Consider the following 230,686-nt stretch of genomic DNA (forward strand, 5'->3'; position numbering starts at 1 on the left):
GCCTTGAAGGCAAGGCGCTCAGGAACCAGGGTGTGGTGCGGGGGGTTACTTCTTGCCCAGGCTGATTTGCTTGGACGGGCCGAAAGTCTGGCCGCTCACGCCCTTGGCAATTTGCTGGATTTCGCCACCGGACTTGAGGAACGCAGCGATCTGGCTGTTGATCGATTCGCTGGTTTCAACGGCGGGAGCTGGCTTTGCTTTGCTGTTGGATGCTTTTACACGCATGGCGGCCACTAACCTGTAGAAAATTAACTTGGCCAGGCATCGTACAGGAAATACTTGACAATTGCTTGGCAAATATCCCTTTGGAATAAGTGCTGCTGTCCGCAATGGCGGAAGTTCGTCACGCAAATAAGCCGCTAACTTGCTGTTTTAACTCGAAAGCCGTGCATCGGCGTGACGTTCTCCCACAGTGGAATTCACCACGATGATCTGACGAGCGGAGCAGGGCCAGTAGAAAGCCACGTAACCCCGCGATTTTTCAGGCGTGCGCGCGTGGCGGGCACAACTCGGGTAGAATGCCGCCCACGTAACGAGGGGTTTGGAAATGGCTTTAGTCGGGCGCTACAACAGTTTGCAGGTAGTCAAACACACGAACTTTGGTTTGTACCTTGATGGTGCGCAAGATGGCGAAATCCTCTTGCCTAATCGGTATATTCCCAAGGATATTCCCAGTGAAGATGAAGACTGGCTTAACGTTTTCATTTATCTGGACAGCGATGACAAACTTATCGCCACTACCGAAAAACCCAAAGTTCAAGTCGGCGAATTCGCCAGTTTGAAAGTGGTGGAAGTTAACAGCATTGGCGTGTTTCTCGATTGGGGGCTGCCTAAGGATCTGTTGCTGCCGTATTCGGAAGAAAAACGTCAATTGAGCGCGGGTGAGTATTGCGTGGTGCACGTCTATCTCGACAAGCACACCAAGCGCATCACTGCCACGGCGCGCCTGGACCGCTACCTGGACAAGACCCCCGCCAACTATCAGGTGGGTCAGGAAGTCGATCTGCTGGTCGCTGAAGCCACCGATATGGGGTTCAAGGCGATCATCAACAACAAGCATTGGGGCCTGATCCACAAGAACGAAGTGTTCAAGTTTCTGCGTCCTGGCAAGGAAGAGAAGGGCTTTATCAAAGAGATCCGCGCCGATGGCAACATCAGCCTGAGCCTGCAACCGGTCGGCCAGGAAGCGGCGTCCAGCCTGAACTCGAAGATCCTAGCCAAGTTGCGCGACAACAACGGCACCTTGCCGGTCAGCGATAAAAGTGACCCGGCGCTGATCAGCAACTTGTTCGGGGTGAGCAAAGGCAACTTCAAGAAGGCCATTGGTGCGCTCTACAAGCAGGGGCAGATTGTGATTCATGCCGATCGCATTGAACTAAGCTGAGTGCGGTTTGCTCTTCTGTAGGCACCAATCGGTGCCTACGGAGGCTGTTTCCATGACCAAGAAGACCCTGTTTGCCTACCTCGGCACTATGCTCGCGTTTCTGATTCTGGACGGCCTCTGGCTCGGCGTGGTCATGGGCCCCACCTACAAATCCCTGCTGGGCCCGCTGATGCTCGATCAGCCGCGGTTGTTGCCCGCAGCACTCTTCTATCTCTTATATGTACTCGGATGCGTCGTGTTCGTGGTGCTGCCCAGTGCCAGCTGGCAACGTGCGGCGCGCCTGGGGGCATTGTTGGGCCTGGTGGCCTATGGCACCTATGACTTGAGCAATTGGGCCACGCTGCAGGGGTGGTCCGCCCAATTGGCAATGATGGATATGGCCTGGGGCACCTTCCTCACAGCGGCCTGCTGCACGGTGGGTTATGCGTGTGCAGATCGGGTGCACCGATGATTGTGTACAGGATCAACCTGCACCGTTGCTGAGCGAAGTGCCGTTGGTTAAAGCTTGATGATCGCTTTGCAGCCCCGTGCCACAGGGATTGTGTGCCATTGGCACGTATTCTGCTGACTCTTCCGTATACAAACTATGCCGCCTTCCGTATGCACCCGCTACGGCAGCGCAGGCGGGTATGACGAGGAGCCCAGCGATGACCGAGCAATTGCCCAACGGCTACAGCCCACGCCTGTATAACCAGGACCTGGGACCACTGCCGCAGAAGTGGACTTGGTACAACATTTTTGCCTTCTGGATGAGCGACGTACACAGCGTCGGCGGCTACGTGTTCGCCGCCAGCCTGTTCGCGCTGGGGCTGGCCAGTTGGCAGGTGTTGATCGCCTTGCTCGCCGGCATTTGTATCGTGCAGTTGATCGCCAATCTGGTGGCCAAGCCCAGCCAGCAGGCGGCCGTACCTTACCCGGTGATCTGCCGGCTGGCATTCGGGGTGTTCGGTGCGAATATTCCTGCTGTGATTCGCGGCCTGATCGCCGTGGCGTGGTACGGCATTCAGACCTACTTGGCATCGAGTGCCTTGATCATTGTGGTGCTGCGCTTTTTCCCACAGATGGCGGTGTACGCCGAGCCGCATTTTGCGGGTCTTTCCTACTTGGGTTGGTTCGGATTCCTCAGCTTATGGGTACTGCAGGCCGCAGTGTTCTGGGCCGGGATGGAGTCCATCCGTCGTTTTATCGATTGGGCAGGCCCGGTGGTGTACGCCGTGATGTTTATCCTGGCCGGCTGGATCGTGTGGAAGGCCGGCTGGGCGAATATCAGTTTCACCCTGGCGGAGAAATCCCTCTCGGGTTGGCAGGCGTTCGGCCAGGTAATCGTCGCTACGGCTTTGGTGGTGTCGTACTTTTCCGGGCCTACCCTGAATTTCGGCGATTTCAGCCGCTACTGCCGCAGCATGCAGGACGTGCGACGCGGTAATTTCTGGGGCCTGCCGGTGAATTTTCTGGCGTTTTCCCTGGTCACCGTCGTGATCGTTTCAGGCACCTTGCCGGTGTTTGGCGAGATGCTCCACGACCCGATCGCGACCGTCTCGCGGATCGATAACAGCATGGCCGTTCTGCTCGGCGCCTTCGCGTTCGTGACCGCCACCATCGGCATCAACATCGTCGCCAACTTCGTGTCCCCGGCGTTCGACTTCGCCAATGTCGCGCCGAGCAAAATCAGCTGGCGTGCCGGTGGCATGATCGCTGCGGTGGCCTCGATCTTCATCACCCCGTGGAACCTGTTTAACAACCCGCTGATGATCCACTACACCCTGGATATTCTCGCGGCGTTTATCGGGCCGTTGTTCGGCATCCTGCTGGTGGACTTCTACCTGATCAAAAAGCAGCGGATCGACGTGGATGCGCTGTTCGACGACAGCCCGAGCGGGCGTTACTACTTCGACGGCGGCGTGAACTGGACGGCGGTCAAGGCGCTGGTGCCCGCGACGCTGGTGGGCGTCGCGATCACCTTCACCCCGGCATTGCAGGGGCTGGCCAACTTCGCATGGTTCACCGGGTGTTTGCTGGGTGGGCTGTTCTTCTTGGTGCTGGCGCGACGCGAGCAGGTTCGCATGCCGGCGCCGTTGGTCGCGAGCTGAGTACGATCCCGCCCGCCAGTAACAGACCTGCACCGGCCATCACCAGCGCCGGCTGCAGGCCGCCGCTCAAATGGCTGCTGAACGACGCCAGCAAAGGCCCGCTCAATTGCCCGATGGCGAAGCTGGCGGTGAGCAGGCCGGTGTTGCGCTGGTAGCCGTGGGGCGCGATCTCTCGCAGGCGCGCCATCACCAGCTGCATGCACGCCAGGAACGGCCCGCCGCACAACAGCACCCCCAAAGCCAGGCCCCAGACATTGCCCAGCAGGCAGGCGAATACGCCGGCCGCTTGCAGCCATAGGGTCGTCATCAGCCAGCGGCGTGTGGTGTGCGCATCCTTGCGGCGCAGGCTCGCGGCCACCACGCCGAGAGCCGATGCCAGGCCAAAGCAGGGCCAGAACAGGTCTGCCTGCCAGGCGCCCTTGAATTGCGCGCTGGCCATCTGCGACAGAAACGTCGCCGGGATGATGTAGCCCACGCCGTACAACGCGTACGTCCAGCACAGATGCGTGATGCTGGCGTTGCCGCCGACGCTGGTGTCGACCACCGGGGCGGCCGTTGCGTTGACCGGCGGCAGGAACGGTAGTATCCCCAGCAGCATCACCAACGCCACGCCGCCATACACCAGCCACAGCGTTGCGCTGCTTTGCCCAAGCAGGTTGGAGCCCAGCGCCAGCAGGCCGGTCAGCACAATCCCGAACCCCGGCCCGGCAAACACCAGCGTCCCCGCGCGCGGCCGGCCGGCGGCAATAGCCAGCGGCTGGCTCAGGCTGGTAATCATCACCAACGCCCAGGCGCTCGCCACCCCCGTGCCGAATCGCAGCAGCAGGTGCGGCCAGAACCCGTGGGCCCAGTACGAGGCCAGGGTCAGCAGCGCACACAGCCACAGCCCGCCGTACAGACGGCCACGAATGTGGTGATGGCTGCGGGCGAACATCGAATCCACGGCACCGACGAAATAGCCCAGGTAGTTGGCGGCGGCTATCAATCCCGCCCCCGTCAGGTCGATCTGACCTTCGTTGAGCAAGTGCGGCAGCTGCGGGGTGAGGGCGAAGCGGCCAATGCCCATGGCCATCATCAAGGCGACAAAGCTGGCAAGTAAGCGAATCAACGGCGACATGGTCAGGCTCCGGCGAGAGGCGAATGACGATCAGCCTAAGGTGCATTGACTTTCTGTAAAAATGAATAATAGTGAGCAACTTGTTCAGCTTTGGAGAAAGGTATGGAGTTCAGTCAATTGCGCATCTTCCAAGCTGTGGCCGAAGAGGGCTCCATCACCCGCGCGGCCGAGCGCCTGCACCGCGTGCCGTCGAACCTGTCGACTCGCCTCAAGCAGATGGAGGAACAGCTCGGCGTCGAATTGTTCGTGCGCGAACGTCAGCGCTTGCAGCTGTCCCCGGCCGGCAAAGTCTTGCTGGACTACAGCACGCGGCTATTGGCCTTGCATGACGAAGCCCACGGCGCGGTGCAAGGTGGCCAACCGGCCGGGGATTTTGTGCTGGGCAGCATGTACAGCACCGCTGCGATTCACTTGCCGACGTTGCTGGCGCGTTATCACAAGGCTTACCCGATGGTGAACCTGCAGGTCCAGTCGGCGCCCAGCGGCGAATTGCTTGAAGGCCTGATCACCGGACGCCTGGACGCGGCCTTGGTGGACGGCCCGCTGACCATCGCCTCCCTGGACGGGATCCCACTATGTGAGGAGCGCCTGGTGCTGATCTGTGAAGCGGACCACCCCCCGGTACGCGGGCCGCAGGATGTGGCCGGCCGCTCAGTGTTCACCTTCCGCCGCAGCTGCGCCTACCGTACGCGTCTGGAAAGCTGGTTTGCCCAGGATCGCGTAGCCATGGGCCGCGCCATCGAGATTGAGTCATATCAGGGCATGCTCGCCTGTGTCATCGCCGGCTCGGGAGTGGCATTGATGTCCGAATCCATGCTTGCCAGCCTGCCGGGCAGGGACAGCGTGTCCGTTCATCCGCTGATAGGGCAATTTGCCACTGCGACCACCTGGTTAATGTGGCGAAAGGGTATGCTCGGCGCTAACCTCAACGCATGGATCGACCTGCAGCAAAAAGGCAAGGCCGAGGTGCTGTCGGACACGCGCGCGATTGCTTGAGCGATCCGTCAGGATTCGGACCGATTCGGTAATAGTTCGTTGTGGTTTGGTTCAAGCAATGCGTAGTACTTAGGGCTATTATCAGTAGGAAGCGGCGACATTTTATGTAAGGCAATTCAGCTACCGCCGATCCGCATTACCCTCAAAGGGGGCACCACTATGAAAGAGAAAATTCAAACCTGGCTCCATGACCTCGGCGTCGCGCTGGGCCTGATCGAGCCGCCGCTGCAACCGGTGCCGATTCGTACGGATGATGAACAGCGTCGCCCACGTCGCCGGTAATCCGCGGTTGATAGGACACTGAGGACCCCACCGCGGGAGAGGGCTTGCTGTGGCAAGCTCCCTCGCCAATAAGATACTTATGCTTCCCTGCCTGTCAGACTTTCGTCTTCAAGCGTCGGAATCAGACTACTTATTTGTCAGAATCGGCTGGCTTAGTTAATTCGAAAAATCAGCGTAGAAAATTCTCCAGCGCCTACTTGAACCTGCTGGAGATGAGGACATGACCCTCTCTTGTGTGCCGCCCGTCGTCGCCTCACTGATCGCCACCCTAGACACAGTCTTACACATCGCTCCGGTGTCGAGACGCTGGCGGGCCGAGGCTCCCGGCAATGTCGTGTTTCTTCCCCCAACCATCCCCCAACAAACGCTGCTGTTGCAGATCGCCCTGTTGCGCCCGTCCACATTGATTGTCGCGGACCAAGTCATCGATGCCGACCTCATTGAGCGATGGCGCGTCGCTCACCCGTTTGGCGACCTTTGTCTGATTCGTAGAGGCACCAGCCTGGATAAAGTACGGCTGGACCTGTGCGAAGCGAACCATATCCGGGTGATCAATACCCCAGGCGTGAACGCGCCGCATGTGGCGGCGTATGTGGCGCACTGGCTGACGCTTTCTAACGATACGATGCCCCTGGATATTTGTGTGCTCGGATACGGAAACGTCGGTAAAGAGCTGGTTAAATTGCTGTTGAAACAAGATTCGGACGCTCGGATCAGGGTTTTGGAACGAAAAAGTCGAATCCTGAACAATAGAGGGAGCGCTCAACTCGATAATAGAGTTTCATTTTTTGATGATTGGCATGAGGCAATGAAGGGGGCCCATGCTGTAGCTATCTGCTTATCGCTGAATGAAGAGTCTGCTCATCGTATTGATCAGACGCTTATACAGTGTCTACACAGTGATGCTCGCTTGATCTGCGTCGCCAAGCCAGATGTGTTCAGTAGTGAGGCTTTGCGCGCGTTGGCGGTAACTGACGATGTCCAGCTTATTCTGGACTATGGCCCTGCGACGCTGGAGGCGTTTCGGATTCGCGCAAAGGAGCTCGACTGCGCCATTGCAACTTGGCGCAGACCGCCGATGCTCACTACACATGCGGCTACAACCGAAAACTGCAATTGCGACTTGGATTACGCGGTCAGTGTTCAATTGAGCTTGACGGCTTTACGTGGGCTTGTAAGGCGTAAGCTTACACAGCCACTGACGATTCCTTCTCAGCCAGCAAATGCCGGTGCGCCGCAGGTATCTATTATCGGGCGAGGTATCAATGGCCTGCTTCAAGCCGTAATGTTGCGTCTGGCAAATTATCGTGTGGTGGTATATGGCGGAAACTCACAGAACGATGGTGCCAGTCATAAGCTCGTGAACATGCGCCATATGTCAGCAACAGAGACCATGGCAAAACCACTGCACAACGACTACTTATTTCCCATAAATCAATATTTGACTGTTGAGTGCAATCGCGCTGGTATCGAGTTGTTTGAGAAGCTACTTGTCGACAATCCGTCATTGGCGCCCTTCACGCGATCAAAGATCGTAAGAGCCTATACCGATAATATCAGCGACGTCGACGCAGCGATTGGCGAGCAACGCGATATTGAAAATAGACCTTGGCCGAGTGGTAAGCCGGGATCTGAACTGAAAGCGCTTACTCAGCAAACATTCAGCGCAGAGTTTGGAGTTCCTGGGGTCGATCAGGCGGTTGAAGTATCGGGGTACGATCTGGAGTTTATCCAGCTGATGGCTGAGATAGAGGTACTTTTGCGGCGTGCCGGGGTACAGTTCAGGTCCCGGCACCTGAGTGCGGTCGAAATTGCCCAGCTCAGTAGAGAGCACATTGTTGTCACTGCCATGGGGATAGAGGAACAAGCAGTGCTCCCAATCATCGGCTGGTTTTTCAAACTGCGCGCGATGGCTAATGAAGGTGCAAGTATACGTGGGCTTAAGTTGCAGTATGAACTGCCCATCGGCGTCATGAATTGCCGCCTGGACGAAGATTGCATTTTGATCTCCGGTGGGCAGGTTCCGCCGGGCTCATCACCGGAATACAAAGAGCAAATACTCGCCGCCTGTCTGGCAGCCGTTTCTAGACACTTTCCGACGTCTTATCGAATGGCTGTTGAGACCGGTGACTTGCACGTTATCGAATGTGCCAGGCCGGGCACCCAGGATGGTTTATCCATCGTGTACTACTGCGCCCACAACCGCATCGCCGCCGGCGGAACCTATGCCGCAGGCACCACACAGGGGTTGCTGTGGGCCGCTCTGGTGCAGGAAATTATCCAGGCCAAAGCGCCTATGGTCTTGGCCATGAACGCCCACTGAAAAACGGGTGCGACCTCCGACGTCGCACCCGTTGAAGAAATTCCCGCGCCTCACACCGCGCGCGCAGCCACACCTTGTGGTTTGCGCGACAGCAGGCTCACCGCCACGAAACTCACCAAGCCCACTGCCAGGCTGTAGTAGATCGGCGTGTTTGCATCCAGCCCGTCCTTGAACATGAACACCAGCGCCGTCACAAAGCCCAGGGTCATGGAAGCAATGGCACCGGACGTGGTGGCGCGCTTCCAGAAGATCGCCCCCATCAACGGGATCAGCATACCGCCCACCAGCAGGTTGTAGGCCAGGGTCAGGGCGCTGATGACGTCATTGACCACCAGCGCAATGCCCAGCACTGCGGTGCCGGTCAGTAGGGTGAACAGACGGTTGATGCTCAGGCTCGATTGTTTACCGCCACGCAGTCGGGGCAGCAGGTCTTCGGTCAATACCGTGGACGCTGCCAGCAGGCCGGCGCTGGCGGTGGACATCATGGCCGCCAGGGCCGCAGCGATCACCAGGCCGCGAATGCCGTCCGGCAGCGACAGTTTCACAATGGCGGCGAAGGCGTTGTTGACGTTGTCCAGGTCCGGGATCAGCACATGGGCCGCCATGCCGATCAGCGCACAGGCCAGCCCGTAGAGCACGCAATAGAAGCCGGCGAAGGTCCCGGCGTACTGCGCGACCTTTTCATCGCGGGCGGTGAAGACGCGTTGCCAGATGTCCTGGCCAATCAGGATGCCGAAAAAGTAGATCATGAAGTAGGTAATGATCGTGTCCCAGCCTATCGCGGTGAAGCTGAAACTCGACGCCGGCAGCTTGGCCACCAGTTCGTCCCAGCCACCGACGCGATACAGGCAGATCGGCAGCAGAATAAACATCAGGCCGACGGTCTTGATCACGAACTGCACGATGTCGGTGAGGGTCAGCGACCACATGCCGCCGATGGTCGAATACACCACCACGACGCCACCGCCCAGCAGCACCGAGACCCAGAACGGCAGGCCGAACAGCACTTGCAGCACGGTGCCGATGGCCAGGATCGACGTCACGCCGATCATCAGCGCATACGCCAGCATGATCACCGCGCTGGCCTGGCGTGCCATGGGGTTGTAGCGTTTTTCCAGCACCTGGGTCACGGTGAAGATCTTCAGCTTGAGCAGCGGCTTGGCCAGGAACAGGTTCAGCGCGATGATCCCCATGCCCAGCGCAGCGCACAGCCAAAAGCCGGAGATTCCATGCACATAGCCCAGGCGCACCGTGCCGACGGTGGACGCGCCGCCCAGCACCGTGGCGGCCATGGTGCCCATGTACAGCGACGGGCCCAGGTTGCGGCCGGCCACCAGGTAGTCTTCGTGGGTCTTGGCGCGACGCATGCCGTAATAGCCGAGCACGAGCATGCCGGCGGCGTAGATGAGTACGACGAATAAATCCAAAGCCATGACGGCGAGTCTCCGATTGTTTTTTTCAGGCGGTTTGCGCGCGGGTTGTGGCCAAAGCCCTGGCCGACTTGGTCGGTCCATAAACCGAGGCCGGCTCCGGGAACATTCGCAGTAGCGTCAGGTACACCACCGAGGCCAGCCCCAGGGTCACCGGCAGGCTGATGTCGATGCCATCGGCCAGATTGCCCAGCGGGCCGACGAACTGCCCCGGCAGGTTGACGAAGCACAGGCCCACCAGCGCGCTCGGGATCCATGCCCCCAGTCCGCGCCAGTTCCAGCCATGGCTGAACCAATAGCGCCCGCCGGTCTCGCCACGGGTGAACACCTGCAGGTCATCCGGGCAGTAGAAGCCGCGGCGCACGATCAGGCCGATGATCATCATCACCATCCACGGCGTGGTGCAGGTGATGATCAGCACGGCGAAGGTCGACACGCTCTGCACCAGATTGGCGGCGAAACGTCCGATAAAGATGAAGGCAATCGACATCACCCCAATCAGCAACGTCGCCTTGACCCGAGAGAGCAAACGCGGGAACACACTGGACATATCCAACCCGGTGCCATACAGCGAGGTGGTGCCGGTGGACATGCCGCCGATCACTGCGATCAGGCACACCGGCAGGAAGAACCACGTCGGCGCCACCGCCAGCAGACCGCCGACATAGTTGTTGGCCGCGATGTAGTCCGGTGCCTTGACTGCCACGATGGTCGCGGTGGCCAGCCCGAACAGGAACGGGATCAGCGTGGCGATCTGCGCCGCAATCACCGCCAGCATGATGCGCAGTTTCGGCGTCTGGCGCGGAATGTAGCGCGACCAGTCGCCCAGGAACGCACCGAAGGAAATCGGGTTGCTCATGGCCACCAGCGCGGCGCCGATAAAGGCCGCCCAGAAACCGCTCTGGCCGAGGGCCACGCTGCCGGCGAAGTGGCTGTCGAAGGCCGGTGCGAAGGCGAAGATGCCCAGCAGGAACAGCAGGCTCGCGGCCCACACGGCGATGCGGTTGACCCACAGCATGAAGCGAAAGCCGTAGATGCACACCGTCAGCACCAGCAAGGCGAACAGGCCGTAGGCCAGGCCCAGTGTCAGGTCGGTTTCCGGCAGGCCGATCAGACGTTTCGCGCCGCCTACGAGTGCGTCACCCGAACTCCACACCGACAAGGAGAAGAAGGCAATCGCCGTCAGCAGCGAGAGAAACGAGCCGACAATGCGCCCATGCACGCCAAAATGCGCGCCGGACGATACGGCGTTGTTGGTGCCATTGATCGGCCCGAACAGGCCCATGGGCGCCAGGATCAGCGCGCCCACCAGCACGCCGAGCACAATCGCCCACACGCCGGCCTGGAACGACAGGCCGAACAGTACCGGGAAGGAGCCCAGCACGGCGGTGGCAAAGGTATTGGCACCGCCGAAGATCAGTCGGAACAGATCCTTGGGGCTGGCGGTACGCTCGTGGTCCGGGATCTGTTCGACCCCGTTGGTTTCTATGGTGCGAATACTTTTTTGGTTGTTTTTATTATTCATGATCAGCTCCGATCACATTGGCTAAGGGGGCGGCAGCCCTTCCGGCATAGCGGACAAATGTTCGTGACAGGCCAGCCACAGGCCTTGTTCTTGTTGTGTGCCAGACCCTTGTCGAATAAACACAATGGTCTCGCGTTCCTGGCTGAAGCATTGCTCCCCGTGCATGCGCAACGCGGTGGCCACGTCATGCATGAAAATCGCCACATCCCCGTGCAGGCTGACGTGGGCGTTACTCGACGTGCAGGACAGCACCTCGAATCCATCGTCCCTGCGCCAGCTGTCCCACAACGACTGGTAGGCGTCGCGACTCAGCAGCGGCTGGGTGAGGGTGTGGAACACAAAGCTGGCATCGGCCGTGAACGCGCCGAAGTAAGCGGCGCGGTCATTGCGGGCGAAGGCTGCCACCAGGTCGGCGGCCGCTTGCAGCACCTCCTGCGTGCTCATCAGCGGTGCGCCACGCCGGGCAGTACACAGAGCATTTCGTACAGCAGATTCGCACCCAGCAGCGAGGTGTTGCCGGTGGTGTCGTAGGGCGGCGACACTTCCACCAAGTCGCAACCCACCAGGTCAAGCCCCTGGCAGCCGCGGATGATTTCGATCGCCTGGATGGTGGTCAGGCCGCCGATTTCCGGCGTGCCGGTGCCGGGCGCCCAGGCCGGGTCGATGCCATCGATATCGAAGCTGAGGTAGACCGGGCCACCGCCGACTTTTTCCCGCACTTCGGCCATCAGCGGCGCAAGGGAGTGGTGCCAGCATTCTTCGGCCTGGACCACGCGAAAGCCCTGTTTGCGGCTCCAGTTGAAGTCCTCGGCGGTATAGCCCTGAGCACGCAGGCCGATCTGCACCACGCGGTCGCAATCGAGCAGGCCCTCTTCCACGGCGCGGCGGAACGTGGTGCCGTGGGCGATTTTCTCGCCGAACATATGGTCGTTGACGTCGGCGTGGGCGTCGATGTGCACCAGCCCGACCTTGCCGTATTTCTTGTGGATCGCCCGCAGGATCGGCAGGGTGATGGTGTGGTCGCCGCCCAGGGTCAGGGGGATCACGTCGTGTTCGAGGATCTGGTGATACGCCTCTTCAATGATGCGCACCGCGTCGAGCAGGTTGAAGGTGTTGATCGCCACGTCGCCGATGTCCGCCACCGACAGCGAGTCGAACGGTGCGGCGCCGGTGGCCATATTGTAAGGGCGGATCATCACCGATTCGGCGCGAATCTCGCGTGGCCCGAAGCGGGTGCCGGCGCGCAGTGAAGTGCCGATGTCCAGGGGCACGCCGATAAACGCGGCGTCCAGGCCCTGGGCCGTTTGCAGGTGGGGCAGGCGCATCATGGTGGCGATGCCGGCAAAGCGCGGCATTTCGTTGCCGCCCAGTGGTTGGTGAAAAATCTTGTCCACGGGAGTGCCTCATCGTTGTTTTGGTTGTTGGGGGCCGATTCTGCGAAAAGCCTGGAGAGGGAAGAATCGGCTGAGGCAAATACTTAGTTCAGGTTTTTCTAAACTAAAGGGGCGGGTAGACTGCTGCTCTCGACCCCCGGAGCCGACCATGGCCAACGCCTTGCCCGATCTGAAACTCCTGCGCATCTTCGTCAGTGTCGTGCGGCACCAGGGGTTCGCCAACGCCCAGCACGAACTCAACCTGTCCACCTCGGCCATCAGCACCTATATGAGTCAGTTGGAAAGCGCGCTGGGCCTGGTGCTGTGCCATCGCGGGCGGGGCGGGTTCAGCCTGACCAGCAAGGGCGAGCTGTTCCACCAGGAAACCTTGCGCCTGCTCGGCGAACTGGAAGGCTTCGAGCAATACGCCGCCGCGCTCAAGGGTGAGCTGCGCGGGACGCTCAAGCTCGGTGTGCTGGATTCCACGGTCAGCGACAACGCCCTGCCATTTGCCGAGGTCATCGGTGCCTACAGCCAGGAGCACCCGGCGGTGCACCTGCACCTGTCGGTCATGAGCCCCTACGAACTGCAGCTGGGCGTGCAGGACAACCGCCTCGACCTGGCCATCGGCGCCTTCTCCAACCGCATGAGTGGGCTGATGTATATGCCGCTGTACCGCGAACAGCATTGGCTGTATTGCAGCTCGCGGCATCCGTTGTTCAGCGAGCGGCGCATCCCTGAACAGGTGATCACTCAACAGCGCATGGTCGGTCGTGGTTACTGGAGCCAGGCGGAACTGGCGCGCCACGGCTTCAAGCACAGCGCCGCCACGGTGGAAAGTATGGAAGCGCAATTGATCCTGGTGCTGTCCGGCGCCTATATCGGTTACCTGCCTGAACACTACGCCCAGGCCTGGGCCGACAAAGGTGATCTACGGGTGTTGTTGCCTGCCACCTTTGGTTATCAGGCACCGTTTTCGATGATCATGCGCCGGGGCCGCAGCCGCGAACCGCTGATCCAGACTTTCCGCGATTTACTTAAAGCCCAGCTCAATCAGGCCTGATACCGCCATGCCCAGACCCCAATGTTCCCGTTGCCTCAGGCCCGCTGCGCATTGCTTGTGCGCACAGATCCCCAGCCTCGACAGCCGCACACGTGTGCTTGTTTTGCAGCACCCGAGCGAGGTCAACCATGCGCTCAATACCGCACGCCTGGCTGCTTTGGGCCTGAACAATGCGCAGCTGGTGGTGGGCGAGGTATTCGACGATCTGCAGACCTTGCTGAATCCACCCGGCTATCAGGCACGGTTATTGTTTCCCGCTGACGATGCCCAGCCGCTGCAAGCCTATGGGCCTGTCGATCAGCCGCTGTTGCTGGTGGTCCCCGACGGCACCTGGCGAAAAGCACGTAAATTGCTGCACCTGAATCCGTTGTTGGCGGCGTTGCCACGGGTGTCGCTGGCCGAGGGCGGTGTGTCGCGCTATCGGCTGCGCAAGGCACCCGGGCCGGGAGCCTTGTCGACGGTTGAAGCAATTGCGCAGGCGTTGCAGGTGCTGGAGGCACCCACTTCTTTCGAGCCGCTGCTCAAACCTTTTGAAGCGTTGATCGATGGGCAGATTGCGGCGATGGGGGAGGAGGTTTTCCAGAAAAATCATGGCGGCGGGCATTGGGAGTAGGCGGGGGGCGATGCAGCATGAAATGCGCTCGCATGTGGGTGGGGGCTCGCCCCCGATAGGGCCCTCACAGCTGCCCATTTTCCTTGCTTATTCCCATAAGCCATAAGCACCACACTTTGCGTGATATGGCCCGCCAGCCTTTCCCGGTATGATGTCCGCCCCGCAGTCTGGATTGCGAATACGCCATGACCTTGCAGTACCCAACAATCGCCGATTGCGTCGGCAATACACCTCTGGTCCGCTTGCAACGCATGGCGGGTGAAACCAGCAATACCCTGTTGCTCAAGCTCGAAGGGAACAACCCGGCCGGCTCGGTAAAAGACCGCCCGGCGCTGTCCATGATCACCCGCGCCGAGCTGCGCGGGCAGATCAAGCCGGGCGATACCCTGATTGAAGCCACCTCGGGTAACACCGGCATCGCCCTGGCCATGGCCGCCGCGATCAAGGGTTACAAGATGATCCTGATCATGCCTGACAACGGCAGCGCCGAGCGCAAGGCGGCGATGACCGCCTATGGCGCCCAGTTGGTGCTGGTGACCCAGGAAGACGGCATGGAAGGCGCTCGCGACCTCGCCGAGCGCATGGCCGCCGAAGGCCGCGGCCTGGTGCTCGACCAGTTCGCCAATGGGGACAACCCCGAGGCGCACTACGCCAGCACCGGCCCGGAAATCTGGCGCCAGACCCAAGGCACCATCACCCATTTCGTCAGTTCCATGGGCACCACCGGCACCATCATGGGCAACTCGCGTTACCTCAAGGAGCAGAACCCGGCGATTCAGATCGTCGGCCTGCAGCCGATGGAAGGTGCGGCCATCCCCGGCATTCGCCGCTGGCCCGAAGCGTATCTGCCGAAGATCTACAACGCCTCGCGGGTCGATCGCATCATCGACATGGCCCAGCGCGAAGCTGAAGACACCACTCGTCGCCTGGCGCGTGAAGAAGGCATCTTCTGCGGCGTGTCCTCCGGCGGCGCCGTGGCCGGCATGTTGCGTCTGTCGAAAGAACTGGAAAACGCGGTGATCGTCGCGATCATCTGTGACCGCGGCGACCGTTACCTGTCGACCGGCATTTTCGACGAACCCAACTGATGGCCAAGCATGAAAGAGGCCTGCGCTTCCAACCGACGGGCGGTAGCCGAGCGCCGCAGATTCCGGTGGGCAAGAAACAACGCCTGACCATCGAGCGCCTGGCCAACGACGGACGCGGCATCGTGTTTTTCGAAGGCCGCACCTGGTTCGTCAATGGTGCGCTGGCCGGTGAAGAGGTTGAGGCGCGGGTGTTGGGTGCCCACGGCAAAGTGGTCGAGGCCCGTACCGAACGGGTATTCACGGCCAGTGAACTGCGTCGTCCGGCCCCTTGCGCTCACTTCGGCCGCTGCGGTGGCTGCAGCGTGCAGCACCTGGCCCATGACGACCAACTGGCCCTGAAACAGCGCATGCTCGCCGAGCAGCTGACCCGCGTGGCCGGCGTCGAACCCCAGGAATGGGCGGCGCCGTTGAGCGGCGCCGAATTCGGCTACCGTCGCCGGGCTCGCGTGGCCGTGCGCTGGGATGCCAAGGCCAAGACCCTTGAAGTGGGTTTTCGCGCCGTGGCCAGCCAGGACATTGTCGCCATCGATGAATGCCCGGTACTGGTACAGGCTTTGCAGCCGATCATGCAGCGCTTGCCGAACATGCTGCGTCGCTTGAGCAAACCTCAAGCCCTGGGGCATGTGGAGTTGTTCAGTGGGTCGTCCATTGCTGTGTTACTGCGGCATATGGCACCGCTGTGCGAAGCGGACCTGCTGGTGTTGAAAGAGTTCTGCGCGTTCCATGACGCTCAATTATGGCTGCACGGCGAGGGGCCACCGGCACCGGTGGACCCCGATACGGCCCTGGGCTTTCGCCTGGAGGCGTGGGGTCTGGACCTGGCGTATCGGCCGGGGGATTTTGTCCAGGTCAATGCGGCGGTCAATGACGCGATGGTGGCCCAGGCGCTGGAATGGCTGGCGCCGCAACCCGACGAGCGGGTGCTGGATCTGTTTTGCGGTCTGGGCAACTTTGCCTTGCCACTGGCGCGCCAAGTGCGCGAAGTGGTGGCGGTAGAAGGCGTGCAGACCATGGTGGACCGGGCGGCGCTCAATGCCGTCAGTAACAATTTGCATAATGCGCGGTTTTTTCAGGCCGATTTGTCCCAGCCTTTGACTGACGCGGAATGGGCCAAACAGGGCTTTTCTGCGGTACTCTTGGACCCACCTCGCGACGGTGCCCAGGAGGTCGTGCGCAAGCTCGCCACCCTGGGTGCCAAGCGTCTGGTGTATGTGTCCTGCAACCCGGCGACGCTGGCGCGGGATACGGTTGAGTTGGTCAAGCAAGGCTACCGGCTAAAACGTGCCGGGATCCTCGACATGTTTCCGCAGACAGCGCATGTCGAGGCCATGGCGTTATTTGAGGCGGGCTAGGATGCCCGTTTAATCCGACTGGCCTGCATTCTCCAGGGCCATGATCCGCCAGGGAATCTGCAGGATGAGCTTTAGCGATAAAGCCGGTCGGCGATGATTTTTGACGCATCGAAGGTGCGTCGTAGGGAAGGTAAGCAAGATGGTACAGGTGAGAGCACACCAGCCGATCAACACTGACGGCAGTATCAATCTCGAGGCATGGCTGGATCATGCGGTCAGTGTCGATCCGGCATTGGACCGTGAAGCCTTGAAGGCAGCCTGCGAGTTCGCCCGTGAGTCTGAACAACAGGACAACGCGGCGAAGAATCTGTGGGCCGAAGGCACTTCAAGTTTTCGCACCGGCCTTGAGATCGCCGAGATCCTCGCCGATCTCAAGCTGGACCAGGATTCGCTGATCGCCGCCGTGCTCTATCGCGGCGTGCGTGAAGGGCATATTCCATTGCCCACGGTCAGCCAGCGCTTCGGCGCAGTGGTGGCCAAGCTGATCGACGGCGTGCTGCGCATGGCCGCCATCAGCGCCAGCCTCAGTCCGCGCCAGTCGATGGTGCTGGGCACCCAGGGCCAGGTCGAGAACCTGCGCAAGATGCTGGTGGCGATGGTCGACGACGTGCGCGTGGCCCTGATCAAACTGGCCGAACGCACCTGTGCGATCCGTGCGGTCAAGACCGCCGACGACGAAAAGCGCAATCGCGTCGCCCGCGAGGTCTTCGATATCTACGCGCCCCTGGCGCACCGCCTGGGTATCGGCCATATCAAATGGGAGTTGGAGGACCTGTCCTTCCGCTACCTCGAACCCGATCAATACAAACAGATCGCCACGCTCCTGCATGAGCGGCGCCTGGACCGTGAGCGCTTTATCAGTGACGTGATGAGCCAACTGCGCGCCGAACTGCAGGCCACGGGCGTCGATGCCGACATCAGCGGTCGCGCCAAGCACATCTATTCCATCTGGCGCAAAATGCAGCGCAAGGGCCTGGCTTTTAGCCAGATCTACGACGTGCGCGCGGTGCGCGTGCTGGTGCCGGAAATGCGCGACTGCTACACCGCGCTGGGCATCGTCCACACGCTGTGGCGGCACATTCCCAAAGAGTTCGACGACTACATCGCCAACCCCAAGGAAAACGGCTACCGCTCGCTGCACACCGCGGTGATCGGCCCCGAGGGCAAGGTGCTGGAAGTGCAGATCCGCACCCACGCCATGCACGAAGAGGCAGAGCTGGGGGTGTGCGCGCACTGGCGCTACAAGGGCACCGACGTCAAGGCCGGCTCCAACCAGTACGAAGAGAAAATCTCCTGGCTGCGCCAAGTGCTGGAATGGCACGAAGAACTCGGCGACATCGGCGGCCTGGCCGAACAGCTGCGGGTGGATATCGAACCGGACCGGGTCTATATCTTCACCCCGGACGGCCATGCCATTGACTTGCCCAAGGGCGCCACGCCGCTGGACTTCGCCTACCGGGTGCACACCGAAATCGGCCACAACTGCCGGGGCGCCAAGATCAACGGGCGCATCGTGCCGCTCAACTACAGCCTGCAGACCGGTGAACAGGTCGAGATCATCACCAGCAAGCACGGTACGCCGAGCCGCGACTGGCTGAACCCGAACCTGGGCTACATCACCACGTCGCGGGCGCGGGCCAAGATTGTCCACTGGTTCAAACTGCAGGCCCGCGACCAGAACGTCGCTGCCGGCAAGACCCTGCTCGAACGCGAACTGGCGCGCCTGGGCCTGCCCCAGGTGGACTTCGACAAGCTGGCCGAAAAGGCCAACATGAAGATCGCCGAAGACATGTTCGCCGCCCTCGGTGCCGGCGACCTGCGCCTGGCGCAGCTGGTCAACCTGGCCCAGCAGTTGGTCGAGCCGGAACGCGGCAACGAACAACTGGAGCTGATCCCACGCAAAGCCACCGGCTACAAGCCTGGCAAGCGCGGCGATATCCAGATCCAGGGCGTGGGCAACCTGATGACGCAGATGGCCGGCTGCTGCCAACCGCTGCCGGGCGATGCCATCGTCGGCTATATCACTCAGGGCCGTGGCGTGAGCATTCACCGCCAGGACTGCGCCTCGGTGCTGCAGTTGGGCGGGCGCGAGCCGGAACGCATCATCCAGGTCAGTTGGGGGCCGGTGCCGGTGCTCACTTATCCGGTGGACATCGTGATCCGCGCCTACGACCGTTCGGGCTTGCTGCGCGACGTCTCGCAGGTGCTGCTCAACGAGCGGATCAACGTGCTGGCGGTCAACACCCGCTCGAATAAAGAGGACAACACCGCGCTGATGTCCCTGACCATCGAGATTCCCGGGCTGGATGCGCTGGGGCGGTTGCTGGGGCGGATTTCCCAGTTGCCGAACATCATCGAGACGCGGCGTAATCGCACGCCATCATGAGTAACCCGATGTACAGCCTCGAAGACCTGCTGCACTTGATGAATCGCCTGCGGGACCCGCAATACGGGTGCCCGTGGGATATCAAACAAACCTACGCGAGCATCGTCCCGCATACCCTCGAAGAAGCCTACGAAGTGGCCGATGCCATCGAGCGTGGCGACTTCGATCACCTGCAAGGCGAGCTCGGCGATCTACTGTTCCAGGTCGTGTACTACAGCCAGCTGGCGCGGGAAGAGCGGCGCTTTGAATTTGCCGGGGTGGTCGACAGCATCACGCGCAAGCTGATTCGGCGTCATCCCCATGTGTTCCCGAGCGGCGACCTGTATGCGCCGCTGGACGTTCCGCGACTCAGCGAAGACCAGGTCAAGGAGCGTTGGGAGCAGATCAAGGCCGAGGAGCGTGCGGAAAAGTCCGACGCACCGCAGCAGTTGTCGCTGCTCGATGACGTGCCCAACGCCTTGCCGTCCCTGTCCCGTGCCGCCAAGTTGCAGAAGCGCGCCAGCCAGGTCGGGTTCGACTGGCCGTCCGCCTTGCCGGTGGTCGACAACGTGCGCGAAGAGTTGGATGAAGTCCTCGAAGCCATGGCCGATAACGACCCGGCGGCCATTGCCGATGAAGTCGGCGACCTGCTGTTCGCGGCGGTCAACCTGGCCCGTCACCTCAAGGTCGACCCCGAAACCGCGCTGCGTGGCGCCAACGCCAAGTTCGAACGACGTTTCCGATTTATCGAACAGGCATTGCGCGAGACCCGGCGTCCCATGGAAGATTGCACCCTCGAAGAGTTGGACGCCCTGTGGGGCGAAGCCAAACGTCAGGAAAAGAACGTGTCCAGCTGCGGTTGAGCAGTTGCCTAAGTGAGTAAGCACCATGAGCCTTTCCCTTCGCGACCAGTTGCTTAAAGCAGGTCTGGTCAACCAAAAGCAGGCCAAACAGGTCGGCAAAGAGAAACAGAAGCAGCAACGCCTGGTCCACAAAGGCCAGGCCGAAGCCGACGACACCCAGGCGCGCCTGGCCCTTGAAGCCAAGGCGGAAAAGGTCAAGCGCGACCAGGAACTGAACCGTCAGCAGCAGGAAAAAGCCGAAGCCAAGGCCCGCGCGGCCCAGGTCAAGCAACTGATCGAAACCTCGCGCCTGCCCAAGTTGACCACCGAGGATTACTACAACTTCGTGGATGACAAGAAGGTCAAGCGCCTGTCGGTCAACACGCTGATGCGCAATAAACTGAGTAACGGCTCCCTGGCGATCGTGCACCACGGCGGCGGTTACGAAGTGATCCCGCGTGAAGCCGCGCTGAAGATTCAGGAACGCGCACCCGAGCGCATCGTGCAGCTCAATATCCTCACCGAGAGCCAGGTGCCGGACGAGGATGATCCATACGCGGCTTACCAGATCCCTGACGACCTGATGTGGTAAGCGGCGCGTCCCGCTGCAAACAACAAACCCCGCTCAATGGCGGGGTTTGTTTTTCTTCTTGAAGCGCTTTTACAAGGGGAGTTTCCCTCACCAATCCACGGCGTAACTCAAGCTGAACGTGCGCCCCTCTGCGTTCGGATAGGGCGCGCGCGCATTCGCCTGGGCAAACATGTTCTGGTAGTTGCGATTAGTCAGGTTGTAGACCGCGCCTTCGAGGCGCCCCACCGGCAACCGCACCGATCCCAGCAGATCGGCCAATGTGTAGCCCTTGATATCGCGACCGTTATTGTCCTTGAACGCGACGTCGTAGTCGGCCAGGCGCATACCTTGCAGGCGCAGGCTGTAGTCGCCGCGGTCATAGCCGATAAAGGCGGTAGTCTTGGCTGGCGCGATGCGCGTGGCCGGAAGGTCAATCCATTGGCCGTTCTGGCGCGTCTCGCCCTTGGCGTAGGCGTAGGTTCCGCCGACTGACCACTCATCGGTAACGTTATACGTCAGGCTGGTTTCGATACCGCGCACGCGCTCTTTCTGGCTGACCAGGCGCAGCACACGGTCGTTGGCGTCGTAGAACTGTGTGACGTCCGAGGTGTTTTCATACGCGGTGACATTGGCCAGCCATTTGTCCCAATTGCCACGCCAGCCCAGCTCGTAGCTGTCGACTTTCAGCGCCTGGGCGTTGAGGTTCTGGATATCGTATCGACTGCTCACGTCACGCAGGAAACGCTGGATATCCGGCAGGGAAAACCCCTGGCTGAAATTGACGAACACATCCTGGTTTTCGCTCAGGTGGTACACCGCGCCCAGGTTGTAGAGGGTGTCGTCATACTTGAGGGTGCCCCCCGGCAGTGTCGCGCGATTGCCGGTCTGCACGATTTCGCCGTAGGCGATGCTGTCGTCCACATCGCTTTCGATCCATTCGCGGCGCACACCACCGCGTAGGGTCCAGTCATCAATGTCGTAGGACAGCTGCCCGAAGATGGCTTTGGTAGTGGTCTGGATGTCCGGGCCCAACTCGAAGGTAGTGCCGGTCTTGGTGTAGGTCAGGCCATTGACCCGGTACTGGTCACCGCGTTGGCGGGATGTCTCGTGATCGTAATCCGCGCCCCACACCAGGTTGCCGGTGGCGGGGCCGATGTCCGGCATTTGCGTGTCGATGGCGGCGCGTAGGCCGTACACGTCCTGCACGCTGTTATTGTCCGATACCCCGGCGCGGCCTCGAGACAGGTCCGGGAAGAACAGCGCGTCGGCGCGGCGCCAGTAACTTTCCACCTGCAGGCCCTGACCGTAGAAGTCCAGGTCGGTGTAGTTGAGGTTGACGGCCTGGTTGTGGGTGGACGGCTGGTCGTCCAGGTCCAGGCCTTTGACCGCAACAGCAGTGCTGGTGATGCGTGGGTTCTTGGTGTAGCGGGTATCCTGTTCGTCCTTGTAGTCCTGCAGCGACAGGCTGATCTTTTTATCGTCATCCAACTCGTAGCCGAAACGGCCTTGCAGGTCGTAGGTGTCGGTGTCCATGTTGCTGCCCTGGGACGTGTCCTGGGGGATGCGCTTGCCGTTGCCGTCGAACTGGTCGTTGCGTTGCACGGTATTGGCGGACAAATACCAGTCCGCCGGGCCCTGGCGGCCGGTGGCGCTCTGGAATGCCTCGTAGGCAAAGCCTTTATGGTTGAAATTGTTGCCGGAGGTCATGCCGATTTTGCTGCTGAACGCCAGGTCCTCACCTTTGTTGCGCTTGGTGATGATGTTGATGATGCCGCCGGAGGCCCCCGCACCGTAGACACTGCTGGCGCCGGAAATTACTTCGATACGCTCGATGCTCTCCGGCGCCACGCTGTTGAGCTGGCGGAAGTTGTCGCGCGTGGCGTTCTGGGACACGCCGTCGATCAGGATCAGTGTATTGCGCCCGCGCAGTGTCTGGCCGAAGTTACTCATTCCGCCGCTGGAAGGGGCGATGCCCGGCACCAACTGCCCGAGGATGTCCGCGACCCGGCGCCCGGCGCCCGTTTGCTGACGGATCTGCGCTTCGTCGATGACCTGCACCGAGCCCGGGATCGCCGCGATGCTGGTTTCATTGCGCGTGGCCGAGACCACGGTTGCCTGCAACTGCAGGTTAGTGGGAGCTGCCTGGGTTTGCTCCGCGGTATCGGCCCAGGCAGCATTGCTGAGTGAGCCGAGGAAGGGCAGTAGAAGTGCCAAGTGTGGTTTATTCATGACCTTGCCTTTGAGTTATTAGAAGTATTGACAGAAAAATCGGACGGCTCAGGCGCGCGCGCCAGCCCGCGGATCCCCCGGATGCCCACGGCCGCCACGGCATAGGTGAGCGCGACCAGCCAGAAGCTGTGCGCCAGGCCCACCATCCCCATGCCGATACCACCGATCAGCGCGCCACACAGCGCGCCGGCCTTGGCGGCGCTATTACCCAGCCCAAGGGCAAACCCTTGCTGGCTGGGGGGCACGGTGCTGGCGATTAACGTATAAGCGACAGGCAGCAATGCGCCTTGCCATACGCCCCACAGCAGCCGGCTGGCGAGGAACCCCAGCCACTCGCTGGCCATGGCGGTGAATGCCAGCGTCAGGGCACAGGCCCACGTGACCCATTCGATGGTGCGCAGCGTATGCGCCGGTGGGTGCCGGTCGAACAGGCGACCCCACAGCGGCGCGGAAAGCGCCAGGGTGAGCGCGCTGGCGGCATAGCTGGCGCCAATCAACCACGCCGGCGCGTGCAGCACATCGGCCACGTACAGCGCATAGAACGGCTGCGGCATCATTTTGGCCGCCTGGATCAACACGATGATGCCAAGCATCGCGCCGAGCCAGCCCTTGGGCAGCGCGGCGCGGGTCGCGTTGCGCGCCGGTCGTGCGCGCGGTGCATCGCTGGGCAGCCACAGGCTTAGCGCTGCGCAGAGCAGGCAGACCGCAGTGGCGCTGTAGCACAGCAGGGCGAACCCCGAGACGTCCATCAGCCAGCCGCCCAATACCGGGCCTGCCAGCGAACCCACGGCGGTCGCCGATTGCAGCCGCGCTAGGATGTGCCCGCGTCCGCCGTCGCCGCAGCACGCCAGGGCGTAGGCCTGGGCCGCTGCGATAAAGCCCGCCAACGCGCCTTGCACGACCCTGATTGCCACCAGCAACCAAGGATCCTGTGCGATCGCTGCCAGCGCCTGGCACACCGCCAGCGCCAGCAGCGCGCGCAGGATCATCGGCTTGTGACCGGTGCGGTCACCCAGGCGGCCCCACATCGGTGTCAGGAGCATCGCCGCCATCATCGGCCCGGCGTACACCAGAGATGACAGCAGCCCAGTGTAATGAGCATCGGCAACGCCGAGCAGTTTCTGGATTTGCAACGGCCAGAAAGGCCCGCTCATTTCCATGGCGCCCATCGACACCAACTGAATCATCACCAGCAACCGCAACGCCGTACGGTCAGAGCCCATTGGCGGCGGCACTCAGCGGATTGGGCAGCCGCCCGACAATATCGGCGTGGCTTTCCAACAGGCGCATGCGCATAAACGACTTGGCCGGCCATGCCTGCTCCAGCAGTGCTGCGCGTTCGGTCCGCCAGCGTTGGGGCTCGACCTGGTCGCGCAGCGCGTCGAAACACTGGCTGACCTGGGCTGACAGTTCATCCCACAGCTGCGCCTCGGGCATTTCGAAATGACGCGCGCTGAGCAGGACCAGCTCGCCCAAATGACACATGAAAACCGTGTGCAGCAACTTGTCGCGTACGAAGCTGGCGTCGTCGTACAAGGTCATTTTCGGGTCGTGCAGCTCAATGTCCAGACCCTGGCCATGCAAGGTCTTGCGGTCGATACGGATATCGCCGAAGTCGCGCAGCAACAGGCGGCTCAGTTGCCCGTCGTCGCTCATGACCATAAAGGAATTCTGCTGATGGGCCTCGAATGCGACGCCGTAGCGCAGGTACATGCCCAACAGCGCCGGCACCGTGATCGCGGCGTAATCACGGAAAAACGCGCGCATGCCTTGGGCATCGTCCCGGCCCTGGCTCAGGCGTACCCAGTGTCGCAGCAGCGGTTCGCCGTGCTGGTCGAGGGCGAACAGGCTGCCGACCGGCACAGCCATTTCCCCCGATTGCAGCTGGCTCAGCGGGTTATCGCGGTACAGCACGGCGAGGTGGCGGGAATGTTCGTCATTGGCCGGTTGCGGCTTGAAGTGCACGCCGATTCGCTCCGGTACGATGCTGAGCCGCTTGGAGATACCCGGCTCACGGGAAAGAATGCTCAACAATAACTCGCTGATACGCGGCCCCATACGCGCCGAACGTGGTGAAACGGTACGCTGCACGCTGGTCAGGCGCAGCGAGACTGGCAGCTTGACCATCGGTGCATCGCAGCGGCCGTCCGGCAATACGGTGCGAAAAGACATGGTGGGGTGGGCTGTAAACGCGACAATCTCGGTGAGCACCAGCAGCCGGTCGCTGATCTCATTGGCGAACAGCTGTGGCAACTCCTGGCGAGCCTGCCAGGGGTGAGCGGGCAGCGGTAGATAGTCGGCGGGTGCAAGGCCTTGCGCGGTCAGCACGTCGGCCAATTCCCGGGCGGCCTGGGGAAAATGCTGTTGCCACCACGGCCAGTAATCCGCAGAACCGGCCAGCGTTTCAACGTGTGCGTATTGACGGTGCAAGGCGCACAGCAACACCGGGAAGCGCGCTTCGAACTCCGGCGAGAACGCGATCACCTGCTCGGTGCTCAAGCCCAGTTTAGTTTTGTAGTTGGGGTGCCAGGGATGGCCCAGCGTGCCCCATTGCTCCAACACGCAGGTCGGGTTGGCGACCTGTGGATGCTGCTTGAGATAGCTGAGCAGGTTGCCCGCGTGGGCAGGTGGCATGGCGGCCTGAAGCTTCAGCGTCCAATGCGCGTGAAAGGCCAGGCACAGCGTGTCGTTCACGAAGCTGTCGTCAATTTCAGTGTTCAGACGATTCAGTACATCCGGCGCGGCAGGGGTTTGAAGCGTACTGTTGAGCAGCGTCAGCAATTGCGAGGGGAATTGCAGTTTGAGCGCCGGCTGACCCTCGCGCACATGCACGACGCGCCCGCGCAGGTCCCAGCTGGCCATACGGCCTGGACGCAGATGCTCGAAGCACAGGCGCGACTGGTCCGGCAACACCAGCCAGCAATGGCCATGACCGTCGTAGGTACAGGTGTCGGGAGCCAGCAGCGCTTCGCGGAACAGTGCCTGGAGCAGCCGTTGAAAGCTACGTTCAGCGGCGGGTTGCAAGGTGCCGGCAAGGTCTTCGAGGGTGATGTGATTCGCCTGGAAGGTCGAGGTGGCCAGTGCTTCGCTCCACCGTGCGAGCAGGGACGATTCAGGCGTCATGCTGTTTCCGTACATCAAGTCGAATTCCTTATCCTGGGTACTGAGTCGAAGGCGGCGCGATAGTATCGAGAACCATTATCAAATGTCTATTTTTTGTTACTCGAATAGACGCCCACGTTTATTCGCGCTTGGCTGGGGCGGGGTGTCTCAAGGCAACTGTGTCGCTTTGGAGGCGGGGAGGCGGGCTTGGGAGGCTCTGGAATGGGCCTGTTCAGGTTTTTTAACGCAGCCCGTAGTACGTAGATGCAATTTTTGTAAGACGTGTCTGGTTTTATACGGTGATTAAAAAGTACCGTCTTGACCACGCAAAACCCCGCTCGAAGGCGGGGTTTTGTTTCGCAGGTGCTCCGTGTCGTGGACGCAGCGCCTGCGCACTTTCAGCGGTTCAGGCGTTTTGTGCCTGGCGTCTCATCTCAAGGGTTTCGAGCTCGTTCTTGTAGTTCTGAGCGTCGCTCTCGTTGTGAAACATGCCGACCAGCAGGTCTTGTTGGTGTACATCCCAGATGTGAATCCCATGGCCCAAGGCTTCGTGGGACATATGTGCATCGTCGCGTTCAGTTACTTTTACAGTCATCTGCTTGCTCCAATCTCTGGTGGATCTGCGGCAAGTCGTCGCAGGCCTTCGTTATATGTTTTGTTAGCTTGCTAAGTAAACCGGTTTTGCCTGCAACAATTCATTGCGTCATACGCAACAATGCTGCAGGCCAGATAAACCAAGGCGTTGCGGTTCAGAGCGCTGGGTTAGATGACGAAAGTTTCATGTGCAAAGGCTTATCGCACGGGTGCGAGCGACAAAACCCAGGCGAAAAAAAGCCCCGCATTTGCGGGGCTCCTGGTCTTGCGTTTGGATCAGCTGCCTTTGACCTCTTTACCGTCAACTTTGCCGTCCTGCAGCATGATGTTGTATTCCTTGCCGTCGGTCTCGACCTGGCGCAGGGCAACCAGGATGCCGCCCTGGTCCTTGGCAAACCACATCTGCGTGATGCGCTTGCTTTGCGTCGGATCACGCACGCGCTCGACTTTGATCGCGTCGATGGCGCCGACCTTGGTCTGTACTTTTTCCGGGCCGATTACACGGAAGTCATAGGTGTCGACGTCGGTGCCTTCCACCACGTTGTAGCTCATGCTCTTTTTGCCGGCGGCGACGTCACGCTGCAGGGCCAACTGGTAGGTCGACTTATCGAGCATGCCGCTTTGCAGGGGCACATTGACCGCGTCCTTGTTTTCAAAGCCGGTGACTTTCTTGGTCGCCTGGTCGAAGTCCAGGTTGATTTTCTTGGCCTTGCCCAGGCCGCCGCGTTCGAAGGTGTAGCTCTTCGGTTGCAGGCTGTCCTTGTCAAACAGGATCACGCTGGTTTCGGTCAGGCTGGCGATCATCATCGAGGCCTTGAAGTTCAAGGTCCACGTGCCGTCTGGGTTCTTGGTCAGGCTGCGTTCGGCCGAACCACTCATGGGCAACTGTTTCCAGTCAGCGGTATAGCTTACGGAGAAGGGATGAAGGTCTGCCGCTTGCACGGCAGGCAAGGCGAATAGCGCAAAAGCGAAGAGCAAGGCGCGACGCATAAAATCTCCTAGGTTCGAATCAAGTGGCCGCTGGCCGCGAGTAACTGACCGTCCAATAATGCACCCTGGTCACCGAGAATCAACCGCCCCTCGGCAAACCAGCGAACCGCCAGCGGGTAAATCCTGTGTTCCTGGGTGTGAACCCGTTGCGCAAGCGTCTGCGCCGAGTCGTCAGACTCTACCGGAACCACTGCCTGTACGACCAGAGGGCCGCCATCGAGTTCCTCGGTGACGAAGTGCACGCTGCAGCCATGCTCGCGGTCACCGGCGTCGAGGGCACGCTGATGGGTATGCATGCCCTTGTATTTGGGCAGCAGGGAAGGGTGGATATTCAGCAGGCGTCCGGCGTAATGGCGCACGAAATCGCCGCTGAGGATGCGCATGAAGCCGGCCAGTACCACCAGCTTGGGGTTGAAGGCGTCGATCAGTTCGACCAGGGCGCGGTCGAAGGCCTCGCGGCCGTCGAACGCCTTGTGATCCAGCGAGCGGGTTTCGATCCCCGCATCCCTGGCGCGTTGCAGGCCGTAGGCGTCGCTGCGGTTGGAAATCACCGCAGCGATGCGCACCGGGCTGTCGCCGGTGCGCGTGCTGTCGATCAGGGCCTGCAAGTTACTGCCGGTGCCGGAGAGTAGCACCACGACATCACAGGTTGCAGGCATCAGTGCGCCTTAAGGTTCTTCAGTTCAACCTGAGCCGCGCCTTGCGCAGCGGTGGCGATCTGGCCGATGACCCAAGGCTGCTCGCCGGCTTCGCGCAATACGTTCAGCGCGGTTTCCACATGTTCCTGCGCCACGCAGATGACCATGCCTACGCCGCAGTTCAACACGCGGTGCATTTCGGTCTCGTTGACGTTGCCTTTTTCCTGCAGCCAGTCGAACACCGCAGGGCGCTGCCAGCTGGCCACGTCGACGATGGCCTGGGCGCCTTTTGGCAGTACGCGCGGGATGTTGTCCAGCAGGCCGCCGCCGGTGATGTGGGCCATGGCTTTTACCGCGCCGGTGTCCTTGATCAGCTTGAGCAGTGGCTTGACGTAGATGCGGGTTGGCGCCATCAGCAGGTCGGTCAGCGGTTTGCCGTCGAGCTGGGTGTTTTCGATGTCGGCACCGGACACTTCGATGATCTTGCGGATCAGCGAGTAGCCGTTGGAGTGAGGACCGGAGGATGGCAGGGCGAGGAGGGCGTCGCCGGCGGCCACTTTGGAGCCGTCGATGATGTCGGCTTTTTCCACCACGCCGACGCAGAAACCGGCCAGGTCGTAGTCTTCGCCTTCGTACATGCCCGGCATTTCAGCGGTTTCGCCGCCCACCAGGGAGCAACCCGCCAGCTCGCAGCCGGCGCCGATGCCGGTGACCACTTGTGCCGCGGTGTCCACGTTCAGCTTACCGGTGGCGTAGTAGTCGAGGAAGAACAGCGGCTCGGCGCCACACACCACCAGGTCGTTGACGCACATGGCTACCAGGTCGATGCCGATGCTGTCGTGCTTGTTCAGGTTCAGGGCCAGACGCAGCTTGGTGCCCACGCCGTCGGTGCCGGACACCAGCACAGGCTGCTTGTAGCCGGCCGGGATTTCGCAGAGGGCGCCAAAACCGCCCAGGCCGCCCATGACTTCAGGGCGCGCAGTGCGCTTGGCGACGCTCTTGATGCGTTCGACCAATGCTTCACCGGCGTCGATGTCTACACCGGCGTCCTTGTAGCTCAGGGAGGGTTGCTTGCTCATGATCCAGGCCTTTAGGGGGGATTTCTGGGTAACGACCGGGCGGGCGGGGGCGTTTGAAAAAGAGGCCCAGCCGTTGACGGTCTGCGAAGGCGCGCGATTTTATCAGGCTTGCGGGGCAGCGGCCATCCTCGGGCCGACGGGCAGGGCCATATCGACTAAAAAAGCGGATTAAAAAATGCTAATCGGCTCGGCTTCAGCGCGTATTAAGGTATAGCCTTGAATCCGCTAGTACTGTGACAGTACGAAAACTTACCGAGACCCCGCGAATGTTTCACCGGTTGCCATGGTCACAGCCTGGCGAAACCGAGTTCGCGCGGTTTGTTCCAGCCGCTAAATCTGTCGTTCGGGAATCTTTCATGCGTCTGTGTAATGTGTTTTTTGTGGGCTGTTTGTCGTTGGTCAGCCTGGCGAGTCATGCCGAAACCCTCAATGGTCTTTATCAAGTACTTGAACCGGTCAGCAGCCAGTCGCCCCAGGAGCGCGACCAGGCCACCCAGCGCGCGGTGCAGACGCTGGTGATTCGCCTGACCGGCGATGCCAAGGCCGCCGAAGGGCCGGGCCTGGCGGCGGTGCGCAAAGACCCGCAGCAAATCATCAGCCAGTACGGCTACGACGCCGGTCCGCCGGAAAGCCTGCAGGTGGATTTCGACCCGGTGAGTACCGACCGCGCGTTGCGTGACGCGGGCCTGTCGATCTGGGGCAGCAATCGACCTTCGATCCTGGGCTGGTGGCTGAACGACTCCACCGAAGGCAGCAGCCTGGTCGGCGATGGCCAGGCCGTTGCCCAGGCCCTGCGCCGTGCAGCGCAACACCGCGGCTTGCCGCTGCGTCTGCCCATGGGCGATCTGGAAGAGCAAGTGGTGGCCACCGCGCCGAATCTGGAAAGCGCCGATGCCACGCCGTTGCGCGCCGCTTCCGAACGCTACGGTGCCGACGCCTTGCTGGCGGTGCACGCGCGTCAGGAAGGCAATCAATGGCAGGCCAAGTGGCGCCTGTGGTTGGGCGACAAGGCCGAGCAGGGCACCGCCCAAGGCACAGACACCGCTGCGCTGGCGGATGCGGTGATGCTGGCGGTCAGCCAGAAGCTGGCGCCGCGCTTTGCGGTCAAGCCGGGTGTCAGCACTGAGCAGTTACTGGAGGTGCAGGGCATGAATCTGGAGCGCTATGCGACCCTGGGGCATCTGCTGGAGCCATTTGGCGCTCAGCCGCTGCTGGTTGATGGCAATCGCATTGTGTATCGCGTCAACGGCAACGCCGAGCAGTTGCGCACCCAGTTGAGCCTGGGCAAGTTGCAGGAGATTGCGGCAGGTGAAGCGCAGCCTGTGGGCGATGGAACGCCACCGGCCAGCGCATCCGAACCCCAGGCGCAACTGCGGTTTCGCTGGTAAATGTTCTTCCTTATATAGATAGAAGCAAATAAATGGAGTGGTTTATGGCGGATACGCGTCGTTGGGTGTGGCTTGGCGGGATCGTCCTGCTGTGCGTTTTTGTGTTTTTGCTGCATTCGATCCTGACGCCGTTCCTGGTCGCGTTGCTGTTGGCCTATCTGTTCGATCCGGTGGTGGATCGCCTGGAGAAGGCTGGCCTGTCGCGCACGCTCGGTGTTGTCACGGTGTTCGCGCTGTTCACCTTGATCATCACGGCTCTGGTGCTGGTGCTGGTGCCGATGCTGGTCAAGCAGTTGTACCGGCTGTACGAACTGGCACCGCAAATGCTCGACTGGCTGCAGCACACCGCGATGCCGTGGGCCCAGGCCAAGCTGGGGCTTTCGGATGGCTTCTGGAAGTTCGACAAGGTCAAGGCGGCGATCAGCGAACATATGGGCCAGACCGGCGACATCGTCGGGGTGGTACTCAGCCAGGCCACGGCGTCCGGCCTCGCATTGATCGGCTGGTTGACCAACCTGGTGCTGATTCCGGTGGTGGCGTTTTACCTGCTGCGTGACTGGGACATCATGATGGCCAAGGTCCGCAGCCTGCTGCCGCGTGACCGCGAAGAGCGCATTGTGTCCCTGGCCGAAGAGTGCCATGAAGTCCTGGGTGCGTTCGTGCGGGGCCAGTTACTGGTGATGCTGGCACTGGGGATTATCTATGCCGCAGGCTTGATGGCTATTGGCCTGGAGCTGGGTCTGTTGATCGGCCTGATTGCCGGTCTGGCCGCCATCGTGCCGTACATGGGGTTCGTCATCGGGATCGGCGCGGCCCTGGTGGCGGGTCTTTTCCAGTTTGGCGGTGACCTGTACCCGATGCTGGGCATTGTTGCTGTGTTTATGGTCGGCCAGGCCCTGGAAGGCATGGTGCTCACGCCCCTGCTGGTCGGTGACCGAATCGGTCTGCACCCGGTGGCGGTAATCTTCGCGATCCTGGCAGGAGGTGAGCTGTTCGGTTTCACCGGTATCCTGCTGGCGCTGCCGGTGGCGGCGGTGATCATGGTGCTGGTGCGCCATGCGCATGATCTCTACAAGGATTCGGATGTCTATACCGGGGTTGAAGACCCCGACCTGTAGTCGCTACGACCCACACCCGGCGCAACGCCGGGTGTGGCGTTCAGGCAGGCTTGGCGTCAAACAATTCGCGTAAAACCAACGGGTTAACGCAAACCTTTGATTTTGCTTGGGGTCTGCTGCATTGTGCGCCCGACGTCACGGGTATAAACTTCGCAAACTTTTCACAGAGGCCACTAACGGTTCGATGGGAGCCGTTCAGTCAGCATGAAACCGATTCAGCTGCCCTTGGGTGTGCGTCTGCGTGACGACGCCACCTTCATCAATTACTACCCAGGCGCCAACGCCGCTGCACTCGGCTATGTCGAGCGGCTCTGCGAAGCCGACGCCGGGTGGACTGAAAGCCTGATTTATCTGTGGGGCAAGCACGGCGTGGGGCGTACTCATCTGTTGCAGGCCGCGTGCCTGCGTTTCGAACAGATGGGCGAGCCGGCGGTGTACTTGCCGCTGGCTGAGTTGATGGATCGCGGTATCGGGATTTTCGACCACCTCGAGCAATACGAGCTGGTGTGCCTGGACGACCTGCAGGCCATCGCCGGCAAAGCGGATTGGGAAGAGGCACTGTTCCATCTGTTCAACCGCCTGCGTGACAGCGGCAGGCGCCTGTTGATTGCGGCTTCGACTTCGCCGCGGGAATTACCGATAAAACTCGCCGACCTCAAATCGCGCCTGACCCTGGCGCTGATCTTCCAGATGCGCCCTCTGTCCGATGAAGACAAATTGCGCGCGTTGCAACTACGCGCCTCGCGTCGCGGTCTGCACCTGACCGATGAAGTCGGGCACTTTATTCTGACCCGGGGTACCCGCAGCATGAGCGCGCTGTTCGATCTGCTTGAACAGCTCGACCAGGCCTCATTGCAGGCGCAAAGAAAATTGACGATCCCTTTTCTCAAAGAGACGTTGGGTTGGTAACTCGTTGATTTTCAATGTTTCGACATTTTACAGGCGTCAGAAAACCTGCGTTTAAGCCCGGTGAGCTAAGCAATTTTGTCGATAAATGGAATTACGGCTTAGATGTCAGCGTCTAATCGCCAAGTCACAAAAGCCACGATTGAATTTGCAAATCGATGTGATAGAGGGCATAGTCGCGGCTTCTTTATCCATCAGCCACGGTCGTGCCCATGCTAAATCGCTTCGCACCCCTCGTGCCTCTCGCACTCGTTACCCTGTTGTTTGGTTGCGCGTCCCACCCTCAACAGGTGGCGGAACAGCAGAAACCACAGGTTCAAAACCAGGCAAAATTCGTCGCAGCCCAGTCCTCCACTGTTTATGAGGAAGAAGTGGCGACCGAAAAGGAACTGGCCGACTTCTCCGGCAACAAGCCTTACCAGCTTCCAGTTCTGGCCGACAGCATCCTTGAACGCGGCATGTCCCTGATCGGTACTCGCTACCGTTTCGGCGGCACCTCGGAAGCCGGTTTCGATTGCAGCGGCTTTATCGGTTATCTGTTCCGTGAAGAGGCCGGCATGAATCTGCCGCGTTCGACGCGTGAAATGATCAACGTTAATGCACCGCTGGTCGCGCGTAACAACCTCAAGCCCGGCGATCTGCTTTTCTTCAGTACCAGTGGTCGTGGCCGCGTAAGCCACGCCGGTATCTACCTGGGCGATAACCAGTTTATTCACTCCAGCAGCCGTCGCAGTGGCGGTGTCCGAGTCGACAGCCTGGGTGACAGCTACTGGAGCAAAACCTTCATCGAGGCCAAGCGTGCCCTGGCGATGGCTCCGACCACGGTTACCGCCAGCAAGTAAAGTTAAAGTGATACTTGAAGTTTGACGTGTAAGCGCTAGAATCCCTGGACATTGTTGTAATCCGTTCGCGCGAGCCTTGCTCGCGCGTTCTGGTTTTCAACGTTCGGCAGCGAAAGCCGCATCCAGACCAGGATTGTTCTGCACATGTCGACCTCGGCCCGCCTGATTCTTATCCTCTGCGCCGCGCTGATCAGCGCCTGCGCCAACCGGCCACCGCCCGCGCCTGTTGCGGTCAAGCCCAAGCCGGTCTTCACCTATACCACCCAGAATGACTCGCCTGTCGCCGAAGACGTGCTGTTTCGCGCGCTCGGCCTGGTCGGCACGCCTTATCGCTGGGGCGGCAACACACCCGATTCAGGCTTTGATTGCAGCGGCCTGATCGGCTTCGTGTTCCGCGACGCCGCCGGCATTTCCCTGCCTCGCACTACTCGAGAGCTGATCGGCATGCGTGCGCAGGACGTCAGCGCGCAGAACCTGCAGACCGGTGATCTGTTGTTCTTTGCCACCGGCGCAGGCTCCCAAGTCAGCCATGCCGGCATCTACGTGGGCGAAGGCCGCTTTGTGCACGCCCCGCAAACGGGCGGCACGGTAAAGCTGGACACCTTGTCCAAGGCGTATTGGCAGAATGCTTACTTGAGTGCCAAGCGCGTATTGCCGGCTGAGCATCTGGCGCGCAATCCCTGAATCCGCTGTGGGAGGGTGCAACGCCCTCCCACAGGTTTTCACAGCGCCTATCGAGCGGCCGACACCCGCCACACCTTATTCCCGACATCATCGGCCACCAGCAAATCGCCTTGCCGATCAATCACCACGCCCACCGGCCGGCCCATGGCTTTCTCATCTTTATCGAGGAAGCCGGTCAGTACATCCAGCGGTTGCCCTTTGGGCTGGCCGCCCTCGAATGGCACGAAGATCACTTTGTAGCCGCTGTGGGGTTTGCGGTTCCACGAGCCGTGCTGGCCGATAAAGGCGCCGTTGCTGTAGGCGGCTGGCAACTTGCTGCCGTCGGCGAAGGTCAGGCCCAAAGAGGCGGTATGTGGCCCTACCGCGTAATCCGGGGCGATGGCCTTGGCCACCAGGTCCGGGTTCTGCGGCGTGACGCGTTCGTCCACGTGCTGGCCGTAGTAGCTGAAAGGCCAGCCATAGAAAGCGCCGTCCTTGACCGAGGTGATGTAGTCCGGCACCAGGTCGCTGCCAATTTCGTCGCGCTCATTCACTGCGGTCCACAACTTGCCGCTCTGGGGTTCCCACGCCATGCCGTTGGGGTTGCGCAAGCCTGAGGCGAAGAGGCGGTGCTGGCCGCTGGCGCGGTCGACTTCCCAGATCGCGGCGCGGCCCTGTTCGGCCTCCAGGCCGTTTTCGCCGACGTTGCTGTTGGAGCCCACACTCACATACAACTGGTTGCCATCCTTGCTGGCCACCACGTTTTTCGTCCAATGGTGATTCAGCGGGCCGCCCGGCAGGTCCACGACTTTAGTGCCGGCTTGGTTGATCGCGGTTTCACCTGGCTGGTAGGGGAAACGCAGCAGTTTGTCCGAGTCGGCCACGTACAAGTCATTGCCCACCAGCGTCATGCCGAACGGCGAATTGAGGTTCTCCAGGAACACCGTACGGGTTTCGGCCACGCCGTCGTGGTCGGCATCGCGCAGCAGGGTGATGCGGTTCGGGCTGGGTACACCGGCGCCTGCGCGACTCATGACTTTTTCCATTACCCAGCCACGCACCCCCTTCGAATCGTCCGGCTTGGGCGGCGCATTGGTTTCAGCTACCAGCACGTCGCCATTGGGCAATACGTACAGCCAGCGCGGGTGGTCCAGGCCTTCGGCAAAAGCACTCACCTGCAGGCCGGGTGCTGCGGTGGGCTTGACGCCCTCGGGCCAGCCGATGGCAGGGGCGATATTGACGGTGGGGATCAGCGTCTTGTTCGGTTCCGGCAGCTTAGGCGATGGCCCGGTGCCGTCGCTGATCTGCAACGTGGAGCTTTCGCCACAGGCGGCAAGAGTGCCGGCGAGCATGATCAGTAAGGCGAGTCTGGTTTTATGCATGGTGTTCTCCTTGATACCTTTAGGGATAGAGGAGGGCGCGGGTGCGATGGTTCAAGTACAAGGCCGGCTTTAATTGACGCTCCACCCCCAACCCACTAACCTTCGCGGCTTGTTTCAGGTGCTCTGTGACCCAAGGGTCGACGGAGTGAAACAGGGAAGCCGGTGAGTGAGCGCACTTAGACACAGTGCTGCCGCAATTCCGGCGCTGCCCCCGCAACGGTAAATGAGTCAAGACGCTGCCTTTGGCCACTGTATCGCATGCGATATGGGAAGGCGCAGCGTGGGTCCGCTCCTGGTTCGCCAGGGTACGGCCACTTATGAGCCCGGAGACCGGCCTGGACCATTCAACAGCATCACGGTGGGCGATGCTTGGCTGTCTGATTGTGTTTTTTCCTGCCCGCCGTTTTTGTCCAGCCCCAACGGAGAGCTGCCATGACCGATTCCCCCGACCGCGACGAACGCCACCTGGCGCGCATGCTGCGCAAAAAAGCCGTGATCGACGAGCGCATCGCCAATTCCCCCAATCAGTGCGGTTTGCTGCTGGTACTGACCGGCAATGGCAAAGGCAAGAGCAGCTCGGCCTTCGGCATGCTGGCCCGGGCCATGGGCCACGGCATGCAATGCGGCGTGGTGCAGTTCATCAAGGGCCGCCACAGCACAGGCGAAGAGTTGTTCTTCCGACGCTTCCCCGAACAAGTGCGCTTTCACGTCATGGGCGAAGGCTTCACCTGGGAAACCCAGGACCGCCAACGCGACATCGCCGCCGCCGAGGCCGCTTGGGCCGTGTCCCGCGCGATGCTGCAAGACCCTGCCATCGGCCTGGTGGTGCTGGACGAACTGAACATCGCCCTCAAGCACGGTTATCTCGACCTGGACCAAGTGCTCAGCGACCTGCAAGCCCGCCCTCCGATGCAGCACGTGGTGGTCACCGGCCGTGGCGCCAAGCCCGAAATGATCGAGATGGGCGACACCGTCACCGAAATGGGCATGCTCAAACATGCCTTCCAGGCCGGTATCAAGGCACAGAAAGGCGTCGAACTTTGAATCAGCCCCGTCATTGCCCGGCGGTTCTGATCGCCGCACCGGCGTCCGGCCAGGGCAAAACCACGGTCACCGCCGCGCTGGCCCGTTTGCATCGCAACCTGGGGCGCAAGGTGCGCGTGTTCAAATGCGGCCCGGACTTCCTGGACCCGATGATCCACGAGCGCGCCAGCGGTGCGCCGGTGTACCAATTGGACATGTGGATGGTGGGCGAGCAGGAAAGTCGCCGTCTGCTGTGGGAAGCCGCCGGCGAGGCCGACTTGATCCTGATCGAAGGCGTGATGGGCCTGTTCGACGGCACACCTTCGAGCGCCGACCTGGCCCGGCATTTCGGCGTGCCGGTGCTGGGTGTGATCGACGGCACCGCCATGGCCCAGACCTTCGGCGCCCTGGCCCTGGGCCTGGCGCGCTACCAGCCGGACCTGCCGTTCGCCGGGGTGCTGGCCAACCGTGTCGGCACCCTGCGCCATGCGCAACTGCTCGAAGGCAGCCTTACCGAAGGCCTGCGCTGGTACGGCGCGCTGTCCCGCGAAACCGGGATCGAGCTGCCCAGCCGTCACCTGGGGCTGGTGCAGGCCAGCGAACTGAATGACCTCGACCTGCGCCTGGACGCTGCCGCCCAAGCCCTGGGCAGCAGTTGCGAAGTCGCGGTGCCGCCGCCGGTCACTTTCGCCGCGCCGACGATCGTGGAAGCCGAGCCGTTGCTGGCCGGTGTGCGCATCGCCGTGGCCCGCGACGAAGCTTTCGCGTTTACCTACGGCGCCAGCCTCGACCTCCTACGGGCGATGGGCGCCGAGTTGCACTTCTTCTCGCCGATCCACGACCGCGCACTGCCCGACGCCGACAGTCTCTACCTACCCGGCGGTTACCCGGAGCTGCATCATCAGGCCCTGGCGCAAAACACCCCGATGCTGGCCGCGATCCGCGCCCACCATGCGGCCGGCAAACCGTTGCTCGCCGAGTGCGGCGGCATGTTATATCTGCTGGACTCGCTCACCGATGTCGACGGCAATCGAGCCGAACTGGTCGGCCTGCTGCAGGGCGATGCGGTGATGCAGAAAAAACTCGCCGCCCTGGCCCTGCAAAGCGTCGAATTGCCCGAAGGCGTACTGCGTGGCCATACCTACCATCATTCCCTGACCAGCACGGAGTGGCAGCCGATTGCCCGTGGCCAAAGCCCGAATGGTGGGCGCGGTGCCGAGGCAGTCTTCCGACAGGGGCGGATGACTGCCTCTTACGTACACTTCTATTTCCCGTCGAATCCGACGGCGGTCGCCGCCTTGTTTGCCCCGGACCTGGCTGAAACCCCCTCCACTGTGGGAGGGGGCTTGCCCCCGATAGGGTCATGACCGACAACGCTTTCCCCCAGGCCGACCGCGACGCCGTCTACCGCGCCATCGCTGAGCGCCGCGACATGCGCCACTTCACCGGTGGCACCGTCGCTCCCCAATTGCTGCAGCGCCTGCTCCAGGCCGCGCACCAGGCGCCGAGTGTCGGCCTGATGCAGCCGTGGCGTTTTATCCGCATCAGCGACCGCGTGTTGCGTGGGCAGATTCAACAATTGGTGGAGGAAGAACGCGTGCGCACCGCCGAAGCGCTCGGCGAGCGTTCTGACGAGTTCATGCAGCTCAAGGTCGAAGGCATCCACGACTGCGCCGAAGTCCTGGTGGCGGCGCTGATGGAGGATCGTGAGCGGCATATCTTCGGTCGCCGCACCTTGCCGGAAATGGACATGGCTTCCCTGTCCTGTGCGATCCAGAACCTGTGGCTGGCGGCCCGCGTCGAAGGGCTGGGCATGGGCTGGGTCTCGTTGTTCGAGCCCCAGGCCCTGGCGGATCTTTTGGGGCTGCCCGCCGGTGCCAAGCCGCTTGCGGTGTTATGCCTGGGCCCGGTGGCCGAGTTTTACCCGGCACCGATGTTGCAGCTCGAAGGCTGGGCCGAGCCTCGACCGCTGAGTGACATGTTGTATGAAAATACGTGGGGAGTGAGTCGATGAGTGTGGCTTTGCTGTGTGTCGCCGCCGTGGCGTTGGATGCGCTGTTGGGCGAGCCCAGGCGTTGGCATCCGCTGGTGGCGTTCGGCAATTTTGCCGGGCGCATCGAGCAGCGTTTCAACAGCGGCGGGCGCGGCTGGCGCAGCCATGGGGTCACCGCCTGGGTGATCGCGGTGGTGCCGCTGACGCTGCTGGCCACGGCGTTGTCGTGGGCGCCTTATATCGGTTGGGTGCTGGAGATCCTCGCGCTGTACTGCGCCCTCGGCATGCGCAGCCTGGGCGAGCATGTGCTGCCCGTGGCCCAGGCGCTGCGCAGCGATGACCTGGCAGAAGCGCGCACGCGTGTGAGTTATCTGGTCAGCCGCCAGACCAGCGAACTGGACAGCACCGAAGTGGCCCGCGCCGCTACCGAGTCGGTACTCGAGAACGGCAGCGATGCCGTATTTGCCGCACTGTTCTGGTTTGTGGTGGCCGGGGTGCCTGGCGTGGTGCTGTACCGACTGAGCAACACCCTGGATGCCATGTGGGGCTATCGCAACGAACGCTTCGAACGGTTCGGCTGGGCGGCGGCAAAAATCGATGACGTGCTCAACTATATTCCGGCACGCCTGGTGGCGTTGACCTACGCCGTGCTCGGCAAAACCGGTCTGGCGCTCAAATGCTGGCGCACCCAGGGCCCGACCTGGGACAGCCCCAACGCCGGCCCGGTGATGGCGGCAGGCGCCGGTGCATTGGGCGTCGAGTTGGGCGGTGCAGCGATTTATCACGGCCAACTGCACCAACGCCCGCCACTGGGCGAAGGCCCGGCAGCGGACGCCGACGCCATCGAGCGGGGCTGGCAACTGGTGCAGCGCGGCGTATGGTTGTGGCTGCTGATCCTATGCGCGGGGGCGCAATTCTATGCTTGAACATGGCGGTCGACTGCGTAAGGCATCCATTCAATACGGGATCGCTGAGGCCAATTGGCTGGACTTGTCCAGCGGCCTCGCGCCCTGGCCCTGGCCGATCCCCGAAATCCCGCTGCGCGCCTGGGCACGCCTGCCGGAAACCGACGATGGTTTGGAGCAGGCCGCCAGCGCGTACTACGGCGCGGCTCACCTGTTGCCGGTGCCCGGTTCCCAGGCGGCGATCCAGTTGCTGCCGCGTCTGCGCCGGGCCGGCAAGGTCGGGGTGGTGTCGCCGTGCTACGCCGAACACGCTGAGGCCTGGCGTCGCGCCGGTTACGTGGTGCGCGAGGTGCAGGAGCAGGAAGTCGACTTTTTCCTCGACGGTCTCGATGTGCTGGTGGTGGTCAACCCCAACAACCCCACCGGCCTGAGCCTGAGCCCGCAACGCCTGTTGGATTGGCACGCGCGCCTGGCCCAGCGTGGTGGTTGGCTGGTGGTGGACGAAGCGTTCATGGATGTGACGCCGCACTTGAGCCTGGCCGGTCAAACCCATCTTGTCGGTTTGATCGTGCTGCGTTCGTTCGGCAAATTCTTCGGCCTGGCCGGCGTGCGACTGGGCTTTGTGCTGGCCGAGCGCAAGTTGCTCAAGTTGCTCGCCGAGCAGGTCGGGCCATGGGCGGTCAGCGGCCCTACGCGGGTGGTGGGGCAAACCTGCCTGCGCGACACAGAAGGGCAGGCACGCCAGCGCGCGCGCTGCCTGGAGGCCGGCCAGCGCTTGTACGCATTGCTTGAACAACAGGGGTTCGAGCCCCACGGCGGCTGCGCGTTGTTCCAGTGGCTGATCACCCCGCATGCCGAGCGCATGCATGAATTCATGGCCCAGCGCGGCATCCTGCTGCGCTTGTTTGTTCACAACAGCAGCTTGCGCTTCGGCCTGCCCGACACCGAGGCCGACTGGCTGCGCCTCGATGAGGCCCTGGCTGCCTACAAGGCCCTTTCATGAGTACGCTGATGGTGCAAGGCACCACCTCCGACGCCGGCAAAAGCACGCTGGTGACTGCGCTGTGCCGCTGGCTGATCCGCCAGGGCGTCGCCGTCGCCCCGTTCAAACCGCAGAACATGGCGCTCAACAGCGCCGTGACCGCCGAGGGCGGCGAGATCGGCCGCGCCCAGGCCGTGCAGGCCCAGGCCGCGCGCCTGGCGCCCCACACCGACATGAACCCGGTGCTGCTCAAACCCAACAGCGATACCGGTTCTCAAGTGATCATCCATGGCCGTGCCGTCACGACGATGAACGCCGTGGCCTATCACGATTACAAAGCCATTGCCATGCAGGCCGTACTCGCCTCCCACGCGCGACTCAGCGCGGCTTACCCGGTGGTGATGGTGGAGGGCGCGGGCTCCCCGGCGGAGATCAACCTGCGCGCCAATGACATCGCCAACATGGGTTTCGCCGAAGCGGTGGACTGCCCGGTGCTGCTGATTGCCGATATCAACCGTGGCGGCGTGTTCGCGCACCTGGTGGGCACCCTGCAATTGCTCTCGCCCAGCGAACAGGCGCGGGTCAAGGGCTTTATCATCAACCGTTTTCGCGGCGACATCGCACTGTTGCAGCCCGGCCTCGACTGGCTGGAGGCGCACACCGGCAAACCGGTGGTCGGCGTCCTGCCCTATGTAATGGATCTGCACCTGGAAGCCGAGGACGGCATCGATCGGCGCCAGATCGACAAGGCCGCCCAGGTGCTCAAAGTAGTCGTGCCGGTGCTGCCGCGCATCAGCAACCATACCGATTTCGACCCACTGCGCCTGCACCCCCAGGTGGACCTGCAATTTATCGGCCCTGGCCAACTGATCCCGGCCGCCGACCTGATCATCCTGCCGGGCTCCAAAAGCGTGCGCGCCGACCTCGCCTACCTGCGCACCAATGGCTGGGACAATGCCGTGGCGCGACACTTGCGCTACGGCGGCAAGGTGCTGGGCATCTGCGGCGGGCTGCAGATGCTCGGCGAGCAGGTGCATGACCCGCTGGGCCTGGAAGGGCCGCCCGGTTCCAGCGCCGGCCTGGGGCTGCTGGCGTTCAGCACCACCCTGGAAGAGGACAAGCAGTTGCGCAACGTGCGCGGGCGCTTGCTGCTGGAAGATGCCGAGGTCAACGGTTATGAGATCCATGCCGGGGTGACGTCCGGCGAAGCCCTGGCAAGCCCCGCCGTGCGCTTGGACGACGGGCGCCATGATGGCGCACGCAGTGCCGACGGGCAGATCTTCGGCACCTACCTGCATGGTTTGTTCGAAACGCCGGCCGCTTGCGGCGCATTGCTGCGCTGGGCCGGGCTGGCGCAGGTGCAGGCGGTGGATTATCACGCCCTGCGCGAGCGCGATATCGAGCGCCTGGCGGATCTGGTGGAGCAGCATTTGGATACCGATTTATTGCGCACCCTGTGTGGAGTGGCCCCATGCACCAACTGATCCTCGGCGGCGCCCGCTCCGGCAAAAGTCGCCTGGCGGAAACGCTCGCCACCGACAGCGCGTTGCCGGTTATCTATATCGCCACCAGTCAACCGCAGGACGGCGAAATGAACGCACGGGTGGCCTTGCATCGCCAGCGGCGTCCGGCGCACTGGGGCCTGATCGAAGAACCGATCGAACTGTCGCGGGTGCTGCGCGAGAATGCCGCCACCGACCGCTGTCTGCTGGTGGATTGCCTGACCCTGTGGCTGACCAACCTGCTGATGCTCGAAGACTCCGAGCGCCTGGCGCTGGAACGCGACCACTTGCTTGAAACCCTGGCCACGCTGCCGGGGGAGATTATTTTTGTCAGCAACGAGACCGGTCTGGGTGTCGTGCCGCTGGGCGAATTGACTCGCCGCTACGTGGATGAAGCCGGTTGGCTGCATCAAGCCTTGGCCGAGCGGTGTCAGCGCGTGGTGCTGACGGTCGCCGGACTGCCCCTGACATTGAAAGGTATTGCGTTATGACTGACACCTGGTGGCTGGATCCCTGTAAGGCAGTCGACACCATCGCGTATGAAAACGCCTTGGCACGCCAGCAGCAATTGACCAAGCCCGCCGGCTCTCTCGGCCAGCTCGAAGCGGTGGCGGTGCAATTGGCCGGCCTGCAAGGCCAGGTCAAGCCGGTGGTGGATCAGCTGTGGATCGCGATCTTTGCCGGCGATCACGGCGTGGTAGCCGAGGGCGTGTCGGCGTTTCCCCAGGCGGTGACCGCACAAATGCTGCACAACTTTGTCAGCGGCGGCGCAGCCATCAGCGTATTGGCGCGGCAACTGCAGGCACGGTTGGAGGTGGTCGACCTGGGCACGGTGACACCCGCGCTGAACCTGCCCGGCGTACGTCACCTGAATATCGGCGCGGGTACCGCCAACTTCGTGCATGCCCCGGCGATGAGCGCCGCCCAAGGCCAGCAGGCGTTGCAGGCCGGACGCGACAGCGCACGGCGCGCGTTGGAACTGGGCACGCAACTGTTCATCGGCGGTGAAATGGGCATCGGCAATACCACCGCGGCCAGCGCGCTGGCGTGTGCCTTGCTCGATTGCCGAGTCAGCGACCTGGCCGGGCCGGGCACTGGCTTGAATGCCCAGGGCGTCAGTCACAAGGTAGCGGTGATTGAACGCGCGTTGGCACGGCATGCTGCCGAGCGCGGCGATGTGTTGCAGACGCTGTTCAACCTCGGCGGCTTTGAAATCGCCGCGTTGGTGGGCGCTTATCTCGCCTGTGCCCAGGCCGGTATCGCCGTGCTGGTGGACGGGTTCATCTGCAGCGTCGCCGCACTGGTGGCCACGCGCTTGAATCCGGCCTGCCGCCCATGGCTGCTGTTTGGCCATCGCGGCGCCGAGCCAGGCCACCGCCATGTGCTGCAACAGTTGGACGCGCAACCGTTGCTGGACATGGGCCTGCGCCTGGGCGAAGGCAGCGGCGCGGCGCTGGCGGTGCCGTTGTTGCGCCTGGCCTGCGCACTGCACGGGCAAATGGCGACCTTCGCCGAAGCCGCCGTGGCGGATCGCCCCGCATGACCTTGCATCTGGACCTGCTGCGCCACGGTGAAACCGAACTGGGCGGCGGCCTGCGTGGCAGCCTGGACGACGCGCTCACCGCCAACGGCTGGGCGCAGATGCGCGCCGCCGTAGCGCAGCAGGGGCCCTGGGATCGGTTGATCAGTTCACCCCTGCAACGCTGCGCACGGTTTGCCGACGAGCTGGGGGCCCGGCTCAACGTGCCCGTGAGTCTGGAAAAGGACCTGCAGGAATTGCACTTCGGCGCATGGGAAGGGCAGAGTGCCGCCGCACTGATGCAAACCGATGCCGACGGGCTCGGACGGTTCTGGGCCGACCCGTACAGCTTCACGCCGCCCGAGGGTGAAGCGGTTGAGGATTTTTCCCAGCGGGTTCTGGGTGCGGTCGCACGGCTGCATCGCGCGTATGCCGGTGAGCGCGTCCTGTTGATCAGTCATGGCGGGGTGATGCGTCTGCTGCTGGCGCGCGCACGAGGCCTGCCCCGTGAGCACCTGCTGAATGTCGAAGTCGGTCACGGTGGGTTGTTCAGCCTGCGTGTCGCGGCCGATGGCGTGTTGCGCGAAGGAGACTGACGATGTCGCCGTTCTGGATTGCCCTGCAGTTTCTGAGCAGCCTGCCGATTCGCCTGCCAGGCATGCCGCAGCCCCAGGAAATGGGACGTTCGCTGTTGTATTACCCGGTGGTCGGTGGGTTGTTCGGTGTGCTGTTATGGGCGCTGAGCAGCGCATTGGCGGGCGCGCCGTTGCTGCTGCACGCGGCGCTGCTGCTGACTGCCTGGGTGCTGCTCAGCGGCGCCCTGCACCTGGACGGCCTGGCGGACAGCGCCGATGCCTGGCTGGGTGGCTTCGGCGATCGCGAGCGCACCCTCACCATCATGAAGGACCCGCGCAGCGGGCCGATTGCCGTGGTCACGCTGGGCCTGGTGCTGCTGCTCAAGTTCGCTGCGCTGGTGGCCTTGATCGAACAGCACAATACCGTCGCATTGATTCTGGCGCCGCTGATTGGCCGGGCGTCGATGCTCGCGTTATTCCTGACCACGCGGTATGTGCGTGCCGGCGGATTAGGCCAGGCATTGTCAGAGCATTTACCGAGGGCTGTCGGCCAACTGGTGCTGGTCCTCAGCGGCCTGGCCTGTGTGCTGATCGGCGGGTTCAGCGGCGCAGTTGCCGTACTGCTGGCCGCCCTCGGGTTTGTGGCGCTGCGTCAGTTGATGGTCAGGCGCCTCGGCGGCACCACGGGCGACACCGCCGGCGCGTTACTGGAGCTGCTGGAAGTCGTCGTGCTGGTCGGCCTGGCGCTGTAACACTTTCTTGCATTTGTAGAATCGCGGGTATATACACGTTCCATGCTTGCCTCCCAATGTTTATGCACCAACCTGCGACGCGCCGCCCGTGGCGTCAGCAGGCACTACGACGGCGCTCTCGACGGCTTCGGGATCAACGTTGCCCAGTATTCTCTGCTGTGCAATCTGCAGCGTCTGGATCAACCCAGTATCTCCAGTCTGGCCGATGCGATGGGCCTGGATCGCAGTACGCTCGGCCGCAACCTGCGGGTGCTCGAAGGGGAAGGGTTAGTGCAATTGGTGGAGGGCGACGACCTGCGTAATCGCCTGGTGCAGCTGACCGCAGCCGGTGAAGCACGCCTGGCCGCCGCACTGCCGGCATGGGAAGCGGCGCAGCAGAAGTTGATCGATAAACTGGGCGCGCAAAAACGCGAGACCCTGTTGGCCTTGCTGGACGAACTCGCCTGAGCGCGGGTTTGTTCGATGACAAGCGGGTATATACCCGCGTACGGAGAATAAGAAATGACCTCGATGTGGCGCACCAGTGGCTGGGTTCTTGTGGGGAGTGCGCTGATCCTGGCGCTGTCGTTGGGCGTGCGTCACGGATTCGGCCTGTTTCTCGCGCCGATGAGTTCCGAGTTCGGTTGGGGCCGTGAAACGTTTGCGTTCGCCATTGCCTTGCAAAACCTGATCTGGGGCCTGGCGCAGCCGTTCACCGGTGCCCTGGCCGACCGTTTCGGCGCGACCAAGGCCGTGTTCGTCGGTGGGGTCTTGTACGCCGCTGGCCTGGTGTTGATGGGCATGTCCGATTCGGCGTGGTCGCTGTCGCTGAGCGCAGGCCTGTTGATCGGGATTGGCCTGTCAGGCACCTCGTTCTCGGTGATCCTGGGCGTGGTGGGCCGCGCCGTGGCGCCGGAGAAGCGCAGCATGGCCATGGGCATCGCCAGCGCAGCCGGGTCTTTTGGTCAGTTCGCCATGGTCCCGGGCACCTTGGGCCTGATCAGCTGGTTGGGCTGGTCGGCCGCGCTGTTGGCGCTGGGCTTGATGGTGGCGCTGATTCTGCCGCTGGTCGGCATGCTCAAGGATCGGCCGCTGCCGGTCACGGCCGGCCAGCAGACCCTGGCTGAGGCGCTCAAGGAAGCCTGCTCCCACTCCGGTTTCTGGCTGCTGGCCTTCGGTTTTTTTGTCTGTGGTTTCCAGGTGGTGTTTATCGGGGTGCACCTGCCGGCCTACCTGGTGGACCAACACCTGCCGGCCACGGTCGGCACCACGGTGTTGGCGCTGATTGGGCTGTTCAATATCTTCGGCACCTACACCGCCGGCTGGCTTGGTGGGCGCATGTCCAAGCCGCGCCTGCTGACGGCTTTGTACCTGCTGCGGGCGGTGGTGATCGTGCTGTTTCTGTGGGCGCCGGTCACAGAGCTCTCGGCTTACCTGTTCGGCATGGCTATGGGCTTTTTGTGGCTGTCCACCGTGCCGCTGACCAACGGCACGGTCGCGACGCTGTTTGGTGTACGAAACCTGTCCATGCTCGGCGGGATCGTGTTCCTGTTTCACCAACTCGGTTCATTCCTCGGCGGCTGGTTGGGCGGGGTGGTCTATGATCGAACCGGCAACTACGATTTGATCTGGCAGATGGCGATTCTATTGAGCCTGCTCGCCGCGGCCTTGAACTGGCCGGTGCGCGAGCGTCCGGTGGCGCGCTTGCAGGCGCAGATGGAGGCGGCATGAGTTCAACCTGGTATTGGCTCGGCGGCGCAGCAGCCATGGCGCTGTTGCTGGCGCTGGCCTGGTGGGGCTGGCAGCGCGGCGGCCTGGCGTTGATGCAACTGGGCATGTCGATCTGTTAAGTTCGATCCCTGAATTCTTAAAAGGACATTTCCCATGCAGATGCGCTGGCTTGCAGTACCCGTGCTGATGGCTGCCTTTGGCGGCATAGCGTTGGCAGCCGACTGTCCACCCTTGCTGGAAGGCCAATTGCCCAAGTTGCGCGCCAAGGAGTCCATCGACCTGTGCCAGCGCTTTGCCGGCAAGCCGCTGGTGATCGTCAACACCGCGAGCTTCTGTGGCTTCGCCCCGCAATTCAAAGGTCTTGAGGCGTTGTACCAGCGTTACAAGGATCAGGGCCTGGAGGTGATTGGCGTGCCTTCCGATGACTTCAAGCAGGAAGCCAAGACGGGTGAAGAGACGGCTAAGGTCTGCTACGTCAATTACGGCGTGACCTTCACCATGACTGAACCGCAGAAGGTCAAGGGCCCGGACGCGGTGCACTTGTTCAAGGTGCTGGCACAGCAGAGTAATGCACCGAAATGGAATTTCTATAAATACGTGATCGACCGACAGGGCAAGGTGATCGCCGATTTTTCCAGCCTGACCAAGCCGGACAGCCCGGATCTGATCGAGGCGGTGGAGAAAGCACTGGCTTCCAAACCCTGATCGACACCCATTGAAAAGCCCCGCCTCCTTTGCAGGAGAGCGGGGCTTTTTTACGCCTCGGTGAAATCAGAAGCGATAGGTCATGCCCAGGCCAAAACCATTGGCGCTGTTTTCGTACTTGGCGTTGTAGCTGGCCAGTTGGTTGGAGCGCGCAACCTTGACGTCTTCTTCCTTCAGGTAGGAGTAGGCCACGTCGATCGTCATGTTCGGCATGACTTCATAGCCCAGGCCCAGGCTGAAGATAGTACGGTCACCGGTAGGAATACGCGGCGAACGATCAGTGTTGTTGGTCGGCGATTGGTCGAACGTCAGGCCGGTACGCAGTACCACCTGCTTAGTCAACTGATACGAAGTACCCACGGCGTAGGCCCAGGTATCGTGCCAGTTCTGTTCTTCCTTGATGGTGCTGACCAGGGACGGGGCGAGCAGGCCGCCGCTCGCGCCACCGACAACGCCTTCGTTCTTGACCGTAATGTCCTTCAGGCGGCTCCAGCGGGTCCAGGTTGCACCGGCGTAGAGTTTCCAGGCATCGGTCAGGTCTTGAGTGACCGACAGGTCGTAGGACTCAGGCGTATCGATCTTCAGGGAGGCGTCATAACGGTTGCTGCGCAACAGGCCCGAAGTCACGGTAGGTGCGCTTACCTCGGTGTGGCCGTCCAGCTTGTAGCTGACCTTGGAGTGATAGGTCAGACCCACGCGCGTGGTATCGGTGGCTTGTACCAGCACGCCGACGTTAAAGCCCAGCGCGGTGTCGTCACCTTTGATCTTGATGTTGGTATCGGGCGCCGCCGGGTTGAACGACAGGTCCGATTCCAGGGTACCGGCGATGCGGTTGATGGTCGGGCCAAAACCTACCGAGACGCGATCATTGAAGGCGTAGCTGACGGTAGGTTGCAGGGTGATAACCTTGACTTCGCTGTTGCTGCCGAAGCTGCGGCCCTGGAAGCCTCTTTCGTAGTCGGTCACCAGGCCGAACGGGGCGTATACGCCAAAACCGACAGCCCACTGATCGTTGAGTTTATTGGTGTAGAAACCGAAAGGCACGGCGGTGAAAGGCACCATGTCGCCTTTGTTGCTGCCGCGGGAACGGCCGCTGACATCGCTGATATCGGTGGAGGCATCAATGGCTGCTACGCCGCCGGTGATTTGCTGGCCATTCAGGCGCGCCATACCGGCAGGGTTGCCGTACACAGTGCTTGCATCATCGGCAGAAGAAGAGCGACCTGCGAAACCCGTACCCATCCCGCTGACGCTCTGTTCGTTGAGTGCGAAACCGCTTGCAAACAGGTGGGAGGATGCCATGGCAACGGCGAGGCTAAGTGTGGTCTTGAGCATTACTTTTTTCATTATTAGAACTCCGTGGTGATCACCGCTGCGGAAAGTATCAATAAATTTAACATCGCGCTATAGGCTGTAATGCAGGAGATAGAGCGGTTTTGTAGGACAATCCGACCAAAATCGGCAGTTTTTGGCGAATCTTGCAAATTGCCCGGTCAGCAGCTCACGTGATTCTTGGGCGAAACACAGGTTTGCCACGCTTGGCTGAAATCTCGCAGCCTGCCTTGAGGGTGAAAAATTTCTTTCCAGATACGCGCCATGCCTAACACATCGCCGGTCGCCGGCAGGGTGACGGTGTGCTGTTCCACCAGTAGCCAGGCGATGGCCGTGGCGTAACGCAGGTTCACCGTGAGCTCAAGCTGGGGCGCGCTGAGGAATGCATGTTGGCTGGCCAGGCCGCGCACCAGGCTGGCACGTTCAGGATCGAGCGCCAGGTAGTTGTCCCAGAGGGCGCAATGGCGCGGTTTGGTGATGCCATACAGGCCGTGGCCGCGGCGTTCGTGCAGCGCCGAGCCCAGCTCCGACTGGCTGGCGGCGATGCCCAGCAGCAGGGACTCTGCCGTGGGGCTGTGCTGGCCGAGGTAGGTCAGCGTTGGCCGGATCACATAACGACACAATTCACTGGCCGCGATACCCATAGACGCCTCAATCGTGAAAAGGGTAGGCGAGTCCTGAGAGAGTCGGGCTTGGCAGCGGTGGATCGGATCTCAGGCTCGCCGTAAGCGGATCATGCCGCTTGAGTTGAAGTGTAGTGTCATATTTATGATGTAAAGGATTGTTTTTAAAACGTCTTATCCATTCAGTTATAGCGTTTATATCTATTTGTACTTAGGCGCTGGGGCTGTGAAGTAAATTTTTGGCAATAAAAAACCCTGTGTTTCAAACAGGGTTTTTTGTGCTTCGGCGACTCGGGTCGATCAGGCAACCAGTGCCTGGCGGGTACGCTCGATCACAGCCTGCAGCGGTTCCGCGCTGGAGTATTGATCGGGGTACAGGCGTTCGCTGTGACGCGCGATGCCGTGCTCGTTGACCAGCGTGAAGCTGAAGCAGCCTTTGCGAGCGGCCATGATCAGGCAGTTCATTGGGGCAAAAGCATTGGTGAGGGTGCGAATGGCATCCTGAGTATGGATTTGAGTGGACATATTATTGGTGTTCCTACAAATGACACGGTTAAGAACCGTGCAACGTTAAAACGTTCCAGTGACGTTGATCACCATTGATCAAACGAAGAACCCGACTGGAACAAAGCAGCCAGTTTGAAGCGCTATTCAATAGGCGCGCTTGGGCTGGCAGGTAGGTACTTAGGAGGGCAGGCAACACAACAGGGGCAAAGGTTCTGGGCCCGGGGTGAAGATCCTGATCAATTTGCAGGTTGGTTCGGTCAGAGTACTGGACTTCGCGACACCCTTTGCTTGTTCAAAGGCCGTGTCGTCGCAAGTGATACCTGGAAACCATCGAGGTGGTCGATCCCATGTTGTTCAAGGGAGTTGTTCGACCAGAATTGACTTTCAGCTTGGTACTAACGGGGCGGATAGTAACGGATTGAAACAGCTAAGGGAAGTGTGTTAGCCAAAAAGTTTACATCAGCCGCCGAGCAGGCCGCGATAGACCAGCACCGTCGCGGCCGCCGCCAGGGAACAGCCAAGCCCGTAGGCGGCAAGCGTCAGGCGCAGCGACTGGCCGGTTTCGACGGCTTTGAGCACATCGCTCATGTCGTTGATGCGGCCTTCACCCAGTTCGATGCACAGACTAATGGCGGTGAACGCAGCTGCCAGCAGGATCGCAATGGCGAACAAGGCGCCGTCCGGGGGAGGCAGCGCAGCATTGATCCCAAGGGAAACGCCGCAGATGGCCAGCAGTAGCACCGCGAACACCAGCATTCCCTTCATCGAGCCATTCCCCATTGCGTTGCAGGTCGGGCAGTGTGGCCAGCCTGCAATGATTTGAAAAGTCCTTGCAGGACCTGCCGGTAACATTTTTTGCACCGGTCGCTTCAAAAAAGGCCCCGTTTATAACCGCGGGATGTGTACTTGTGCACATTAGTTGTGTCGCGTGTAACCAAGCGGACGTTCGCTGCAACGCCCCGCCATTTGCCTGCAATGGAAATTTAAGTCAATGAAAAATCTGGCTTTTTTTTATTGGTGAAAAAATCGTCAGTTTGACTGCGGGCCACGTTCCATGGGGCTTTGCGAGGGTTCGAAGAGGGTTGTCCACTGAGTTATCCACAGCTTCTGTGGATTGTCCCAAGCGCTTGCTCTAGAACGGGCGTGCAGGGTTTTTTCAGCTTTACCTGTACGAAAAAAAGAGTAGAGTGGCGCGCCTTCCGTTCCGTCCCACAGTGCTTTATGAAGTTTCGCTCAGTATCACCTGCTGTTACCGATACCCTCCAGACTGTTACCGCACCCAAGCGGTTTTCCTTGAAAGTCGCGCTGTGGCTACTCGACAGCCCGCGCCTGGGGCATAACACCAACGTTAAGCACTTCGCCGGGCGCCTGCTCAAGCAGCCGGCCCGTGAAGGTGTGGTCGCGGCCCAGAGCCGCCTGGGGCAATTGATGTGCCGCGAATGCGGGAGTGCCCGTGACCGTCGCATCGGCCACGACCTGCTGCGCTCGGCCGCCCGCGCCGGCGATGTGCAGGCCCGGCGCGAACTGGGTCAGGTCGAAGACTGAGCTGTCCTCGAGCCCCGCGCTTGGTTAACCTTGCTCTTTTTCGGTGATGGCAGACATGGCTATGGCTTTTGACTGGACCAGTATTGCCCTGGGCCTTGCGGGCGCCGCGCTGCCCTTACTCGCTGTGTGCTGGCAGCTTCAACGGCGTTTGAGCGCGCGCATGGCCGGCTGGGAGTTGCTCGAAGAGCGCCTGGCCATGGCGCAACTGGCCCAGGAAGGCCTCATTGCCCAACTGGAAGCCAGCCGCGATGAAATCAGCGATCTGAGCCAGGCCAATGCCGCCAAGCAAGCCGACCTGGCAGCGCTGCGTCGCGAAGTCGAACTGCTGCAGATCGACCGCGACAACGCCCGCGATGCCGCCCACGCCTGGAACCTCGACCGCAGCGCCAAGGAAACCGAACTGCGTCGCCTTGATGCATTGGCGGCCGCCCTGCGCGCCGAGCTGCGCGAGCAGCAGGACAGCCACCAGCAACGCCTTGCCGACCTGCAGGGTTCACGCGATGAGCTGCGCGCCCAGTTCGCCGAACTGGCCGGCAAGATTTTCGATGAGCGCGAGCAGCGCTTCGCCGAGACCAGCCAGGAGCGCCTGGGCCAGTTGCTCGATCCATTGAAGGAGCGCATCCAGTCTTTCGAAAAGCGTGTGGAAGAGAGCTATCAGAACGAGGCGCGCGAGCGTTTTTCCCTGGCCAAGGAACTTGAACGCCTGCAGCAACTGAACCTGCGTCTGTCCGATGAGGCCACCAACCTGACCCGTGCGTTGAAGGGCCAGAAAACCCAGGGTAACTGGGGTGAGCTGATTCTTGAGCGGGTGCTGGAGCACGCGGGGCTGGAGAAGGGCCGCGAGTACCAGACCCAGGTCAGCCTCAAGGGGCCGGACGGCGAGCGCTTCCAGCCGGATGTGCTGATCATGCTGCCCGGTGATAAACAGGTGGTGGTGGACTCCAAGGTCAGCCTGACCGCGTACCAGCAATTCGTCGCCGCGGAGGACGACGTGATCGGCCAGGCGGCCCTGAAGCAGCACGTGCTGTCGCTGCGCAACCATGTCAAAGGCCTGGCCGGCAAGGACTATAAACGCCTGGAAGGCCTGCACAGCCTGGATTTCGTGCTGTTGTTCGTACCGATCGAAGCGGCGTTTTCCGCCGCGTTGCAAGCTGAGCCCAACCTGTTCCAGGAAGCCTTTGATCGCCATATCGTCATCGTCAGCCCCACCACGTTGCTGGCGACCCTGCGGGTGATCGACAGCCTGTGGAAACAGGAGCGCCAAAGCCAGAATGCCCGCGAAATTGCCGAGCGTGCCGGTTGGCTGTACGACAAGTTCGTGCTGTTTATCCAGGATCTGGATGAGGTGGGCAATCGTCTGCAGCAATTGGATAAAGCCTACAGCGCGGCGCGAAACAAGCTGACAGACGGACGCGGCAATCTGGTCAGCCGTACCGAGCAATTGAGGTTGCTCGGCGCGCGTGCGAGCAAAAGCCTGCCGACGGATCTGCTGGAGCGTGCGATGAGCGACTCGGATGGCGTGGCGCACCTGCCTGAATGAACGTCCCGACGCAGACCCGGCCTACAACGGCAAGTGCCGATTTAATAACGCACGCAACGCCGCGGGCTTGACCGGTTTGGCCAGGTAATCCAAACCCGCCGCATGCACTTCGGCCACGCTCTCCGGACGGCCGTCGGCACTGATGACCACGCCTGGAATCGGCTCGGCCAACTGCGCGCGCAGCCAGCGCATCAACTCGGTGCCGGTTTCACCATGATCCAGGTGGTAGTCCACCAGCGCCAGTTGCGGGCGCACCCCCTCGGCCAGCAGGGCGGCGCACTCGGCCTGGTCCTTGGCCGTCCATACTTCACATCCCCAGCGGTTGAGCAGGCTGCGCATGCCAATAAGAATGCTTTCTTCGTTATCCACGCACAGCACCTGCGCGCCGCTCAGTGGCAAACCGTTTTCCAGCGCCGCCTGGGGCTGCGCGATGGCCTGGTTGCGCGCCAACGGCACGCTTACGCTGAACACGCTGCCTTTGCCCGGCCACGAACGCACGCTCAAGCGATGGCCGAGTACGCGGCACAGGCCGTCGGCGATCGCCAGGCCCAGGCCCAGACCTTTTTCCGCGCGGGTCTGGTGGCTGTCCAGGCGCTTGAATTCCTCAAAGATCACGCTCTGTTTATCCGGCGGGATGCCCGGACCGCGGTCCCATACCTCCAGGCACAATTGGCCCCCGCGCCGGCGTACGCCCAGTAGCACCGGGCCGTCTGCATAACGGAAAGCGTTAGTCAGAAAATTCTGCAGGATGCGCCTCAGCAATTTAATGTCACTGTCCACCCGCAGGCGGCTGCCGCGCAGGCGAAAGCGCAGGCCCTGCTCCTGGGCCAGCGCCTTGAATTCGGCGCCCAGGGTATCGAACAGCTCATTGAGCACGAACGGTTGGCGCTGGGGTGTGATCTTGCCGTTTTCCAGGCGAGAAATATCCAGCAGGTCGCTGATCAGGTCTTCTGCCGAGCGCAGCGAACTGTCCAGGTGCTGCACCAACTGACGGGCCTCGTCGGAGAGTCCGTCGCTCTGGTGGGACAGCGCGGCGGAGAACAGGCGCGCGGCGTTCAACGGCTGCATCAAGTCATGGCTTACCGCCGCCAGGAAGCGGGTTTTCGACTGGCTTGCGGTTTCGGCCACCCCTTTGGCATCGGTCAGTGCCAGGTTGAGTTGGGACAGTTCATGGGTGCGTTCGACCACGCGCTGCTCCAGGCCCTCGTTGGCCTCCGTCAGCGCCTGTTCGGCTTCGCGGAACGCGGTGATATCGGTAAAACTCATGACAAAGCCGCCACCGGGCATTGGGTTGCCGATCAACTCGATGACGCGGCCGTTCGGAAACAAGCGTTCGGAAGTGTGCGCGCGGCCCTGGCGCATCCAGTGCAGGCGGCGCGCCACATGCACTTCGGCCTCGCCCGGTCCGCACAGGCCGCGTTCGGCGTTGTAGCGGATGATATCGGCAATCGGCCGGCCCACGCTGATCAGGCCCTCGGGGTAGTTGAACAGCTCCAGGTAACGCCGGTTCCAGGCCACCAGCTTGAGCGACTGATCCACCACGCTGATGCCTTGGGTGATGTTCTCGATGGCGCCCTGCAGCAGGGCGCGGTTGAACTGCAAGACTTCCGAGGCTTCGTCGGCTATTCGCACGACGTCCTCCAGCTGCATGTCCCGACCTTCAATCGCGGCTTTCACCACCGCGCGCGTCGAAGAGGCGCCGAGCACGCCCGCCAGCAGGCGTTCGGTGTGGGCGATCCATTCATTGTCGGCATTCTGGTTGGGGTTGAAGCCTTTGCCCTGGCGATACGCAAACCGGATAAAGCTCTGCTGGGCACGTTCCTCACCCACGAACCGCGCGGCCAGGCTGAGCAGGTCGCTGATCTGCACCGAGAGCATCGAACGGGCACTGGCGCGTTGACTGATTTCCTGGCCAATAAAGCGTCCGGCCTGCCAATGCTCTGACACCCGTGTGCGCGACAGCATCGAAACCCAGACGAACAGCGTGAAGTTACCCGCGAGTGACAGCACGGTGCCCAGGGTCAGTGAAGTCACGGACAAGCCCAGCGGGTGGGAATGCATCCACGTCAACCCAGGGAAAAGGCTTAAGGACCATCCCAGGCTTTTCGCGGTGACCGGTAGGACCAAGGTGTAAAACCACAGGAACGTCCCTGCGGCGAGGCCGGCAAATACACCACGCCGGTTCGCCTGCTTCCAGTACAACGCGCCGAGCATGGCCGGCGCCAATTGAGTCACGGCGGCGAAGGCGATCTGGCCGATGGTCGCCAGACTCGCGGTGGACCCCAGCAGGCGATAACTGACGTACGCCAGTAGCAGGATGATCACGATGCTCACCCGGCGTACCGACAGCATCCAGTGGCGGAATACTTCGAACGGCCGCTCGGCGCTGGAGCGGCGCAGCAGCCAGGGCAGCAGCATGTCGTTGGACACCATGGTCGACAACGCGATGCTCGCCACGATCACCATGCCGGTGGCCGCCGATGCGCCGCCGATAAACGCCAGCACCGCCAGCGCCGGGTGCGCCTCGGCCAAGGGCAGGCTGATCACGTAGGAGTCCGGCAGCACCGAGGCGGGCAGCAGCATCTTGCCACCGAGGGCGATGGGGATCACGAACAGCGCGGCCAGCACCAGGTAGGCCGGAAACACCCACTTGGCCAGGCGCAGGTCCTGGGGTTCGATATTTTCCACCACGGTCACGTGAAATTGCCGGGGTAGGCAAATGATCGCCATCATTGCCACGCCGGTCTGCACCACCATCGATGGCCAGTTAACGGTCTCCTGCCAGTATTCTTCCAGGCGTGGCGCAAGCATCGCCTGGTCGACCAGGTCACCGAAACCGTCGTACAGGCCGTAGGTCACGAACGCGCCCACTGCAAGAAAAGCGAACAGCTTGACCAGGGATTCAAAGGCAATGGCCAGCACCATGCCGCGATGGTGTTCGGTGGCGTCCAGGTTGCGCGTGCCAAACACGATAGTGAACAGCGCCAGCACCAGCGACACCACCAGCGCCGTGTCCTGGGCCCGCGTGCCGGTGGTGTCGGCACCGGCGCCGATCAACAGGTTAACGCCCAGCACAATGCCTTTGAGCTGCAAGGCGATATACGGCAGCACGCCCACCAGACAGATCAGCGCAACCACCACCGCCAGGGATTGGGATTTGCCGTAGCGCGCCGCGATAAAGTCAGCGATGGAGGTGATGTTTTCCTGCTTGCTGATCAGCACCATCTTTTGCAGCACCCAGGGTGCCAGCACCAGCAACAGCACCGGTCCCAGGTAGATGGGTATAAAAGCCCACAGCTGCTCGGCCGCCTGGCCGACGGCGCCGAAGAAGGTCCAGCTGGTGCAATAAACGGCCAGCGACAGGCTGTATACCCAGGCACGCATGCGCGGCGGCAAGGGCGCGCGACGACGGTCACCGTAGAAGGCGATGGCAAACATAATGGCCATATAGGCCAGGGCAACGGCGGCGATCAGCCCGCTGGACAGCGTCATGGGAACTCCGAGCAAGGGAACACCCGGGCATTCCAGGCCCGGTGGGACAGTCTCGCATGATGCCTGGGGTTAGTCAGTGTCGACCAAGGTCGTGTGGGATCTTATGTCGCAGGCGGCGATCAGCGCGGCGGCAGGGTTTTCTGGCGCAGGATATAGATGCTGACCACCACCGCGCTGGTCAGCATGAAACCGCGTGCCCAGGGCAGCGGCACCAGATAGCAGGAGAGGCCGATGCTCAGCCACATCAGGCCGATGGCGTAGACCTTGCCTTTGAGCGGTATGCCATTGCCATCCAGGTAGTCACGGATCCACGGGCCCAGGCGCGGGTGCTCCACCAGCCACTGGTAGAAACGCGGGGAGCTTCGTGCAAAGCAGGCGGCGGCAAGCAAGAGGAATGGGGTGGTCGGTAGCACCGGCAGGAAAATGCCGATTACGCCCAACGCCACGCTCAGCCAGCCGATGGCCAGCAGCGCGTAGCGCAGGAGCGGCGAGCGCTTGCCCATGGGTGTCACGGGCAAGCGACTCAGTGGTGACGAGGCTTGAGGATCGCCGGTTTTTCGTCAGGAGCGTTGCACAGCAGGTACAGGGCGGTGAGGGCTTCCGGAATCTGTACGATCATGTCGTCCATCAGGTTGGCGTCGGCAGCGATGTCGGAAAATTCCGCCTCTTCTTCGAACAGGCCCGAACCGACCATGATCGGCAGCAGCATCTCGCTGACCTCTTCCTCGGCGGTTTCGAACCAGGCGGCTTCGCGCAGGAACACCCCTTCCATGAAACCGATGCACCAGCCGCGCAGGTCGGAGTCGTCCGGGTCGTCGCCCAGGTCCAGCTCGCACGGCAGCTCGAACTCCTCGTCGGACGCCAGTTGGCGACCGATGTGGGCCTTGAGGGCCAGCAGGGTGGATTCGATTTCTTCGCGTTGGGCGGCATCGGCGTAGTGCGGTTCTTCGGCAAACAGCGCGTCGATCCATTCGCGGTCCGGCACAACCTCGGAACAGATGGACAGGGCGGTCAGGTAGCCGTGGGCGGCTACATAGTCCAGCGCCTCCTCATGCAGCTCATCGGCGTCGAGGAAGGCTTGCAGGCGGGTTAGTTGCTCAGCGAAGGACATGAAGGACTACCTTGGGGATAAACGATGCTGAATTCTAGGCGTTCTTGCGCCCGCAGGCCAGCCGCCATGCATATTTGCCCGGTTTTAAAGACGGGCTGCAATTCGTCAGTGGCGCCCTTTGGCGGATGACGCTCGGGTATACTGCCGCGTTTTGTGATGCCCCTGCCGGCCTGGTTGCCACCCGAGAAAACTTCGCTTACGGATTATTTCCCGTGACACCGGTTTTTTTCGGCCAGCCTGTACAGAGGGTTTCGGTACTTTTTTGGAGTTCTACATGCTCGAGCAGGCTCAACGCGTCCTCAAGGACATCTTCGGCTACGACAGTTTTCGTGGCCGTCAGGGTGCGATCATTGAGCGCGTGGCCAGTGGTGGCGATGCCCTGGTCCTGATGCCTACCGGCGGCGGCAAATCGTTGTGCTTCCAGGTGCCGGCGCTGTTGCGCAACGGGCTGGCGGTGGTGGTGTCGCCGTTGATCGCCTTGATGGACGACCAGGTGGCGACCCTTGAGGAACTCGGCGTGGCCGCCGCATCCCTGAACTCCACCCTCAGCGCCGAGCAGCAACGCGACCTGGCCGCGCGGATCAAGCGTGGTGAAGTCAAAATGCTCTACCTCGCTCCTGAGCGCCTGGTGCAGCCGCGCATGCTGGCGTTCCTGCAGAGCCTGGAGATTGCCTTGTTCGCCATTGACGAAGCGCACTGCGTATCGCAATGGGGCCACGATTTCCGTCGCGAATATTTGCAGCTGGGTCAGTTGGCGGAGCTGTTCCCCGACGTGCCGCGCATTGCCCTGACGGCCACTGCGGACAAGCGTACCCGCGAAGAAATCGTCGAGCGCCTGCACTTGCAGAACGCCGAACGCTTCCTGTCGAGCTTCGACCGCCCGAATATCTTCTACCGCATCGTGCCCAAGGAGCAGCCGCGCAAGCAGTTGCTGGCATTCCTGTCCGAGCGGCGCAGCGATGCGGGCATCGTCTACTGCCTGTCGCGTAAAAAGGTCGATGAAGTTGCTGCCTTCCTGTGCGAGCAGGGCTACCCGGCATTGCCTTACCACGCCGGCCTGCCAAACGACCTGCGTGCCTATCACCAGAAGCGCTTCCTCAACGAGGAGGGCCTGATCATGGTGGCGACCATCGCGTTCGGCATGGGGATCGACAAATCCAACGTGCGCTTCGTGGCCCACATGGACCTGCCCAAGTCGCTCGAGGCCTATTACCAGGAAACCGGACGTGCCGGCCGAGATGGCCTGCCGGCGGATGCGTGGATGGTCTACGGCCTGCAGGACGTGGTGATGCTCAAGCAGATGCTGCAGAACTCCGAAGGCGATGAACGCCACAAGCGCCTGGAGCAGCACAAGCTCGACGCCATGCTTTCGCTGTGCGAGGAAACCCGCTGCCGTCGTCAGACCTTGCTGGCCTATTTCGACGAAGATATGCCCGAGCCTTGCGGCCATTGCGACAACTGCGTGGACGGCGTGCAGACCTGGGACGCCACCGAGCCGGCGCGCCAGGGCCTGTCGGCCATTTATCGTACCGGCCAGCGTTATGGCGTGGGTCATCTGGTGGATGTGTTGCTGGGTAAGGACAACGAAAAGATTCGCAGCTTCGGCCATGAAAAACTCTCGGTGTACGGCGTCGGCAAAGCGCGCGCAGAAGGCGAGTGGCGCTCGTTGTTCCGGCAGATGGTCGCTCGCGGCCTGGTAGACATCGATCTTGAAGGGTATGGCGGGCTGCGCCTCAACGACAGTTGCCGGCCGCTGCTCAAGGGCGAAGTGAGCCTGCAATTGCGCCGCGACCTCAAGCCGCAGACCACCGCCAAAAGCAGCACCAGCCAGGCCAGCCAATTGGTGCGCGGGGAAGAGCGCGAACAGTGGGAAGCCTTGCGCACCCTGCGGCGCAAACTGGCGCAGGAACACAGCGTGCCGCCCTATGTCATCTTTCCCGACTCCACCTTGCTGGAGATGCTGCGCGAGCAGCCCACCACGCTGGCGGAAATGGCGCGTGTCAGCGGCGTGGGGGCGCGCAAGCTGGAGCGCTATGGCCAAGCCTTCCTTGAAGTACTCGGTGGCCAGGCCGAAGCGCCCAAGGAAGTGGCCGACATTCGCCATGAATTGATCAGCCTGGCCCGTGCGGGCATGACCCCTATCCAGATCGCGGGGCAGTTGCAATGCTCGGAAAAAAACGTCTACACCTTGCTGGCCGAATCCATTGGCAAGCAGCAGCTGTCCCTGGAGCAGGCGCTTGATTTACCGGAAGATTTGCTCGGTGAAATACAGGACGCTTTCCTCGACGGCGAAGGCGAATTGCCACCGGTGACGGAGATTGCACCGTTGTTTACCGGCCGCGTGCCTGAGGGTGTTCTGTACTGCGTACGCGCCGCTTTGCAGTCGGAATTCGAAATTTAGTGTGCCAATTACGACAATGTAACGAATCAGTACATGGCCACTCTTGCCTATGGGCAAGGCTCATGCTTAGCTGACTAATAATTAGCCACATTTTATTTTCAGTCTAAAACATGAGTTTTTTATGCCGTTAACCGATCAACACCGTTTTGGCATGCAACTGGCGCAAATGTCCCGAGGTTGGCGCGCCGAACTGGACCGCCGTTTGGCGGGTCTGGGCCTGTCACAGGCGCGTTGGCTGGTGCTGTTGCACCTGGCCCGTTTCGAGGAAGCCCCCACTCAACGTGAACTGGCGCAAAGCGTCGGGGTGGAAGGGCCGACCCTTGCACGACTGCTCGACAGCCTCGAAGGCCAGGGCCTGGTGCAACGCCAGGCTGTGCTGGAGGATCGACGTGCCAAGCGCATCCTCCTGTGCGACAGCGCGCGGCCGTTGATCGATCAGATTGAAACCATCGCCACCGCCTTGCGCCATGAACTGTTCGTGGGCGTGGATGAGGCGGACCTGCGAGTGTGCATGCGTGTGCACGGGCATATTCTGGCGAATCTGGAAAAGTCCTGAGCCTCAGCAGGCCGAGCTTGTTGTGGTGAGCCCGCTCACCACAAATAAATAGCTTGCCGAGCCCTTAAAAGGTCTGCCCCAGGTTCAGGTAAACCGCTCTCTGGTTGTCATCGTTAAACCCGTAACTGAAATTCAGCGGCCCCAACGGCGTGTCGAAGCCCAGGAAAATGCTGGCTGCGTTGATGTAACCGCTATCAAATTCATTGTCATTGTTCCACGCCCGTCCGCGCTCCAGGGATGCGCCCAGATACAGCGGGAAATCCAGCGGCAAGTACGAGCGCGGTGTCAGCCGGCGGTAGTACACCGCGCGCATCAGGCTGATGTTCTGCCCCGAAATCGCGTCCTGGCGAAAGCCTGAGAGCTGCCGCGCGCCGCCGAGCAGGAAGCTGGAAATCACCACGTCCGAATCGTCCAGAGTGCGTCCGTAGCGCCCGCCCAGCACCAAGGTGTCAGGGCCGTGGCTCATGGCTTTGTCCAGCTTGAATTCCCATTGGCGGTAGCGCTGGTCCGAACCCAGGCCGGGTTCGAATTCGCGGTAGGCCAGGCCGATGTCCTCCCCCGTGTGGGGGAAGTACACGTTGTCCAGAGAGTCGAAGGAGTATTTCAGTTCGTAGAAACCCTCGTTGAAGCTCACGCTCGGCAGGTCGCGGTCGCCGATGCGCACGTCGGCCTGGCCCCAGGCCTCGCCGATGCCGAAGCGGATCTCGCCGCTGTTGCCGATCTGCCGTCCCACATTCAGGCCAAAACCGTAGCGTTCCAGGCGGTATTCGGAGATCGGGTCGTTGTCCATGATCAGCTCCACGTTCTGCGCCTGGGCACTGATATACGGCGCGACGAAGTACCGCGAGCCAGCGTCCATCGGTTGGTAGAACTCGCTGTACAGTTCCTGGCGATCGCCGATCTGCACCCGCGTCAGCCATTCCGCGCCGAGGCGGTTGATACCATTGACGCGGTAGCTGGCGCCGAGGTTGAAGGCGCTGTCGCCACGCATGTCATCCGACAGGTTAAGCCCCAGGCGCAGGTAGTCGGTGCCGCTGCGTTTGCCGCGCGCGCTGATCACCAGGGTGTTGTCCTGGCCTTTCTTGATGACGCGGTACTGCACCTGGTCGAAATAATCCAGGCCATACAAGGTGCCCATGTCGCTTTGCAGGCGCCCTAGATTGAGCGGTTCGCCCAAGTCTTGGCGAATGTAATAGCGGATCACATCGTCACTGACTTTCGAGTCGTTTTCCACGCGGATGGCGGTGATCACCGGCGTGCGCTCACCCGGCGTACGTGCGGCCACCAGTTGCGGGTCAACCGGCGCAGCGGGGCGCAGGTGTGCCAGGCGCACGTCGAGGGCGCGGGTGGCGCGGTAACCGGCGTCGATCATGTCCTTGGCGCGACCGAAATCGGTCACCCCGTAGGCAGCCAACGGCGGTTGGATCAACACGTCCCTGGGTTGCAGGGCCTTGAGTTGTTCTTCGGAATTGCGCCGGGTCATCAGCGTGATGGACTGGTTGAGCACATCCACCACCGTGGCCAGTTGCTTGCGAGCGCGCAGCGGCGTGCCGATGTCCACCACGATGGCGATATCCACGCCCATCTCCCGCGCGACATCCAGCGGGATGTTATCGGTCATGCCGCCGTCCACCAGCAACCGACCGTCCAGCTCGACCGGCGCGAACACCGCCGGGATCGACATACTCGCGCGGATCACCTTGGGCAAATGGCCCTTGCGGAAGACGACTTTTTCGCCGGTGGTGATATCGGTGGCCACCGCGCGGAAAGGGATCGGCAGTTTGTCGAAGTCGCGGGTGTCGCTGCTGTGGGCGAACATGCTTTCCAGCAGCAGGGCCAGGTTCTGGCCCTGGATCACCCCCAGCGGCAGGCCGAGGCTGCCGTCGTCGCGGAAACTGAGCTTCTGCTTGATCAGGAAATCGCGGTCATCCTGCTTGCGGCGAAACGGCACATCTTCGCGCGGCGGCGCGTCGGACAGCGCCTGTTGCCAATCGATGTTGAGCGCCAGTTTTTCCAGCTCGTCGATCTTGTAGCCGGAGGCATACAGCCCGCCGATCACCGCGCCCATGCTGGTGCCGGCGATCGCGTCGATCTGGATACCTTGCTCTTCCAGGGCCTTGAGCACACCGATATGCGCCAAGCCACGGGCGGCGCCGCCGGACAGCACCAGGCCGACCTTTGGGCGTGGTATGTCGACGGCGTGCGCGAGGAGGGGCAGCAGACACAGGAACAGGCAGGACAACAGGCGGCGCATCTTGATCTCGGGGCTGGACGATAAAGGCGGCTATTATAGCCACCCGATCCTCCGCGCCCGTCATGCCAGGAACCTGTCAAATTATGTCTTCGATCAAACCCGAGGTCGTCATCACGTATTGCACCCAATGCCAGTGGTTGCTGCGCGCCGCGTGGCTGGCCCAGGAGCTGTTGAGCACATTTGCCGATGACCTGGGCAAAGTCTCGCTGGTGCCTGCAACCGGTGGGGCGTTTCAGATCACCTGCGACGGCGTGCAGCTCTGGGAGCGTAAAGCCGATGGCGGTTTTCCCGAAGCCAAGGAGCTTAAAAAGCGCGTACGTGACCAGATCGACCCGGCGCGCGACCTTGGCCACAACGACCGGACGCAATAAAAACGGTCACCGCAGCGAACGGCACGGCGACCGTGATTGCTATTTGGCGGTCATCTTTTGCTTGATGAAGCCGACCACCCAGGTCAGCACCAGGCCACCGACACCGCCGCCGGCGATGTTGCCGCCGATGGCCGCGACATCCAGCGGTTCGCCGCCTGAGGTGCCGGTCAGCGCGGCGACGACCTGGCCCAGCAGCAACCCGCCGACGCCACCGAGCAGCGTGTTGAGCCCGGTCCCCAGGCTCTGTTTGGTCATGCCGGCGATATTGCCGCCAATGATGCCGCTGATGATCTGAACCAATACATTGATGAGCATTTCCATGATCAATTCCTGCGTAGCGTTAAGGGAGCGACCCCGCGCCGGCAGCAATGGCGGAACATGCCCTGGCTGTCGTCGAGGAATCGATATCCGTTGAACGACGACAGACTGTTGCGGATGCCAGGAGTATAGATCAGGCGGCTGCGGTGGGCTGTTTTGCCGGGGCGGCGCTGCCCATCAGGCCGGAAATCACGATCGCGACGATGATCAACGCACCGCCCAACAGCATGCGCAGGGTCGGGGTTTCGGCAAACAGCAGCCATGCGGCGGTGATGCCGTAGACCGGCTCCATGGCAAACACCACCGACGCCGTGCGCGCCTTGATGACCGCCAGGCTCGCCACGAACAAACTGTGGGCCAGGCCGGTGCAGAACACCCCGAGCAGGCCGATCCACAACCAATCCAGCGCGCGCACATCCGCCAGGCCCGGAGCCGCCACCGGCAACAGGCACACCGCTACCACCAGGTTCTGGCACAGTGCCGCCTGCACCGCCGGGATGCGCCCGGAGCCGGCACGGTTGTTCAACGACAACAGGGAAAACAGCAAACCCGAAGCGATGCCCCAGAGCAGACCGCCCGTGGCCTCGCTGGCCAGGTTGAAGTCGGGTGTCACCAGCACCAGGCCGACTGTGACCAGCACCACGAGCAGCCCTTCGTTGGCGCGGATACGTTCGCGAAAAATCAACCCTTCCAGGATCACGGTGAAGGCCGGGAACGCGGTAAAGCCCAGCGTCGCCACCGCTACGCCCGCCACCTTCACCGCGATAAAGAACGTTACCCAGTGGGCCGCCAGCAACACGCCGCTGAGCAGCAGCCGCCGCCCATCGCGGCGCTCAAGGCGCTTCCATGGGGTGCGGCTGGCGAACCGGGCGAACATCGCCAGGGCAAGCACCGCGAACAGCGCCCGGCCGAATACGATGATCGCCGGCGAGGCAGCCGCCAGTTTGCCGAATACGCCGGTGAGGCCAAACATCAATGCGCCGATATGCAGGGCGCCCAGGGCTGTGCGGGGAGTCATTGCGATCCTTCAAACCACGAGAGTGACAGCTCGCAGTCTAGTGGCTTGGGGTAGCGGGCGTCTGTCGTGGGGCTCGCGCGTTTTAGCGCAGGACTCGCCCTATGACGAGCGCCGCAAGGTTCCGGGAGACGCGCCGAACTCACGCAACATGGCGGCCGCGAATGCGCTTTGCGAGGCATAGCCGACGCGCTCGGCGATTTCACCGATGGGCAGCGCCGTGTCCTGCAGCAGGCGCCGTGCCTTGTGCAGGCGACGGCTGCGGATGTAGTCCATGGGCGTCTGACCGCACTCGGCGACAAATCGCGCATGCAGGCGTGCCACCGACAGGCCGGCGATGCGCGCCAGGTCGGCCACCTGCAGAGGGTGCGACACGTGCCGCTCGATATGCGCATTGAAGGCTGCATAAGGCAGGCGTCGACCTGGCACGGGCTGGGCCTGCGGATGGTTGAGGCTGGCGAGCAGCAATACCGCGCCTTGCTGCACCATCAGCGGGTCGTCCACCGGGCTCTGGGCGAGCCACTGCACCAACTGGTGCTGGCGGGCATCCAGGGCCAGGCGCGCCGGCTGGTCAAGCAGCCGGCGGCTGGCGTCCGCGTGCTCGCCCAGAGACTGCACTACCCAGTGTTCGGTGGGTACGTCCAGCACCAGGCAGCGACTGCCATCGCGACTGCCACAGGCATGGTGGGCGGAGTAGGGCAGCACCATCACGCTGCTCTCGCGCACCTGGCTGCCATGACCATCGACCTCCAGGTCCAGATGGCCGGACAGCCCGAATACCAGTTGCGCATGCTCATGGCTGTGGGCGATGGGCGCTTCGAGGTAGTGGCGTAGGGTGAGGGCCGGTCTCATCACGGTCTCCTGGGCGGCGAGGCGCCAGTCTACAACGCATCGCGGGCGCCGGTCGCTGTCATCAGACTGACCCACACTTGTCATAGGGCATTAACCGCCATGGCGCAAGCTCGCGAAAACACCGTCGAGGGATGCCCATGACCAGTGCCGAGTTCGCCAAGCCCAGCCGCAAGCAACGGGTGCGTACCCTGTGGATTTCCGATGTGCATCTGGGCACCCGGGATTGCCAGGCTGAACATCTCTCGCAGTTTCTCAAGGGCTACCATGCCGACAAGGTCTATCTGGTGGGCGACATTATCGACGGCTGGAAAATGCGCGGCGGCATGTACTGGCCCCAGGCGCATACCAACGTAATCCGCCGTCTGCTGACCATGGCCAAGCGTGGCACCGAGGTGATCTACGTCACCGGCAACCACGATGAATTCCTGCGCCGTTATTCCAAGCTGATCCTGGGCAATATCCAGTTGGTCGACGAAGCCGTGCATGTGACCGCCGATGGTCGCCACCTGCTGGTGATTCACGGCGACCAATTTGACGTGATTACCCGTTATCACCGCTGGCTGGCGTTTCTCGGCGACTCGGCCTACGAATTCACCCTCACCTTGAACCGCTGGTTAAACCACTGGCGCGCGCGCTATGGCTATGGCTACTGGTCGCTGTCGGCGTACCTCAAGCATAAGGTCAAGACGGCGGTGAGTTTCATCAGCGATTTTGAAGAAGCGATCGCCCACGAAGTGACGCGGCGTGAACTGCATGGGGTGGTGTGCGGGCATATCCACCACGCGGAGATTCGCAAGGTGGGCGAGGTGGATTACCTCAACTGCGGGGACTGGGTGGAGTCGTGCACGGCGTTGATTGAACATTGGGATGGCAGTATCGAGTTGTATCGATTGGCGGATGCCCAGGCCAAAGAAGCGCAACTGAAGGCCGAGGTGGCTCAGGCACACATTCTGTAACTTCAGATCGCTATCGGGGGCTTGCCCCCGATAGCGGTGTATCAGTCAACCGGTGACTGACTTAGATGCGCAGTGTTCAGTTGCAGACGTCGGCAATCGCCTCGGCCAGCAACGCCAAGCGTGTCGCATCAATCCCAGCCACATTGGCCCGCCCCGAACTGACCATATACACGCTGTGCTTCTCGCGCAGTTGCTTGACCTGCTCGGCACTCAGGCCGGTATAGGAAAACATCCCGCGTTGCGCGCCAATGTGCGCGAACCGCTCGGATAAACCGTGAGGTGTCAGAGCCTCCACCAGCCCGGAGCGCAACTGCGCAATGCGCGCCCGCATGGCTTCGACTTCCTCACTCCACTGCTGTTTCAGCTTGGCATCGCCGAGGATGGTCGCCACCACCGCCGCGCCGTGATCCGGCGGGGTCGACCACAGATTGCGCGCGATGTTGGCCAATTGGCTGCGCACATCCGTGAGTTTCTCGGCATCCGCCGCACACACAATCAGCGCGCCGACACGGTCGCGATAGAGGCCGAAGTTCTTCGAGCAGGAACTGGTGATCAGCACTTCCGGCAGTTCGGCGGCAAACAGGCGCACGGCCCACGCGTCCTGCTCCAGGCCATCGCCGAAGCCCTGGTAGGCGAAGTCGATCAGCGGCAGCAGGTGCCGTTCGCGCACGATCTCCAACACCCGGCGCCAATCGTCGTGGGACAGATCGAAGCCGGTCGGGTTATGACAGCAGGCGTGGAGCAGCACCACATCGCCTTGCGGCACGGTGGCGAGGGTGGTCAGCATCGCCGCCACATCCAGGCGGTTATCGGCGCCCACGTAGGGGTAATGGCTGACCTTGAGCCCGGCCTTGGCGAAGATGGTTTCGTGGATCGGCCAGGTCGGGTTGCTCAGCCAGACGCCGCGGCCCGGCAGGTTGGCGGCGATAAAGTCGGCACTCAAACGCAGCGCGCCGGTGCCGCCCGGCGTCTGGGTCGCGCCCGCACGCCGCCCGTGCAACAGCGCGGAGTCGGCGCCCAGCACCAGCTCGCTGATCAGTTGGCCGAACGCGGCGTCACCGTGACCGCCGATGTAGGTCTTGGTGGTTTGCCGGTCTACCAGGCGCTGTTCGGCAAGTTTTACCGACGGCGGAATCGGCGTCAGGCCCTGGTCGTCCTTGTACACGCCCACGCCCAGGTCGAACTTGTTCGGATTGGCATCCTGGGCGTACAGGTCCATCAGCCCCAGGATCGGATCGCCGGGCACGCGGCCAATGGCGTCGAAATGCATTACTTGCGGCCCTCGGCGGTCTTGGCCACTTCATCGGTGCGCGCGGCCATGATGAAGTCGTTGCGGTGGAGGCCCTTGATGGAGTGGCTCCACCAGGTCACGGTGACTTTGCCCCATTCAGTCAGCAGGCCAGGGTGATGGCCTTCGGCTTCGGAGATCTCACCCATGGCGTTGGTAAAGGCCAGGGCAAACTTGAAGTTCTTGAACAGGAAAACCTTTTCCAGCTGCATCACGCCGTCACGCACCTCGATGTTCCAGTCGGGGATCTGCTTGATCAGCACCGGCAGTTCTTCGTCGCTGACTTGCGGGGCATCGGCGCGGCAGGCTTCGCAGTGGGCTTGGTTCAAGGTGGTCATGTGCAAGTGTCCTGAATTCGAATAGGTAGAGGTCAGTGGCGTTACCCTAAAGCAACGCGCGGCCAGGGAACAGACTCACCTGGCCTTAAAAGGCGCGGTTCAAGCGGCCTTTGGTTTGGGCGCAAATTTCGGCGCATGCAGACCCAACTGCATGCCGCGCTCGACCATGCCCATGATGTCTTCCTGCGCCACCTCGAACAGACGCTTGAGGTCGGGCAGCACGAAGTACAGCGGTTGCAGGATGTCGATGCGGTACGGCGTGCGCATCGCTTCCAACGGGTCGAAGGCTTGATGCTCGGGCTCGGAGGACAGGCTGTACACCGTCTCCTTGGGCGACGACAGAATCCCGCCGCCGTAGATGCGCCGGCCGGCCGGGGTATCTACCAGACCGAACTCGATGGTCATCCAGTACAGGCGCGCCAGGTAGACCCGTTGCTCCTTGGTCGCCGCCAGGCCGAGCTTGCCGTAAGTGTGGGTGAATTCGGCGAACCAGGGGTTGGTCAGGAGCGGGCAGTGGCCGAAGATCTCGTGGAAAATATCCGGCTCTTGCAGGTAGTCCAATTCTTCACGGGTGCGAATAAAAGTGGCCACCGGAAACCGTTTGCTGGCGAGTAATTCGAAAAAAGTCTGGAAGGGAATCAGCGCCGGCACGCGGGCGACTTGCCAGCCGGTGGTCTCGGCCAACACCTGGTTGATCTCGCCCAGTTGCGGAATGCGGTCAAGGGGCAGACCGAGCTTGTCGATGCCGTCCAGGTATTCCTGACAGGCGCGGCCCTCAATCACCTTCAACTGACGTGTGATCAGGGTGTTCCACACCGCATGTTCTTCCGGCGGATAGTGGATAAAACCTTGCGCGTCGGGCTCGCGGGCCACGTAGTGCGTCTGCTTCATACGGCTCTCCTGCTAGGCATTCATTCTTGTTATGTCCTGCGATGGGTCTATTGATAACCCGTTCAGGCTTGCGTGCCAGCCACCTGCCGCGCGCCTGCGTAGGAATATTTACTGATATTCGTAAACTAATCGTTACGCACACGCCGTTGCGCGCAGTGTTGGGCTGGGAAATGTGCCTGGACTGTCACATAATCTTGACGACTATCTGCGCCCAGCAACAAAAAGCCGCGGCGCCTCCCCACTTTTCGGGCCTCTTTCATGCGTATCAAAGTGCATTGCCAGAACCGCATCGGCATCCTGCGGGACATTCTCAACCTGTTGGTGGAATACGGCGTCAACGTCGCCAAGGGCGAGGTCGGCGGCGAGCACGGCAATGCCATCTACCTGTTTTGCCCGAACCTGGTGAATATGCAGTTTCAGGCCCTGCGCCCGCAGTTCGAAGCGATTGCCGGGGTGTTCGGCGTCAAGCGGGTCGGGCTGATGCCCAGCGAGCGGCGACACATGGAACTCAACGCCTTGCTGGGCGCGCTGGAGTTTCCGGTGCTGTCGATCGACATGGGCGGCTCCATCGTGGCGGCCAACCGCGCAGCGGCGCAGTTACTCGGCGTGCGGGTCGATGAGGTGCCCGGTATCCCGCTGTCGCGCTACGCCGAGGATTTCGATTTGCCGGAACTGGTGCGCGCCAGCAAGTCGCGGATCAACGGCTTGCGGGTCAAGGTCAAGGGCGACGTGTTCCTGGCGGATATCGCGCCGCTGCAATCCTCCGAGCACGATGACAGTGAAGCCATGGCCGGTGCCGTGCTGACCCTGCACCGCGCTGACCGCGTCGGCGAGCGTATCTACAATGTGCGCAAGCAGGAGCTGCGCGGCTTTGACAGTATTTTCCAAAGCTCCAAGGTCATGGCTGCGGTGGTGCGTGAAGCACGCCGTATGGCCCCGTTGGACGCCCCTCTATTAATAGAAGGCGAAACCGGTACCGGCAAGGAACTGTTGGCCCGCGCCTGCCACTTGGCCAGTCCGCGCGGGCAATCGCCGCTGATGGCGCTCAATTGCGCCGGCCTGCCCGAGTCGATGGCCGAGACCGAACTGTTCGGTTACGGCCCCGGTGCCTTCGAAGGCGCGCGGGCCGAAGGCAAGTTGGGGCTGTTGGAGCTGACTGCGGGCGGTACGTTGTTTCTGGATGGCGTAGGTGAAATGAGCGCGCGCCTGCAGGTGAAATTGCTGCGCTTTTTGCAGGACGGTTGCTTCCGTCGTGTCGGCAGTGACGAGGAGGTCTACCTGGATGTGCGGGTGATCTGCGCCACCCAGGTGGATCTGTCCGAACTCTGCGCGCGCGGCGAATTCCGCCAGGACCTTTATCACCGCCTCAATGTGCTGTCGCTGCACATCCCGCCGCTGCGCGAATGCCTCGACGGCCTCGCGCCCCTGGTGGAGCACTTTCTCGACCAGGCCAGCCGCCAGATCGGCTGCCCGCTGCCCAGGTTGGCGCCGGCGGCGATGGATCGCCTCAGCCATTACCATTGGCCGGGCAATGTGCGGCAGCTGGAAAACGTGCTGTTTCAGGCGGTGTCGTTGTGCGAGGGCGGCACGGTCAAGGCTGAGCATATTCGCTTGCCGGATTACGGCGTGCGTCAGCCGCTTGGCGATTTTTCCCTGGAGGGCAGCTTGGAGGCGATCGTCGGGCGTTTCGAGAAGGCGGTGCTGGAGAGCCTGTACGCCGAGCACCCGAGCAGTCGGCAATTGGGCAAGCGACTGGGGGTATCGCACACCACCGTCGCCAACAAATTGCGCGATTACGACATCTTCAAGACCGAAAAATAATCAACTGGCACAGCGGGGGCACAAATGAGGGAGGGGCAAGCCTCCTCCCACATGGGTTCTCTGTCACCCATAGCCCGGGTACTTGCCGTAAGCGGCATAAGTCCGCCGTTTTTTCGACTCCCACCCCGGCGCCTTTATTGAGGCTTGCCGCCAAACCCCCGTCCCGCCTGGACTTTCCTGACTTTTCAAAAGTTGGTTCGCTAATTGCTTAAGCCTCATCAGTACAGCGGTGGGCGGCAAGCGTCCGTCAGAAAGAGGAAAGAGCGTGGACAAGTACCTTTACGTGGCAATGACCGGCGCCAGCCAGAATGCTCTGGCGCAGAAGGCCCATGCCAACAACCTGGCGAACATTTCCACCAACGGTTTCCAACGTGACCTTGAGCAGGCGCGTTCGATGCCGGTGTTTGGTGACAGCTTTCCGGCGCGGGCTTTTGCCATGACCGAGCGTCCCGCCACCGACTTCAGCCCCGGCGCGATGATCGAGACAGGGCGCGACCTCGACGTGGCCGTCAACGGCAACGGCTGGATGGCCGTGCAGACCCCGGACGGCGGCGAAGCTTATGTGCGCAGCGCCAGCATGAACGTGGACGCCCTGGGCGTGCTGCGTGCCGGTAACGGCATGCCGATCATGGGCAACGGTGGCCCGATCGCGGTGCCGCCGCAGCAGAAAATCGAAGTCGGCGCCGACGGCACCATCAGCATCCGCGCCATGGGCGAAGGCCCGCGGGTAATGGCCGAAGTGGACCGCATCAAGCTGGTTCAGCCGGACTTGAAGAACATGAATAAAGGCCTGGATGGCACCATCCATACCAAGGATGGCCAACCGGCCCAGGCCGATGCGGGCGTCAGGCTGACCTCGGGGTTCCTGCAGGCGAGCAACGTCAATGCCGTGGAAGAGATGACGGCGGTGCTGGCGCTTTCCAAACAGTTCGAGCTGCACGTCAAGATGATGAACAGCGCCAAGGAAGACGACCAGGCCATGACGCGCGTCATGCAGATGAGCTGATTGCGGTTTCACTGAACCACTAATTTTGCAGCGCAGCGCCAACAAACAGGCGCACGAAGGAGAACGATATGCTTCCGGCTCTATGGGTTGCCAAAACCGGTCTGTCCGCCCAGGACACCAACCTGACCACCATTTCCAACAACTTGGCCAACGTGTCGACCACGGGTTTCAAACGTGACCGCGCCGAGTTCCAGGACTTGCTCTATCAGATCAAGAAACAGCCGGGCGCCCAGTCGACCCAGGACAGCGAGTTGCCGTCGGGCCTGCAACTGGGTACCGGTGTACAGATCGTCGGCACCCAGAAGAATTTCAGCGCCGGTAACCTGCAACAGACCGGCCAGCCGCTGGACATGGCCATCAACGGCCGTGGCTTCTTCCAGATCCTGCAACCGGACGGCACTACTTCCTACACCCGTGACGGCACATTCCACCTGGACTCCAACGGTCAGATCGTTACCGCCAACGGGTTTGCCCTGGAACCGGCGATTGTGGTGCCGGCCGATGCCAAGACTTTCACCGTCGGCAACGATGGCACCGTGTCCATCACCGTGGCCGGCAACCCGGCCTCGCAGGTGATCGGCAACCTGCAGACCGCCGACTTCATCAACCCGGCGGGCCTGCAGGCAACGGGCAACAACCTGTTCCTGGAAACCGCCTCCAGCGGCGCGCCACAGATCGGCACCCCTGGCCTGAACGGTTTCGGCACCACGCTGCAAAGCACCCTGGAAACCTCCAACGTCAGCACCGTGGAAGAGATGGTCAACATGATCACCACCCAGCGCGCTTACGAGATGAACTCCAAGGTGATCTCCACCGCCGACCAGATGCTCTCGTTCGTAACGCAGAATCTGTAATCAAGTCTATGGGGCGCCCTGACGGCGCCTGCAACACCGTGAGGTAAGGGTCATGAATCGCTATGTTTCCGTTCTGGCATTGAGTGGGATCGCCGTGCTCGCGGGCTGTGTCGCCCCGACGCCAAAACCCAATGACCCGTACTACGCGCCGGTGTTGCCACGCACACCGCTGCCGGCGGCGGCCAACAACGGCTCGATCTACCAGGCCGGTTTCGAACAGAACCTGTACAGCGACCGCAAGGCCTTCCGGGTCGGTGACATCATCACCATTACCCTGAACGAGAAGACCCAGGCCAGCAAGAACGCCAACTCCCAGGTCGGCAAGACCAGCAAGGCAGGGATTGGCCTGACCTCGTTGTTCGGTGCCATTCCCAACACCAACAACCCGCTGGGTGACGGCGACCTGAGCCTGAATGCCGGCTACAGCGGCGATCGCGCCACCAACGGCAAGAGCGCGGCGGGGCAGGGCAACAGCCTGACGGGGTCGATCACCGTGACGGTGGCCGACGTGTTGCCCAACGGCATCATCGCCGTGCGCGGTGAGAAGTGGATGACTCTCAACACCGGCGACGAGCTGGTGCGGATTGCCGGCATGGTGCGTGCCGACGATATCTCCACCGATAACACGGTGCCGTCGACCCGCATTGCCGACGCGCGTATTACCTACTCCGGCACCGGCGCGTTTGCCGACGCGAGCCAGCCGGGCTGGTTCGACCGGTTCTTCCTCAGCCCGCTGTTCCCTTTCTAGGTGGCCACTTTGAAATTCAAACAGCTGATGGCGGCGGCACTCCTGCTCTCCTTGAGCGCTGTCGCCCAGGCCGAGCGCTTGAAGGACATCGCCAGTATTTCCGGCGTGCGCTCCAACCAGTTGATCGGCTATGGCCTGGTGGTGGGGCTCAACGGTACGGGTGACCAGACCACCCAGACCCCGTTTACCCTGCAGACCTTCAACAACATGCTCTCGCAGTTCGGCATTAAAGTGCCGCCGGGGTCGGGCAACGTGCAGCTTAAAAACGTCGCGGCGGTGTCGATCAGTGCCGATTTGCCGGCTTTCTCCAAGCCGGGCCAGGTAGTGGACATCACGGTGTCGTCCATCGGTAACTCCAAAAGCCTGCGCGGCGGTACCTTGCTGATGACGCCCCTCAAGGGTATTGACGGCAACGTCTACGCCATCGCCCAGGGCAACCTGGTGGTGGGCGGGTTCGACGCCGAAGGTCGCGACGGTTCCAAGATCACCGTCAACGTGCCGTCGGCCGGTCGCATCCCTGGCGGGGCCACGGTGGAACGCACCGTGCCCAGCGGTTTCAACCAGGGCAACAGCCTGACCTTGAACCTCAACCGCTCGGATTTCACCACCGCCAAGCGCGTAGTCGACAAGGTCAATGACATGCTCGGCCCAGGCGTTGCCCAGGCCATCGACGGCGGTTCGATCCGCGTGACCGCGCCGCTGGACCCAAGCCAGCGCGTGGACTACCTGTCCATTCTGGAAAACCTGGAAGTCGATCCAGGCCAGGCGGTGGCCAAAGTCATCATCAACTCGCGTACCGGTACCATTGTGATCGGCCAGAACGTCAAGGTTTCGCCGGCGGCGGTGACCCACGGCAGCCTGACGGTGACCATCACCGAAGACCCGATCGTCAGCCAGCCTGGGCCGTTGTCCAACGGCCAGACGGCGGTGGTGCCACGCTCGCGGGTCAACGCTCAGCAAGAAGCCAAGCCGATGTTCAAATTCGGCCCCGGCACCACCCTGGACGAAATTGTCCGCGCGGTGAACCAGGTGGGCGCGGCGCCCGGCGACTTGATGGCGATCCTTGAAGCTTTGAAACAGGCCGGCGCCTTGCAGGCCGACCTGATCGTCATCTGAGGCCATGGCCATGGATATGCATAAAAGCGGAATCAGCAGCACGGCGGACTCGGGGTCTTACTCCGACCTGAACCGGCTTAACCAGCTCAAGGTCGGTGACAAGAACAGCGAAGGCAACATGCGCAAAGTGGCGCAGGAGTTCGAGTCGCTGTTCCTGAGCGAAATGCTCAAATCCATGCGGTCGGCTACCGAAGCGCTGGGCAAAGACAACCCGATGAACACCCCGGCGGCCAAGCAGTACCAGGAAATGTACGACCAGCAACTGGCCGTCTCGCTGTCCCGCGAGGGCGGCGGCATTGGCCTGGCCGACGTGCTGATGCGCCAGATGCAGAAGAACAAACCGGTGGACGCGCAGGCGGCTACATTGCAGGGGCCTGCAGCGGCCGAAGCGGTCAAGAAAGTCGATGTGCCGACCGAGATCGCCGCCGGTACCCAGGCCGACGGTCCGCTTGGACGCTCCAATGGCCAACGTCCGCTGTGGGCGTTCCGCGTCGCCGAGCCTCAAGCCGGCGCCGCAGCCAGCCACGGCAACGACATGGAACTGATGAACCAGCGCCGCATTGCCTTGCCGAGCAAGCTGACCGATCGGCTGTTGGCCGGCATCGTGCCGAGCGCCCAGGTTGCCACTGAGGCCAAGGCCGCGCCGCTGCGCAACAGCGCCTTGCAGGACAACGTGATCAACAGCGGCGCACGCAGCGTTGCCGCGGCCAACGGCAGCATGCAGGTCTATGGCCGCGCCGTGGCCCAACCACCGTTGGCGCCGGCCAAGAAGGCGTTCAGCTCCCAGGACGAATTTGTCGCCACCATGCTGCCGATGGCCGAAGCGGCCGCCAAGCGTATCGGCATCGATCCGAAGTATCTGGTGGCCCAGGCCGCCCTGGAAACCGGTTGGGGCAAATCGGTGATGCGTGCCCAGGACGGAACCAGCAGCCACAACCTGTTCGGCATCAAGGCCGGCAAGAGCTGGCAGGGCGGCCAGGCACGTGCGATTACCAGCGAGTTTCGCGATGGGGCGATGGTCAAGGAGACCGCGCAGTTCCGCTCCTACGATTCCTATCAGGACAGCTTCCACGACCTGGTGACGTTGCTGCAAAGCAATGATCGCTATAAAGACGTGGTGAAATCGGCCGATAACCCAGAACGCTTTGTACGCGAGTTGCAAAAGGCGGGGTACGCCACCGACCCTAACTACGCCAACAAGATTTCGCAGATCGCCAATTCGATGAACAGTTACCAGAATTACGCCGCCGCGGGCGCGACCACTCTTTTATAAGGTCTGAACCATGAGTTTGCTCAATATCGGGATGTCGGGGCTTAACGCCGCTCAAGGATCGTTGTCGGTCTTGAGTAACAACATCGCCAACGCCAATACCGCAGGCTATTCGCGTCAGCAGACCACGCAAAGCGCGAACGCCGTGAACCAGTTCGGCGGCGTGTACATCGGCAGCGGTACCACTCTGGCCGATGTGCGCCGGGTGTATAACGAATTTCTGGACACTGCTTATCAGAACAGCACCGCGCTCAACGGCGATGCCAAGGCTTATCAGGATCAGGTCAGTGCTATCGACAAGACCTTATCGGACAAGACGACCGGCATGTCGGCGGTGCTCAGTTCGTTTTTTGCCGCGGTGCAGACGGCGGCAAGCAACCCAAGCGACGTGACCGCCCGCCAGGTGATGATCACCAACGCTCAGACGTTGAGCAATCGCTTCAACGCGATTTCCTCGCAGTTGAGCCAGCAGAAAGAGACCATCAATGGTCAGTTGACTTCAATGAGCGATCAGGTCAACCAATTGACTGCCTCGATTGCCTCGCTCAACAAGCAGATCAATCAGGCGCAGGGTTCGACCAACACCACACCCGCCAACCTGCTCGACTCCCGCGCCGAGGCCGTGCGTTCTCTCAACGAATTGATCGGCGTGACCGCAGTCGAAAAGAATGGCGTGTTCAGTGTCAGCACCGGCAGTGGCCAGTCCCTGGTCCTGGGCGACCAGTTCAGCACCATTTCCGCCGTGCCGAGCAGAGGCGATACCAGCCAATACACCATTGAGCTGAATGCACCCGGCGGCACCAAGCTCGATCTAGGCAACGTGATCAGCGGCGGTAGCATCGGTGGCCTGTTGCGTTATCGCAGCGATGCGCTGATCCCGGCGATCAATGACCTGGGCCGCATTGCAGTGACGACGGCTGATGTGGTCAACAGTCAGCTGGGCCAGGGCCTGGATCTCAACGGTGAGTTCGGCTCCTCGTTGTTCACGGACATTAACAGTGCGTCGGCCGTTGCCCTGCGCAGCCAGGCTGCCCAAGGCAATCTCGGTAATGGCGCCTTGGGTGTGACGATCAAAGACACCAGCAAGCTGACCAATTACGATTACAAGGTTTCCTTCAACGACAGCACCGACCTCACCAAGGCGACCGTGCTGCGTTCCGACGGCAAGGCCATGGGGGTTTACGACCTCAGTGCCACGCCGCCGCCGGTCATTGATGGGTTCACGCTGGCGGTCAAGAGTGGTGCGGTCCAGGCCGGTGACAGCTTCAAGGTCAGCCCCACAGCTAACGGCGCGAAGGAAATCGGCACCGTTCTCACCGACCCTACCAAGCTCGCTTTTGCCGCGCCGCTGCTGGGCGAAGCCAGCAAAACCAACCAGGGCACCGGCAACTTCACACCGCCAGCGCTGACCGTACCCCTGGATATCCAGGGCGGCGCCGCCACTGCTCAGTTGCGCGTCGGCATTGAAAACTCGATGCCGGTGAAGATGGTGTTCGGCAAGCCCGCGGCAGATGGCACCCAGCCGTATAAGCTCAATGATTCCCAGGGTAATCCGATCGGCAGCGGGACTATCGTTCCGGGGCAGGGCAACAAAGTCACCATTAATGTGCCGATGCGCGATGCCAGCGGGGCATTGGTAGTGCCGGCCACCAGTTTCAGTTTTGATACCACGGTGGGCGGGGTGCCAGCGGATGGTGACAGCACTTCCTTCTCGTTCAATGCCGGCGGCAAGTCGGACAACCGCAATGCGTTGCAACTGTTGAATCTGCAGACCAAGGCAACCATTGGCACGGCGGCTGATGGCACCGGCGGCACCAGCCTGGTAGGGGCCAACAGTAAGCTGGTGTCGACCGTCGGTGCCAAGGCTGCTGCGGCCGGCACCGACACCAGCGCCACCGGCGCGCTGTTAACCGCCAATAAAAACGCGCGCAATTCGGTGTCCCAGGTCAACCTGGATGAAGAGGCCGGTGACATGATCAAGTTCCAGCAGTACTACACCGCGTCGTCGCAGATCATCAAGGCTGCGCAAGAAACCTTCAGCACGCTGATCAATAGTCTTTAAGGGAGCCAGGGACGATGCGCATTTCTACCCAGCAGTATTTCGAGACCAGTTCCACCAAGTACTCGAACAACTATTCCGGCGTGGTGAAAGCCCAGGACCAGGCCAGCAGCGGCGTGCGCGTGCAAACCGCCGCGGATGACCCGGTGGCGGCGGCACGTTTGTTGATGCTGCAGCAGCAGAAAGACATGCTGACCCAGTACAACGGCAATATCACCAGCCTCAAGGACAAGCTGACCAACGAAGAGAGCGTACTGGGCGCGATCAGCGATGCCATGCAGCGCGCCACTGAATTGGCGCTGCGTGCCGGTGGTTCGGTCAGCGACGCGGATCGACGCTCGATCGCCAGCGAAGTGGGGGCGATCGAGGATCAGGTGCTGGGTTTGCTCAACAGCAAAGACTCTTCCGGTAACTATCTGTTTTCCGGCTCCAAAACCCAGACTCCGCCTTATACGCGTAACAACGATGGGACCTACAGCTATCAGGGTGATGAAACACCGCTGAGCCTGCAGGTTTCCAATACGCTGACGATCAACGCCGGCGATACCGGCAAGACTGTCCTGGAAGGCGCGGCCAACTCGGGTCGTACCCAGGCCCCGTGGCTGGCGCCGGTGCCTCAGACGGTGCCGCCGACTGTCAACGACAACAAGGTGGCCCTGTCCGCCGGCCTGGTCACGTCGAGCGCTGACTACTCGAATAAATTTGCCGATGGCCAGCCATACAAGCTCACGTTCACCAGCAGTACGCAATTTAAGGTGGAGGATAAAAACGGTACCGATATCACTTCCGAGATCCCCGGCAACGGCACGTTCGATGCCTCCAAAGAAGGCAGCTCCAGCGTTGCGCTGCGTGGTGTGAAGTTCGATATCACCCTGAAGCTGGGCGACGATGTCGCGCCAGGCGCGCCCTCCGATGCGCTGGTCAAGGACCGTACGTTCAGCCTGGAGTCCAAACCCGACACCTTCAGCGTCTCGCGCACGCCGAGCAACGCCTCAAACGCCCAACTGACCGGGGCTCGTGTGTCAAACCAGACGGACTATGCCAGCACCTTTCCGACCAACAGCGGCGCGATCATCAAGTTCACCAGTGCCACGGCCTATGAGGTGTATGCCCAGCCGTACACCACCGACAGCAAGACCATTGCCACCGGTGATACCGGTGGCGGTACCACGGTGACAGCGGCCGGCGTGACCTTCGATGTGAGTGCCGGGCCACCGCAGCCGGGTGATCAGTTCTCCGTCGGGGCCAACACCCAGAAGACCCAGAATGCACTCGATACCCTGGGGCAGTTGCGTCATGCCCTGGAGCTGCCGGCCGATGGCAACCCGGCGGCGACCGTCAAGCTGAAGGACGTACTGGATACGTCCATCGCCAACCTGGCCAATTCGACGTCCCAGATCGTCAACGTGCGGGGCTCCATCGGTGCGCGAGGCCAAGCGTTGACTATCCAGTCCGACGAAAACGCCAGCATTGGTATCGCCAACACCAGCACGATGAGCGACTTGGCCAACATCGACATGGGCGAGGCGGCAATCAACCTGTCGCTGCAGCAGACCATGCTGCAAGCCTCGCAACTGGCATTCGTGAAGATCTCGCAGTTGAGCCTGTTCAATAAGATGTAATTTCAGCGCGTGAACGCCGCGGCCCAGCCTGGAAACAGGTTGGGCCGCAGTCGTTTTCGCGGCTCAATTGTTTAAAGGTTTTCATAAACCGCAGAAAATTGAGTGACCTGTGAGTCATAAAGCGCATCTTCACTGTATCGTGTGAAAAGGATAAGTCGTCACAGGGTCCTTGCGGGGCGGCTTTCAGCGAGATTTTTATGGGGTTACCCCCTTTATTGTCAGCACCCCAGGCGTCGGCCTTGGGGTGTTCTCCAGCTATTTAGTATTGGGAAGCCACAATGATTGGCATAAAAAGCATCGCCAGTTACGTGCCGGCGGACGGTATCGATAACTACGCCCAGGGTGCCAAATTCGCCAAGGATGAAGAGTTCATCATTGGCAAGATCGGTTCGGCGTTCCTGCCGCGCAAGGAAGCAGCGCAGGAAACCTCCGATCTGTGTGTCGAAGCGGTCAACGCCTTGTTTGCCAACAACCCGGATCTCAAGCGCGAGTCGATTGACGCGCTGATCGTCGTGACCCAGAACGGCGACGAGGAGGGCTTGCCCCATACCGCCGCTATCGTCCAGGACAAACTGGGCCTGCCGACCCACGTCGCCGCGTTCGATATTTCCCTGGGCTGCTCCGGTTACGTCTACGGCATCTACGCGATGAAGGGCTTCATGGAAGCCACCGGCCTGAAAAACGGTCTGTTGATCACCGCCGACCCGTATTCAAAGATTGTCGACCCGGAAGATCGCAACACCACCATGCTGTTCGGCGATGCCGCCACCGCGACCTGGATGGGCGAAGACGCTTCGTGGCAGCTGGGCAAGTCCAAGTTCGGCACCGACGGTTCCGGCGCGCCGCACCTGAAGGTCAGCGACGGCGTGTTCTTCATGAACGGTCGGCAGGTGTTCAACTTTGCCCTGCTCAAGGTGCCGGCGCATTTGCACGAGCTGCTCAATGAATCGGAGCTCAAGGCCGATGACATCGATGCGTTCTGCATTCACCAGGGCAGTGCGGCGATTGTCGACGCGGTGGCCCGTCGTTTCGAAGACGCACCGGTGGACAAGTTCATCAAGGACATGGTCGAGACCGGCAACACTGTGTCGTCGAGCATTCCGTTGCTGCTGGAAAAGCACGTGATGGACGCCACCTGGAAGCGCGTGGCGATCAGTGGTTTCGGTGTGGGCCTGTCGTGGGGATCGGCGATTCTCTATCGACCGTGACGTTTCAGTAGACGGCTTCTCTGGTAAATGCAAACGCCGATGATTGAAAAATCATCGGCGTTTTTTATTTGGCGTCAAAAAAGCCCGTGAAATCGACGCTGGGGCTCGGGCTAAACCCTTGAATTGCAAGGGGTGGCACCACGCCAGTAAAAAAAATCAAAAAAACCCTCAAGCAACCGGCTACCACGACGATAACTATTACGTAGGTTCTCTAGGCCACACCCGGCAGTTGCCAGGGCCGGAAGCCGCAGTATCCATCCAACGAGGATTTCGTCATGGCTTTAACAGTAAACACCAACATTGCTTCCGTCTCCACTCAGGGCAACCTGAACAAAGCTGGCACCGCCCTGGCCACTTCCATGCAGCGCCTGTCTTCGGGCCTGCGTATCAACAGCGCTAAAGACGACGCTGCCGGCCTGGGTATCGCTACCCGTATGACCAGCCAGATCAACGGCCTGGGTCAAGCAGTGAAGAACGCCAACGATGGTATCTCCATCGCGCAGACCGCTGAAGGCGCAATGCAGGCTTCGACCGACATTCTGCAAAAAATGCGTACCCTGGCTCTGTCCTCGGCTACCGGCTCCCTGAGCACCGACGACCGTAAGTCGAACAACGACGAATACCAGGCTCTGACTTCGGAACTGACCCGTATCTCGCAAACCACCACTTTCGGTGGCCAGAAACTGCTGGACGGTTCGTACGGTACCAAAGCCATCCAGGTTGGCGCCAACGCTAACGAAACCATCAACGTAAGCCTGGACAACGTTGCGGCCAACAACATTGGTTCGCAGCAAGTCAAGAGCATTGGTATCACCCCAGGTGCCGGTGTTGCTGGCGGCGCAATCGCTGTAACCGGTAACGGCCAGACTAGCAGCGTCACCGTAGCGGCTGCTGCTTCGGCCAAAACCATCGCTGCCCAACTGAACGGCGCCATCGGTGGCCTGGGCGCTACCGCCAGCACAGAAGCTCAGTTCGTGGTCGGCGCAGGTGCTGCTACTGCTCCTGCTTCGTTCACCATGACCGTTGGCGGCCAAGCCACTACGTTCGTCGGCGTGACCGATACCGCCAGCCTGGCTGACCAGCTGAAGTCCAACTCCGCCAAACTGGGTATCAGCGTTAACTACGATGAGTCCAAAGGCACCCTGTCGGTTAAATCCGACACCGGTGAAAACCTGGCCTTCAGCGCTTCGACCGCTGCCGGTACCATCACTGTCGCCACCAAAGACGGTTCGGGTACCTACGGCACTGCTACCGCCCTGGCTGACGGCATCATCGCTACCGGTGCTGTGAACCTGAACTCCTCCAAGGGCTACTCCCTGGAAGGCGCTGGTGTGACTGGTATCTTCGGTGCCGGTACTTCGGCTGCTTCGGCCAAGACCACCGTGTCGCAAACCGACGTGACCGACGCCACCAAGGCACAGAACGCTGTGTCCGTGATCGACCAGGCTATCGCTTCCATCTCCAGCGCCCGTTCGGGTCTGGGTGCTGTTCAGAACCGTCTGACCAGCACTGTGGATAACCTGACCAACATCCAGAAAAACACCACTGCTGCCCGTAGTACTGTTCAGGACGTCGACTTCGCTTCCGAAGCCGCTGAACTGACCAAGCAGCAAACCCTGCAGTCGGCTTCGACCGCGATCCTGTCGCAGGCTAACCAACTGCCATCCGCTGTACTGAAGCTGCTTCAGTAATTCAAGCGCTTGGTAGCTGACGGAAGGGCGCGTTTACGTGCCCTTTCGTCTTTTCCAATCAGAGGAGATTGGGCATGGACATGAACGTAAATTTGAACTTGTCTTATCCGTCGCTCGCCCCTCAAGGCGCTGTGGCACCTGTGGTTGTGGATAAAGACAAAAGCAAGGTTGAAGCGACTGCACCAACCCCGGATAAGGCCAAACCTGGCGATCTGGAAAAAGCGGTCACCGACATTAAAGAATTCGTACAAGCGGCCCAGCGCAATCTGGATTTTTCCATTGATGATTCCACTCACAGGGTCGTGGTCAAGGTCATTGCCACCGACACCGGTGAAGTGATCCGCCAGATCCCATCGGAAACGGCCTTGAAATTGGCGCAGAGCTTGTCCAGCGCCAGTCATGTGCTGTTTGACGACAAGGCTTGAGCTGGCATGAAACTTGTTGCTGCTACTGTCTGATGCGTAATTCGTCAAGATAACGGCAGCCACCGGACTAGGAGAAAGATGATGGCGGGTACAACGATTACTGGCGTGGGGTCTGGTTTCGACACCCAGGCAATTGTGAAATCCCTGGTGGATGCCGAACGCGCGCCGAAGCAGGCGCAGATCAACGCACAGTCGCAAAAGGCAACGACCCAGCTGTCGTCGATCGGCAAGATCCAGGCCGCGCTGGATGCGTTCCGTGGCGCGCTGGACAGCATGGTGACCGATAACAGCTTCAGTGGTTTGACCGGCACGTCCTCGGACGAAAAAGTCGCCACCATGACGGCCAACCAGGGCGCGGCCAACGGCAGTTTCTCGCTGGTCGTCAACCAGCTCGCAAAACCCTCGAAGCTGTCGACCGCCAGTTTTGCCGGTGGTCAATCCACGGTCGTCAACAGCACGGGCAAAGCGACGACGCTGACCATCAGCCAGTCAGGCAAGAACTTCGACCTGAGTGTGCCGGCCGGTGCGACCTTGCAACAGGTGCGCGATTCGATCAACTCGCAGTTCGGCACTGCCGGTCTGAGTGCCAACATTCTCACCGACTCCAACGGTTCGCGGATGATCCTGACGTCCACCAACGGCGGGGTAGGGTCTGACCTGACCATGTCGGGCAACTCCGGGATCGACACGGGCTACAAAGTGGTCGAGGTGCCGCAGAACGCCAAGTACACCATCGACAACATTCCGGCGGAATCCAAGTCCAACAGCATCACTGATGCCGTGAGTGGTGTCAGTATCAAATTGCTGACCGTGTCGCCTACAGTCGTTGCTAACGATCCGGATACTAATAATCCGGCTCGTACCGCCCTGACCATCTCGGTAAGCACCAGCACTACCGCACTGAAGTCCGGGGTCAAGGGTTTTGTCGACACCTACAACGCTCTGCTCAAGGCCATGAACGCTGAGACCAAAGTGACCAAGGATGCCGCCGGTAACTCAGTCGCGGCAACGCTGACCGGCGACTCGACCATGCGCACCCTGCAATCGGCGATCCGCAACGAGTTCAATATGTTGTCCGGCAACGGCACCTTGAAATCCCTGGCGCAGTTCGGCGTGAGTACCGATCAGGACACCGGTGCACTGAGCATCGACGCCAAGCAATGGGACAAGGCGGTGCTGAGCAATCCGGCGGATATCAACAGCATCTTCAGTGGCAAGTCAGGCCTGCTGGCGCGTATGAAGGCGGCGACCGAGCCCTACGCGAAGGCGTCCACTGGCATCCTGGCCACGCGCACCGCGTCGTTGTCCGAGAGCCTCAAAGACCTGAACAAAGACCAGATCAGCCTGGATGAGCGCATAACCACCATGCAGGATGCGCTGACTCGTAAGTACACCGCCATGGACACCTTGGTGGCGCAGCTGCGGCAGCAGAGCAACAGCATTCTCGGCACGCTCAATGCGATCAGTAATTCAAAAAGCGATAACTGATTGAATGGTCGAAAAAAAGCCCAGGTTCATTGACCTGGGCTTTGTTCTTCAAGCCGCCGACGGGTTAAAGTTTCCTGCAACCCAGTCGACATATTAGTTAGTGAAATCCTTCTCGCTGTTGCTTGTCACGAGGTAGAAACATGAATCCCATGAGAGCCCTTCGCCAATATCAGAAGGTCAATTCCCACGCCCAGATCTCCGAAGCCAGCCCGCATCGCCTGGTACAGATGCTGCTTGAAGGCGGCCTGGACCGTATGGCACAAGCCAAGGGCGCCTTGGCGCGCGGTGATATTGCTCAGAAGGGTCTGATGCTGGGCAAGGCCACCGATATCATTATCGGCCTTCGTGATGGCCTGAATGCGGAAAAAAGCGACAACAAGGAATATGTCCAGCGCCTGGAAGGCCTGTATGTGTACATGAGCAACCGCCTCATGGAGGCCAATCTGCACAACGATGCCGACATGATCGACGAAGTCGCGCAACTGCTGATTACCGTGAAAGAAGGCTGGGATGCCATCGGGGCGCCGCAGGGCGTCGCACAATAAGACCACGGGTCTTGAGGAACACGTCATGAGCCACGCACTGCAACGCATTGATGAAACCCGCGAAGCCTTGATCGGCGCGCTGGCGGAACGTAACTGGGAAGCCATCGGCGAGCTGGATATGGGCTGTCGCAGCGTGATCGACGAAGTACTCAATGAGGCCCCGGTGGATGAAAGTGCGCTGCGGGAGAAGCTGGAGAGTCTGCTGGCGGTGTACCAGCAGCTGCTGACGGTAACGACGGGCGAGCGCCAGGCGATTTTCGAGGAGATGTCGCAGATCAACCAGGCGAAGAATGCGTCCAAGGTCTACCATCTGTTCGGGTGAACAGACGCAGTTAATCCGACCGGCGCGTCATAAATTTGACCGTGCCAGCTTTTTTCACTTAACTAGTGCTGTTTTCAGAGTTCAGACGTCTATAGAGTACGAAGTCCTACGGCCGTCTCGATTGTCCCTACACTGGGGCAGGAAGTTTTACTAGGGAAGTTGCTATTGCATGTGGCGTGAAACCAAAATTCTGCTGATTGATGACGATAGCGTCCGCCGCCGCGATTTAGCGGTGATTTTGAATTTTCTCGGCGAAGAAAATCTGCCCTGCGGCAGCCACGACTGGCAGCAGGCGGTCAGCTCGTTGTCGTCGAGCCGTGAAGTCATTTGTGTGCTGATCGGGACCGTAAACGCTCCTGGCGCTATTTTGGGCTTGTTAAAGACACTGTCGACCTGGGATGAGTTCCTTCCCGTGTTGCTGATGGGTGAAAATTCTTCGGCGGACCTGCCGGAAGACCAGCGCCGCCGTGTGCTGTCCACCCTGGAAATGCCGCCCAGCTACAGCAAATTGCTCGACTCCCTGCACCGTGCCCAGGTCTATCGCGAGATGTACGACCAGGCCCGCGAGCGCGGTCGTCACCGCGAACCCAACCTGTTCCGCAGCCTGGTCGGCACCAGCCGTGCCATCCAGCATGTACGCCAGATGATGCAGCAAGTGGCCGACACCGACGCCAGCGTGCTGATCCTCGGCGAATCGGGCACCGGCAAGGAAGTGGTCGCGCGCAACCTGCATTACCACTCCAAGCGCCGCGACGGGCCTTTCGTGCCGGTCAACTGCGGGGCGATCCCGGCAGAGCTGCTGGAGAGCGAACTGTTCGGCCACGAGAAGGGTGCCTTCACCGGGGCGATCACCAGCCGTGCCGGACGGTTCGAACTGGCCAACGGCGGCACTCTGTTCCTCGACGAAATCGGCGACATGCCGCTGCCTATGCAGGTCAAGCTGCTGCGCGTCTTGCAGGAGCGCACGTTCGAGCGCGTCGGCAGCAACAAGACCCAGAGCGTGGACGTGCGCATCATCGCCGCGACCCACAAGAACCTCGAAAGCATGATCGAGATCGGCAGCTTTCGTGAGGACTTGTACTACCGCCTCAATGTATTCCCCATCGAGATGGCCCCGCTGCGTGAGCGCGTGGAAGACATCCCGCTGCTGATGAATGAACTCATCTCGCGGATGGAACATGAAAAGCGTGGCTCGATTCGCTTCAACTCCGCCGCGATCATGTCCCTGTGCCGTCATGGCTGGCCGGGCAACGTGCGAGAACTGGCCAACCTGGTAGAGCGCATGGCGATCATGCATCCCTACGGTGTGATCGGCGTGGTCGAGCTGCCGAAGAAATTCCGCTACGTCGACGACGAAGACGAGCAGATGGTCGACAGCCTGCGCAGTGACATGGAAGAACGGGTCGCCATCAACGGCCACACCCCGGACTTCGGTTCCACCGCCATGCTGCCGCCGGAAGGCCTGGACCTGAAGGACTACCTCGGCAACCTGGAACAAGGCCTGATCCAGCAGGCCCTGGATGATGCCGGTGGCATCGTCGCCCGTGCCGCCGAACGCCTGCGCATCCGTCGCACCACCCTGGTGGAGAAGATGCGCAAGTACGGCATGAGCCGACGGGAAGGAGACGAACAGGCGGATGATTGACGCCTGTTTTTCAACTGACTGAAAACTAAGCCTATTTTTTTAGGCACGGGTATTGCTACAGCCCTCGCAACGTTCCGTTTAACTGACGGTCAGCCAAGCGAGAGAGCATCATGCCCCACGCCGCCCAATTAGCCTCAGCCCCTGCCATCCAGGGGCTTGTTCCATCCGCAGAGCCGCTTGCCCGGCAGGGTCTTGAACAGGCGTTCTCGCAGTTCAGCCAGATGTCCAGCCAACTGAGCGACTCCTACAGCCTGCTTGAAGCGCGCGTTTGCGAGCTCAAAGGCGAGCTGGCGGTAGTCAGTGCCCAGCGCATGCAGGAACTGGCTGAGAAAGAGCGCTTGGCCAACCGTCTGCAAAACCTGCTCGATTTGCTCCCTGGCGGCGTGATCGTGATCGACGATCAGGGCCGCGTACGCGAAGCCAATCCGGCCGCCTGCGACCTGTTGGGCCTGCCGCTGGAAGGCGAGCTGTGGCGTCACGTCATCACCCGTTGCTTCGCCCCGCGTGAGGATGACGGCCATGAAGTGTCCCTCAAGGACGGGCGGCGCCTGTCGATTTCCACCCGTTCCCTGGACGCCGAACCTGGCCAATTGGTGCTGCTTAACGACCTGACTGAAACCCGTCACCTGCAGGACCAGTTGGCACGCCATGAGCGATTGTCGTCCCTGGGGCGCATGGTCGCTTCTTTGGCGCACCAGATCCGCACGCCATTGTCGGCGGCATTGATCTACGCCAGTCATTTGACTGACGAGCAATTGCCGGCCGCCACCCACCAGCGTTTTGCCGGGCGCCTCAAGGAGCGCCTGCATGAGCTGGAGCATCAGGTTCGCGACATGCTGGTGTTTGCTCGCGGCGAATTGCCGCTGACCGACCGCATCACGCCGGCCGAACTGATGCACGCGCTGCAGGCTGCGGCCGCCCCCCACATTCAGGACGCGCAGGTGCGCTGGCAGTGCGACAGCCACCAGGGCGAGCTGCTGTGCAATCGCGACACGCTGGTAGGTGCGCTGCTCAACCTGATCGAAAACGCCACCCAGGCCAGCGCGTCCGGCGCGCGGCTCAAGGTGCACCTGTACCGTCGCGAAGACACGCTGCGCCTGTGCATCAGCGACAGCGGCAGCGGCATCGACCCTGAGGTGCTGCGGCGCCTGGGAGAACCCTTTTTTACCACCAAGACCAACGGAACCGGCCTGGGCCTGACCGTGGTCAAGGCTGTGGCACGCGCGCATCAGGGACACTTGCAACTGCGTTCCCGACTGGGGCGCGGCACCTGTGCATTGATGAGCTTGCCGCTGTTTTCAGGCGCGGCCGGCACGGAGTAACGAACGATGGCTATCAAGGTTCTATTGGTCGAAGACGACCGCGCCCTGCGTGAAGCATTGGCTGACACGCTGCTGCTGGCGGGCCATGACTACCGGGCGGTCGGTTCGGCCGAAGAGGCCTTGGAGGCAGTGGCCCGGGAGGCGTTCAGCCTGGTGGTCAGCGACGTCAACATGCCCGGCATGGACGGTCACCAGTTACTGGCCCTGTTGCGCGCCCGTCAGCCGCAACTGCCGGTGCTGTTGATGACTGCCCATGGCGCCGTGGAGCGCGCGGTGGATGCCATGCGCCAGGGCGCGGCGGATTATCTGGTCAAGCCGTTCGAGCCCAAGGCATTGATCGAGCTGGTGGCGCGTCACGCCCTGGGCGTGATCGCAGCGAGCGAAGGCGAGGGGCCGATCGCCATCGAGCCGGCCAGTGCCCAGTTGCTGGAGTTGGCGGCCCGCGTGGCGCGCAGTGATTCCACGGTGTTGATATCCGGCGAGTCGGGCACCGGTAAAGAAGTGCTGGCGCGTTACATCCATCAGCAATCGACCCGCGCCAGTCAGCCGTTTATCGCCATCAACTGCGCGGCGATCCCCGATAACATGCTGGAAGCCACGCTGTTCGGTCACGAAAAAGGTTCGTTCACCGGCGCCATCGCCGCGCAAGCGGGCAAGTTCGAACAGGCCGACGGCGGCACGCTTTTGCTCGATGAAATTTCAGAAATGCCCCTGGGTCTGCAGGCCAAGTTGTTGCGGGTGCTGCAGGAGCGCGAAGTGGAGCGCGTCGGTGCGCGCAAGCCGATCCAGCTGGATATCCGCGTGATTGCCACCACCAACCGCGACCTGGCCGGCGAAGTCGCGGCGGGGCGTTTCCGTGAAGATTTGTTCTACCGCCTGTCGGTATTTCCCCTGGCCTGGCGCCCATTGCGCGAGCGCCCGGCGGACATCGTGCCGCTGGCCGAGCGCCTGCTGCATAACCACGTCAAAAAAATGAAGCACGCCCAGGCGCGGCTGTCGGCCGAGGCGCAGGCGTGCCTGATCGCTTACCCCTGGCCGGGCAATGTGCGAGAGCTGGACAACGCCATCCAGCGCGCCCTGATCCTGCAGCAGGGCGGCTTGATCCAGCCCCAGGATTTCTGCCTGGCCATGGGCAGTGGCGCGGCGCCGCTGCCGACACTGGCCCCCGCACCGTTGGTCGCCGAGGTGGAAACCGTCAGCGCTTTGGGCGATGACCTGCGTCGCCGCGAATTCCAGATGATCATCGACACCCTGCGCGCCGAGCGCGGCCGCCGCAAAGAGGCCGCCGAGCGCCTGGGCATCAGCCCGCGCACGCTGCGCTACAAGCTGGCGCAGATGCGCGACGCTGGCATGGATGTGGAAGCGTATCTTTTCGCCACCTGAAATTTCCTAAGGCGTACAGGGTTTGTCGCCTTTTCTTACGAGTCGCCACGGATCTGGCACCCTTGTTGCTACCTCCCCTAGTAACTGCTGCGTAGTGTCAAATTTTTGCGGGTCGGAGAGAGAAGGTCATGAGCCAGGGTATTGAGTTCAATCGGTTGATGTTGGATATGCGCTCCATGCAGATGGATGCCATGGCTCAACCGAAATCCGTCGCGCCAGCGCCGCAACTGGGCCAAAGCAGCTTTGCCGACATGCTCGGCCAGGCCATCAACAAAGTCAGCGACACCCAGCAAGCCTCTAACCAGTTGGCCAGCGCGTTCGAAATCGGCAAGAGTGGCGTGGACCTCACCGACGTGATGATCGCGTCGCAAAAGGCCAGCGTTTCGTTCCAGGCTCTGACCCAGGTGCGTAACAAGCTGGTGCAGGCCTATCAAGACATCATGCAGATGCCGGTTTAAGGGCGAGATTTAAGTCATGGCAGAAGCAGTCGTGGACAACGTACCCGCCAAGACAGACGGCAAGCCGCCGCTGTTTGGCCTGTCGTTCCTGGAAAACCTCTCGGAAATGACCATGTTGCGTCAGGTCGGCCTGTTGGTCGGTCTGGCCGCCAGCGTGGCGATTGGTTTCGCTGTGGTGTTGTGGTCGCAGCAGCCCGATTACCGGCCGCTGTACGGCAGCCTGGCGGGCATGGATTCCAAGCAGATCATGGAAACCCTGGCCGCGGCCGACATCGCCTACACCGTAGAGCCCAACTCCGGCGCGCTGCTGGTCAAGGCCGACGACGTCGCCCGTGCGCGCATGAAGCTGGCCGCTGCGGGTGTCACGCCGTCTGACAGCAACATCGGTTTCGAGATCCTCGACAAGGACCAGGGCCTGGGTACCAGCCAGTTTATGGAAGCCACACGTTATCGTCGTGGCCTGGAAGGCGAACTGGCACGCACCATCTCCAGCCTGAATAACGTCAAGGGTGCCCGTGTGCACTTGGCCATTCCGAAAAGCTCGGTGTTTGTGCGCGATGAGCGCAAGCCCAGCGCGTCGGTGCTGGTGGAGCTGTTTTCCGGCCGCTCCCTGGAGCCGGGCCAGGTCATGGCGATCATCAATCTGGTGGCCACCAGTGTTCCCGAACTGAGCAAATCGCAGATCACCGTGGTGGACCAGAAGGGCAACCTGCTGTCCGACCAGGCCGAGAACTCGGCGCTGACCCAGGCCGGCAAGCAGTTCGACTACAGCCGCCGCGTGGAAAGCATGCTGACCCAGCGCGTGCATAACATTCTGCAACCGGTGTTGGGCAACGACCGTTATAAAGCCGAAGTTTCCGCCGACGTGGACTTCAGCGCCGTCGAGTCGACCTCCGAGCAGTTCAACCCGGACCAGCCGGCCCTGCGCAGCGAGCAGTCCACCAGCGAACAACGCACCGCCAGCAATGGCCCGCAAGGCGTACCGGGCGCCCTGAGCAACCAACCGCCTTCGCCGGCTTCGGCTCCGCAGACCACCGGTGGCGCCGCCGCCACTGCCGGCGCGATCCAGCCTGGCCAACCGCTGCTGGACGCCAACGGCCAGCAGATCATGGACCCGGCGACCGGCCAACCGATGCTCGCGCCGTACCCGGCGGACAAGCGTAACCAGTCCACCAAAAACTTTGAGCTGGACCGTTCCATCAGCCACACCAAGCAGCAACAGGGCCGTGTCAATCGCCTGTCGGTGTCGGTGGTGGTCGATGACCAAGTCAAGGTCAACGCGGCCGACGGTGCGGTCACCCGTGCCCCGTGGAGCGCCGACGAATTGGCGCGCTTCACCCGTCTGGTGCAGGACGCCGTCGGTTTCGACGCCAGCCGTGGCGACAGCGTCAGCGTGATCAACATGCCATTCTCCGCCGAGCGTGGCGAAGTGATTGCCGAGCCTGCGTTCTACTCGCAGCCCTGGTTCTGGGACATCGTCAAGCAAGTGCTGGGCGTGTTGTTCATCCTGGTGCTGGTGTTCGGCGTACTGCGTCCGGTGCTGAACAACATCACCGGCAACGGCAAGAAACAACTGGCCCTGGCCGGCGGCAGCGATGTCGAATTGGGTGGCATGGGCGGCCTGGACGGCGAACTGGCCAACGACCGCGTCAGCCTCGGCGGTCCGCAAAGCATCCTGTTGCCGAGCCCGAGCGAAGGCTATGACGCTCAGTTGAACGCAATCAAGAGTCTGGTAGCAGAAGACCCGGGCCGTGTGGCCCAGGTCGTGAAAGAGTGGATTAACGCAGATGAGTGATCGAGCCGCTGTTGCCAAGCTCTCCCGGGTCGACAAAGCCGCAGTCCTGCTGCTGTCGCTGGGGGAAACCGACGCCGCCCAAGTGCTGCGGCACATGGGCCCCAAAGAGGTTCAACGGGTGGGCGTGGCCATGGCGCAAATGCGCAATGTGCACCGCGAGCAAGTCGAACAGGTGATGAGCGAGTTCGTCGAGATCGTCGGCGACCAGACCAGCCTGGGCGTCGGCTCCGACAGCTACATTCGCAAAATGCTCACCTCGGCCCTGGGCGAAGACAAGGCCAACGGCCTGATCGATCGCATCCTGCTGGGCGGCAACACCAGCGGCCTGGACAGCCTCAAGTGGATGGAGCCGCGCGCCGTGGCCGATGTGATCCGCTATGAGCACCCGCAGATCCAGGCCATCGTGGTGGCTTACCTCGACCCCGACCAGGCCGGTGAGGTGCTGGGCCACTTCGACCATAAAGTGCGCCTGGACATCATCCTGCGGGTGTCGTCGCTTAATACCGTGCAGCCGGCGGCGTTGAAAGAATTGAACACCATCCTGGAGAAGCAGTTCTCGGGCAATTCCAATGCTTCGCGCACCACCCTGGGTGGCATCAAGCGCGCGGCGGATATCATGAACTTCCTCGACAGCTCGGTCGAAGGCCAGTTGATGGACTCGATCCGCGAGATCGACGACACCCTGTCCGGCCAGATCGAAGACCTTATGTTCGTGTTCAACAACCTCTCCGATGTCGACGACCGTGGCATCCAGGCGTTGCTGCGCGAAGTGTCCTCCGACGTGCTGGTGTTGGCACTCAAGGGTTCCGACGACGGGGTCAAGGAAAAGATCTTCAAGAACATGTCCAAGCGTGCCTCCGAACTGTTGCGCGACGACCTGGAGGCCAAGGGGCCGGTGCGCGTCAGCGACGTGGAAACCGCGCAAAAGGAAATCCTCACCATTGCCCGCCGTATGGCCGAAGCCGGAGAAATCGTTCTCGGTGGGAAGGGCGGCGAAGAAATGATCTAAGGCGTTGTCCATGTCGAACAAAGATGAGGCTCCCAGCGATCTGATTCGCGCGCGGGATGTCGGCGGGTTCGACATCTGGTCGTTGCCCAGCTTCGATCCGCACGTGCCTGAGCCCGAGCCGGAACCGGTGGAAGAACTTCCGGTGGAAATGGAAGAAGTGCCGCTGGAAGAAGTCCAGCCACTGACCCTGGAAGAGTTGGAAAGCATCCGCCAGGAAGCCTACAACGAGGGCTTTGCCGCCGGTGAAAAAGACGGTTTTCGCAGCACCACCCTCAAGGTGCGCCAGGAGGCCGACGCGGCGCTGGCGGTCAAGCTGGCCAGCCTGGAACGCTTGATGGGCAGCCTGTTCGACCCGATCGCCGAGCAGGACACACAGCTCGAAAAGGCCATGGTGCGCCTTGTGGAGCACATCGCTCGCCAGGTGATCCAGCGTGAGCTGGCGCTGGACTCCAGCCAGATCGAAAGCGTGATGCGCGAGGCCCTCAAGCTGCTGCCCCTGGGCGTCGGCAATGTGCGGTTGTACATCAACCCGCAGGATTTCGAACAGGTCAAAGCCCTGCGCGAGCGCCATGAGGAAACCTGGCGCATCGTCGAGGACGCGGCGCTGCAGCCCGGCGGTTGCCGCGTCGAGACCGAGCACAGCCGTATCGATGCCACGGTGGAAACCCGTATCAGCCAGATCATGGCCAAGTTGCTCGATCAGCAGCACGAACAGGTCCTGAATCCTGCCGAACCTGACCTGAGCATCGACCTGGACACCCCAGATGCGCCTTGATCGCACCAGCTTCGCCAAGCGCTTGAGCGCTTACACCGAAGCCACCGAGTTGCCCGGCCAGCCGATCCTTGAAGGTCGCCTGCTGCGCATGGTCGGCCTGACCCTCGAAGCCGAGGGCTTGCGCGCCGCCATGGGCAGCCGTTGCATGGTCATCAATGACGACAGCTATCATCCGGTACAGGTCGAGGCCGAGGTGATGGGCTTTTCCGGCAGCAAGATTTTCCTGATGCCCGTGGGCAGCCTGGCGGGCATCGCTCCCGGCGCCCGCGTGGTGCCGCTGGCCGATACCGGTCGCCTGCCGATGGGCATGGGCATGCTCGGTCGCGTGCTCGACGGCGCCGGCCGCGCCCTGGACGGCAAGGGCGGGATGAAGGCCGAAGACTGGGTGCCGATGGACGGCCCCACCATCAATCCCCTCAACCGCAACCCCATCAGCGTGCCGCTGGACGTGGGGATTCGCAGCATCAACGGTTTATTGACGGTCGGCCGCGGCCAGCGTCTTGGCCTGTTCGCCGGTACCGGCGTGGGTAAGTCGGTGTTGCTGGGCATGATGACGCGCTTTACCGAGGCCGACATTATCGTGGTCGGGCTGATCGGCGAACGTGGTCGCGAAGTGAAGGAGTTCATTGAACACAGCCTGGGTGAAGAGGGCCTCAAGCGCTCGGTGGTGGTCGCGTCGCCCGCCGACGATGCGCCGCTGATGCGCCTGCGCGCCGCCATGTATTGCACGCGCATCGCCGAATATTTTCGCGACAAGGGCAAGAACGTGCTGTTGCTGATGGACTCACTCACGCGTTTCGCCCAGGCCCAGCGGGAAATCGCCCTGGCCATCGGCGAGCCGCCCGCGACCAAGGGCTATCCGCCGTCGGTATTCGCCAAGCTGCCCAAGTTGGTGGAGCGGGCCGGTAATGCCGAGGCCGGCGGAGGATCGATCACTGCGTTCTATACCGTGCTGTCCGAAGGTGACGACCAGCAGGACCCGATTGCCGACTCGGCGCGTGGCGTGCTCGATGGGCACATTGTGCTGTCACGGCGCCTGGCGGAGGAGGGGCATTACCCGGCCATCGACATCGAAGCGTCCATCAGCCGGGTGATGCCGGCGGTGGTCACGCCCGAGCACATGGTTCGCGCGCAGCAGTTCAAACAGTTGTGGTCGCGCTATCAACAGAGCCGCGATCTGATCAGTGTCGGTGCCTACGTGGCCGGCGGCGATCGCGACACCGACCTGGCCATCGCCCTGCAGCCGCAGTTGGTGACCTACCTGCGCCAGGGCCTGAACGACAAGATCAGCATGGGCGAAAGCGAAGCGCACCTGCAGTCGATCTTCGCCCCGGCGCCAGGCGGCTAAGCCATGGCCAGCAGCCGCGCGTCACGCCTGGCCCCGGTGGTGGAAATGGCCGAGAAGGCCGAAAAAACCGCCGTGCAGCGCCTGGGGTATTTCCAGGGCCAAGTGCGCCTGGCGGAAAGCAAGTTGGGCGACCTCGAACGTTTTCGCGGCGAGTACCAGCAGCAATGGATCGAGCGTGGCACCAAAGGCGTGTCGGGCCAGTGGCTGATGGGTTATCAGGGTTTTCTCAACCAATTGGAAACAGCAGTCGGCCAGCAGCGCCAGAGCCTGGCCTGGCATCAGAACAACCTGGAAAAAGCCCGCGAGAGCTGGCAACAGGCATTCGCCCGCGTCGAAGGCCTGCGCAAGCTGGTGCAGCGTTACATTGACGAAGCACGCGCGATCGAAGACAAACGCGAACAGAAACTGCTCGATGAACTGTCGCAGCGTCTGCCGCGTCCGGAGCAGTTCTAAATCAGGGTGCGCTGTTGCTCACATCCCGTTCACCTGCTAAACCTTGTGTGTAGTCCCACGACAAGGAAGCAGTCGCATGGCAGTCGAGTCAGAAGTATCCCCGGACGGGAAGAAGTTGACGATCGTGATCAAAGGCCGGTTCGATTTCGGCCAGCATCAGAAGTTTCGTGATTCCTACGAGCGTTTCTACAAGGTCCCGCAGGCCTATATCGTGGACCTCAAGGAAACCACTTACATGGACAGCTCGGCGCTGGGGATGCTCCTGCTGCTGCGCGACCACGCCGGTGGCGACGAATCGCAGGTTACTGTGATCAACAGCAACCCTGACGTGCGCAAGATCCTCGCTATCGCCAACTTCGATCGGCTGTTTGACATCAATTGAGCGCTCTGGCCCCCGCCCATGAGGCGCTCACGATCCTGATCGCCGACGACAGCCCCGCCGACCTGCTGTTGCTGTCGACCATTGTGCGACGCCAGGGCCATCAGGTGCTCACCGCTGCCGATGGTCGCGAAGCCGTCGAAGTGTTTACCCGTGAGCGCCCGCAACTGGTGCTGATGGATGCGCTGATGCCGGTGATGGATGGCTTCGCCGCTGCGCGCTGGATCAAGCAGCTGTCGGGGGAAGCCCTGGTGCCGATCATCTTCCTCACCTCCCTGAGCGACAGCGCCGACCTGGCCGAGTGTCTGGACGCGGGTGGCGATGACTTCCTGCCCAAGCCCTACAACCCGCTGATCCTGGGCGCAAAAATCAACGCCATGGACCGCCTGCGTCGGTTGCAGGCCACGGTGCTGCAGCAGCGCGATCTGATCGCCAAGCACAATGACCACCTGTTGCATGAGCAGCGGGTGGCCAAGGCGGTGTTCGACAAGGTCGCCCACTCCGGTTGTATCAATGCCGCGCCGAATATCCGCTACCTGCAGTCGCCTTACGCGCTGTTCAATGGCGATCTGTTATTGGCGGCCTACACGCCGTCGGGCGATATGCATGTGCTGCTGGGGGATTTTACCGGCCACGGCTTGCCGGCGGCGGTGGGGGCCATGCCCCTGGCGGACGTGTTCTACGGCATGACCGCCAAGGGCTATGGCCTGGCGCAGATCCTGCGCGAGATGAACGCCAAGCTCAAACGCATCCTGCCGGTGGACATGTTCTGTTGCGCCACTTTGTTGTGCCTGAGCACCGATCGCCATGTGGTGGAGGTATGGAACGGCGGCATGCCCGAGGGCTATGTGCATCAGGTCGCCACAGGCAAACGCACATCGCTGGCATCGCGGCACTTGCCGTTGGGTGTGCTGTCGGCCGAGCTGTTCAATGACTGCACTGAAGTCTGGCCTATGGCGTTGGGGGATCGCGTGTTTCTGTTGTCCGACGGCGTGCTGGAGACCGCCGACGCGAATAACCAGTTGTTCGGGGTCGAGCGCTTGCAGCAGGTGTTCGCTGCCAACCGCGAGCCTGATCGCTTGTTCGAAGATGTCGAGCAGGCCCTGGCGGCATTTCGCGGGGAGGCGCGCGATGACGTGAGCATGGTGGAGATCACCTTGCAGTCCGGCCCCGCGTTGCGTGCGAGTGGGCCGCTTTATGCCGACAGCGGCCAGTCGTGCCCGCTGGACTGGTCGGTGAATTTCGAGTTCCGCGCCGAGACCCTCAAGCGCTACAACCCGCTGCCCTACCTGTTGCAATTGCTGCTGGAGATCCATGGCCTGCGCGCGCAGAGCGGCGCACTCTACAGCGTGATGGCCGAGTTGTACTCCAACGCGCTGGAACATGGCGTGCTGGGCCTGGACTCACGGCTCAAACGCGATGCCCAGGGCTTTGCCGAGTACTATCGCCGGCGCAACGAACGATTGGCCGAGTTGAACAGCGGTTACGTGCGAGTGCAGGTACAAGTGGTGCCGACCGACGCCGGCGGCACGATGACCCTGCGCATCGAGGACAGCGGGCCGGGATTTGATGTGGACAAGGTGTTGGCGCAGCCATTGGATATCGACCGTCTGTCCGGTCGCGGCTTGAGCCTGGTACGTCGGCTCAGTCACGACGTGCGTTGGTCCGACGGCGGGCGGTGTGTGTGCGTGGAGTTTTCGTGGGAGGCTCTGGCATAATCCGCCGATTCTTGATCAAGGAGCGAGCAAGTGGTTGATGTTCATCTGGACCCGGTAGTGTTGTCGGGTTTGCAGGAAGTCATGGAAAGCGAGTACCCCAAGTTGCTCGATACTTTTCTTGACGATTCGCAAAAGCGCATCGAAGCATTGCGCCAGTCTCGGGGCGACGCGAAGGCGCTGGGGCGTATTGCCCATAGTTTCAAAGGCAGCAGCGGCAACCTCGGAGCGGTGCGCTTGGCGCACTTGTGCCAGCGCTTGGAGGCCGAATCCGCCGAGGCGGCCGGCGATCTGGAGGCACTGGTGGATCAGATCGATCTTGAGTTTGCGTTGGTCAAGCCGCTGTACGAGTCGGAGCGTCAGCGCTTCCAGATGTGACGGTGGCAACCAACCCTCACTCAGCCGAAACCAAACCTGGCCCGACTCTTGCTCTATCTCCTCATACTGCATCCCCGATCCCCATGCAGTGGAGACCTTTACCATGCCAGTCGCCCCGAATTCGCTTCTTCAGGCTGCCCCCGCGGCCAAGCCTCAAGCGCCCGCCGCCAATCTACCGGCGGTGGCTGCGGAGCCACGGGACAAGGGCCCTGGCTTCGCTCAAGTGTTCGCCAGCCAGGGTTCAAAGCCTGCCTCCAAAGGCGACGACAACTCCACCAGACCCAGCCGCGACAAGCCCGTCGATGCCAGCGCCAAGCCGGCTGCCGGGAGTGACAAGCCTGCCGCCAAGGCACCGGCGGTTGCCGATAGCGGCAATCCTTTGCCTGCCGGCCCGCCTGCGGCCAAGGCGGACGACAGCGTCGGTTCGGACGATGATGCCCCGGTTGATCCGGCCCTGGTGCAGCAGCTCCCGGCCGACCCGGTGGTCGACCCGGCGCTGATCGCGGCCGTTACCCCGGTGGCCGTGCCGGTGCCGGTGGAAGCCCCGACACCGGTCGCCGACACGCCGGATGATCACGTCCAGCCATTGGTTGCCGCGCCGCCGGTGCCGGTGGCCGCGAGCGAAGAGGCCAAGCCCGCGTTCGACCCTGCGGCCGACCCGCTGGATGCAATGCCGGCCGTGCGCCTGGCCATGGAGCAGGGCGGTCATGTGTCGGCCAGCAGCCAGGCGCCAGCCAAAAATGCGTCGACGCCGACCCTGGACCAACCGACCGCCGCGCAGAATTTCGCTGCCGGCCTGGCCACCCTGGTCGACCAGCAGGCTACCAAGGACAGCACCGACCAAGGGGGCGACAAGGCCTTTGGCGGTTTGATCGACGACGGCCTCAAGGACCTCAAGAGCGCTGGCAGCGACACGCGTGTCGATGACTTCGCCAACCGCCTGGCCGCCCTGACCCAGGCCGCCACACCGAAAACCGCCAACGCTTTGCCGCCCGTCGCGAATGCGCCGCTGGCCATGCACCAGAGCGGCTGGACCGATGAGATCGTCAACCGCGTGATGTACCTGTCGAGCGCCAACCTCAAGTCGGCGGAAATCCAGTTGCAGCCGGCCGAACTCGGGCGCCTGGATATCAAGGTCAACATGACCGCCGACCAGCAGGCCCAGGTCAACTTCATGAGCGCCCACCCAGTGGTGCGTGAAGCGTTGGAAAGCCAGTCCGGCCGCCTGCGTGAAATGTTCGCCCAGCAAGGCATGGGGCAGGTGGATGTGAACGTGTCCGACCAGTCCCGTGGTCAGGAACAGCAGCAACAACAGGCGCAGACGGGGGGCGTTAGTCGCAGCGGGCGGGGCGGCGACAGCGGTGACAACGGCAGCCACATTGATGTGGCCGAAGCAGTGGCGCCCGTCACTTCGACGGTGATCGGCTCCAGCGCCGTCGATTACTACGCCTGATGTAGGTCTGGCATAGGACAAAATGGGGCAGGGGGCTTGCTGTGGTGAGCTGGCTTTGAAGTGGTGAGCGGGCTTTGATGTGGTGAGCGGGCTTGCCCCGCGCCGGGCTGCGAAGCGGCCCTATTCCAGGCGATGTGGTTTCAGCTGACACTCCGAGGTGCCTGGGTTTGGGGCCGCTTCGCAGCCCGGCGCGGGGCAAGCCCGCTCACTACAGAGTTATGTGTCAGCCTTTAAGGTCTGTGTAGATGCCCATGCTCATCGGGGCAAGCCCCCTCCCACTCGAATCGCATTCCAACTTAATTACCCACTGACGAAACCAGATCACAATGTGGGAAGGGGCTTGCCCCCGATGAGGATGTGTCAGTTCATACATCGGTTGGCTGATACACCGCTATTGGGGGGCAAGCCCCCTGCCACACTTGATTTGTGGTGTTCCTTTGTCTGTGTTCAGCCAGACAACTCTGGCATAACACTTGCTCTTGCCTTCCCGTAGATCTATGAATCCCCGAATAGTGACGGATTATTGGCATGGCGAAGAGCGAAGACGCAGCAGCAAAACCACCCGCGGGCAAAGGTAAGCTCAAGCTTATTCTGTTGATAGTCGTGGGCCTGCTCCTGGCCATTGGCGCGTCGGTGGGCGGCACCTGGTACATCATGCACAGCAGTGCCAGCAAACCGGCTCCCGCCGCCGAAACCGCTACCAACGTCAAGCAACCGGCAATCTTCGAGCCCATGCTTCCGGCGTTTGTCGCCAACTTCAATCAGAACGGCCGTCAGCGTTACCTGCAGGTGAGCATCACCTTGCTGGCGCGCAACCAATCGGACCTGGATGCCCTCAAGGTGCACATGCCGGTGATCCGCAATAACCTGGTGATGCTGTTCTCCAGCCAGAGCTTCGACACCCTGGCCACCCCGGTCGGCCAGGAAATGCTGCGCCAGAAGGTCACCGCCAGCGTGCAGGAAGTGGCCCAGAAAGAGCTCGGCAAAGTAGTGGTCGAACAGGCGCTCTTCACTAACTTCGTATTGCAGTAGGATCACGACATGGCCGTGCAGGACCTGCTGTCCCAGGATGAAATCGATGCGCTGTTGCATGGCGTCGACGATGGTCTGGTACAGACCGAAATGGCTGCCGAGCCCGGCAGCGTCAAAAGTTATGACTTGACCAGTCAGGATCGCATCGTCCGTGGACGCATGCCGACCCTGGAAATGATCAACGAACGTTTCGCCCGTTATACGCGCATCAGCATGTTCAACATGCTGCGCCGTTCGGCGGACGTGGCGGTGGGTGGCGTGCAGGTGATGAAGTTCGGCGAGTACGTGCATTCGCTGTACGTGCCCACCAGCCTCAACCTGGTCAAGATCAAGCCCCTGCGCGGCACCGCGCTGTTCATCCTCGACGCCAAACTGGTGTTCAAGCTGGTGGACAACTTCTTCGGCGGCGACGGCCGTCACGCCAAGATCGAAGGCCGTGAATTCACCCCCACCGAGCTGCGGGTGGTGCGCATGGTGCTTGAGCAGGCCTTCATCGACTTGAAGGAAGCCTGGCAGGCAATCATGGAAGTCAATTTCGAGTACATCAACTCGGAAGTGAACCCGGCCATGGCCAACATCGTCGGGCCCAGCGAAGCCATCGTGGTCTCCACCTTCCATATCGAACTCGACGGCGGTGGCGGCGACCTGCACGTGACCATGCCGTACTCGATGATCGAGCCGGTGCGCGAGATGCTCGACGCCGGCTTCCAGTCCGACCTGGACGACCAGGATGAGCGCTGGGTCAAGGCCCTGCGCGAAGACCTGCTGGACGTCGACGTGCCGCTCAGCGCCACCGTGGCGCGCCGCCAGCTGCGTCTGCGCGACATCCTGCACATGCAGCCTGGGGACATCATCCCGGTGGAGCTGCCGGAACAAATGATCATGCGCGCCAATGGCGTGCCGTCGTTCAAGGTCAAGCTCGGTTCCCACAAGGGCAACCTGGCATTGCAAGTGGTTGAGCCGATCACCCGCCGCTGACCCCTAATTTATAAATGTTTGCTTCGCCGAGGACATGTAATGGCTACCGAACACGAAAACACTTCCGCCGAAGACCAGGCCCTGGCTGATGAATGGGCGGCTGCCCTGGAAGAAACCGGCGATGTCGGCCAGGACGATATCGATGCCCTGCTGGCCGCTGATGCCGCCACCGCGCCAGCCGGCAACCGCCTGCAGATGGAAGAATTCGGCAGCGTGCCGAAGAACAACGACCCGGTGACCCTCGACGGTCCGAACCTGGACGTTATCCTGGATATTCCGGTGTCGATTTCCATGGAAGTGGGCAGCACCGAAATCAACATCCGCAACCTGCTGCAACTCAACCAGGGCTCGGTGATCGAGCTGGATCGCCTGGCCGGCGAGCCGTTGGACGTGCTGGTCAACGGCACGCTGATCGCCCACGGCGAAGTGGTAGTGGTCAACGAAAAGTTCGGTATCCGTCTGACCGACGTGATCAGCCCGAGCGAACGCATCAAGAAGCTGCGCTGATATGAACCGGCTCACGGTGGGACTGTTAATCGCGCTGCCCCTGCCGGCCTGGGCGGCCGAGCCAGTGGCTCAGGCCGCTGCCGCGCCGGTGGTGGGCAGCGTGGGCGGGCAACTGACCCAGTTGGTGCTGGGCCTGTTGCTGGTGGTGGGTTTGATCTTTGTGCTGGCCTGGCTGATGCGCCGCGTGCAGCGCGTGGGGCCGGGCAACGGCCAGGTCATCGAGATGATCGGTGCCCGCGCCCTCGGCCCGCGTGATCGCCTGGTGCTGGTGCAAGTGGGCGAGGAGCAGATTCTGCTGGGTATCACACCCGGCCGCATCACCCCATTGCACGTGCTCAAGACCCCTGTGAATGTCGACAAGACCCAGTCCGCCACGCCGGAATTTGCCCAGCGCCTGATGGAGTTGCTGGGCAAGGACCAGAAGGATAATAAGTAATGCGCGTTTTATTGACGCTCATGCTGTGGCTTGCGGCGCCGCTGGCGTTCGCCGCCGACCCGCTGTCGATCCCGGCTATTACGCTGGGCACTAACGCGGCCGGCGCGCAGGAGTATTCGGTCAGCCTGCAGATCCTGCTGATCATGACCGCGCTGAGCTTTATCCCGGCGTTTGTCATGCTGATGACCAGCTTCACGCGGATCATCATCGTCTTCTCGATCCTGCGGCAAGCGTTGGGCCTGCAGCAGACGCCTTCGAACCAGATCCTCACCGGCATGGCGCTGTTCTTGACGCTGTTCATCATGGCGCCGGTGTTCGACAAGGTGAACACGCAAGCCCTGCAACCTTACCTGGCGGAGAAAATCACCGCCCAGGACGCCATCGACAAGGCGCAGGGCCCGATCAAGGATTTCATGCTGTCGCAGACCCGCTCCAGCGACCTTGAGCTGTTCATGCGCCTGTCCAAGCGTACCGACATCGCCAGCCCCGACCAGGCGCCGCTGACCATTCTGGTGCCGGCGTTCGTCACCTCGGAATTGAAGACCGCGTTCCAGATCGGCTTCATGATCTTTATCCCGTTCCTGATCATCGACCTGGTGGTGGCGAGCGTGCTGATGGCCATGGGGATGATGATGCTGTCACCGCTGATCATCTCGTTGCCGTTCAAGATCATGCTGTTTGTGCTGGTGGATGGCTGGGCGTTGATTATCGGCACCTTGGCCAGCAGTTTCGGAGGGGTATAGCGCTATGACCCCAGAAGTCGCCGTCGACCTGTTCCGTGAAGCGCTGTGGCTGACCACCGTGATGGTCGCCGTGCTGGTGGTGCCCAGCCTGTTGGTGGGCCTGCTGGTGGCGATGTTCCAGGCCGCGACCCAGATCAACGAACAGACCTTGAGCTTCCTGCCGCGCCTGCTGGTGATGCTGGTCACGCTGATCGTCGCCGGGCCGTGGCTGGTGCAGTCGTTCATGGAATACATCCTGCAGTTGTACGGCAGTATTCCGCAGTTGATCGGCTGATTCGATGCAATCCTTGCTGGCCTTGACCGACACGCAGATCAGCACCTGGGTGGCCTCGTTCATCCTGCCGCTGTTTCGCGTGACGGCGATGTTGATGGCCATGCCGGTGTTCGGCACGACCCTGGTACCGCGGCGGGTGCGCCTGTACTTCGCGGTGGCGATCACCGTGGTGATCGTGCCCGGGCTGCCGCCGATGCCGCCGGTAAATGCGCTGGACCTGAGCGCGCTGCTGCTGATCGCCGAGCAAATCCTAATCGGCGCCTTGCTCGGCTTTTCCCTGAGCCTGTTTTTCCAGGCCTTCGTGATCGCCGGGCAAATCATCTCGGTCCAGATGGGCATGGGCTTTGCCTCCATGGTCGACCCCACCAACGGTGTGTCGGCGGCGGTGATCGGGCAGTTCCTGACCATGTTGGTGACCTTGCTGTTCCTGGCCATGAACGGTCATTTGGTGGCGTTCGAAGTCATGACCGAAAGCTTCATCACGCTGCCGGTGGGCTCAGGATTGGTGGTGAACCATTTCTGGGAAATCGTCGGGCGCCTCGGCTGGGTGCTGGGCGCGTCACTGTTGCTGGTATTGCCTGCGATCACGGCGCTGCTGGTGGTCAACATCGCGTTTGGCGTGATGACCCGTGCGGCGCCGCAACTGAACATCTTCTCGATCGGTTTCCCATTGACCCTGGTGTTGGGCATGGGGATTTTCTGGATCGGCCTGGCCGACATTCTCAATCAGTATCAACCGCTGGCGACCGACGCCTTGCAGTTTTTACGTGATCTGGCACGGGCGCGCTGAGCCATGGCCGAGAGCGAGAGTGGTCAGGACAAGACAGAAGACCCCACGGAGAAACGCAAAAAGGACTCCAGGGAAAAGGGCGAAATCGCCCGCTCCAAAGAGCTCAATACCGTCGCCACCATGATGGCCGGCTCCGGTGCGCTGCTGATCTATGGCGGCGGCCTGGCCCTGGATCTGATGGAGCTGATGAAGCTCAACTTCGCCTTGCCCCGCGAGGTACTGCTCAGCCCCGGCGCGATGGGCCAGTACCTGCTGCACTCGGGCAAGATCGCGATCCTGGCGGTACAGCCGATTCTGATTACGTTGCTGCTGGCCGCGCTGATCGGCCCGGTGTCCCTTGGCGGCTGGCTGTTCGCCGCCAGCAGCATGGCGCCCAAGTTCAGCCGCATGAACCCGGCGGCGGGGCTCAAGCGCATGTTTTCGGCCAAGGCGCTGGTCGAGCTGCTCAAGGCCTTGGCCAAGTTCATATTGATTCTGTTCGTGGCCATGGCGGTGTTGTCGTCCGATATTGATGACTTGCTGCGCATTGCCCATGAGCCGTTGGAGTCAGCGATTATCCATAGCGTGCAGGTGGTGGGCTGGAGTGCGCTGTGGATGGCGGCCGGGCTGATCCTCATCGCTGCGGTGGACGCTCCGATTCAGCTGTGGGAAAGCCATAAGAAACTGCTGATGACCAAGCAGGAGGTGCGCGACGAGCACAAGGACCAGGAAGGTCGGCCCGAGGTCAAGCAGCGCATCCGTCAGCTGCAGCGCGAGATGTCGCAGCGCAAGATGATGGCTTCGGTGCCGGATGCCGACGTGGTCATCACTAACCCGACCCACTACGCGGTGGCGCTCAAGTACGACCCGGAGAAGGGCGGGGCGCCGATGCTGCTGGCCAAGGGCAGCGACTTCACCGCGCTGAAAATCCGCGAAATCGCGGTGGCCAACGACATCCTGCTGCTGGAATCGCCGGAATTGGCGCGCTCGATTTTCTACTCCACCGACCTCGACCAGGAAATTCCCGCCGGGCTTTATCTGGCGGTGGCCCAGGTGTTGGCGTATGTCTATCAGATTCGCCAGTATCGCGCCGGCAAGGGCAAGCGTCCTGATCCGCTCAAGGATCTGCCGATTCCGCCGGATCTGCGCCGCGATTCCTGAGCCGTCGGGTGATCAGTCGTGCTGTGGCAGGCCTGCTCTCACCGCAAGGTCTCCTCATCCATAAGTCCTCCCATTGGCCGTTACCACTCGTCGCTGATCAGTGTCTACCTGTCAACTTTGACAGTAGCCAGCATCGCTTTCTCGCGGTTCCATAACCTCGCTGCGCATCAAGATGCAGGGAGTGGGAAATGCAGGTTTTTAAAGGCTGGGTTCAAGCGTATGACCCACAGACCGGCAAGGGTTTGATCGCTCCGGAGGAGTGGGGTGAGGTGGTGGCGGTCGATCTGCTCAGCTCAGGCGGTCGTTTGCTTTCGCAGGGCCAGAGAGTGGCATTTCAGAAAATCCATCGTCCTGATGGAGTCTATGCGTGCGAGATCAAGCTGATCTGCGTTTAATTGAAGTGTACGGAGAACGGCAATGGCAACAGGTACTGTGAAGTGGTTTAACGCGGAGAAGGGCTTTGGATTTATCACTCAGGACGGTGGGGGCGATCTATTTGTCCACTACTCGGCCATAAAGAGCGACGGATTCAAGACCCTTGAAGAGGGGCAAAAAGTGGAGTTCGAGGTTACCCAGGGGCCCAAAGGTGCTCAGGCTGAAAACGTTCGCGCCCTTTGAGCTTCAGTTCTTCGGTGTTGGACTAGCGAGCGGGCCTCCTAGAGACGGTCCCCAATTCTTGCAATAAATGTCCTCAGCAGCGCTGGCTGCACATAGCGCAAATGTGGGAGGGGGCTTGCCCCCGATGGCGGTGTATCAGGCACCTGATCCAGGCCAGACAGACTGCAATCGGGGGCAAGCCCCCTCATTACATTTGGATGACAACATCCGATCCCCCGAGTGTTTGTGAGGTTCTCCAGGCACAAAAGTAAAGTTGGAAGGCTTCTTGCAATACCGCCTGCAAGTCGCCAGCTGGCGTCAAAAGTTTGCTTCAAGGAAACGAGGAATACCGGTGGTGGATCGCTCTCAAATGCTCAGCACGGCCCGTGGCACCCTGACTGACCTGTCGCGGGGCAATCTGGGTGTGCCGTTGTTGTTGCTGGTGATGCTGGCAATGATGATGTTGCCGATGCCACCGTTTCTGCTGGACGTGTTCTTCACTTTCAACATCGCGCTGTCCGTGGTGGTGCTGCTGGTCTGCGTGTACGCCCTGCGTCCGCTGGATTTCGCGGTGTTCCCCACCATCCTGCTGGTGGCGACCCTGTTGCGCCTGGCGCTCAACGTCGCGTCGACCCGCGTGGTGATGCTGCACGGTCAGGACGGCCACGCCGCCGCCGGTAAGGTGATCCAGGCCTTCGGTGAAGTGGTGATCGGCGGTAACTACGTGGTCGGTATCGTGGTGTTCGCCATCCTGATGATCATCAACTTCGTGGTGGTGACCAAAGGCGCCGGGCGTATTTCCGAGGTGAGCGCGCGTTTCACCCTCGACGCCATGCCCGGCAAACAGATGGCCATCGACGCCGACCTCAACGCCGGTCTGATCGACCAGAACCAGGCCAAGTCGCGCCGCCTGGAAGTCGCCCAGGAAGCCGAGTTCTACGGCTCCATGGACGGTGCCAGTAAATTCGTGCGCGGTGACGCCATCGCTGGCCTGTTGATCCTGTTCATCAACCTGATCGGCGGCATGGCGGTCGGTATCTTCCAGCACGGCATGAGTTTCGGCGATGCCGGTAAGGTGTACGCCTTGCTGACCATCGGTGACGGTTTAGTGGCGCAATTGCCATCACTGTTGTTATCCACAGCGGCGGCGATCATGGTGACCCGTGCGTCGGGCTCCGAAGACATGGGCAAGCAGATCAGCCGGCAGATGTTTGCCTCGCCCAAGGCCCTGGCCGTGGCGGCGGGCATCATGGCGATCATGGGCCTGGTGCCGGGCATGCCGCACGTGTCGTTCCTGAGCATGGCAGCCATGGCCGGTGGCGCGGCTTACCTGTTCTGGAAAAAACAGAACATGGTCAAGGTCCAGGCCCAGCAAGAGATCGCTCGCCAGCAGGAACTGCTGCCATCCCCGGCCCGCGCCCAGGAAACCAAGGAATTGGGCTGGGATGACGTGACCCCGATCGACATGATCGGCCTGGAAGTCGGCTACCGCCTGATCCCATTGGTGGACCGCAACCAGGGTGGCCAATTGCTCGCGCGGATCAAGGGCGTGCGCAAGAAGCTGTCCCAGGACCTGGGCTTTTTGATGCCCACCGTGCACATTCGCGACAACCTCGATTTGGCGCCCAGCGCCTACCGCCTGACCCTGATGGGCGTGATCCTGGCCGAAGCCGAGATCTACCCCGATCGCGAACTGGCGATCAACCCCGGCCAGGTGTTCGGCAGCCTCAACGGTATTACCGCCAAAGATCCGGCTTTCGGCCTGGAAGCGGTGTGGATCGAAATCAGCCAGCGCAGCCAGGCCCAATCCCTGGGCTACACCGTGGTCGACGCCAGCACCGTGGTTGCCACGCACCTGAACCAGATCCTGTACAAGCACTCTCACGAGCTGATCGGCCACGAGGAAGTCCAGCAATTGATGGGGTTGCTCGGCAAAGCCTCGCCAAAACTCGCCGAAGAGCTGGTGCCGGGCGTGCTGTCGCTGTCGCAATTGCTCAAAGTGCTGCAGGCGCTGCTGGCCGAACAAGTGCCGGTGCGCGACATCCGCAGCATTGCCGAAGCCATCGCCAACAACGCCGCCAAGAGTCAAGATACCGCCGCGCTGGTGGCCGCGGTGCGCGTCGGATTGTCCCGCGCAATCGTGCAAAGCATTGTAGGGCTTGACTCCGAGCTGCCTGTTATCACCTTGGAACCAAGGTTGGAACAAATATTGCTCAATAGTATTCAGAAGGCAGGGCAAGGCCAGGAAGAAGGCGTTCTGCTGGAGCCAAGCATGGCTGAAAAACTGCAGCGTTCGTTGATCGACGCCGCACAGCGCCAGGAAATGCAGGGCCAACCGGTGATTCTGCTGGTGGCGGGTCCGGTCCGAGCGATGTTGTCGCGGTTTGGACGCCTGGCAGTACCGAATTTGCACGTGTTGGCTTATCAGGAAATTCCTGACAACAAGCAAGTGACTATCGTCGCGACAGTAGGGCCCAACGGCTGAGGGTAGTGGGTTATGCAAGTGAAGCGTTTTTTCGCCGCCGATATGCGTCAGGCCATGAAACTGGTCCGTGATGAGCTGGGCGCCGACGCCGCGATTATCGGTAACCGTCGTATTGCCGGCGGTGTCGAGCTGACGGCTGCCCTGGACTACACCCCCTCGGCGCTGGCGCCACGCGTTCCCAACATGGAGCTCGAGGACGAGTTGCGCAAGACCGCTTCGCGCATCGTCTCGGCCCAGGCCGAACTGAGCATGCGCGGCGACAGCGATGCCACCACCAATCGCCAGTTGTTCGCCGGCCTGCCGCTGACCGCCGCCGAGCCGCTGGTTGAGCCTACGTTTGTCGAACCGCCGCGTCCCGCCGCGCCAGCCCCGGCCGCCGCCGTCGACCAGCGCATGTTCGATTCGATGCGTTTTGAACTCAATGGCCTGCGTGAATTGCTGGAAGTGCAACTGGGCTCCCTGGCCTGGAACCAGTTGCAAGGCAGCAAGCCGCAGCAAGCCAACCTGTGGCGTCGCCTGCAACGCATCGGCCTGTCCGGCCCGTTGTCCCGCGACTTGCTGGCGTTGACCACTGAAATCGACGAGCCACGCCAGGCCTGGCGCATGCTGCTGGCGCACCTGGCCCGCATGATCGTCACCCCGGAAATCGAACCCCTGGAAGAGGGCGGCGTGATCGCCATGGTCGGTCCTGCCGGCATGGGCAAGACCACCACCCTGGCCAAGCTGGCGGCGCGTTATGTGCTCAAGTACGGCGCGCATAACATCGCGCTGGTGAGCATGGACAGCTACCGTATCGGTGCCCAGGAACAGCTCAAGACCCTGGGGCGCATTCTTAACGTGCCGGTAACCCATGTCGACCCGGGCCAGTCCCTGGCCAACGCCCTGGACCCGCTGCTGCGCAAACGCGTGGTGCTGATCGACACCGCCGGCCTGCAAGCCAGCGATCCGGCGCTGCGCATGCAGCTGGAAAGCCTGGCCGGGCGTGGGATCAAGTCAAAAAATTACCTGGTGCTTGCAACCACCAGCCAGAAACAGGTTCTTACCGCTGCCTACCACAGCTACAAACGCTGTGGGCTGGCCGGTTGCATCCTGACCAAATTGGACGAAACCGCCAGCCTGGGCGAAGTGTTGAGCCTGGCTATCGGTCATGCATTACCGGTCGCCTACCTGACCGACGGGCCGCGGATTCCGGATGATCTGCATCTGCCGCGCCGTCATCAGTTGGTCAGCCGTGCCGTCAGCGTGCAAATGCAGGACGAGCCTAGCGAGGAAGCGATGGCCGATATGTTCGCTGATCTGTACCACAGCCCGGCAAAACGGGTGGGCTGAGCAACATGAACACAATGCAATGTACCTACATTGATGGTCTGCAAGCGATTCACGCGGCCAAGCCATGTAGCCTGCGTCTAAGCAAGACAAGGTAAAGAAATAAAATGGGCAGCATGCATCCCGTACAGGTGATCGCGGTGACCGGCGGCAAAGGTGGCGTCGGAAAAACTAACGTGTCAGTGAATTTGTCCCTGGCGCTGGCAGAGCTTGGCCGTCGCGTCATGCTGCTGGACGCCGACCTGGGGCTGGCGAACGTCGACGTTCTGCTGGGGCTGACGCCCAAACACACCCTGGCCGATGTGATCGAAGGCCGGTGCGAGCTGCGCGATGTGCTGCTGCAAGGCCCCGGTGGGATCCGCATCGTGCCGGCCGCTTCCGGCACCCAGAGCATGGTGCACCTGAGCCCCGCGCAGCATGCCGGGCTGATTCAAGCGTTCAGCGATATCGGCGACAACCTCGACGTGCTGGTGATCGACACCGCTGCGGGGATCGGCGAGTCCGTGGTCAGCTTTGTGCGCGCCGCGCAGGAAGTATTGCTGGTGGTCTGCGATGAACCCACCTCGATCACCGACGCCTACGCCCTGATTAAACTCCTTAACCGTGACTACGGCATGAACCGCTTCCGCGTCCTGGCCAATATGGCCCAGAGCCCGCAGGAAGGGCGCAACCTGTTCGCCAAGTTGACCAAGGTCACGGATCGCTTTCTCGATGTCGCCTTACAATACGTCGGCGCAGTTCCCTACGACGAATGTGTGCGCAAGGCCGTGCAGAAACAGCGCGCGGTCTACGAAGCATTCCCTCGTTCGAAATGCGCCTTGGCGTTCAAGGCTATTGCCCAGAAGGTCGATACCTGGCCGCTGCCCGCCAACCCGCGTGGGCATCTGGAGTTTTTCGTCGAGCGATTGGTGCATCAGACGAGCGCAGGGCCAGTGCTATGACATCGAGCGGTTACAACCTCTACAAAAAATCGGCGCGTGACAGCCAGGGTGAACTGATCGAGCGCTATGCGCCCCTGGTCAAGCGCATTGCCTACCACTTGCTGGCCCGGTTGCCGGCCAGCGTGCAGGTGGAGGATCTGATCCAGGCGGGCATGATCGGCCTGCTGGAGGTGTCGACCAAGTACGACGCCACCAAGGGTGCGAGTTTCGAGACGTATGCGGGTATCCGTATTCGCGGCGCGATGCTCGATGAAGTGCGTAAAGGTGACTGGGCACCCCGTTCGGTGCATCGCAATACGCGCATGGTCAGTGACGCAATTCGAGCAATTGAAGCAAAAACCGGTCGTGACGCTAAAGATCATGAAGTTGCGGCCGAACTCCAATTGAGTCTCGACGATTATTACGGGATTTTGAACGATACCTTGGGCAGCCGCCTGTTCAGTTTCGACGACCTGTTGCAGGACGGCGAGCATGAAGGGCTGCACGAGGACGGCGCGAGCGCTCACATGGAGCCGTCGCGCGACCTGGAGGATGAACGCTTCCAGGGGGCATTGGCGGACGCAATCGCCAATTTGCCGGAGCGTGAACGTTTGGTGTTGGCGCTGTACTACGACGAAGAGCTGAACCTCAAGGAAATCGGTGAGGTGCTGGGGGTCAGCGAATCGCGGGTCAGCCAGTTGCATAGCCAGTGCGCCGCCCGCTTGCGGGGACGTCTGGGAGAGTGGCGAGCGCGCTGACAGGCAGTGTGGGGACACTGCAGAGCGATACCGCGTGGGCCATGGGCCTGCGCGGGTTCGGCCCGTGGTGGCCCCGGCAGTCCTTTTTGTGTAATGCCTGTTGATTGAAATGGCGCGTCCAGGTGCTGGGCGCGTTTAAGACTGCTTGGAGGTCGAATTGGACAAGAACATGAAAATCCTCATCGTTGATGACTTCTCAACGATGCGGCGGATCATAAAAAACCTGTTGCGTGACCTTGGGTTCACCAACACGGTCGAGGCGGATGATGGCATCACGGCGCAGCCGATCCTCAACAGCGGAGGCATCGACTTTCTGGTCACGGACTGGAACATGCCCGGCATGACCGGCATCGACTTGCTTCGCTGGGTGCGCGCCGACGAAAAGCTGCGCAACCTGCCCGTGCTGATGGTGACCGCCGAAGCCAAGCGTGAACAGATTATCGAAGCTGCCCAGGCCGGCGTTAACGGTTATGTGGTCAAGCCATTCACTGCACAGGCGTTGAAAGAGAAGATCGAAAAAATCTTCGAACGCATCCACGGCTAATGCCATCGCGGGGGAGCTATGGAGCAGAAAGAAACGTCACAGGGAGACTTTGAGTCAACCCTGAAAAAACATGCTCACCAACTGGTCGACAGCCTTGAAAAAGGTCATTTCGGCGACGCGGTGCAGTTAATCCATGAGCTCAATCAGACCCGTGACCGAGGCCTGTACCAGGAAGTGGGCAAGCTCACGCGCGAGTTGCACAGTGCAATCGTCAATTTTCAGATTGACCCGCACATGCCCCAGGCCGAAGAAATCTCGCAGATTACCGATGCCACCGAACGCCTGTCCTACGTGGTCAGGCTGACCGAGGCGGCGGCCAACCGCACCATGGACCTGGTGGAAAACGCCACGCCTCTGGTCAACGGCATGGCCAATGAAGCCCAGGCCCTGAATGCCGACTGGGGCCGCTTCATGCGTCGGGAAGTGGGGGCTGAAGAGTTCCGCGAGCTGGCACGCCGGGTCGAAGGGTTCCTGTCACGCAGCGAGCAGGACAACCGCACGGTGTCCAGCAACCTCAACGACATTCTGCTGGCCCAGGACTACCAGGACCTGACCGGTCAGGTGATCAAGCGTGTGACGCAGTTGGTCACCGAAGTGGAAAGCAATTTGCTCAAACTGGTGCTCATGGCAGGCCAGGTTGACCGTTTCGCCGGCATCGAACATGACCGCGAAGCGATCCTCTCGGAAAAAGATCCACAAAAACATCTCGCCAAGGGTGAAGGTCCGCAGATTCATGCCGATAAACGTGAAGACGTTGTGTCAGGTCAGGATGACGTAGATGACCTGTTATCCAGTTTAGGCTTCTAAGGAGCACCCACATGAGCTTCGGCGCCGATGAAGAGATCCTTCAGGATTTCCTTGTAGAGGCCGGCGAAATTTTAGAGCAACTGTCCGAACAACTGGTCGAGCTGGAAAGCCGCCCGGATGATGCGAACCTGCTCAATGCAATTTTTCGCGGTTTTCATACTGTAAAAGGGGGCGCCGGCTTCCTCCAGCTCCATGAGCTGGTGGAGTGCTGCCACATCGCCGAGAACGTGTTCGACATCCTGCGTAAGGGTGAGCGGCACGTCGACTCGGAGTTGATGGACGTGATTCTCGAAGCACTCGATGCGGTCAACGGCATGTTCAGCCAAGTGCGCGAACGTGCCCCGATCACCGCTGCCACCCCGGAACTGCTGGCCGCCCTGGCGCGTTACGCGGAGCCTGCCGACCTGGCGGCCGAGCCCGTGGCTGAGGCGGTGGCGGAACCTGAGCCGGCGCCGGAACCGGACGTTACCGACAGCGAGTTCGAACAGCTGCTCAGCTCTCTCAGCGCGGTCAAGGCCGAAGCTGAAGCTCCTGCTGCAGCGGCCCCGTCGCAGGCGCCGACCAGCGAAGACATCACCGACGCCGAGTTCGAGTCGCTGCTCGATCAGTTGCACGGCAAGGGCCAGTTCGCCGCCGACGCCGTGGCACCCGCCGCCGCAGCGCCGGCGCCGGCCGCTGCCACTGCCAGCACCGATATCACTGACGACGAATTCGAAGCGTTGCTCGACCAGTTGCATGGCAAGGGCACCTTCGCCGCCGATGCGCTGCCGGAAGTGGCCGCCACCGCGGCAGCCCCTGCGGCACCGGCCGCCGCCAAACCGGCGACACCGGCCCAACCCGCCGGCGACGGCCTGATCACCGATCATGAGTTCGAAGCACTGCTGGACGATCTGCACGGCAAAGGCAAGTTCAGCGAAGTGGCCCCGGCCGCCGCAGCGACGGCCGCCGCCGCCAAGCCTGCACCGGTAGCCGCGAAGGCCGCCGCCCCGGCCGCCAAGCCTGCGCCTGCTCCGGCCGCCGCGGCTGCCCCTGCACGAGCGGCCGCCGCCGCGCCGGTGGCCGACAAGCCTGTGACTGAAGCCGAAACCACCGTGCGGGTCGATACCGCGCGCCTGGACGACATCATGAACATGGTCGGCGAACTGGTATTGGTGCGTAACCGCCTGGTGCGCCTGGGCCTGAGCAGTGGCGATGAGTCCATGCAAAAGGCCGTGTCGAACCTCGATGTGGTGACCGCCGACCTGCAGACCGCCGTGATGAAAACGCGGATGCAGCCGATCAAGAAAGTCTTCGGCCGCTTCCCGCGCCTGGTTCGCGACCTGGCGCGCCAGCTGAAGAAAGAAATCAACCTGGAACTGGTAGGCGAAGAAACCGACCTCGACAAAAACCTCGTCGAGGCCCTGGCCGACCCGCTGGTCCACTTGGTGCGCAACGCCGTCGACCATGGCGTGGAAACCCCGGAAGAACGTGAAGCCTCGGGCAAGTCCCGTGGCGGCAAGGTGATCCTGGCGGCCGAGCAGGAAGGCGACCATATCCTGCTGTCGATCACCGACGACGGCAAGGGCATGGATCCGGCCATCCTGCGCAACATCGCGGTCAAGCGTGGCGTGATGGACAAGGATGCCGCCGACCGCCTGACCGACACCGAGTGCTACAACCTGATCTTCGCCCCAGGCTTCTCGACCAAGACCGAGATCTCCGACGTGTCGGGCCGTGGCGTGGGCATGGACGTGGTCAAGACCAAGATCAGCCAGCTCAACGGCTCGATCAATATCTACTCGACCAAGGGCCAGGGTTCCAAGATCGTCATCAAGGTGCCGTTGACCCTGGCGATCATGCCGACCCTGATGGTGATGCTGGGCAACCAGGCCTTCGCCTTCCCGCTGGTCAACGTCAACGAGATTTTCCACCTCGACCTGTCGCGCACCAACGTGGTGGACGGCCAGGAAGTGGTGATCGTGCGCGACAAGGCGTTGCCGCTGTTCTACCTCAAGCGCTGGCTGGTGGCATCGGCGGCGCATGAAGAACAGCGCGAAGGCCATGTGGTGATTCTCTCCGTGGGCACCCAGCGTATCGGCTTTGTGGTCGATCAACTGGTCGGCCAGGAAGAAGTAGTCATCAAGCCTTTGGGCAAAATGCTGCAGGGAACCCCGGGCATGTCGGGTGCGACTATCACCGGTGACGGTAGGATCGCGCTGATTCTCGATGTTCCGAGCATGCTCAAGCGTTACGCCGCTCGGCGTATTTGATTCTGGCGGGGCAGGGCGGTCAGCCCGCCCCGCCTAACGGAGTGTTTATGGCAGTCAAGGTCCTGGTGGTGGACGATTCGGGTTTCTTCCGCCGCCGCGTCTCGGAAATTCTTTCCGCCGATCCAAGCATCCAGGTGGTCGGCACGGCCACCAACGGCAAAGAGGCGATTGATCAAGCCATTGCGTTGAAGCCGGATGTCATCACCATGGACTACGAGATGCCCATGATGGACGGCATCACGGCGGTGCGGCACATCATGCAGCGCTGCCCGACTCCGGTGTTGATGTTCTCCTCGCTGACCCATGAAGGCGCCCGAGTGACCCTCGACGCGCTGGATGCGGGGGCCGTGGACTTCCTGCCGAAGAATTTCGAAGACATCTCGCGCAATCCCGAGAAGGTCAAGCAACTGCTGTGCGAGAAAGTCCACAGCATTTCCCGCAGCAACCGTCGCAGCCTGTTCAGCGCGCCTTCGCCTTCGCCGGCACCTGCTCCGGCTGCTCCGGCGGCGCCGAGCAGTTCGACGTTCGGGCGTCCGGCCCCCGCGCCGGTTGCCCGGCCGGCGGCGGCTCCCGCGCGGGCATCGGCGTCGACAAGCCACTCGCCGGCGCCCAAGCGCAAAGCCTACAAGCTGGTGGCCATCGGCACGTCCACCGGTGGCCCGGTAGCGTTGCAGCGCGTGCTCACTCAGTTGCCGGCCAACTTCCCGGCGCCGATCGTGCTGATCCAGCACATGCCGGCGGCATTCACCAAGGCCTTCGCCGAGCGCCTGGACAAGTTGTGCCGCATCAGCGTCAAGGAAGCCGAAGATGGCGACATCCTGCGTCCGGGCCTGGCGCTGCTGGCCCCGGGCGGCAAGCAGATGATGGTCGACGGGCGTGGTGCGATCAAAATCCTGCCGGGTGACGAACGCCTCAACTACAAGCCCTGCGTTGATATCACCTTCGGTTCGGCGGCCAAGTCCTACGGCGACAAAGTTCTGGCGGTGGTGCTCACCGGCATGGGCGCCGATGGTCGCGAAGGTGCGCGGTTGCTCAAGCAGGGCGGCAGTGCGATCTGGGCTCAGGACGAAGCCAGCTGCGTGATCTATGGCATGCCCATGGCGATCGTCAAGGCCGACCTGGCCGATGCGGTCTATAGCCTGGATGACATCGGCAAGCACCTGGTGGAGGCCTGCCTCTGATGGATGTCTTGAGCCTGATCGGCATCACCATGGCGTTCGTCGCGATCATTGGCGGCAACTACCTTGAGGGCGGCCACCTCGGCGCCCTGGCCAACGGGCCGGCGGCGCTGATCGTGATCGGCGGCACGGTGGGGGCCGCGTTGCTGCAGTCGCCATTGAGTTCGTTCAAGCGCGCCATGCAGATCCTGATCTGGATTATTTTCCCGCCGCGCGTCGACCTGGCCGGCGGCATCGACCGCGTGGTCAACTGGAGCCTTACCGCCCGCAAGGAAGGCCTGCTGGGCCTGGAGGGCGTGGCCGATGCCGAGCCCGACAGCTACGCGCGCAAAGGCCTGCAGTTGCTGGTGGACGGCGCCGAGCCGGAAGCGATCCGCAGCATCCTGGAGGTGGATTTCTTCACTCAGGAAAGCCGCGATATCAACGCCGCCAAAGTCTTTGAAAGCATGGGCGGCTACGCGCCGACCATCGGCATCATCGGTGCGGTAATGGGCCTGATCCACGTGATGGGTAACCTGGCCGATCCGTCGCAATTGGGCAGCGGTATTGCCGTGGCCTTCGTCGCCACCATCTACGGGGTGGCGAGCGCCAACCTGGTGCTGCTGCCGGTGGCCAGCAAGCTCAAGTCGATCGCCATGCGCCAGTCGCGTTACCGTGAAATGCTGCTCGAGGGCTTGCTGTCGATTGCCGAGGGCGAGAACCCGCGCTCCATCGAATTGAAGCTCCAGGGCTTCATGGATTGATGGGAGGTATGGGTTGTGAGCCGTCGCCGTCGCGAGCCTGAAGAACACGTTAACCACGAACGCTGGCTGGTGTCCTACGCGGACTTCATCACCCTGCTGTTCGCGTTTTTCGTAGTGATGTACTCCATCTCGTCGATCAACGAAGGCAAGTACAAAGTGATTTCCCAGGCGCTGATCGGCGTATTCAACGACGCCGACCGTTCGCTCAAGCCGATCCCCATCGGTGAGGAACGGCCCCGCACCGTGACCCCGGCCAAACCGCTGGTCAACGACAGCGATGAAACCGCCGCCGGGGTGGGGGGCACCAGCGACCCGCTCAAGAGCATCGCCGATGACATCAGCGCCGCATTCGGCGACCTGATCAGTTCCAACCAGATGACCGTGCGCGGCAATGAGTTGTGGGTCGAGATCGAGCTTAATTCCAGCCTGCTGTTTGCCAGTGCCGATGCGATGCCCAGCGACCAGGCGTTCACCATCATCGATAAAGTGGCGGCTATCCTCAAACCGTTCGAGAACCCGATCCACGTCGAAGGCTTCACCGACAATATTCCGATCAGCACCGCGCAGTACCCCACCAACTGGGAACTGTCGTCGGCGCGCGCGGCAAGCATTGTGCGCATGCTGGCGATGCAGGGTGTGAACCCCGGTCGCTTGGCGTCGGTGGGTTATGGCGAGTTCCAGCCGGTGGCCAATAACGCCACGCTGGAAGGACGTGCGCGCAACCGTCGGGTGGTGCTGGTGGTGTCGCGCAACCTGGATGTGCGCCGCAGCCTGACCGGCACCGGCACCGCCAATGCAACACCGGATGCGGCCTTGAGGCGTGCTGGCACACAAACTGCACCGCCAGCGATTAAGCCGCCGGTTCGTCAGAGCGCCGTCAATTCTCCGTCACCGGCTCAATAACTTTATGCAATGTCTCGGTCGCGCCTGTGCCTGCCGGGAGGAACCATCCGAATGAGAGTCTGGGCAGTTGCCAATCAAAAAGGTGGAGTCGGCAAGACCACCACCTCCATCGCTCTGGCCGGTTTGCTGGCCGAGGCGGGCAAGCGCGTGGTCGTGGTCGACCTGGACCCCCACGGCTCGATGACCAGCTATTTCGGCTATGACCCGGATGCGCTGGAACACAGCTGCTTTGACCTGTTCCTGCACAAGGGCAACGTGCCCGGCGACCTGCCTGGGCAGTTGCTGTTGCCCACCAGCGACGAGCGTATTTCGCTGTTGCCGTCCAGCACCGCACTGGCCACTCTCGAGCGCCAGTCGCCAGGTCAGAGCGGTCTGGGCCTGGTCATCGCCAAGACCCTGGCGCAACTGTGGCAGGACTTTGACTACGCCGTCATCGACAGCCCGCCGCTGTTGGGGGTGTTGATGGTCAACGCGTTGGCCGCCAGCCAGCAACTGGTGATCCCGGTGCAGACCGAGCACCTGGCGGTCAAGGGCCTGGAGCGCATGGTCAGCACCCTGGCGATGATCAACCGCTCGCGCAAGCAGCCGCTGCCGTTCAGCATCGTGCCGACCCTGTTCGACCGCCGCACCCAGGCGTCGCTCGGTACGTTGCGTGTATTGCGCGATGCGTACCCGGACACCATCTGGCAAGGCTACATTCCGGTGGACACGCGCCTGCGTGACGCCAGCCGCGCCGGGCTCACCCCTTCGCAGTTCGATGGCAAGAGCCGTGGCGTGCTGGCTTATCGCGCGTTGCTCAAGCACCTGTTGTCTCAGCAACTCGTGGCGCAGGTGGCATGATGAACCGTCCCGTCGACCTCAAGACCAAGACCCGGCCGCAGCTGGCGCTGGAATCCTACCTGGATGCCCTGCTGCAGGAAGCAACCGACGAAGATCTGCCGGAACCGGTGCTGGTACTGGAGCCGATAGTCGAAACCAGCAGTGCGCTGGATGAATTCCAATTGGCCGTGCTGGAAGAGCAGGCACGGGACGCCCGGATCGTGGTGCCTGTCGCCGCGCCGGCCGTCGTTGTGGTGCCGGAGCCTGTGGTGCCGGCGCCCGTGGTCGTCGAACCGGTGGTGCAAGTGCACCTGCCACCGAGCATCACTCCGCCTCCGGCAAGCGGCGATGGCCGCCCGGCATGGGCCGCCGAGCCGTTCGAATGCCTGTTGTTCGACGTCGCCGGTCTGACCCTGGCGGTGCCCCTGGTGTGCCTGGGTTCGATCTATTCGCTCGAAGGTCACGAGCTTACGCCGCTGTTCGGGCAGCCGGAATGGTTCCTCGGCATCCTGCCCAGCCAGGCCGGCAACCTTAAGGTGCTGGATACCGCGCGCTGGGTGATGCCCGACCGCTACCGCGACGATTTCCGCCAGGGCTTGCAGTACGTGATCTCCGTTCAGGGCTATGAGTGGGGGCTGGCGGTGCATCAGGTCAGCCGCTCGTTGCGCCTGGACCCCAACGAAATCAAATGGCGCAGCCACCGGGGCCAGCGGCCCTGGCTGGCCGGCACCGTGATCGAACACATGTGCGCGTTGCTTGACGTCGCCGAACTGGCCGAGTTGATCGCCAGCGGTGCCGTCAAGTCGATGCCCGGTAACAAACGCAGTTGATTGAACACGCCGGCCGCACGGGTGTGCGGTCGCCGAACGAAGCACACACGCCGTATCCAACGGCATTTGAAGGGGTCATGGGTATGAATATGTCAGCATCAGCACAAAAAGGCTCGGACGATCCGATTCTGCAATGGGTGACCTTCAAGCTGGACAACGAGACCTACGGCATTAACGTGATGCGCGTGCAGGAAGTGCTGCGCTACACCGAGATCGCCCCGGTCCCGGGTGCGCCGAGCTATGTGCTCGGCATCATCAACCTGCGCGGCAACGTCGTGACCGTGATCGACACGCGCCAGCGTTTCGGCCTGGACACCGCTGAAGTCACCGACAACACGCGCATCGTCATCATTGAAGCCGACAAGCAAGTGGTCGGTATCCTAGTCGACAGCGTCGCCGAAGTGGTCTACCTGCGCCAATCGGAAGTGGAAACCGCGCCGAACGTGGGCAACGAAGAGTCGGCCAAGTTTATCCAGGGCGTGTGCAACAAGAACAACGAACTGTTGATTCTGGTTGAGCTGGACAAAATGATGAGCGAAGAAGAGTGGTCGGAACTGGAGAGCATCTGATTGTTCCTTGAGGTCGCGGTGATCGTCCTGGCCCTGTTGTGGGCCGGGACCCTGGGTTTTCTGCTGCGCTACATGGCCCAGCAGCGCGAATTGGCACTGCAGCAGGCCGAGCGCGAGGCTGTGCGCGATCGGCGCATTCTGGAACTGGTCAAGCGCGTCGACCATTACCAGAAGAGCGCGGTGCGGGTCGGGGATGAGGTGCATGAACTGCGCGCGATCCTCGCTCCGATGCCGGACAAGCTCGAGCAGCTGGAGCAGCGCGATCCTGCCAACCTGTCGTTTGCCCAGGCGGCGAAGCTGGTGGGGATGGGCGCGACGGTGGACGACCTGACCCAGTCGTGCGGCTTGACCCAGGCTGAGGCGCAGTTGATGAGTAAGTTGCACAAGAGCTGATTGCGTCTGTGCCGAGCAGGGCAAGCCTGCTCACTACAGAACCAGGTGTCAGGCGTTAAGGAGCGTCGCGCCTGCGATGGGGAGCGCCCGGCCGCCCAATTAATTTCCAATCCCACTGACTTTTTTCTTCTCCTCCAAGGTCCACATCCTTCAAGCACCTTTGAATCAGGAGATTCCCCGCATGAGCACCCCCAAGGCACTGTTGATCCTTCACGGCAAGCAAGCCCTCAACGAGGACGTGCGCAGCGCCGTGCTGGCCCGGCGTGAGCAGGGTTGGGAGCTGGCAGTGCGGGTGACGTGGGAGGGCGGCGACGCTCGGCGCCTGGTGGGCGAGGCGTTGGAGCAGGGCTATACGCACATCATTGCCGGCGGCGGCGACGGCACCTTGCGCGACGTGGCCGAGGCGATGGCCCAGGCCAGGGCCGATGCCAGCCTGGTACTGATGCCGCTGGGCACCGCCAATGATTTTGCCAAGGCCGCCGGGGTGCCGTTGGAACCGGCCCAGGCCCTGGCACTGCTGGACGTGGCGCCGCGGGCGATCGACCTGGGCCAGGTGGGCGGCCAGGTTTTTCTGAACATGGCCACCGGTGGGTTCGGCAGCCAGGTCACCGCCAATACCTCCGAAGACTTGAAGAAAGTCCTGGGCGGCGCGGCGTATCTGTTTACCGGCCTCACGCGTTTCAGCGAGTTGAAGGCTGCCTACGGCGAGCTGGAAGGCCCGGATTTCCAGTGGAAGGGCGAGATGCTGGCGCTGGGCATCGGCAACGGTCGCCAGGCCGGCGGTGGGCATGTACTGTGCCCGCAGGCAATGGCCGATGACGGTTTGCTCGATGTGAGCATTCTGCCGGCGCCGCAGGAAGTGGTCGGCACTTTGCGCGAGCTGATGAGCAATGGCTGGGGGTTGGACAACATGTTCGTGCGCGCGCGCCTGCCGTGGGTGCAGATCAAACAGGCCGAAGGGCTTTACATCAATCTGGACGGCGAACCGCTCAAGGGCGACGACCTGCGTTTCGAAACACTGCCCAAGGCGCTGCGGGTGCACCTGCCGCTGGGCTCGCCCCTAGTCGTCCAGGCTGATGATCTTCTCGCGCACCGCGAATAACACCAGCCCCGCCACGTCGAATATCTGCAGGCGCTTCATGATCTGCGAGCGATGGGCTTCCACGGTCTTGATGCTCAACCCCAGCCCGTGGGCGATCTCGCGGGTGGACTTGCCGCGTACGATCAGGCGCAGGATCTCCAACTGGCGCGGCGTGAGGTTGTGGCTGTGGCCGACCGGCACGGCGGGCCCCTGGCTGCGTACCAGCGCCTGGCTGATCACCGTGTGGGCGATCGCCGGGCTCAGGTAGCGCTCATTGTTGCGCAGCGCGCGCAGGGCGTGTTCCAGCTCGTTGGCGCTGGTGTCCTTGAGCAGGTAGCCATGGGCGCCGGCTTCCAGTGCGCACATGATCAGTTCCGGGTCGGTGTGCATCGACAGGATCAGCACCTTGCAGCGGGGATAGGCGCTTTTGAGCTGCTGCAGCGCGTCAAGGCCGCTGGTGTGCTTCATCGACAGGTCCAGCAGCACCATATCGGGTTGCAGCACGTGGAATTGCTCCAGCAACTGCGCGCCGTCGCTGGCTTCGCCGATCACCGTATAGCCGGGAATATCCTGGATCAACGCACGCACGCCGGCCCTGATCAGTGCATGGTCATCCACCAGGAGTAATGTGCAGGTCACTCGAGAACCTTAGGGGAGCTGGCCCGTTCGAGGGCGCGCGGCGCCCAGGGAAAAAGTGCGTCGATGCGTGTGCCATGACCAGGCTGACTGTTGACCGACAGCGTGCCGCCCAGTTGATCAATGCGTTCGGCCATGCCGGCCATGCCCCGCTGGCCTTCGCGGCCTGGGTTGCCGGCGGGCAGGAAGCCCTGGCCGTCGTCACTGATGCTCAGCGACAGCCCTTCGGGCAGGCGTTGCAGGCGCACCAGCAGGTTATGCGCGTGAGCATGACGCAGCATGTTGGTTACCGCTTCCTGGGTGATGCGAAACGCCGCCACGGCCATCTCTTCCGGGATGCCGGTAAGCCGCTGCTGGCATTCCAGGCTCCAGTGCACAGGGGTGTTTTCAAGGGTCTTGAGCAAATGCGCGCGCAGACTGGCTTCCAGCCCCAGGCTGGTCAGTTGCCGGGGATTGAGGATGGCCGACACGTCGCGCACCTTGGCCAGGGTCTCGTTCAGCGTATTGCATAGCACCGCGCATTGGCTTTGCAGGTCTTGCGGCAGGCGACGCTTGAGCCATTCACTTTGCAGCTTGGCGGCGGTCAGTAATTGGCCGATGTCGTCATGCAGTTCGCGGCTGAGGCGGTGACGTTCGTTTTCCTGCACCTGCAGCAGGCGATCGGCCAGTTCCTGCGGCTGCAGGCGAATGGACTTGCGCGAGCGCCACTGTTGCAGGCCGAGTACCAGCAGCGTGGCCAGGTTCAGCAGCAATACGCTCAGCGGCAACGGGGCGGCGTGGTTAAAGGCCCACAGGCTGATCAGCAGCGAGGCAAGGCACAGGCCAAAGATCAGGCGGCGAGCATGGCTGCGGGACGCGGACCTGGCGAGGAGTGACTTGAGGCTGGCGTACATAGCGGATGGAGCCAATGAGAAGTCGTTGCGAAAGTTCGGACACGTCTGACGAGGCTCAGTCTGAAGTGCATGGCCGAAGCGTTTATATACAAGAAGTTCAATGACTTCGAGCGGCGCATAGTACCACCCCTGTAACCGTTGGTCGCCTGGCACCAGGCGGCGTTGGTCGATTATCCCGGTTGATGGACAGAGACAGTCTCAACGCATTAACTCAGAATGTTTTACAAGTTATGCGAACTTGTATAGTTATTCTGTCGTTGATGGCTAAATGATATTTTGCGTATGTCGCTTTTAGATAATCCGTCGCCTTAGAAGACCGCTGCCCATCACCACATATGATGCAAACGTTGCTGCGGCTTGTGGCTGAATGTCTTCTGCGGAATCTGCAGCGTAACCGTGGCGATGAGGGTGGTTTGTTCGGTGTCATCCAGCGCCAATTCGCCGGTCCTGGTGTCGATCAACTCCAGCTGCCACGCCAGCAAGGTCAGGCAGGCATGCAATGCCTCCAGGGCCTGGTCATGCAGTTGCAAGGGGTTCTGCGCGTTGGCGATCAGGGTCTGGATATGCCGCGAGAATTCACCGATCGCCTGCAGGGCCAGGGCGTCTGCCTTTTCGGCGAGCCTGCTGAGGCTGATTTTCATGCAGTCGATCGCGTCGCTGTCATTGCGAATCAGGTGCAGGTGGCTCAGGCATTCTTCCGATTTGTTCAGCAGCTTTTCTGCTTCGAGCAGAAATTCGGGCAGTGCGCGCTGCCATTCTTTACCGTCGTTCATCATGCAAGTCTCCACAACATACGGTCGGGTGATGAGATGTCGCTGCGGGTGAATGGCTTAAAACTAGCGCTGAAATTTGACTCGTACCTGTAGGTGGCTTCTGAGTTTTGAGTAGGAAACTTATTGAAATGGCGGTGACGGCGCGGCGCAGCCGCCATGCGCGGGCTTGATTGCACACCTTCTGTTGTCGCGACGTGGACGCCTGGAAGACCCAGGGGGCGAGGACTTGGGATGGCAAACAAAAGCCTGACTCCATTCATGCAATGAGAATGGCGTCACATTAATGGCTATTAGATATTGCGAATATCAGGTTGGGCCTGATTGCGTATAGGGGAATCCCTTACACGATGGAACCTTACGTCGATTTGAGTGTCGCGCAATGGGCTCATTTGCCGTCATGAAGAGGCAGGCCCAGTAAAGCATGATGTCAGTGTGACATCAATTAATTTACGTGGCATGTTAACGGGGTCAAGATCTGGCGCTCGCCGCCGATAAACCACTTAGTGAACTGCACAATCCCCAGGCGCAGCACTTACCAGCGCATTTCAGGAGCTCTTAATGGCCGGCATTCTCGACACGGTAGATCAACGCACGCAATTGGTGGGTGAGAATCGCCTGGAGATCCTCATGTTTCGCCTGGCCGGGCGGCAGCTGTTCGCCATTAACGTGTTCAAGGTGCAGGAAGTGCTGCAACTGCCCAAGCTCACGTTGATGCCCCAGCGCCACCCGTTTGTCTGCGGCGTGGTCAACCTGCGGGGCCAGACCCTGCCGGTGATCGACCTGTCCCAGGCGATTGGCATGCGCCCGCTGGTGCCGGGTCCGAACAGCACCATTATTGTGACCGAGTACAACCGCTCGGTGCAGGCGTTCCTGGTGGGCGGCGTGGACCGCATCGTCAACATGAACTGGGAAGCCATTCTGCCGCCGCCGACCAGTGCCGGTCGCCAGCATTACCTCACCGCCATCAGCAAGGTCGATGACCAGTTGGTGGAAATCATCGACGTGGAAAAAGTCCTCGCCGAGATCGTCCCGTACAACGCCAAGGTCTCGCGGGAGAAGCTCGAAGACCCGGTGCTCGAACGGGCCCGTGGCCGCGAAGTGCTGCTGGTGGACGACTCCAACGTGGCGCTGTCGCAGCTGCGTGACACCCTCGGCCAGTTGGGGATCAAGATGCACATCGCCAGCGACGGCCTCAAAGCGCTGAACATGCTCAAGTCCTGGGCCGACGCCGGGCACGTGATGACCGACAAGCTGCTGATGATCTTCACCGACGCGGAAATGCCGGAAATGGACGGCTACCGCCTTACCACGGAGATCCGCAACGACCCACGCCTGCGCAAGCTGTACGTGGTGCTGCACACGTCGCTGTCGGGCAGCTTCAACGAATCGATGGTCAAGAAGGTCGGGTGCGACAACTTCCTGTCCAAATTCCAACCCGACAAACTGGTGGATGTGGTGCGTCAGCGACTGATGCTGGACGAACAGCCGGCTTGACCTTAGGGTGACGGCTTCGTCTCCCAGGAATGCAGGCCCATGCTTCGTCTCAGCGCGTTGTACCGTTATCCCTTGAAATCCGGCAAGGCCCAGTCCTTGCCGCATGTCGGCCTGGATAAACTCGGGCTGGACGGGGATCGACGCTGGATGCTGGTGGACGAACCCAGCGGGCGCTTCCTGACGCAGCGCACCGAAAACAAAATGAGCCAACTGTCGGCATTGTGGAACAGCGCCGGCGGCCTGACCCTGAGTTCCCCCGGCCACACCTCCCTCGACGTTGCGTTGCCCGGCGAAGACGCCAACTTGCGTGGCGTGACCATCTGGCGCGACACCGTGCGCCTGCCGGACGCCGGCGACGCCGCGGCGGCGTGGGTCAGCGAATTTATCGGCAAGCCGACCCGACTGGTGCACATGCCGCCGCAACGTGCGCGTACCACGCAGTCCGGCTATGGCCGGGACGATGATCAGGTGGCGCTGGCCGACGGTTATCCCTTGCTGCTGATTGGCCAGGCCTCCCTGGACGACCTGTCCGAGAAGGTCGGCCGCCCCATGGAGATGCTGCGCTTTCGGCCCAACCTGGTGATCGAAGGCGCCGACGCGTTTGCCGAAGACAGCTGGAAGCGCCTGCGCATCGGCGACGTGGAGTTCCGGGTGGTCAAGCCGTGCTCGCGGTGCATTCTCACCACCATCGACCCGCGCACCGGTGAGCGCAGCGCCGATCGCGAACCGTTCGCCACCTTGAATGGTTACCGCAAGACCGAAGCCGGCGCGATGTTTGGCCAGAACCTGGTCAACGATGGCGTGGGCCGCCTGGAAGTCGGCATGCCAGTGACAATCCTCGAATAATTCAGCGCCCATACAAAAATGCCCGTCTCCAGGAGACGGGCATTTTTTTGCCGGGCGGAATCCTCAGCCGCGGTATTCGCACAGGTAAGCGGTGTCGACCTCGACCTTCAGCTGGAATTTGCTGTTGGCCGGTACGTTGAACTGGCTGCCGGCGGCGAAGGTCTGCCAGTCGTCGGCGTCCGGCAGTTTGACGGTCAGGGCGCCCGAGACCACGTGCATGATTTCACGCTGGGCGGTGCCGAACTCATATTCACCCGGGGCCATCACGCCGATGGTCGCCGGGCCTTCAGCGGTGCCGAACGCGATCGACTTGACGGTGCCGTCGAAGTACTCGTTGACTTTGAACATGGGCGAATCCTCGGAAAAGTTGCCTTCCCTGCAGGAGCGAGGGCAGCGTTATGGAAAAGGTCGGCCAGTATGCCCAAGCGTGGCAAGGCTGCCTAGACCGGCAAAATCAGCGGCAACAGGCGGGCAGTGTTGCGTGCGTCTTCCAGTGCCCGGTGCTGCTGGCCATGGAACTGCATGCCGGCCAGTTGCAGCGCGCCGTTGAGCCCCAGCGGTTTGTCCAGGCGCCGGGCCTTGGCGAAGCGTTGCTTGAGGTTGATGTGGGGTGTGTGGGCCAGGGCGCTGTCCAGGCCGTGGCGTTGCCACTCCAGTTCCAGTTGCTGGCGGTCGTAGTCGCCCCAGCTGGCCCAGCCTTCCAACCGCGTCTGGTGCTGGCCCAGCCAGCGTTCGAACAGCGGCCACACCTCGCTCAGCGGCGTCGCCGCGTCGATATTGGCCTGGGTGATATGGGTGAGCTGGCGGCAGAACGGCGTCAGCAAAGGGCGGCGCTGCGGCCGTACAAAGCGCTGGAAATGATCCACTTCGCGGCCCTGGCGGTTAACCAGGCTCGCGCCGATCTCGATGACTTCCATCTCCGTCACGGGCCAGCCGCCTTCATCCGTCGTGGCTTCAAGGTCAATAATCAGCCAATGAGGCATGGTGCAGGTTCCCGTACTCTTCCCGTCCTGGGGGATAGAGCGTAGACGGCTCTTGTAGTTCCGCGCTGTTTTTTCGTGGGGGCCTGGTGTCTTTGCCTGCCTCGTCGGGTCACCGCCTCGGCAATCCACCATACCGGCTACCAGGCAAGCACTTGGTTTGTACATTGCATTTGCACGTTAAGCCCGAGCGCTTGCTTGGGTGGCCGGCACCGCCTAAATTGCCGGCCAAGACGTTCGCGAGCGGGAAAGGAGAGAAACATGGATGAGCAAAAAGCCCTGCGGGTGATGCGCACCCTGGTCGACGGCGGCCAATTGACCGACCCCGACAGCGCCCGGGGCAAGTTGCTGCAGACGGCGGCTCACCTGTTTCGCAATAAGGGCTTCGAGCGCACCACGGTGCGCGACCTGGCCGGCGCCGTGGGCATCCAGTCCGGCAGTATCTTTCATCACTTCAAGAGCAAGGACGAGATTCTGTGGGCGGTGATGCAAGAGACCATCCACTACAACACCGCATTGATGCGTGCGTCGCTGGAAGAGGCGGGTGACGTGCGCGAGCGTGTGCTGGCGCTGATCCGCTGTGAATTGCAGTCGATCATGGGCGGCAGCGGCGAAGCCATGGCGGTGCTGGTGTATGAATGGCGTTCGTTGTCGGCCGAGGGCCAGGCGCACGTGCTGGCGTTGCGAGACGTGTATGAACAGATCTGGCTGCAGGTGCTGGGTGAGGCCAAGGCCGCCGGCTACATTCGCGGCGACGTGTGCATCACCCGGCGTTTCCTGACGGGTGCACTGTCGTGGACCACCACGTGGTTCCGCGCCGAGGGAAGCCTGACCCTCGAGCAGTTGGCGCAGGAAGCGTTGTTGATGGTTTTAGAGGGGGTTTGAGGCGCAAGTGGTTAATTTGCCGATGGTTAAGTTGTCTCTGTGGGCAAAAACGCCTAGCTTAATGCCATCAGAGTATTGAACGGTGTGTGCCTTGATGTTATCGCCATGGCGGTTGGCTGCAGGAGTTACTTTATGGGCACTGGGCACCGCGGGGTGGATGCCCGCTTCGGCTGCGCAACTGGTGCGGATCGGTGCGGCGCATTTCCCACCCTACACCGTGCGCCCCGAGCAGGGCGCCGACACGGGGTTGCTGCCCCAGCTGGTGGAAGCGTTGAACGGCGCCCAGGGCGATTATCAGTTTGTGCTGGTGCCCACTTCCATTCCCCGGCGTTTCCGTGATTTCGAGCAAGGCCGGGTCGATATGGCGATCTTTGAAAACCCCGATTGGGGTTGGCAGGGCATTCCCCACATCAGCGTCGACATGGGCCTGGAAGACGCGGAAATCTTCGTCGCCCAGCGTGAGGACGGGCGCGACCAGCGCTATTTCGCCGATCTGACCGGCAAGCGTCTGGCGGTGTTCAGCGGGTATCACTACGCTTTCGCCAACTTCAACGCCGACCCCAAGTTCCTGGCCGAACGCTTCAACGCCACGTTGACCTATTCCCATGACAGCAACCTGCAGATGGTCGCCCGCGACCGCGCCGACATTGCGCTGGTGACGCGTTCGTACCTGAGTGACTTCATGGTGCGCAATCCGAAAGTCGGCGAGCAGTTCCTGGTCTCCGAACGTATCGACCAGGTGTATCACCACTACGCGCTGCTGCGCCCCAATGCGCCGATCACCGGCGAGGCCTTCGCCGCTCTGCTCAAGGGCCTGCGCGACAACGGCCAGATGCTGAAAATTTTCGAACCTTACCGCATCGATGTGATGCCGGTGCCTTGAACGGCGGCGCGTTGCTCGGCGGGCGCAACCTCCATCAAACCCGCCGCGCAAACGTATCGCTGTGGTTTCCCGACACCTTGCGGCAGTGCACCAGCGCATCGCGAATCATAAAGTTCACCAGGGTTGGCGAGACGCCCAGCTCCTTGGCGATGTCCTTTTGCGGTACCCCGTGCAAGCGGTACATCTCGAATGCATAGCGGGTGCGCTGGGGCAGTTGCGTCAGCGCGTCGGCGATGTTTTCCAGGGTGTTGAAATTAATGTGGGACGTCTCCGGCGAAGCACCGTGAATCACCACATTCAAGCCTTCCTCTTCGGTCCCGGAGTATTTGAGTTCCAGCGCCTGCTTGCGGTAGTGATCGATCGCCAGGTTGCGCACGATCTGGAACAGGTAACTGAGCTGGGCCTTGAACGATGACGTAATCGTCGGCGCCGACTGCAACCGGAAGTAGGCGTCCTGCACTACGTCTTCGGCCCGCGAGCGGCACCCGGTGATACGTGCCGCGATCTTCACCAGGATCGTTCGATTGTCGACGAATGCCTGGAGAAGGGGTGAGTCGCACCTGCCTGTGGTTACTGGTTCCGTCATGGAAATCACCTTGTCGCTGAGAGGTTAGGGGAGGGCTTCCTTGCTGAGGCCTCCTACACATCGGGCAACAAATTATGCTTAATGATAATGATTGTCAAATGAGAAGACGAACTAATCTTATGCCTCTCGGCGCGGCATAGGCACGCCTCGTGTGCGCCGCCGGCGACTAATTATTTGCCGATGCCGTCCGTTCTCTTGGGTGACAGGTCCGTTAGCGCAGCGGCCAAGGATCAGCACCCGCAGGAGGGCGAGATGGGTTTTTATCGTGCACACAGCGTGTCTCACATCGGAGTGCTCCAGCGATGAGCGCACCGAGCCGAATGCGTCTGTATTGCCTGCCCTATTCCGGCGCCAGCGCCATGGTGTATATGCGCTGGCGGCGCGCGCTGCCGGACTGGCTGCACATCTGTCCGCTGGAGTTACCCGGCCGTGGCATGCGCATGGAAGAGCCTTTGCAGCGCGACATCAAGGCCCTCGCGGCGCAACTTGCGCAGGAGATCAGCCACGACCTGAGCGCCCCCTATGCGTTGTTCGGCCACAGCCTTGGTGGCCTGCTGGCCTTCGAACTGGCCCACGCGCTACATGCCCGCAACCTTCCCGCGCCGCTGGCGCTGTTCGCCTCCGGCACCGCCGGGCCGGCGCAGCGCGACGTCAGCGAATACGCGATTGAAAAAACCGATGAGCAACTGATCGCCCGCCTGCGCCAATTGCAGGGCACCACTGAAGAAGCCCTGGCCAACCCCGAATTGATGCAGCTGATGCTGCCGATCCTGCGCGCCGATTTTCTGCTCTGCGGCAGTTTCAATTATGGCGAGCGCCCGCAGCTGGGCATGCCGATCCATGTGTTGGGCGGCAAGCAGGACAGCGTACGCGCCGACCAATTGCTCGACTGGCAGCGCGAGGCCGCGAGCGGCTTCTCCCTGGACTGGTTCGACGGTCACCACTTCTTCCTGATGCAGCAGGAAAGCGCAGTGCTGCGCTGCGTGCGGCGCTATGCCGAGGCGCACCTGGCGCGCTGGCGCAATGGCGCGGCGCGGCAACTGGCCGCCAGCTGAACGCCCTCAATTTTTCCGATTTCCCCGTAAGCCGATTTCAGGCAGGAACCCCATGATGGACGCCTTCGAACTTCCCCGTACCCTGGTCCAGTCCCTTCAACGTCGCGCCGCGCACACCCCGGATCAAGTGGCGCTGCGCTTCCTGGCCGAGTCGGTCGAGCACAACGTGGTGCTCAGTTACCGCGACCTGGACCTGCGCGCCCGCACCATCGCCGCCGCCCTGCAGGCGCACGCGAGCCTGGGCGACCGCGCGGTGCTGTTGTTCCCCAGCGGCCCGGATTACGTCGCGGCGTTCTTTGGTTGCCTGTACGCCGGCGTGATCGCGGTGCCTGCCTACCCTCCGGAGTCCACGCGTCGTCACCATCAGGAGCGCCTGCTGTCGATCATCGGCGACGCCGAGCCGCGCCTGTTGCTGACCATCGCCAGCCTGAGCGACGGCCTGGCGCAACTCGACAACGCGCCGCCGGTGCTGAGCGTCGACACCCTCGATGCGCAGCTCGCCGAGCAGTGGGTCGCCGCCGACCTGCAAGCCGATGACATCGCCTTCCTGCAATACACCTCCGGTTCCACCGCGCTGCCCAAGGGGGTGCAAGTCAGCCACGGCAATCTGGTGGCCAACGAAGTGCTGATCCGCCGCGGCTTCGGCATCGACCTCAACCCGGACGACGTGATCGTCAGCTGGTTGCCGCTGTACCACGACATGGGCCTGATCGGCGGTCTGCTGCAACCGATCTTCAGCGGCGTGCCGTGTGTGCTGATGTCGCCTTCGTACTTTCTTGGCCGGCCCTTGCGCTGGCTGCAAGCGATCAGCGAATACGGCGGCACCATCAGCGGCGGCCCGGATTTCGCCTACCGCCTGTGCAGCGAGCGGGTCAGCGAGTCAGCCCTGGAGCGCCTCGACCTGAGTCGCTGGCGCGTGGCGTATTCGGGTTCCGAACCGATCCGCCTCGACACCCTGGAGCGCTTCGCCGAGAAGTTCGCGGTGTGCGGCTTCACCGCGAACCATTTCTTCGCCTCCTACGGGCTGGCCGAAGCTACGTTGTTCGTGGCCGGCGGTACTCGCGGCCAGGGCATCGCGGCACTGCGGGTCGACGACCAGGCGCTGGCCGCCAACCGTGCCGAGCCGGGGCAGGGCAGTGCGATCATGAGCTGCGGCACCAGCCAGCCGGAACACGCGGTGCTGATCGCCGATCCGCACACCTTGAGCGAACTGCCCGACAGCGCCGTCGGCGAGCTGTGGGCCAGCGGCCCGAGCATCGCCCACGGCTACTGGCGCAACCCCGAAGCCACCGCCAGGACCTTTGTGCAGCACGCCGGACGTACCTGGCTGCGCACCGGCGACCTGGGCTTTATCCGTGACGGCGAGGTGTACATCACCGGCCGTCTCAAGGACCTGTTGATCGTGCGCGGTCACAACCTCTATCCCCAGGACATCGAACAAACCATCGAACGCGAAGTGGAAGGGGTGCGCAAAGGCCGGGTGGCGGCGTTCGCCGTGAGCGACCAGGGCGTGGAGGGTATTGGCATCGCCGCCGAAATCAGCCGCAGCGTGCAGAAAATCCTGCCGCCCGAAGCGCTGATCAAAGCGATCCGCCAGGCAGTAGCCGAGGCCTATCAAGAGGCGCCATCGGTGGTGGTGCTGCTCAACCCCGGCGGTTTGCCCAAGACCTCCAGCGGCAAAGTGCAGCGCGCGGCCTGTGGGCTGCGCCATGCCGACGGCAGCCTCGACAGCTATGCGCAATTCCCCGGTCGGCAGGTGCCGGCCGCTCAGGCCGCATTGGAATCCGATCTGCAGCGCCGGATCGCCGCGATCTGGTGCGAGCAATTGCAGGTCCCGAGCGTTGCCGCCGACGACCACTTCTTCCTGCTCGGCGGCAACTCCATCAACGCTACCCAAGTGATCGCGCGTCTGCGTGAAAGCCTGGGCCTGGAGCTGAACCTGCGCCTGCTGTTCGAGGCGCCGACCTTGCACGGTTTCGCCACGCAGGTCGCGCGCCTGCAACAGGATGGCGGTGTGGCCCAGGGTGCTATCCGCGTCTTGTCGCGCGACGATGAACGGCCCCAATCCCTGGCGCAGAACCGCCTGTGGATTACCTGGCAACTCGACCCACGGAGCAGCGCCTACACCATCCCCGGCGCTTTGCGCCTGCGCGGCGAGCTGGATGAACACGCCGTGCGCGCCAGCTTCGCGCAGTTGATCCAGCGCCACGATGCCCTGCGCACACGCTTTTACGAACGCGACGGCCAGGCCTGTCAGCGCATCGATGCCGAGGTGGTGTTCGACCTGCCGCTCATCGACCTCGGCGACCTGCCCACCGCCGAGCGCGAGGCTCGCGCGGCGCGGATCCGCGAGGACCAGGCGCACACCCCGTTCGATCTGGAAAAAGGCCCGCTGCTGCGGCTGACCCTGGTGCGCCTGGATGATGAGGATCACCAGTTGCTGGTGACGCTGCACCACATCATCGCCGACGGCTGGTCGCTGACTATTCTGCTCGACGAGTTTTCGCGCCTGTATGCCGCCGCCGTCCAGGGCCAGGCGCTGACGCTGGCGCCCCTGGCCGTGAGCTACGCCGATTACGGCAGCTGGCAACGCCAATGGCTGGCCGACGGTGAGGGCCAGCGCCAACTGGCGTACTGGAAGGCGCAATTGGGCGATGAGCATCCGGTGCTGAGCCTGGCTACCGATCATCCGCGTTCCGCGCAGCACCGCCGCAGCGCGGCGCGGCACAGCGTGCGCTTGAGCACGCCTCTGAGCGAAGCCATTCGCCAGACCGCCCTGGCGCACGACTCCACGCCATTCATGTTGTTGCTCGCGGCGTTCCAGACCCTGCTCTATCGCTACAGCGGCCAGCGCGATATTCGCATCGGCGTGCCCAACGCCAACCGCCCGCGCCAGGAAACCCAGGGGCTGGTGGGCTTTTTCATCAATACCTTGGTGCTGCGCGCCGAACTGGACGGGCGTATGCCGTTCAGTGAGCTGCTGGCCGCCACCCGCCACACCGCATTGGGGGCCCAGGCCCATCAGGACCTGCCGTTCGAGCAACTGCTGGAAGCCTTCCCTCAGGCCCGCGAACAGGGCCTGTTCCAAGTCATGTTCAACCATCAACAGCGCGACTTGAGCGCCCTGCGCCGCCTGCCTGGGATGCTCGCCGACGAATTGCCGTGGCACAGCCGCGAGGCCAAGTTCGACCTGCAGCTGCACAGCGAAGAGGACCGCAATGGGCGCCTGAGCCTGTCGTTCGACTACGCCGACGAACTGTTCGACGCGGCGACTATCCAGCGTATGGCCGAGCACTTTATCCACCTGCTGAACGATGTGTGCGAACAGCCGCGACAAGCCCTCGGCGACCTTCCATTGCTGCCACATGACGAGCAGCAGGCGTGGAACGCCGCGCCCTGCGCACCGGCCCGGCAATGGCTGCCCGAAGCCCTCGGGCGGCACACCTCGCACGCCACTGCGTTGGTGTGGGACGGCGGCAGCCTGAGCTTCGCCCAACTGCACACCCAGGCCAACCGCCTGGCCCATTACCTGCGCGACAAAGGCGTCGGCCCGGATGTGTGCGTGGCCATCGCCGCCGAGCGTTCGCCGCAGTTGCTGATCGGCCTGCTGGCGATCATCAAGGCCGGCGGCGCCTATGTGCCGTTGGACCCGGACTACCCGGCCGAGCGCCTGGCCTACATGCTTAAGGACAGCGGCGTGCACTTGCTGCTGACCCAGACCGCACTGCTCGACCGGGTGCCGAGCGCCGACGGCGTGTGCGTGATCGCCATGGACAGCCTGCACCTGGACAGCTGGCCGACCCAAGCGCCGGGCCTGCACCTGCATGGCGACAACCTCGCCTACGTGATCTACACCTCCGGCTCCACCGGCCAGCCCAAAGGCGTGGGCAACACCCATCGGGCCTTGGCCGAGCGCTTGCAATGGATGCAGGCCACCTATCGGCTGGACGCCAGCGATGTGCTGATGCAAAAGGCACCGATCAGTTTCGATGTATCGGTATGGGAGTGCTTCTGGCCGTTGATCAGCGGCTGCCGCCTGGTACTGGCCGGGCCCGGCGAACACCGCGACCCGCACCGCATCGCACAGTTGGTGCAGACCTACGGCGTGACCACGCTGCACTTTGTGCCGCCGCTGTTGCAGCTGTTTATCGACGAGCCGCTGAGCGCCGAATGCACCAGTCTGCGTCGCCTGTTCTGCGGTGGCGAAGCTTTGCCCGCCGAGCTGCGCAACCGCGTGCTAGCGCAGTTGCCGGCGGTGCAGTTGCACAACCGTTACGGGCCGACCGAAACCGCGATCAACGTCACCCACTGGCACTGCCAGGCCGAGGATGGCGAGCGCTCACCGATCGGCCGGCCGCTGGGCAATGTGATCTGCCGCGTGCTCGACGAACACCTCAACCCGCTGCCGGCCGGGGTGCCGGGCGAGCTGTGCATCGCCGGCATCGGCCTGGCGCGCGGTTACCTGGGACGCGCCGGACTGACCGCCGAACGCTTCGTCGCCGACCCGCTGGGGGATGCGGGCACGCGCCTGTATCGCACCGGCGACCGGGTGCGCTGGGGCCGCGACGGCGTGCTGGAATACCTTGGTCGTCTCGATCAGCAGGTCAAGCTGCGCGGGTTCCGCGTGGAGCCGGAAGAAATCGAAGCGCGCCTGCTGGCCCTGGACGGCATCGCCCAGGCCGTGGTGCAGGTGCGTGACGCGCAATTGATCGGGTACTACACCGCGCACACCGCATTGGATGAACACGCGGTCAAAGCCGCCCTGGCCGCCGAGCTGCCGGAGTACATGGTGCCCGCGCAGCTGATGCGCCTGAACGCGATGCCCCTGAGCCCCAGCGGCAAACTCGACCGCCGCGCATTGCCCGAGCCGGTGTGGCATACCCGCGAACACGTGGAACCCCAGACGCCCTTGCAACAGCAGATCGCCGCGATCTGGCGTGAGGTGCTCGGTATGCCGCAAGTGGGCCTGCGCGATGATTTCTTCGCCCTCGGCGGGCACTCGCTGCTGGCCACCCAGATCGTTTCCCGCACCCGGCAGGTCTGCGATGTCGAGCTGCCGTTGCGCACCCTGTTCGACGCCAGCGAGCTGCAAGCATTCGCCGCGCAGGTCGCGCTGATCCAGGCCGCCGGCCAGCGCAATCAACACACGGCCATCGCCAGGGTCGACCGTCGCCAGCCGGTGCCGCTGTCCTATTCCCAGCAGCGCATGTGGTTCCTCTGGCAGATGGAACCGGACAGCCCGGCCTACAACGTCGGTGGCATGGCGCGTCTGCGCGGCGTGCTGGACGTGGGGCGTTTCGAGGCCGCGTTGCAGGCCCTGATCATGCGTCACGAAACCCTGCGCACCACGTTCCCCAGCGTCGACGGCGTGGCCTGTCAGCAGGTCTCGGCGCAGACCGGCGTGCGCATGGATTGGCGGGACATGTCCGCGCTCGATGCCACCGAGCGCCAGCAGCGCCTGCAGCAGTTGGCCGATCACGAAGCCCACACCGCGTTCAACCTGGAAACCGGGCCATTGCTGCGTGCATGCCTGGTCAAGGCCGGCGAGCAGGAGCATTACCTGGTGCTGACCCTGCACCATATCGTCACCGAAGGCTGGGCCATGGACATCTTTGCCCGTGAACTCAGCGCGCTGTACGAAGCGTTTATCGACGAGCGCGAGTCGCCGCTGGCGCCGTTGCCGGTGCAGTACCTGGACTACAGCGTGTGGCAGCGCCAATGGCTGGAAAGCGGCGAGCGTCAGCGCCAGCTGGATTACTGGACCGCGCAACTGGGCAGCGAACACCCCTTGCTGGAATTGCCCGCGGACCGCCCACGGCCGCCGGTGCAAAGCCATCGAGGCGAGCTGTATCGCTTCGACCTCAGCGATGAACTGGCCGCGCGCGTGCGGGCGTTCAATGCCGAGCACGGCCTGACGCTGTTCATGACCATGACGGCGACCCTGGCCGTGTTGCTCTACCGCTACAGCGGCCAGACCGACCTGCGCATCGGCGCCCCTGTGGCCAACCGCATCCGGCCGGAGAGCGAGGGGCTGATCGGCGCGTTCCTCAACACTCAGGTGCTGCGTTGCCGGCTCGATGGGCAGATGACTGTCCACCAATTGTTTGAGCACGTCCGCCACACCGTGATCGAAGGCCAGTCCCATCAGGACCTGCCGTTCGATCACCTGGTCGAAGCCCTGCAACCGCCACGCAGCGCGGCATACAACCCGCTGTTCCAAGTGATGTGCAACGTGCAGCGCTGGGAGTTCCAGCAGAGCCGCCAACTGGCCGGGATGACCGTCGAGTACCTGGCCAACGATGCGCGCGCCACCAAGTTCGACCTCAACCTGGAAGTCACCGATCTCGATCATCGCCTGGGGTGCTGCCTGACCTACAGCACCGACCTGTTCGACGAACCACGCATCGCGCGCATGGCCGAACATTGGCGCAATCTGCTCGAAGCGCTGATCGCCGACCCGCGTCAGCGCTTGAGCGAATTGCCGTTGCTGAGTGCCGCCGAGCGGGGCCAACTGCAACGCAGCCTCGGCGCCGAGCCCGGCGTGCATCGCCTCGACCAGTGCCTGCATCCGCTGTTCAGCCAACAGGCTCAGCGGCGTGGCGACGCCCCGGCGTTGACCTTTGCCGGCGAAACCCTCGGCTACCGCGAGCTGGATGCGCGCGCCAATCGCCTGGCCTGGATGCTGCGCGAGCGTGGCGTGGGGCCGCAGGTGCGCGTTGGCCTGGCGCTGCCCCGTTCCCTGGAGATGGTGGTCGGGCTGCTGGCGATCCTCAAGGCCGGCGGCGCCTACGTACCGCTGGACCCGGAATACCCGCTCGACCGTCTGCATTACATGATCGAAGACAGCGGCATCGGCCTGCTGCTCAGCGATGCGGCGATGTTCCAAGCCCTCGGCGAATTGCCGGCGACGGTGGCCCATTGGTGCCTGGAAGATGACCTTGCCGCGCTTGCCGATTACCCGGCTGATGAACTGCCCTTTATCAACCTGCCGCAGCACCAGGCGTACCTGATTTATACCTCCGGCTCCACCGGCAAACCCAAAGGCGTGGTGGTGTCACACGGTGAAATCGCCATGCATTGCCGGGCCGTGATTGAGCGTTTCGGCATGCGCGCCGACGACTGTGAGCTGCATTTCTATTCGATCAACTTCGACGCCGCCACCGAGCGTTTGCTGGTGCCGTTGCTCAGCGGCGCCCACGTGGTGCTGCGGGCCGAGGGGCAATGGGACGCCGAGCAGATCTGCGCGCTGATCCGCACCCATGGCGTTACGGTGCTGGGCTTTACTCCGAGCTACGGCAGCCAGTTGGCGCAGTGGCTGGCGACCCAACGGCAGACATTGCCGGTGCGCATGTGCATCACCGGCGGCGAAGCCCTGACCGGCGAGCACTTGCAGCGCATCCGCGCGGCGTTCCAGCCCCAGCTGTTTTTCAATGCCTACGGCCCCACCGAAACCGTGGTGATGCCGCTGGCCAGCCTGGCGCCGCCGCAGTGGGAGGAGGGCACCGGCAGCGTGCCGATCGGCAGCATTGTCGGTGAGCGTGTGGCGTACATTCTGGATGCCGATCTGGCCCTGGTGCCCCAGGGCGCGAGCGGCGAGTTGTACATCGGCGGGGCCGGGCTGGCCCAGGGTTACCACCAGCGTCCAGGCATGACCGCCGAGCGTTTTGTCGCCGACCCGTTTGCCACCGATGGCGGGCGCCTGTACCGCACCGGCGACCTGGTGCGCCAGCGCGCCGACGGCCTGGTGGAGTACCTGGGGCGCATCGACCATCAGGTGAAGATTCGCGGTTTCCGCATCGAGCTGGGGGAAATCGAAACCCGCCTGCTGGAACATCCTCAGGTGCGCGAAGCGGTGGTGCTGGCACTGGAGGCCCCGAGCGGCCATCAACTGGTGGCGTACCTGGTCGGGGACGCCGACCACGCCGCCTTGCGCGAGGCGCTCAAAGCCCACCTCAAGGCACAACTGCCGGATTACATGGTGCCCGCGCACCTGATCATCCTCGACAGCATGCCGTTGACCGCCAACGGCAAGCTCGACCGCCGCGCCTTGCCGCAACCGGACCCCGAGGCCAATCGCCAACACTACGTGGCGCCACGCAACGCCTTGGAAAGTACCCTGGCCGCGATCTGGTGCGCGGTGTTGAACGTGCGGCAAGTCGGCCTGGACGATAACTTCTTTGAACTGGGCGGCGATTCGATCCTGTCGATCCAGGTGGTCAGCCGCGCGCGCCAGGCGGGCATTCACTTCAGCCCGCGCGACCTGTTCCAGCACCAGACCGTGCAAAGCCTGGCCGCCGTCGCCACCCGATCGGAGCGGGTCGTGGCCGAGCAAGGTGTACTCACCGGCAGCTCCGGGCTGACGCCGATCCAGCACTGGTTCTTCGACACCGACATCCCCGCGCGCCAGCATTGGAATCAGGCATTGCTGCTCAAACCGCTGCACCTGCTCGATCCCCGACGCCTGGAGCAGGCATTGCTGGCGGTGCTGGAGCACCACGATGCCCTGCGCCTGAGCTTCAGCCAGCGCGGCGCGCAGTGGCATGCCGACTATCGGGATGTGCCGAAAGCCGGCGTGCTGATGCAGGCGCAGGTGCGCGACATGGCGCAGTGCAGCGCCTTGTTCACCGACACCCAGCGCAGCCTCGACCTGGAGCACGGGCCGCTGCTGCGTGCCCTGCTGGTCGACGGCCCGCAAGGCCAGCAGCGCTTGCTGATTGCGGTTCATCACTTGGTCGTCGACGGCGTGTCGTGGCGCGTGCTGCTGGAAGACCTGCAAACCGTCTATCGCCGACTCAGCGACGGCCAACCCGTCAGCTTGCCGGCCAAGACCAGTGCGCTGCGCGATTGGGCTGCGCGGTTGCAGGCCTATGCCCAGAGTGAATCCCTGCGCGAAGAATTGAGCGTGTGGCAAGCGCAGTTGGCCGGCCCGGCCGTGACATTGCCGGTGCAGCGCCCCCAAGGCGCACGGCGCAATCGCGATGCCGAGACGGTCAGCGTGCGCCTGGATGCCGAACACACCCGCCAGTTGTTGCAACAGGCACCGAGCGCCTATCGCACCCAGGTCAATGACCTGCTGCTGACGGCCCTGGCGCGGGTGCTGTGCCGTTGGAGCGGCCATGACTCGGCACTGATCCAGCTGGAAGGCCATGGCCGCGAACCCCTGTTTGACGATATCGACCTGAGCCGCAGCGTCGGCTGGTTTACCAGCGCTTATCCATTGCGCCTGACACCGCAGGCGGAGCTGGGCGAATCGATCAAGGCAATCAAGGAGCAACTGCGCGCCTTGCCCCATAAGGGCCTGGGGTTTGGCGTGCTGCGCTACCTGGCCGATGACTTGTGCACACAGCGCATGGCCGCACTGCCGAGCGCGCAAATCACGTTCAACTACCTTGGTCAGTTCGACCAGAGCTTCGGCGCCGATGCGCTGTTCCATCCGCTGGAGGAGTCCACCGGCCTGGCCCATGATCCGGATGCGCCGCTGCCCAACGAACTGAGCGTCGACAGCCAGGTGTACGGCGGCGAGCTGGTGCTGCGCTGGACCTTCAGCCGCGAACGCCATGATCAACAGGTGATTCGCGAGCTGGCCGACGCCTACCTCGCCCAATTGCACAGCCTGATCGCGCATTGCCTCAAGACCGATGCCGGCGGCCTCACGCCGTCCGACTTCCCCCTGGCACGCTTGACCCAGGCGCAACTGGACAGCCTGCCGGTGCCTGCCCAGGCGATCGAGGACGTCTACCCACTCACGCCGATGCAAGAGGGCCTGCTGCTGCATACCCTGCTGGAACCGGGCACCGGCCTCTACTACATGCAGGACCGCTACCGCATCAACAGCGCGCTGGACCCCGAACGTTTCGCCCAGGCCTGGCAAGCGGTAATCGCCCGCCACGAAGCCCTGCGCGCCTCGTTCTGCTGGAACGTCGGCGAAGACATGCTGCAGGTGATCCACAAGCCGGGCCGTGCGCCGATTGAATACCTGGACTGGAGCCACGACCCGCAAGCCGAGCACGAGCCGCGTCTGCAAGCGTTGCTCAAGACCGAGCGCGAGGCCGGGTTCGATCTGCTCAACCAGGCACCGTTCCACCTGCGCCTGATTCGCGTGGGTGAGGCACGCTATTGGTTCATGATGAGCAACCACCATATCCTCATCGATGCGTGGTGCCGTTCGCTGCTGATGAACGACTTCTTTGAAATCTACCTGGCCCTCGGTGAAGGCCGCGATGCGCAACTGGCCACGCCGCCGCGCTATCGCGACTACATCGCCTGGCTGCAACGCCGCAACCTGGATGAGGCGCGTCAGTGGTGGCAGCAGAACCTGCAAGGGTTCGAACGAACCACGCCAATCCCCAGCGACCGGCCATTCCTGCGCGAACACGCCGGCCACAGTGGCGGCATGGTGGTGGGCGATTGCTACACCCGCCTCGATGCACGTGACGGCGCACAACTGCGGGAGCTGGCCCAGGCCCATCAACTGACCGTCAATACGTTCGCCCAGGCGGCCTGGGCCTTGGTCCTGCGCCGGGTCAGCGGCGATCGTGACGTGGTGTTCGGTGTGACAGTGGCCGGTCGCCCGGTGGACATGCCCGAGATGCAACACACGGTCGGCCTGTTCATCAACAGCATCGCGCTGCGGGTGCAACTGCCCGAAGACGGCCAGCCCTGCAGTGTGCGTCAGTGGCTGAGCGGCCTGCTCGACAGCAACATGCAATTGCGCGAGTACGAATACCTGCCGCTGGTGACTCTGCAGGAACACAGCGAACTGCCCAAGGGCCAGCCGCTGTTCGACAGCCTGTTCGTGTTCGAAAACGCCCCGGTGGACACCACGGTGCTGGACCGTGCCCACAGCCTTAATGCCACCTCGGACTCCGGCCGCACCCACACCAACTTCCCGCTGACCGCCGTGTGCTACCCCGGTGATGACCTCGGTTTGCACCTGTCCTACGACCAGCGCTACTTCGACGAGAGCACCGTGCAAGGCTTGCTCGCCGAGTTCAAACGCCTGCTGCTGGCGCTGGTGCAGGGCTTCCATGGCGACATGGCCGAGTTGCCGCTGATCGGTGAGCAGGAGCGCGAGTTTCTGGTGGAGGGTTGCAACCGGAGCGCGCACGCCTACCCGCTGGAGCGCAGCTATGTGGAGCTGTTCGAAGCCCAGGTGGCCGCGCACCCGCAGCGTATCGCCGCCAGTTGCCTTGATCAGCAATGGAGCTATGACGAGTTGAACCGCCGCGGTAATGGCCTGGGTCATGCCTTGATCGCAGCGGGTGTCGGCCTGGATCAACCGGTGGCGTTGCTGGCTGAACGCAACCTGGATCTGCTGGGCATGATCATCGGCAGCTTCAAGGCCGGTGCCGGCTACCTGCCATTGGATCCGGGCTTGCCGAGCCAGCGTCTGCGTCGCCTTATCGAGCTGAGCCGCACGCCGCTGCTGGTGTGCAGCGAGGCCTGTCGCGAGCAGGCCATCGCGCTGCTGGACGGGATTGACTGCCAGTTGCTGGTGTGGGACGACGTGCCGTCGCGAGGCGAAAACCCAGGGGTGTATAGCGGCCCGGACAACCTCGCCTACGTGATCTACACCTCCGGCTCCACCGGCTTGCCCAAAGGCGTGATGGTGCAACAGCGCGGCATGCTCAATAACCAATTGAGCAAGGTGCCGTACCTGGGTCTGACCTCGGCGGATGTGATTGCCCAGACCGCGTCCCAGAGTTTCGATATTTCCGTGTGGCAATTTCTCGCCGCGCCGTTGTTCGGCGCACGGGTGGACATCGTGCCCAATACCCTGGCCCACGATCCGCAAGGCTTGCTGATGCATGTGCAGGCCCAGGGCATCAGCGTGCTGGAGAGCGTGCCGTCGCTGATCCAGGGCATGCTGGCCCAGGACCGTATCAGCCTGGACGGCCTGCGCTGGATGCTGCCGACCGGCGAAGCGATGCCGCCGGAGCTGGCGCACCAGTGGCTGCAGCGCTACCCCGAGATTGGCCTGGTGAATGCGTACGGTCCGGCGGAATGTTCCGATGACGTGGCGTTCTTCCGCGTCGACCTGGCCTCCACCCGTGGCACCTACTTGCCGATCGGCACACCCACCGACAACAACCGTTTGTACCTGCTCGATGGCGCGCTGGAACTGGTGCCTCAAGGCGCCGTCGGCGAGTTGTGCGTGGCCGGCACCGGGGTAGGGCGCGGCTATGTCGGCGACCCGCTGCGCACCGCGCCGGTCTTCGTACCCGACCCGTTCGGCGCGCCGGGCGAGCGCCTGTACCGCACCGGTGACCTGGCGCGGCGGCGCAGCGATGGCGTGCTGGAATATGTCGGGCGTGTCGATCATCAGGTGAAGATTCGCGGCTACCGCATCGAACTGGGGGAAATCGAAGCGCGCCTGCATGAGCAACCGCACGTGCGCGACGCGGCCGTCGGTGTACAGGAAGGCGCCAACGGCAAGCACCTGGTGGGTTACCTGGTCGCTGCGGATACGGCGCTCAACCCGAGCGAACGCCTGGACCGCATCAAGCAACGCCTGCGCGCCGAACTGCCGGAATACATGGTGCCGCTGCACTGGCTATGGCTTGAGCGCCTGCCGCTCAACGCCAACGGCAAACTTGACCGCAATGCCCTGCCGGCCCTGGACATCGGCCAGTTGCACCGCCAGGACTACCTGGCACCGCGCAATGAACTGGAAACCACCCTGGCCGCTATCTGGGCCGAGGTGCTCAAATTCGAACGGGTAGGCGTACAGGACAACTTCTTTGAACTGGGCGGGCACTCGCTGCTGGCCACGCAGATTGCATCGCGCGTGCAGAAAACCCTGCAACGGGACGTACCGCTGCGCGCGATGTTCGAGTGCAGCACCGTGGCGGAGTTGGCCGAGTACATCGAAGGGTTGGCGGGTAATGAGATCAGTGTGGAGAAGGTGGATCGGTTGAGTGATCTGATGGCCGAGTTGGAAGGGCTCTGATCTGCGATGCTCGTTGCATCTACTTAAGTCCTGAAGACTGACACATGTGGTGAGCGGGCTTGCCCCGCGCCGGGCTGCGAAGCAGCCCCATTCACCATAAAAGCTCACGTTTTCAGGCTGTGTTTTTATCGAGGATGTGTAGATACCGATGCCCCGATGGCGCCTATCTTGGCCCGAGTTTCTTCAGTCATTTTGAGGGGGCCGTTCATCCGAAAAAAAACGGAATTCTGCTAAATACCTGTCAAATCTGACAGTAGCCGCGCTCCTGATCCAGGCGTTAGATAGGTGTCTCAAGTACCTGGCCCTAAGGTCAACCTTGCTGGTCATTTAACGCTGGAAAGGAGTTTTATCATGGCTTAACCACCCTCACGAAAACGCCCACCTTCCGCCCTGGGCCTGGACGCTCAGGTATTGATGACTACCGGAATATCTCATCTCCATTCATAGTAGGGCCAGCACTCACAATGGTGTTCAGTGTCGTCAGTGTGCCTATTCCTCAGGTGTTAAGGTTGGTCTTGAATTTCTCATGTTCTCGAATAAAGTTTGGCATTGGACCTCTTAACACGTTGCTTACCGTTTCCTTTTCAAATGCCAACGGCGTTCTAGGTATTGCTTACTTCAAAGGGCGAGATAACGGAGGTGCGCTTAATCAGTGGGCTGACTATTCAGCTCCTGCAGGGGAGCAGGTAACTACGATAAGTTTTGAGTGCTCTGATTCTGTATATATGGATAATTTTGAATTTCACCCATAGACGTTCATTGAGGATAACGTGCCTGTAGATAAATACGGGCACGCTTTTCCTGAATGCTTAAATTCTTATTCCTTACGCCGAAATATCAACCTGACTACTTCTTTCGACAGCGCAGCCTATTTTGCCCCCAGTATCTTCACCAACTTCTCCGCCGAAGGCGCCCCCTGTTGCTGCTGCAACCCGCCCTTGTCATCCAGATAGAAAATCGCCGGCGTCGCCGACAACTCCAGTTCATCCATCAACTTCATATTGGCATCGAGCTTGGCTTCGATATCCGCCGGGATCTTGGCCAGCGCCTGCAACTTGCTGCCTTTGCCGGCGGCTTCGTGTTCTTCCAGGGCTTTTTGCGGGTCTTTGGCGGCAAACAGCGCGGCGGATTTGCCGGGGCTGTCTTCGCGGATGATACCGACCATGATGTGGCGCAGTTGCACCTTGCCGGCCTTCACCCAAGGTCGCGCCTGTTCCCAGAACATGTTGCAGTAAGGGCAGTTGGGGTCGCTGAACAGGTAGACGATGCGCGGTGCCTTAACGTCGCCATCCTGGATCCAGCTGCTTTTTTCCATCTTGGCCCAGACTTCCTTGGCCATTGGCGCATACACCAGTTTTTCCAGGGGCGCGTTGCTCAGGTCGTTGCCCTGGGCATCGTAGAGGCTGCCGGCGATCACATGTTTGCCGTCGGCGGTCAGGTACAGCGCCATGCCGCGGTTCTGGTACTGCGCGGCATAGCCGGTGAGGCCGCTGGGAGCGTCGAATTTGCCGATGATTTTGGCGCCTTTGGCTTCGATCTGTTTGATCGGCGCGGGCCAGTCTTCGGCGTGCGCCAGGGCGGCCGCCAGCGTCAGCGGCAGCAGGGTCAGCAGGTGGCGGAGGCGGGGCATGTCGGTTTCCTTGTGGCGGCGGGGACGGTGTCGAAAGGTTCCAGGGCACGGGCCAGGCTGGCTTGGGACAACTCCCCCAGATGGCTGTTGATAAGGCGTCCGTCGGCGGTATAGAACAGCGTGGTCGGCAGGGCCATGGAGCCCACGGCCTGGCCCAGGCGGCCGCTGGCATCGAACAAGACGTTGTCCAGGGTCAGGCCCTGGGTGATGAGAAAGATACTGACGCTTTGCATACTCTCGGCCTGGTTGACGAACAGAAAGGTCACGTCGGGGCGCATGCGTTGGGCGCTTTCCAGTACCGGCATTTCACGGCGGCACGGCGGGCACCAGGTGGCCCACAGGTTGATCACCAGCGGGCCGCCCTGATAGTCGGCCAATTGCACCACGTCGCCATTGGCATTGCGCAAGGTGATGTCGGGCAGCCGCGTGCCTTTTTCATACACGTTCAACGACAGGCTGGTCATGCCCCAGAACAGCAGGCCGGTGATAACCCCGGCGCTCAGCGGTTTGCGCAGTGACGGGCGTCGCCAGCCGTAGAGCAGGGCGCCTAGGATCAGCACGATCACGCCCGGCCAGGCCAGGAAACCGCCGTCGCGCAGATCGATCATCTGCAGTGGGTCGTTACGGTAATAGCCCCAGTACGCCAGCACGAAACTGATGCGCGCGGCCAGCATCCCCAGCAGGAACAGGCTGAACAGCACCGACTCCGGATTTTCACCGCCACGCTTGGCCACGCGCCAGCCCACCAATGTGGCGAGAATCAGCGCGCCGATCAGCAGGATGTGGTTCAGGGCGATGGCGAAGGTGCCGATGGTCAGGGTCAGCATCAGAGGGCGTCCCGGGCTTGGGTCCAGCGTTGCAGGAAGGTCATGGCATCGACCTCACCGGTAATGCGGTGGGCGCGGCGCTCGTGACCGTCCGGGCCGATCCACACAAAACTCGGCGGCCCTGGCACCTGATAGCGGCCCAGCAGTTCGCGGCTGGCGGCGTTGTCGGCAGTCACGTCAAGGCGCAGCAGGCGTACGTCCTTAAGCGCCGCGAGGACTTCGGGGCGGCCGAACACCTGTTTTTCCATGACCTTGCAGGCCACGCACCAGTCGGCGTAGTAATCCACCAGCACCCACTGGCCCTGGGCCTTGGCGCTGTCGAGTTGGGTTTGCAGCGCGGCCGGGTCGTTGAGCGTGAGGAACGCGTCGTGGGCCGTCGGCGCGCCGGCAATACCCGAGCCGCTGTAGACCTTCAACGGTTGCCACGGATCGTCGCTGCCACCGGCGGCGCCCACCAGCATCAACGCACCCCATAGGCCCAGCACCACGGAGCCGGCGCCGAACAGCATGGCCACCCGCCCGAAGTCCTGAGCCAGGCGCCAACCGCAATAAGCCATGGCAATCGCCAGGGCGCCCCACAGGCCGAGCCACAGGCTGTCATCCACCACGGGACGAATCATCAGCACGGCAGTGCCCAGGAACAGGAAGCCGAAGACGCCCTTGAGCACGTTCATCCAGGTGCCCGGCTTGGGCAGGAAACGATTGCCCACGGTCACCAGCAGCAACAGCGGGATGCCGATGCCGATGCCCATGGCGAACAGGATCAGCCCGCCGTGCAGTGCATTGCCGCTCTGGGCGATATACAGCAAGGCGCCGGCCAGGGGCGCGGTCATGCACGGCCCGACCAGCAGGCCGGATAACGCGCCGAGCATCCCGGCGCCGAGCAGGCTGCCACCGCGCTGGTTGCGGCTGACGTTATCCAGGCGGTCGCGCAAGGCCACCGGCAGTTGCAGCTCGAAGAACCCGAACATCGGCAGGGCCAGGATCACGAACAACGCTGCAAAGCTGCCGAGGATCCAAGGGGTTTGCAGCAGCGCCGCCAGGTTGGCGCCGAGCAGGGCGGCCAGCACGCCCAGGCCTGCATACACCAGCGCCATGCACACCACATAGCTGCCGGCCAGGGCCAGGCCGCGACGTGGGCTGGCGCCACTGCCGACCACCAGGCCGGCGAGGATCGGCAGCATCGGCAACGAGCACGGCGCGAACGCCAGCAGCAGGCCCAGGCCGAAGAACACCAGCAGGCTCCAACCCAGGCTGCGTTGTTGCAGGCCGCTGGCCAGGCTTTGATCCTGCGCCTGCGCAGTGGCGGCGACGGCCGGGTTGCCGCCCAGGTCCACGGTGATCGATTGCGGCGGGTAGCACAGGCCCGCGTCGGCGCAGCCCTGCCAGCCCAGCTTGACCTGGCCGGTGGTGCCCGCCGGCAGCTTGACTTCCAGGCCCTGGCGATACACTTGCTGCTCGCCGAAGAACTCGTCGCTATGGGCTTCACCCGGCGGCAGCGCGGGCTTTTCGGCGAGGCCGTCGAACTTCATGCGTTGCTGGTACAGGTAGTAACCGTCGGCAATCTGCCAATACAGCTGGGTCTCACCGCTTTCAAGCCGCTCGGAGGTAAAGGTGAATGCCTTGCCCACCGGCAGGAACTCGGGTTTGGTGTCGAAGGGACTGCCCGGCGCGGCCTGGGCGAACCCGGCGAACAACACCAGCAGAAAGGTAAACAGATGCCGCATGGTCAAGCCTTAGTTCGATGCAAGTGAGGCCACAATGTGTGGCGTTGATTAACCGATGATTAACCGGGCGCTATTCTAGAGTGTAGGGATTATCTTGGGGCGGCCTCTTTTCGCGGCATAATCGGCGCTTAATCGGCTGTGTTTCTAATCGCCCCATCTTTCATGAAGGGTTCAGCATGCACGTACTGGTCTGCGAAGACGACGAACTGATCGCCAGCGGCATCGTGGCCGGCCTCACTGCCCAGGGTTTTACCGTCGAGCGCGTGGCCTCGGCCGCCGCCGCGCGCGCGATGCTCAAGGCCGCGACCTTCGACATCATGGTGCTCGACCTCGGCCTGCCCGACGAAGACGGTCTCAAGCTGCTGCAGCAACAACGCAGCCAGGGCCTGGAGATTCCGGTGCTGATCCTCACCGCCCGGGACTCGGTGACCAACCGTGTCGATGGCCTGCAGGCCGGCGCCGACGATTACCTGCTCAAGCCCTTCGACCTGCGCGAATTGGCCGCACGCCTGCAAACCCTGCTGCGCCGCGTGGCGGGCCGCAGCGTCAACCTGATCGAGCACGGCTGCCTGACGTACGACCCCAGCAGCCGTGAAACTTTCCTCAGCGGTCAGCCGGTGGACCTGTCCCGCCGTGAACAGGCGCTGTTGCAGGCCCTGCTGCACAACAAGGGCCGCGTGCTCTCCAGCGAGCAGCTCAAAGACAGCGTCTACGGTTTTAATGACGAGCTGGAAAGCAACGCTCTCAATGTGCATATCCACCACCTGCGGCGCAAGTTGGGCAACGGTATCGTCGAAACGGTGCGCGGTCTCGGTTACCGCCTGGGGCCGGCGGGCACGGCAAAGGACGCGTCTTGAAAAGCCTGCGTCTGCGCCTGACGTTCAAGTTGGGCGTTGCATTTGTGTTGATCTGGGCTCTGGCGGCGGCCTGGATGCTCAATGACCTGCGCAACCAGATGATGTTTTCCCTCGACCAGCGCCTCGTGGCGTCTGCGCGCATGGTGGCCGGGCTGACCGAACAGATGCCGGGCCTGGCCAGTGTCAGCGGTGGTGCGCATTTCAGTGCCGAACAACTCAATGTGCCGGGCGGCATGGCCTGTCAGGTCAGTTCCCTGCGCGGGGAAGTCCTCGCGCGTAGCCATACCACCCCGGATGAGGGCTTGGAGTCGCGCAAGAGCGGCTTTCGCGACCAGGTCATCGATGGCGTGGGTTGGCGCAGCTTTACCTTGTCCCGTGGCGACCTGCTGATCACCACCGCCGACCGCCAGGTGGAGCGCGAGGCATTGAACCTGTCGATCCTGCTGGCAGCCTCGGTGCCGGTGGGCGTGGCGATGCTGGGGTGCCTGTGCCTGCTGTGGCTGGGCATCGGCCAAAGCCTGTTGCCGCTCAACCGTATGCGCGACGCGCTGATGCGGCGCAGCGCCGATTCCCTCGAACCGCTGCAGATCCACCCGCTGCCCAGCGAACTCAAACCGCTGCTCGACACCCAGAACCAACTGTTGCAGCGCATCGCCAAGACCATCGAGCGCGAACGCCGCCTCACCGGCGATGCGGCCCATGAGCTGCGCAGCCCGCTGACGGCGATCAAGACCCACCTGCAGGTGGCGCGCATGACCGACGGCGCCGCCCGCGACCAATCCCTGGCCCACGCCGAGGAGGGCGCCGACCGCCTGCATCGCACCCTGGAGCAATTGCTGCTGCTGGCGCGGGTGGAAGGCAGTCTTTCGTTTGACGATGGGCTGCAGTCCAGCGCCGAAGAAGTCGCGCGTCTGGCCATCCAGGACGCCAACGCCGGCGACAACGCGCGCATCGACCTGAGCCTGTCGGACAACCTCTGCGGCGCCCCGGTAGACATGCCGGTGGGCCTGGCGGTCGCCGCATTGCGCAACCTGCTGGACAACGCGTTGCGCCACACTCCGGCGCACACCCGCGTGGAATTGAACGTGTTCAACCACGCCGACAAGGTGGTGTTTCGCGTGCGCGACCATGGCAAGCAGATCTCCAGCGAAGACCTGCAATACCTCACTCAGCGCTTCTGGCGCAACGGCAGCAGCGAAGGCTGTGGCCTGGGCCTGGCGATCGTGCAGGCGATCGTGCAGCGCTGCGCCTGCTCGCTGACCTTCGACAGCCTCCCCGATGGCCTGCGCGTCGAGCTGAGCATGCCGCTGCGGCGCTGATCGCTTTTCTTTGAGAGCCAAATAGTTACCGCCCGCCTGGCGTCCGAACCTTCAGGATGGCGGTAATTTTTTTGCGTTTGAACGGGCCGAACGACTTGGCCTGTATTGAAAAGGACGGCTCTCATGTTGGTCATCGACACCAGTTATCCCGCCACCGGCTTCAACGGGCGCAATGGCGAGCCCGTGCGCCAGGTCATCGTGCATTACACCGCGGCGCCGTTTGCATCCTCCCTGCGCACGTTGACGCAGGATGGGGTGAGTGCGCATTACCTGCTGCCCGACCCCGATGATCCCGGCTATCGCGCCGTCGGCTATGAGGAATTGCGCGTGTTTCGCCTGGTGGACGAGACCCAGCGCGCCTGGCATGCCGGCGCGAGCCATTGGGACGCAGGGGACAACCTTAATAGCCGCTCGATCGGTATCGAGCTCGTCAACCTGGCGCGGGACGACGCGGGCGTATTCAGCTTTCCCGCCTACGCCGAGGAACAGATCGAAGTACTGATCGCGCTGCTGCACGATGTCCTGGGGCGCTATCCGCGGATTACGCCGACCGATATCCTCGGCCACTCCGACGTGGCCTACTGGCGCAAGAGCGATCCGGGGCCTCGGCTGCCCTGGGAGCGACTGCACAGGGCAGGTATCGGCGCCTGGTTCGATGAGCCGACGCGGGCCATGTACCAACGACGCTTCTGTGTCAGTCTGCCACCGGAAGTCGAAGTGGAGCGGGCCTTCCAGCGCTATGGGTACAAACCGGCGCAGAATCGCCAGGCGTTCGAACTGAGAACCCGTGCGTTGCAAATGCATTTCCGGCCACGGGATTACTGCGGCGTGCTGGACGCCGAAACCTGCGCGATTCTGTATGCCTTGAATGAAAAATACCGCGGGCTCTGAAGCCCGGCGCAGGGCAAGCCTGCTCGCCACCAGAACCTCATTTTTTCAGGTTATGTTTTCACCGAAGTTGGGTAGATGCCTAGGGTCATCAGGGGCATTCATCACTGCCGCCTAAATCCTCTTCTCGCTGGTGCGTTTCCAGAACAGGAAATCCGTGCGCATGCCCTTGGGCCAGACGCCAACGGATCGGCAGTTTGGTCACCATCATCCAGCGTATTGAGGGATCCAGAGATGTCAGTCGCTACCAGCCGTATCGAAGATACCCAGGTGCATGAAACGCTCTATCAGTTCGACGAAACCCCGCTGCTGGCGCGTCAACGTCAGCAGGAGTCCAACGCGCGCAGTTACCCACGGCGCATCCCCCTGGCGCTCAAACGCGCCAAGGGTATTTATGTGGAAGACGTGGAAGGTCGCCGCTTTATCGATTGCCTGGCCGGTGCGGGGACGCTGGCGCTGGGGCATAACCACCCGGTGGTGATCGACGCAATCCGGCAGGTGCTGATCGATGAGCTGCCGCTGCACACCCTCGACCTGACTACGCCGGTCAAGGATCAATTCGTGCAGGACCTGTTCGGCCTGTTGCCGGCCGAACTGGCGCGCCAGGCCAAGATCCAGTTCTGCGGCCCCACCGGTACCGATGCGGTGGAAGCCGCGCTGAAACTGGTGCGCACCGCCACCGGACGCAGCACCGTGTTGTCGTTCCAGGGCGGTTACCATGGCATGAGCCAGGGCGCGTTAAGCCTGATGGGCAGCCTGGGCCCTAAGAAACCCTTGGGCGCCTTGCTTGCTCATGGCGTGCAGTTTCTGCCGTACCCCTACGACTACCGTTGCCCGTTCGGCCTGGGCGGCGCGGAGGGGGTGCGGGTCAATCTGCATTACCTCGAGAACCTGCTCAACGATCCCGAAGCCGGCGTGTTGTTGCCGGCTGCGGTGATTGTGGAAGTCGTGCAGGGCGAGGGCGGCGTGATTCCGGCCGACCTCGACTGGCTGCGCGGTCTGCGGCGTATCACCGAACAGGCGGGCGTCGCGTTGATCGTCGACGAGATCCAGAGCGGCTTCGGTCGCACCGGCAAGATGTTTGCCTTTGAACACGCCGGCATCATTCCGGACGTGGTGGTGCTGTCCAAGGCCATCGGCGGCAGCCTGCCGCTGGCAGTGGTGGTGTACCGCGACTGGCTCGACACCTGGTTGCCGGGTGCTCATGCCGGGACCTTTCGCGGCAATCAGATGGCCATGGCGGCAGGCTCGGCGGTGATGCGCTACCTCAAGGCCCATGACCTGCCCGGCCACGCGGCAGCGATGGGCGAGCGCCTGGGCGAACACCTGCGCCTGCTGCAGCGTGACTTCCCGCACCTGGGGGACATCCGTGGGCGCGGGCTGATGCTCGGCGTCGAGCTGGTGGACCCGCACGGCGCGCTCGACCAGCAGGGCCACCCTCCGGTGCATCGCCAGTTGGCGCCGTTGGTGCAACGCGAATGCCTCAAGCGCGGGCTGATCCTGGAGCTGGGCGGTCGCCACGCCAGCGTGGTGCGCTTTCTGCCCCCGCTGGTGATCACCGCCGGCGAAATCGACCAGGTGGCCGAGATTTTCGGTCGCGCCCTCGCGGCAGCCGTCGCCAGCCTCTAATTTTTTGTAGGCGCGCTACGTTTCTACAGATATCGACGCTGCGCACGCTGCGCAGCCAGCCCATGAACGACGGAGAACCGCAATGACCTCAGTATTTGACCGCGACGACATCCTGTTTCAGGTGGTGGTCAACCACGAAGAACAGTATTCCATCTGGCCCGACTACAAGGCCGTGCCCGAAGGCTGGCGCACCGTGGGCAAGAGCGGCTTCAAGAAAGAATGCCTGGCCTACATCGAAGAAGTCTGGACCGACATGCGTCCCCTGAGCCTGCGCCAGAAGATGGACGGCGCGGCACTGGCCGGTTGATCTGCGCCGCTCCCGATCCTGCAATGGGATCGGGAGTCAGACGGTTTTGTCTTTTTCCTGCCCGGATGCCGCCGTCACTACCTGCACACTCAAGCGCGGCGTGGCCAGGTCCAGGCCCGCTTCGTCCAGCTGGCGCTTGAGCGACAGGTTGAACGCCCGCGACACTTCCCACTGTTTGATCGGCGCCGTCTTGAACCGCGCGCGCAGAATGGCGCTGCCGGACTCAAAGCTCTCCACGCCCTGGATCTCCAGCGGCGACCAGATATTGCGGCGCTGCATGGGGTCGTTGCGGATTTTCTGGCCGACCTCGCGGATCAGTTTGATCGCGTCGTCGATGTCCATGTTGTACGGGATCGCCACGCGGAAGATCGCGTAGCCGAACTCCCGCGAGTAGTTCTTGATGCTCTTGATTTCGCTGAACGGGATGGTGTGCACGATGCCGTCGATGTCGCGCAGGCGCACGGTGCGAATGGTCAGGCCTTCGACCGTGCCCAGGTGGCCGCCGACGTCGACGTAGTCGTCGATGGCCAGGGAGTCTTCGATGATGATGAACAGACCGGTGATCAAGTCCGCCACCAGCGATTGTGCACCGAAGCCGATGGCCAGGCCGATCACACCGGCACCGGCCAGCAGCGGCGTGACGTTCATGCCCATGTTCGCCAGTGCGACGATGGCGGCGATGATGAAAATGGTCACGAACAGCACGTTGCGGATCAACGGCATCATGGTCTGGGCGCGGGCATTGGCCAGGCCTTTGCGCGAGCGCGTCAGGGCGTGGTGGATCGCGGTGTCGCTGAGGATCCAGATCAGCCAGGCAAACAATAGCGTACCGCCCAGGCCGAACAGCTTGACGCTGATTTCATGGCCGTCGCCTTCGGTAAACCGAATCAAGGAAAGGCCCCACACCCGCAGGCCCAACTCGATAAACGCCAGCCACACCAGCAGATGGGCGAGGGTGTAGAAAAAACTCTTCAGGCGCTCGGAATACAGTGCATGACGCTTGTGCCCGCGCTGCGGCTTGAGCGCATGGCGACGCACCAGGCCGTTGATCACCATGCACAACACCAACAGCACCGTGCACAGCAGCGACTGGCGCAGGGCGGTGCTGGTGTCGCCGGCTGACAGGAAGGTGGCGAACAGCGAAATGCCCACCAGCAACAACGCCGGCAGGTACCAGAAGGTACCGATAATCGAGAGGGTGTCGCTGAGGGCGCGGCGAGTGAGGCGGCGCGACAGCGGCTGGTTGCGGATCAGGTGCGCAATCGGCCGGCGAAAGCGCAGGATGAACACACCGGTGGAGAGGGCCGCCATCACATTGGCCACGGTCGCGGCGGTATGGGCCAGGTGCGGTCCCAGGGATTGCATCATGCGCGGGTCGCTCAGGGCTTCGCCGAAGGCGGCGAAACTGCCGATCAGCCACAGCGGGCGAAAGGCCTGGTGGCGCAGGATGTACAGCGCACGATGGCGGTGCGGACCGTCGAGCAGGGAGAACGCAATCACGCAGATCGCCGAAAAACAGGTGCCCACCACCAGCGCATAGGCCAGCACCATCGCCAGGGATTTGCCCAGGGACGAAGGCAGGGCGTAGCTCAGGTACACGGTGATGACCAGGGCGATCAGCCACGGCCCGAGTTTGCGCAGGGCGAAGCGCAGCATGTCCCAGGTGCGTGGATGTTGCGGCAATTCTTCGGGCAGGCCGAAACGTTCGCGCACGCGGTGGCTGAGCCAGATCAGCGCGGCGGCCAGCAGGCTCCACACCGCCAGGATCAAGGCAAAGCCGAAAATGATCGGCAGCCATTCGCTGGCTGGCAGCATCAGGGCTTCAAGTTCGTCCTTGGCCTGGTCGACTTCATCGGACCAGCGCCCCAGTGGGCTGTCGCTGCCGGAGAATTGCTGTTCCAGGCCTGACAGCGTACTGCCGATCAAGCCGAGCACGCCTTGCTCGGCGACCGGCTGGGCCTTTTGCGTCGCGGCGCGCAGCTTTTTCAGGTCGCTGAGCAACTGGGTGCGCTGCTGGTCGTTCTCCAGGGTCTTGATCACCTCGTCCAGCGATTGCCCCAAGGGCACCTCGGCCTGTGGTTGGGGCTTGCTGGAGCCTGCGAGTAACCCGGGCAGGCCCGCCGCGTGGGCGGGCGAGGTCGGCAGCAGAATGAGCAGGGCGAGCAGCAGGCAACAGGGCAGGGCAAACAGACGGAAAAGCACGAGGCGGTCAACCTTGGAGACGACGAATTGACCGAGTGTACGAGGGCGCTATGCCAGATGCGAGTGCAATTGTCATTCGGCCAGCTTGGCCAGGATTTTGTACACCACGGTGCCCAGAATCAGCAGCATGCCGATCCACATGCCGAACACGCCCAGAGGCTTGTCGCGAAAGTTGAAGCCTACCGCCAGCAGGATCATGCCGATCAGGATGGGAATCAGCATGGCGTGGAACGAGGACATGGGGATCATGGAGCGACGGCCTTGTCTGAGGGGAATATCGACCAGTCTAGGTCGGATTGCGCAAAGTGCAGGTGATGCAGGTCAGGGGGATGCAAAACCAATGTGGGAGGGGGGTGTCCCCTCCCACCTACAGGCAGTCCTGGTTTCAGGGCAGGTCGTGGCTGGCGTAGAACGCGCCCAACACCTTCACCAAATGCGCCAGGTCATGGCTGCCGCACAGTTCACGGATCGAATGCATGGCAAACGTCGGCAGGCCGATGTCCACGGTGCGCACGCCCAGGTGGCTGGCGGTGATCGGGCCGATGGTCGAGCCGCAGCCCATGTCGCTGCGCACCACGAAGCTCTGCACCGGCACTTCCTGGGCCATGCACAGGTGGCGGAAGAAACCGGCGGTTTCGCTGTTGGTGGCGTAGCGCTGGTTGCTGTTGACCTTGATCACCGGGCCGGCGTTGAGCTTGGGGCCGTGGTTGGCGTCGTGCTTGTCGGCGTAGTTGGGGTGCACGCCGTGGGCGTTGTCGGCCGACACCAGCAGGGATTTCTGGATGGTGCGCACGAATTCATCACCTTCGGGCAACAGGCGACGCAGGGTCTGCTCCAGCATCGGGCCATCGGCGCCACAGGCCGAGCAGGAGCCGACTTCTTCGTGGTCGTTGCACACCAGCACGCAGGTTTCCTCGCTGTCGCTGGTCAGCAGGGCCTGCAGACCGGCGTAGCACGACAGCAGGTTGTCCAGGCGCGCGCCGGCGATGAAGTCGCCGTTGAGCCCGATCACCGCGGCGCTCTGGGTGTCGTAGAAGCTCAACTCATAATCGAGTACGACGTCGGCATTGAGCCCGTGTTCGCGGGCCAGTTGGTCGGTGAGCACGGCGCGGAAGTCTACGCGCTCGTCACCGGCGAACTGCGCCAGGATCGGCGGCAGCTCGGTCTGGGCATTGATCGCCCAGCCCTGGTTGGCTTCGCGATTGAGGTGGATGGCCAGGTTGGGGATGATCGCGATCGGCAGTTTGAAGTCGATCAATTGGCTTTCGACCTTGCCATCGCGGCGGAAGGTCACGCGCCCGGCCAGCGACAGGTCGCGGTCGAACCACGGTGCCAGCAGGGCACCGCCGTAGACTTCCACGCCCAACTGCCAGAAGCCCTGGCGTTGCAATTCCGGCTGCGGCTTGACCCGCAGGCACGGGCTGTCGGTATGGGCGCCGACCAGGCGAATGCCGCCCTGCAGTGGTGAATGGCGGCCGAGTTTGAAGGCGATGATCGAGGAGTCGTTACGGGTGAGGTAGTAGCGCCCGTTGGCTTCGGTGGTCCAGGTTTCGCGCTCGTCGAGACGCTGGTAACCGGCCGCTTCCAGGCGCTGGGCCAGGGCGGCGGTGGCATGAAAAGGAGTAGGGGAGGCCTTGAGAAAGTCGATCAGGCCTTGATTCAACGCTTCGCGCATAAATAGCTCCAGACAGCAATGCGCGGAGTTTACCGTTCGATGGCGGCAAGTGCACATAACAAATGTGGGAGAAGGCTTGCCCCCGATTGCAGTGTGTCAGTCAGTACATCTGTCACTGATACGCCGTCATCGGGGGCAAGCCCCCTCCCACATTTGCCTGTGTTGACCACTTAAAAGGGTGCAGGGCACTCGAAGCGCAGGCGCTCGCCGCTTTGCGGATGGGTAAAGCTGAGCATGCTCGCGTGCAGGCACAGGCGCGGCCACGCAGCCAGGGCTTGTTCGTGGGCGTACAGGCCATCCCCCAACAGAGGGTGGCCGATGGATAGCATATGCACACGCAATTGGTGCGAGCGTCCGGTGATGGGTGTCAGCTCGACGCGGCACCAGTCGCCGCAGCGCTCCAGCACCTTCCAGAAGGTCAGTGCATGCTTGCCGAATTCGTGGTCCACCACATGGCGGGGCTTGGTGGGTGGGTCGTAGCGCAGGGGCAGGTCGATGCTGCCGCTGTCCAGCGTCGGTTGGCCCCAGGCCAGGGCAGTGTAGGCCTTTTCGGTTTCACGGTCGTGAAACTGGCGCGACAGCTCGCGATGAGTATCGGCGTCGCGGGCCAGCAGGATAATGCCCGAGGTTTCCCAGTCCAGCCGGTGGACGATGCGAGCTTCAGGGTAGCCGTTTTCCTGCAGGCGCGTGATCAGGCAATCCTTGTTGTCGTCGGCGCGCCCAGGCACCGAGAGCAGCAGGGTCGGCTTGTTCACCACCAGGACAGCGGCGTCCTGGTAAAGGATATGAATGTTGGACAACGGCATTAAACAGCCTCGTAACAAACGCCAACGGCGGCTGGGCCACCCGGCTCCCGCGAAGGGAGCCGAATGACCGAGCCGCCGTGGCGACCGCCCGTTCGATCAACGATCGGGCAGGGTGATGTTGAGTTCCAGAATCGAGCAGCTGCCGTCGTTTTCCAGGGCGACATGCACGTCATCGTTGCCGATATTGACGTACTTGCGGATCACCTCGACCAGTTCCTTCTGCAAGGCTGGCAGGTAATCCGGGGTGCTGCGTTGGCCGCGTTCGTGCGCCACGATGATCTGTAGACGCTCTTTCGCGACCGACGCGGTGCTTGGCTTTTTGTTGGCGCGAAAGAAGTCGAGAAATTTCATTGTTCAATTGCCTCCAAAGATACGCTCGAAGAATCCCTTCTTCTTGACATCGAGGAAGCGATGTTCCACGGACTTGCCCAGCAGGCGATCGACCGCATCGCTGTACGCCTGGCCGGCGTCGCTCTGGTCATCGAGGATCACCGGAACACCCTGGTTGGAGGCCTTGAGCACCGCTTGGGATTCTGGAATCACGCCCAGCAGGGTCACGGCAAGGATTTCCTTCACGTCTTCAACGCCGAGCATTTCGCCGTTGCTGACGCGCTCAGGGTTGTAGCGGGTGAGCAGCAAGTGCTCCTTGATCGGGTCCTGGCCTTCTTCGGCGCGCTTGGATTTGCTGGCCAGCAGGCCGAGCATGCGGTCCGAGTCACGTACCGAGGAGACTTCCGGGTTGGTCACGACGATGGCTTCGTCGGCGAAATACATCGCCAGGTGCGCGCCGGTCTCGATACCCGCAGGGGAATCGCAGACCACGTATTCGAAGGTTTCCTTCAGCTCGGCAAGAACTTTGCCTACGCCTTCCTTGGTCAGCGCGTCTTTGTCGCGGGTCTGGCTGGCGGCCAGCACGTACAGGTTCTCAAGACGCTTGTCCTTGATCAGAGCCTGTTGCAGGTTGGCTTCGCCGTTGACCACGTTGACGAAGTCGTACACCACGCGGCGTTCGCAGCCCATGATCAGGTCGAGGTTACGCAAACCCACGTCGAAGTCGACGATGACTGTCTTGTGGCCGCGCAACGCGAGACCGGTACCGATAGCGGCGCTGGTGGTGGTCTTACCCACACCACCCTTGCCGGATGTAACCACGAGAATCTTGGCCAAGGTGTTTCACCCCTAAGGAAAAAGGACTTTTCAGCCCCTGAAAAACATCTCTTGAAACTCGCTGCAGGCGGACAGCCCTTGTAGGAAAAAAGCTGTGGCTCCCATGGGGAACGCCAGCTTTCAGTTATTCCTACGCAAGTCTTGCCGGTTTCGCTGTGCTATCAGAGTCTAGAGATGCTTGGAAAATGCGGCAGTATCCGTTAAAGGCGGACGATGTTCAACACATCGCCCGACAGGCTTATCTGCACCCCGGCGCCCCACAGCGGATCGCGGCGCAAATCTTCGGAAACCTTGTACTGGCCGGCGATGGACACCAGTTCAGCGGTCAACTGCTGACAGAAAATACGGGCCTTGGTGTCACCCTTGATCCCGGCGAGGGCGCGTCCGCGCATCGGGCCGTATACATGGATATTGCCATCGGCGAGAAGTTCCGCGCCGGGGCTGACGGAGGAGACGATCACCAGGTCGCCGCCCTGGGCGTAAATCTGCTGCCCGCCGCGTACGGGCGTGGTGATGATCTTTGTAGGCTTGGTCGTCGGCTCGGGTGGTTTTTCCGGTTTTTTCTTCAGCTCGCCTTCGGTCGGATCGAGCGGTCGCTCGCGTGCACCCGACGGCGGCAGTACTGGCAGTTCAATGGCGATTGCCGCGGCAATGTCTTCGATCCGGCTGGCCCGGATGGCCAGGGTGCGCAGGCCATGGGAGCGGCACACACGCATCAGGCCGGGCAGGTCGATGGCGCCTTGACCGGCGGGCAGTTTGTCCAGGGCCAGCACCAGCGGGGCGTTGTTGAAGAAGTTGGGGGCCAGGGCGACCTTGGCGGCGAGCTGGCGGTCCAGGGCCTCGAGGTCGTTGCGCGCCAGTTCCAGCACGGTGATGGCGAGCATGCTGCCTTTCAACTGGAACACGGGATCTTGGTCTAGCGGTTCGGTTTGGCTCATGGTCGGCATAAAGCGGCTTGTCACGAAAAGTGTCGAGACTTATAACGAGAACACTCACCCGCCGCAAGCCGAGTCGAACCGTTGTAGAATGCGCGGCCCTTGTCTTTACCGGAATCTGTAATGGATCGCCCGCGTTTTCGAGCTGTATTTTTTCACCCGCGATTTTGGCTGTTATGGCTGGGACTCGGCCTGCTCTGGCTGGTGACCCAATTGCCGTACCGCGCGCTGCTGGCCATTGGTCGGCTGCTGGGCGCGGGCATGTACCGTGTGGCCGGCGAGCGCCGCCGCATTGCCGCGCGCAACCTGGAGCTGTGCTTCCCGGAAAAATCCGCCGAGGAGCGCAAGCGGCTGCTCAAGGAGAACTTCGCATCCACCGGCATCGCCTTCTTTGAAATGGCCATGAGCTGGTGGTGGTCGCGCCAGCGCCTGGCGCGGCTGGCCCATGTCGAGGGCCTGCAACACCTCAAGCAGGCGCAGTTGGACGGCAAGGGCGTGATCCTGATGGCCCTGCATTTCACCACCCTGGAAATCGGCGCGGCGCTGCTCGGCCAGAAGCACACCATCGACGGCATGTACCGCGAGCATAGCAACGCGTTGTTCGACTATGTCCAGCGCCGTGGCCGCGAGCGGCATAACCTCGACTCCCTGGCGGTGGAACGCGAAGACGTGCGCGGCATGCTCAAGCTGCTGCGCGCCGGCCGCGCCATCTGGTATGCACCGGACCAGGACTACGGCGCCAAGCAAAGCATTTTTGTGCCGCTGTTCGGCATTCAGGCCGCCACCGTCACTGCCACCAGCAAGTTCGCCCGCCTGGGTAAGGCGCTGGTGGTGCCGTTCACCCAGGAGCGCCTGGCCGATGGCAGTGGCTATCGCCTGGTGATCCACCCGCCGCTGGTTGACTTCCCCGGTGACAGCGATGAGGTCGACTGCCTGCGCATCAACCAGTGGATCGAAGCCTGCGTGCGTGAATGCCCCGAGCAATACCTATGGACCCACCGCCGCTTCAAGAGCCGGCCGGCGGGTGAACCGAAACTGTACGAAAAACGCCGTCGATAAGACCGACCTTTCCCCACGTGGAGTGACGCGATGCGCCCAGCTGAACCGGTTACAGGCTTGATTCTTTCCGGCGGCGGGGCGCGAGCGGCGTATCAGGTGGGGGTACTGGCGGGGATTGCCGAGCTGTTGCCCCCGGGGGCGCCCAACCCGTTTCCGGTGATCGTCGGCACGTCGGCCGGGGCGATCAATGCCGTGAGCCTGGCCAGTGGCGCCATGGATTTTCGCGCGTCCATCGAGCGCCTGACCGCGTTCTGGCAGGGCTTTCGCAGCCACCTGGTGCTGCGCAGCGATTGGCCCGGCGTGGCGCGCCAGGCCGGGCGCTTCCTGATTCACAGCCTGTTGGGTCTGGGCCGCCAGGTGCCGGTGGCGCTGCTCAACAGCTCGCCATTGCGTGACCTGTTGCAGGACAAGCTGCACCTGCCGGGGATCGATGAAGCCATTCGGCAAAAGCACCTGCATGCGGTGGCGGTCACAGCCTTTGGCTATGAGTCCGGGCAAGCCGTGACCTTCTACCAGGGCGGCGGCACCATTGACGCCTGGCTGCGCCATCGACGCATCGGCGTGCCGACCCAACTGACGGTTGAGCACCTGCTCGCCAGTTCGGCGATCCCGCTGCTGTTTGCCCCGGTGAAGCTCGACCAAGAATATTTCGGGGACGGTGCGGTGCGCCAGTCGGCGCCCATCAGCCCGGCACTGCACCTGGGTGCCAGTCGCGTGCTGGTGGTTGGCGTCAGCGGCAACCCGCGTGGCAACGAGCCGGTCGTGCAGCGCGTCTACACCGGGCAGCAACCGACCTTGGCGCAGATTGGCGGGCACATGCTCAACAGCACCTTCATCGACAGCCTGGAAAGCGATATCGAATTGCTGGAACGCCTCAATCAGTTCAGCCATCTGCAACCGGCCGACAGCGCGGCGCGCGGTCTGGCGCCGGTGGAGGTGCTGGTGATCGCCCCCAGCCAGCCCATCGACGAAATCGCCGCGCGGCATCGCCAGGAAATGCCGGCGGCGTTGCGTGTGTTCCTGCGCGGGCCGGGTGCGACCAAGACCAGCGGGGCAGGGGTGCTGAGCTACTTGTTGTTCGAGGCGGGGTATTGCAGCGAATTGATCGAGTTGGGCAGGAAAGATGCGCTGGCCAAGCGTGAAGAGATCACCCGGTTCCTGGGTTTGCAGCCTGTCTGACTGTGGGAGGGGCGAGCCCCTCTCACACGCGCACCTGCGGTGTTCGATCAGAAGTGATACTTGACCAGGAAGCTCGCCGTGTCCTGAGTCGTCTTGAACGCGCCGGAATCTTCGATGCCGTACTTGTTCTTCCAGTAGTCGTATTCGAAACCGACGTACAGCTGTTTCTCGCCCCAGTTCATGGCTTTGCCCAGGTCGTATTTGACCTGAGGGTTGAAGTGCAGGTTGGCGTGGTAGGTGCCGCGGGCGTTCTTGTCGTTGTCCACCACCCAGTCCATGAAGCCGTCGATCAGGATGTTCGAGTTGCCCACCGGGATCGTGTACGACCATACCGGGGTGATCTGCCACACGCCGTCACCTGGCCGATTGCCTTCGGTCTGGCGCTGGTAGAAGTTCAACTGGAAGTAATCGAAACCGGGGATGTTCAAATCGAAGCCGGGGCCGACCAGGTACGACTCGTTGTCGCCTTCGCCGAACTCGTACGTCATTGCCAGCAATACGTCTTTTATCGGGCCGAAGGACAAGTCCTGGTCGAAAATCTTGCCGAACGACAAGCGCGGGCTGAACTCACCGTAGTAGGTGTTCGGGCCGACGTTGCCGTCTTCCTTGCCGTTGTAAAAGATGCGGTCGAGGAAGAAGAAGTTGTCGCCGTACTTCCACGCGTCGGCATGTTCGAACGTGACTGTCTGCTGGATCTGCGGGTTGACGGTGAAGTTCTTGCCCCACAAATACGTCAGGCTGTTGTTCTGCCACTGCAACAAGTCACCGGCCACGGCCTGGCCGCCGGCCAGCAGGGATCCCGCCAGTACCAGGCCTTTGAACATAGGTTTCATTCGGTTGCTCCCGAGTTAAAGTTTTATGTTTTTCTTTTAGTGCAGGCGCTCTGATGCGGCGCCTTTGGTTCGCTGTGAATATCGTCTGATCGGTCAGCTTTTATGGGTTTAGCAAGAGCCGCGCCAACGCGTTGAAGAGCAATCGATTCGAGCGGGCGCGGAGAATACTGATAACCCTGCCTGGCCTCAAGCGCGCTGTTACAGGGCGTACAGCGCGATGATGGGGCATTCAGGTGTGCGCGTGCTCGACCACCGCTCGCTCGGCGCCCCCGAGGATGTTGAACAGCACATTCAACGACAACGCGCTGAGGGTGGCCATGGCGATGCCGCTGTGAGTGATCGGGCTCATCCACAGCGGCAGTTGGGCGAAGAACTCCGGGCGCACCACGGGAATCAGCCCCATGCCGATGCTCACCGCCACCAGCAACTGGTTGCGGCGGTCGGCGATATCGGCTTCCTGCAGAATCTTGATGCCGGTGGCCGCCACCATGCCGAACATGGCAATCGCCGCGCCGCCCAGCACCGCCGGCGGAATCGACGCCACCAGGTAAGCGGCTTTGGGCAACAGGCTGAGCACGATCAGAAACGCCCCGGCCATGATCGTCACCGAGCGGCAGCGCACGCCGGTCATCTGCACCAGGCCGATGTTCTGGGCGAACGAGGAATGGGTGAAGGTGTTGAAGAACCCGGCCACGAACGACGCGCCGGCGTCGCACAGCAGGCCACGACGCAGCATCTTTGGCGTGACCTCGCGGTCGGTGATCTTGCCCAGCGCCAGGAACATCCCGGTGGACTCAACGAAGATGATCACCACCACCAGGCACATCGACAGAATCGGCGCCAACTCGAAAGTGGGCATGCCGAAATGCAGCGGCGTCACCACCTGCACCCACGGCGCCAGCGCCAGGCCGCTGAGGTCGACCATACCGAGGACGCCGCACAGGGCGTAACCCAGGCCCATGCCGATCAGCACCGAGATATTGACCCAGAAGCCTCGCATAAAGCGGTTGATCAGCAGGATGGTGGCCAGCACCAACGCGGCAATCGTCAGGTAGATGGGGGAGCCGAAGGTGGCCGCCGCGCTGCCGCCACCGGCCCAGTTCACGGCCACCGGGAACAGCGACAGGCCGATGGCGGTGATCACGGTGCCGGTCACAAGCGGTGGGAAAAAGCGCACGACCTTGGACATGAACGGCGCGATCAGCATGCCGAAGAACCCGGCGGCGATGGTGGCGCCGAAGATCCCCTGCAAGCCGATACCGGGCATGCCGGCCATGGCGACCATGCTGCCGACAGCGGCGAAACTGGCGCCCATCATCACCGGCATGCGAATGCCCAGAGGGCCGATGCCGAACGACTGCACCATGGTGGCGACGCCGGCCACCAGCAGGTCGGCGTTGATCAGAAAGGCGATTTCTTCACGGCTCAGGCCGGCGGCCTGGCCAATGATCAGAGGCACGGCGACGGCGCCGCCGTACATCAACAAGACGTGTTGCAGGCCGACCAGAATCAGTTGCAAGAGGGGCAGCCGCACCATGGCGGGCGCGGCAGGAGTCTGCGGTTCTAACGGGGACATGCAACACCTCGAATCTTTTTTATTTTTGTATTGTGTGGAACGCAATCTCTAAACCACTGCAAGTCACCTGTGGGAGGGGGCAAGCCCCCTCGCACATTTTGGAGTTGCACCAGGCTGTTAGTTGGTATGCGCCCCCTGGTTGATCCAGGTGCCGATCAGATCGCGCTCCTGCTGGGTCATCTGGGTAATGTTGCCCAGCGGCATGATCTGGCTCGCCACGGCCTGGGCCTGGATGCGCGCCGCCTGCTGCTGGATCTGCGCCGGTGTATCGAACATCACGCCGGCCGGCGCGGTGCTGAACAGCGGGCTGGTGGGCTTGGCCGAATGGCATACGGCGCAGCGCTCCTGGATCACCCCATGCACCTTGTCGAAATCCACCGTCGCCTGGGCTGGCGCAGGCGCAGGCGCCGGTGCCGCAGCAGGCGCGGCGGGCTTGGCACCACCGCCCAGGGCGGTTTCCGGCAGTGGCTGGTACTCGATGGCCGCCGGTGCCTTGGCCACTTCCGCGACCGGCTTGGGACCGGTCACATACGCCAGGCAAATCATCGCCAACGCGCCCACCGGCAGGGTCCATGCGTATTTCTGACTGTTGTGCCGGGTGTTGAAGTAATGCCGCACCAACACCGCCGCCACCGCGATACCGGCCAGGATCAGCCAGTTGTAGTGGCTGCCGTAGGTGCTCGGGAAGTGGTTGCTGATCATGATGAACAGCACCGGCAAGGTGAAGTAGTTGTTATGGCGCGAGCGCAGCAGGCCCTTGGCCGGCAAGGCCGGATCGGGTGTGCGGTTCTCGGCGATGGCCGCCACCAGCGCGCGTTGTGCCGGCATGATGATGCGGAACACGTTGCCCACCATGATGGTGCCGATCACCGCGCCTACGTGCAGGTAAGCGCCGCGTCCACTGAACACTTGGCTGAAGCCATACGCGGCGCCAATCAACAGCACGAACAGGATGAAGCCGAGCAGGGCAGGGCGCTTGCCCAGGGCCGAGTCGCAGAGGAAGGAGTAGATAAACCAGCCGACGAACAGCGAGCCGATGCCCAGCAAAACGCCTTGCGGACCACTGAGGCTGCTACCCGGTGCCAGCAGGTACAAGGTCGGGTTGGAGTAGAACACCACACACAGCAGCGCGACGCCCGACATCCAGGTGAAATAGGCTTCCCATTTGAACCAGTGCAGGTTTTCCGGCATGGTCGGCGGGGCCAGTTTGTATTTTTCCAGGTGGTAGATGCCGCCACCGTGGATCGCCCACAAGTCGCCGGCCAGGCCGTCCTTGGGGTTGACGCGGTTGAGGTTGTTTTCCAGCCAGACGAAGTAGAACGAAGCGCCGATCCAGGCGACGCCAGTGATCATGTGAACCCAGCGCACGCTCAGGTTCAGCCATTCCAACAGATGTGCTTCCACAGTCTTTACCTCTCGCCTGTCACCCTTGTTGTCGGGTGATCCGGCCTTCTCTTATTGGTGGGGGGCGAGGATCAACCGCTCATCCTCTTGGAAAAAATGCTCATCGCAGTTATTGCCTGTGCCACTGCGATCAACCACCAGGAAGTCATCCCGCTTTTCGATCGTCAGCACCGGGTGGTGCCAGACGCCGCGATGGTAATTAATGCCCTGCCTGCCGTTGGTGACGAAGGCGCGGACCAAGCCTGATACAGGTACATCGCCAAGTGGCGCGACCACGATCAGAAAGGGGTTGCCGAGCAGCGGAATGAAAGCCTGGCTGCCCAGCGGGTGTCTCTCCAGCATGCACACGGTCAGCGGCATGTCCTGCGCGTCGGCGCGGAAGATGCTGATGATGGCGTGGTCTTCCGGCTTCGCGGTTTCGACCGTGGCCAATTTGTGAAAGCGCATGGTCGACCCGTTGTTGATCATGAAGTGATCGCTGCCGTCGGTTTCGATAACGTCTCCGAAAGGGGCGAAGGCTTCTTTGGTCAGGGGTTCGATCATCAGTGTGCGCATGGCTGTCTTCTTATCCGAGTTCTGTGTTGTCTGGTCTATTGCTATCGCGGGCAAGCCCGTTCCCACAGGGGAATGCATTCCAAATGTGGGAGCGGGCTTGCCCGCGATTGGGTTCACCGCTTATTTAGCGACCTTGCCCAGCACGCGCAGGCGGCTTACACCCCCATCCGGGAACACGTTGAGGCGGATGTGGGTAATCGGCCCCAGCGCCTTGATCTGCTCGGCAAAGGTATGTTCGGCGTGCATTTCCAGCTTCTGCGCCGGCAGCAGTTCGCGCCAGAACAGCGACTGGGTTTCGATCTGGCTGTCGGTGCCGCCTTTCACGAAAGCACCCTGGATCGAGCAGGTGTCCGGGTAGTTGCCCTTGAAGTGCAGGGTGTCGACGATGATTTTTTCGATCTCGCCCGGATGACCCAGGGCGACAATCACCCAGTCATTGCCTGGCGTGCGGCGACGCGCGGTTTCCCAGCCATCGCCCATGTTGATGCCACGGCCTGGGTTGAGGATGTTGCTCATGCGGCCGAAGTGTTCGTCGGAGCACGCCAGGGCGCGACCGCCGTTGAGCGCCGCCGCCAGGTCGACTTGTTCGTTGTCGCCCACCGCCGACCAGTCGCGGAACGGCACGCCATACACACGCAGACGCGCCACGCCGCCATCCGGGTAGATGTTGAAACGCAAGTGGCTGAACGCCTGGTCGTTGTTGATCTCGTGGTAGTGGTGGCTGTTGCCCTGCAGCTCTACGGCCGACAGTACTTCGGTCCACTGGGTATTTGCGTCCGGCTCGCCGGAGGCCAGGAAGCAGGCTTCCAGGGAGGCCGACGGCGGGTAGTTGCCGGTGAAGAATGAAGTGTCGATGTCCACGCCCTTGATCGAACCCGGCACGCCCAGGCGGATCACTGCGCTGTCGTAACCTTCGAAGCGTTTGCGGCGCGACTCCCAGCCGTCCATCCACTTGCCGTTGTCATCGAACACGCCCTCCTTCCACACGGCCGGGGTCGGCTGGAACAAGCGGTTGGCGTCGGCGAACCAGTCATCGGTTACGGAGATGATCTTGGTGCCCAAGCGGGCGTCGGCCAGGTTGACGAACTTTTCGAAAGGTACGGGTTGCGCTTTCATTCTTCTTGTCTGCCTTAGATAGAGTGGCTGGGGATGGTGTTTAGAGGGTCAGTAAACGGAACAACGCGATCTTGTTGATCTCGTCCAGGGCGCACTTGAACTCGGTGTCTGCCGAATTGTGGATGCGCGTTTCGAACGCGGCGAGGATCTGATGCCGGTTGCTGCCTTTTACCGCCATGATGAAGGGAAACTTGAACTTGGCTTTGTAGGCCTCATTCAGCTCGGTGAAGCGCGAGAACTCTTCGGCCGTGCATTGGTGAATACCCGCGCCCGCTTGTTCATCGGTGCTGGCTTGGGTCAGTTGGCCCTGGACGGCAGCTTTTCCGGCCAGGTCGGGGTGAGCATTGATCAGCGCCAGTTGCGAGGCGTGATCAGCACTCAACAGGATATCGCTCATGCGCTGGTGCAGGGTTTCGATCTGATCGATCGACGCGTCCTGGCCCAGGTCGAAGGCCTTTTCGGCCACCCATGGCGAGTGTTCGTAGATATCGGCAAAGGCCTGCACGAAAGCATCACGGCTTAAGGTCGAGGGTTGCAGGGTTCGGAACGCAGTCATTTCGCCGCTCCCTTGTAAGGGTGAGTGGCTTGCCAGTGACGGGCGATGTCGACGCGGCGGGTGAACCACACCTGTTCGTGGCTTTTGGCGTATTCGATAAAGCGTTTGAGCGAGGCCAGGCGCGCCGGGCGACCGATCAGACGGCAATGCAGGCCGATGGAGAGCATTTTCGGCGCTTCGGCGCCTTCGGCATAAAGCACGTCGAACGCATCCTTGAGGTACTCGAAAAAGTCATCGCCCTTGTTGAACCCCTGCACCTGGGTGAAGCGCATGTCGTTGGTGTCCAGCGTGTAGGGGATCACCAGGTGCGGCTTGCCGGTGGGGGTGTTCGGTTCCCAGTAAGGCAGGTCGTCGTCGTAGGTGTCGCAGTCATAGAGAAAGCCGCCTTCCTCCATCACCAGCCGCCGGGTGTTGGGGCCGGTGCGCCCGGTGTACCAGCCCAGTGGCCGTTCACCGGTCAGTTCGGTAAGGATGCGGATGGCTTCGAGCATATGCTCGCGTTCCTGCGCTTCGTCCATGTACTGGTAGTCGATCCAGCGGTAACCGTGGCTGCAGATCTCGTGACCGGCGGCGACCATGGCGCGGATCACGTCCGGGTGACGCTGGGCGGCCATGGCCACGGCGAAGATGGTCAGCGGGATATCGAATTGTTTGAACAACTTAAGGATGCGCCACACCCCCGCACGGCTGCCGTATTCATACAGCGACTCCATGCTCATGTTGCGCTCGCCTTGCAGCGGCTGGGCCGAGACCATTTCCGAAAGGAACGCCTCCGACTCTTCATCGCCGTGCAAAATGTTGCGTTCACCGCCCTCTTCGTAGTTGAGTACGAACGACAAGGCAATGCGCGCCTTGCCCGGCCAGTGGGGATGAGGAGGGTTACTGCCGTAACCGATCAGGTCGCGTGGGTAGTCAGCGCTCACTGCAGTCTTCCTTCTTGTGCGTGGTAGCGAGTGTGTGGCGGCCAGCGGAAAGACTGGGTGGCGTCACAGCGATGGGCTGATTGTATACAACTTGATAGCCACTTTGTAAGCCTGTATTTCCGCATTTTTTCCAGACCGCTTGCACAGCTTAGCACTGCAAGAAACTTGCCCGGTCGGTCAGTAAATGTCTAAAAGGTCGTTCAAAAGCGAGGATTACCAAGAATTCAAACACCAGCACTGGGCCAAGCGGCGCAGGCTGAAATTTGTCATTTTTATTGTGTACAATTTTCGTTGAAAGTGTCTTAATCAGCCATCGCCACGTTTTTCTCGCCCTGAAAAAGTGCGGCCTCATTGACCTGACTGAACGGAGCCCCGACCCATGGGACGACTGACCACACACGTACTCGACGCGGCCCACGGCTGCCCCGGCAGCGCCATCAAGGTCGAACTGTACCGCGTCGAAGGCACGCAACTGGAACTGGTGGCCACTGCGGTGACCAACAGCGACGGCCGTTGTGACGCGCCGCTGCTGCAAGGCGACGACTATCGCAGCGGCGTCTACCAAGTGCAGTTCAGCGCGGGCGACTACTACCGCGCCCGCGGCGTGCAACTGCCGCAGCCGGCCTTTCTGGACGTAGTGGTGCTGCGTTTCGGCATCAGCGCCGAACAGGATCACTACCATGTGCCCTTACTGATTTCGCCTTACAGCTACTCGACCTATCGCGGTAGCTGAGTCGTCACCGCGCATCACCCCCAAAGCTCTTCGTTGGTTTCGCCCGCCCACACTGCGGGCTTTTTTTCGTTCGTCACACATTCAACTATCTAGCGCCCCTTGAGGCGCTGCGGTGCATAGGCTTGGCCTTTTCATCATAGAGACGAAAACGCTATGTCCTCACCGCCCTTCAGCCTGTCACCACCCGACGGCGCTGATTCCGACGCCGCGGTCGAAGCAGCGTCGCAGTTCATTCGCGACCAGTTGACCCGACGAGTCAACACCTGCGCCCATCCCAGCCGCCTGATAAATCAGATCGGTCTTGCCGAGCGCCGTTGCCGAGAGTCGACCCAAGCCCTCTCTCGTCTGATAGGGCGTTCGCCCAAGGTGTTGACGGTGATCCGCGCAGAGCTGCGCAAAGCGTTCGAGGTTGACCCCGACCGCCTGTTGTTTACTGAGACCAAGGCGCCTGGGGTGGTCCACAAAGTGGACAGTTTGACGGAGCGGGCTTTGTTGCTGCTGGTGCTGCCTTCGGTGTCGATCAATGTCAATCAATTTACCGTCCTGAGCATCGAAGGAGAGCCGCAACGTCGGTTGCCGTATACACCGCTGCAAGTGCTGCGACGAGTTATCGCAATGCGGCTTTTCGAGCGCCTGGCCCACGCGGTGAGCGATTATTGGGACACGCCGGCCCAGGGTTCCTGGCGCACACGGCGGGAGCGTTGGGTCGATTTATACACGCAGCTGTTCGCCGATCAGGCGTTTATGGCGCGCCAACTTGATGAACTGTCAAGTGCAGGTATTGCCATGGTAAAGGCGCTGATCGATGCGCCGACCGCCGAGGCGCGCCAGCGCGCGGGCGGTGACTGGGCCAGTGTGCGCGTGGCTCAGTTGATGTGGCCAGGTACCTCGGCGGTAGCGATCCCGGGCGCACTGCACCTCTATCGTGAAGGCGACCCGGTGGATGCGCCCCATGTTATTCACCTGCCGGGTGCGGCGCGCAATTTCTACGAGTATCGCTCTTTCGCAAGCCTTCAGTGCGGCTTGCTGGAGCTGGAATCGTCTCGGCTCCACGACCTGTGGCAGTGCCTGCCGTTAAACCGTCGTAACGGGTTATGCAGGCCTGCTGACTTGTCGGCAGCCTCCACGGTCATGCGCGGCCTTGAGGTGATGAGCAATGCGTTAGAACTGGGCGCGCAGGCCTTGCTCACAGGGCAATCGAGCAACGAATTGGCCTGTGCGGTCAGTGTCAACCACGCGCACGTGTTTTCCAGTGATCGGCCCCGGCCACCGCCGCTGGACGCCGTGCGTCTGCTCGCATACGCGGAGGGGTTCAGGAAGCAAATGGTCGGCAGCGCTCGACTCGGTGCCCTTGGCGATCAATTGCTTGATTGGGATCATCGACGACGGCGCGCGGAAATTATCTTCGCCAGTACCACGTCCGGGCTGGCCTTGCGCACCGTACAGGAACGGGCAAAGCGCTACGAACAACGGGTGCTTGCGTTGCTTGACCCCTCCGACCCAGGCGCCGACACGCCGACCTATCAGGCGCTCACGACGCTGGTGGAACAGCTTAAGGCCCATACGCAGGCGTTGGACACGTTGATGAAGGGCGCGCGGGCCCGCTTGCTCGAGCTGGGTTTTTGGGCTGAGCGCCCAGGCGGTGCGTGGACTGCGCGGCGTGTGACGTTGTTCATGAACGCGCAAACCGAGGCCCTGCGTTGCGAAGTTCACCTGCAGCACCAGCTCAAGCTTCTAAGCACGGCGCATCGCGACCTGGTCATTGATGTGGTGGAGCAGCCCTGGGCCTACAAACGCACCGACAGCGATGCCCAGGTGTATTGGATCGCGGTGGGCAGTGAGCCGGACGCCTTCTATGCGTTGCATAACGTCTGGGTGGTGACCACGGCGCCCGCGATGAGGGTTCCGACCCGCCAGCATCCGGTGGTGCTGTACGCGTTTGGCATGGACGGTGGGGTGGTGGCTTTTTCCGGGGTGGAGGCACTGACCCGAAGCCTCAAGGCAAGCCTGGGCAGTCGGGACGACTCCCCGCTGTGGGGTTATATCGAGCGTGACAAGCGTCGCGATCTGCGTGCCCATGCGACCAATCGAACATTGGCTGTACGCTACCTGAACATCAAGGGCAAGCCTGCGCTGGCCGCGCTCAAGAAACTGCTTGGTAGCTACGACCGCCTGCAAACAAGCCACGAAGAGCTCGTGCGTCTTTTCAGTGAGGTCAAGGATGCCGAGTTGAGTCGCGCGCTGTTGACCGTCGAGCTGGAACAACAGTTGAAGATTCCTGCCAACGTCGCCCTGAGCCAGGCCCAGGCCGCCATTGAGCTGGTGCGCAAGGCCGCGTCCGAAGCCAAAACCATGCCGGCCTGGCTGACGCGCGCAACGCGTGGTCAGCGTAAACGTTTCAGGCGCTCGCTAAAACTTTATCTGAGCGGCACCTTTGCTTTTAGAACCGGGCTTGAACACGAGCTGCCTGACTTGTACACCTTCGCCCGGCGCGTTTTGACTGCCCGATTGCGCGAGGACGGCATCTCCCCAGAGCTTGATATCGACCAACCCTTTATTGAACTGCCTGATGACGTTCAGGGCAGCTTTTGTGGCTGGACAAGCGGCTGTACCGCAGGCGACCGCAATATCCAATTGACCCCGACTGTCACGCGTACCTCCTTCAGTCTGTTACAACTGGCGATGCATAACCTCGACCCGCTGGCGCCCTGGACACGCTGGCGACTCAATCGCGCACGCTTTCTGCAACCGGAATGGAAACAATCGCTGAATGCCGATTATCTGATCCGCATGGTGTCCTCGCTGGATATCGGCGGGCAATACGACGCATCGATTCTTCGGGTCTTTTATCCGCGTGTCGCAGGCAGCCAGGCACCCGGCGCGGGACGTGTTCCGGCGTTATTGAATCGCGCATTGCGCACAGGCTATGAACATCATCTTTTGTCGGCGATCCAGCGGGGGCTCACTGCTGCGGCACAAAGCGTCTTCAGCACGGCTATGGCGGCACGCACGCCGCAAGACTTGCTGAAAAACCAGCATGAGCTGCAGCTGTACGTGGTGCATTTGATTGGGCACACGATGCTGCATGATCGCTACATTGCGGGAATAGTCGTGGTACAGGACAAGCGCACCGGGCTCTGCGTGGTGTATTGGCCCGAGGCTGCGCACGATTTGGTTCTTACCGAATACGGCAGCCTGCAGCATGCCCATGACGAGCTGAACCGTCTCGGTGCGTCGCCGGCCAACGTCAAGGCACTGGCGCGGCAGGTCGCACCCGGCTGGGCATTCGAGGCAGTCGTCCACCATCCCGATGGCGCTGACCAGTCTGGCCCGACCCTTGATTATCTTGACCTGATACCGGCGTTCGTCATGGCCAAAGGCATTTGGCAAGGTATCGAGTTCATTCGCTCATTTGGCACTCGACATCTGGAGCCAGTGCCGTTTTTGGATGAGATCGAAAAGCAAGCCCTCGAGCAGATTGCCAGTGACCCGCTTGACTGGCTGGCCCTCGTTGCCACGTCCCACAGCGACGCCCAGGCATTGCTGTACCGCGCCAGTGTGCTTGAGCTGCAACGCACTACCCAGGCCGCCAGCCAGTCCGGCAAAGCGTTGCAAGCCTACCGCACTCGCCGTCTTGGTGAGCAGAGCGATACCCGCGACCGGGCGGTGAAGGCTTTTTTCTCTCCGCTCTTTGGAATGTTCAACGATTTCTACGAGTTGCTGCTGGCGGCGCGACGTTTTCATCGTTTTGGTGACGCACGAGATGCACTGGATGTGGGCTTTATGAGCACCGTGTTGGCGATTGATTTGCTACTGAATTTTGTACCCGGCCCGAAAAAGGTGGGCGGCTCTGCTGCGCGCGCGATACGGCCCAGATCGAGGACAGCGTTGGCGCGGATGCGTCGCTTGCCGGTGACGACAAGTGGAGGCGCCCGTGTGGTGCCGTCACCCGTGACGCAACTTGACGCCCTGGCGCGCTTCAAAACCAAAGGGTTGCCTGACGAAGCGGTGGCGTTAAAAGCGCCGGGCGAACACGGTATCTATGTGAAAAATGGCGAATCCTTCGTGGCGGATGGCGTGCACCATTACCCGGTGTACCGACGCAGCGACGAACCGATGTATCGCCTGAAGAATCAACACGCGCCAGGGCAAGACGAACTGATTCTGAACATCCGCCACTCCAGGGAGTGGTTGCTCGACGCGGACGCTCCTCAACCTGCGCCGGGCAGCAGCGCGGGGGCGCTGAGCCCATGGCGCGCCCCCGTGTCACCGGCGCCGGACTGGCGGCCGCCAGTGGTGCGCGCGGCGACCGAAAACCGCATCCGTCAATCACCGGCGCCGACGACCTATTGGTGTGATTGGAAAGTGCAGCTCTCCACGACGCAGTTGTCTGCTACGTCGTCCATGGGGACGTTTCATGTGCATATGGAATCCCCGAATTTTCCCTTCGATGTCATCTATGTGGGCAGAACGTACGACAGTCCGACGACGGCAGGGGCGGGGTACTACCGGTTGCTCCACCAGGGAGCCAATGCACCGTTGGATGGCATTGCGTTTATCACCAGGAATGAGCCGCTGGTTTCACGCGCGCATGTAGATATTGATCGGTGGACAACCACTGCGCTTGGAGAGCAGCCCATTCCGGTATCACGCAGCGCAACCGGTGAGTGGAGGCTGCACAGCGTACAGTTCGACAGGCCCTTGGCTAATTATGTCGGCATCGCTTTCCCTGAGATGACCTCTCAAAGCCGAGTCTTCACCGCGCAGAGGCTGATTGAACTGGCAGATTCGTCTCGCCCGGCCACCGCCACTCACCTGCTCAATATCCGCGCGACGCTGGATAATTGGTTGACCCCGACCGCTAATGGGCTTGGCCAGACGGATGATCTGCTGAGGCTGCTTCGGCCTACCGAAAGGCAGGACACAATAAACATCGGCTATGAAGGCAAGGCACCTGGCTTCACTCGCGTTGACTTCAACGTATCCGGATTGGCCCCTGCGCTGCGGGATCGCGCTCGCGGTCGCGGTCTCGGCCGTGGGCGTGCCGCTGAGCGAAGCGCTGCGCAGAGCGCGCGCATCGAGCGCGTATTGCAACAGCAAGGTTTCAACGTGCAGCGCCTGCAAGTCCTGCGCGGGCGAAGGACTGTTGATGAATTGATCGCGACTCATCCTCTGTCCAGTTCAAACAGGGTGTACTACATCTCCCCGCATTGGCTGGAGCGATCGGGTATTCCTTTGAATACGAGGCTTACGGACAGTTGGGTGAATGTCGCGATCAAAAAAAATCCGAATTCGCTTCTATTGGCGGGCGTCGAGAGCGCCATGAGAGAAAACCGCCTGGTTCGTATCGTGGCGGGCGTTCAATGGCCTACCCTCGGTACGCTTGCACCGACCGTCTATTTTGTCAAAGTAAACCCGTCCTAGCCTTGATCAGCGCCGCCACGCCGGCGGCACCGAACAGCGCCGCACTGATGCGATTGAACCAGCTCTGGCCATGGCCGCTGCGCAGATAGCCCGCCGCACCATGGGCACCGAGGCCGTAGGCCAGCTTGCACAGCAGGTCGAGCACGGTCCAGGTGGCGATCATGACCAAAAGCTGCGGCACAAACGCCTGCTGGCTGCTCAGGAATTGCGGCAGGAACGCGGCAAAAAACAGGATGTCTTTGGGGTTGCTGGCGCCTAATACGAATGCGCGGCCAAACAGCGTGCGAAAGCGCGGCACAGCTGCCGTCCGCGGCACGTCGGCACCTTGGGCCGGCTGGCGCGACTGCTGCCAGCTTTGCCAGGCAAGGTAGAACAGATACAGCGCACCTACGATTTTCAGGGCGCTGAACAGCTGCTCCGAGGCCAGCAACAATGCGCCAAGCCCCAGGGCCGAAGCGCTGAGCAGGCAGATCGAGGCAAATACCCCGCCCAGGAATGCCGGGTACGAACGGCGCACGCCATAGTTGAGGCTGTTGCTGATCATCAACAGCGACAACGGGCCGGGAATCAGGATCACGATCAAGGCAGCGCCGCTGAACAGCAGCCAGGTTTCAAGGGTCATTTCATTGCTCCAGGGGCGGCGGCAAACGACAAATCATCCTCTTGTCCCTTGCCGCTGTTTCATAAAAATATAAATTTGGCGACGAAGATCGCGCACAGCACCCACAGGCTGACGGAAATCTCGCGGTACTTGCCGGTGCCGGCCTTGAGCGCCACATAGGTGATAAAGCCCAGGGCGATGCCGTCGGCGACCGAAAACGTCAGCGGCATCATGATCGCCGTGACGATCGCCGGAATGCTGTCGGTGGCTTCGTCCCAGTTGATATGAGCCATGCTCGCCATCATCAGCATCGCCACATAGATCAGCGCGCCGGCGGTGGCGTAGGCCGGTATCATGCCCGCCAGCGGCGCAAAAAACATCGCCGCTACGAACAGCGCGCCCACGGTCACGGCGGTCAGCCCGGTGCGTCCACCGGCCGCCACGCCGGCGGCACTTTCCACATAACTGGTTACCGGCGGTACGCCGACCATGGCGCCAAACACGCTGGAGGCGCTGTCGGCCTTGAGTGCGCGTGACAGGTTATCGATCCTGCCGTCGGCATTCACCAGCCCGGCCCGTTGCGCGACGCCCATCAGCGTGCCGGCGGTGTCGAACATGTGCACGAACAGAAAGGCGAATACCACGCTGATCATGCTGACGTTGAACACGCCTTTGACGTCCATTGCCATCCAGGTCGGGGCCAGGCTCGGCGGGGTGGAGAGGATGCCGTTGTAATGCACCAGGCCCAGGCCCCAACCGGCCAGCGTCACGGCAATGATGCTGATCAGGATCGCGCCGAACACACGGTGGTAGCTGAGGATCGCAATCAGCAAAAAACACACCGCCGCCAGCAACGGCGCCGGCTCGTGCAGTGACCCCAGCTTGATCAGGGTGGCTGGGCTGTCGACGATGATGCCGGCGGTTTTCAGGCCGATCACCCCGAGAAACAGGCCGACACCGGCGCCCATGGCATGGCGCAGGCTGACCGGAATGCTGTTGAGCAGCCATTCGCGGATGCGTGAGAGCGTCAACAGCATGAACAACACCCCGGAGATAAATACCGCACCCAGCGCGGTCTCCCAGTGATAGCCCATGGTGCCGACCACCGTGTAGGTGAAAAATGCATTCAGGCCCATGCCCGGCGCCAGGCCCACCGGCCAGTTGGCATACAGGCCCATCAGCAGGCAACCGAGGGCGGCGGCGCTGCAAGTGGCGACGAATGCCGCGCCATGATCGATGCCGGCGTCGGCCATGATGTTGGGGTTAACGAAGATGATGTAGGCCATGGTGATAAAAGTAGTCAGGCCGGCGATCAGCTCGGTCTTCACTGTGGTGCCATGCATGCGCAGTTTGAACAGGCGTTCCAGCCAACCGCCCTGGGAGGAGGGCGACAGGTCCAGCGTAGGGGCTTCGGATTTGCGGCTATCCACAGCGAGTACTCCTCAAGCATTTTATTGTTATGGCCAGCGCGAAGCGCTGTGAGGTTACCGGCGGGTTTTGTTGACTGATAGGTCAGGAACTCGCACGAAGCGAATTATGCTTTTGTATACAAAGAAAGCAAATAATGTTTTCCATTTTGTGTGCGAAAGGGATGGAAGGCAAACCTCTAGTTATTCGCGCTCAGCGCCATATTCACCGCCAGCCAGCCTTTCACCGCCTCTTCGCCGGCTTCACTGAAAGCGCGCTGCAGCAACTTCACCTGCTCGCGGCGCAAAGACTGTTCGAACCGCCGGCCTTCTTCGCTGAGCTCCAGCAGGCGTTTGCGCTTATCGGTCTGCGACGCCACGCTGCTCACCAAGTGCATTTCCTGCAATTGGCGCAACGGCATGTTCAGCGCCTGCTTGCTTACCCCCAGCAATGCCAGCAACTGCGTCACGCTCAGGGCCGGGTAGCGGGCGATAAAAAACACAATGCGCTGATGTACCCGGCTCAGCCCGCGACGTTCGAGCATTTCATCGGCCTTGGCGGTGAACGCCTGGTAGCCGAAGAAAAACGCTTCCATGGCTTGTTGCTGGCTGTTTTGGTTTTTAAGGTCAAGCATGTTGACGTATCCAGGTGAGCTGTCGTAATTTCGGTCAACCAGTTTGACGTATTTCCCACAGTTTTCGCCAGCGGTGACCTTATGGCCTTCTCCGAACGTGTTACGCGCCTTAAAAGCTCTTTGATCCGTGAAATCCTCGCCGCGGCGCAGCGCCCGGAAGTGATGTCGTTCGCCGGCGGGCTGCCGGCCGAAAGCATGCTGCCGGCGTTGAACTGGGATGATATGCCATTAAACATCGGCCAATACGGCATGAGCGAAGGCGAGCCGCAGTTGCGGGAATTGCTGGCGGCCGAGGCGCGCGCCCTGGGCGTGCCGTGCCAGGCCAGCCAGGTGCTGGTGGTCAGCGGGTCCCAGCAGACCCTGGACCTGGCGGCCAAGCTGTATATCGATCAAGGCACACCCATCCTGCTCGAAGGCCCGACCTACCTGGCCGCGTTGCAGATCTTCCAGCTGTTCGGCGCCGATTGCCTCACTGTGCCCCTGGAGGACGACGGCCCCGACCTGGCCGCGTTGCGCACCAAGCTTGAGCGTCATCGCGCGGCGTTCATCTACTTGATCCCCACCTTCCAGAACCCGTCGGCGGTGCGCTATAGCGAGGCCAAGCGCGACGCCGTCGCCGCGTTGCTCGACGAATTCGGCGTGACCCTGATCGAAGACGAACCCTACCGCGAACTGACCTTCGACGGTGCCAGCGCGCGGCCCATCGTCAGCCGCCTGCACAAGGCCAGTTGGATCTACACCGGCACCGTGTCCAAAACCCTGCTGCCGGGCCTGCGCGTCGGTTACCTGATTGCCAGTCCCGACCTGTTCCCGCATCTGCTCAAGCTCAAGCAATCGGCCGATCTGCACACCAATCGCGTGGGCCAGTGGCAGGCGATGCAGTGGATCGGCACGCCAAATTATCAGCAGCACCTGGTTGAACTGCGCCGTTTTTACCGCGAGCGCCGCGATGGGTTTCAGGCCGCACTGGAACGGCATTTCAGCGAACTCACCGACTGGCAGGTGCCCCAGGGCGGATTATTCTTCTGGCTGACCTTGAAACAGCCGCTCGATACCCGCACCTTATTGGCGCCCGCGCTCGCTGAGAACGTCGCCTTCATGCCCGGCGAACCCTTCTTTTCCGAGCCGGACCAGCACCTGGGCTCACTGCGGCTCAATTTCAGCCATATCGACCCGTCCCGCCTGGACGAAGGTCTGATGCGTCTGGCCGCCGTGATCCGTCAAGCACAGCACGCGCAAGCGGCATAAGGGGAACCCCATGTACAAGGTTTATGGCGATTACCGCTCGGGCAACTGCTACAAGGTCAAATTGATGCTCAACCTGCTGGGCATCCCGTATGAATGGGTGAATGTCGACATCCTCAACGGCGACACCCAGACCGCCGAATTCCTGGCCAAGAACCCCAACGGCAAAATCCCGGTGCTGGAGCTGGAAGACGGCACCTGCCTGTGGGAATCCAACGCAATCCTCAACTTCCTCGCCGACGGCAGCGCGTTTCTGCCGACCGAGCCGCGTTTGCGTACGCAAGTGCTGCAATGGCAGTTCTTCGAGCAGTACAGCCACGAGCCCTACATCGCCGTGGCGCGGTTTATCCAGTACTACCTGAACATGCCGCAAGACCGTCTGGAGGAATACAAAACCACCCATAAAGGCGGCTACAAGGCACTGCGGGTGATGGAGCGTCAACTGCAAGCCACGCCGTATCTGGTGGGTGATCAGTACTCGATTGCCGATATCGCGTTGTATGCCTACACCCATGTGGCGCACGAAGGTGGCTTCGACCTGGCGCCGTACCCAGCGGTGCAGGCTTGGCTGGCGCGGGTAGCCAGTCATCCCCAGCATGTGGCGATGCTGGACTGATTGCCCCATTCAGTTCGATGACGTGCCAGATAACTCATCGTTCAGCAGGTCGAAACAACGCTGCGCTGCCGGGCTCAGTGTTGTCCCACTGCGACAGATCAAACCGATCTCCCGGCTCACCCCGGGATGATCGATGGCGATCCGTTGTAACCCCTCCAGGCTGTCCGCCGCCGATTCCGGCAACACACTGATCCCCAATCCCTGACGCACCAAAGCCAGCACCGTCGACATGTAGTTAGCCTCCATGCCGGCCGTCATGCTCAGCCGCGTCTGGTCGAACAGGGCGTCCACCTGCTCGCGCACACTGCTGTCGCGGCCGGTGAGGATGATCGGCTGGTCCGCCAGCTGTTCAAGGGTCAGGCGTGGCAAAGCCGCGAGGGGATGATCCAATGGCACGAACGCACACAGACGGTCATTGAACACCGGCACGAAATCCAGCCCATGGCTTAACCGGGCCCGCACGCCGATGCCAAAGTCCACGTCGCCGGTGCGCACCCGAGCATGAATGCGGTGGGCCACCACATCGTGCAGGCGCACTTCGATCCCGGCAAAGCGTTCGCGAAACAGCCGCAGCGCCGGGGGCAGGCTACCGGCACACACCGAGGGCAGGGCGGCAATGGTAACCACGCCCCGGCGCAATGCAGCGAGGTCGCGCGAGCCGGTGACGATGTTATCCAGGTCCAGCAGCAGTTTTTCCATAGGGCCGCGCGCTTCCTGGCCGGCAGTGGTGAGGCTGACGTGGCGCGGGCTGCGGTCGAGCAGCGCAATGCCCAGCCACTCTTCCAGTTGCTGCACTTGCACAGTGAGCGCCGAGGGCGACAGGTTCAGTTCGCTGGCGGCCCTGGTAAAGCTGCCGGTGCGGGCGACGGCGAGAAAGGCCTGGATATGCTGGATCGAATTTTTCATCGTTTTGTTTTTCCGAACGTGCCGGGCTGAATATTCCAATTTACAAAGACTACCGCGCTTCCAATACTCCGGGGAAAACAATAACCGGCCACCAAAGGCCGCTCTGGAGTCCCCATGCTCGCTACCCTGGGTGTCATTACCATCCTGTGCCTGCTCGCTGCCGTCATGAGCAAACGTCTCTCGCCGCTGGTGGCGCTGATTGCCTTGCCGATCATCGCCGCGCTGCTCGGTGGGTTCGGCCTGCAAACCAGCGCCTTCATCATCACCGGTATCAAGAACGTCGCCCCCGTGGTCGGCATGTTTGTCTTCGCGATCCTGTTTTTCGGGATCATGACCGACGCGGGCATGCTCGATCCCATCATTGACCGCATCCTGCGCACGGTGGGCACGCGCCCGACACGGATTGTCGTCGGCACCGCGACTCTCGCGTTGCTGGTGCACCTGGACGGTTCCGGCGCGGTGACGTTCCTGGTGACGGTGCCGGCGATGTTGCCGCTCTACACGCGGCTGGGCATCGACAAACGTATCCTTGCCTGTGTATGCGCCATGGCCGCCGGGGTCAACTTTTTGCCGTGGACCGGCCCGGTGCTGCGCTCCTCGGCCGCGCTGCATGTGCCGGTGGCGGATCTGTTCCAGCCGCTGATTCCGGTGCAGATCGTGGGGTTGATCTTTGTGTTCGCCTGCGCCTGGTGGCTGGGCCGCCGCGAAGAAAAACGCCTGGGCCTGGGCGCGGGGTCCACGGTGGACGCCGTGCCGCAACGCGTGCTCAGCGAGGATGACCTCAAGCTGCGGCGCCCACGCCTGTTCTGGCTCAACCTGATCCTGACGGTGCTGGTGATGGTGGTGATGATTGCCGGTTGGGTTGACCCGGTGGTGATGTTCATGCTCGGCACCGTCGTGGCGCTGTGCATCAATTACCCGAACGTGGACGCCCAGCGTGCGCGCATCGATGCCCATGCAAAAACCGCGTTGACCATGGCCAGTATCCTGCTCGCCGCCGGAGTGTTCACCGGCATCATGCAGGGCACCGGCATGCTCAAGGCCATCGCCGAAGTAGCGGTGGCGCAGATTCCTGCGGGCCACGGCAAGCTGATCCCGGCGGTGGTGGGCTTTATATCCATGCCGCTGAGCATGCTCTTCGATCCCGATTCCTACTATTTCGGTGTGATGCCGGTGATTGCCGAAGTCGGCAAGGCCCTCGGCGTCGACCCCCTGCAAGTGGCCCAGGCCTCGCTGTTGGGCGTGCACACCACCGGTTTCCCGGTCAGCCCGTTGACCCCGGCGACGTTCCTGTTGGTGGGCCTGTGCAAAATCGAACTGGCCGATCACCAGCGCTTCACCATTCCGTTTCTGTTTGCCGCGTCAGTGTTGATGACCCTGACCGCGTTGCTTTTGGGAGTGATCTGACATGAACACTTTGCGCATCGGTTCCGGCGCCGGCTATTCCGGCGACCGCATCGAACCGGCCGTCGAATTGGCCGAGCACGGCGACCTGGATTATCTGGTCTTCGAATGCCTGGCCGAACGCACCATCGCCCTGGCCCAGCAAACCCGCATCAGCGACCCCCAGGGCGGCTACGACCCGCTGCTGGGCGAGCGCATGCGTCGGGTGCTGCCGTTTGTGGGCGCGCAGTCGGGGCGTCGGCGTCTGCGGGTGATTACCAATATGGGCGCGGCCAACCCGCTGTCGGCGGCTGATGAGGTGCGGCGCATCGCCCATGAGCTGGGCCTGGATCTCAAAGTACTGGCGGTGGTCGGCGACGACGTATTGCCGCTGCTGCGTCCCGAGCAGGTGCTGGACAACGGCCAGACCCTTGCCTCACTCGGCGCGCGAGTGATCTCGGCGAACGCCTACTTGGGCGTCGACGGCATCCTTGAGGCCCTGCGCGCCGAGGCCGACGTTGTCATCACCGGTCGCGTGGCCGACCCATCGCTGTTCCTTGCGCCGCAGATGTTTGAATTCGGCTGGGCCGCGCACGATTGGCCGCGTCTGGGGCGTGGCACGCTGGTCGGGCATTTGCTCGAGTGCGCGGGGCAGGTCAGCGGCGGCTATTTTGCCGATCCGGGGTTCAAGGACGTGGAGGATCTGGCGCGGCTGGGTTTTCCGTTGGCCGAAATCGATGCCGAGGGCGGCGCGGTGATCACCAAGGTCGCAGGTTCCGGTGGGCGAGTCAGCGCTGCCACCTGCACCGAGCAGTTGATCTATGAGGTGCATGACCCGGCGGCCTATCTCACCCCCGATGTGACTGCGGACTTTTCCCAGGTGAGTTTTGTCGAGGAGGGCGTGGACCGTGTGCGCGCTCTGGGCGCCGATGGCCGTGGGCGACCATCGCAGTTGAAGGTCAGCGTGGGCTATCTGGATGGCTGGATCGGGGAAGGGCAGATGTCCTACGGGGGCCCCGGCGCTGTCGCACGGGCGCAGTTGGCGCGGGATGTGGTGCTCAAGCGTCTTGAATTGATGGGAGTGAAGATGCAGGACGTACGCGCCGAATTGATCGGCATGGATTCGCTGCACGGTCCGCGCAATAGCGTGGAGCCCTGGGAAGTGCGCCTGCGCGTCGCCGCTCGCTGTGCAGAACGCAGCGACGCCGTGCGCGTCGGTAACGAAGTGGAAACCCTGTACACCAACGGCCCGTCCGGCGGCGGCGGTGCCAGCAAAAGCGTGCGCCAGGTGGTGGCGGTAGCGTCGCTGCTGCTGCCGCGCGACGCTGTCAACCAGAGGATCCGGGCATGAAACTGCACACTCTGGCCCATTCCCGTACCGGCGATAAGGGCGATACGTCGAACATCTCGATCATTGCCTACCGCGCCGAGGATTATCCGTTGCTGTGCGAGCAGCTCACCGCCGAGCGGGTCGCCGCGTTTTTTGCCGGGCTGCTCACGCCGGGCGCGGCGCCGGTGCGGCGCTATGAACTGCCCAACGTGCACGCGCTGAACTTCGTGCTGCCGGGGATACTGCGCGGCGGCGTGACCCGCTCACTGGCACTGGATGCCCATGGCAAGTGCCTCGGCTCGGCGCTGCTGGACCTGGATGTGCCAATACCGAACTGACGGTGGGGGCGGTGCAGGCGTGTCAGATCGCCGCAAACCGCTTGTCCAGGTAATCGATGATCACCTTGGAGTCGTACATCCAGGTGGTCTGGCCGTTTCCTTCGATACGCAGGCACGGCACCTTGATCTTGCCGCCTTGCTCCAGCAGGGTCTGACGGTCCTGCTCATTGTTCTTGGCGTCCTTGAGCGCCACCGGCACATTCAGGCGATGCAGGGTGCGGCGGGTCTTCACGCAGAACGGGCAGGCGTGGAACTGGTACAGGGTCAGGCCCTTGGCCGCTTCGTTGACCTGTGCCTGCTGCTCGGCGGGGCGCTGCTTTTTGCGAGGACGGGTCAGCAAATCGCCCGCGATGATGACGTGGCCGAGGCCCACTCGAAGTGCTTTGACGAACATGGCTGAAACCTCTTGCCGAACACAGAAGGGGCCGCAGCTTACCTGATTTGTGCAGGCGAAAAAAAAACCGGCGATGAGCGCCGGTTTTTTTTACGCAGCCCGTTACTTGATCAGACTGAGGAATTCGCTGCGAGTGGCCGCGTTTTCTCGGAATTCACCGAGCATCACCGAGGTGATCATCGACGAATTCTGCTTCTCCACACCGCGCATCATCATGCACATGTGCTTGGCTTCGATCACCACCGCCACGCCCAGCGCGCCGGTCACCTGCAACACGGCATCGGCGATCTGGCGGCTGAGGTTTTCCTGGATCTGCAGGCGGCGCGCGTACATATCGACAATCCGCGCCACCTTGGACAGGCCCAGCACCTTGCCGCTCGGGATGTAGGCCACATGGGCCTTGCCGATGAACGGCAGCAGGTGGTGTTCGCACAGCGAGTACAACTCGATGTCCTTGACCAGCACCATTTCGCTGTTGTCGGAACTGAACAGGGCACCGTTGGTGACCTCTTCGAGCGTCTGTTCATAGCCGCGGCAAAGGTACTGCATCGCCTTGGCGGCACGCTTGGGCGTATCGAGCAGGCCCTCGCGGGAAACGTCCTCGCCGAGTTGGCCGAGGATCGCGGTGTAATTCTGTTCCAGGGACATGAAACTACCTGTGGGATTTTCGCAAAGCGCAAGGTTACGGTGGCGGGCACATCGCTGCAAGCACGACGACGGCACTTGTTACTCGTCGCGCCCTTCCATCATGGTCCGCTTGAGCATCACATACACCGCCCCCGCGCCGCCGTGGCGGGCCTGGCACGAGGTAAAGCCGAGTACCTGGGCATGCTGGCGCAGCCAGGTGTTGACGTGGCTCTTGATCATCGGCCGCTTGCCGTCCAGCCGCACGGCCTTGCCGTGGGTGACGCGCACGCAGCGGATTTCGAACTTGGTCGCTTCGGCGAGAAAGGCCCACAGGGTTTCCCGGGCTTTTTCCACGGTCATGCCGTGCAGGTCCAGGCTGCCTTCGAAGGGGATCTGGCCGGCCTTGAGCTTGCGCACCTGGCTTTCCTGCACGCCGTCGCGGGCCCACATCAACTCGTCTTCGGGGCCGACGTCGATCACGAACTGGTCCGACAGGCCATCCACCGTGGTGGCGTCGGTGCGCACGGTCGCGGCCTGGCGCAGTGTGGCGATCTGCGCGCGGTCGGCCTTGGGTTTACCGGTGTCGGCACGATCGTGTTTGATCGGCTTGACGCCGCGCAGCTCGTTTTTGAACAGGGAAAAATCGTCGTCTTGCATGTCAGCCTCCGCGAAGGGCGGGCAGTTTACCTAAATCGCGGCGGCCGGGCGCAGGAAACGCTATCCAAGCGCCACTAGTCGTGCTTCTTCATCAAGTGCGAGGCAATGTTCAATGACAGCGGCTGCCGCATGCGGCGTCGGCTGCGGCGCCACAACCACACGCCCAGCCACAGCACCAGCAGGCCAATGCCCAGCAGCAGGGCCGAACCGCCCGGGCTGGCATTCAATTCGCCAAGCGCCGGTGAGTGACCAAACAGACCGGCGCCACCAGCGCCCGCCAACAGCACACCTACAATCGCCAGCAACGCGGCAATGCCGGCCACCAGGCGCAGACGCCAATTGCTCGGGCCCTTGGGGCGCAAGCGACGAGCGTCAAAACCATCGGATATCTTCATCCCGACCTTTCCTCCAGGGTATCGGCCCTTCGACCGGAAGATACCCAGGTTGTTCCGGCGGGAGGGGTAAATGCGCCAAATGAAAGGGCGTGGCGGATGAGCGGGGGAATAAACCCGCTCATCCCGGCAGCGATCAGATCAGATCTTTGGTCAGGGCGAGGGTGGCGAAGTTGTCGGCCATGATCGCCATTTCGGTTTGCTGCACCTGCTCGGCACCCAGCACGCCGCCTTTGTAGGGCAGGTCGCGGGTGGCGCAGGCATCTTCCACCAGGGTGCAGCGAAACCCCAGGTTCTTGGCTGCGCGCACCGTGGTGCTGACGCTGGAGTGGCTCATGAAACCGCAGACGATCAGGTCCAGGGAACCCAGGTTTTGCAGTCGGTCGAGCAGTTCGGTGCCATGGAAAGCGCTGGGCAGCAGTTTGCCGATGATGGTTTCGTCAGCGGCAGGTTCCAGGCCCGGGATGAATTCACCGCGCTCGCCTTGTGGGTCGAACAGGCCGCCCACGGTGCCCAGGTGACGCACATGCACGATCGGGCGCCCGGCTTCGCGCGCCGCCGCGACCAGTTGCTTGATATTGGCCACGGCCGCGTCCATGCCCGAGAGGGCGAGTGGGCCGCTGAGGTACTCCTTCTGGGCGTCGATGATCACAAGGGTCGCATGGCTGAGGTTGGCAGCTGCGTAACCACGACCGCTGAGTTGAAACATCGTCTTTGGAACGGACATTCTGGGGGCTCCTGTGAGGGGGGCATTTGCGACATTGTCCACTGGCTGAGCGCTTCTGTGAATCGCTACCATCGTAAGGTACGCCGTTGCTGGCGTGCAGCCATGTCAAGAGGCGAACTCGTCTGGCGCAATACTGGCAATTTGGATGAAATCCGACGTATGGCACCAGGTTTTTCGTACATCGTCGGTACAGGCGAAGGCTGTTAGAATCGCCAGTTGTTTTTTCCAGGAGTCTGCCCCAGTGATCACTTCCCGCCTGCGCACCTTGCGCGACCATATCCGTTGGGCTGTCAGCCGTTTCCATGGGGAAGACCTGTTTTTTGGCCATGGCACCGACAATGCCTGGGATGAAGCCCGTCAGTTGGTGCTCGGCGCCCTCCATCTGCCATGGGAAATGGCCGACAGCTACCTGGACTGCAACCTCGAAGAAGAGGAAATCTCTCACGTCCAGCGCCTGCTGCATCGCCGCATCCATGAGCGCGTGCCCACGGCTTACCTGCTGGGCGAGGCGTGGTTCTGCGGCATGTCGTTTATCGTCGACAAGCGGGTGCTGATCCCGCGCTCACCGATTGGCGAACTGATCGAAAACCGCTTCGAACCCTGGCTGGCCCAACCCCCGGCGCGCATCCTCGACCTGTGCACCGGTTCCGGTTGCATCGGCATCGCCTGTGCGTACGAGTTCCCGGATGCCGAAGTGGTGCTGGGGGATCTGTCCTTTGAAGCCCTGGAAGTGGCCAACCAGAACATCGAGCGTCATGGCCTCGATCAGCGTGTGTACACCGTGCAGGGCGACGGTTTCGACGGCCTGCCGGCGCAGCGCTTTGACTTGATTGTCTCCAACCCGCCGTATGTAGACGCCGAGGATTTTGCCGACATGCCGGACGAATACCAGCACGAGCCGGAGTTGGGCCTGGCCTGCGGGGATGACGGCTTGAACCTGGTACGGCGCATGCTCGCCGAAGCGGCGGACCACCTGACCGAAAAAGGTTTGCTGATCGTCGAAGTGGGCAACAGCCAGGTGCATGTCCAAGCGCTGTACCCGCAAGTGGACTTTGCGTGGCTGGAGTTCCAGCGCGGCGGGCACGGGGTGTTCATGTTGACTGCCGAACAGTGCCGCGCCCATCAAGCGGTGTTCGCCGCCAAGGTTTAAAGGCAGGGGCACAGGTAAAAAGGTGGGAGGCAGGCTTGCCTCCTCCCACATGGATCGCCTTTCAAACGGCTACCGGTGCGTGGCAATCCAGATCAACAACCCCGCTTGAAACACCGTAAACGCCACCAGGCAGGTGATGGTAAAGCGCAAGCCGCTGTCTTCGCGTTTGAACTTGGTGACCTTTTCTTCTTCCTTGCGCAGCTTCACTTCCTGTTCCAGCAGGTTCTGCTCCGCCTGTTGCAGCATTTGCGCGGCTTCAAGGATTTCCACGAACTGCACCTTCTCGGTGTTCCAGCTGTCCAGCACGGCGCTGACCTTGCCGGGTTGCACATTGCCTTTGAGGTGCTGCACGTCGGCGTAGGCCACGTCGAAGCCCTGGACGCGCAAGAAGTGATCGCGGCGCAGGCGTGTGGATTCGTTGAGGGCGTCCTTGTTGGCCAGGTCGACGCCGTCGACGCGGTAATGGCCCCCGTGCTTTTTCGCCCACGCCGCAGCCTGGGCCACCAGGAATCGACCGATGCCACGGTTGGGCGGTTCGATTTCCAGGCTGTTGCCGGGGCCGAAATGCACGCGATGTGTATCGTGGTCCACCCACACATCCAGATGGTTCTGCTCACGGCGCACGCGCTGGCCGGGCAGTTGGATAACCATGCGCAGCAAACTGCGGTGCTTGTCGTTGCGCTCGGCATAGCCGAACTGCACGAACCGCAGCGGCCGTGCACCGGTGGCGCGGTCGGTGGCCAGGGGCGCCAGGCGCAGCATCTTGAAATGTTCGGCTTGAACATCCGCCCACGGCAAAGGCGCCGCGTCGGCAACCTCGGGTGGCGCGGCCGAGGCGTCGGCGGTCGGTTCGGGTAGTACTTCAGTGGTTGTCATGCGGTGCGATCCTGTCCAGGCCCAGCGAGCCGACAGTCTTTTTACTGTCGACCCTGGGCTTATCGGCCGGATTTGCCAGAACTGGAGGTAATTTGTCGCTTATCGGGTTTGAAGTCCGTCGATAAAGCGCACTATGCGGTTGCCCAGCTCTGCGGCAAGCGGCAGTTGCGGGTCGTTGTAGGATGCCAGCTGCTGTTTCACCTCCTTGGGCACGATGCGCATCACATGATTCATGCCGTCGATCACCACCAATTGCGCGTCAGGTTTGGCCTGCTTGAGTTGCTGTGCGTCGCTCACGCCCACCTGGATGTCGTGGGTGCCCTGGATAATCAGTGCCGGCATGCTCAGCTTGGCGAACGCGGCCGACGGGTCGGCGCGGAACAGGCTGATCAGATACGGCTGCACGCTCGGTCGGAAAATACCTTCCAGCGGAGCAGGGACATCGGCGTCCACCTGGCCGGCCTTGAGGTGGTCGAGGATCTCATTGCTGCGCAGCAGCAGCGCAGGGGGCAGGTGATCGGCCAGTTGCTGGCGGATCACCTGGTCGACCGGGCGCGCACTGCCCGATAAGGAAATCACGCCAGCCGGTTGCAGCTGCGGCGCCGCGAGCGCCGCCACCAGTGCGCCCTCGCTGTGACCCAGCACGATCACCGGGCCCATGCGCTTGTCGGCCTTGAGCAGCTTGCCCCAGGCTACAGCGTCGGCGACATAGGCATCCAGAGTCAGGTTGCGTTCGTCCGGGGTGGCGGCCAGGCTGGCGGCCACGCCGCGCTTGTCGTAGCGCACGCTGGCAATGTTGTGCCGGGCCAGCACCCAGGCCAGGCGCTTGAGGCTGTCGTTGCGTGCGCCGTCGGCGCTGTTGCCGTTGCGATCGGTAGGCCCGGAACCGGCAATGATCAACACCACCGGCACCGGGCGGTCCGACTGCGGCAGCAGCAGCGAGCCGAACAACTCGCCATTGCCCGTATCGAGGCTGATAGGCCGTTGCAGTACAACGGGGGAGGCGGCGTGAGCCAGGGTGGTCAAGAGGGTGAGGGTGAACAGCAAAACTCGCAGCATCATCGCGCCATCATCAGGGAGGTGCCGGTTGGACCCATGCCGACCGGTAAGGTTTCGAGGATGAACTAGTCGGTGGGCCCGCGTATACTGGCGCGCTTGGTTATCACCCCTGAGTGATTACAACTGATTTCACGGAGCGCCCTGCATGTCCGGCAATACCTTCGGCAAGCTGTTCACTGTCACCACCGCGGGCGAAAGCCATGGCCCGGCGTTGGTCGCCATTGTCGACGGCTGCCCGCCCGGCCTTGAGTTGAGCCTGGACGACCTGCAGCGTGACCTCGACCGCCGCAAGCCCGGCACCAGCCGCCACACCACCCAGCGCCAGGAACCCGATGAAGTCGAGATCCTCTCCGGCGTGTTCGAAGGCCGCACCACCGGCTGCGCCATCGGCCTGCTGATTCGCAATACCGATCAGAAGTCCAAGGACTATTCGGCGATCAAGGACCTGTTCCGCCCGGCCCACGCCGACTACACCTACCACCACAAATACGGTGAGCGCGACTACCGTGGCGGCGGCCGCAGTTCGGCGCGGGAAACCGCCATGCGCGTGGCCGCCGGGGCTATTGCCAAGAAATACCTGGCAACCCAGGGCATCCTGATCCGTGGCTACATGAGCCAGCTTGGCCCGATTGAAATCCCGTTCAAGACCTGGGACAGCGTGCAAGACAACGCGTTTTTCTGCCCCGACCCGGACAAGGTGCCCGAGCTGGAGGCCTACATGGACCAGCTGCGCCGTGACCAGGATTCGGTCGGCGCCAAGATCACCGTGGTCGCCGAAGGCGTCAAGCCGGGCCTCGGCGAGCCGATTTTCGACCGTCTCGACGCCGAACTGGCCCACGCGCTGATGAGCATCAATGCGGTCAAGGGCGTGGAGATCGGCGCCGGTTTCGCCTGTGTCGCCCAGCGCGGCACCGAGCATCGCGATGAGCTGACGCCGCAAGGTTTCCTCAGCAACAACGCGGGCGGTATCCTCGGTGGTATTTCTTCCGGCCAGCCCATCGTTGCGCACCTGGCACTCAAAGCCACGTCGAGCATCACCACCCCGGGCCGCTCGATCGACGTGCACGGCAACCCGGTGGACGTGATCACCAAGGGTCGTCACGATCCCTGCGTCGGCATCCGCGCCACGCCGATCGCCGAAGCAATGATGGCCATCGTGCTGATGGACCATCTGCTGCGCAATCGCGGGCAAAACGCCGATGTGCGTGTGAGTACACCGGTGCTGGGCCATCTGTGACGGGCTGGTTGTGACAGCCCTTCCGTATTGGCGCCTCTCCAGTTTCTATCTGTTCTACTTCGCCCTGCTGGGGGCGACGGCACCGTTCCTGGCGCTGTACTTCGATCACCTGGGGTTCTCCAGCGCGCGTATCGGCGAGCTGGTGGCCATCCCCATGCTGATGCGCTGCGTGGCCCCGAACCTGTGGGGCTGGCTGGGTGACTACACCGGTCGTCGCCTGGCCATCGTGCGTTTTGGCGCGGTGTGTACGTTGCTGAGTTTTTCGCTGATTTTCGTCAGCCACAGCTACGCCTGGCTGGCGCTGGTGATGGCGCTGCATGCGTTCTTCTGGCACGCGGTGTTGCCGCAGTTTGAAGTCATCACCCTGGCTCACCTGCAAACACAGACTTCACGCTACAGCCAGATCCGCCTGTGGGGCTCCATCGGTTTTATCCTCACCGTGGTCATCATGGGCCGCCTGTTCGATTGGCTGAGCCTGGACATTTACCCGGTGGTGGTCGTGGTGATCATGGCCGGGATTATCGGCGCCAGCCTGTGGGTGCCAAATGCGCAACCGGCCAGCCACGGCAATCGCCTGGCCGGGGATGGTTTCCTCAAGCAACTGCGCAGCCCCGGCGTGCTGGCGTTTTACCTGTGCGTGGCGCTGATGCAGATGAGCCACGGCCCGTATTACACATTTCTGACCTTGCACCTCGAGCACCTGGGCTACAGCCGTGGGGTGATCGGGTTGCTATGGGCGCTGGGGGTGGTGGCCGAAGTGCTGATGTTCCTCGGCATGAGCCGTATCCTCACGCGTTTTTCGCTGCGCCGGGTGCTGCTGGCCAGCTTTGTGCTGGCGGCGCTGCGCTGGTTACTGTTGGGCAGCTTTGCCGAATTCTTCTGGGTGTTGCTGCTGGCGCAGGTGATGCACGCCGCGACCTTCGGCAGTTTCCATGCCGCCGCGATTGCCTTCGTGCAGCGCAGCTTCGGCGCCAGACAACAGGGCCAGGGCCAGGCGCTGTACGCTGCGTTGTCCGGCACCGGCGGTGCCTTGGGCGCGCTGTATGCCGGTTACAGCTGGAACCTGTTGGGCCCGACCTTCACCTTTAGTCTTGCCAGCGTCGCCGCCCTGGCCGCGGCCGTTATCATCGGCTTTCGATTGCACGAGCAGAACCAAGGAACCCCTCAATGAGCTATGTCGCCGTCTACCACGTCGCTGCACCGGATACGCCGAACAAGGTCCTGACCCATGTCGAAGATATCGCCAGCACCCTGGCCGAGCACGGTGTACGGTTCGAGCGCTGGCAACCCGGCCCGATCGAGAAGGGCGCCAGCGACGCCGTGATGATCGAGGCCTATCGCGCACCGATCAATGACCTGGGCTACAGCAACGTCGAGGTACTCAACATCACACACCCTTTCCCGGCACGCGCCGAACAGCGTTGCCGAGACACCCACGGCTATTTTTTCATCGCCGGCCAAGGACTCTTCGGCCTGCACATGGGCGAGGACGTCTACATCGTGCGCTGCGAGAAAAACGATCTACTGATCGTGCCGGCCGACACAGCGCACTGGCTGGACTTCGGTGAGCATCCCCATGCCGTGGCGCTGCGCATGTTCAACAGCGCCGAGGGTTGCGTGCCGGTATTGACCGCAGACGCCATCGCCGGCTGTTTTCCCGGTTTGGACGATTAGGCCCTTGCGTCAGAATCTTCAATCCCGAAACGTTGTAAGTTTGTGTGGGAAGTAGCTGAGTCAGTTGTAGGGCGCTGCTGTTTATCCTGAGCCCTGCCCATGGGCGCTCCTGGTTGTGTAACTCTTCTGCGGCCTCAGTGTTTGTATCGCCTGTCAATAGGAGGAATCCGAAGGGTGATAAGGCATTAGCCAATAAAAGGAGAGAACCGATGAATCGCCCAGAGGAGCCGTTTGAAGCGTCGTATTCCGTGCCTAATGCTGTCAGAAGGCGCCTTAACCTGTCCGGCAAAGCGCTGACCTGTTCAGAGTTGGAGATCCTGCGATGGGCCTCGGAAGGCAAGACTGTCTGGGAAATCAGCCAGATTCGCGCCACGTCCGAGGCCACAGTGAAATTTCACCTGCGCAATATCTACGGCAAATTGCAGGTCAACAATCGCGTGCAAGCGATGAACGAAGCCGCACGCCGGGGCCTATGTTGAACCCACAAAAAAGGGCCGCGACGCTCAACGGCGTCGCGGCCCTTTTTTTGCGCTGCTGACTTACGCGGAATGGTAAGTCGGCAGGGCGAAGCGATTCTGGCTTTGCAGCATGGAAATCTGCGGCAGCTCGCTGGCTTGCTCGGCCAGGTCACGGCGGATCGCGCTGATCACCCAGGTCAGTTGGTCGGCGGTGTGCAACTGCTGGTAAGAGATCGAACGCTTGACCTGCTTGCCTTCACTGTTGCGCAGGGTCAACAGGATGCCGCCGTCCGGACGAGGCTGAGTGGTGACGTCGTAGTTGGAGAATACCGAAGCGAATTTATCTTGGATCAGGCTCATGTTTATCAGCTCCATTGGCTCAAGTGGGCAAGCATGGAGTGATAGGTGCAGCGATTGTGCCAGCTAGCAGAAATTAAAAAACTCTTTATAAATCATAGGCTTGCAAAAAATCAGAATTTTCGATTTCGTGCAATTTGCATGAATGGCCATCATGCATCCTGCATTTTGCGTTACTCGATGCGGTGCAATCGGCATCTGGTTATGTTTAAAGACTGCGCAGGCGCCGCTAAATTCCCTTTTGCCGAGCACGCCTGTCGGGATACAAAACTTTTCAAATCCCGCGTGTACAGCTGAAGAGGGGCTCACGTATTTTCCCGCTAGGTATCTGGCAGCGTCCTACGGTGAAGCTGCTGCCTGTGCATCATTCGAAGAATAAGAAAAAGGACGTTCCACCATGAACCCTCCGCACGGCGACATGATCACCTGGGGCAAGATGCTGCGTAAGGTGCCCGCCATTGTCCGCGCGCTGCCGCGCGTGGTGCGCGGCCTGCGCGCGGCGAATGTCACCGACCCCGGCCAACCGTGCGGGCTGGGTTGGCACTTCGAGCAAGCCACCTTGCGCAACCCGCACGGCCACGCGGTGCTGTATGGCGACCGCGTGCTCAGTTACGCCGACGTCAATCGGCAGGCCAACCGTATCGCCCATTACCTGCAGGCCCAAGGCGTGGGCAAGGGGGACGTCGTTGCGCTGTTTATTGAAAACCGCCCCGAGTTGCTGCTGTGTGTGCTGGCGGTAGCCAAGCTGGGTGGCGTCTGCGCGATGGTCAATACCGCGCAAACCCAGGCAACGTTGGTGCACAGCCTCAACCTGGTCAGCCCGGTGGCGATTGTGGTCGGCGGGGAATTGATGGGGGCCTATGACGCTGTGCGCGATCAGGTATCGATCCAGGCCGCGCGCACCTGGTTCATTCCTGACCAGCCCGCACCAGAGCCCGAGGGCTATATCGAACTGATCGCGGCCAGTGCCGACTGCCCGGAGGGCAACCCGGCCAGCACTGCCCAGGTGTTCTTCAACGACCCCTGTTTCTATATCTATACCTCCGGCACGACTGGCCTGCCCAAGGCCGGCATCATGAAACACGGGCGCTGGACCAGGACCGCCGTGAGTTTCGGCCGTATCGCCCTGGACATGGGCCCTGACGAAGTTCTCTATTGCACCTTGCCGCTGTACCACGCCACCGGCCTGTGTGTGTGCTGGGGCTCGGCGATTGTCGGCGCGTCGGGGTTCGCTATCCGCCGCAAGTTCAGCGCCAGCCAGTTCTGGGACGATGTGCGCACGTTCAACGCGACCACCCTGGGCTATGTGGGGGAGTTGTGCCGTTACCTGCTCGACCAGCCGCCGAGCGAAAGCGATCGAGCCCACCGTGTCACCAAAATGGTCGGCAATGGCCTGCGCCCCGGTGTATGGGCCCAGTTCAAGGCGCGATACGGCGTGGCGCATGTCTGCGAGTTATACGCTGCCAGTGACGGCAATATCGGTTTTACCAACGTGCTGAATTTCGACAACACCATCGGCTTTTGCCTGCAGCATTGGGCACTGGTGGACTACGCCCATGACAGCGGCGAACCCATTCGTGGCGGCGATGGTTTCATGCGCAAGGTGCAGACGGGCGGGCAGGGGCTGTTGCTGGCCAGGATCGATGACAAGTCGCCCTTCGACGGTTACACCGACCCGGAAAAGAATCTCAGGGTCATCCTCACCGACGTCTTCGAACCGGGTGATCGTTACTTCAATACCGGCGATCTGTTGCGCAGCATCGGGTTCGGCCATGCGCAGTTCGTCGATCGCCTGGGGGACACTTATCGTTGGAAGGGTGAAAACGTCTCCACCACCGAGGTCGAGAATGTGCTGCTGCAGCATCCGCAGATCGCCGAAGTGGTGGCCTATGGCGTTGAAATCAACAACACCAACGGGCGCGCCGGCATGGTCGCGATCACCCCAAGCGAGTCCCTGGCCGCACTGGACATGCGTGAACTGCTGCAATTTGCCCACAGTCAGTTGCCCCCCTACGCAGTGCCGCTATTCCTGCGGATCAAGGTGCAGATGGAAACCACCGGCACCTTCAAGTACCAGAAAGTACGGCTTAAGGAAGAAGCCTTTGACCCGGCCAGGGCGGGCAACGACCCGGTGTATGCCTGGCTGCCGGGGTCGCAGGGGTACGTACCGGTCACCGGTGAGTTACTGGCGCAAATCCAGGGCGGCCATTTTCGCTATTGATTGTGGCTATGGGGGCTTTTGACAAAAAAGCCATGACAGTGGGGAACTCCGTCGCGACACTGGGCGCCCTATGAGTACTTGAATTCGCACCCGCTAAGGAGCCCCGCATGTCCACCCCTCGACAAATGACCGAAGACGAAGCCGCCGAATTTGCCGAACAGGTCTTCGATGTGGCCCGCAAAGGCGACGCCGCCATGCTCGCCGCGCTGCTGGCCAAGGGTTTGCCGGCCAACTTGCGCAACCACAATGGCGACACCTTGCTGATGCTCGCCGCGTACCACGGCCATGCCGAAGCGGTCAAAGTATTGCTGGAATTCAAGGCCAACCCGCTGATCGCCAACGACAAGAATCAATTACCGATCGCCGGCGCGGCGTTCAAAGGCAATCTGCCCGTGGTCAAGGCCCTGATCGAAGGCGGTACACCGGTGGAGGCCGCATCTTCGGACGGTCGCACCGCGTTGATGATGGCGGCGATGTTCAATCGCGTTGAAATGCTCGACTACCTGCTCGCCCAGGGCGCCAACCCCAACGCCACCGACGCCCAGGGCGCTACGGCGCTGGCGGCGGCGCAAACCATGGGTGCGATGGATACGGCGGCGCGCTTGCAGAATCTGGTGTAGGCTTTGCGCCCTCGAAAATCACACCGCTGCAGGAATGCCCCATGAAAACCGCCCTCGTCGAACTTATCAGTCACATCAGCGCCGGCGTCATGGGCGAGGATGAGGTGGCGCGCATCGCCGAGGAAGCAGCCCAGGCCTACGCCGATCCGGCAGCGTTTCTGGCGGCCAACCCGGATATCAACTACGACGACACCTTCCCGATTCCGCTGGGAGAGTGGGTCGTAGTCGGCAGCCTGCCCGACACGGTGTTGTTCCAGGCCGACACTTATGGCGACCTGTTTGCCCAGATCGTCGCTTCGTTCGGCCCCGGCGTGGCGTTCAACCTCAAGCCCAAGCAACTGGCCAAGACCGAGGCGCTGACCGCGCTCAATCGTATCCAGGTGCAAATGAGCGCCTTGAGCCGGGAAGACGGCGGTTATGTGCTGGTGAACTTCAGCCAGTTGCTGGACGACGACATCCAGGTGGTGCTGGTCCACGGCAATGCCTTGCCGCGCGTGCTGGCGTTGTGCGCCGAGATCGGGATCAAGGCCGAGCCGTCCCTGGAAGCCCTGAAAATCGCCGTACATGTCTGAAATAAAACGGAACCCTGGCAGGGGCTGACTATCCTACAAGGGCATGCCCTCACTTAGGAGCGACACCATGGGTTCCACTTTCAACGGCCTGATCGGCCTGATCATCCTCGCGCTGGATATCTGGGCGATTATCAACGTCTTCAAAAGCGGCGCCAGCACTGGGGCCAAGGTGTTGTGGATCCTGCTGATCCTGCTGCTGCCGGTGCTGGGCCTGATCATCTGGGCGATCGCCGGGCCGCGCGGTAACGTGCGGATCTGACAGCTCGCTCAGCGGCACGGTAAGCGTGGGAGGGGGCCTGCTCCCTCCCAGCCTGGTTTCAGCGCATTGCACAGATTTGTGTGTCCAAATATTCGCTGCACAAAATTTTCACATCCCATTCAAGACAATCCCCCGGCTCCATCTCCCGGCCAAGGCCCCTGCCTCAGGCGCTTTTAAAGGCGGCGCAGCGGTGCTCGTTCAGTAATTAATAGCCTTGATGGCATTGATCGGGCACCATTCGCGCCACTGCAATACTTCGTCACTTCAACTTCCAATGGGTCCTGAAACGACATGGCAAACCCGGACGCCCTGAGCCAGCAGCGAGCCTCGACTCGCCTGCTGCAACCGACCGTCAAATCCCATCTGGCCTACACGCTGCTGTGCGCACTGATCATGATGGTGATGTTCTCCCTGCTGCGCCTGGCGCTGCTGGTGTACAACCGCGAGATGATCCTCGACACGCCGGCCTCGACGTTCCTCGAAGCGTTCGGCAACGGCCTGCGCCTGGACCTGCGCCTGGTGGTGTACCTGAGCATCCCGCTGTTGCTGGCGCTGTTCAGCGTGCGCGCGATGGCTGCGCGGGGGTTCTTCCGTTTCTGGTTGACCGTCGCGTCCAGCATTGCCCTGTTCCTGGGCCTGATGGAAATGGACTTCTATCGCGAGTTCCACCAGCGTCTCAACGGCCTGGTGTTCCAGTATGTGAAAGAAGACCCCAAAACCGTGATGAGCATGCTCTGGTACGGTTTCCCGGTGGTGCGTTACCTGCTGGCGTGGGCCGTGGGTACATTGATCCTGAGCATGGCATTCAAAGGCGCCGACCGCGCCACGCGCCCGCGCGGCCCGTTCAGCGGCGGCAGCATCGGTACGCGCCAGGTAGCGCCGTGGTATTCGCGCATCGCCGTATTTGTGGTGTGCCTGCTGGTGGCCGTGGTCGCCGCCCGTGGCACCCTGCGCCAGGGCCCGCCGCTGCGCTGGGGCGACGTGTACACCACCGAGTCCAACTTCGCCAACCAGTTGGGCCTCAACGGCACACTGTCACTGATTGCAGCGGCCAAGGCGCGCTTCTCCGAGGACCGCTCCAACATCTGGAAAGCCACGTTGGAACAGCCGCTGGCGACCCAGACCGTACGCGACATGCTGGTACTGCCGGCGGAAAAACTGGTAGACACCGACACTGCCGCCGTACGCCGTGACTACCTGCCGCCGGCCGAGAAGACCCTGCCGATCAAAAACGTTGTCGTGATCCTGATGGAAAGCTTCGCCGGCCACTCGGTGGGTGCGCTGGGCCGTCCGGGCAACATCACCCCATACTTCGACAAATTGTCCAAGGAAGGCCTGCTGTTCGACCGCTTTTTCTCCAACGGTACCCATACCCACCAGGGTATGTTCGCCACCATGGCCTGCTTCCCGAACCTGCCGGGCTTCGAATACCTGATGCAGACCCCCGAAGGCAGCCACAAACTGTCGGGTCTGCCGCAGCTGCTCAGCGCGCGCAAGTTCGACGACGTGTATGTCTACAACGGCGACTTCGCCTGGGACAACCAGTCGGGTTTCTTCAGCAACCAGGGCATGACCAACTTCATCGGCCGTAACGACTTCGTCGACCCGGTGTTCTCCGATCCGACCTGGGGCGTGTCCGACCAGGACATGTTCAACCGTGGCCTGCAAGAGCTGAAGGCTCGTGAAGGCGGCAAGCCGTTCTACGCGCTGCTGCAAACCCTGTCCAACCACACGCCGTACGCGTTGCCCACGCCATTGCCGGTAGAGAAAGTCACCGACCGTGGCAGTCTCAACGAACACTTGACCGCCATGCGTTACTCCGACTGGGCCCTGGGCCAGTTCTTTGAAAAGGCGCGTAAAGAGCCGTACTTCAAGGAAACCCTGTTCGTGATCGTCGGCGATCACGGCTTCGGCAACGAACAACAGATCACCGAGATGGACCTGGGCCGATTCAACGTGCCGATGCTGATGATCGCGCCGGGCATGCAGGAAAAGTTCGGCGAGCGCGATCACACGGTGGGTACGCAGATCGACATCGTGCCGACCATCATGGGACGCCTCGGTGGCGAAACCCTGCATCAGTGCTGGGGGCGCGACCTGCTGAACCTGCCGGAAGGCGACAAGGGCTTCGGCGTGATCAAGCCTTCGGGCAGCGATCAGACCGTGGCGTTGGTGACGGCGGACCGCATCCTGGTACTGCCCAAGGAAATGCCACCAAAGTTGTGGCAGTACGAATTGGGCGCCAACCCGACCGGTAAATTAATTCCCGAGTCCTCGGACGAGGCGGCACTCAAGCAGAAACTTGAGTCGTTCCTGCAAACGGCCACCAAGAGCCTGCTGGACAATACCGCCGGCGTGGTAGACGGCAAGCCGGACTGATTGACCGGCAATAAAAAAGAGGCCTTCTTGAAGGCCTCTTTTTTTTGACTGCGCTTTTATATCTTGCCGAGCAACAACAGCACCAGCAGCACGACCAGTACCACGCCCAGAATACCCGACGGGCCATAGCCCCAGTTACGCGAGTGCGGGAACACCGGCAGACCGCCGACCAGCAGCAGAATCAGAATGATGATTAAAATGAGGCTCATGGTTTTATTTCCTTATAGGCCTTATGCAAGGACAGGTTATTTAACGGTAGGACCGTAATGTTAATTACCGGCGCCTTAACAACTCCGACTGTAGTGCCGTACAGAAAATTCCCTGTTTTTTTAATCCATTTCGATAACTAGCTTATTTCCTTTAAATACTGCGTCGGACTAAGCCTTAGTTGAAAAAAGATTGAACTTAGGCCGAGCGCAGGCATCCGACCTGGCCGCCGGTTTGCCCGGGGCATTCATCACTCTGATGGTGAGTGGGCCGCCCAACAACCTTCGCTACACTGCCGATCACTTCTTCTGTGAACCACAAGGCTACTTCTTATGCAAAATCGCATGATGATCACTGGTGCCGGCTCCGGCCTGGGTCGCGAAATCGCGCTGCGCTGGGCGCGCGAGGGCTGGCAGTTGGCCTTGTCGGATGTGAGTGAGCCCGGCCTGCAGGAAACCCTCAAACAGGTACGCGAAGTCGGCGGCGAAGGCTTTGTACAGCGCTGCGATGTCCGCGACTACAGCCAGCTCACCGCGTTTGCCCAGGCCTGCGAGGTCAAGTTGGGGGGGATCGATGTGATCGTCAACAACGCCGGGGTGGCTTCCGGCGGGTTCTTTGCGGAGCTGTCGCTGGAAGACTGGGACTGGCAGATCGCAATTAACCTGATGGGCGTGGTCAAGGGCTGCAAAGCGTTCCTGCCGCTGCTGGAAAAGAGCAAGGGTCGCATCATCAACATCGCGTCCATGGCGGCGCTGATGCAGGGCCCGGCCATGAGCAACTACAACGTGGCCAAGGCCGGCGTGGTGGCGCTGTCGGAGAGCCTGCTGGTGGAGCTCAGGCAACAGGAAGTCGGGGTACACGTGGTCTGCCCATCGTTTTTCCAGACCAACCTGTTGGACTCGTTCCGAGGCCCCACGCCGGCCATGAAAGCGCAGGTAGGCAAGTTGCTCGAGAGTTCGCCGATCTCGGCGGCGGATATCGCCGATTACATCTACCAGCGTGTCGCCGAGGGCGAGTTCATGATTCTGCCCCATGAACAGGGGCGGATGGCCTGGGCATTGAAGCAAAAGAACCCGCAACTGCTTTATGACGAAATGGCCAGCATGGCCGACAAAATGCGCGCCAAGGCGCAGGCGACCAAAGGCTGAAACATCACAAGAACCTCAATTTCTCAGGCTTGCCCCCGAGGGTGATGAATTTATGTAGAAAACCATAGGTGAGAGAGTGGAAAACCCCTTCGCATCTTTCACCAAGTCTGTCAGTTAAATTACCGGTCGATGTAGGGCCTGCCTGTTTTAGGGGCAGGGCATTGATGCTTTTACATCCGGCGCGCATGGTCGGGGTCCTGTCACTCTAAAAGGACAACCGCCATGCTGGTCTTAAGCCGCGCCGTAGGCGAAAGCATTTCCATCGGCGATGACATCGCCTTGCACATCGTCGAATTGAACGGGAACCACGTGAAGTTCGGCATCCAGGCCCCGGCCGGGGTGAATGTTCATCGCGCCGAGGTGTACCAGAAAATCCTCAAGCGCCAGGGACCCGCCACTCATCCGGTGGTGGTGCCCAACCCCTGAAAGATCCGCTCAGTCGAACAGATGCTTGGGCACGTCGTGCTTGAGCATCAGTTGGCACTGCTCGCTTTCAGGGTCGAAAACAATCAGGGCCTGGCCCTTGGTCAGCGCCTGGCGCACGCGCAGCACGCGGGTTTCCAGCGGCGTGTCGTCGCCGTTGTCGGTGCCGTCGCGGGTGACGAAGTCTTCGATGAGGCGGGTCAGGGTGTCGACTTCAAGTGCATCGTAGGGAATCAGCATACAAGCCTCGGGTGTTGGATCCCGGCGATCCTACTGCGCCGGGACTCCAGTTGCCAGCGTCAGGACTTTTGACCGATCAGGCTGTCCACCGATGGCACTCGCGTGTCGCTCTCCATCTGCGTTTCGTGCTCGATCTGATGACTGAAGCGGTCCAGTGAGCCTTGGGCCGGTTGCGCGTCGCTGGCGAACACCGGCGGGCTGAGAATATACGCGCCCAGCAGGCGGCTCAGCGCGGCCAGGCTGTCGATGTGCGTGCGTTCATAGCCGTGGGTTGCATCGCAGCCGAATGCCAGCAGGGCGGTGCGGATATCGTGGCCGGCGGTCACCGCCGAATGGGCGTCGCTGAAGTAGTAGCGGAACAGATCACGGCGCACCGGCAGTTCGTTATCCGCCGCCAGGCGCAGCAGGTGCCGGGACAGGTGATAGTCGTACGGCCCGCCGGAATCCTGCATTGCCACACTCACCGCATGCTCGCTGGAATGCTGGCCGGGCGCGACCGGGGCGATGTCGATACCGACAAATTCACTCACATCCCAAGGCAGCGCCGCCGCCGCACCACTGCCGGTTTCTTCGGTGATGGTAAACAGCGGATGACAGTCGATCAGCAACGGTTCGCCACTGTCGACAATTGCCTTGAGCGCCGCGAGCAGGGCGGCGACGCCGGCTTTGTCGTCCAGGTGGCGGGCACTGATATGCCCGCTTTCGGTGAACTCGGGCAACGGGTCGAACGCCACGTAGTCGCCCACGCTGATCCCCAGGGAATCGCAGTCGGCGCGGGTCGCGCAGTAGGCGTCCAGGCGTAGCTCGACATGGTCCCAGCTCACCGGCATTTCATCCACGGCGGTGTTGAACGCATGCCCGGAGGCCATCAGTGGCAACACGCTGCCACGGATCACACCGTTGTCGGTGAACAGGCTCACCCGGCTGCCTTCGGCAAAGCGGCTCGACCAGCAACCGACCGGCGCCAGCGTCAGGCGGCCGTTGTCCTTGATCGCGCGCACGGCGGCGCCGATGGTGTCCAAGTGCGCCGACACCGCGCGGTCCGGGCTGTTTTTCTGACCCTTGAGCGTGGCGCGAATAGTGCCGCGCCGGGTCATTTCAAACGGAATGCCCAGTTCTTCCAGGCGCTCGGCCACATAGCGCACGATGGTGTCGGTGAAGCCGGTAGGGCTGGGAATGGCGAGCATTTCCAGCAGGACTTTTTGCAGGTAGTTGAGATCCGGTTCTGGGATGGTTCGGGTCATAAAGGTTTCCTTTAGTTGCAAGCGTTGAGCTGCAAGCTTCAAGTTAAAAGCGGTATCTGAGGCTTGCCGGCAATGCTCTACTCTTGAAGCTTGCAGCTTGTAACTCGAGGCTTCTAACTGTGTGGAAATAGAAGGTCCACAAATCGCTCGGCCGTCGGCTGCGGCTCGTGGTTGGCCAGGCCGGCCCGTTCGTTGGCTTCGATAAACACGTACTCGGGTTGATCGGCGGCGGGCACCATCAGGTCCAGGCCCACCATGGGGATGTCCAGGGCACGGGCGGCGCGCACGGCGGCGTCCACCAGCGTGGGGTGCAGGATTGCGGTGACGTCCTCCAGGCAACCGCCGGTGTGCAGGTTGGCGGTACGCCGCACCGCCAGGGTTTTGCCGCGTGGCAGGATGCTGCTGTAGTCATAACCGGCGGCGGCGAGGGTGCGTTCGGTCTCGGCGTCGAGTGGGATCTTGCTCTCGCCGTCGGTGGCTGCCTGGCGACGTCGGCTCTGGGCTTCGATCAGCGCACGGATGGAATGCTGACCATCGCCGGTGACTTCGGCGGGACGCCGGATCGCGGCGGCGACCACGTCGAAACCGATCACCAGGATGCGCAGGTCCAGGCCCTCGTGGAAGCTCTCCAACAGCACGCGGCTGTCGAACTGGCGCGCCGCTTCGATGGCCTGCTGGACCTCTTCAATGGTGCGCAGATCCACCGCCACCCCCTGGCCCTGTTCGCCATCGAGCGGCTTGACCACGATGCGCTGGTGTCGATCGAGGAACTCCAGGTTGTCGTCGGGGCTGCCCGCCAACTGCTGCGACGGCACGTTCAACCCGGCCGCCTCGAAGGTCTTGTGGGTCAGGCTCTTGTCCTGGCACAGGGTCATGCTGATGGCGCTGGTCAGGTCGCTCAACGATTCGCGGCAGCGCACCCGGCGCCCGCCATGACTGAGGGTGAACAGCCCGGCATCGGCGTCATCGACCTGCACATCGATGCCGCGCCGATGGGCTTCTTCGACGATGATCCGCGCATACGGGTTGAACCCCGCCTCAGGGCCGGGGCCAAGGAACAGCGGTTGGTTGATGCCGTTCTTGTGCTTGATCGCAAAGGTCGTCAGCGCGCGAAAACCCAGCTTGGCATAGAGGTTCTTGGCCTGGCGGTTATCGTGCAGCACCGACAGGTCGAGGTAGCTCAGGCCACGGCTCATAAAGTGTTCGACCAAATGGCGCACCAGCACTTCGCCCACACCGGGGCGGGTGCACTGCGGGTCGACCGCCAGGCACCATAGGCTGCAGCCGTTTTCCGGGTCGTGAAAGGCTTTTTGATGGTTCAGGCCCATGACGCTGCCGATTACCGCGCCGCTGTCTTCATCCTCGGCCAGCCAGTACACCGGGCCGCCCTGATGACGTGGAGTGAGGCGCTCGGCGTCCACCGGCAACATGCCCCGGCCTTGATACAGCAGGTTAACCGCGTGCCAATCCGCCTCGCTTTGCACACGGCGAATGCGGAACCCGCGAAATACTCGCGTGGCCGGGCGATAGTCGCTGAACCACAAACGCAGGGTGTCGGACGGGTCGAGGAACAATTGCTGCGGGTCGATCCCCAGAATCTGCTGGGGCGCGGCCACGTACAGTGCGATATCGCGCTCCCCCGGCTGCTCTTTGAGCAACTCTTTAGCCAGGCTGGTCGGGTCGGGAAAGGTGTGACCGATCAACAGGCGACCCCAGCCGCAATGCACCGCAATCGGCTCGGCGGCCAGGGGGCTGCCATCTTCGGCCAGGCGGGCCTGCAGGCGCTCATAGGTCGGCGCCTGGCCCTTCAACAAACGTTGGCTGTAAGCCGCGGCGTGAGGTTTCATCAATCAGATTCCTTGTTCGCTGAGCCACAGGTTCAGCGCTGCCAGTTGCCACAGCTTGGAGCCGCGCAGCGGGGTCAGCTGGCCTTGGGGGTCGGTCAGCAGACGATCGAGCATCGCTGGGTTGAACAGGCCGCGATCCTGGCTCGGGTCCAGCAGCAATTCACGCACCCAGTTAAGGGTATCGCCTTGCAAATGCTTGAGACCCGGCACCGGGAAGTAGCCTTTCTTGCGGTCGATGACCTCGCTGGGGATCACTCGGCGTGCGGCCTCTTTAAGCACCTGCTTGCCGCCATCGGGCAGTTTGAACTTACCTGGCACACGGGCCGAGAGTTCCACCAAGCGATAGTCGAGGAAGGGCGTGCGCGCTTCCAGGCCCCAGGCCATGGTCATGTTGTCGACGCGCTTGACCGGGTCGTCCACCAGCATCACCGTGCTGTCCAGGCGCAGAGCCTTGTCCACGGCGGCATCGGCGCCCGGCATCGCAAAATGCTCGCGTACGAAGTCACCGGCGGCGTCGTTGGCGGTCAACCACTTGGGCGCGACGGTGGCCGCGTAGTCGTCGTAGCTGCGGTCGAAAAACGCCTCGCGATAGGCCGCGTACGGGTCGCTCGCGCCGTCCACTTGCGGGTACCAGTGGTAACCGGCGAACAATTCGTCGGCGCCCTGGCCGCTCTGTACCACCTTGCAATGCTTGGCCACTTCCCGCGACAGCAGGTAGAAGGCGATGCAGTCGTGGCTGACCATCGGTTCGCTCATGGCCCGGAAGGCCGCCGGCAGTTGCTCGATGATTTCGCTCTCGGCAATGCGCAACTGGTGATGGCGCGTGCCGTAGTGCCTGGCGATCAAGTCCGAATACTGGAACTCGTCACCACGCTCGCCGCCGGCATCTTCAAAACCGATGGAGAAGGTCGACAGGTCCTGCACGCCGACTTCCCGCAACAGGCCCACGAGCATGCTCGAATCGACACCGCCGGAGAGCAGCACGCCCACATCCACGGCGGCGCGTTGGCGGATCGCCACGGCTTCGCGCGTGCTGTCGAGCACGCGGTCGGTCCAGTCTTGCAGGGTCAGGTTCTTTTCATCGTCATGGGGGCCGTAGGGCAGGGTCCACCAGGTTTTCTGCTCGGTCTTGCCGTCGGCGTCGATGCGCATCCAGCTGGCCGGCGGCAGCTTTTCGATGCCCGCCAGCAACGTGCGCGGCGCCGGCACCACGGCGTGGAAGTTCAGGTAATGGTTGAGCGCCACCGGATCGAGGATCGGGTTGATATCGCCGCCCTTGAGCAGCGCCGGGAGCGCCGAGGCAAAGCGCAGGCGCTGACCGGTGCGCGACAGGTACAACGGCTTCACGCCGAGGCGGTCGCGGGCGATAAACAGCCGCTGCGCATCGCGCTCCCAGATGGCGAAGGCAAACATGCCATTGAGCTTGGGCAGCAGCGCTTCGCCCCAGGCGTGATAACCCTTGAGCAGCACTTCGGTGTCGCCGCCGGAATAGAACGCGTAGCCGAGGGCTTCAAGCTCCTGGCGCAGTTCCGGGAAGTTGTAGATCGCACCGTTGAACGCCAGGGACAGCCCCAATTGGGCGTCGACCATCGGTTGGGCGGAGCCATCCGACAGGTCCATGATTTTCAGACGGCGATGGCCCAGGGCAATCGGCCCTTGGGCATGGAAGCCCCACGCGTCAGGGCCGCGTGGCGCCAAATGATGGGTGATGCGCTCAACCGCAGCCAGGTCGGCAGGTTGGGCATCGAAACGTAACTCACCAGCTAATCCGCACATAAATTCCTTACCGGTTTTTCCGTTGGGGAGGGATGAAGTACCGCGCGCCAAAACGGCGGGTACCCAGAAACTGACCCGAGCAGATTGTGGGAGTTTTAGAACAATACGTTATAAGGCAATCCGCCTTGACGCCTCACCGGCGCGCGCGGCCTGCCCGGAATGTGCGGTGCACAGGTCAAGCTTTTATCCAAAGTTCGGCGGTTCAGGCGCCTCGATCCACCCAGTATTCGAACCCTTTATCCGGCGTTGTGCACGTATCGTCCGCAGGCATCATTCAATGCAATAAGGACGATTGCCATGGACTCACCCCTTGACGGCACCACCGCGCCCGACCCCACCGTACCCGACAGCATGATGGCAACGCTGCTGGAGCTGACCGGCGACCTGGACAAGGCCCAGGTACTGCAAGGCACCTTGCCGACCTGGCTGACCGGCGCCAGCTCGCAGGTGCGCCAGGCGCTGCTCAACAGCTACGAGGCCGGTCAGCCCGCGCGCGACACGGCAGCGCGCCTGCTTGAACGGGTCATACCGCTGCGGCAATTCTGCCGCGACCGATTGCAGGCACTGTTGGTCGCCAAGGGGCTGGCCGACCTGAATGTCGAACGGGACCTGCTGCAGGTACCCAGGGTGTATTTCCTGACGGGCGGCCTGCTGGATGGCCCCCATGTTGAAATGGAGCCTGCGCAAAACGACACCTTGCTGCACGCCGCCATGCAAACCGTGGCGTCAGTCAGCCTGCCGCCAGGGTCGGTGATTCGACGCGCTTCGGATCAGTCCGTGGTCAAGGCGCTCAGCGCCCAGGCCTTTGTAGACGCTTGCCGCGAATTGGATGTCGGCGGCGCTTACCAGCAGCACCTGCGCGAGGTGTTCAACCTGCCGGCACCTGACGAACCGGTGAACGCTGAACTGGATTACAACCCGACAATCGCTGCCATCGGCCCGGCCATGTGCATGAACATGCTGGTCGACCTGCATATCGCTTTCGCCAAAGGCGATGTCGGCCAGGCGGCGTACGCGGCTTTGCAAACACTGATCGATGCCGATCGGCCCGCCAACCGCCTCACCCACGTGCGGTTCAATGGGCAGCCGCTGCGCTGGCAGGGCATCGCGGCTCATCATGCCAACCTGTGGGGTGTGCTGGTGTTCAGTCAGGCGGGCGCCGAGGATTTTTCCACCGGCCCCGTGCTGGTGTACATGCCCGGCGATCCTCTGAGGCCATGGTTCGAATACCCGTCGCTGGAGGACTTCACCACCTACCTGTCGCTCAAGCTGCAGGTGCCCGAGTACCGGCGCTTTTTCACCCGCTACCTCGACGAGTCGCAGCGGTTCGACTTTTTCCAGCACATCGACCAGGACAAAACCCTCGGTCGGGTTGAACCGATGCCCGTCACCGCCAACCTGTCGTGGTTCTTTTTTACGGCGCTGGTGTGCAAGCTCCAGCGCGATGCCGAAGTGCTGGCGGTGCCCGTGCCCAGCGCGGACCAGGAGCAACAGCGGCAGCGCCTGCAGGACTACCTCAATGCGGGGCTGACCGTGTTGGGCCTGGCCGGACTGGTGGTGCCGGTACTCGGGCAACTGATGACCGGCGTGGCCATCGGGCAACTGCTCGGTGAAGTCTTCGAAGGCATTGATGACTGGACCCACGGCGAGAAAACCGAGGCGTTCGGGCACTTGGTCAACGTAGCGGAGAACCTCGCCGGCATGGCACTGTTCGCCGCCGGGGTCAAGGCTGTCAGCAAGGTCGTCCAGACGACCCGCATCGGCGCGACGCGCTTCTTCGACAAAATGGAAGCCATCGAACAACAGGGTGTCGGACCGCGGCTGTGGCGACGACGTCTAGGGACCTATCGGCAGTCCCTGGACGTCGACGCGCAGACAAGTGCCAACACGCGCGGTATTTATCAGGTCAACGGCCAGTCCTACGTCAAGATCGACGGCGCGCTTTATTCCATCGCCTACGATGCGCCCTCCGGCCATTGGCGGGTCCGCCACCCCCTGCGTGACGGCGCGTATCGTCCGCCCTTGAGCCACAACTTCCAGGGCGGCTGGCGGTTCGCTTTCGAGCGCCCGGACGACTGGGACGACGCTTACCGCCTGTTGATCCGGCTCGACCCCAGCCTGGCGACCTTGCCGCCGGAGCACGTGCGGAGCGTGGCGAGCATCACCGGCCTGGACGTGCCGCGCCTGCGCTTGCATTTCCGGCAGAATCTTGCGCTGCCCAAGCGTTTTCGCGACGGCATCGTGCGTGTGCAGCAGAACCAGAAGGTGCGTGACCTGATCTGGCAGTTGGAGCATCAGCCGCGTCCGGATGCCGACACGGCCCCTACGCAATTGCTGGCGTTGCCGCTGATGTCGGGGTGGCCAAAGGGGCGTTTTTTCGAGGTATTGGACAGTGAAGGCTACTTGATCGAGCGCTACCCTGACACAGCGCCTTTTGATTATGAGGACCTGAGCATTCACATCACCGAGCAGCAATTGCACGAGGGCGAGGTGATGTCCACTTTGCTGGACGCACTGGAGCCCGAGGAGGTCCAGACTTTGCTTGGTGCCGAAGTAGCGCCTCAAGCGCGCCAGGCCACGTTGGCGCGGCAGTTGCTCGCCTCCCTCGCGCGCACCCACCGCCCGCTCTACGAGCAGTTGTACGAACAAACCGAAGCGCAGGTGGACACCGACTACGGCGTGCTCAAGTCCCATTACCCCGCATTGCCGAACCGGGTCGCCTGGGAGTTGCTGTCAGACAGCCCCACCACACAGCGCTGGCGCCTGCGCGACAGCCGGCGCGTGCCCTTGGGGCTGGCGCAGCGTACCCGTGCGGCACTGCAGGATCTGGAGCAAGACCAGGCGCTGTTCGGCCTGTTGCTGCCGGAACTGGCCAATGAAAATACCCAGCGTCTGGCCGTCGGCCTGCTGAGGCGGGTACCCGGCTGGCCGGGCGAGTTATCCGTGCAACTGCGCGAGGGTTCTTTGCGTGGGCGTGTGCTCGGTGAGTCCAGTGCCGAGGCGGCCACTGTGCGGCGTGTCGTGGTCAAGTCCGAACAGGGCTTTCAGGCGTTTGACGAGCAGGGCCGCGCCGTGGGTGAAATCGCCTCGGGCCACGAGGGCATTTATCAAGCGCTTCTCGACACCCTCTCGCCGGACCAGCGCCGTGACCTGAGCGTGACCGGCAGGGCAAACAGTGGCTATCTGCGCTATGCGCTGATGACGGAGGCCGAAACCCGGCGCCCGCGGCTGTCGCGCTACCTGTATCCGGAGCGTGCCGTGCCCGAGCCGCCGGCGCTGTGCACAGTGGCTGCCCAGATCAACCCGGCGCAGCACCCGCGCGCACTGGTGGCCAAGGTCAGGCATCTGTACCCGATGTTCAGCGATGCGCAGATCGCGGCGTTTCTTGATGAGCAGGGCGCCGACCCTTTATCCCGTGCCAGAGCGGTGCAGGCGCTTGAACAAGAGTTCGACGCCCTGCACCGCGCGCTGAAGGCCTGGCGGCGGGACAAGACCTCATTGGCCGGCTTGCCCAGGCCCATCGATGACTACCGCATGAGCCGTCATTACACGATGCGCAGGATCGAAGACGCCTGGAAGCAGATGACCCGGCAGCCGGATGCCGAAGGGGTGAGGGTGCTGGCGCTGAACCTCGATGGCATGGAAGTGGGGCCGCTGCCGACGTTGCCGGCCGAGGTCAGCTTTGCAGCTATTCGCAAGTTGTCGCTTAACCACATGGGGCTTAATGACGATGTGGCGTATTTCCTCAAGCACTTCCCGGGCGTGCAAACGCTGGAGCTGCAAGGCAACCGCATAAGCCGGCTGCCCGAAGCGCTGTCGCGGATGCCGCAGCTCAAGCGCCTGTATCTGGATAACAACCGGCTGCAACTGACCCAATACACTCGCACCAAACTGGCGGGCTTCAGCGATCTTGAGGTGTTGGGCCTCAATGATAACCCCTTGGTAGACCCGCCGCCCATCAGCCGCCTGTTCAGCCTGCGCGCTTTGTTCATGCGCAACTGCCGACTCAAGGAACTGCCCGGCGGGTTGGCCAGGCTGCCTTACCTGGAGTACCTGGACCTGCGCGAGAACGACATCTCCAGCCTGCCGCCGTGGGTGTTCGAGTTGCCCAGCCGCGTGGCCAGAACCCTCAACCTGCGCCAAAACCCCCTGGACACGCCCAGCCACCGGTTGCTTGGCGATTACCGCAAGCGTACGGGCATCGGCATGGGCATTCTGGAAGACAACATCGCACGCATGAACGAACAAAAGGCCCGCGATTTATGGCTGCAGGACAGCGGCGCGGACTTCCCGGCCCGCGAGGCGACCTGGGCGGCACTCAAGAACGAGCCTCGCTCCGACGGCCTGTTCAAGTTGCTCACCGAGGTGGGGGGCACGGCCGATGCCACCCAAGTGCGTGAAGACATGCGCCGGCGGGTCTGGCGGGTACTGGAGGCCGCCGCCGCCAACGAAAACCTGCGCGACGAAATCTTCGATCGCGCGGCCACCCCGATCAATTGTGATGACGCCGCCGCTGTGAACTTCGCCAGCCTTGAGGTGCTCGTCGAAGTGCATATCGCGGCCGAAAGCGTTGAAGGTGGGGTGCTCACGGCCAAGCCGCTTTTGCGTCTGGGCCAGGGACTGTTTCGTCTTGAGCGACTTGAGCAATATGCCAAGCGCCACAGTGACCAGAATCCGGCTGCCGATCCTCTGGAGGTGAGCCTCGCGTTCCGGACCGGCCTGGCCGACCGGTTTTATCTGCCGGGCCAGCCTCGGCATATGCGTTATGCCCGCCTGGGTGGGGTGACGCCGCAAGACATGACGAGCGCAGCCTTTGAACTCCGCTCGGCGGAGTTGTCCCCGGCGCTGGTCAATTATCTGGTCGAGTTACCGTTATGGGTCCGCTATCTGAAAAAAACCTACAGAGACCGGTTCGAACGCTTGTACGAGCCGTTCGACCAACGCATGAATGCCTTGTTTGAGCAGGTCGATACGCTGGAGTACGCGGACTACAGCCGGCAGGTGAACCTGCTGATGGTGGAGCAGGCGGCCGCGGAAAAAGCCGAACTCAATGGTCTGACCGAAGAGGCCCTGAAAAACGATGCGCAGGGCTTATGCGAGGCTCCTGTTCCGTGACCTTGATTGGCCACGGTAGAGCCTGCCCGCTCGCCCCATACCTGGCGCGAATCTTAAGATTGATTGCGCATCAACGCGCGCAAGGCGAAGCGATTGGGGTGGCACGCCTCGGCCACACTGCGTGGCACGGGCAGCGGCTCGTTGTCCAGCCAGGCCGCCAGCAGTTCGGCGCATAAGGGCGCCGTCACCAGGCCGCGTGAGCCGTGGCCGCTGTTCACATACACGCCGTCGATCCACGGGCAGGCGGCGTCGGGCACCTGGCGAGCATCCTTGCGCAGCGCCGCGTAGGCCTCGTCGAAGGCGCCGCGCTCGGCCAACGGCCCGACAATCGGCAGGTAGTCGGGGCTGGTGCAGCGAAACGCCGCGCGGCCTTGCAGGTGTTCGGGGGCCAGGCGGTCGGCGTCCAGGCGCTGCGCCAGGTCCTGGGAGATCTCGCGCAGCATGGCCAGGTTGCCGACGTGCTCGGCCACTGTCGGGGTCAGGTCGTCGTTCTTGAAATCGAAACTGGCGCCCAGGGTGTGCTCCCCCAGGCGCGCCGGGGCGACGTAGCCTTCGGCGCAGACCACCGTGGCCAGGGCCTGGCTGGCGACGGTCTGGGGCAGGCGGGTAATTTGCCCGCGAATGCGTTTGAGCGGCAGCTCGGCGCTGAAGGGGAAGCGCTTGATCTCGGCGGCACCGGCCAGCACCACCACGCTGGCGCTGGCCAGCACCGTGTCGCCGTCGCGGGCCTGCCACTGGCCTCGCGCCCGTTGCAGAAGCACCACTTCACGGTGCTGCAGCACCTCGATCAGCGGGTGACGCGCTTGCCATTCGCACAGGGCCGGCGGATGTACCCAGCCGCCTTCCGGGAAAAACAGCCCGCCATGATCCACCGCCACGCCGGCGCGAGCCTGGGCCTGGGCCGGGTCCAGGGGGTGCAACAACGTCGGCGCGAAGGCGGCGGCCAACTGAGCCTGGCGCTCGGCTTCCCTGGCATTGAACGCCAGTTGCAGCACGCCGCAGTCGTCCCAGTCGACACCGCGCTGCAGGTGTTCGAGCAGGCGCCGGGTGTGGCCGAAGCCGCTGAGGATCAGCTGCGACAACGCCGTGCCATGGGCCGACAGCTTGAGGTACAGCACCCCCTGCGGGTTGCCCGACGCTTCCTGCGCCAGGCCCGCGTGGCGTTCCAGCAAGGTCACGCGCCAGCCGCGGGCAGCGAGGCTGGCCGCCGTGGTGCAGCCGGCCAGGCCGCCGCCGATCACCAGGGCGCTGCGCTCAGCGTGGGCCGCAGGCGGGCGGGCGAACCACGGTTTATCCGGCGCCGGTGGCGGTGTGTCGGCCGGCCAACCGACAAACTCGCCGCGCAGGATCTCCCATTTATGCCCAATGCCCGGAGTGCGTTTCATCTTGAACCCGGCGGCGTTGATCAGTCGCCGCACCCAACCGGTGCTGGTGAACGTGCTGATGGTCGACCCAGGCGCCGCCAGCCGCGCCAGTTCGGCGAAGAGCTCGGCGGTCCACATGTCGGGGTTTTTGGCCGGGGCGAACCCGTCGAGAAACCAGGCGTCGACCTGGGCGTCCAGTTGCGACAATTGCTCCATGGCATCGCCGATCAGCAGCGTCAGCGTTACACGGCCGCGGTCCAGCAGCAGCCGTTGAAAGCCTGGATGGATCGCCTGGTACTGGCCCAGCAACTGCTCGGCCAGCGGTTGCAACTGCGGCCAGAGGGCGAGGGCGCGGTGCAGGTCGGCATGGGTAAGCGGGTATTTTTCCACGCTGATAAAGTGCAGGCGCGCCCCGGCGCAGGCGTGCTGCGCGAACAATTGCCAGGCGCAGAGGAAGTTCAAGCCGGTGCCGAAGCCGGTTTCGCCGATCACCAGGCGCTCGCCGGGCTTGAGGGCGGCGAAGCGCTCGCGCAGGCGATTCTGTTCCAGGAACACATAACGGGTTTCTTCCAGGCCCGATTGGTCGGAGAAATACACGTCGTCGAACACCCGCGAATGCGGGCGACCTTCTGCGTCCCAGTCGAGTTGGGCGTTGGGCGGTACGGGGTTCATGGGCGGCTCTGAAAAATGGCAGCAGGTAAAGGCGAGGCCGCCATTCTAGCCGATCAACTCGATCTGAATTGATCTACGGCAACGGTGCATTGAATTTCCTCCCGCGCGGCGTTGCCCAATCCGCTAGTCTTGCTCACTTCTGGAACGGAGCCGCCCATGTTCGAATCTGCCGAAATCGGTCACGCCATTGACAAAGCCACCTACGACGCCGAAGTGCCGGCCCTGCGCGAAGCCTTGCTGGAAGTGCAGTACGAGCTGCAGCAGCAAAAACGCTTTCCGGTGATCGTGCTGATCAATGGCATCGAAGGGGCCGGCAAGGGCGAGACCGTCAAGTTGCTCAACGAATGGATGGACCCGCGCCTGATCGAGGTGCGCACCTTCGACCAGCAGACCGACGAAGAACTGGCGCGCCCGCCGGCCTGGCGCTATTGGCGCCAGCTGCCCGCCAAGGGGCGCATGGGCGTGTTTTTCGGCAACTGGTACAGCCAGATGCTGCAAGGCCGCGTGCACGGCCAGATCAAGGATGCGCGGCTCGACCAGGCCATCGCCGGCGCCGAACGCCTGGAGAAAATGCTCTGCGACGAAGGCGCGCTGATCTTCAAGTTCTGGTTCCACCTTTCCAAGAAACAAATGAAGGCGCGGCTCAAGGCGCTGGCCGACGACCCGCTGCACAGTTGGCGCATCAGCCCGCTGGACTGGCAGCAGTCCAAGACCTACGACAAGTTCGTGCACTTCGGCGAACGCGTGCTGCGTCGCACCAGTCGCGACTATGCGCCGTGGCATGTGATCGAAGGTGTCGACCCGCATTATCGTGGGCTGACCGTGGGCAAGATCCTCCTCGATGGCTTGCACAATGCCCTGAAACTGGCCAAGGCCAGGACCAGCGGCATGAACCCTGCGCCGCTGCTGGCGTCGGTGGACCGCAAGAGCCTGCTCGACAGCCTCGACATGAACCTGCGCCTGGACAAGGACGAGTACGAAGAACAACTGATCACCGAACAGGCGCGCCTCTCAGGCCTGATGCGCGACAAGCGTATGCGTCGGCACGCGCTGGTCACGGTGTTCGAAGGCAACGACGCGGCGGGCAAGGGCGGCGCGATCCGTCGCGTGGCGGCGGCGCTGGACCCGCGCCAGTACCACATCGTGCCGATTGCCGCGCCGAGCGAGGACGAGCGTGCCCAGCCATACCTGTGGCGCTTCTGGCAGAAAATCCCGGCGCGGGGCATGTTCACCGTATTCGACCGCTCGTGGTACGGCCGCGTGCTGGTTGAACGCATCGAAGGCTTCTGCACCCCGGCGGACTGGATGCGTGCCTACGGTGAGATCAATGACTTCGAAGAGCAACTGCGCGATGCGGGAGTGATTGTGGTCAAGTTCTGGCTGGCCATCGACAAGCAAACCCAGCTGGAACGCTTCCAGGCCCGCGAGTCGATCCCGTTCAAGCGCTTCAAGATCACCGAAGACGACTGGCGCAACCGCGACAAGTGGGACGACTACCGCACCGCCGTGGGCGACATGGTCGACCGCACCAGCACCGAGGTATCGTCATGGACGCTGGTGGAAGCCAACGACAAACGCTGGGCCCGGATCAAGGTCCTGCGCACCATCAACCGCGCGCTGGAAGAGGCGTTTGCGCAATCCGATAAACACGGCAAGAAAACCAAAAAATAATCCCCTTGTATGAAAGGCGGGACTGTCGTGGCGAGCGGCTTTTTGTGGTGAGCAGGCTTGCCCAGCGCGGGCGGTGCGACGATTCGACAAGCCCGTTCACCACAACTGGCCCCTCACCACAGCAAGCGCCTGCACCGAACCATGCTTTTGCATACGCCCGATGAATGATCATCGCGGTCGGGCAGGCACGGATCTATCCTCGATCCATCTCCCAACAATGACAAGATCGAGGTAGCCCATGCGTGAAGTAGTGATCGTCGACAGCGTGCGAACCGGCCTGGCCAAGTCCTTTCGCGGCAAGTTCAACCAGACCCGCCCCGATGACATGGCCGCCCATTGCGTCAATGCGCTGCTGACGCGCAACGGCATCGACCCGGCCAGCGTCGAGGACTGCATCGTCGGTGCCGGCTCCAACGAGGGCGCTCAGGGCTACAACATCGGGCGCAATGTGGCGGTGCTTTCGCAGTTGGGCACCGGCACGGCGGGCATGACCCTCAACCGCTTCTGCTCCTCGGGGTTGCAGGCGATCGCGATCGCCGCCAACCAGATCGCCTCCGGCTGCAGCGACATCATTGTCGCCGGCGGCGTGGAGTCGATCAGCCTGACCATGAAGAGCGTCAACACCGACAACCTGATCAACCCATTGCTCAAGGAGCAGGTGCCCGGCATTTATTTCCCCATGGGCCAGACCGCCGAGATCGTCGCGCGGCGCTACCACGTCAGCCGCCAGGCCCAGGACCTCTACGCCCTGCAAAGCCAGCAACGCACGGCCCAGGCCCAGGCGGACGGCTTGTTCGACGATGAAATCGTGGCCATGGCCGTCAAATACAAAGTCGAAGACAAAGCCACCGGCGCGGTGCAGATCCTCGATGGCGTGGTCGACCGCGACGACTGCAACCGCCCCGACACCACCCTGGACAGCCTGGCCGGGTTGAAGCCGGTGTTTGCCGAAGACGGTTCGGTCACGGCGGGCAACTCCTCGCAGCTCTCCGACGGCGCCTCGATGACCCTGGTGATGAGCCTGGACAAGGCCCTGGAGCTGGGGCTCAAGCCCAAGGCGTTTTTCCGCGGGTTCGCCGTCGCGGGCTGCGAGCCGGATGAAATGGGCATCGGCCCGGTGTTCTCGGTGCCCAAGTTGCTCAAGGCCAAGGGCCTGCAGGTGGCGGACATCGACCTGTGGGAACTCAATGAGGCGTTCGCTTCGCAGTGCCTGTATGCGCGCGATCGCCTGGAAATCGACAACGCCAGATACAACGTCAATGGCGGCTCGATTTCCATCGGCCACCCGTTCGGCATGACCGGCTCGCGGCAGGTGGGGCATCTGGTGCGTGAACTGCAACGGCGCAACCTGCGTTACGGCATCGTCACCATGTGCGTGGGCGGCGGCATGGGGGCCACCGGACTCTTCGAAGCCGTGCGCTGAGCCACAGGTGGGAGGGGCGCAACCGCTCCCACCGTTAAACGGCGCCGTATCCCAATTCGTGCACTTGCCCCTAGAATGGCCGCTCCTCCACCTCTGGTCTTTTTTGGGGCACTCATGCATATCTCTTCCGGCCGCTGGGTCTACGGTTTCTTTCTGACCCTGCTGACTGCGCTGCTGTGGGGCATTCTGCCGATCAAACTCAAGCAAGTGCTGCAGGTGATGGACCCGATCACTGTCACCTGGTTTCGCCTGACGGTGGCCGGCGGTTGCCTGTTCGTTTACCTGGCCGCTACCCGGCGCCTGCCCAGCCGCAAGGTGCTGGGTCCCAAGGGCGGTTGGCTGGTGGCCATGGCGGTGTGCGGGCTGGTGGGCAACTACGTGTTGTACCTGGTGGGCCTCAAGTTGCTCAGCCCCGGCACGGCGCAACTGGTGGTGCAGATGGGCCCGATCTTTCTGATGATCGCCAGCGTGTTCGTGTTCAAGGAGCGCTTCAGCCTGGGCCAGGTGATAGGGCTGGTGGTGCTGATTATGGGGTTCGGGCTGTTCTTCAACCAGCGTTTGACGGAGCTGTTGACCTCCCTCGGCGCCTACACCGCCGGTGTACTCACGGTACTGCTCGCCACCTCTATCTGGGTGTTCTACGCCCTGGGCCAGAAGCAATTGCTCACGGTGTGGAATTCGTTGCAGGTGATGATGGTGATTTACCTCTGCTGCGCCGCGCTGCTGACGCCCTGGGCGCATCCGTTGGAGGCCCTGCAACTGAGCACGCTGCAGGGCTGGCTGCTGCTGGCCTGCTGCATGAATACCCTGGTGGCGTATGGCGCGTTCGCCGAAGCGCTGGCCCATTGGGAAGCCTCGCGGGTCAGCGCGACTTTGGCGCTCACGCCGTTGGTGACGTTTGTCGCCGTGGCGCTGGCGGCGTGGCTGTGGCCCGATTATGTGCAGGCCGAAGAGATCAACGCGCTCGGCTATTTCGGCGCGGTGGTGGTGGTGCTGGGCTCGGCGGCGGTCGCCCTGGCGCCGTCATTGTTCGCCGGGCTCAAGGCCCGGCGACTGCGCATGGCGTCTTAATGCCCCGCCTCCAGCATATTCTCCGGCCGCACCCACTGATCGAACTCGGCGTCGGTGAGGTAGCCCAGGTCCAGCGCCGCTTGCCTTAGCGTCACGCCTTCGGCATAGGCCTTCTTGGCGATCTGCGCCGACTTGTCATAGCCGATATGCGGGTTGAGCGCGGTCACCAGCATCAGGCCGCGCTCCAGGTGCTCGGCCATTTGCCCGGCATCCGGTTCCAGCCCCGCGATGCAGTGTTCCTGGAAGTTGTTGCAGCCATCGGCGAGCAGGCGGATCGACTCCAGCAGGTTGTGGATGATCACCGGCTTGTACACGTTCAACTGCAAATGCCCTTGGCTGGCGGCCAGGCCGATGGTCACATCGTTGCCCAGCACCTGGCAGGCCAGCATCGACAGCGCTTCGCACTGGGTGGGGTTGACCTTGCCCGGCATGATCGAGCTGCCCGGTTCGTTGGCCGGCAGTTTCACCTCGGCCAGCCCGGCGCGTGGGCCAGAGCCCAGCAGGCGCAGGTCGTTGGCGATTTTCATCAGCGCCACCGCCAGGGTCTTCAGCGCGCCGTGCAGCGTCACCAACGGCTCATGGCCGGACAGCGCGGCGAATTTATTCGGCGCGGTCACGAAGGGCAGGCCCGACAGCGCGGCCAGTTCGGACGCAATCGCCTCGCCGAAACCCTGAGGCGAATTGAGCCCGGTGCCCACCGCCGTACCGCCCTGGGCCAGCTCGCACACGGCGGGCAGGGCGCTGCGAATGGCGCGTTCGGCGTAGTCGAGCTGGGCGATGAAGGCCGAGAGTTCCTGGCCGAAGGTGATCGGCGTGGCGTCCATCATATGGGTGCGACCGGTTTTCACCAGCTTCATGTGCCGTGCTGCCAGTTCCGCCAAACCGCCGGACAGCGTGGCGATCGCCGGTAACAGACGTTGATGCACCGCCTGCACGGCCGCGATGCTCATGGCCGTGGGGAAACAGTCGTTGGAGCTCTGCGAGCGGTTTACGTGGTCGTTGGGGTGCACGGGGCTCTTGCCGCCGCGGGTCTTGCCCGACAGCTCGTTGGCGCGCCCGGCGATCACTTCGTTGGCGTTCATGTTGCTCTGGGTGCCGCTGCCGGTCTGCCAGACCACCAGGGGGAACTGATCGTCGTGCTGGCCGGCGAGTACTTCGTCGGCGGCCTGTTCGATCAGGCGGGCGACGTCGGCGGGCAGGTCGCCGTTACGGTCGTTGACCCTCGCCGCGGCTTTCTTGATCAGGGCCAGCGCATGCAGGACCGCCAGGGGCATGCGTTGCTCGCCAATCGCGAAATTGACCAGCGAGCGTTGGGTCTGCGCGCCCCAATACGCGTCCTCCGGCACCTCGACGTCGCCCAGGCTGTCGGTTTCGATACGGCTCATCGTGCATCCTCCTTAATCCAGTCGTGATCGGTCAGTTTAGGCCCTGGCCGCCGCGATGGGTTCCACAAACTTGCATTTGTGCGACCGCGCCCCGTAAAACCAGGCCTCGCAAGGGGGTGGGGTTGAGCCGCGAGGTTTTTTAGGCGCAGAATGGTCGCCCTTGGGGTTTTACCTCGCCAGCTAGAAAGGAAACTCGATGACTCGTCTTCGTGCCATCTGTACCGCGGTTGCTCTGGTTTGCGCCAGCGGCCAGGTTTTTGCCGATACCGCCAGCCACAACGCCAGTGCCGAAGCGTTCCTGACCCTGGCCCATGCTGACAAGCTGGGTACCCCGGTGTACATGCAAGTGCAGCAAATGTTCGCCCAGCGTTTCGAACAGACCAAGGCACCCGCCGCCAAGCAATCGGTGCTCGACAGCTACCAGGCCAAGGCCAACGCCGCCCTGGACCAGGCTATCGGCTGGCCGAAGCTGAAGCCGGACATGGTCAAGCTCTACACCACCAACTTCAGCGAGTCCGAGCTCAAGGACCTGGTCGCGTTCTACCAGTCGCCCCTGGGCAAGAAAGTCCTGGAAAAAATGCCCCAGCTGACCCAGCAATCGGCCCAGATGACCCAGGCCAAGCTGGAAAGCGCCGTACCGGTGGTCAACAAGCTGCTGGAAGACATGACCAACGAGCTGGCGCCAAAAGCCCCCGCTCCGGCCAAGAAGAAGTAAGCAGCAATGACCATGCAACAGCGTATCGAAATGGCGCTCGCCGCCCTGGCCCCGGACCACTTGAGCGTGCTGGACGAAAGCCATATGCACAGCCGTGGGTTGCAGACCCACTTCAAGGCCGTGCTGGTCAGCCAGCAGTTCGCAGGGCTTAACCGCGTCAAGCGCCACCAGAAGGTCTACGCCACCCTGGGTGACCTGATGAGCGAATTTCATGCGCTGGCGCTGCACACCTACACGCCCGAAGAATGGGCGACCATCGACGCAGCGCCGGCCTCGCCGACCTGCGCCGGCGGGCACGCGTAAAAAGTGGCGGGCTTCAACCGGTACTCACCGGCTGGAGCCCGCATACGCCGCTACCGCCATTCCCCGTACAGGCTCCCTAGGCTCAGGTGACCATTGTGTCATTGGGGTCATGAGTCCATGTCTGCTTCACTGCATCGCAACACCCCCTCGCTGACGGCGTTCGACCCGCGTGGTCTGACGGTCCGCACCATTGCCTATCACCGTGCCACGGCCCAGGCGGCCCCTGCGCCGCGAGTGAGTCGTCGCGTCCACAGCGCCAGCGGTCTGGTGCTGGAACAGTGGGACCCGCGCCTGCATGCCTTGCGCCAGCGCGAACCACGCACCGTGCCCAATCAGCAATTTGTCTACAGCCTGTCCGGCACGGTGGTGCGCCGACAGGACGTCGACGCCGGCCTGCGCCTGCTGCTGTCCGCGCCTGGCGGGCAGCTGGTGCAGGCCTGGGATGGGCGCGGTGCCCATCAGCGGCATGAATACGACACGCTGCAGCGCCCGGTGGCGGTCTACGAGCAGGCCGCCTCGCACGCGCAGCCGCGTTGCGTCGAGCGGTTGGTCTACGCGGCGCCGACGCCCGACCACCAGGCGCTCAACCGCAGCGGTCGCCTGGTGCGGCATGCCGATCCGGCCGGCACCCAGCTGTATGACGCCTATGGCATCGACGGACAAGTGCTGAGTCAGACTCGGCGCTTTCACGCGGGCGCCCTTGAGGTCGACTGGCCCCAGGCTGTCACCGAGCAGGACGCGCAGCTACAACCCGAGGCCTACACCACGCGCTGGCGATTCGACGCACTGGGCGCCACCCTGGAACAGATCGATGCCAAGGGCAACGGTCGACAATTTCTGTATGGGGTCGATGGTCTGCTGCAAACCAGCAGCCTCAGCTTCAAGGGCGGCGCACAAAAAACGCTGCTGCAACGCCATGTCTACAACGCCGCCGGCCAGGTGCAATCGGCGCTGCTGGGCAACGGCGTTCAGCGCGAAGCGCACTACCGCGCCGAGAATGGTCGCCTGCAGCGGCTGACGGCGTATCGCACGGCGGAGCGGCGGACCGCCTTGCAGGACCTGCACTACGTCTACGACCCGGTGGGCAATGTGCTGGGCCTGCGTGATCAGGCGCAACCGACGCAATGGCGGCACAACACTCAAGTTGACGCGGTGAGCCGCTATACCTACGACTCGTTGTACCAGCTCACCCAAGCCACGGGCCGCGAAAGCGCGGCGGCCAGTGTCGGCCCGCACTTGCCGCCGCGCCTGACGTTCGGTGCTACCGACGGCGGCTTGTGGCGCACTTACACCCAACAGTACGTCTACGATGAAGGCGGCAACCTGACGCGGTTGCGGCATACGCCATCGAGCGGTGTCGGCTATACCCGCACGTTGCAGGTGGCGGCCGACAGCAATCGCGCCGTGGCTGGCGACAGGCCCACGCAGGGTTTCGATGCCAACGGCAACCAGCAGGAACTGGCCCAGGGGCAGGCGATGCAGTGGAATGTGCGCAATCAGTTGGCCGGGGTCACGCAGGTAGCGCGCGAGGATGCGCCGGCCGACGACGAAGTCTACGTTTACGCCAGTGACGGCCAGCGCGCGCTCAAGCTCAGTCGACAGCAGGTCGGCGGGCAGCGCCGCACGACGCGGGTGTATTACCTGCCGGGACTGGAGATCCGCCAGAGCGCGCAGCGCCATCTGAATGTGGTGCGCCTTGAGCTGGCGCTGTGCACGGTCGAGGTTCTGCAGTGGGAACACGGGCGCGAGCCGGGCGACCGTCATGAGGCGCTGCGTTTTTGCCTGGCCGACCATCAGTCCAGCCACAGCCTGGAGCTGGATGAGCAGGCACAAGTGCTCAGCCAGGAGAGCTACTTTCCCTACGGCGGCACCGCCTGGTGGGCGTCGCACAGTGCCGTCGACGTGCGCGACAGGAGCCGCCGCTATTGCGGCAAGGAGCGCGATGCCAGCGGCCTGTACTACTACGGTTTTCGCTATTACGCACCGTGGTTGCAGCGCTGGATCAACCCCGATCCGATCGCCGAGCAGGGCGGATCGAACCCCTACCGGATGGCCGCCAACAACCCGGTGACTTTGGTTGATTTCATGGGCCTGCAGCCGGCCAGCGCCGAAAGCACGCGCATCCTCGGCGGGCTTATCCTCCTCGCAGCATTTATTTTTGTGGGCCTGGGCGTCGGCGCGTTGCTGGGCAATGCCGCCACCGGTGCCGCCGTGGGTGGGCTGGTGGGCGGTGTGCTGTTTGGCACCAGCCGTTACGCCGGTTACCGGCAACTGCAACCGCAGGACCAGGACACGCAGGCGCAGGAGGCGCTGTTTGCCCAGTCGGTCGCGGAAATGGCGCTCACACTGGCGCAACAGGCCAGTTTGAGTCACGAAGAAACGGCGCGGTTGGTCAACTTCGCCTATGAGCGTCGGCACGCTGAAGAGGGTGTTTCGATCTACCTGTCAGCCCGTGAAGAACGCATCTATGGCTATGTGGGGCCGGTGGAAGAAAGCGCGCAAGCCGACAGGGCTCTGAAGGAAAGTCGCAACCCCGTCCCGGAGCTCAAGCGTATGGGCTACAGCGCCATTGTGCTGCGCGGGCCGGTCAGGGAGGCGTTGGCCGCCGGCGGTAAATCAGGCGCTTCCAGTGCCTTCGAGGTCGGCCCGACGATCCAGGCGACCGGTGCCGGGCGCCGGATGCGCAAGCCGGGCGCGACGTTGCCCGGCGTGGCGTCGACGGCCAGCAGCGCCGGTCTGCCGATGATGCAGATCGACAGCGGCGCCGTCGCCGATGTCGACCCCGTCAGCCGCGCCGGTCGCAGCATCGCCCTCACGCTCAGCCACTTGCGCGAGCGGCGCTTTGGTGCGGTCCATTGGCACCAGCACCAGGATCGCCTGTGGTCCGCCGACCTGCACGGCTATGCCGCCGCACGGGGGCGCGGCGCTTACCGCCTGATGGTCAGCCACCTGGGCGGCAGCCGGTACCGCGTCGAAGGCGTGCGCCAGCCCCATCGGCGCTGAGCCCTGGGGGCGGGTCAACCGTCGGCGGCGGTGTCGTTTTCATCTTCGCTGACGGTGTACCAGGCCCAATAGGTGGTGCGCTTGAGCGTGCCGTCGGCGTTGAGGGTCTGCACCACGCGGCCGGCCGCGTCGTAGGTGTGCTGGTCGCACAGCCCCCCGGTGCGCAGCGACGCGTCATTGATGTAGCCGTGCCGGTCGGCGAAATAGGGCCGGTAGACGCGCATCGGCTGGCCCCGCAGGGTGTACTCCACCCGCTCGCTGACGCGCCAGCGCGGGTTGGCGTCGACCTCCCGGATGCGCTGGTTGTGCAGGATCAGCGTGCCGTCGACCGCCACGGCATAGGCCGGACCCGGTTCGGTTTTGTGCTTGCTCTGCAGTGCGCGTCCAAAGCCGTCCCAGTGACTGAGCAGCAGGCGAACCTGCCTGGCCGGATCGTCGGGGTAACGATCGGCCTGCAGCGTCAGGCAGTGCACCGGTTCGCGATGCGCCTGGCTGATCAGCCGGCTCAATAGTTGTTGATCCTGGCTGGCGGTCGACAGGCTTTTTTGCAGGCGCAGCCGCGCGGTTGCGCGGATCTGTCCGCCGGGCAACAGGTAGTGCTGGCTCACCCATTCCGGTCGCAGGTCGGCCTCGGCAAGGGTGCCCATCCAACTGAAAGGCGCGTACACCCAGGCGCTGGCGGCGTTACCCAGCACGGCCTCGGGCGCTTCGATTACCTGCGCGATGGGCGCTGGCTGCGCGGCTTCGGCGGACGACAAGGGGGCGAAACCCGTGGCCGTGCCGGATTCGTGGCCGTAGACACTGCTGGCCAGGACCCGTCCGAACCCGTCGTAGCGCACTTCCTGCACTGTGCCGTTGGGGTCCACCCACGTGAGCGGCTGCAACAGCCGATAGTCGTAAGTGGCGCGGGTCACGCAGCCGTCGGCCTGGGTCACCTGGCGCACGTGGCAGCCGTACGCGTCGTATTCCAGCGTGGTTTCGCCCAAGGATTGGGTCAGGCGCCAGCTGCGCAGGCGGCAAAAGCGCTTGGCATTGAGGTAGCGCGCAAACCGCCTGCGCACCGACCACAGTTCCGGCGGTGCGCTTTGCTCTGCGGCATTGGCGAAGAAAAACACTGCCATGGGCTGGTAGCCAAGGTGCTGCAACTGCGCCTGACGGTCCCAGGCCGGTTGGCCCGGCAGCGTGGGAATATGCGCGTAGGCCTGCAGGGCGTCGGGGCCCAGTTCGGCGCTTTCCAGGTAATCGCTCAGGGCATGCACGGTGGCGACGCCCGCGTCCAGCGTGCGGCCCTTGCCGCCGGGTTCGCGGTAGCGCTGCACCGATAAGCCGCTCAATTGCCGAGGCGCCTGCGGCCCCAGCGGCCCGCTGTGCCGGTCGATAAACCTTTCGTAGCTGACGGTCGCGGGGGTGAGGCCCGAGGGCCATTCGCCCTTGGGCAGCGTCCAGGCATTGCTGCGCTGGCGGTAGGGCAGGCCCAGACGCCATTGATCCGGCCGAGGGAGATGAATCCACTGCGCCAGGGTTTCGCTCAGGTAATAGTGCTGTTGCGCCGCGTCGTGGGTATCGCGCCACCACTGGTGTGCGTGAGCATCGCTGAGCTGCACGGGCGGGGCATCGGTGGCGGTCTTGCGCCGCGCGTGATGCAACGTGACGCTGTGCACCAGGCTGCCGTAGGCATCCCAGCGCAGGTTGAGCTGGTGTTGACACACCGGGTCGTCGGGCACGCGCTCGTAGTGACAGTCCAGGATTTCCAGCCTCAGCGGCAGCAGTCGCGCCCAGGCTTGTGCGCCATGCGCCGGGGCCAGCTGGCGCACCATGTAGCGGTGCTGCTGCACGGACAACGGCACCCCGTCGGCGGCGTCGAGGGCGAACACTTCGACCCGCAACGGCAACCCCCGAAGTGCGTAGGCGGCCTCGCGTTGTTGCTGTGGGGTGGGCGGGGTGATCAGGCTGTCGTGGTGATCGGTGGGCTGCATCGCATCGGGCGTGGTGTGCCGCCCGATCAGCGTGGGGCCTGGCGTGATGGCGTGGGGGTCGTGCTGGCTGTAATCGTCGCGCGGCATGTCGAGTGATTGGCCGGTGTGAAACCAGCGTTTGCTCAGCAGGCCGCCGGGCGCAGCGTCGCTGTCGCGTTGCAGCACCAGGCCGAAGCCGTTAAAGGCGCGTTCCTCGGGCGCGTAATACGCCTGCCGATACCTCAGGCGCTGGGTCAGCGTGTTGCCGGTGATTTCGTCGTGCTGCACCTGCTGTTTGACCACATCGATAACGAACGGCAGCCGGCAGCGGGCGCGCAGGCCGTTAGCCTGGCGCTGATGTTTTTCATCCAGCCATTCCTGAGCGCTGCTGCGGTAGGTGAGCCGGGAGACGGTGCCGAGGTTGTTGCAGGTGTAGCGCAGCAAGCCGGGGCGGGTATCGAAAAAGTCGTAGCACCAGTGGCGCGGGCGCGGGTGCATGACACTGACTACCAGGCTGACGAAACCCTGGCCACGCAGGTCCGTCAGGCTGACCTGGCACAGGTCGTCGTGCCGTACCCCGGCCGGCCACGGCAGCACCAGCGGTGTGGCGGCGAAGCCATTGCCGCGCTGGTTGAGGTAGATGCGCACCGCGTCCGGCGTCAGGTACAGCAGGTCATTGGCGCCACCGCCGTCCAGGTCGGCGAGCAGCACATTGGCCGCCTTGAACGCGGTGTGCCGAAATGGCAACGTGGCCAATACCCGACCCTTGCCGAAGCGCCCGCGGCCCAGGTTCGGCCAGCACTCGATCCGGTCATGGCGGATGCGCACCAGGTGCGGCTGCCCGCTGCCGAGCACATCGCTGAACCCCACCCACTCGCTGGCGCAGGGCCGCAGACTGGGCAAGTCATCACCGTCGATGGCATGCGCCAGGTCGACGCCCGCCGCGAAGCCTTTGGCTTGCCGATTGGCATACAGCCGCACACTGCGCGGGCCCACCAGGGCCAGGTCGGCCAGGCCGCTGCCCAGCAGGTCGGCGAATACCGCATCGGCGTGCAACAGCTCCACCGGGATGGCGTCGAACGGCACAAACCGCGCCGAGTGCGGGCCGAGCCTGAAGAAACCGGCCATGCCCGGGCGTGCCACTACCCACTCCGGGCAGCCGTCACCGTCCACGTCCAGCAAGGCCTGGAACGTCGACTCGCCGGCCGGGTTGATGGGCAGCGCCTGGGCCGGACCATAGGTGACGGCGTCGGCATCGGCGGGGTTGTCGGCCCGCTGCGGCGCGCGGTAATACCAGGCGTGAGCGGTGCGGTACAGCATCCCCGGTACGCCTTCGCCATAAAGGTCCACCAGTTGATAACGGTGACCGTCGTTCAAACCGGGGAAATCCTCAAGCGGCCGATAGCGCGCGCTGTCCAGTTTCAGTGTGCTGCCCTGATACAGGCATTCCTGCGGCGGCAGGCAGGTGAGGTTGCCGTGGGCATCCACCGCCTGTTCGTGCACGGCCATCAGTTGGTTTACCCCGTTGCGACTGAGGTGATGCTCCAGCAGCAGACGCCGCACCAGGACCGGTTCGGGGCCCATGCCTGGCTCGTCGGGAAAGGCATGAAACATCAGGACTTGCCGGCACAGGCGCAAGGTGCGCTGTTCGAACCCATAGGCATAACGGGAGAAGGGATCGGCGCGCGGCGTCCACGCGTGCAGCGGCGCGTAGCTGGGGCGCTGATCGAAGGCGTCGGTGCGCTGCCCATAGTCGAACAGCAGGTGAAAGTGCCAGGCGTGGCGGGTGAGGTCGTCGCTCTTGAGCAGGTACGGCGCTTCTTGTTCCCGGGCGGTGGCGTTGCCGTAGTAAACGCTGTGCAGGTAGCGCTGGGCGCGGCTGTCATGGGGGAAGGTGCGGCTATCGGTCTCGGCCTGGTACCGGTAGCCGATATGTTCGCCGTGGGCATTCAGGCTTTCTTCCAGCAGCCATTGCGCGACATGGTGCGGTTGCTCGGGGTCGGCGATCCGCGCGATCGGGGTCTTGCCGTACAGGTGCTGGCTGCCGTCGCTGGCCTGTACCCACCAGAAGCCGGCGCCGTCAAGGGCCGAGCACCAATGCTCGATGCGCGAGAAGTCGCTCTCCACGCGTGGAAAGTGGCGGGTCACGGTGTAGGTCGTGCCCAGTGGCACCTGGTTGAAGGTGTCGCGCTGGGTGCGCAGCGGCGTGCCATCGGCAGTGCATTCGGGCATCCATGCCTGGGCGTCCGGCCCCAGCAGCGTGTCCGCTTCGGTGTAGGTCGGCACGCCGCGACGGCTGCAGCGTGTGACGGCCGCCACGGCAACCGTCCAGCCGAAGCCGAACGCGCTGTTGCCGGCATCGCTGCGGTAGGTGAGGGCCAGGGTCGGTGCGTAGTCACGGCCGGCGCTGATCGGTAACGCGATCTCGAAACATGCGGCACCGTCGGCGCCGACCGGGGCCCAGCCTTTGGCGGCGCCTTGCGGGGCGGTGGCGGTGGTCGGCGGCGCCGGCAGGGGCGATAGATCGGTAGACGGATTCATGCGTCACTCCCTGCCGGCCGAGCGGTGTAGCGCAGGTGAAAGATGATGTCGGTGATCGACGCCAGCAGGTCTTTCTGGCGCTGCGGATGGGGAAAGTCCAGGCGCCAGGACGACACCGCGCCGGTGTACTCGAAGGGCAGATAGCGCGGGTCGTTGTCGAAGGTGAGCGTGAACAGGCCGTTGTCATCCAGCCCGCGTGACAGTGCGATTTGCTGGCGCGCGCGCCATTCGGTGCGCGTGCCGCCGCCGGCAACGTTCAGCTCGTTGCGGGTCTGGGTCAGCGTGGCCTTGAGGTCCTCGAACGGCCCCAGTGTGCCGGGCAGCGACACGCTGACGTGCTTGATGCGACGCAGCACGTGGCCGGGGTAGTCCTCGTCGAATACAGCCTGGGGCAGCTCGAAACACAGGCTGCCGTGCTGCATCAGCGCGGCCTTGTGATCGTCCCAAGTCTGGCCGCTGAGGGGCGCGCCGGACTGCGGGATGATGACCGCGCACGCGATCAGGCGATCGCGCAGCGACACGGTTTTAGTGATCTCCAGCTCGCGGGGCGTGTGTTGCAGGTAGGCCGCGTTCATGCTGATCAGGTTGAGCTTCATGGCTTCAGCGCTCAGCAGGCCTTGTGAGGCCTGCCGCCAACTGTCGCCCTGGAAGAACCGGCGGTCTTCGGCGGTTTCGTACTGCCAGCAGGCTTCGGCCGCCAGGCACAACGAGTGCGCGCTGTCATGCAGGGCGTAATAGAACGTCGCCAATTGCGAATTCAGCCACTGATACAGCTGCGCCCTGGAGACGCGCGTACTCAACAGTTGATAGGCCGACTGCGCGTGGGCCAGGGCGGTGCGGGCGCTGCGCAGTTGCAGGCGGGTGGCTTTTTCCTGCTCGGCCTGGGCCTGCAGCAGGGCGTCGATCTGCGCCAGTTCCAGGCGCGCCTGTTGGGCGGCGTGGGCCCAGTCCTCGGCACGGCGGTTGAACTGCTCGGTGCGGTCCAGGTCGTTCGCGGTGGCGCGGGCGCGGTTGGCCTCGCCTTGGGCAAAGGCCTGATAGCTGTGGAACAGGCCTTCAAAGCGCATGCCGCCGAACGAGGTGCCGAAGATGTTCGGCGCGAGCATGGCCGCACCGGCGCCGACGCCGGCAATCGCCACTTTGCGCTCCCACGCGGCGCTCTCAAGATAGCGTCGGCCGGCAGCGGTTTCACCGGCGCTGCTGCCTTCGTCGAGGCGATGGGCAAGGAAGTCCAGGCGCGCCTTGACCACCGCGCGGCTGCGTTGCAGGGCGTGGGTGTTTTTCTCGTCGATCATCAGCGCCTGGGCCTGTTGGGTCACCACCAGTCGGGCCAGCTCCCAGGCATTCTGCTGCTGCACCTCCAGCAGGTGCGCCTGCTCTTTGCGCTCGATCAGGGTGAGCAATGTGCTGCCGAACTGCGCCAGGCTGTCGACCGCACTCAGGGCGTGCGCGGCCATCACCTGGAAGCGGTAATGCCCGACTTCCGGGCGCATCGGCATGTACCCCTCGATGCCCACGGCGGCACCCTCGGCCCGTCGCGCGAGCAGGTCGGCGGGCGCTATCGGCGCGGCGTACAGCGGCTGGCGTAACGGCTTTGCAGTGATGTCCAGGTGATTACGCAGCCCATGCAGGCGGCTGTCCAACGTGTCCCAGCGCGCCACCTGTTGCGGGTTCAGCGGCCGGAGCAGGTCAGCGCTGTCGGTGAGCCATGTGCGCTGGCCGAACGTCCCGCACTGACGCAAGAGTGTGCGGTGCTGCTCGGGCGAGTGCTCCCGTTCGCGTATCGCCGTGGCCGGCGTGTTGGCCAGGCTAGCCAGGGTGCGCGGAGTCCAGCTGTCGGCGCGGGTCAGCGTCGGGCGCGGGCCGAGCAGATTCTGCGCCTGGATATACCAGAGCTTGGCTTCAGCCAGGCTGTCGGGGCTCAACTGGCGATAGGCCGCGTCGCCACGGTTGATCAGGATGTCGACGTTGAGCAAGTGCAGCGCCTTGCGCAGATAGCTGGGGAAACTGAGGGCCAGGTAATGGGGACTCTGCGGATGCTGGCAGGCGTAGCTCAGTTCCATGGGGGCCGTCGCCAGGATGCGCAGTGTCCCGGTGTCCGGCCGGCGTGGGTCGAACAGCGCGTGCAGCCAGCGCTCGGCCTCGGCGAATTGCTGTTGCTGGTGCAGACGCTGGGCCAGGGTCCAGGGCAAATAGATAAACAGTTCGCGCATGCAGTGGCCATGCGCGCCCTGGAAGTCGCTCGGTTGCGGCGCCGCCCCGGCAAGTCGTGCCAGGCTGCCTGCAGACAGTTGTTCACGACCGGCGCCGGCCTGGCTGAACACGCGGCTGGCCAGCCGACTGGTGAGTGGGATCGACGGCAGCGCCGGCTTGAGGCTCGCGGAAAAGTCGATGAACTCGCTGGGTTCGCCGGTTTCCTCGTGCACGCGTTGAACACGCGGAGAATGGGCCGGGTCGTCGATACTCTGCGTCTGGCTCAGGGCGCAGGTGACGGCCTTGAGCGCATAGCCCAGCACGCGCGCGCCGTTGCCCAGGCTCTCCAGGGTGATGACGCCATGGATCAACGTGACGGCCGAGGTCGGTTGCCCGTCAGGGAGTTTTATGCGTGCCGTCGCGACATGCCCGGCGGGCAACTCCGGTGCCGAGCCCGACAGGCTTTCGTGATCGGTGTCGATAAAGTTGAGGATATGCATGGTGTTGTTGCCGACGGCCTGCGGCGTGGGCAAGTCCTTGAGCCTGGACTGCATGATCACGTGGCGATAGAGGCGGATCGGGGTGGACGCGCTGCTGTACACCAGCCTCAGGTCATTGACGAAATGCAGCTTCCTGCTGGACGAGTCGTCCCCCGGCAATAAGTAGCCGCTGTAGCGATCCAGGATCGCCAGAACGTTGTCCTGGGCATGGGCATAAAGGTGAAGAAAGGCATTTTTGTTGATGAACTTGCCTTCCAGTGAATACCTCGTGACATTCCTGTCGGCGGTTTTTTCGGCGCGCAGCGTGTCGGCCTGGCCCGACAGGGTCAACAGCATGCTGCCCTGGTCGTAGATGGCATTGGCGAAGGTCTTGCCGGTCTTGGGGTTTTTGAAAAACAGCGCGTAGTGCGTGACATCCAGTTCCGAGACGAGCCCGCTGTCCAGGACGATGGCCGAGCCATGGCTCAAGGCGACGTCTTCCCTGGCCGCGTCATGCATGGCCGACTCGGTGACCAAATGGATACTCGCCTCACCGTGCCGGGTTGTCAGGTTGATGCGATAGGTCTGCAGGAAACTCCTGGCGGTTTTCGAGCTGAAAACCAGCTCGTGGGTGATCGGGTCAACCGTCGTATGGGGGCTGTCGGCGGTCAGGATGTCCTGGCTGCGGTATTCGAAATTCCAGTCTTTCACCGGCGGCGAGGTGTCCGGGATCAGGGCCAGCACCGGCAGCGCGGGGTCCTGCGCCACGCTGGCTTTGAATTGCAGGTTGCCGTGGTTGATGTCGAAGAACAGGCCGAAATAGCGATGGGCAAAGGGCGTCAGCAAGACGCTGGAAAACACGTCGTCCTCATCGGGGCCGCCAAGCAGCGCGGTTTGCAAGGGCGTGTTCTGCGTTGACTCGTAGGCTTCCAACAGGCGAATGGTTTCCAGCGCAACGGCCGAGCCCGGCACGATCTTGTAGCGTCCGGGGCTGCCGGCGGATGCCACGACTTTCACTCCCAGCGTTTGATCGACACTCACCGCCTGGAAGAACTCTCCCGGCTGTTCGCTGCCATGGTTGAGGGTGTTGGCGCGTATGCCGAGGAACAGGCTATGGGGCGTGCGGCCGTCGACCACCGCGATGGTCTGCGTGATGCCGGCGAGCTGCGCGCGGGTCAGCGCGTTGACGCCGCGGGTGACGCAATGCTCCTCCAATGCCGTGTGCGGCACGCTCCAGCTGCCATCGAGCTTCTGATAGGAAAAGCACAGGCGAAACTTCACGAACCGGCTGTTGAGCCATTCGGTCTGGCGCTGTTGTTGCTCTTCATCGTCATCCTCGCCATTGCCGTTTCCCGTTACCTGCGCGGCGTGGTAGGGCGCCGGCTTGATGCTCTCGGCCCACGCGATAAACAGCCGGTTGTTGAACCGCACCGGGCGAATGCTGTGGGCGGGGGTGTCGGCGCAAAAAGCCAGGTTGATCGGCTTCCAGTCAGTCCAGGCCAGCGGCGCCGGTGTGTCGGGGCGGGCGCTGGAGCGCTTGGACAGGTCGAGCGAACGCCAGTAGTAAAGGTTGTCGCTGGCGGATTTGCCGACGAAGTAATAGGTGCTGGTATCCAGCTGCCGCACATCGCCGTCGATGTAGCCATTGAGCGTGTGCAGGGTGGCGATGGCTTCGAACCGCGACAGGTAGCCTT

Annotated in this window: 201 protein-coding genes and 1 riboswitch (1 of these 202 only partly in view); of the genes, 129 read left to right on the top strand and 72 right to left on the bottom strand. The window is 62.3% G+C overall.

Annotated elements, in window-relative coordinates:
* Positions 1–45: 45 nt before the first annotated feature.
* On the bottom strand, positions 46–225 hold the full coding sequence (locus OSC50_RS06470) for a PFL_1563 family small protein (RefSeq protein ID WP_003193095.1): 180 nt from the start codon (positions 223–225) through the stop codon (positions 46–48).
* Between the two features lie 322 nt (positions 226–547).
* Here OSC50_RS06470 and OSC50_RS06475 point away from each other — a divergent pair, with 322 nt between their 5' ends.
* From OSC50_RS06475 to OSC50_RS06485, 3 genes are all read left to right on the top strand, one after another.
* Positions 548–1,384: a CvfB family protein gene (locus tag OSC50_RS06475; RefSeq protein ID WP_181075990.1), complete on the top strand. Its 837-nt coding sequence runs from the start codon at positions 548–550 to the stop codon at positions 1,382–1,384.
* A 52-nt stretch (positions 1,385–1,436) separates the two neighbouring features.
* Positions 1,437–1,835, top strand: a complete 399-nt coding sequence (locus OSC50_RS06480; protein WP_253508818.1) for a DUF2177 family protein — start codon at positions 1,437–1,439, stop codon at positions 1,833–1,835.
* Between the two features lie 196 nt (positions 1,836–2,031).
* Positions 2,032–3,474, top strand: a complete 1,443-nt coding sequence (locus OSC50_RS06485; RefSeq protein WP_181075986.1) for an NCS1 family nucleobase:cation symporter-1 — start codon at positions 2,032–2,034, stop codon at positions 3,472–3,474.
* On the opposite strand, the gene OSC50_RS06490 is transcribed toward OSC50_RS06485, so the two are convergent.
* Positions 3,386–4,591 carry an MFS transporter gene (locus tag OSC50_RS06490; RefSeq protein ID WP_266246300.1) on the bottom strand — a complete coding sequence of 402 codons (1,206 nt, stop codon included), beginning with the start codon at positions 4,589–4,591 and terminating at the stop codon, positions 3,386–3,388. The two genes, OSC50_RS06485 and OSC50_RS06490, sit on opposite strands and share 89 nt — an antisense overlap.
* Positions 4,592–4,693: 102 nt before the next feature.
* Between OSC50_RS06490 and ptrR the strand changes: the two genes are divergently transcribed.
* The 3 genes from ptrR (at position 4,694) to OSC50_RS06505 (ending at position 8,192) form a co-directional block, all read left to right on the top strand.
* Complete coding sequence (ptrR, locus tag OSC50_RS06495; protein ID WP_181075982.1) at positions 4,694–5,587, top strand: putrescine utilization regulator PtrR; 894 nt, start codon at positions 4,694–4,696, stop codon at positions 5,585–5,587.
* A gap of 159 nt (positions 5,588–5,746) precedes the next feature.
* On the top strand, positions 5,747–5,869 hold the full coding sequence (locus OSC50_RS06500; protein WP_017737772.1) for a PA1414 family protein: 123 nt from the start codon (positions 5,747–5,749) through the stop codon (positions 5,867–5,869).
* A gap of 220 nt (positions 5,870–6,089) precedes the next feature.
* Entirely contained in the window at positions 6,090–8,192 is a 2,103-nt protein-coding gene (locus tag OSC50_RS06505; RefSeq protein WP_253508813.1) for an FAD-dependent oxidoreductase, read from the top strand.
* 50 nt (positions 8,193–8,242) lie between these two features.
* Here the strand turns inward: OSC50_RS06505 and OSC50_RS06510 are convergent, their stop codons facing one another.
* From OSC50_RS06510 to speB, 4 genes are read right to left on the bottom strand one after another with little or no spacing between them, the layout of a single operon-like run.
* Complete coding sequence (locus OSC50_RS06510) at positions 8,243–9,625, bottom strand: sodium:solute symporter family protein (protein WP_181075978.1); 1,383 nt, start codon at positions 9,623–9,625, stop codon at positions 8,243–8,245.
* 25 nt (positions 9,626–9,650) lie between these two features.
* Entirely contained in the window at positions 9,651–11,147 is a 1,497-nt protein-coding gene (locus tag OSC50_RS06515; protein WP_181075976.1) for a purine-cytosine permease family protein, read from the bottom strand.
* A 21-nt stretch (positions 11,148–11,168) separates the two neighbouring features.
* Complete coding sequence (locus tag OSC50_RS06520; RefSeq protein WP_253508811.1) at positions 11,169–11,591, bottom strand: nuclear transport factor 2 family protein; 423 nt, start codon at positions 11,589–11,591, stop codon at positions 11,169–11,171.
* Positions 11,591–12,541 (bottom strand): agmatinase, encoded by a 951-nt coding sequence (gene speB / locus OSC50_RS06525; protein ID WP_181075972.1) that lies wholly within the window; start codon positions 12,539–12,541, stop codon positions 11,591–11,593. Before speB ends, OSC50_RS06520 begins: the two co-directional genes overlap by 1 nt.
* Before the next feature lie 148 nt (positions 12,542–12,689).
* On the opposite strand from speB, the gene OSC50_RS06530 reads away from it, so the two are divergent.
* The 7 genes from OSC50_RS06530 to OSC50_RS06560 all read left to right on the top strand — a co-directional run bounded on the left by OSC50_RS06530 (position 12,690) and on the right by OSC50_RS06560 (position 20,435).
* Entirely contained in the window at positions 12,690–13,583 is an 894-nt protein-coding gene (locus OSC50_RS06530) for a LysR family transcriptional regulator (RefSeq protein ID WP_253508810.1), read from the top strand.
* A gap of 7 nt (positions 13,584–13,590) precedes the next feature.
* On the top strand, positions 13,591–14,196 hold the full coding sequence (locus tag OSC50_RS06535; RefSeq protein ID WP_266246299.1) for a tRNA-uridine aminocarboxypropyltransferase: 606 nt from the start codon (positions 13,591–13,593) through the stop codon (positions 14,194–14,196).
* Between the two features lie 185 nt (positions 14,197–14,381).
* Complete coding sequence (gene cysM, locus OSC50_RS06540; protein WP_181075966.1) at positions 14,382–15,284, top strand: cysteine synthase CysM; 903 nt, start codon at positions 14,382–14,384, stop codon at positions 15,282–15,284.
* Positions 15,284–16,636: a 23S rRNA (uracil(1939)-C(5))-methyltransferase RlmD gene (gene rlmD / locus OSC50_RS06545; protein WP_266246298.1), complete on the top strand. Its 1,353-nt coding sequence runs from the start codon at positions 15,284–15,286 to the stop codon at positions 16,634–16,636. The genes cysM and rlmD overlap by 1 nt, the downstream gene beginning before the upstream one ends.
* 139 nt (positions 16,637–16,775) lie before the next feature.
* A complete protein-coding gene (relA, locus tag OSC50_RS06550; RefSeq protein WP_181075962.1) occupies positions 16,776–19,022 on the top strand; it encodes a GTP diphosphokinase in 2,247 nt (748 codons plus the stop codon).
* An 8-nt stretch (positions 19,023–19,030) separates the two neighbouring features.
* The gene (mazG, locus tag OSC50_RS06555; protein ID WP_266247503.1) at positions 19,031–19,864 is read left to right on the top strand and encodes a nucleoside triphosphate pyrophosphohydrolase; all 834 of its coding nucleotides are present in this window, start codon (positions 19,031–19,033) and stop codon (positions 19,862–19,864) included.
* 25 nt (positions 19,865–19,889) lie between these two features.
* Positions 19,890–20,435, top strand: coding sequence for a DUF2058 domain-containing protein (locus tag OSC50_RS06560; RefSeq protein WP_034114768.1), 546 nt, complete (start codon positions 19,890–19,892; stop codon positions 20,433–20,435).
* 87 nt (positions 20,436–20,522) lie between these two features.
* Here OSC50_RS06560 and OSC50_RS06565 read toward each other — a convergent pair whose 3' ends face one another.
* From OSC50_RS06565 to purM, 7 genes are all read right to left on the bottom strand, one after another.
* A complete protein-coding gene (locus OSC50_RS06565; RefSeq protein ID WP_266246297.1) occupies positions 20,523–22,643 on the bottom strand; it encodes a TonB-dependent receptor in 2,121 nt (706 codons plus the stop codon).
* Positions 22,640–23,866, bottom strand: a complete 1,227-nt coding sequence (locus tag OSC50_RS06570; protein ID WP_253508801.1) for an MFS transporter — start codon at positions 23,864–23,866, stop codon at positions 22,640–22,642. The genes OSC50_RS06565 and OSC50_RS06570 overlap by 4 nt, the downstream gene beginning before the upstream one ends.
* Positions 23,856–25,781, bottom strand: coding sequence for an IucA/IucC family protein (locus OSC50_RS06575; RefSeq protein ID WP_266246296.1), 1,926 nt, complete (start codon positions 25,779–25,781; stop codon positions 23,856–23,858). Before OSC50_RS06575 ends, OSC50_RS06570 begins: the two co-directional genes overlap by 11 nt.
* A gap of 370 nt (positions 25,782–26,151) precedes the next feature.
* The gene (locus OSC50_RS06580; protein ID WP_266246295.1) at positions 26,152–26,340 is read right to left on the bottom strand and encodes a hypothetical protein; all 189 of its coding nucleotides are present in this window, start codon (positions 26,338–26,340) and stop codon (positions 26,152–26,154) included.
* Positions 26,341–26,615: 275 nt separating this feature from the next.
* Positions 26,616–27,329, bottom strand: coding sequence for a DUF3108 domain-containing protein (locus OSC50_RS06585; protein ID WP_181075953.1), 714 nt, complete (start codon positions 27,327–27,329; stop codon positions 26,616–26,618).
* An 8-nt stretch (positions 27,330–27,337) separates the two neighbouring features.
* On the bottom strand, positions 27,338–27,988 hold the full coding sequence (gene purN, locus OSC50_RS06590) for a phosphoribosylglycinamide formyltransferase (RefSeq protein WP_181075951.1): 651 nt from the start codon (positions 27,986–27,988) through the stop codon (positions 27,338–27,340).
* The gene (gene purM, locus OSC50_RS06595; RefSeq protein WP_181075949.1) at positions 27,988–29,046 is read right to left on the bottom strand and encodes a phosphoribosylformylglycinamidine cyclo-ligase; all 1,059 of its coding nucleotides are present in this window, start codon (positions 29,044–29,046) and stop codon (positions 27,988–27,990) included. Before purM ends, purN begins: the two co-directional genes overlap by 1 nt.
* 356 nt (positions 29,047–29,402) lie before the next feature.
* Here purM and OSC50_RS06600 point away from each other — a divergent pair, with 356 nt between their 5' ends.
* From OSC50_RS06600 to OSC50_RS06620, 5 genes are all read left to right on the top strand, one after another.
* On the top strand, positions 29,403–30,434 hold the full coding sequence (locus OSC50_RS06600) for a DUF2066 domain-containing protein (protein WP_253508797.1): 1,032 nt from the start codon (positions 29,403–29,405) through the stop codon (positions 30,432–30,434).
* A gap of 44 nt (positions 30,435–30,478) precedes the next feature.
* Positions 30,479–31,552 carry an AI-2E family transporter gene (locus OSC50_RS06605; RefSeq protein ID WP_181075946.1) on the top strand — a complete coding sequence of 358 codons (1,074 nt, stop codon included), beginning with the start codon at positions 30,479–30,481 and terminating at the stop codon, positions 31,550–31,552.
* Positions 31,553–31,756: 204 nt separating this feature from the next.
* On the top strand, positions 31,757–32,461 hold the full coding sequence (hda, locus tag OSC50_RS06610) for a DnaA regulatory inactivator Hda (RefSeq protein ID WP_025855817.1): 705 nt from the start codon (positions 31,757–31,759) through the stop codon (positions 32,459–32,461).
* A 209-nt stretch (positions 32,462–32,670) separates the two neighbouring features.
* Entirely contained in the window at positions 32,671–33,300 is a 630-nt protein-coding gene (locus OSC50_RS06615; RefSeq protein WP_181075944.1) for a C40 family peptidase, read from the top strand.
* A gap of 144 nt (positions 33,301–33,444) precedes the next feature.
* Positions 33,445–33,984, top strand: a complete 540-nt coding sequence (locus OSC50_RS06620) for a C40 family peptidase (protein ID WP_181075942.1) — start codon at positions 33,445–33,447, stop codon at positions 33,982–33,984.
* A gap of 47 nt (positions 33,985–34,031) precedes the next feature.
* Here OSC50_RS06620 and OSC50_RS06625 read toward each other — a convergent pair whose 3' ends face one another.
* Positions 34,032–35,345, bottom strand: coding sequence for a PQQ-dependent sugar dehydrogenase (locus OSC50_RS06625; protein WP_266246294.1), 1,314 nt, complete (start codon positions 35,343–35,345; stop codon positions 34,032–34,034).
* Between the two features lie 99 nt (positions 35,346–35,444).
* Positions 35,445–35,698: riboswitch (cobalamin riboswitch) on the top strand.
* Between the two features lie 79 nt (positions 35,699–35,777).
* On the opposite strand from OSC50_RS06625, the gene cobO reads away from it, so the two are divergent.
* From cobO to OSC50_RS06695, 14 genes are read left to right on the top strand one after another with little or no spacing between them, the layout of a single operon-like run.
* Positions 35,778–36,389: a cob(I)yrinic acid a,c-diamide adenosyltransferase gene (cobO, locus tag OSC50_RS06630; RefSeq protein WP_181075938.1), complete on the top strand. Its 612-nt coding sequence runs from the start codon at positions 35,778–35,780 to the stop codon at positions 36,387–36,389.
* The gene (locus tag OSC50_RS06635; protein ID WP_181075936.1) at positions 36,386–37,735 is read left to right on the top strand and encodes a cobyrinic acid a,c-diamide synthase CobB; all 1,350 of its coding nucleotides are present in this window, start codon (positions 36,386–36,388) and stop codon (positions 37,733–37,735) included. Before cobO ends, OSC50_RS06635 begins: the two co-directional genes overlap by 4 nt.
* Complete coding sequence (gene bluB / locus OSC50_RS06640; protein WP_181075934.1) at positions 37,732–38,382, top strand: 5,6-dimethylbenzimidazole synthase; 651 nt, start codon at positions 37,732–37,734, stop codon at positions 38,380–38,382. Before OSC50_RS06635 ends, bluB begins: the two co-directional genes overlap by 4 nt.
* Positions 38,379–39,287 carry an adenosylcobinamide-phosphate synthase CbiB gene (gene cbiB / locus OSC50_RS06645; protein ID WP_266246293.1) on the top strand — a complete coding sequence of 303 codons (909 nt, stop codon included), beginning with the start codon at positions 38,379–38,381 and terminating at the stop codon, positions 39,285–39,287. The genes bluB and cbiB overlap by 4 nt, the downstream gene beginning before the upstream one ends.
* A complete protein-coding gene (gene cobD, locus OSC50_RS06650; RefSeq protein WP_266246292.1) occupies positions 39,280–40,269 on the top strand; it encodes a threonine-phosphate decarboxylase CobD in 990 nt (329 codons plus the stop codon). Before cbiB ends, cobD begins: the two co-directional genes overlap by 8 nt.
* Positions 40,266–41,732 (top strand): cobyric acid synthase, encoded by a 1,467-nt coding sequence (locus OSC50_RS06655; RefSeq protein WP_266246291.1) that lies wholly within the window; start codon positions 40,266–40,268, stop codon positions 41,730–41,732. The genes cobD and OSC50_RS06655 overlap by 4 nt, the downstream gene beginning before the upstream one ends.
* Positions 41,720–42,241 carry a bifunctional adenosylcobinamide kinase/adenosylcobinamide-phosphate guanylyltransferase gene (gene cobU, locus OSC50_RS06660; RefSeq protein ID WP_181075926.1) on the top strand — a complete coding sequence of 174 codons (522 nt, stop codon included), beginning with the start codon at positions 41,720–41,722 and terminating at the stop codon, positions 42,239–42,241. Before OSC50_RS06655 ends, cobU begins: the two co-directional genes overlap by 13 nt.
* On the top strand, positions 42,238–43,293 hold the full coding sequence (cobT, locus tag OSC50_RS06665) for a nicotinate-nucleotide--dimethylbenzimidazole phosphoribosyltransferase (RefSeq protein ID WP_181075924.1): 1,056 nt from the start codon (positions 42,238–42,240) through the stop codon (positions 43,291–43,293). Before cobU ends, cobT begins: the two co-directional genes overlap by 4 nt.
* A complete protein-coding gene (gene cobC / locus OSC50_RS06670) occupies positions 43,290–43,865 on the top strand; it encodes an alpha-ribazole phosphatase family protein (protein ID WP_266246290.1) in 576 nt (191 codons plus the stop codon). Before cobT ends, cobC begins: the two co-directional genes overlap by 4 nt.
* 2 nt (positions 43,866–43,867) lie before the next feature.
* Positions 43,868–44,596, top strand: coding sequence for an adenosylcobinamide-GDP ribazoletransferase (locus OSC50_RS06675; protein WP_266246289.1), 729 nt, complete (start codon positions 43,868–43,870; stop codon positions 44,594–44,596).
* A 42-nt stretch (positions 44,597–44,638) separates the two neighbouring features.
* Entirely contained in the window at positions 44,639–45,043 is a 405-nt protein-coding gene (locus tag OSC50_RS06680; protein WP_181075918.1) for a MarR family winged helix-turn-helix transcriptional regulator, read from the top strand.
* Positions 45,044–45,097: 54 nt separating this feature from the next.
* Complete coding sequence (locus OSC50_RS06685; protein ID WP_370694734.1) at positions 45,098–46,306, top strand: MFS transporter; 1,209 nt, start codon at positions 45,098–45,100, stop codon at positions 46,304–46,306.
* The gene (locus OSC50_RS06690) at positions 46,303–46,425 is read left to right on the top strand and encodes a hypothetical protein (RefSeq protein WP_258197626.1); all 123 of its coding nucleotides are present in this window, start codon (positions 46,303–46,305) and stop codon (positions 46,423–46,425) included. The genes OSC50_RS06685 and OSC50_RS06690 overlap by 4 nt, the downstream gene beginning before the upstream one ends.
* Positions 46,426–46,459: 34 nt before the next feature.
* Positions 46,460–47,011, top strand: coding sequence for a glutathione peroxidase (locus OSC50_RS06695; protein WP_181075916.1), 552 nt, complete (start codon positions 46,460–46,462; stop codon positions 47,009–47,011).
* 66 nt (positions 47,012–47,077) lie between these two features.
* On the opposite strand, the gene OSC50_RS06700 is transcribed toward OSC50_RS06695, so the two are convergent.
* The 4 genes from OSC50_RS06700 to OSC50_RS06715 all read right to left on the bottom strand — a co-directional run bounded on the left by OSC50_RS06700 (position 47,078) and on the right by OSC50_RS06715 (position 50,238).
* On the bottom strand, positions 47,078–48,358 hold the full coding sequence (locus OSC50_RS06700; protein ID WP_181075914.1) for an OmpP1/FadL family transporter: 1,281 nt from the start codon (positions 48,356–48,358) through the stop codon (positions 47,078–47,080).
* Between the two features lie 146 nt (positions 48,359–48,504).
* On the bottom strand, positions 48,505–48,987 hold the full coding sequence (locus OSC50_RS06705) for a hypothetical protein (RefSeq protein WP_181075913.1): 483 nt from the start codon (positions 48,985–48,987) through the stop codon (positions 48,505–48,507).
* A 279-nt stretch (positions 48,988–49,266) separates the two neighbouring features.
* Complete coding sequence (locus OSC50_RS06710; RefSeq protein WP_007898912.1) at positions 49,267–49,491, bottom strand: hypothetical protein; 225 nt, start codon at positions 49,489–49,491, stop codon at positions 49,267–49,269.
* 441 nt (positions 49,492–49,932) lie between these two features.
* Positions 49,933–50,238: a hypothetical protein gene (locus OSC50_RS06715; RefSeq protein ID WP_266246288.1), complete on the bottom strand. Its 306-nt coding sequence runs from the start codon at positions 50,236–50,238 to the stop codon at positions 49,933–49,935.
* Between the two features lie 456 nt (positions 50,239–50,694).
* On the opposite strand from OSC50_RS06715, the gene OSC50_RS06720 reads away from it, so the two are divergent.
* Positions 50,695–51,018: an SEL1-like repeat protein gene (locus OSC50_RS06720; protein WP_181075909.1), complete on the top strand. Its 324-nt coding sequence runs from the start codon at positions 50,695–50,697 to the stop codon at positions 51,016–51,018.
* Between the two features lie 175 nt (positions 51,019–51,193).
* A complete protein-coding gene (locus tag OSC50_RS06725) occupies positions 51,194–52,558 on the top strand; it encodes a DNA recombination protein RmuC (RefSeq protein WP_266247502.1) in 1,365 nt (454 codons plus the stop codon).
* 21 nt (positions 52,559–52,579) lie between these two features.
* On the opposite strand, the gene OSC50_RS06730 is transcribed toward OSC50_RS06725, so the two are convergent.
* From OSC50_RS06730 to OSC50_RS06740, 3 genes are all read right to left on the bottom strand, one after another.
* Positions 52,580–56,050, bottom strand: a complete 3,471-nt coding sequence (locus OSC50_RS06730; RefSeq protein ID WP_181075907.1) for a hybrid sensor histidine kinase/response regulator — start codon at positions 56,048–56,050, stop codon at positions 52,580–52,582.
* Positions 56,051–56,169: 119 nt separating this feature from the next.
* Entirely contained in the window at positions 56,170–56,553 is a 384-nt protein-coding gene (locus tag OSC50_RS06735) for a YbaN family protein (protein WP_181076170.1), read from the bottom strand.
* A gap of 20 nt (positions 56,554–56,573) precedes the next feature.
* Positions 56,574–57,161: a UPF0149 family protein gene (locus OSC50_RS06740; protein WP_253508779.1), complete on the bottom strand. Its 588-nt coding sequence runs from the start codon at positions 57,159–57,161 to the stop codon at positions 56,574–56,576.
* Positions 57,162–57,435: 274 nt separating this feature from the next.
* Between OSC50_RS06740 and recQ the strand changes: the two genes are divergently transcribed.
* Positions 57,436–59,562 (top strand): DNA helicase RecQ, encoded by a 2,127-nt coding sequence (gene recQ, locus OSC50_RS06745; RefSeq protein ID WP_181075903.1) that lies wholly within the window; start codon positions 57,436–57,438, stop codon positions 59,560–59,562.
* Between the two features lie 121 nt (positions 59,563–59,683).
* Positions 59,684–60,118, top strand: coding sequence for a MarR family transcriptional regulator (locus OSC50_RS06750; RefSeq protein ID WP_181075901.1), 435 nt, complete (start codon positions 59,684–59,686; stop codon positions 60,116–60,118).
* Positions 60,119–60,182: 64 nt separating this feature from the next.
* Here the strand turns inward: OSC50_RS06750 and OSC50_RS06755 are convergent, their stop codons facing one another.
* The gene (locus tag OSC50_RS06755; RefSeq protein ID WP_266246287.1) at positions 60,183–62,372 is read right to left on the bottom strand and encodes a patatin-like phospholipase family protein; all 2,190 of its coding nucleotides are present in this window, start codon (positions 62,370–62,372) and stop codon (positions 60,183–60,185) included.
* A gap of 83 nt (positions 62,373–62,455) precedes the next feature.
* Here OSC50_RS06755 and OSC50_RS06760 point away from each other — a divergent pair, with 83 nt between their 5' ends.
* Positions 62,456–62,743 carry an Rdx family protein gene (locus OSC50_RS06760; protein WP_181075898.1) on the top strand — a complete coding sequence of 96 codons (288 nt, stop codon included), beginning with the start codon at positions 62,456–62,458 and terminating at the stop codon, positions 62,741–62,743.
* A gap of 39 nt (positions 62,744–62,782) precedes the next feature.
* Here the strand turns inward: OSC50_RS06760 and OSC50_RS06765 are convergent, their stop codons facing one another.
* The 3 genes from OSC50_RS06765 to OSC50_RS06775 all read right to left on the bottom strand — a co-directional run bounded on the left by OSC50_RS06765 (position 62,783) and on the right by OSC50_RS06775 (position 64,928).
* Positions 62,783–63,064 carry a hypothetical protein gene (locus tag OSC50_RS06765; RefSeq protein WP_181075896.1) on the bottom strand — a complete coding sequence of 94 codons (282 nt, stop codon included), beginning with the start codon at positions 63,062–63,064 and terminating at the stop codon, positions 62,783–62,785.
* Positions 63,065–63,194: 130 nt separating this feature from the next.
* A complete protein-coding gene (locus OSC50_RS06770) occupies positions 63,195–64,079 on the bottom strand; it encodes a DMT family transporter (protein ID WP_253508773.1) in 885 nt (294 codons plus the stop codon).
* A gap of 99 nt (positions 64,080–64,178) precedes the next feature.
* Positions 64,179–64,928 carry an AraC family transcriptional regulator gene (locus OSC50_RS06775; protein ID WP_253508771.1) on the bottom strand — a complete coding sequence of 250 codons (750 nt, stop codon included), beginning with the start codon at positions 64,926–64,928 and terminating at the stop codon, positions 64,179–64,181.
* Between the two features lie 137 nt (positions 64,929–65,065).
* On the opposite strand from OSC50_RS06775, the gene OSC50_RS06780 reads away from it, so the two are divergent.
* Positions 65,066–65,884, top strand: coding sequence for a UDP-2,3-diacylglucosamine diphosphatase (locus tag OSC50_RS06780; RefSeq protein WP_253508770.1), 819 nt, complete (start codon positions 65,066–65,068; stop codon positions 65,882–65,884).
* 76 nt (positions 65,885–65,960) lie between these two features.
* On the opposite strand, the gene OSC50_RS06785 is transcribed toward OSC50_RS06780, so the two are convergent.
* The 3 genes from OSC50_RS06785 to phhA form a co-directional block, all read right to left on the bottom strand.
* Entirely contained in the window at positions 65,961–67,154 is a 1,194-nt protein-coding gene (locus tag OSC50_RS06785) for an amino acid aminotransferase (RefSeq protein WP_266246286.1), read from the bottom strand.
* A complete protein-coding gene (locus OSC50_RS06790) occupies positions 67,154–67,510 on the bottom strand; it encodes a 4a-hydroxytetrahydrobiopterin dehydratase (RefSeq protein WP_003192995.1) in 357 nt (118 codons plus the stop codon). Before OSC50_RS06790 ends, OSC50_RS06785 begins: the two co-directional genes overlap by 1 nt.
* Positions 67,511–67,609: 99 nt before the next feature.
* Complete coding sequence (gene phhA / locus OSC50_RS06795) at positions 67,610–68,401, bottom strand: phenylalanine 4-monooxygenase (RefSeq protein ID WP_253508767.1); 792 nt, start codon at positions 68,399–68,401, stop codon at positions 67,610–67,612.
* A 258-nt stretch (positions 68,402–68,659) separates the two neighbouring features.
* Between phhA and OSC50_RS06800 the strand changes: the two genes are divergently transcribed.
* The 52 genes from OSC50_RS06800 (at position 68,660) to yegS (ending at position 120,812) form a co-directional block, all read left to right on the top strand.
* A complete protein-coding gene (locus tag OSC50_RS06800; protein ID WP_181075885.1) occupies positions 68,660–70,222 on the top strand; it encodes a sigma-54-dependent transcriptional regulator in 1,563 nt (520 codons plus the stop codon).
* A gap of 265 nt (positions 70,223–70,487) precedes the next feature.
* Positions 70,488–71,228 carry a flagellar basal body rod protein FlgF gene (locus tag OSC50_RS06805; RefSeq protein WP_181075883.1) on the top strand — a complete coding sequence of 247 codons (741 nt, stop codon included), beginning with the start codon at positions 70,488–70,490 and terminating at the stop codon, positions 71,226–71,228.
* 68 nt (positions 71,229–71,296) lie between these two features.
* Positions 71,297–72,082, top strand: coding sequence for a flagellar basal-body rod protein FlgG (gene flgG / locus OSC50_RS06810; RefSeq protein WP_181075881.1), 786 nt, complete (start codon positions 71,297–71,299; stop codon positions 72,080–72,082).
* A gap of 52 nt (positions 72,083–72,134) precedes the next feature.
* On the top strand, positions 72,135–72,830 hold the full coding sequence (gene flgH / locus OSC50_RS06815) for a flagellar basal body L-ring protein FlgH (RefSeq protein WP_181075879.1): 696 nt from the start codon (positions 72,135–72,137) through the stop codon (positions 72,828–72,830).
* Between the two features lie 27 nt (positions 72,831–72,857).
* Positions 72,858–73,946 (top strand): flagellar basal body P-ring protein FlgI, encoded by a 1,089-nt coding sequence (locus OSC50_RS06820; protein ID WP_034099860.1) that lies wholly within the window; start codon positions 72,858–72,860, stop codon positions 73,944–73,946.
* Between the two features lie 4 nt (positions 73,947–73,950).
* Positions 73,951–75,219: a flagellar assembly peptidoglycan hydrolase FlgJ gene (flgJ, locus tag OSC50_RS06825; RefSeq protein WP_253508765.1), complete on the top strand. Its 1,269-nt coding sequence runs from the start codon at positions 73,951–73,953 to the stop codon at positions 75,217–75,219.
* Positions 75,220–75,229: 10 nt separating this feature from the next.
* On the top strand, positions 75,230–77,278 hold the full coding sequence (gene flgK, locus OSC50_RS06830; RefSeq protein ID WP_181075876.1) for a flagellar hook-associated protein FlgK: 2,049 nt from the start codon (positions 75,230–75,232) through the stop codon (positions 77,276–77,278).
* 14 nt (positions 77,279–77,292) lie between these two features.
* Positions 77,293–78,897 (top strand): flagellar hook-associated protein 3, encoded by a 1,605-nt coding sequence (locus OSC50_RS06835; RefSeq protein WP_181075874.1) that lies wholly within the window; start codon positions 77,293–77,295, stop codon positions 78,895–78,897.
* A 278-nt stretch (positions 78,898–79,175) separates the two neighbouring features.
* Complete coding sequence (locus OSC50_RS06840) at positions 79,176–80,105, top strand: ketoacyl-ACP synthase III (protein ID WP_181075873.1); 930 nt, start codon at positions 79,176–79,178, stop codon at positions 80,103–80,105.
* A gap of 275 nt (positions 80,106–80,380) precedes the next feature.
* The gene (locus OSC50_RS06845) at positions 80,381–81,796 is read left to right on the top strand and encodes a flagellin N-terminal helical domain-containing protein (protein ID WP_253508763.1); all 1,416 of its coding nucleotides are present in this window, start codon (positions 80,381–80,383) and stop codon (positions 81,794–81,796) included.
* A 74-nt stretch (positions 81,797–81,870) separates the two neighbouring features.
* Complete coding sequence (locus OSC50_RS06850) at positions 81,871–82,221, top strand: flagellar protein FlaG (RefSeq protein ID WP_181075869.1); 351 nt, start codon at positions 81,871–81,873, stop codon at positions 82,219–82,221.
* Between the two features lie 81 nt (positions 82,222–82,302).
* The gene (gene fliD, locus OSC50_RS06855) at positions 82,303–83,709 is read left to right on the top strand and encodes a flagellar filament capping protein FliD (protein ID WP_266247501.1); all 1,407 of its coding nucleotides are present in this window, start codon (positions 82,303–82,305) and stop codon (positions 83,707–83,709) included.
* A 140-nt stretch (positions 83,710–83,849) separates the two neighbouring features.
* A complete protein-coding gene (gene fliS, locus OSC50_RS06860) occupies positions 83,850–84,254 on the top strand; it encodes a flagellar export chaperone FliS (RefSeq protein WP_181075865.1) in 405 nt (134 codons plus the stop codon).
* 25 nt (positions 84,255–84,279) lie between these two features.
* Complete coding sequence (gene fliT / locus OSC50_RS06865) at positions 84,280–84,576, top strand: flagellar protein FliT (RefSeq protein WP_181075863.1); 297 nt, start codon at positions 84,280–84,282, stop codon at positions 84,574–84,576.
* A gap of 169 nt (positions 84,577–84,745) precedes the next feature.
* Positions 84,746–86,221 carry a sigma-54 dependent transcriptional regulator gene (locus tag OSC50_RS06870; RefSeq protein WP_266246285.1) on the top strand — a complete coding sequence of 492 codons (1,476 nt, stop codon included), beginning with the start codon at positions 84,746–84,748 and terminating at the stop codon, positions 86,219–86,221.
* A 110-nt stretch (positions 86,222–86,331) separates the two neighbouring features.
* A complete protein-coding gene (locus OSC50_RS06875) occupies positions 86,332–87,543 on the top strand; it encodes a sensor histidine kinase (RefSeq protein ID WP_181075858.1) in 1,212 nt (403 codons plus the stop codon).
* A gap of 6 nt (positions 87,544–87,549) precedes the next feature.
* Complete coding sequence (locus OSC50_RS06880) at positions 87,550–88,926, top strand: sigma-54-dependent transcriptional regulator (protein ID WP_266246284.1); 1,377 nt, start codon at positions 87,550–87,552, stop codon at positions 88,924–88,926.
* 128 nt (positions 88,927–89,054) lie between these two features.
* The gene (fliE, locus tag OSC50_RS06885) at positions 89,055–89,384 is read left to right on the top strand and encodes a flagellar hook-basal body complex protein FliE (RefSeq protein WP_181075854.1); all 330 of its coding nucleotides are present in this window, start codon (positions 89,055–89,057) and stop codon (positions 89,382–89,384) included.
* A gap of 16 nt (positions 89,385–89,400) precedes the next feature.
* Positions 89,401–91,179 carry a flagellar basal-body MS-ring/collar protein FliF gene (gene fliF, locus OSC50_RS06890; RefSeq protein ID WP_181075853.1) on the top strand — a complete coding sequence of 593 codons (1,779 nt, stop codon included), beginning with the start codon at positions 89,401–89,403 and terminating at the stop codon, positions 91,177–91,179.
* Positions 91,172–92,188, top strand: coding sequence for a flagellar motor switch protein FliG (fliG, locus tag OSC50_RS06895; protein WP_181075851.1), 1,017 nt, complete (start codon positions 91,172–91,174; stop codon positions 92,186–92,188). The genes fliF and fliG overlap by 8 nt, the downstream gene beginning before the upstream one ends.
* A gap of 10 nt (positions 92,189–92,198) precedes the next feature.
* Positions 92,199–92,963: a flagellar assembly protein FliH gene (fliH, locus tag OSC50_RS06900; protein WP_181075849.1), complete on the top strand. Its 765-nt coding sequence runs from the start codon at positions 92,199–92,201 to the stop codon at positions 92,961–92,963.
* Positions 92,953–94,311 carry a flagellar protein export ATPase FliI gene (gene fliI / locus OSC50_RS06905; protein ID WP_181075847.1) on the top strand — a complete coding sequence of 453 codons (1,359 nt, stop codon included), beginning with the start codon at positions 92,953–92,955 and terminating at the stop codon, positions 94,309–94,311. Before fliH ends, fliI begins: the two co-directional genes overlap by 11 nt.
* 3 nt (positions 94,312–94,314) lie before the next feature.
* Complete coding sequence (gene fliJ, locus OSC50_RS06910) at positions 94,315–94,764, top strand: flagellar export protein FliJ (RefSeq protein WP_181075845.1); 450 nt, start codon at positions 94,315–94,317, stop codon at positions 94,762–94,764.
* Between the two features lie 76 nt (positions 94,765–94,840).
* Positions 94,841–95,146, top strand: a complete 306-nt coding sequence (locus tag OSC50_RS06915; protein ID WP_181075843.1) for an STAS domain-containing protein — start codon at positions 94,841–94,843, stop codon at positions 95,144–95,146.
* Positions 95,143–96,861, top strand: coding sequence for an ATP-binding SpoIIE family protein phosphatase (locus OSC50_RS06920; RefSeq protein ID WP_253508753.1), 1,719 nt, complete (start codon positions 95,143–95,145; stop codon positions 96,859–96,861). Before OSC50_RS06915 ends, OSC50_RS06920 begins: the two co-directional genes overlap by 4 nt.
* Positions 96,862–96,891: 30 nt before the next feature.
* Positions 96,892–97,236 (top strand): Hpt domain-containing protein, encoded by a 345-nt coding sequence (locus OSC50_RS06925; RefSeq protein ID WP_181075839.1) that lies wholly within the window; start codon positions 96,892–96,894, stop codon positions 97,234–97,236.
* Between the two features lie 103 nt (positions 97,237–97,339).
* Positions 97,340–98,689 (top strand): flagellar hook-length control protein FliK, encoded by a 1,350-nt coding sequence (locus tag OSC50_RS06930; RefSeq protein WP_266246283.1) that lies wholly within the window; start codon positions 97,340–97,342, stop codon positions 98,687–98,689.
* 528 nt (positions 98,690–99,217) lie between these two features.
* Positions 99,218–99,721: a flagellar basal body-associated protein FliL gene (gene fliL, locus OSC50_RS06935; RefSeq protein ID WP_181075835.1), complete on the top strand. Its 504-nt coding sequence runs from the start codon at positions 99,218–99,220 to the stop codon at positions 99,719–99,721.
* A 9-nt stretch (positions 99,722–99,730) separates the two neighbouring features.
* Positions 99,731–100,699, top strand: a complete 969-nt coding sequence (gene fliM, locus OSC50_RS06940) for a flagellar motor switch protein FliM (RefSeq protein WP_181075833.1) — start codon at positions 99,731–99,733, stop codon at positions 100,697–100,699.
* 39 nt (positions 100,700–100,738) lie between these two features.
* Complete coding sequence (fliN, locus tag OSC50_RS06945; protein WP_181075831.1) at positions 100,739–101,206, top strand: flagellar motor switch protein FliN; 468 nt, start codon at positions 100,739–100,741, stop codon at positions 101,204–101,206.
* 1 nt (position 101,207) lies between these two features.
* Positions 101,208–101,642: a flagellar biosynthetic protein FliO gene (gene fliO / locus OSC50_RS06950; RefSeq protein WP_181075829.1), complete on the top strand. Its 435-nt coding sequence runs from the start codon at positions 101,208–101,210 to the stop codon at positions 101,640–101,642.
* Positions 101,642–102,385, top strand: coding sequence for a flagellar type III secretion system pore protein FliP (gene fliP / locus OSC50_RS06955; RefSeq protein ID WP_253508748.1), 744 nt, complete (start codon positions 101,642–101,644; stop codon positions 102,383–102,385). The genes fliO and fliP overlap by 1 nt, the downstream gene beginning before the upstream one ends.
* Before the next feature lie 4 nt (positions 102,386–102,389).
* Positions 102,390–102,659 carry a flagellar biosynthesis protein FliQ gene (gene fliQ / locus OSC50_RS06960; RefSeq protein ID WP_034099472.1) on the top strand — a complete coding sequence of 90 codons (270 nt, stop codon included), beginning with the start codon at positions 102,390–102,392 and terminating at the stop codon, positions 102,657–102,659.
* Positions 102,660–102,663: 4 nt separating this feature from the next.
* A complete protein-coding gene (gene fliR / locus OSC50_RS06965; protein ID WP_181075825.1) occupies positions 102,664–103,449 on the top strand; it encodes a flagellar biosynthetic protein FliR in 786 nt (261 codons plus the stop codon).
* A 3-nt stretch (positions 103,450–103,452) separates the two neighbouring features.
* Complete coding sequence (gene flhB / locus OSC50_RS06970) at positions 103,453–104,589, top strand: flagellar biosynthesis protein FlhB (protein ID WP_181075823.1); 1,137 nt, start codon at positions 103,453–103,455, stop codon at positions 104,587–104,589.
* A gap of 188 nt (positions 104,590–104,777) precedes the next feature.
* Positions 104,778–104,984, top strand: a complete 207-nt coding sequence (locus tag OSC50_RS06975; RefSeq protein ID WP_181075821.1) for a S1 domain-containing protein — start codon at positions 104,778–104,780, stop codon at positions 104,982–104,984.
* 22 nt (positions 104,985–105,006) lie between these two features.
* Positions 105,007–105,207: a cold-shock protein gene (locus tag OSC50_RS06980; protein WP_181075820.1), complete on the top strand. Its 201-nt coding sequence runs from the start codon at positions 105,007–105,009 to the stop codon at positions 105,205–105,207.
* Between the two features lie 349 nt (positions 105,208–105,556).
* Entirely contained in the window at positions 105,557–107,671 is a 2,115-nt protein-coding gene (flhA, locus tag OSC50_RS06985; RefSeq protein WP_219855131.1) for a flagellar biosynthesis protein FlhA, read from the top strand.
* A 12-nt stretch (positions 107,672–107,683) separates the two neighbouring features.
* The gene (gene flhF, locus OSC50_RS06990) at positions 107,684–109,000 is read left to right on the top strand and encodes a flagellar biosynthesis GTPase FlhF (RefSeq protein ID WP_181075816.1); all 1,317 of its coding nucleotides are present in this window, start codon (positions 107,684–107,686) and stop codon (positions 108,998–109,000) included.
* A 104-nt stretch (positions 109,001–109,104) separates the two neighbouring features.
* Positions 109,105–109,938 carry a flagellar synthesis regulator FleN gene (gene fleN / locus OSC50_RS06995; protein ID WP_003192912.1) on the top strand — a complete coding sequence of 278 codons (834 nt, stop codon included), beginning with the start codon at positions 109,105–109,107 and terminating at the stop codon, positions 109,936–109,938.
* On the top strand, positions 109,935–110,675 hold the full coding sequence (gene fliA, locus OSC50_RS07000; protein ID WP_181075814.1) for an RNA polymerase sigma factor FliA: 741 nt from the start codon (positions 109,935–109,937) through the stop codon (positions 110,673–110,675). Before fleN ends, fliA begins: the two co-directional genes overlap by 4 nt.
* Positions 110,676–110,844: 169 nt before the next feature.
* Complete coding sequence (locus OSC50_RS07005; RefSeq protein WP_162276696.1) at positions 110,845–111,219, top strand: chemotaxis response regulator CheY; 375 nt, start codon at positions 110,845–110,847, stop codon at positions 111,217–111,219.
* Between the two features lie 18 nt (positions 111,220–111,237).
* Positions 111,238–112,026, top strand: coding sequence for a protein phosphatase CheZ (locus OSC50_RS07010; RefSeq protein WP_253508746.1), 789 nt, complete (start codon positions 111,238–111,240; stop codon positions 112,024–112,026).
* 11 nt (positions 112,027–112,037) lie between these two features.
* On the top strand, positions 112,038–114,275 hold the full coding sequence (locus OSC50_RS07015) for a chemotaxis protein CheA (protein WP_266246282.1): 2,238 nt from the start codon (positions 112,038–112,040) through the stop codon (positions 114,273–114,275).
* Between the two features lie 47 nt (positions 114,276–114,322).
* A complete protein-coding gene (locus OSC50_RS07020; RefSeq protein WP_266246281.1) occupies positions 114,323–115,456 on the top strand; it encodes a protein-glutamate methylesterase/protein-glutamine glutaminase in 1,134 nt (377 codons plus the stop codon).
* Positions 115,456–116,196 (top strand): flagellar motor protein, encoded by a 741-nt coding sequence (locus tag OSC50_RS07025; protein ID WP_253508740.1) that lies wholly within the window; start codon positions 115,456–115,458, stop codon positions 116,194–116,196. Before OSC50_RS07020 ends, OSC50_RS07025 begins: the two co-directional genes overlap by 1 nt.
* A 15-nt stretch (positions 116,197–116,211) precedes the next feature.
* Positions 116,212–117,099, top strand: coding sequence for a flagellar motor protein MotD (motD, locus tag OSC50_RS07030; protein ID WP_181075805.1), 888 nt, complete (start codon positions 116,212–116,214; stop codon positions 117,097–117,099).
* A 51-nt stretch (positions 117,100–117,150) separates the two neighbouring features.
* A complete protein-coding gene (locus OSC50_RS07035; RefSeq protein WP_181075803.1) occupies positions 117,151–117,939 on the top strand; it encodes a ParA family protein in 789 nt (262 codons plus the stop codon).
* Positions 117,939–118,748 (top strand): CheW domain-containing protein, encoded by an 810-nt coding sequence (locus tag OSC50_RS07040; RefSeq protein ID WP_253508738.1) that lies wholly within the window; start codon positions 117,939–117,941, stop codon positions 118,746–118,748. The genes OSC50_RS07035 and OSC50_RS07040 overlap by 1 nt, the downstream gene beginning before the upstream one ends.
* 83 nt (positions 118,749–118,831) lie before the next feature.
* Complete coding sequence (locus OSC50_RS07045) at positions 118,832–119,317, top strand: chemotaxis protein CheW (protein WP_370694733.1); 486 nt, start codon at positions 118,832–118,834, stop codon at positions 119,315–119,317.
* Complete coding sequence (locus OSC50_RS07050) at positions 119,318–119,710, top strand: DUF2802 domain-containing protein (RefSeq protein WP_181075799.1); 393 nt, start codon at positions 119,318–119,320, stop codon at positions 119,708–119,710.
* 181 nt (positions 119,711–119,891) lie between these two features.
* Complete coding sequence (gene yegS, locus OSC50_RS07055) at positions 119,892–120,812, top strand: lipid kinase YegS (RefSeq protein ID WP_253508734.1); 921 nt, start codon at positions 119,892–119,894, stop codon at positions 120,810–120,812.
* On the opposite strand, the gene OSC50_RS07060 is transcribed toward yegS, so the two are convergent.
* The 3 genes from OSC50_RS07060 to OSC50_RS07070 form a co-directional block, all read right to left on the bottom strand.
* Complete coding sequence (locus OSC50_RS07060; protein ID WP_181075795.1) at positions 120,771–121,430, bottom strand: response regulator transcription factor; 660 nt, start codon at positions 121,428–121,430, stop codon at positions 120,771–120,773. The genes yegS and OSC50_RS07060 overlap by 42 nt on opposite strands.
* Positions 121,427–122,320, bottom strand: coding sequence for a sensor histidine kinase (locus OSC50_RS07065; protein WP_181076168.1), 894 nt, complete (start codon positions 122,318–122,320; stop codon positions 121,427–121,429). Before OSC50_RS07065 ends, OSC50_RS07060 begins: the two co-directional genes overlap by 4 nt.
* Before the next feature lie 326 nt (positions 122,321–122,646).
* A complete protein-coding gene (locus OSC50_RS07070; protein WP_253508732.1) occupies positions 122,647–123,096 on the bottom strand; it encodes a hypothetical protein in 450 nt (149 codons plus the stop codon).
* 555 nt (positions 123,097–123,651) lie between these two features.
* Here OSC50_RS07070 and OSC50_RS07075 point away from each other — a divergent pair.
* Together OSC50_RS07075 and OSC50_RS07080 are read left to right on the top strand one after the other, a co-directional pair.
* The gene (locus tag OSC50_RS07075; RefSeq protein WP_181075792.1) at positions 123,652–124,587 is read left to right on the top strand and encodes a chemotaxis protein CheV; all 936 of its coding nucleotides are present in this window, start codon (positions 123,652–123,654) and stop codon (positions 124,585–124,587) included.
* Positions 124,588–124,626: 39 nt separating this feature from the next.
* Positions 124,627–125,433 carry an MOSC domain-containing protein gene (locus tag OSC50_RS07080; protein WP_266246280.1) on the top strand — a complete coding sequence of 269 codons (807 nt, stop codon included), beginning with the start codon at positions 124,627–124,629 and terminating at the stop codon, positions 125,431–125,433.
* 63 nt (positions 125,434–125,496) lie between these two features.
* Here OSC50_RS07080 and ppnP read toward each other — a convergent pair whose 3' ends face one another.
* Together ppnP and OSC50_RS07090 are read right to left on the bottom strand one after the other, a co-directional pair.
* On the bottom strand, positions 125,497–125,781 hold the full coding sequence (gene ppnP / locus OSC50_RS07085; protein WP_181075788.1) for a pyrimidine/purine nucleoside phosphorylase: 285 nt from the start codon (positions 125,779–125,781) through the stop codon (positions 125,497–125,499).
* 92 nt (positions 125,782–125,873) lie between these two features.
* The gene (locus OSC50_RS07090) at positions 125,874–126,416 is read right to left on the bottom strand and encodes a 3'-5' exonuclease (RefSeq protein WP_181075786.1); all 543 of its coding nucleotides are present in this window, start codon (positions 126,414–126,416) and stop codon (positions 125,874–125,876) included.
* A gap of 258 nt (positions 126,417–126,674) precedes the next feature.
* Between OSC50_RS07090 and OSC50_RS07095 the strand changes: the two genes are divergently transcribed.
* Positions 126,675–127,298 (top strand): TetR/AcrR family transcriptional regulator, encoded by a 624-nt coding sequence (locus OSC50_RS07095; protein WP_266246279.1) that lies wholly within the window; start codon positions 126,675–126,677, stop codon positions 127,296–127,298.
* Between the two features lie 94 nt (positions 127,299–127,392).
* Entirely contained in the window at positions 127,393–128,181 is a 789-nt protein-coding gene (locus OSC50_RS07100; RefSeq protein WP_181075782.1) for a substrate-binding periplasmic protein, read from the top strand.
* A gap of 34 nt (positions 128,182–128,215) precedes the next feature.
* Here OSC50_RS07100 and OSC50_RS07105 read toward each other — a convergent pair whose 3' ends face one another.
* Positions 128,216–128,767 carry an RNA polymerase factor sigma-70 gene (locus OSC50_RS07105; protein ID WP_181075780.1) on the bottom strand — a complete coding sequence of 184 codons (552 nt, stop codon included), beginning with the start codon at positions 128,765–128,767 and terminating at the stop codon, positions 128,216–128,218.
* A gap of 302 nt (positions 128,768–129,069) precedes the next feature.
* Here OSC50_RS07105 and OSC50_RS07110 point away from each other — a divergent pair, with 302 nt between their 5' ends.
* Together OSC50_RS07110 and OSC50_RS07115 are read left to right on the top strand one after the other, a co-directional pair.
* Positions 129,070–129,822 carry a thioesterase II family protein gene (locus OSC50_RS07110; protein ID WP_266246278.1) on the top strand — a complete coding sequence of 251 codons (753 nt, stop codon included), beginning with the start codon at positions 129,070–129,072 and terminating at the stop codon, positions 129,820–129,822.
* A 52-nt stretch (positions 129,823–129,874) separates the two neighbouring features.
* The gene (locus OSC50_RS07115) at positions 129,875–142,771 is read left to right on the top strand and encodes a non-ribosomal peptide synthetase (RefSeq protein ID WP_266246277.1); all 12,897 of its coding nucleotides are present in this window, start codon (positions 129,875–129,877) and stop codon (positions 142,769–142,771) included.
* Positions 142,772–143,639: 868 nt separating this feature from the next.
* Here the strand turns inward: OSC50_RS07115 and dsbG are convergent.
* Genes dsbG through dsbD form a run of 3 tightly spaced genes read right to left on the bottom strand, consistent with a single transcriptional unit; the run spans position 143,640 to position 146,955 of the window.
* Complete coding sequence (gene dsbG, locus OSC50_RS07120) at positions 143,640–144,401, bottom strand: thiol:disulfide interchange protein DsbG (RefSeq protein ID WP_266246276.1); 762 nt, start codon at positions 144,399–144,401, stop codon at positions 143,640–143,642.
* Complete coding sequence (locus OSC50_RS07125; RefSeq protein ID WP_181075770.1) at positions 144,377–145,228, bottom strand: TlpA disulfide reductase family protein; 852 nt, start codon at positions 145,226–145,228, stop codon at positions 144,377–144,379. The genes dsbG and OSC50_RS07125 overlap by 25 nt, the downstream gene beginning before the upstream one ends.
* Positions 145,228–146,955, bottom strand: coding sequence for a protein-disulfide reductase DsbD (gene dsbD, locus OSC50_RS07130; protein ID WP_266246275.1), 1,728 nt, complete (start codon positions 146,953–146,955; stop codon positions 145,228–145,230). Before dsbD ends, OSC50_RS07125 begins: the two co-directional genes overlap by 1 nt.
* A 176-nt stretch (positions 146,956–147,131) precedes the next feature.
* On the opposite strand from dsbD, the gene OSC50_RS07135 reads away from it, so the two are divergent.
* The 5 genes from OSC50_RS07135 to OSC50_RS07155 all read left to right on the top strand — a co-directional run bounded on the left by OSC50_RS07135 (position 147,132) and on the right by OSC50_RS07155 (position 151,955).
* Complete coding sequence (locus OSC50_RS07135; RefSeq protein WP_181075766.1) at positions 147,132–147,812, top strand: response regulator; 681 nt, start codon at positions 147,132–147,134, stop codon at positions 147,810–147,812.
* The gene (locus OSC50_RS07140) at positions 147,809–149,131 is read left to right on the top strand and encodes an ATP-binding protein (protein WP_181075765.1); all 1,323 of its coding nucleotides are present in this window, start codon (positions 147,809–147,811) and stop codon (positions 149,129–149,131) included. Before OSC50_RS07135 ends, OSC50_RS07140 begins: the two co-directional genes overlap by 4 nt.
* Before the next feature lie 123 nt (positions 149,132–149,254).
* Positions 149,255–150,022, top strand: coding sequence for an N-acetylmuramoyl-L-alanine amidase (locus OSC50_RS07145; protein WP_266246274.1), 768 nt, complete (start codon positions 149,255–149,257; stop codon positions 150,020–150,022).
* Positions 150,023–150,253: 231 nt separating this feature from the next.
* Positions 150,254–151,648 carry an aspartate aminotransferase family protein gene (locus OSC50_RS07150; RefSeq protein WP_266246273.1) on the top strand — a complete coding sequence of 465 codons (1,395 nt, stop codon included), beginning with the start codon at positions 150,254–150,256 and terminating at the stop codon, positions 151,646–151,648.
* Positions 151,649–151,730: 82 nt separating this feature from the next.
* Positions 151,731–151,955: an MbtH family protein gene (locus OSC50_RS07155; protein ID WP_181075759.1), complete on the top strand. Its 225-nt coding sequence runs from the start codon at positions 151,731–151,733 to the stop codon at positions 151,953–151,955.
* Positions 151,956–151,991: 36 nt separating this feature from the next.
* Here the strand turns inward: OSC50_RS07155 and OSC50_RS07160 are convergent, their stop codons facing one another.
* The 7 genes from OSC50_RS07160 to minC form a co-directional block, all read right to left on the bottom strand.
* Complete coding sequence (locus tag OSC50_RS07160) at positions 151,992–154,157, bottom strand: mechanosensitive ion channel family protein (protein ID WP_266246272.1); 2,166 nt, start codon at positions 154,155–154,157, stop codon at positions 151,992–151,994.
* A gap of 72 nt (positions 154,158–154,229) precedes the next feature.
* On the bottom strand, positions 154,230–154,397 hold the full coding sequence (locus OSC50_RS07165; protein WP_253512110.1) for a hypothetical protein: 168 nt from the start codon (positions 154,395–154,397) through the stop codon (positions 154,230–154,232).
* 145 nt (positions 154,398–154,542) lie between these two features.
* A complete protein-coding gene (locus OSC50_RS07170) occupies positions 154,543–155,832 on the bottom strand; it encodes a M18 family aminopeptidase (protein WP_181075753.1) in 1,290 nt (429 codons plus the stop codon).
* 170 nt (positions 155,833–156,002) lie between these two features.
* Entirely contained in the window at positions 156,003–156,638 is a 636-nt protein-coding gene (locus tag OSC50_RS07175; RefSeq protein WP_181075752.1) for an RluA family pseudouridine synthase, read from the bottom strand.
* Positions 156,639–156,734: 96 nt separating this feature from the next.
* A complete protein-coding gene (gene minE / locus OSC50_RS07180) occupies positions 156,735–156,989 on the bottom strand; it encodes a cell division topological specificity factor MinE (RefSeq protein WP_003175252.1) in 255 nt (84 codons plus the stop codon).
* Between the two features lie 3 nt (positions 156,990–156,992).
* A complete protein-coding gene (minD, locus tag OSC50_RS07185; protein ID WP_034099397.1) occupies positions 156,993–157,805 on the bottom strand; it encodes a septum site-determining protein MinD in 813 nt (270 codons plus the stop codon).
* Positions 157,806–158,005: 200 nt separating this feature from the next.
* Positions 158,006–158,743, bottom strand: coding sequence for a septum site-determining protein MinC (gene minC, locus OSC50_RS07190; RefSeq protein ID WP_266247494.1), 738 nt, complete (start codon positions 158,741–158,743; stop codon positions 158,006–158,008).
* Positions 158,744–158,863: 120 nt separating this feature from the next.
* Here minC and OSC50_RS07195 point away from each other — a divergent pair, with 120 nt between their 5' ends.
* Positions 158,864–159,799: a lipid A biosynthesis lauroyl acyltransferase gene (locus OSC50_RS07195; protein ID WP_253508710.1), complete on the top strand. Its 936-nt coding sequence runs from the start codon at positions 158,864–158,866 to the stop codon at positions 159,797–159,799.
* 30 nt (positions 159,800–159,829) lie between these two features.
* Entirely contained in the window at positions 159,830–160,978 is a 1,149-nt protein-coding gene (locus tag OSC50_RS07200) for a patatin-like phospholipase family protein (RefSeq protein ID WP_181075748.1), read from the top strand.
* 47 nt (positions 160,979–161,025) lie between these two features.
* Here the strand turns inward: OSC50_RS07200 and OSC50_RS07205 are convergent, their stop codons facing one another.
* From OSC50_RS07205 to puuE, 7 genes are all read right to left on the bottom strand, one after another.
* Positions 161,026–161,811: an outer membrane protein OmpK gene (locus tag OSC50_RS07205; RefSeq protein WP_181075746.1), complete on the bottom strand. Its 786-nt coding sequence runs from the start codon at positions 161,809–161,811 to the stop codon at positions 161,026–161,028.
* Positions 161,812–162,040: 229 nt separating this feature from the next.
* Complete coding sequence (locus OSC50_RS07210) at positions 162,041–163,387, bottom strand: nucleobase:cation symporter-2 family protein (RefSeq protein ID WP_181075744.1); 1,347 nt, start codon at positions 163,385–163,387, stop codon at positions 162,041–162,043.
* Positions 163,388–163,504: 117 nt separating this feature from the next.
* Positions 163,505–164,791 (bottom strand): urate hydroxylase PuuD, encoded by a 1,287-nt coding sequence (locus OSC50_RS07215; RefSeq protein ID WP_266246271.1) that lies wholly within the window; start codon positions 164,789–164,791, stop codon positions 163,505–163,507.
* A 51-nt stretch (positions 164,792–164,842) separates the two neighbouring features.
* Positions 164,843–165,346, bottom strand: a complete 504-nt coding sequence (locus tag OSC50_RS07220; RefSeq protein WP_181075740.1) for an ureidoglycolate lyase — start codon at positions 165,344–165,346, stop codon at positions 164,843–164,845.
* A gap of 120 nt (positions 165,347–165,466) precedes the next feature.
* Complete coding sequence (gene alc / locus OSC50_RS07225) at positions 165,467–166,462, bottom strand: allantoicase (protein WP_253508705.1); 996 nt, start codon at positions 166,460–166,462, stop codon at positions 165,467–165,469.
* Between the two features lie 40 nt (positions 166,463–166,502).
* Positions 166,503–167,018, bottom strand: coding sequence for a 2-oxo-4-hydroxy-4-carboxy-5-ureidoimidazoline decarboxylase (gene uraD / locus OSC50_RS07230; RefSeq protein ID WP_181075736.1), 516 nt, complete (start codon positions 167,016–167,018; stop codon positions 166,503–166,505).
* Entirely contained in the window at positions 167,015–167,941 is a 927-nt protein-coding gene (gene puuE / locus OSC50_RS07235; protein WP_266246270.1) for an allantoinase PuuE, read from the bottom strand. The genes uraD and puuE overlap by 4 nt, the downstream gene beginning before the upstream one ends.
* Positions 167,942–168,320: 379 nt before the next feature.
* On the opposite strand from puuE, the gene uraH reads away from it, so the two are divergent.
* Together uraH and OSC50_RS07245 are read left to right on the top strand one after the other, a co-directional pair.
* Positions 168,321–168,674, top strand: coding sequence for a hydroxyisourate hydrolase (gene uraH / locus OSC50_RS07240; protein WP_181075732.1), 354 nt, complete (start codon positions 168,321–168,323; stop codon positions 168,672–168,674).
* Positions 168,675–168,827: 153 nt separating this feature from the next.
* Positions 168,828–174,098 (top strand): dermonecrotic toxin domain-containing protein, encoded by a 5,271-nt coding sequence (locus OSC50_RS07245; protein WP_266246269.1) that lies wholly within the window; start codon positions 168,828–168,830, stop codon positions 174,096–174,098.
* Here the strand turns inward: OSC50_RS07245 and OSC50_RS07250 are convergent.
* From OSC50_RS07250 to OSC50_RS07260, 3 genes are all read right to left on the bottom strand, one after another.
* Complete coding sequence (locus tag OSC50_RS07250; RefSeq protein WP_181075730.1) at positions 174,079–174,720, bottom strand: LysE family translocator; 642 nt, start codon at positions 174,718–174,720, stop codon at positions 174,079–174,081. The genes OSC50_RS07245 and OSC50_RS07250 overlap by 20 nt on opposite strands.
* A gap of 59 nt (positions 174,721–174,779) precedes the next feature.
* Complete coding sequence (locus OSC50_RS07255; RefSeq protein ID WP_434085159.1) at positions 174,780–176,042, bottom strand: NCS2 family permease; 1,263 nt, start codon at positions 176,040–176,042, stop codon at positions 174,780–174,782.
* Positions 176,043–176,305: 263 nt separating this feature from the next.
* Positions 176,306–176,740 carry a MarR family winged helix-turn-helix transcriptional regulator gene (locus tag OSC50_RS07260; RefSeq protein WP_266246268.1) on the bottom strand — a complete coding sequence of 145 codons (435 nt, stop codon included), beginning with the start codon at positions 176,738–176,740 and terminating at the stop codon, positions 176,306–176,308.
* 81 nt (positions 176,741–176,821) lie between these two features.
* Between OSC50_RS07260 and OSC50_RS07265 the strand changes: the two genes are divergently transcribed.
* Positions 176,822–177,988 carry an aminotransferase-like domain-containing protein gene (locus OSC50_RS07265; protein WP_266246267.1) on the top strand — a complete coding sequence of 389 codons (1,167 nt, stop codon included), beginning with the start codon at positions 176,822–176,824 and terminating at the stop codon, positions 177,986–177,988.
* A 10-nt stretch (positions 177,989–177,998) separates the two neighbouring features.
* Entirely contained in the window at positions 177,999–178,601 is a 603-nt protein-coding gene (locus OSC50_RS07270) for a glutathione S-transferase family protein (protein WP_266246266.1), read from the top strand.
* 9 nt (positions 178,602–178,610) lie between these two features.
* On the opposite strand, the gene OSC50_RS07275 is transcribed toward OSC50_RS07270, so the two are convergent.
* Positions 178,611–179,507, bottom strand: coding sequence for a LysR family transcriptional regulator (locus tag OSC50_RS07275; protein ID WP_266246265.1), 897 nt, complete (start codon positions 179,505–179,507; stop codon positions 178,611–178,613).
* 114 nt (positions 179,508–179,621) lie between these two features.
* Here OSC50_RS07275 and OSC50_RS07280 point away from each other — a divergent pair, with 114 nt between their 5' ends.
* From OSC50_RS07280 to OSC50_RS07290, 3 genes are read left to right on the top strand one after another with little or no spacing between them, the layout of a single operon-like run.
* The gene (locus OSC50_RS07280) at positions 179,622–180,914 is read left to right on the top strand and encodes a CitMHS family transporter (RefSeq protein WP_181075718.1); all 1,293 of its coding nucleotides are present in this window, start codon (positions 179,622–179,624) and stop codon (positions 180,912–180,914) included.
* 1 nt (position 180,915) lies between these two features.
* Complete coding sequence (locus OSC50_RS07285; protein ID WP_266246264.1) at positions 180,916–182,241, top strand: acyclic terpene utilization AtuA family protein; 1,326 nt, start codon at positions 180,916–180,918, stop codon at positions 182,239–182,241.
* Positions 182,238–182,558 carry an AtuA-related protein gene (locus tag OSC50_RS07290; RefSeq protein ID WP_266246263.1) on the top strand — a complete coding sequence of 107 codons (321 nt, stop codon included), beginning with the start codon at positions 182,238–182,240 and terminating at the stop codon, positions 182,556–182,558. Before OSC50_RS07285 ends, OSC50_RS07290 begins: the two co-directional genes overlap by 4 nt.
* A 22-nt stretch (positions 182,559–182,580) precedes the next feature.
* On the opposite strand, the gene OSC50_RS07295 is transcribed toward OSC50_RS07290, so the two are convergent.
* From OSC50_RS07295 to OSC50_RS07315, 5 genes are all read right to left on the bottom strand, one after another.
* Entirely contained in the window at positions 182,581–182,952 is a 372-nt protein-coding gene (locus OSC50_RS07295) for a glutathione S-transferase N-terminal domain-containing protein (protein ID WP_266246261.1), read from the bottom strand.
* 102 nt (positions 182,953–183,054) lie between these two features.
* Positions 183,055–183,600: a GTP cyclohydrolase I FolE gene (gene folE, locus OSC50_RS07300; RefSeq protein WP_003236739.1), complete on the bottom strand. Its 546-nt coding sequence runs from the start codon at positions 183,598–183,600 to the stop codon at positions 183,055–183,057.
* Positions 183,601–183,678: 78 nt separating this feature from the next.
* Positions 183,679–184,236, bottom strand: a complete 558-nt coding sequence (locus OSC50_RS07305) for a Smr/MutS family protein (protein ID WP_266246259.1) — start codon at positions 184,234–184,236, stop codon at positions 183,679–183,681.
* A gap of 74 nt (positions 184,237–184,310) precedes the next feature.
* The gene (locus OSC50_RS07310) at positions 184,311–184,631 is read right to left on the bottom strand and encodes a hypothetical protein (protein ID WP_034099345.1); all 321 of its coding nucleotides are present in this window, start codon (positions 184,629–184,631) and stop codon (positions 184,311–184,313) included.
* 133 nt (positions 184,632–184,764) lie between these two features.
* On the bottom strand, positions 184,765–185,355 hold the full coding sequence (locus tag OSC50_RS07315; RefSeq protein WP_181075704.1) for a cysteine hydrolase family protein: 591 nt from the start codon (positions 185,353–185,355) through the stop codon (positions 184,765–184,767).
* Positions 185,356–185,596: 241 nt separating this feature from the next.
* Between OSC50_RS07315 and prmB the strand changes: the two genes are divergently transcribed.
* On the top strand, positions 185,597–186,505 hold the full coding sequence (prmB, locus tag OSC50_RS07320; protein ID WP_181075703.1) for a 50S ribosomal protein L3 N(5)-glutamine methyltransferase: 909 nt from the start codon (positions 185,597–185,599) through the stop codon (positions 186,503–186,505).
* A 69-nt stretch (positions 186,506–186,574) separates the two neighbouring features.
* On the opposite strand, the gene OSC50_RS07325 is transcribed toward prmB, so the two are convergent.
* Together OSC50_RS07325 and OSC50_RS07330 are read right to left on the bottom strand one after the other, a co-directional pair.
* Complete coding sequence (locus OSC50_RS07325; protein ID WP_181075701.1) at positions 186,575–187,381, bottom strand: hypothetical protein; 807 nt, start codon at positions 187,379–187,381, stop codon at positions 186,575–186,577.
* Positions 187,382–187,480: 99 nt separating this feature from the next.
* Complete coding sequence (locus tag OSC50_RS07330; protein ID WP_266246254.1) at positions 187,481–188,443, bottom strand: alpha/beta hydrolase; 963 nt, start codon at positions 188,441–188,443, stop codon at positions 187,481–187,483.
* Positions 188,444–188,585: 142 nt separating this feature from the next.
* Here OSC50_RS07330 and aroC point away from each other — a divergent pair, with 142 nt between their 5' ends.
* The 4 genes from aroC to OSC50_RS07350 all read left to right on the top strand — a co-directional run bounded on the left by aroC (position 188,586) and on the right by OSC50_RS07350 (position 191,830).
* Positions 188,586–189,677 carry a chorismate synthase gene (gene aroC / locus OSC50_RS07335; protein ID WP_266246252.1) on the top strand — a complete coding sequence of 364 codons (1,092 nt, stop codon included), beginning with the start codon at positions 188,586–188,588 and terminating at the stop codon, positions 189,675–189,677.
* A gap of 4 nt (positions 189,678–189,681) precedes the next feature.
* The gene (locus tag OSC50_RS07340) at positions 189,682–190,848 is read left to right on the top strand and encodes an MFS transporter (protein WP_266247489.1); all 1,167 of its coding nucleotides are present in this window, start codon (positions 189,682–189,684) and stop codon (positions 190,846–190,848) included.
* The gene (locus tag OSC50_RS07345; RefSeq protein WP_266246250.1) at positions 190,845–191,351 is read left to right on the top strand and encodes an acireductone dioxygenase; all 507 of its coding nucleotides are present in this window, start codon (positions 190,845–190,847) and stop codon (positions 191,349–191,351) included. The genes OSC50_RS07340 and OSC50_RS07345 overlap by 4 nt, the downstream gene beginning before the upstream one ends.
* A 209-nt stretch (positions 191,352–191,560) precedes the next feature.
* Positions 191,561–191,830, top strand: a complete 270-nt coding sequence (locus OSC50_RS07350) for a response regulator transcription factor (RefSeq protein WP_266246248.1) — start codon at positions 191,561–191,563, stop codon at positions 191,828–191,830.
* Between the two features lie 60 nt (positions 191,831–191,890).
* Here OSC50_RS07350 and OSC50_RS07355 read toward each other — a convergent pair whose 3' ends face one another.
* Entirely contained in the window at positions 191,891–192,169 is a 279-nt protein-coding gene (locus OSC50_RS07355; protein ID WP_003172952.1) for a DUF3509 domain-containing protein, read from the bottom strand.
* A 394-nt stretch (positions 192,170–192,563) separates the two neighbouring features.
* Here OSC50_RS07355 and OSC50_RS07360 point away from each other — a divergent pair, with 394 nt between their 5' ends.
* The 5 genes from OSC50_RS07360 to OSC50_RS07380 all read left to right on the top strand — a co-directional run bounded on the left by OSC50_RS07360 (position 192,564) and on the right by OSC50_RS07380 (position 198,217).
* Positions 192,564–194,387, top strand: a complete 1,824-nt coding sequence (locus OSC50_RS07360) for a long-chain-acyl-CoA synthetase (RefSeq protein WP_266246246.1) — start codon at positions 192,564–192,566, stop codon at positions 194,385–194,387.
* Positions 194,388–194,494: 107 nt separating this feature from the next.
* Complete coding sequence (locus OSC50_RS07365) at positions 194,495–195,007, top strand: ankyrin repeat domain-containing protein (RefSeq protein ID WP_181075689.1); 513 nt, start codon at positions 194,495–194,497, stop codon at positions 195,005–195,007.
* A 41-nt stretch (positions 195,008–195,048) separates the two neighbouring features.
* Positions 195,049–195,579, top strand: coding sequence for a hypothetical protein (locus OSC50_RS07370; RefSeq protein WP_266246243.1), 531 nt, complete (start codon positions 195,049–195,051; stop codon positions 195,577–195,579).
* Positions 195,580–195,646: 67 nt separating this feature from the next.
* A complete protein-coding gene (locus OSC50_RS07375; protein WP_003172956.1) occupies positions 195,647–195,838 on the top strand; it encodes a PLDc N-terminal domain-containing protein in 192 nt (63 codons plus the stop codon).
* 291 nt (positions 195,839–196,129) lie between these two features.
* A complete protein-coding gene (locus tag OSC50_RS07380) occupies positions 196,130–198,217 on the top strand; it encodes an LTA synthase family protein (RefSeq protein WP_253508680.1) in 2,088 nt (695 codons plus the stop codon).
* A gap of 56 nt (positions 198,218–198,273) precedes the next feature.
* Here OSC50_RS07380 and OSC50_RS07385 read toward each other — a convergent pair whose 3' ends face one another.
* Positions 198,274–198,426: a DUF3309 family protein gene (locus tag OSC50_RS07385; protein WP_003192767.1), complete on the bottom strand. Its 153-nt coding sequence runs from the start codon at positions 198,424–198,426 to the stop codon at positions 198,274–198,276.
* Between the two features lie 330 nt (positions 198,427–198,756).
* Between OSC50_RS07385 and OSC50_RS07390 the strand changes: the two genes are divergently transcribed.
* Complete coding sequence (locus OSC50_RS07390) at positions 198,757–199,572, top strand: SDR family oxidoreductase (RefSeq protein ID WP_181075684.1); 816 nt, start codon at positions 198,757–198,759, stop codon at positions 199,570–199,572.
* A gap of 222 nt (positions 199,573–199,794) precedes the next feature.
* Entirely contained in the window at positions 199,795–199,998 is a 204-nt protein-coding gene (gene csrA / locus OSC50_RS07395; protein ID WP_181075682.1) for a carbon storage regulator CsrA, read from the top strand.
* A 9-nt stretch (positions 199,999–200,007) separates the two neighbouring features.
* Here csrA and OSC50_RS07400 read toward each other — a convergent pair whose 3' ends face one another.
* The 4 genes from OSC50_RS07400 to OSC50_RS07415 form a co-directional block, all read right to left on the bottom strand.
* On the bottom strand, positions 200,008–200,235 hold the full coding sequence (locus tag OSC50_RS07400) for a YheU family protein (protein ID WP_003192759.1): 228 nt from the start codon (positions 200,233–200,235) through the stop codon (positions 200,008–200,010).
* A gap of 59 nt (positions 200,236–200,294) precedes the next feature.
* The gene (locus OSC50_RS07405; RefSeq protein ID WP_181075680.1) at positions 200,295–201,479 is read right to left on the bottom strand and encodes an osmoprotectant NAGGN system M42 family peptidase; all 1,185 of its coding nucleotides are present in this window, start codon (positions 201,477–201,479) and stop codon (positions 200,295–200,297) included.
* A gap of 113 nt (positions 201,480–201,592) precedes the next feature.
* Complete coding sequence (gene ngg, locus OSC50_RS07410; RefSeq protein WP_266246238.1) at positions 201,593–203,326, bottom strand: N-acetylglutaminylglutamine synthetase; 1,734 nt, start codon at positions 203,324–203,326, stop codon at positions 201,593–201,595.
* A gap of 3 nt (positions 203,327–203,329) precedes the next feature.
* Positions 203,330–205,102, bottom strand: a complete 1,773-nt coding sequence (locus OSC50_RS07415) for an N-acetylglutaminylglutamine amidotransferase (RefSeq protein WP_253508676.1) — start codon at positions 205,100–205,102, stop codon at positions 203,330–203,332.
* A 297-nt stretch (positions 205,103–205,399) separates the two neighbouring features.
* On the opposite strand from OSC50_RS07415, the gene OSC50_RS07420 reads away from it, so the two are divergent.
* Entirely contained in the window at positions 205,400–210,217 is a 4,818-nt protein-coding gene (locus OSC50_RS07420) for an NEL-type E3 ubiquitin ligase domain-containing protein (RefSeq protein ID WP_266246235.1), read from the top strand.
* 53 nt (positions 210,218–210,270) lie between these two features.
* Here the strand turns inward: OSC50_RS07420 and mnmC are convergent, their stop codons facing one another.
* A complete protein-coding gene (gene mnmC, locus OSC50_RS07425) occupies positions 210,271–212,253 on the bottom strand; it encodes a bifunctional tRNA (5-methylaminomethyl-2-thiouridine)(34)-methyltransferase MnmC2/FAD-dependent 5-carboxymethylaminomethyl-2-thiouridine(34) oxidoreductase MnmC1 (RefSeq protein ID WP_266246233.1) in 1,983 nt (660 codons plus the stop codon).
* Between the two features lie 156 nt (positions 212,254–212,409).
* Here mnmC and pap point away from each other — a divergent pair, with 156 nt between their 5' ends.
* The 3 genes from pap to OSC50_RS07440 all read left to right on the top strand — a co-directional run bounded on the left by pap (position 212,410) and on the right by OSC50_RS07440 (position 216,418).
* The gene (gene pap, locus OSC50_RS07430) at positions 212,410–213,924 is read left to right on the top strand and encodes a polyphosphate:AMP phosphotransferase (RefSeq protein WP_181075670.1); all 1,515 of its coding nucleotides are present in this window, start codon (positions 212,410–212,412) and stop codon (positions 213,922–213,924) included.
* A 238-nt stretch (positions 213,925–214,162) separates the two neighbouring features.
* Positions 214,163–215,347: a thiolase family protein gene (locus tag OSC50_RS07435; protein WP_253508670.1), complete on the top strand. Its 1,185-nt coding sequence runs from the start codon at positions 214,163–214,165 to the stop codon at positions 215,345–215,347.
* 114 nt (positions 215,348–215,461) lie between these two features.
* Positions 215,462–216,418 (top strand): DMT family transporter, encoded by a 957-nt coding sequence (locus tag OSC50_RS07440; RefSeq protein WP_253508668.1) that lies wholly within the window; start codon positions 215,462–215,464, stop codon positions 216,416–216,418.
* Here OSC50_RS07440 and OSC50_RS07445 read toward each other — a convergent pair.
* Positions 216,415–217,803 carry a class II fumarate hydratase gene (locus OSC50_RS07445; protein WP_181075665.1) on the bottom strand — a complete coding sequence of 463 codons (1,389 nt, stop codon included), beginning with the start codon at positions 217,801–217,803 and terminating at the stop codon, positions 216,415–216,417. The two genes, OSC50_RS07440 and OSC50_RS07445, sit on opposite strands and share 4 nt — an antisense overlap.
* A gap of 196 nt (positions 217,804–217,999) precedes the next feature.
* Here OSC50_RS07445 and OSC50_RS07450 point away from each other — a divergent pair, with 196 nt between their 5' ends.
* From OSC50_RS07450 to OSC50_RS07460, 3 genes are all read left to right on the top strand, one after another.
* Positions 218,000–218,518, top strand: a complete 519-nt coding sequence (locus OSC50_RS07450; protein ID WP_181075663.1) for a DUF2059 domain-containing protein — start codon at positions 218,000–218,002, stop codon at positions 218,516–218,518.
* A gap of 6 nt (positions 218,519–218,524) precedes the next feature.
* Entirely contained in the window at positions 218,525–218,821 is a 297-nt protein-coding gene (locus OSC50_RS07455) for a BolA family protein (protein WP_181075661.1), read from the top strand.
* A gap of 117 nt (positions 218,822–218,938) precedes the next feature.
* Positions 218,939–221,824, top strand: a complete 2,886-nt coding sequence (locus OSC50_RS07460; protein ID WP_266246230.1) for an RHS repeat-associated core domain-containing protein — start codon at positions 218,939–218,941, stop codon at positions 221,822–221,824.
* A 14-nt stretch (positions 221,825–221,838) separates the two neighbouring features.
* Here the strand turns inward: OSC50_RS07460 and OSC50_RS07465 are convergent, their stop codons facing one another.
* Positions 221,839–226,320, bottom strand: a complete 4,482-nt coding sequence (locus tag OSC50_RS07465) for a SpvB/TcaC N-terminal domain-containing protein (protein ID WP_266246229.1) — start codon at positions 226,318–226,320, stop codon at positions 221,839–221,841.
* On the bottom strand, positions 226,317–230,686 hold the 3' portion of the coding sequence (locus OSC50_RS07470; protein ID WP_266246228.1) for a Tc toxin subunit A-related protein. 460 nt of this gene lie beyond the right edge of the window; only the last 4,370 of its 4,830 coding nucleotides appear in the window; the start codon falls outside the window, past its right edge; it ends in the stop codon at positions 226,317–226,319. Before OSC50_RS07470 ends, OSC50_RS07465 begins: the two co-directional genes overlap by 4 nt.

The sequence above is a fragment of the Pseudomonas quebecensis genome, from assembly GCF_026410085.1.
In the GTDB taxonomy this organism is placed as follows: Bacteria; Pseudomonadota; Gammaproteobacteria; order Pseudomonadales; family Pseudomonadaceae; genus Aquipseudomonas; species Aquipseudomonas quebecensis.

Bases quoted from the DNA above. Each gene is read 5' to 3' on its own strand.
- OSC50_RS06470 (WP_003193095.1), bottom strand. From the start codon at position 225: ATGCGTGTAAAAGCATCCAACAGCAAAGCAAAGCCAGCTCCCGCCGTT.
- OSC50_RS06475 (WP_181075990.1), top strand. From the start codon at position 548: ATGGCTTTAGTCGGGCGCTACAACAGTTTGCAGGTAGTCAAACACACG.
- OSC50_RS06480 (WP_253508818.1), top strand. From the start codon at position 1,437: ATGACCAAGAAGACCCTGTTTGCCTACCTCGGCACTATGCTCGCGTTT.
- OSC50_RS06485 (WP_181075986.1), top strand. From the start codon at position 2,032: ATGACCGAGCAATTGCCCAACGGCTACAGCCCACGCCTGTATAACCAG.
- OSC50_RS06490 (WP_266246300.1), bottom strand. From the start codon at position 4,591: ATGTCGCCGTTGATTCGCTTACTTGCCAGCTTTGTCGCCTTGATGATG.
- ptrR (WP_181075982.1), top strand. From the start codon at position 4,694: ATGGAGTTCAGTCAATTGCGCATCTTCCAAGCTGTGGCCGAAGAGGGC.
- OSC50_RS06500 (WP_017737772.1), top strand. From the start codon at position 5,747: ATGAAAGAGAAAATTCAAACCTGGCTCCATGACCTCGGCGTCGCGCTG.
- OSC50_RS06505 (WP_253508813.1), top strand. From the start codon at position 6,090: ATGACCCTCTCTTGTGTGCCGCCCGTCGTCGCCTCACTGATCGCCACC.
- OSC50_RS06510 (WP_181075978.1), bottom strand. From the start codon at position 9,625: ATGGCTTTGGATTTATTCGTCGTACTCATCTACGCCGCCGGCATGCTC.
- OSC50_RS06515 (WP_181075976.1), bottom strand. From the start codon at position 11,147: ATGAATAATAAAAACAACCAAAAAAGTATTCGCACCATAGAAACCAAC.
- OSC50_RS06520 (WP_253508811.1), bottom strand. From the start codon at position 11,591: ATGAGCACGCAGGAGGTGCTGCAAGCGGCCGCCGACCTGGTGGCAGCC.
- OSC50_RS06530 (WP_253508810.1), top strand. From the start codon at position 12,690: ATGGCCAACGCCTTGCCCGATCTGAAACTCCTGCGCATCTTCGTCAGT.
- OSC50_RS06535 (WP_266246299.1), top strand. From the start codon at position 13,591: ATGCCCAGACCCCAATGTTCCCGTTGCCTCAGGCCCGCTGCGCATTGC.
- cysM (WP_181075966.1), top strand. From the start codon at position 14,382: ATGACCTTGCAGTACCCAACAATCGCCGATTGCGTCGGCAATACACCT.
- rlmD (WP_266246298.1), top strand. From the start codon at position 15,284: ATGGCCAAGCATGAAAGAGGCCTGCGCTTCCAACCGACGGGCGGTAGC.
- relA (WP_181075962.1), top strand. From the start codon at position 16,776: ATGGTACAGGTGAGAGCACACCAGCCGATCAACACTGACGGCAGTATC.
- mazG (WP_266247503.1), top strand. From the start codon at position 19,031: ATGTACAGCCTCGAAGACCTGCTGCACTTGATGAATCGCCTGCGGGAC.
- OSC50_RS06560 (WP_034114768.1), top strand. From the start codon at position 19,890: ATGAGCCTTTCCCTTCGCGACCAGTTGCTTAAAGCAGGTCTGGTCAAC.
- OSC50_RS06565 (WP_266246297.1), bottom strand. From the start codon at position 22,643: ATGAATAAACCACACTTGGCACTTCTACTGCCCTTCCTCGGCTCACTC.
- OSC50_RS06570 (WP_253508801.1), bottom strand. From the start codon at position 23,866: ATGGGCTCTGACCGTACGGCGTTGCGGTTGCTGGTGATGATTCAGTTG.
- OSC50_RS06575 (WP_266246296.1), bottom strand. From the start codon at position 25,781: ATGTACGGAAACAGCATGACGCCTGAATCGTCCCTGCTCGCACGGTGG.
- OSC50_RS06580 (WP_266246295.1), bottom strand. From the start codon at position 26,340: ATGACTGTAAAAGTAACTGAACGCGACGATGCACATATGTCCCACGAA.
- OSC50_RS06585 (WP_181075953.1), bottom strand. From the start codon at position 27,329: ATGCGTCGCGCCTTGCTCTTCGCTTTTGCGCTATTCGCCTTGCCTGCC.
- purN (WP_181075951.1), bottom strand. From the start codon at position 27,988: ATGCCTGCAACCTGTGATGTCGTGGTGCTACTCTCCGGCACCGGCAGT.
- purM (WP_181075949.1), bottom strand. From the start codon at position 29,046: ATGAGCAAGCAACCCTCCCTGAGCTACAAGGACGCCGGTGTAGACATC.
- OSC50_RS06600 (WP_253508797.1), top strand. From the start codon at position 29,403: ATGCGTCTGTGTAATGTGTTTTTTGTGGGCTGTTTGTCGTTGGTCAGC.
- OSC50_RS06605 (WP_181075946.1), top strand. From the start codon at position 30,479: ATGGCGGATACGCGTCGTTGGGTGTGGCTTGGCGGGATCGTCCTGCTG.
- hda (WP_025855817.1), top strand. From the start codon at position 31,757: ATGAAACCGATTCAGCTGCCCTTGGGTGTGCGTCTGCGTGACGACGCC.
- OSC50_RS06615 (WP_181075944.1), top strand. From the start codon at position 32,671: ATGCTAAATCGCTTCGCACCCCTCGTGCCTCTCGCACTCGTTACCCTG.
- OSC50_RS06620 (WP_181075942.1), top strand. From the start codon at position 33,445: ATGTCGACCTCGGCCCGCCTGATTCTTATCCTCTGCGCCGCGCTGATC.
- OSC50_RS06625 (WP_266246294.1), bottom strand. From the start codon at position 35,345: ATGCATAAAACCAGACTCGCCTTACTGATCATGCTCGCCGGCACTCTT.
- cobO (WP_181075938.1), top strand. From the start codon at position 35,778: ATGACCGATTCCCCCGACCGCGACGAACGCCACCTGGCGCGCATGCTG.
- bluB (WP_181075934.1), top strand. From the start codon at position 37,732: ATGACCGACAACGCTTTCCCCCAGGCCGACCGCGACGCCGTCTACCGC.
- cbiB (WP_266246293.1), top strand. From the start codon at position 38,379: ATGAGTGTGGCTTTGCTGTGTGTCGCCGCCGTGGCGTTGGATGCGCTG.
- cobD (WP_266246292.1), top strand. From the start codon at position 39,280: ATGCTTGAACATGGCGGTCGACTGCGTAAGGCATCCATTCAATACGGG.
- OSC50_RS06655 (WP_266246291.1), top strand. From the start codon at position 40,266: ATGAGTACGCTGATGGTGCAAGGCACCACCTCCGACGCCGGCAAAAGC.
- cobU (WP_181075926.1), top strand. From the start codon at position 41,720: ATGCACCAACTGATCCTCGGCGGCGCCCGCTCCGGCAAAAGTCGCCTG.
- cobT (WP_181075924.1), top strand. From the start codon at position 42,238: ATGACTGACACCTGGTGGCTGGATCCCTGTAAGGCAGTCGACACCATC.
- cobC (WP_266246290.1), top strand. From the start codon at position 43,290: ATGACCTTGCATCTGGACCTGCTGCGCCACGGTGAAACCGAACTGGGC.
- OSC50_RS06675 (WP_266246289.1), top strand. From the start codon at position 43,868: ATGTCGCCGTTCTGGATTGCCCTGCAGTTTCTGAGCAGCCTGCCGATT.
- OSC50_RS06680 (WP_181075918.1), top strand. From the start codon at position 44,639: ATGCTTGCCTCCCAATGTTTATGCACCAACCTGCGACGCGCCGCCCGT.
- OSC50_RS06685 (WP_370694734.1), top strand. From the start codon at position 45,098: ATGACCTCGATGTGGCGCACCAGTGGCTGGGTTCTTGTGGGGAGTGCG.
- OSC50_RS06690 (WP_258197626.1), top strand. From the start codon at position 46,303: ATGAGTTCAACCTGGTATTGGCTCGGCGGCGCAGCAGCCATGGCGCTG.
- OSC50_RS06695 (WP_181075916.1), top strand. From the start codon at position 46,460: ATGCAGATGCGCTGGCTTGCAGTACCCGTGCTGATGGCTGCCTTTGGC.
- OSC50_RS06700 (WP_181075914.1), bottom strand. From the start codon at position 48,358: ATGAAAAAAGTAATGCTCAAGACCACACTTAGCCTCGCCGTTGCCATG.
- OSC50_RS06705 (WP_181075913.1), bottom strand. From the start codon at position 48,987: ATGGGTATCGCGGCCAGTGAATTGTGTCGTTATGTGATCCGGCCAACG.
- OSC50_RS06710 (WP_007898912.1), bottom strand. From the start codon at position 49,491: ATGTCCACTCAAATCCATACTCAGGATGCCATTCGCACCCTCACCAAT.
- OSC50_RS06715 (WP_266246288.1), bottom strand. From the start codon at position 50,238: ATGAAGGGAATGCTGGTGTTCGCGGTGCTACTGCTGGCCATCTGCGGC.
- OSC50_RS06720 (WP_181075909.1), top strand. From the start codon at position 50,695: ATGAAGTTTCGCTCAGTATCACCTGCTGTTACCGATACCCTCCAGACT.
- OSC50_RS06730 (WP_181075907.1), bottom strand. From the start codon at position 56,050: ATGACGCTGTCCAGCGGGCTGATCGCCGCCGTTGCCCTGGCCTATATG.
- OSC50_RS06735 (WP_181076170.1), bottom strand. From the start codon at position 56,553: ATGGGCAAGCGCTCGCCGCTCCTGCGCTACGCGCTGCTGGCCATCGGC.
- OSC50_RS06740 (WP_253508779.1), bottom strand. From the start codon at position 57,161: ATGTCCTTCGCTGAGCAACTAACCCGCCTGCAAGCCTTCCTCGACGCC.
- recQ (WP_181075903.1), top strand. From the start codon at position 57,436: ATGCTCGAGCAGGCTCAACGCGTCCTCAAGGACATCTTCGGCTACGAC.
- OSC50_RS06750 (WP_181075901.1), top strand. From the start codon at position 59,684: ATGCCGTTAACCGATCAACACCGTTTTGGCATGCAACTGGCGCAAATG.
- OSC50_RS06755 (WP_266246287.1), bottom strand. From the start codon at position 62,372: ATGCGCCGCCTGTTGTCCTGCCTGTTCCTGTGTCTGCTGCCCCTCCTC.
- OSC50_RS06760 (WP_181075898.1), top strand. From the start codon at position 62,456: ATGTCTTCGATCAAACCCGAGGTCGTCATCACGTATTGCACCCAATGC.
- OSC50_RS06765 (WP_181075896.1), bottom strand. From the start codon at position 63,064: ATGGAAATGCTCATCAATGTATTGGTTCAGATCATCAGCGGCATCATT.
- OSC50_RS06770 (WP_253508773.1), bottom strand. From the start codon at position 64,079: ATGACTCCCCGCACAGCCCTGGGCGCCCTGCATATCGGCGCATTGATG.
- OSC50_RS06775 (WP_253508771.1), bottom strand. From the start codon at position 64,928: ATGAGACCGGCCCTCACCCTACGCCACTACCTCGAAGCGCCCATCGCC.
- OSC50_RS06780 (WP_253508770.1), top strand. From the start codon at position 65,066: ATGACCAGTGCCGAGTTCGCCAAGCCCAGCCGCAAGCAACGGGTGCGT.
- OSC50_RS06785 (WP_266246286.1), bottom strand. From the start codon at position 67,154: ATGCATTTCGACGCCATTGGCCGCGTGCCCGGCGATCCGATCCTGGGG.
- OSC50_RS06790 (WP_003192995.1), bottom strand. From the start codon at position 67,510: ATGACCACCTTGAACCAAGCCCACTGCGAAGCCTGCCGCGCCGATGCC.
- phhA (WP_253508767.1), bottom strand. From the start codon at position 68,401: ATGAAGCAGACGCACTACGTGGCCCGCGAGCCCGACGCGCAAGGTTTT.
- OSC50_RS06800 (WP_181075885.1), top strand. From the start codon at position 68,660: ATGCGTATCAAAGTGCATTGCCAGAACCGCATCGGCATCCTGCGGGAC.
- flgG (WP_181075881.1), top strand. From the start codon at position 71,297: ATGCTTCCGGCTCTATGGGTTGCCAAAACCGGTCTGTCCGCCCAGGAC.
- flgH (WP_181075879.1), top strand. From the start codon at position 72,135: ATGAATCGCTATGTTTCCGTTCTGGCATTGAGTGGGATCGCCGTGCTC.
- OSC50_RS06820 (WP_034099860.1), top strand. From the start codon at position 72,858: ATGGCGGCGGCACTCCTGCTCTCCTTGAGCGCTGTCGCCCAGGCCGAG.
- flgJ (WP_253508765.1), top strand. From the start codon at position 73,951: ATGGCCATGGATATGCATAAAAGCGGAATCAGCAGCACGGCGGACTCG.
- flgK (WP_181075876.1), top strand. From the start codon at position 75,230: ATGAGTTTGCTCAATATCGGGATGTCGGGGCTTAACGCCGCTCAAGGA.
- OSC50_RS06835 (WP_181075874.1), top strand. From the start codon at position 77,293: ATGCGCATTTCTACCCAGCAGTATTTCGAGACCAGTTCCACCAAGTAC.
- OSC50_RS06840 (WP_181075873.1), top strand. From the start codon at position 79,176: ATGATTGGCATAAAAAGCATCGCCAGTTACGTGCCGGCGGACGGTATC.
- OSC50_RS06845 (WP_253508763.1), top strand. From the start codon at position 80,381: ATGGCTTTAACAGTAAACACCAACATTGCTTCCGTCTCCACTCAGGGC.
- OSC50_RS06850 (WP_181075869.1), top strand. From the start codon at position 81,871: ATGGACATGAACGTAAATTTGAACTTGTCTTATCCGTCGCTCGCCCCT.
- fliD (WP_266247501.1), top strand. From the start codon at position 82,303: ATGGCGGGTACAACGATTACTGGCGTGGGGTCTGGTTTCGACACCCAG.
- fliS (WP_181075865.1), top strand. From the start codon at position 83,850: ATGAATCCCATGAGAGCCCTTCGCCAATATCAGAAGGTCAATTCCCAC.
- fliT (WP_181075863.1), top strand. From the start codon at position 84,280: ATGAGCCACGCACTGCAACGCATTGATGAAACCCGCGAAGCCTTGATC.
- OSC50_RS06870 (WP_266246285.1), top strand. From the start codon at position 84,746: ATGTGGCGTGAAACCAAAATTCTGCTGATTGATGACGATAGCGTCCGC.
- OSC50_RS06875 (WP_181075858.1), top strand. From the start codon at position 86,332: ATGCCCCACGCCGCCCAATTAGCCTCAGCCCCTGCCATCCAGGGGCTT.
- OSC50_RS06880 (WP_266246284.1), top strand. From the start codon at position 87,550: ATGGCTATCAAGGTTCTATTGGTCGAAGACGACCGCGCCCTGCGTGAA.
- fliE (WP_181075854.1), top strand. From the start codon at position 89,055: ATGAGCCAGGGTATTGAGTTCAATCGGTTGATGTTGGATATGCGCTCC.
- fliF (WP_181075853.1), top strand. From the start codon at position 89,401: ATGGCAGAAGCAGTCGTGGACAACGTACCCGCCAAGACAGACGGCAAG.
- fliG (WP_181075851.1), top strand. From the start codon at position 91,172: ATGAGTGATCGAGCCGCTGTTGCCAAGCTCTCCCGGGTCGACAAAGCC.
- fliH (WP_181075849.1), top strand. From the start codon at position 92,199: ATGTCGAACAAAGATGAGGCTCCCAGCGATCTGATTCGCGCGCGGGAT.
- fliI (WP_181075847.1), top strand. From the start codon at position 92,953: ATGCGCCTTGATCGCACCAGCTTCGCCAAGCGCTTGAGCGCTTACACC.
- fliJ (WP_181075845.1), top strand. From the start codon at position 94,315: ATGGCCAGCAGCCGCGCGTCACGCCTGGCCCCGGTGGTGGAAATGGCC.
- OSC50_RS06915 (WP_181075843.1), top strand. From the start codon at position 94,841: ATGGCAGTCGAGTCAGAAGTATCCCCGGACGGGAAGAAGTTGACGATC.
- OSC50_RS06930 (WP_266246283.1), top strand. From the start codon at position 97,340: ATGCCAGTCGCCCCGAATTCGCTTCTTCAGGCTGCCCCCGCGGCCAAG.
- fliL (WP_181075835.1), top strand. From the start codon at position 99,218: ATGGCGAAGAGCGAAGACGCAGCAGCAAAACCACCCGCGGGCAAAGGT.
- fliM (WP_181075833.1), top strand. From the start codon at position 99,731: ATGGCCGTGCAGGACCTGCTGTCCCAGGATGAAATCGATGCGCTGTTG.
- fliN (WP_181075831.1), top strand. From the start codon at position 100,739: ATGGCTACCGAACACGAAAACACTTCCGCCGAAGACCAGGCCCTGGCT.
- fliO (WP_181075829.1), top strand. From the start codon at position 101,208: ATGAACCGGCTCACGGTGGGACTGTTAATCGCGCTGCCCCTGCCGGCC.
- fliP (WP_253508748.1), top strand. From the start codon at position 101,642: ATGCGCGTTTTATTGACGCTCATGCTGTGGCTTGCGGCGCCGCTGGCG.
- fliQ (WP_034099472.1), top strand. From the start codon at position 102,390: ATGACCCCAGAAGTCGCCGTCGACCTGTTCCGTGAAGCGCTGTGGCTG.
- fliR (WP_181075825.1), top strand. From the start codon at position 102,664: ATGCAATCCTTGCTGGCCTTGACCGACACGCAGATCAGCACCTGGGTG.
- flhB (WP_181075823.1), top strand. From the start codon at position 103,453: ATGGCCGAGAGCGAGAGTGGTCAGGACAAGACAGAAGACCCCACGGAG.
- OSC50_RS06975 (WP_181075821.1), top strand. From the start codon at position 104,778: ATGCAGGTTTTTAAAGGCTGGGTTCAAGCGTATGACCCACAGACCGGC.
- OSC50_RS06980 (WP_181075820.1), top strand. From the start codon at position 105,007: ATGGCAACAGGTACTGTGAAGTGGTTTAACGCGGAGAAGGGCTTTGGA.
- flhA (WP_219855131.1), top strand. From the start codon at position 105,557: ATGCTCAGCACGGCCCGTGGCACCCTGACTGACCTGTCGCGGGGCAAT.
- flhF (WP_181075816.1), top strand. From the start codon at position 107,684: ATGCAAGTGAAGCGTTTTTTCGCCGCCGATATGCGTCAGGCCATGAAA.
- fleN (WP_003192912.1), top strand. From the start codon at position 109,105: ATGGGCAGCATGCATCCCGTACAGGTGATCGCGGTGACCGGCGGCAAA.
- fliA (WP_181075814.1), top strand. From the start codon at position 109,935: ATGACATCGAGCGGTTACAACCTCTACAAAAAATCGGCGCGTGACAGC.
- OSC50_RS07005 (WP_162276696.1), top strand. From the start codon at position 110,845: ATGAAAATCCTCATCGTTGATGACTTCTCAACGATGCGGCGGATCATA.
- OSC50_RS07010 (WP_253508746.1), top strand. From the start codon at position 111,238: ATGGAGCAGAAAGAAACGTCACAGGGAGACTTTGAGTCAACCCTGAAA.
- OSC50_RS07015 (WP_266246282.1), top strand. From the start codon at position 112,038: ATGAGCTTCGGCGCCGATGAAGAGATCCTTCAGGATTTCCTTGTAGAG.
- OSC50_RS07020 (WP_266246281.1), top strand. From the start codon at position 114,323: ATGGCAGTCAAGGTCCTGGTGGTGGACGATTCGGGTTTCTTCCGCCGC.
- OSC50_RS07025 (WP_253508740.1), top strand. From the start codon at position 115,456: ATGGATGTCTTGAGCCTGATCGGCATCACCATGGCGTTCGTCGCGATC.
- OSC50_RS07035 (WP_181075803.1), top strand. From the start codon at position 117,151: ATGAGAGTCTGGGCAGTTGCCAATCAAAAAGGTGGAGTCGGCAAGACC.
- OSC50_RS07040 (WP_253508738.1), top strand. From the start codon at position 117,939: ATGAACCGTCCCGTCGACCTCAAGACCAAGACCCGGCCGCAGCTGGCG.
- OSC50_RS07045 (WP_370694733.1), top strand. From the start codon at position 118,832: ATGAATATGTCAGCATCAGCACAAAAAGGCTCGGACGATCCGATTCTG.
- yegS (WP_253508734.1), top strand. From the start codon at position 119,892: ATGAGCACCCCCAAGGCACTGTTGATCCTTCACGGCAAGCAAGCCCTC.
- OSC50_RS07065 (WP_181076168.1), bottom strand. From the start codon at position 122,320: ATGTACGCCAGCCTCAAGTCACTCCTCGCCAGGTCCGCGTCCCGCAGC.
- OSC50_RS07070 (WP_253508732.1), bottom strand. From the start codon at position 123,096: ATGATGAACGACGGTAAAGAATGGCAGCGCGCACTGCCCGAATTTCTG.
- OSC50_RS07075 (WP_181075792.1), top strand. From the start codon at position 123,652: ATGGCCGGCATTCTCGACACGGTAGATCAACGCACGCAATTGGTGGGT.
- OSC50_RS07080 (WP_266246280.1), top strand. From the start codon at position 124,627: ATGCTTCGTCTCAGCGCGTTGTACCGTTATCCCTTGAAATCCGGCAAG.
- ppnP (WP_181075788.1), bottom strand. From the start codon at position 125,781: ATGTTCAAAGTCAACGAGTACTTCGACGGCACCGTCAAGTCGATCGCG.
- OSC50_RS07090 (WP_181075786.1), bottom strand. From the start codon at position 126,416: ATGCCTCATTGGCTGATTATTGACCTTGAAGCCACGACGGATGAAGGC.
- OSC50_RS07095 (WP_266246279.1), top strand. From the start codon at position 126,675: ATGGATGAGCAAAAAGCCCTGCGGGTGATGCGCACCCTGGTCGACGGC.
- OSC50_RS07100 (WP_181075782.1), top strand. From the start codon at position 127,393: ATGTTATCGCCATGGCGGTTGGCTGCAGGAGTTACTTTATGGGCACTG.
- OSC50_RS07105 (WP_181075780.1), bottom strand. From the start codon at position 128,767: ATGACGGAACCAGTAACCACAGGCAGGTGCGACTCACCCCTTCTCCAG.
- OSC50_RS07110 (WP_266246278.1), top strand. From the start codon at position 129,070: ATGAGCGCACCGAGCCGAATGCGTCTGTATTGCCTGCCCTATTCCGGC.
- OSC50_RS07115 (WP_266246277.1), top strand. From the start codon at position 129,875: ATGATGGACGCCTTCGAACTTCCCCGTACCCTGGTCCAGTCCCTTCAA.
- dsbG (WP_266246276.1), bottom strand. From the start codon at position 144,401: ATGCCCCGCCTCCGCCACCTGCTGACCCTGCTGCCGCTGACGCTGGCG.
- OSC50_RS07125 (WP_181075770.1), bottom strand. From the start codon at position 145,228: ATGCTGACCCTGACCATCGGCACCTTCGCCATCGCCCTGAACCACATC.
- dsbD (WP_266246275.1), bottom strand. From the start codon at position 146,955: ATGCGGCATCTGTTTACCTTTCTGCTGGTGTTGTTCGCCGGGTTCGCC.
- OSC50_RS07135 (WP_181075766.1), top strand. From the start codon at position 147,132: ATGCACGTACTGGTCTGCGAAGACGACGAACTGATCGCCAGCGGCATC.
- OSC50_RS07145 (WP_266246274.1), top strand. From the start codon at position 149,255: ATGTTGGTCATCGACACCAGTTATCCCGCCACCGGCTTCAACGGGCGC.
- OSC50_RS07150 (WP_266246273.1), top strand. From the start codon at position 150,254: ATGTCAGTCGCTACCAGCCGTATCGAAGATACCCAGGTGCATGAAACG.
- OSC50_RS07155 (WP_181075759.1), top strand. From the start codon at position 151,731: ATGACCTCAGTATTTGACCGCGACGACATCCTGTTTCAGGTGGTGGTC.
- OSC50_RS07165 (WP_253512110.1), bottom strand. From the start codon at position 154,397: ATGTCCTCGTTCCACGCCATGCTGATTCCCATCCTGATCGGCATGATC.
- OSC50_RS07170 (WP_181075753.1), bottom strand. From the start codon at position 155,832: ATGCGCGAAGCGTTGAATCAAGGCCTGATCGACTTTCTCAAGGCCTCC.
- OSC50_RS07175 (WP_181075752.1), bottom strand. From the start codon at position 156,638: ATGCCGTTGTCCAACATTCATATCCTTTACCAGGACGCCGCTGTCCTG.
- minE (WP_003175252.1), bottom strand. From the start codon at position 156,989: ATGAAATTTCTCGACTTCTTTCGCGCCAACAAAAAGCCAAGCACCGCG.
- minC (WP_266247494.1), bottom strand. From the start codon at position 158,743: ATGAGCCAAACCGAACCGCTAGACCAAGATCCCGTGTTCCAGTTGAAA.
- OSC50_RS07195 (WP_253508710.1), top strand. From the start codon at position 158,864: ATGGATCGCCCGCGTTTTCGAGCTGTATTTTTTCACCCGCGATTTTGG.
- OSC50_RS07200 (WP_181075748.1), top strand. From the start codon at position 159,830: ATGCGCCCAGCTGAACCGGTTACAGGCTTGATTCTTTCCGGCGGCGGG.
- OSC50_RS07205 (WP_181075746.1), bottom strand. From the start codon at position 161,811: ATGAAACCTATGTTCAAAGGCCTGGTACTGGCGGGATCCCTGCTGGCC.
- OSC50_RS07210 (WP_181075744.1), bottom strand. From the start codon at position 163,387: ATGTCCCCGTTAGAACCGCAGACTCCTGCCGCGCCCGCCATGGTGCGG.
- OSC50_RS07220 (WP_181075740.1), bottom strand. From the start codon at position 165,346: ATGCGCACACTGATGATCGAACCCCTGACCAAAGAAGCCTTCGCCCCT.
- alc (WP_253508705.1), bottom strand. From the start codon at position 166,462: ATGAAAGCGCAACCCGTACCTTTCGAAAAGTTCGTCAACCTGGCCGAC.
- uraD (WP_181075736.1), bottom strand. From the start codon at position 167,018: ATGACTGCGTTCCGAACCCTGCAACCCTCGACCTTAAGCCGTGATGCT.
- uraH (WP_181075732.1), top strand. From the start codon at position 168,321: ATGGGACGACTGACCACACACGTACTCGACGCGGCCCACGGCTGCCCC.
- OSC50_RS07245 (WP_266246269.1), top strand. From the start codon at position 168,828: ATGTCCTCACCGCCCTTCAGCCTGTCACCACCCGACGGCGCTGATTCC.
- OSC50_RS07250 (WP_181075730.1), bottom strand. From the start codon at position 174,720: ATGACCCTTGAAACCTGGCTGCTGTTCAGCGGCGCTGCCTTGATCGTG.
- OSC50_RS07255 (WP_434085159.1), bottom strand. From the start codon at position 176,042: ATGCATGGCACCACAGTGAAGACCGAGCTGATCGCCGGCCTGACTACT.
- OSC50_RS07260 (WP_266246268.1), bottom strand. From the start codon at position 176,740: ATGCTTGACCTTAAAAACCAAAACAGCCAGCAACAAGCCATGGAAGCG.
- OSC50_RS07265 (WP_266246267.1), top strand. From the start codon at position 176,822: ATGGCCTTCTCCGAACGTGTTACGCGCCTTAAAAGCTCTTTGATCCGT.
- OSC50_RS07270 (WP_266246266.1), top strand. From the start codon at position 177,999: ATGTACAAGGTTTATGGCGATTACCGCTCGGGCAACTGCTACAAGGTC.
- OSC50_RS07275 (WP_266246265.1), bottom strand. From the start codon at position 179,507: ATGAAAAATTCGATCCAGCATATCCAGGCCTTTCTCGCCGTCGCCCGC.
- OSC50_RS07280 (WP_181075718.1), top strand. From the start codon at position 179,622: ATGCTCGCTACCCTGGGTGTCATTACCATCCTGTGCCTGCTCGCTGCC.
- OSC50_RS07285 (WP_266246264.1), top strand. From the start codon at position 180,916: ATGAACACTTTGCGCATCGGTTCCGGCGCCGGCTATTCCGGCGACCGC.
- OSC50_RS07290 (WP_266246263.1), top strand. From the start codon at position 182,238: ATGAAACTGCACACTCTGGCCCATTCCCGTACCGGCGATAAGGGCGAT.
- OSC50_RS07295 (WP_266246261.1), bottom strand. From the start codon at position 182,952: ATGTTCGTCAAAGCACTTCGAGTGGGCCTCGGCCACGTCATCATCGCG.
- folE (WP_003236739.1), bottom strand. From the start codon at position 183,600: ATGTCCCTGGAACAGAATTACACCGCGATCCTCGGCCAACTCGGCGAG.
- OSC50_RS07305 (WP_266246259.1), bottom strand. From the start codon at position 184,236: ATGCAAGACGACGATTTTTCCCTGTTCAAAAACGAGCTGCGCGGCGTC.
- OSC50_RS07310 (WP_034099345.1), bottom strand. From the start codon at position 184,631: ATGAAGATATCCGATGGTTTTGACGCTCGTCGCTTGCGCCCCAAGGGC.
- OSC50_RS07315 (WP_181075704.1), bottom strand. From the start codon at position 185,355: ATGTCCGTTCCAAAGACGATGTTTCAACTCAGCGGTCGTGGTTACGCA.
- OSC50_RS07325 (WP_181075701.1), bottom strand. From the start codon at position 187,381: ATGACAACCACTGAAGTACTACCCGAACCGACCGCCGACGCCTCGGCC.
- OSC50_RS07330 (WP_266246254.1), bottom strand. From the start codon at position 188,443: ATGATGCTGCGAGTTTTGCTGTTCACCCTCACCCTCTTGACCACCCTG.
- aroC (WP_266246252.1), top strand. From the start codon at position 188,586: ATGTCCGGCAATACCTTCGGCAAGCTGTTCACTGTCACCACCGCGGGC.
- OSC50_RS07345 (WP_266246250.1), top strand. From the start codon at position 190,845: ATGAGCTATGTCGCCGTCTACCACGTCGCTGCACCGGATACGCCGAAC.
- OSC50_RS07350 (WP_266246248.1), top strand. From the start codon at position 191,561: ATGAATCGCCCAGAGGAGCCGTTTGAAGCGTCGTATTCCGTGCCTAAT.
- OSC50_RS07355 (WP_003172952.1), bottom strand. From the start codon at position 192,169: ATGAGCCTGATCCAAGATAAATTCGCTTCGGTATTCTCCAACTACGAC.
- OSC50_RS07360 (WP_266246246.1), top strand. From the start codon at position 192,564: ATGAACCCTCCGCACGGCGACATGATCACCTGGGGCAAGATGCTGCGT.
- OSC50_RS07365 (WP_181075689.1), top strand. From the start codon at position 194,495: ATGTCCACCCCTCGACAAATGACCGAAGACGAAGCCGCCGAATTTGCC.
- OSC50_RS07370 (WP_266246243.1), top strand. From the start codon at position 195,049: ATGAAAACCGCCCTCGTCGAACTTATCAGTCACATCAGCGCCGGCGTC.
- OSC50_RS07375 (WP_003172956.1), top strand. From the start codon at position 195,647: ATGGGTTCCACTTTCAACGGCCTGATCGGCCTGATCATCCTCGCGCTG.
- OSC50_RS07380 (WP_253508680.1), top strand. From the start codon at position 196,130: ATGGCAAACCCGGACGCCCTGAGCCAGCAGCGAGCCTCGACTCGCCTG.
- OSC50_RS07385 (WP_003192767.1), bottom strand. From the start codon at position 198,426: ATGAGCCTCATTTTAATCATCATTCTGATTCTGCTGCTGGTCGGCGGT.
- OSC50_RS07390 (WP_181075684.1), top strand. From the start codon at position 198,757: ATGCAAAATCGCATGATGATCACTGGTGCCGGCTCCGGCCTGGGTCGC.
- csrA (WP_181075682.1), top strand. From the start codon at position 199,795: ATGCTGGTCTTAAGCCGCGCCGTAGGCGAAAGCATTTCCATCGGCGAT.
- OSC50_RS07400 (WP_003192759.1), bottom strand. From the start codon at position 200,235: ATGCTGATTCCCTACGATGCACTTGAAGTCGACACCCTGACCCGCCTC.
- OSC50_RS07405 (WP_181075680.1), bottom strand. From the start codon at position 201,479: ATGACCCGAACCATCCCAGAACCGGATCTCAACTACCTGCAAAAAGTC.
- ngg (WP_266246238.1), bottom strand. From the start codon at position 203,326: ATGAAACCTCACGCCGCGGCTTACAGCCAACGTTTGTTGAAGGGCCAG.
- OSC50_RS07415 (WP_253508676.1), bottom strand. From the start codon at position 205,102: ATGTGCGGATTAGCTGGTGAGTTACGTTTCGATGCCCAACCTGCCGAC.
- OSC50_RS07420 (WP_266246235.1), top strand. From the start codon at position 205,400: ATGGACTCACCCCTTGACGGCACCACCGCGCCCGACCCCACCGTACCC.
- mnmC (WP_266246233.1), bottom strand. From the start codon at position 212,253: ATGAACCCCGTACCGCCCAACGCCCAACTCGACTGGGACGCAGAAGGT.
- pap (WP_181075670.1), top strand. From the start codon at position 212,410: ATGTTCGAATCTGCCGAAATCGGTCACGCCATTGACAAAGCCACCTAC.
- OSC50_RS07435 (WP_253508670.1), top strand. From the start codon at position 214,163: ATGCGTGAAGTAGTGATCGTCGACAGCGTGCGAACCGGCCTGGCCAAG.
- OSC50_RS07440 (WP_253508668.1), top strand. From the start codon at position 215,462: ATGCATATCTCTTCCGGCCGCTGGGTCTACGGTTTCTTTCTGACCCTG.
- OSC50_RS07445 (WP_181075665.1), bottom strand. From the start codon at position 217,803: ATGAGCCGTATCGAAACCGACAGCCTGGGCGACGTCGAGGTGCCGGAG.
- OSC50_RS07450 (WP_181075663.1), top strand. From the start codon at position 218,000: ATGACTCGTCTTCGTGCCATCTGTACCGCGGTTGCTCTGGTTTGCGCC.
- OSC50_RS07455 (WP_181075661.1), top strand. From the start codon at position 218,525: ATGACCATGCAACAGCGTATCGAAATGGCGCTCGCCGCCCTGGCCCCG.
- OSC50_RS07460 (WP_266246230.1), top strand. From the start codon at position 218,939: ATGTCTGCTTCACTGCATCGCAACACCCCCTCGCTGACGGCGTTCGAC.
- OSC50_RS07465 (WP_266246229.1), bottom strand. From the start codon at position 226,320: ATGAATCCGTCTACCGATCTATCGCCCCTGCCGGCGCCGCCGACCACC.